Here is a 222,006-nt window from a genome sequence, read left to right as displayed (position 1 = left end):
ACGGCTATGGACTGACCACCGCCCATATCCTCTATCGCATTCCTGATTTTGAATCCGTGCTGCAGACCTATGTCTGGCAGGATTACGACCTCGCCCCGGACTTTCCGGAAATGCACAAGTTCCTGGATTTCTGGCAGTCCACGCTCGACGGGCCGCTGCATTCTGTCCGCTACACCCACCAGCGGCTGATCGGACCGAACGAATGGCGTCGCGTCATGGGCGAGTTCAAATTGCACTAGGTCGAACCCGACATTCCCAAGCCAGCCGGGCGCAGTTGCCATAGCGTTTTTTCAACACATACGGTGTCGCCCGGGTAATCACTCGTGCTCGGCAGGGCATGGCCAAGTTGCCGGCGTCGAGAGGCCGGATGGCAGCTTGGTCGAGGCATCGCCGCAGGCCAGCTCGATCTGCGCCTGTTCGAGCCCGGCGGCAGCCGAGAGGTCAAGGCCTTCGATGCGGGTCAAGAACATGAAGGCGCGCTCGAACGTTGCCGGGCCCTCGAAGACAGCGCTGGAGAGATCGGCGCGGGAGAGATTGGCGAAAGAGAATTTCACCCCCGTCAGCACCGCCTTGTCGAAATCGGCGCGGCCGAGTTCGGCCTTCTCGAAGCTCGCGCCGGAGAGCCGGGCGCCGCCAAAATTGGCCCGCTGCAGCTCGGCGCCGGCAAAGGAAGCGCCTTCGGCGGCAATGTTGGCGAAGCTGGCGCGATAGGCCTCCACTTTGGCGAAGTTGGCCCCTTCGGCATGTGACCCCTCAAGCGAGGCACGCACCAAGCTCGCCTTTTCCAGATTGGCGGATTTGAAATTCGAACCGCTGAGATCGGTGAGCGAGAAATCGGTGCTGAAGAGGTTGGCGCCTTGGAGATCACTGCCCTGCAGCATCAGGTTTTTCTTCGTGCATTCCTGCCAGTCGAGCTTCGGCGAGGCCGTGCTGCTGCAGTCGGCAGCGCGTGTGGAGATCGGAGCGGAGGCGAGAAGAATGAGGGCAAGGAGGCCGAGCGGCGATCGATGCATTGCCATTGAACTGTTGATCTCCATGACGCTTATCACGCCGCCTCTCGCGAAGCAGGCAGCCTCTCTTTTCTACACAGCTCAGAATACAATAAAAAGATAGTGACCGCTCCGGCAATGATTTGCCGGGTCACTCCGTCCGGCGAGCGCTCATCCTCCTTGCCCCGGCAGGCCGTCGGCCTTGCCCGAGCAGGCAGGTCAATCGGCCTCGCCGGGCAGACGGAGTTCCATGCAGGTCAGATCCAGCCAGCGGCCGAACTTGGTGCCGACCTCGGAAAATCTGCCGGCGATGCGGAAGCCGAGCTTTTCGTGCAGCCGGATCGAAGCAGCGTTGTCGGCCTCGATGCCGGCGATCATCACATGGATATTGGCGGCCGCCGCACGCGCGATCAATTCGCGCATCAGGGCCTCGCCGATGCCGGCGCCGCGATGATCCTTGTCGACATAGACGGAATGTTCGACCGTGTGGCGATAGCCCTCGAAGGCGCGCCAGTCGCCATAGGAGGCGTAGCCCGCCACCTTGCCCGACATCTCGGCGACAATGACCGGAAAGCCGCGGCCCTTGCGCGCACTCAGCCATTCCCGTCGGTTTTCGAGATCGACGAGCGTTTCGTTCCAGATCGCCGTCGTGTGCTCGACGGCATGATTGTAGATATCCCGGATGGCGGGAAGATCGGCTTCGGTGGCGTCGCGGAGAAGGATGGCGTCTGTCATGATGGCCCGGTTCGGATTGACTGCGCGGGTTGGCATACGCCGCGGTTCAAAAGATGTAAACTGCTGATACAGCAGAGAAAGGCTTGCGGGACGCCTCGGGCGGGCGGCAGCTCAGAACTCTGGCATCGGCAGGCTGAAACAGGTGAAAACGGCCGAATAATGCACGGCCGCGGCGATGACGACGAAACCGTGCCAGATGGCGTTCTGGAAACGCAGTTTCTCCCAGACATGGAAGATGACGCCGAGCGAATAGATGACGCCGCCGATGACGATCAGCAGCATCGAAGCGGAGGGAATGCGCGCGGCGACAGGCCCCGCCACGAGCACGCCGCTCCAGCCCATGGCGAGGTAAAGCAGGATGGCGAGACGGTCGTATCGCCCTGGAAAGGCGCATTTCAGGACGATGCCGACGGCAGCGAACAGCCATATCGCCACCAGCATGAAGGAGATCAGCGGATCGTCGGCGCCGCGTTCTAGGAATGGCGTATAGGTGGCGGCGATCAGGATGAAGATCGCCGAATGATCGAAGCGGCGCAGGAACCATTTGGTGCGCGAGACCGGCCAGACATTGTAAGAAAAGGAGATGGCAAGCGTCAGCACCAGTCCGACGCCATAGATCCAGGCGGCGGCGAGCGCCCCGTGGGAGCTCCAGACGGTGGCGTAGAAGATCAGAGCAGTGGCGCCGATCAGCGCCAGCACGAGACCGACGCCGTGGACGATGCCGTCGGCGATCAGCTCATATCTGTCGTAAGCCCAGCGAATACCGTTGAACTCGGCCATGCACGCCAACCCGTTTCGTACCCGATCGCGATGGTCGCACCGAACCGGCGGGGGCGCAACTGCGGCGCATCGTGCGGGCAGTAAATCTTCGTGACAGACCGCACAGGCCCCGCCCCCTCGACGGCGGCACAGATTCAGATCTTCTGCCGCTCGACCAGCACGGAGCACTTGGCGTGCCGCACGACGCGGTCGGCCGTGGCGCCGATAAAGTAGTTGGAAAAATCCGGGACGTGCGAGGCGAGGATGATGAGGTCGGCGCCGTGGCTTTCTGCGGCCGAGATGATGGCCTTGGCCGGCGGGCCGTTGCGGATGTCGATCGTTGCCGTGACCCCGGTTGCGGCGACCAGCGCTTCCAGCTTGTCGCGGCCGTCCTTCATGGCGTCCTCGAGCATATTGGCCGGCAATTCGATCGCGACATAGGTCGGTACATCCTCGACGACGTTGAGCGCGACGATCTGGCCGCCCGCGTCGAGCAGCGAGGCGGCCTTGCGGAGAATGTTTTCTCCCCTGTCGAGGCGGCCGAGCGCGATCGCCACGATAATCTTCCGGTACATGGCTTCCCTCCATGACTGAGATGCATAAGCTTGCTCTAATAAAGATATGGGCGGCGCAATGGCTCCGATCAAGCCAGTGCAGGTCATCGTCAACATCTGCTCAACGCTTCATCCTCAAAAACAAGCCTTCTGTGAACAATCGGGATAGGCCATATAGAGATCAAGTACGGCAGCCGAGGAGATCAGGCGAATGAACCGGCGACACTTCCTCGGATTTGCTAGGGCGGCATCGTTGCCGCCACCGCCGGTATGCCTTTAACTGCAGAGGCAGGAGACCCATTGATGACGACAGAAACATCTTATGCGCTGACGCGGCCTGCCTATATCGACCAGTCGCATCTCGTCGTTACCGACCTCGGCCTGGTTTCCGGCTTCTATCAATCGATGCTCGGCCTGAAGGTCATCGAGAAGACGACGAGCGGCGAAGTGCTGGGTGTCGGGGGGCATCCGCTGCTGACGCTGACGACGGCAAAGGACGCGGTAGTCGCGCCACGCAATGCCGCAGGCCTTTTCCACACCGCGTTCCTGATGCCCGACCGCGCCGAACTGGCGCGATGGCTACGCCATGCCGCCCACAACAACGTCGTGCTCGACGGCGCCTCGGACCATCTCGTCAGCGAGGCGATCTATCTTTCCGACCCCGAGAGCAACGGCATCGAAATCTATGCCGACCGGCCGCACAAGGGATGGAAATTCCTTGAGGACGGCATGGTCGAAATGGCGACGCAGCGCCTTGACCTGCAGGCGCTCTATAACAGCGCATCGGAGGATCGCTGGGACGGCATGGCTGAGGGAACAGCGATCGGCCATCTGCACCTGCAGGTGGGCGATATCCCGCAGGCCGACGCCTTCTATCGGGACGTGCTCGGCCTCGAGCTGATGGCCCGTTATCCCGGCGCGAGCTTCTTTGCCACCGGCGGCTATCACCACCATCTCGCAGCCAACATCTGGAACAGCCGGGGCGCCACTGCCCGCGCCGACAATATGACCGGGCTGTCGGATTACCGGATCCGTTTCAACGACAAGGCGACGCTCGACGCGGCGGTCTCCAGGTTCGACGCGCTGGAGATCAACAGCGAGAAGCGCGATGGCGGCGTTTTCCTCAAGGATCCCTGGGGCATTGGCCTGACGCTTTCGGCCTGAACCTGCACTATTGGACCTTCTCGGTTCCTGAGGGCGTCGTCACCTGCGTCGGTCCGCCGCCGTTTCCGCTCGGCGTTGGCGACCGGTCTGTCGCTTCGGGCGGCCGTGCAGGGCCGGAGGCCGGGTCGTTGTTGAACGCGCCGGGACCGGAGGGCTGCGTATTGATCGGATCCGGCTTGGTCGAAGCCGTCGCCGCCGGATCATTGTTGCTGGGATTGGGCCAGATCGCAACGCTCACGCCGGCAATGATGAGAACTGCCGCGCCCGCCACAAGAACGGTCCAAACCCACCAACGCCGCTGATCGGCGGCTTTCAGCCTCGCCTCGTCCGCATAGGGGGGATCGGTCGAATAGGTCTCGGTGGTTTTCATCTGATCGGGATCTGCAATCATGAGCACTCTCCTTCCGAGGTCGAACGCCAGTGACGGCGAGCTTGTTCCGGCGGCAGGATCAAATCGGCGCGCGAGCCGATGAAAGGGCGGGCGCTTCAGCGCCCTTGCCCGCAGGCGGACCCGATGTCTTTACGGCAGCGCCATGGGCCGGCGGAACCGGAACCGCATCAGCGCGTTTTTGTGGCGAAGCAATCTGGCTTCGGGGACCTCACCGCATGGGCATCGCCAACGGCATCCGCAAACACGCAAAGAAGATCGCCATCGGCGAACGCCAAACCAGCGCCTGGGCTAAGTCGTTGCAGGAGACGGCGGAGGAGCTGCCGTCCCCGCCGGTGCATCGACTCGAGAAGGACGGGCTCGACATCAGCATGGCCTGGGCGATCATCGGCATCTTCGCCATCCTCGGCCTTGCCGCGGTATACATGATGTCACTGATCCTCATTCCGATCACCCTGGCCGTCGTCGTCGGCATGATCCTCGGCCTTGCCGCGGAAAATCTCGGCAAGATGGGCGTGCCGAGGCTTGCCAACGCCTTCCTTCTGTCAAGCAGTGTCGCTTTGGTCATCGTCTTGCTGGTCAGTTCGCTTGCCGATCCGCTGGCGACGCTCGCCAACGAAGCCCCGGCTTTCGTCGAGCGGACGATCAGCCGCATCATGCCCTATCTGGAGCGCATCGAATGGCTGCACATCACGCCGGCGACATTCGAAAGCGGGCCGATGTCGATCGGCGCGCTGCTCGAAAACACCGGTAGCGTCCTGCATGTGGTGACAACAAGCCTGACGCCGGCGCTGGTACAGGGGCTGATCTTCTTCGCTGCGCTGCTGCTCTTCCTCGCCAGCCGGGTCAATCTGCGCAAGACGATCATCATGACCTTCCGCACCCGCACGCAGCGCCTGGCGGCAATCCGGGTCATCAATGCGGTCGAGCAGGTGCTCGGCTTCTATTTCGCCACAGCCTCGCTGATCTATGTCGGGCTTGGCGTCGTCATGACGATCATCGCCTATGCGAGCGGGTTGTCGTCACCCGCGCTCTGGGGCTTCTTCGCCTTCCTGTCGAGCTTCATTCCCTATCTCGGCATCACGCTGATGACGCTTTCCGTCGCCATTGCCGGCATCATCACCTATGACGGCTTCATCGTCGGTCTGGTGCCGGCGGCGGCCTTCTTCACGGTGCATCTCGTCATGGAGAACCTGATCTTTCCGGCGGTCATGGGGCGGCGGCTGGAAATCAATCCCTTTATCGTCTTTCTCGCCATCCTGTTCTGGACCTGGATGTGGGGCGCCGTCGGCGCAATGCTCGCGCTGCCGCTGTCGCTGATCGTCATGACCATCATCGAGGAACTGCTGATCGAGGAAAAACCGCAGCCGCAATTGCCGAAGTGATCAAGCGAGGAGACATCAGTGGCGTCCGATCTCGATCTCGACGAATCCGATCATGACCAGATGGTCAGTGGCCGTTCGTTCTGGGGGAAGAATGCCATACGTCCGCAATGGCGGCCGATGGCGCAGAGCTTTTCGACCGATGTCGCGGTGATCGGCGGCGGCATCACCGGCGCGCTGATCGCAGATCATCTGACGGCGCGCGGCTTTTCCGTTGTTATCATCGACCGGGAGGAGCCGGGCTTCGGCAGCACAGGCGCCAGCACCGCGATGTTGCAATGGGAAATCGACAGCACGCTCAGCGAACTCGAGACCTATTACGGCTTCGAACGAGCGGCCGGAATCTATCGCCGCAGCGCCGCTGCCGTCGCCGGCCTTTCCAAGCTGATCGCGACGAATGGAATCGCCTGCGGCTTCAGGGCGCGCAACACGCTCTATCTCGCCGCCAATCGGGAAGGTGCGCGCGACCTGCAGGAGGAGCGCCAGCTGCGCCGGCGGGCGGGTCTGCCCGGCGTCTATCTCGAACATCCCGATCTCTTCACCCAGTTCGAGCTCGATCGCGACGGCGCGATCTATTCGCCGGGTTCGGCGGAGGCCGATCCGCTGCTGCTCACCTGGGCGCTGATCGCGATGGCTGTGGGACGCGGAGCGCAGCTCGTCAGCGCTTCGGTGACCGCGCTGCACAGCGAGGGCGATCGCGTCACGGCAGAGACGGCTGGGGGGCACGCCATCGAAGCGCGACATGCGGTGCTGGCGACCGGCTACTCGATGCCGGGGCTTAACATGCCGAAGCTGCACCGCGTCAGTTCAAGCTGGGCGCTCGCCACCGTGCCTCAGGACCCGGCGCGGCTCTGGCGCGACAGGACGCTGATCTGGGAGAACAGCCATCCCTATCTCTACATGCGCACAACCGCGGACAACCGCATCGTCGCCGGCGGCGAGGATGACGGCACGACGGATCCCGCGGGGCGAAATCACAAGCTGCCGGCCAAGATCAGTGCGATCCGGGAGAAGATGAAGCGGTTATGGCCGAGAGCCGATACCCGCGTCGCCCATGCCTGGGGCGGAACCTTCGGAGAGACGGCCGACGGCCTGCCGCTGATCGGCCCGACGCCCGGGATGCCGCATGTCTTCGCCGCCCACGGCTATGGCGGCAACGGCATCACCTTCTCCTATCTCGCCGCCCAAATGATCGGGGCGATGATTGCGGGGATCTACCGCGACTGGTTCGAGGACTTTGCGTTCGACCGGGAAGGACCGGGCATGCGGCGGTTTGGAGAGGACAGGTTGCGGGCTGGGGATGCGTTGCGGTAGAGACTTCGCTTTGGCTATTGTGCCACACGGCGCACCTTCAGCCGCAGCCCTATTCCGTCGTCTTGTCGTCACCAGTATCCTCGACATCCCCAAGACGAACGAACGCCGTGCCCTTCATCTTGAGATCAACCAGCGCCTTTGCCACTCCCTCGCCCGCCGCATGGGTGGGCTGATTAATGTGGGAGATGACGACATCGCCGTCCTTGGCGGAGGCGATGCGTTTTTCGGTGATCGCTGCGCCAAGCAACGAGCCACCGTCGCCGTTCACCGAGTAGCCGGCGATGCGATAGCCCATGGTGCGGATCTCGCCGATGGCGGAAAGATCGTACTTGGCCGTGGAGCCGCGGAACCAGTGCGGTGCGGGAATGCCGGCTGCGACCATGGCGGCGGCACCGCCTTCGACCTCCTGCTTTACCGCCTGCGGCGAACCGGCCGAGGCGATGCCATAGACGAGCGTCGGCGTATCGACGGCCGGAATATGGTTCTCGCCGTGGTTTTCGAGCTCGAAGAGATCGGGATTCTGCAGGAAGACAGCAAGGGCTTGCGGGTTGCGCTTCAGCCAGCGGGCGGTGACGAAGATCGTTGCCGGAATGCGCTCGCGCACCAGAGTCGAAACGATGCGTTCGTCCGCCTGCCCCATGCAGGCGTCGAAGGTGAGCGCGATGCGGGCATGGCCCGCTATGTTGGAACGGGCGATATGCAGATGCGGCTCGACAAGTTTGATCGCCGACGCCTTCGAGAGCGGAGCAGCCGGCAGCGCCAACGACAACTCGTCCGCCGATGCGGCCGAGATTGCGGCCAGAAGGAACGCCGATGTGAGCAGGATGCGGTTCATGTCATCAACTTTACGATTCGAGCGCCGCGACTCTAGCCGCTAGCCTTGCCACACGCCATGTGGCCGGATGTCACCGCCGCCGGCGGGAAACCGCATCAATCGTAGAGATAATACTTGTCCCACTTCTCGCGCGGCACCTTCTCGCCGATCTGATAGTCGAGTTCGCGCACGTTGATATGCTGTGGGCCGGTGATGCAATTGTAGGAAAGATGGTACCAGTCGCCCTTGCTGCGGAAGACCGCGCCCGGCGCCTGCAGCGAATTGTCGCCGGCGATCGGGTCCTTGAAGGTATAGGCGATCACCTTATCGGGCTTGAAGCCGGTGCTGTCGTTGTTGATCCGGCTCATCGCTTCCGTGTCGCAGCTCTGTTCCAGGCGGGTGGAGGGATCGAGTTTTTCCAGCTGCTTCTTGATGGCCGGGTCAACGGCAAAAGCGGGGGCAGCCAAGCCGGCCAGGGATACAAACAGGAGCAGACGTTTCGGCATTGCGGAGGAAATCCCTTACTGTTGTACAGTCTTCATCCTGCCGCCGGCGGCTTGCCGGGGGCTGGGCACGTGCAAAATTCGCTCTGTGATAGCGGACCTCCTTAAATATTGTGGTGACATCAAGGCAAGCCGGGCGCTGCCGTCTCCTCGACTGTGGACGGTCACCTCGTCCCTTGGCGCTTGATCCGGCGGCGGTGCGCCTCTATCTCTTGCCAACCCGACATTCCCACCGGAGCCAATTCCTTTGTCCGTTTTCAAGAGCCTGCCGACACCGCCCGCCGCACCGAAAAAGCCTCTCTCCGACACGCGCCACGGCATTACCCGCACGGACGATTACGCCTGGCTGCGCGCCGACAACTGGCAGGCGATGTTCAAGGACCCGTCGATCCTTGACCCCGAGATCCGCCGGCATCTGGAAGCCGAAAACGCCTATATGAACGCGGCGATGGAGGACACCAAGCCCTTGCAGAAGGCGCTGTTTGCCGAGATGCGCGGCCGCATCAAGGAAGACGACAGCTCGGTGCCGATGAAGGACGGCGCCTATGCCTACGGCACGTTCTTTGTGACCGGCGGCGAACAGCCGCGCTATTTCCGCATTCCTCGCGACGGCGACGTTGCCGACGAGGCGATCCGCACCGTGCTGCTCGACGGCGACAAGGAGGCATCAGGCAAGGCCTATTTCCGCCTCGCCGGCCTCGACCATTCGAGCGACCACAGCCGCGGCATCTGGGGCTATGACGACAAGGGCTCGGAGTTCTTCACGCTGAAGGTGCGCGATCTCGCGACCGGGGAAGATCTCGAAGACCGGATCGAGAATACCGGCGGCGGGGGCGTCTGGGCGCCGGACGGCAAGAGCTTCTTTTATTCGGCGCTCGACGAGAACCACCGGCCCTCGAAGGTGTTCCACCACATTGTCGGCCGGCCTCAGTCTGAAGACCGCCTGGTTTATGAGGAAGCCGATGCCGGCTTCTTCATGGGCGTCGGCGGCTCGCTGCTCGACGACTTCATCTATATCGACATTCACGATCATGAGACGAGCGAATACCGGCTGCTGTCGACCAAGGATCTGACGGCCGAGCCGAAGCTGGTGGCGGCGCGCGAGGAAGGCATCGAATATTCGCTGACCGAGGGCGGCGACGTCTTCTACATCCTGACCAATGACGGCGGCGCCAAGGATTTCAAGATCATGGAAGCGCCGGTCGACAATCCGGTCAAGGAGAACTGGCGCGAAGTCGTCGCTCACAAGCCCGGCACGCTCATCATCAGCCACATGGCCTATGCCCGCCATCTCCTGTGGCTGGAGCGCAAGGACGGGCTGCCGCGGATCATAATCCGCGACCGGAAGACCGGCGAGGAACACGCGATCGCCTTTGCCGAGGAAGCCTATTCGCTGGGGCTTTCGGGCGCGGCGGAATACGACACGGATGTCATCCGCTTCTCCTATTCCTCGATGACGACACCGTCGCAGCTTTACGACTACAATATGGTGACGCGCGAGCGCACATTGTTGAAGACGCAGGAAGTGCCGTCCGGCCACAATCCCGATGACTATGTCACCCGCCGCGTCTTCGCCCCGGCCTGGGACGGCGAGACGGTGCCGGTCACGCTGCTCTATCGTAGGGATACGCCGCTCGACGGCAGCGCCCCCTGCCTGCTTTACGGCTACGGCGCCTACGGCATCACCATTCCGGCCGGTTTCAACACCAATTGCCTGTCGCTCGCCGATCGCGGCTTCGTCTATGCCATCGCTCACATCCGCGGCGGCAAGGACAAGGGCTTTGCCTGGTACGAAGACGGCAAGATGGACAAGAAGACCAACAGCTTCAAGGACTTCGTCGCCGCGGCGGATTACCTGAATCAACAGAAGTTCACCTCTTACGCGAAGATCATCGCCGAGGGCGGCTCGGCGGGCGGCATGCTGATGGGCGCCGTCGCCAACATGGCGCCGGAAAAGTTCGCCGGCATCATCGCCGCCGTTCCCTTCGTCGACGTGCTCAACACCATGCTCGACGACACCCTGCCGCTGACGCCGCCGGAATGGCCGGAATGGGGCAATCCGATCGAAAGCCGCGAAGAATACGAGCAGATCGCCGCCTATTCGCCCTATGACAATGTCGGCGCAAAACCCTACCCGCCGATTCTGGCGCTCGGCGGCCTGACCGACCCGCGCGTCACCTATTGGGAGCCGGCCAAATGGGTAGCGAAACTGCGCGACAAGACAACGGGCGAAGCGCCGATCCTGCTGAAGACCAATATGGACGCCGGCCATGGCGGGGCGTCGGGGCGGTTCCAGCGGCTGGAGGAGATTGCGTTCGAGTATGCGTTTGCGATCAAGGTGGCGGGAAAGATGTGAGGGAGTGGATTTGGTGGGGCTGAATCTCCCCACCTGTGGGGGAGATGCCCGGCAGGGCAGAGGGGGTGCCACACGGCACAAGGTCAAGGGAAACAGAAATGCCCGTCTATATCGCCCTCCTCCGCGCCGTTAATGTCGGCGGCACCGGCTCGCTGCCGATGGCTGAACTCAAGGCGATCTGCGAAGGTCTCGGCTTTACCGACGTGAAAACCTACATCCAGAGCGGCAATGTGCTGTTCCGCTCGGATGAAGCCGAGAAAACCCTTGAGGAAAAGCTCGACGAGGCGCTCGGACAGAAGATGGGCAAGCGCCCGGGCGTGATGGTGCGCAGCCGGAAAGAGCTCGACGCGATTGCCGCCAACGCGCCCTTCCCGGACGCCAAGCCGAACTTCCTGCTCGTCTATTTCCTGCCCGAAAAGCCGCCCGCCGATGCGTTTGATGAAATGGCGGCGCCCGATGGCGAGGAGGCGAAGCTCACCGGCCGGGAGATCTATGTGCATTATCCGAATGGATCCGGCCGCTCGAAGCTGAAGCTGCCGGCGCTGAAGCCCGGGACCTCGCGCAATCTCAACACCGTGCGCAAGCTCGCGGACATGGCGGCCGACATGGAGAACAAGGACTGAGTGCGACGCGCAGAATTTGATTCAAGCGACGCGCGTCAAGCCTTTGTTTCTCCAGGCACCTTCGTGCGTCTGGCCTTATAGCCGCTGATCTCCTCGCCTGCTGTCGGCGAGAAACGCAGGTTCCAGACGGTCGCTGTGATCGAGATGATGGTGACGACGACGAAGGCGGCGGAGAAATCGCCGAGATCAGGCGTTTCGGTGCCTGACAAGGCCATGGAACCGTGCAGCGCCAAGGCCCCGATGCAGATTCCGAGCGACAACATCAGCTGCTGGAAAGTGGTGTAGAAGCTGGTGGCCGAGCTCATCCGCTCCTTTTCGATCTCGTCATAGGCGATGGTGTTGTAGGCGGTGAACTGGAACGACAGGAAGAAGGCGCTGAGCACCAGGACGACGAAGATCAGCGGCATCGGCCAATCCGGCCGAAAGGCGGCGCAGAGGGCATAACCAGCCGTGCCGAGGATGCCGTTGAGAACGAGGCTTCTGCGGAAGCCGAGCCGGCTGAAGACGAACCGCGCCATCGGCTTCATGGCGAGCGCGCCGAGCGCGGTGGCAATGACGATCTGGCCGGCTGCGGCGGCGGAAAGGCCGAAGCCGATCTGGAACAGCAGCGGCAGCAGGAAAGGTTGGGCACCCTGGGTGATGCGCGTCAGCGAACCGGCGATAACGGAGGTGCCGAAACTCGGCACCTTCATCAGTGAAAAATCCATGATCGGCGACGGATGCCGGCGGGCATACCTCAAATAGCCGATGCCGAAGAGCAGGCCGACAGCGATCAGGAAGATCGAGAAGGCGCCCTCGCCGTCATGGCTCGACATTTCGAAGCCGAAGAGCAGCGAGCCGAGCGAAATGCCCGAGAGGATGAAGCCGACCGTATCGAAGGGGCCGGTCGCCTTGCCTTTCACCTCGTCGATGTAGATCGAGACGAAGATCATGCCGATGATGCCGATCGGCACGTTGATGTAGAAGATCCAGCGCCAGTCGAGATAGGTGACGATGAAGCCGCCGAGCGGCGGACCGACGATCGGACCGATCAGCGCCGGCACCAGCAGCCAGGACATGGCGCTGACCATATCCTTGCGGGCGACGCTGCGCATCAGCACCAGCCGGCCGACCGGCATCATCATCGCGCCGCCCATGCCCTGCAGCAGCCGGGCCAGCACCAGGAAGGGCAGCGTCGGTGCGAGCGCGCAGAGGATGGAGCCGATGACGAAGACCGCGATGGCGGCGCGGAAGACGGTGCGCGAACCGAAACTGTCGGCGATCCGGCCACTGGCCGGAATGAAGATCGCCAGGCTGAGGAGATAGGAGGTCAGTGAGATCGACATGGCCGGGGCGCTGACGGCGAAATCGCGCGCCATGGTGGGCAGCGCGGTCGCCAGCACGGTCGCGTCGATATTTTCCATCAGCATCGCACTCGCGACGATCATCGCGATCACCCGAAAATTGGGCGCGGCGCGCCGAACCATCGGCGCCTGGTAAATCTGATCCGACATCGTGCGGAATCACTCGCGGTGGCGCGGCGGAGCAGAGGAAGCAGCAAGGCCGCGGGGATGACATGGCGCAAGGCCAAGGGGAGACCATCTGCTATACGCCCGAGATCATGGCGGGGCTATGTCCTTTATGGCAAAGCAGCTTTGACGAGAGGTAAAAGCGGATCACGATTCCTTGCATCTGCGCGATCTGCGTGACGGCCGATGGATCCGGCGCGCAAGACCGGCTTGCGCGCGGGGCACCCCGACCCTACCTATGAACAATGACCTCGACCCCGCAGAAAATCCGGTCCGGTGCGGCCTTTCCGTTCGACAACAGCTATGTCGGCTTGCCCGAGCGCTTCTTTGCGCCGCAAACGCCGACGCCGGTGGCCGAGCCATGGCTGATCAAGCTCAACGAGCCGCTGGCCGCCGAGCTCGGGCTCGACGTCGAGGCACTGCGCCGCGACGGCGCGGCGATCTTTTCCGGCAATCTCGTTCCCGAAGGGGCCGAGCCGCTGGCGATGGCCTATGCCGGGCACCAATTCGGCGGCTTCTCGCCGCAGCTCGGCGACGGGCGGGCGATCCTGCTCGGCGAAGTGGTCGACCGCGACGGCAAGCGCTTCGACATCCAGCTGAAGGGCGCGGGGCCGACACCTTTTTCGCGTCGCGGCGACGGCCGGGCCGCAATCGGGCCGGTGCTCAGAGAATACATCATCAGCGAGGCGATGTTCGCGCTCGGCATTCCCGCCACGCGGGCGCTGGCGGCGGTGACGACGGGCGAACCGGTCTACCGCGAAGAAGTGCTGCCGGGTGCGGTCTTCACCCGGGTCGCGGCAAGCCATATCAGGGTCGGCACCTTCCAGTATTTCGCGGCACGGGGCGACACGGACGGTGTTCGGGCGCTCGCCGATTACGTGATCGAGCGGCACTATCCCGCGCTGAAGGAGACCGAGGCACCCTATCTCCGCCTGTTCGAGGCAGTTTCGGAGCGCCAGGCTGCGCTGATTGCCCGTTGGCTGCATGTTGGCTTCATCCATGGCGTGATGAACACCGACAATATGACGATCTCCGGCGAGACGATCGATTTCGGTCCCTGCGCCTTCATGGATGCCTATAATCCGGCAACCGTCTTCTCGTCGATCGACCAGCACGGCCGTTATGCCTATGCCAATCAGCCGGCCATCGGCCAGTGGAACCTTGCGCGGCTCGGCGAAACGCTATTGCCGCTGATCGATACCGAACCGGACAAGGCGGTCGACAAGGCCAATGCGGTGATCCGCGCCTATGGCGAGCGGTTCCAGGCGCATTGGCTGGCCGGCATGCGGGCAAAGATCGGCCTTGCCGGGCAAGAGGATGGCGATCTCGAGCTGGTTCAAGCGCTGCTCTCACTGATGCAGGCACAGGGCGCCGATTTCACCCTGGCCTTCCGGCGACTCTCCGATCTTGCCGGCAACGACGATGCAGAGCCTGCCTTTGCCGGGAGCTTCCAGGAGCCGGAGGCCTGTCGCCCTTGGCTCATGCAGTGGCGCGAGAGACTGTCGCGCGATCCGCAGACGCCGGTCGAACGCGCCGGCGCCATGCGCCGCGTCAACCCAGCTTTCATTCCCCGCAATCACCGGGTTGAACAGGCGATCGAGGCGGCGGTCGAGAACGGCGATTTCTCGCTGTTCGAGGCGCTGCTCACCGTGCTGTCGAAGCCCTACGAAGACCAGCCGGATTTCGCGGCCTATATGGAGCCGCCGAAGCCGGAGGAACGGGTGCTGCAGACTTTCTGCGGGACGTAAGCGGCTTCAATACAACCGTACCGTGACGCCCGGCTGCGGCAAATGCGGCCGTTGAAAGGCATCTCCCTCGCTCTATCTGCCTGACCGGCGGGCCTTTTCCCGCCGTTCCCACCCGGCTAACCCACGCGGGAGACAGCCTTATGGCGCTCGTCATCACCTCCATTCTCTTCATCATCATCGGGGTTGCGCTCGGCGGCGGCGGGCTCTGGCTCGTCATGCTCGGCGGCAGCGTCTTCTATCTGTTTGCCGGCCTGATGTTCCTCATCACCGCAGCGCTGCTGCTGATGCGCAAGGCGGTGGCGCTCTGGGTCTATGCGGTGCTCGTCGTCGCCGCACTCGCCTGGGCGATCTGGGAGGTGGGATTCGACTGGTGGCAGCTGGGCCCGCGCGGCGGGGTGATCATTCTTCTCGGGCTCTGGCTGCTGACCCCCTGGATCCGCCGGCCGCTCGGGTTTCGCAGCCCAACCGGCATCGTCTACGGCGCCAATCCCTGGCCGCTCGTCGTGCCTGTCATTCTCGCTATCCTCGTCGCCGTCTATTCGATGACGACGGATCCGCATGATCTGGCCGGCGATCTGCCGAAGGATGCGGTCGCCGCCAATCCGGCTTTCGGCGGCAGCGTGCCGGATGGCGAATGGCACCAATATGGCCGCACGCCCTTCGGCCAGCGCTACTCGCCGCTCGATCAGATCAATGTCGGGAACGTCTCGACGCTGACGGAAGCGTGGCGATACCAGACCGGCGACGTCAAGCGGCCGGAGGATATCAGCGAGACGACCTATCAGGTGACGCCGCTCAAGGTGAAGGACACGCTCTATCTCTGCACGCCGCATAACTGGGCGATCGCGCTCGACGCCAAGACCGGCAAGGAGAAATGGAAATACGACGCCAATTCCGGCATGAACCCCAACCGGCAGCACCAGACCTGCCGCGGCGTCACCTATTATGCCGATCCTGATGTCGCCGCCGGCCAGCCCTGCGCCGAACGCGTCTACCTGCCGACTTCGGACGCCCGGCTGATCGCCCTCGATGCGGCCGACGGCAAGGTCTGCACCGGCTTTGCCGATCAGGGCGTGCTGCATATGGAAACCGGCATGCGCTTCAATCCGGCCGGCTATTATTATTCCACCTCGCCGCCGGTGGCGGTGGCCGGCAAGATCATCGTCGGCGGGGCGGTGAACGACAATTATTCCACCGAGGAGCAATCCGGCGTCATCCGCGCCTTCGACATCAAGACCGGCGCCCTGATCTGGAATTGGGATTCCGGCAATCCCGACGTGACGACGCCGATCGCCGCAGGCCAGACCTACACGACCAACTCGCCGAACAGCTGGTCGGTTTTCAGCGTCGACGAGGCGCTCGGCATGGTCTACATCCCGCTCGGCAACCAGGTGCCTGATCAGCTCGGCATCAACCGCAGCGACAATGTCGAGAAATTCTCTTCCTCGATCGTCGCGCTCGATATCGCCAGCGGCCAACTGCGCTGGGTGCGCCAGACGGTGCATCACGACCTCTGGGACATGGACGTGCCGGCGCAGCCGGCGCTCATCGACCTGACCAAGCCTGACGGCAGCGTGGTTCCCGCCCTCGTCGGCCCCACCAAGCAGGGCGATCTCTATGTGCTCGACCGGCGCAGCGGCGAGCCGATCATCCCGGTCAAGGAAATTCCGGCGCCCGGCGGCGCGGTCACGGGCGATCATACGTCACCGACGCAGCCGATCTCCGACCTCACCTTCTCGCCCGAGCCGCTCAAGGAAAAGGACATGTGGGGCGTGTCGCTGTTCGACCAGCTCCTCTGCCGTATCGATTTCCACCGCTATCGCTATGAGGGCCGCTACACGCCGCCGTCGCTGAAAGGGACGATCGTCTATCCCGGCAATTTCGGCACTTTCAACTGGGGCTCGGTGGCGGTCGATCCCGAGCGGCAGATAATGTTCGGCATGCCGACCTATCTCGCCTTCACCTCGCGCCTGGTGCCGGCCGCCGACATTCCGCCGCGAGGCCAGGACGAGAAGGGCAGCGAACAGGGGCTGAACCGCAATGACGGCGCCCCTTACGGCGTCTTCATGGGCCCCTTCCTCGGGCCGATGCAGATCCCCTGCCAGGCGCCGCCATGGGGCTATGTCGCCGGCGTCGACCTGCGCACCGGCAAGATCGCCTATATGCACAAGAACGGCACCGTGCACGACATGACGCCGCTGCCGCTGCCCTTCAAGGTCGGCGTGCCGGGCATCGGCGGCCCGATGCTGACCAAGGGCGGCGTCGCCTTCCTCGGTGCTGCGGTCGACAACTACCTGCGCGCCTATGATGTGACCAACGGGCGGGAACTCTGGCGGGCACGCCTTCCGGCCGGCGGCCAGGCAACGCCGATGACCTATACGACCGACGACAACAAGCAATATGTCGTCATGGTCGCCGGCGGCCACGGCTCGGTCGGCACCAAGCCCGGCGACTATGTCATCGCCTATACGCTGCCGTGATGGCGAGGTCTCCTTCGCCGCATGCCTACTCCGGCAACCCCGCCATACGAAGGGCCTCTATATAGCGGTTGCGGTCATCCGGTCGCCGGAACGGTGGGAGAATGTCGGCGAGATTCGAAAGCCGAAGCGCCGGATCCAGCAGGCGCAGGCGCGCAATCGTTTCCCCTGCTTCCGCGCTCCGCCCGGCCATGGCTTGGCCGGCCGCCATCACGCGTATCGCGCTCGGGTAGTTCGGCTGGTGACGCAGGGATTTTGCCGCCCAGGCGGCGGCATCGTCGTAGTGACCGGCACAGAAGTGAGCCAGCCCGGTGTTGAATTGCCAGGCAAACAGGCGCGGATCCAAGGGGCTCAGGCGCATGGCGAGGGCGGCGTGTTCGATGGCAATGTCCGGCTCGCCCAGGCAAGCTCGCACCCAGCTGCTGACGCCGAGCGCAGCGCCCAGGTTCGGGTTGAGGAAGAGAGCGCGATCGATACAAGCCGCGCTGTCATCGAGGTCGCCACCGACATAACCGAGCACATATCCGCCGTAGGAGAGCGCGACTGCATCGTCCCAGCCGAGTTCAACGGCTCTTCTCGCCAGTCGGGTCGCTTCGGCAATCTCGCTGGCGGGATTGACCATCCAGCCATTGCTCTTGCGGGTCGCGTAGCAGCGCGCAGCCCGGGCATGGGCGATGGCAAAATCCGGATCGCGCTCGATCGCCTTCATGAACAGCCGCAAGGCCTCGTCGACGACCGATCTGTTGGTCACCGTCCGGTCGAAGGCCGCCAGCCCACGGAGATAATAGTCATAGGCGTCGAGGCTTTCGGTCGGCTTGCGTTTGGCGCGCTCGATCTCCGCCTCCTCCACCTTCGGGGTTATTGCGCCGACAATACTCGATGCGACCTGGTCCTGCAGATCGAACAGGTTCGCCAGCGTCCCGTCGAAACGGTCTGCCCAGAGATGCGCGCCGGTCGAGGTGTCGATGAGTTGTCCGGCGATACGAAGCCGGTCACCCGCGCGGCGCACGCTCCCCTCGACCACATAATCCACGTCCAGCTCGCGCCCGACCCGCTTTATGTCGACGGCCTGCCCCTTGTAAGTGAAGCTCGAATTGCGGGCGATGACATAGAGGTGGCGGAATTGCGCGAGAGCGATGGTGATATCCTCCACGATGCCGTCGGCAAAATATTCCTGTTCCGCATCGCCGCTCAAATTCTGAAACGGCAGCACCGCGAGGGATGGCCGATCATGATGTTTCGCCGGAGCGAAGAAGCTCTGCAGCGGCAACTCGATTGCGGGCGTGGCCCGCGGATCACCGGATCGCTGCCGCGGTTGCAGCGAGGCGGCCAGGGACGACGTCTCCGCTTCGGGTTCGACATCCAGATGCTTCTTCAGGAGAGCTCGGCAGGTCTCGAACTGGCGCAAGGCCATGTTCTCGTGGCCGCGGAGAGTGTGGATCCGCATCAGCGCCCTGTGGGCAGCCTCCGCCGTGCGGTCGGAGGCGAGAAGTCTCTCGGCAAGTCCTTCACAGGGCAACTCTTCCGCGGAACCTGGTTCCAAGAGGGCAAGGCTCAAACGTTCCACGAGCTGCAGCGCCTTGCGCTGATATGTGCTCCGGTAAGGTGCGAACCACTCACCCAACTCGTCCGGAATGGACTCGCCTTCAAGCAGGTCGCCGCGGTAGAGATCCGCCGCGGAGGCGAGATCTGCGCTCGAGCCCGTCCCCAGCTTCCGGTCGAAGAGTGAAATGTCGACTTCATCAGGAGCGACAATCAGCGCCACGGTCTCCTGATCCCCTTCGATGTAGGCGGTGGCGTCACTGCCTGCCGGGAACGACCGCCTGATATCGACCAGCGCCTGCCGCAAACTATTGCGGGCCTGCTCATCGCTTCGTCCCGGCCAGAAGACTTCGGAAAGCACCTCCCTGCGACAGCCGCGGCGGCCTGCCAGGGCCAGGGCCGCAAACAGCAGCGACGCCTTGCGCGTGGCGAAGCGGACTTGCCGGCCTTCTCCGGAGGTAACCTCGAGACCGCCTAGCAACCTGATGCGCACAGAAAGCCTCCAGCTTTGGACCGCCGCTGGCAGAATAGCATTTGGGAAGACGGATTTAACACCGATTTAGCGGCGGCGTATCGAAGTTTTCTTCTCCTTTCACGCTCAGCCGAACAGGCCGAAAACGCCCGCATGGCAGATTTCCACCCACACATCACAGATGGGAGATCGGAAAATGGCCCATACGGAAACACAGACCATCGTCAGCGCGCCGACAAGGCGGATGGCTGGTCTCATGAACGTCATAACGATTTTGTTGGCTGCCCTGAGGACATGGCAACGGGCGGTCGCGAGCCGGAGACAATTGGCAGAGCTGACACCCTATCAGCTGAGAGACATCGGTCACCCGGAGGCCAATCGGCCGGTGCTCGACATCAAAGCGGGTCTGATCACGAACTTGATGTCGATGCGGTAATCGATTGCTGCTGAAGCGATTTCCTGGGTCACACCATCTCGGTGATCATCTTGCCGACTTCGGCAAAGATCGGGTTGAGATCCTTCACCGGCGCGGTCGCCTCGGCGATATAGACGGCCGCGACGATCGGGCCGCGGTCGGGCGGCCAGATGACGGCGATGTCGCCGAGGGAGCCGTTTTGGCCGGTACCCGTCTTGTCGCCGACCTTCCAGTCCTGAGGCAGGCCGGCCCGCAGCCGCTCCTTGCCTGTTGTGCTTGCCACCAGCCAGGCGATCAGTCTCTCCGAGGAGGGTTCAGCAAGCACTGAGCCGAGCGTCAGATTGCCAAGTGTATCGAGCATCGCGTCGGGTGCCGTCGTGTCGCGCGGATCGTCCTTCCGGCCTTCGTTCAGTGTCGGTTCGGTGCGGTCGAGACGGGTCGTGCCGTCGCCGATCGAGCGCAACCAGTCGGTCAGCGCCGGCGGGCCGCCGAAGCTCTCGAGCAGCAGGTTGCCGGCGGTGTTGTCGCTGACCGTCACCGCCGCCTCGCAGAGTTCGGCGATCGTCATGCCGTCGGTATCGGCGTGTTTTTCGCTGAGCGGCGAATAGTCGACGAGTTTGTCCCTGCCATAGGTCACCCGCCGCTCGAGGCTCTCCTGCCCTTTGTCGACGCGGGCAAGGACGAAGCCTGCGGCCAGCGCCTTGAAGGTGCTGCACATCGGAAAGGCCTCGCTGGCGCGATAGCCGAAGGAAATGCTCGTCTGGGTGTCGAGCACCGAGACGCCGAGACGTCCACCGGTGCGTTTTTCCAGCGCGGCCAGGCGATGCTCGATATTGTCGTCGCCCTCCCCGGCAGTTTCCTGTGCATTGGCCGCAAGCGCCAGCGTGGACAGGCCCAAAGCAGGCAGGCAGAGTGCCGTGCCGATCAGCGTGCGGCGAGTAAGGCTGAGATCCATGAATTCCTCCGACGATTCGGAGAATAGAGCTAAGGACCGATTGCGGCGGCATCTCGTCCCCGCTGCAACTTGTTGTCAGCCGCTGCAACTTGTTGTCAGCAGCTGCAGCCTTGTTGGGTGGCGGCGATTTCGTGCTCCACCGCAGCCGATCAGGCGGCGCGCGTGACCTCGACCGTCACATGCGACAATTCTTCCAGCGCTGAAAGCCGGCCCTTGTAGAAGGCCGGGTCGCGCGGCTGCGAGGTGACGACGGCGACGATTGCCGCATGATGGCCGGGGCCGACCTGCCAGACATGCAGATCGGTGATCCGATCCTCCTCGGTCTCGATCGCCCGGCGGATTTCGCTGGGCAGCGTCTCGCCTTCGGGCACGACGTCGAGAAGGACGCCGCCGGATGATTTCAGCAGGCTCCAGGACCAGTTGGCGATCACCAGGCCGCCAACGATGCCCATGATGGGATCGAGCCAGAGCCAGCCATAGAGGCTGCCGAGGGTGAGTGCCGCGATGGCGAGCACTGACGTGAGAGCATCGGCCATCACATGCAGATAGGCGGCCCGGATATTGTTGTCGCCGGTCTCGCCGTGGTGGGCATGGTCGCCGTGGCTGCCATGGCCGTGGTGATGCGCGTGGTGCCCATTCGCGTGCGCATGATGAGCATGCGCGGCATGACCGCCGCTCGCCAGCAGCCAGGCGCTGGCGAGATTGACGGCAAGGCCGATGACGGCGACGGCGATCGCCTGGGCAAAGCCGATCGGCACCGGATTGGACAGGCGCAGCAGGCTCTCCCAGGCCATCAGCAAGGCGATCAGGGCAAGGACAATGGCGCTGGCGAAGCCGGCGAGATCGCCGAGCTTGCCGGTACCGAAGGTGAAGCGCGGATTGCGCGCCTGCCGGCGGGCAAAGAGATAGGCGAGCGCGGAAATCAAAAGAGCGCTGGCATGGGTGGACATATGCCAGCCATCAGCGACGAGGGCCATGGAGCCGTAGACGGTGCCGGCGGCGATTTCCGCCACCATCATCACCGTCGTCAGCGCAATCACCAGCCAGATGCGGCGCTCGTTGCGCAGATGATCGGCGCCGAGGAACACATGATCGTGTTCGAGGGTTTTCACTTCGACTTTCCCGATCCCGGCATTCATTCCCAGGGTCCTTCTCTCATCAGCGGATATAGGTTCTCAGCACTTCAGATATTTCTTCGACCGCCTCGGCCCGGGCTCTGTCGTCCTCGGCATTGAGCACGTGCTCGCGCAGGTGATCATCCAGAACCTCGCCAGTCAGCCCGGTCAGCGCGCCCCGAATGGAGGCGAGCAGTTGCAGGATTTCGCCGCAGGGGCGTTCAGCCTCGAGCGCCCGCTCGACTGCTTCGAGCTGCCCCTTCAGGCGGCTGACGCGGGCAACAAGCTTCTTCTTCTGCAGGCTGGTGTGAGACATCGCAGACCTTCGTGTAGCATAGGGGGGTATCCTATTGAGGTTCTCAGCCGGATTCAAGGGTCTGACATGTTTCAGCGTCATGCGCTCACGCCATTGACAAATGCCACGTTTGCGGCGATGGATGCTGCATGATCAAGAACGTGCACCAGAGCCGCTCGTATTTTTGGCTGTACCTGTAAAGGGCGGCCGGACAGATCATATTGTCAACAAGCCGCCGTCAGGCGGCTTTGTTGTATCGGCAGCGTCCTGACGGCAGATTATCAAAGGACGCGAAGACCATGACCGAAATTGAAGACAGCGAAATCTCACTGATGCGCCCATCGGTAGTGACGATCCGCGCCGCCAAGCCGCGCGATCTGCCCGAGCTCAACGAGATGATCGCCCTGCTTGCTGCCCATCACGGCGATGCGGCCGCCGCGACGCCGGAGCAATTGGAGCGCGACTTGTTCGGCCCGCTGCCGTGGATCACCGCGCTTGTCGCCGAAACCGGCGAAGGGCTGATCGGCTACGCGATTCTCGTGCCACTCTACAGGGCGCAGGAAGGCAAACGGGGCATGGACCTGCACCATCTCTTCGTGCGCGACGGCCATCGCGGCCACGGCACCGGCCAGCTGCTCGTCGACCGCGCCCGCGAGACGGCGCGCAATGCCGGCTGCGGCTACCTCTCCGTCAGCGCCGCGACCGGCAATGTGCTCGCCCACCGCTTCTACGAACAGATGGATTTCACGCCGAGGCCGGTGACCGGCATGCGTTACATGCAGTCGATCGCTTAACCGCGTTGCGGGTCTAAGTCTTTGTTGTTACGAGGAGATTTCATGCCTGACTTCAAACTCCATTGCTTTGCTCTCTCGGGGAACGCCTACAAGGTCGCCCTCTTCTTTGCCCTTGCCGGCATCGAGTGGGAGAGCATTTTCGTCGATTATCTCGGCGGTGAAACGCGAACCGAACAATGGCGAGAAACCATCAACGAACAGGGCGAGGCACCCGTGCTCGAACATGGGCAAACGAAGATCAGCCAATCGGGGGTCATCCTCGACTACTTGTCAGAGGTAACGGGGCAGTTTGGGGCGCAGACAGCCGAAGAACGGCGCGAGATCATGCGCTGGATCCTTTTCGACAACCATAAATTCACGAGCTATTACGCGACGTTGCGGTTCATCTACGGCCTTCAGAAGAGCGGCGAGACACCGGTCGTCGAGTTTTTGAGGCTGCGGGCCAAGGCTGCCTATGCAATTGTCGACGGCCACCTTGCCCACCGGGCCTTTATGGTCGGCAACCGGCTGACAATCGCAGACCTCTCCTTGGCAGGCTACGTCTTCATGCCGGAGGAAACCGGGATCGATCACAGCGCTTATCCGGCCATCGCAGCCTGGAAAGACCGGATCAGCAACATGCCCGGCTGGCGCCATCCCTATGATTTGATGCCAGGCCCCACCTCCCTGTAAAGAGGCGCCGGTTTTGCAAAGGTGCTAACGCCCCGGCACGGCCTTGAGATACGCGGCGATCGCCTCGCGGTCGGCAGCCGGCAGGCGGGCGATGTTCTGCTGCACGTCGACCATCGAACCGCCGACGGAATCGAAATCGGGCGTGAAGCCGGTTTCGAGGTAGTTGGCGATATCCGCCGCGCTCCAGCTGCTTGTGCTCTTCGAAGCCGGGGTGATATCGGGGATGCGGCCCTTGCCTTCCGGATTGGGCGCGCCGGCAAGCCACTGATCTGCCTGGAAACCGCCGAGCGCATTGCGCGGCGTGTGGCACTCGCCGCAATGGCCGGGGCCTTCGACGAGATATTGTCCGCGCTTGATCTTGTCATCGTTCTTGGCGAGCGCGACCCGCGGCTGATCATTGAAATAGAGGAATTTCCAGCCGCCGAGTGCAGGCCGGATGTTGTAGGGAAAGGGCAGTTCGTGCGGGGGCGCGACGTTGGCGCTCTTCGGCAGGGTCTTCAGGAAGGCGAAGAGATCGTTGACGTCCTTGTCGCTCATCCTGCTATAGGATCCATAGGGAAAGGACGGGTAGAGATGTTCGCCGCCGGGGCCGACGCCGCGCTTCATGGCGTTGCCGAACTGGGCGAGCGTCCAGCCGCCGATGCCGGCCTTTTCATCGGGCGAGATGTTCGGCACGTGGAAGGTGCCGAAAGGGCTCTTCAGCGCCAGACCGCCCGAAAGCGTCAGCCGGGCATCGCCTTCGGAACCGGGGGCCGAATGGCAGCTGACGCAGCCGCCCGCCCAGAACACCATCTGACCATTTGCCGGATCCGGCGCGCCGAGCCCGGCCCAATGGGTCTCCGGCAGCGGATCTGGCGCGGTGACGAGATAGAAAGCGCCGCCGCCGAGGACCGCGACGCCGATCAGACAAAGCAGTAACCGGATGAACCTGCGGACCATGCGCCGCCTCCCCTCTTGCCGACACCCGCGCCGGGCGATCCCACATAAGGCGATCCGCGCCGGCGGCAAGGCGGCACGGATCGCCCTTGCTGAAATTGCTGTGGACGGCCTATCAGTCCTTTTTGATACGATAGGCCTTGTGACAGCCGCCGCAATTGGCGCCGAGGGTGTTCAGCGTGGCACCGACGGCGGCGGGATCGGCCGGAAGCTGCGCCAGCGCGGTCTCGGCATCGGCGGAGAGCTTCGCGGCACGCGCCTTGAAGTCGTCCATGTTTTCCCAGACCTTCGGGCTGACCTCGGGATCGTTCATATCGCTGCCCGGCTTGAACTGATCGGGGAAAACTTTGGCGGTTGCGGCAATCGTCGTCAGCGCCGTCTTTACCGTCTCGGCATCATAGGGTTTCTCGCCCTTGGCAATGGCGGCCATGGCACCCGCCGAACCGCCGATCTTCTTCATGAGCACAATGCGCGAATCATGGGTGCCATCGGCGGCGGTCACCGAACCGAAGGCTATTCCTGCCATCGCTGCGGCGGCAGCTACTGCTTTCCAATTCATGTGTTCCTCTCCAATTTTCTGAAGGCCAAGGCGGCCGATGGCCAATCTGCACCGGGAGCATGACAAAATCCATGGCGCAAGACAGTCACGTTTTGCCGGATCGTCATAAAAACAATGTGATAAACAGCGAACATACCCGGGCGGTCCGAGACAGGCCGCCACCGGTACGCGTTATCCCAAACCGGGAAATCCTATACATCCGCCAGCCTCGTTGCCAGGAAGTCGATGAGGACTCGGGCAGCCATTGGCAGGTGCTTACGGGAAACATACAGGGCATGGATGCCCAGCGTGGCCGGCTGCCATGCCGGCAGGACGACAATCAACTTGCCGGCCTGAACCTCCTGATCGGCGGCAAAACGCGGCAGCATGGCGATGCCGAGACCGGACAGAGCGGCGCGGCGCAGGGCGACAGCGTCATTGGTCTGGAAGGTTCCTTCCACCGAAATAACGATCTGAGAATCGAAACTCCGCAGCGACCATTCCGTGCCTCCAAGATGGGTGTAAGTAAGGCACCTGTGGCGGTCGAGATCCTCCGGTCCTGTCGGAATTCCGTATTTCTCGAGATACTGCGGCGAGGCATAGAGCAGCGACGAGCACTGTCCGAGCCGCTTTGCGATCAAGGATGGATCCAGGCGGTTGGCGATCCTTATCGCCAGATCGATGCGGTCCTGCACGAGATCGATCGCTCGATCGGAAATTTGTAAGTCGACCTTGATGCGCGGATAGAGGTCGGCAAAATCGGAAAGAAGGGGAATGAGCTGCGCCTCGGCGAGGATGGCGGGCGCCGTCACCCTGAGAAGACCGTGCGGAGTCTCCGCATGGTTTGCGACCTCAGTCACCGCGTCGGCAACACGGGTGATGTCCCGACACATGTCGAGAACGCGTTCGCCCGCCGATGTCAGGCTGAGCTGTCGCGTCGTGCGGTGGAGCAGCCGCGTTCCGGACCAGTCTTCCATGGCCCCGATGTAGCGCGAGGCCATCGCTCGGGACATGCCCAGTTCTTCGGCCGCAGCCGAAGCGCTGCCGCGCTCGACAGTCTTCAAGAGCACTTTCGCGGCAATGATCCGATCCATCTATTCGCTCGATTTATGCAACATTCTGTCGACTATAGTGACGTTTATCTTTGATCCGCGCAACATTATATCTCTCTCAAACACAGGGAGATCGCAGTGACCACCGATATCGAACTTCAATATTTCTTCGACCCTTTCTGCGGCTGGTGCTACGCAAGCGCCCCGGCGCTGGCTGGTCTTGCCGACAGATTTCCAGATCGCCTCAGGATGCTCCCCTCCGGCCTTTTCGTCGGAGCAAGGCCAATCTCGTCGATATCAGATCATGCCTGGCGCAACGACCAGAGGATCGAGGTTCTCACCGGACAGCGCTTCTCCGAGGAGTACCACCAGAAGGTCCTGCTGGCGCCGAATGGCGTTTTCGACTCGGGACCCGCGACGCTTGCGCTCACCGCACTTGGCGAGCACGCCACGCACCTCGAGCCTCGTTTCCTGCATGCGATCCAGATCGCGCGTTATGTCGACGGACGCGACACTTCCAACGTTCAGGAAGTGGCGACGGTCGCCGTTCAGGTGGCTGCCGAGCATGGCGTCGAACTAAGCGCTGAGATCTTTGCCGGGAAGCTCCGGAACGACCCCGCTCTCAGCGAGCGCACGCTGGAGCGGATGGAAGAGACCCAGCGTCGGATGAATATCCTCGGCATTCGCGGCGTTCCGCAGCTCGTCGCCCGCATCAACGGCGATGCGCACGTGCTGAGCGGCGAGGCGCTCTATCAAGGTCCGGCTCATCTCGTCGCGGCACTCGACGAGCTCTGCGCCGTCGCCTGAAACATCAATCCCAACCAGGAGTACCATCATGAAAATCGCTCTCATCGGAGCCTCCGGTCAGGCCGGCTCCCGCATCCTGTCCGAATTGTCGGCTCGCGGCCATAGCGTCACCGCGATTGCCCGAGACCCCGCCAAGGTCGCCTCTCTGCCTGATGTCACCGCCGCCGCCGGCGACATCGAGGCGCCTGACGCTCTGGCAAAACTCTTGGAGGGGCATGACGCCGTCATCAGCTCGGTGCATTTCTCCGCCAGCGATCCGGGCAAGCTGCTTGGCGCAGTCAAGGCCTCCGGCGTTCGCCGCTACTATGTGGTCGGCGGGGCGGGCAGCCTCGAAGTCGCTCCGGGTGTTCTCCTCGTGAACACGCCCAAATTTCCGGAAATCTACAAATCCGAAGCGCAGGGCGGCGTCGATTACCTCAACAAGCTCAAGGGTGAAAAAGACCTGGACTGGACCTTCCTGTCGCCTTCGGCCGCATTCGGCCCCGGTGAGCGGACCGGCACCTTCCGCCTCGGCAAGGACGAACTGCTGACGAACGAACACGGCAGCAGCATTTCCTTCGAGGACTTCGCCATTGCGCTGGCTGACGAAATCGAAGCTCCGGCCCACGTCAGGCAGCGGTTCACCGTCGGCTACTAATCCGATCTCCCCAGACCGAATCCCTTGCCGCAGCGTGGTCGACACCGTTCGGCTGCCGGCTGCGGCAGGTCCTCTCTGCCTCGAAGGCGGAATTAGACTGATCCCAAAACCTCGGAAACCTATGATGATCACCAGACGCACCACCCTCAAGACGATCGCCGCAGCCGCGGCCATCATGATCCCGCTCGCCACATCCGGCGTGGCGCAGGAGAAGTCTCCATTGTCATGGACGGCGTTCAGGACGAGCGAAGCGGGCTTCCTGCGCGCCCCGGTCCTTGTGACCGGCAAGACGGAGGCCGTCCTCATCGACTCGAGCTTCAGCTATTCGGACGGCAAGGTCGTCGCCGATGCCATCAAGGCCAGCGGCAAAAACCTCACCACGATCTATATCACCACCAACGATCCCGACTACTATTTCGGTCTCGCACCCGTCCATCAGGCCTTCCCGGATGCCCGCATCCTCGCAGCGCGCGACACCGTCGACCTGATGCGAGAGAAGGCCGAAGGCAAGATCAAGGCTTGGTCGCCTGTTCTGGGCGACAACGGTCCGAAGGCGGTCTCCGAGCTCATTTTCCCGGAAGCAAGCGACATTGACACGCTGACGGTCGACGGCGAGAAGCTCGAGATCGTCACCGCGCCGGGTCTGAAGGATCGCGGTCGCTATATCTGGGTTCCATCGCTCAGCGCCGTGTTCGGCGGCGTGCCTGTCTTCGGTGGCATGTATCCCTGGGTCGCCGATCTCCCGACCGTCGACGAACGAAAAGCCTGGGTGGCGGCGCTTGACGCCATCCTCGCCCGCAAGCCCAAGATCGTCGTACCGGGTCACGGCACTCCCAGCTGGCCGATGGATGCTTCCGGCGTCAGCTACACGCGCGATTACCTGATCGCATTCGACGCCGCGGCCGCCAAGGCCCCAGACTCCAAGGCACTGATCACAGCGATGAAAAAACTCTATCCCGACGCTGCCATGCCGATTTCGCTGGAATTGGGGGCGAAAGTCGCCAAGGGCGAGATGACCTGGCAGTGACAACAGCGGGACTCGCGGATGATCCGAGCCGCGAGTTCCGGCCGTGGCCGCCGTGGAGGCGTCCGTGAGCGAAGTTTGCTTTCTAATATCAGTGACGGCGATCAGGCACAGCCGGCTCAGGCGCTTTTCCACCCCTGCCAGAGGCTGAGCGCGGAGACTGCGACCAGGAGCAGCCCGGCGCAGCGGCCGACAAAGGCCGTGGCATCGGGATTGGCGACGAGAAGATCGCGGCTGCGGCCGGCGGTCATCGCCAGCGTGCCGTAGATGGCGAACTGGGTGGCAACAGTCATGGCGCCCATGATCAGGCCCTGCTTCCAGACCGGGCCAAATTCCGGCCTCAGGAACTGAGGATAGACGGCGAACATGAAGATATAGGCCTTGGGATTGATCAGACAGGTGACGGCGCCCTGGCGGAAGGCGCGCCAGCCGGAGTGCGCTGTTGCCGGCCCGACCGCCTCGACGGTGATCGAACTGCGCATCAGCGAAATGCCGATCCAGATCATATAGGCGACGCCGGCAAAGAGCAGCACATTGAAGAGCTGCGGCAGCATGGTGACGAGCACACCGACTCCGGCCGCGCCATAGGCCGAATGCACGGCACCCCCCGCCATGATGCCGCCGGTTGCCGCCAGTCCCCGGCGGATACCGCCGGTCAGCGCATTGGCGAGCACGAAAAGCATGTCCAGGCCCGGCACGATGATGATGCCGAAGAGAAGGGTAAAGAAAAGCCAGAGGTTTTCGTGGTAATTCATGTCAGTTACCGCCTTGTCGTTCCGAGGGCCGTTTTCAAAGACCCCGATAGATTTCAATCCGATAGGCGGCTCTATACGCAAACCCAACTGACAGTGTATTGTCAGGAGCGTGAGGGATGGGAGAGGCAAAATGCGCAAGGCCTCGCGGCTTTTCGAGATCATTCAGATCCTGCGGCTCGCCAGAAAACCGATGACGGCGGCTGTGATGGCCGAGACGCTCGAGGTGACGGTGCGCTCGATCTATCGCGATATCGCCGCGCTCCAGGCGATGCGCGTGCCGATCGAGGGCGGGCGCGGCATCGGCTATATCATGCGGCCGGGATTCGACCTGCCGCCGCTGATGTTTTCGATCGAGGAGATGGAGGCGATCGTGCTGTCGCTGGCGCTGCTCGAACGCACGGCCGACGAGGAACTGAAGCAGGCCGCCCGCCGCGTCAACCGGAAGATATCAGGCGCCGTGCCGCCGCCGCTGCGACAGGCAATGGACACCAAGGCGCTTTATGCCTGGGGCTCGACCGCGCAGCCGGCCGGTTTCGACCTTGCAATCGTGCGCCGGGCGATCCGCGACGAACGCAAGCTGACGCTCGGCTATCGCGACGAACTCGGCCGCGCCAGCGAGCGGACGATCCAGCCGATCGCGCTGATCTACTATTCGCAGACCGCCAATATCGTCGCCTGGTGCGAGTTGCGCCAGGCGATCCGCAATTTCCGCAGCGACCGGGTGGAGCGCTGCGCGGCCGCCGAGGCATTCTTCAAGGGCGACGGCGACCGGCTGCGGGAGTTGTGGACGAGTGGGTGGGCGGAGAAGGCGGCGGTGAGGTAATATTGGGCGTTTGTGCAAACAGGTCTGGCAACGCTTGAGGCACGAGCAAGAAGTCAGCGCTATGCGGCCCGGGAAGGCGCATTCTTGCCTGGCGCATCCTCGACGCCGCCAAAGGACCGCCGACATCTGCCCCCTCCTCCGTCATCCTCGGGCTTGACCCGAGGATCCACGCCGACCCCTATTAGCAGCGGGCATGGATCCTCGGCTCAAGGCCGAGGATGACGGAGAATGAGGGTGCGTTCCGCCAAACTCACCGTTGGCGGGTTGGGCGCTTCTTCGCGGAGGCACTCCGCATATCTCGGTCAATTTCTGTTATAGAGCCGGTAAAGCCCGAGCATGAGATAAGGGGGAGTTGGCCGACCTTTATCGGCAGTCTCTCCCAGCCTAATAAACCAGCGTCCGACTCTCTTCCCGGCCGAAGCCGCGGACAGCGATGTGGTCTGTATGGACCTCGACGATAGCGAAGGCGTTTTCGTTCTCGGTGTCGACCACGCCCTTAAAATTGACGAAGTGGCATCCGCCAAGCCTGCCGTAATTGCCGACGTGGTCGTGGCCGTTGAGATAGGCGACGACATTGTCGTGCGAGGCGAGCAGCGTGACGATGCGCTCGCTGTCCCACATGCAGTGCTCACTCGGCGGATGCACGGGATAGTGATTCATGACGATCACCTTCTCGCCGGCCGCGGCCGCCCCTGCGATTTGATCGCCAAGCCAGGCGAACTGCGCGTCGCTCAGCGCAGCATTCCACCGATGCGCATTCCTGGCGCCCTTCGCCTCCAGCGCGGTCAGCATTTGCGCGGCAAGGGCGCGGTGCGGATGGCCTTCGGGTGGCGCAAAGGTGCTGACGTCGTTGCCGTCGAGCACGATGAAGCGCCAGCCGTGACGGGAAAAGCTGTAATAGGGCGACGGCATGCCGAGACGTGCGGCAACTTCGGACAGATGCCCCGCGGAGACGGAAAAATCGTGATTGCCGAGCAGAAAGAGCGCCTCGTGCCGGAGCCTCTCATAGACCGGCACGATATCGTCGAAGCTCTGGAAGCTGCGGTCGATGACATCGCCGAGCGTCATGACGAAGCTCAACTCCCAGCCGTTGAAGGCCTCGATCGCCTCGGCGACCTTGGCGAGGCTGTTGGCATAGTAGCGGTCCATGGCCGCATGCGGAGGAATGGCCGCATATTGCGGATCGGCAATGATACCGAAGCGGAAGACAGGATGAGCGGACATGGACATGGGGCGTGGTTAGGATCGGCCGGTGACAGGAATGTGACGGCGGGATGTGAAAACAAACACCCGGCGTTCGGGGAACGCCGGGTGCAAATCAAGGAAGCTGAGAGATCGCCGCCGATGGCGGCAGCCTCGCACCGCTTACTTCGTGGCTTCTTCGTAGCGCTCCAGGACGTAGTCCCAGTTGATCAGGCTGTCGATGAAGGCTTCGAGGTATTTCGGGCGGGCGTTGCGATAGTCGATGTAATAGGAGTGTTCCCAGACGTCGACGCCGAGGATCGGAGTGGCGCCGTGGACGAGCGGGTTCTCGCCGTTCGGGGTCTTGGAGATTTCGAGCTTGCCGTTCTTGACGGAAACCCAGGCCCAGCCGGAGCCGAACTGGGTGGCGCCGGCATTGGCGAAATCGGCCTTGAACTTGTCGTAGCCGCCGAGATCGGAGGCGAAAGCCGCTTCCAGCTTGCCAGGCAGCTTGTTGCCGCCGCCGCCCTTTTTCATCCACTTCCAGAAATGGATGTGGTTGTAGTGCTGCGCGGCGTTGTTGAAGAGGCCGGCATTGGTTCCGAAGGACTTCTTCACGACGTCTTCGAGCGACAGATCCGAAAGGCCGGCTTCGGCGGCGAGCTTGTTGCCGTTGTCCACATAGGCCTTGTGGTGCTTGTCGTGGTGAAACTCCAGCGTTTCCTTCGACATGAAGGGGGCAAGGGCTTCGTAATCATAGGGAAGTTCAGGCAATTCGAAAGCCATGTCAGATCTCCTCTTGGCAATAGATTGCGTCATCGGCAGGTGAGGCGGAACATAGGAGGGGAACGGGGGAGAGGCAACCGGCGAAATATCAAAAAACGATCCGCCGAAGGAAAATTTGCCTCAGTTGCCGCGCTGGAATCGCATGAGAAAATTCCGCGGGATAGCGGCGCCGAAAACCATTCCGCCGGCCACTGAGATCAACGGAGATTCGAGATGAACAGGAATATAATCCAGCTTCTATCCGCAGCGGCGTTTCTTTGCCCGGCCGCTGCGGCGCAGGCCTCTTCCGAAGAGGCCTGGAAACAGCTGGCGGCGGATGTGGACGCCAAATGCAGGCAGGCGGCGGTGGCGCTCGACAAGCCGGCTGCCGCCGTCGATCCCTTCGGCACCTCGCGTTATGGTCTGGCCCTTGTGACCGGAAAACCGAAGGGCGCCAAGGAGTTCGTCGCGCAGATCTGCGTTTACGACAAGCAGACAAAAACCGTTGAAATCGGCAGCGAGATGGACGCGAAGACGCTCGGACTCGCGCCGGCGAAATAGGCTGGCGGAACCCAAGCCCACCCTTAGGAGTTGAACTTCTGGTTTTTTTAGAGCGCCGCGCGCCTGTGAGAGGCGCTGAGGCGCTCTATGTTTGCGATAAATGCATGATGCTTTCCGAAAATCGTTTCCGGTTTTCGGGGCGGCGCAGGGGAGATATTGGCATGTCGGAGCTTCGCAACCGGGCGGAAGATCAGCAGAAAATCTATCAGCGCTGGGCACCCGTCTATGATCGGGTCTATCGCGGCATCCTGCGCGACGGCCATCGCAAACTTGCCGCGCTTGCCGCTGCGGCCGGCACGGATATTCTGGAAATCGGCGTCGGCACCGGCCTGACGCTCGGACATTATCCCGGCCGCTGCCGAGTGACCGGCATCGACATTTCGCAACATATGATCGCACGAGCGCGCGCGAAGGTGCAGCGCGAGAAGCTGGAGCATGTGCAGGCGCTCGAGGTGATGGATGCGCATGCGCTGAACTTTGCCGACCAGTCTTTCGACGCGGTCTGCCTGCCCTTCGTCATTACGCTGATTCCCGAGCCGGAGCGGGCGCTCGACGAATGCGCCCGGGTGCTGCGGCCGGGCGGCGAGATCATTCTCGCCAGCAAGCTCGGCGACGGCGCCGGCCTGCAGGGGGCGATCGAGGCGGCGGTGGCGCCGCTGGTGCGTCACATCGGCTGGTCCTCCGCCTTCCGCATCCACCGCATCCTCGCCTGGGCCGAACGTCGCGGCGATTTTTCCACGACCGATATTCTGCCGGTCTTTCCGAACGGGTTTTTCAAGATCGTCCGGCTGAAGCAGCGCGGACTTTCGGCCTGAGGTCAAAAGTTTCTCACGCATCGCGGATTCTGATGCTATCGTTCGTCTGAGGGGACTATATGACATCGGATATCTTCTTCTTCATCGCCGTCGGCTTCTGCGCGCAGATCGTCGACGGCGCGCTTGGCATGGCCTTCGGCGTACTGTCGACCACGAGCCTGCTGGCCTTCGGAGTGCCTGCGGCCAATGCCAGCGCCATGACGCATGTAACGGAAATGTTCACGACGGCGGCATCCGGCATTTCACATGCCTATCATCGCAATGTCGACTGGCGGCTGGTGGCGCGGCTGGCGCCTGCCGGCATGATCGGCGGGGCGATCGGCGCCTATCTGCTGGCCAATATCGACGGCAAGGTGATCGCGCCCTTCGTGTCGGCCTATCTGATCGCGATCGGCCTGTTGATCCTCTACAAGGCGTTCCGGCCGCCATCCAGGCGCGAAGTGCGCGACTGGGCGGTGGCGCCTGTCGGACTTTGCGGCGGAATGCTCGATGCGATCGGCGGCGGCGGATGGGGACCCGTCGTCACCAGCACGCTGATCGGGCGCGGCCATGATCTGAAGCGGGTGATCGGCTCGACCAACTTCACCGAATTTGCTGTAACGCTGACGATTTCGCTGACCTTCATCCTGACGCTCGGCTGGTCGGAACTCAATTCGGCGATCGGCCTGATCATCGGCGGCGTGATCGCCGCTCCTTTCGGCGCCATCCTCGTCAAGCGGCTGCCGGTGCGGCCGCTGATGGTAGCGGTCTCGATGGTCATCATCACGACGTCGGCGCTGCGAATTTTCTAACTACAGATCCCGTCCGAAATAAACCTCGACCGAGGCGATCTTGCCGCCGCGGAAGCGAAGGCTCTCCATGTTGCCGAAGCTTGCGCCATCCAGTTTTTGGGCGCGGTAGCGAACAGCGGCCTCGTTCCCGTCGATTGCCAGGAACTCGATGTCGATACGGGGGAACAACGGCTCCTTCGGCCAGCAGCGCTCGAAATACGCAGCCCGGTCGATATGGTCGTCACGCGGACTGGAGAAGGTGAAATCCTCGGTCAGCATGGCGCCGACAATATCCTTGCGGTCTTCGAGATAGGCGGCGTAGAGATCACGGACGGTCTGCTGCCTCGTGCGCATATCGTTCATGGCATATCCTCCGATTAACCGATTGCATCACGCAATCAGTACCTCTAGCACATTTACCTCAAATGATCCAGTTTCGGCGCAATTGCGCCCCGTGATCGAAGTCGAGGCAGGGAATGACCGATACGCAATTGGACGCGGTGAGCGTCAAGGCAGGCTCGATCCACTGGAAGCGCAACCTCACCGTCTCGCTGATCGGCTCCTTCACCACCATCGTGGCGATGACGCTGCTGCTGCCTTTCCTGCCGCTCTATGTCGAGGAGCTCGGCGTGGCCGACCATGCGGCGATCGTGCAATGGTCGGGCATCGCCTATGGCGCCACCTTCCTGGCCGCCGCGCTCGTCGCGCCGCTCTGGGGGCGGCTCGGCGACATTTACGGCCGCAAGCTGATGCTGGTGCGCGCCAGCCTCGGCATGACGCTGGCGATCTCGCTGATGGGCATGGCCGGCAATGTCTGGCAGCTGGTGGCGCTGCGCCTCTTCGTCGGGCTCGCCGGGGGCTACTCCTCCGGCTCGATGGTGCTGGTGGCGACGCAGACGCCGAAGGAGCGTTCGGCCTGGGCGCTCGGCGTGCTTTCTTGCGGCATCATGGCCGGCAATCTCGTCGGGCCGCTGATCGGCGGGGTGCTGCCGCCTGTTATCGGCATCCGCGGCACGTTTCTCGCTGCCGGAGCGATGATCTTCCTCGCCTTTCTCGCCACCGCCCTGCTGATCAAGGAGGAGAAGTCGCCGGCCCGCAAACAGGCGGCCAAGGCAAGCGGCGGCTGGAAATCCATTCCCGATAAAGGCCCTGTCGTTGCCATGCTGGCGACCGGCATGCTGTTGATGTTTGCCAATATGTCGATCGAACCGATCATCACCGTCTATGTCGCGCAGATCGTGCCTGATGCCACTGAAGTGACGAAGATCTCGGGTCTCGTCATGTCGGCCGCCGCGCTCGGCAGCATTCTTTCGGCCTCCCGGCTCGGCAGGCTCGCCGACAGGATCGGCCACTGGCCGGTCATATCGGGCGCGCTCGCCGTCGCCGGGCTGCTGCTGATTCCGCAGGCATTCGTCACCAGTTCCTGGCAGCTGATCGTCCTGCGCTTCCTGATGGGGGCCGCGCTCGGCGGGCTCCTGCCCTGCATCGCCGCCGTCATCCGCCACAGCGTTCCGGACAGTGCGGCCGGCAGCATTCTCGGCCTGTCCGTGTCCTCGCAATATGTCGGCCAGGTGGCCGGTCCCATCCTCGGCGGCTTTGTCGGCGGCCATGTCGGCATGCGGGCGGTTTTCCTCGGCACCGCGGTGCTGCTTCTCGCCGGCGGCGCCTATGCCTGGATAGTGCGGCCTAAAACAACTGAGACCGGAGCGGGATCAGCTTCGCGCGCTGCCGCAGATCAGTTCGACGCCTGAGCGGGCGATCGCCTCCAGCGTCTCGCGGCTGTCGCCGGCGCGTGCGCGCACGGCGAGCGAATGCATGACGGCGGAGGCGAGCCTTGCCAGCATCTGCGGATCGGCGCTCTCGGGAAGCTCGCCGCGTTCAACGGCAAGGCGCATGCGCTTTTCGATCTCGCCGTCGAAATCGCTGAGGCTGCGGCCGAGCACCTCGCGGACCCGTTCACGCTCGACCGCCTCGGCCGTCGCCGTGCCGATCAGCAGACAACCGCGGGCGGCCGTTGCACCGTGAAGATAGATCGCCAGCGCGCTTTCATAGACCCGGGCGAGATTGTTGCGCAGCGGCAGCGACGGGTCGAGCGCTTGGGCAAGCGCGTCCATGCCGTCTCGGCGATAAGCCTCCAAAGTATCGAGATAGAGATCCTCCTTGTCGCCGAAGGCGCCGTAGAGGCTCGGGCGGTTGAGGTTGGTCGCAGCACTCAGATTATCGAGCGAGGCGGCGGCAAAGCCCCGGTCCCAGAAGACGTCCCGCGCCTTGCCGAGCGCTGCCTTGGCGTCGAAAGCCCTCGGGCGGCCGCGCTTCTTCTCATCCTTCATATTTGTACCGTTTCGCATTAAATTCTTGACGAAGGCTATTTTATGCGAAACAGTACAGATGTTCAATGATATCGAACGGGCGGCCTCGACCGCCTGCATGAGAGAGGAAATTGCCATGAAACTCTATATGAACGCCGCGGCCTGCTCGCTTTCACCGCATATCGTCTGCCGGGAGCTGGGGCTCGATATCGAGCTTGTCGAGGTCAACAGGGAAACCCACCGGACGAGCGACGGCAAGGACTATCTCGCCATCAACGGCAACGGCTATGTGCCGGCTCTGATGCTCGACGATGGCAAGGTGCTGACCGAGGGACCGGCGATCGCACAGTTCCTCGCCGACAGCGTGCCGCAAGGTGCGGCGATGCTGCCCGAGGTCGGCAACCTCAGACGCAACGAGGTGCAATCCTATCTGAATTTCATATCCGCCGAGCTGCACAAGCCGATGGTGCTGCTGTTCGAGCCGGCTTATGCCAGCGTGCATGACCGGGTTCGCGCCCAGGTCTCGAAGCGGCTTTCCTGGCTGAGCGGCCGTCTTGCCGGACCTTATCTGACCGGCGAGGCCTTCACCGTGGCGGACGCCTATCTCTTCGTCTGCCTGAACTGGTCCCCCTGGACGCAGATCGATCTCAAGCAATGGCCGGCGCTGCACGGTTTCATGGCCCGTGTGGCGGCCCGCCCGAAGGTGCGCGAAGCACTGCGGGCCGAAGACCTCCAGGCCTTCGATGTCGATGGCGTCTTTTTCGCGCCGAATGCCTATCTCGCCTCGTCGGGTTGGACGGGTTCGCCGGTCCAGCCCTGAGCTTGCCCCTCAGAGCGCGTTGACGGCCACCGGCAAAGCGCGCTTGTGGGCGGTTGCCCGATAGGCGGCAAGGATCCGGCGGCGGGCGATCTCGCCGACCGGCTTGCCTTCGAGGAAATCATCGATCTCGTCGTAGCTGACACCATATGCCTCCTCGTCGGGGCGCAGCGGCCGCTGGTCTTCGAGATCGGCGGTCGGCACCTTGAAGATCAGCTCGTCGGGCGCGCCGAGCCGCTTTGCCAGCAGGCGCACCCGGCGTTTGTTGAGGCCGGCGAGCGGCAGGATGTCGGCGGCGCCATCACCGAATTTGGTGAAGAAACCCATGACCGCTTCGGCCGCATGATCAGTGCCGATGACGAGGCCGCCGAGCGCGCCGGCCAAAGCGAACTGGGCGATCATGCGCTGGCGGGCCTTGATATTGCCGAGAATGAAATCCTGTCGGCCGGCATCGGCGAAGGCAAGGCCGCCATCTTGAGCGGCGGCCAGCATCGCATCCGCCGCCGCCTTGATGTTGACCACCATCGAGCGGTCAGGGTCGATCGTTGCAAGCGCCTTCACCGCATCGGCCTCATCCGCCTGGACGCCATAGGGAAGGCGTACGGCGATGAATTCGGCCGCATAGCCGCCGTCACGCAGCTCGCGCACCGCTTTCTGAGCCAGCAAAGCCGCCGTCAGCGAATCGACGCCGCCGCTGATGCCGAGGACGTAGCCGCGCATGCCCGAGCCGACGAGATAATCCTTGAGGAAAGCGGTTCGCCGTTGGATCTCCCGCTCCGGATCGATCTCGGTGGCGACACCCAGTTCGCGGATGATCTCGGCTTGTTCGTCGAACAGCACAGTCATTAAGCTCCTCCTCCCGGCTTACGGAATTCCGGCGCCACTATGGCGAAAAGATGGGGGAAGACGAAGCCGTTTCGGGCAGACCTGCCATGCGTTTTATGCAAGTGGGCGGCGAGGCTCGAACAGGTCAAAGACGGACAGACTGGTTTCGCCGGCTGCCGCACACCTACCGTACAATCGTAAACAGCTCCACTGGCTCGGCAAACCCCTTCAGCCCCTGTGCCCCGACCGACATCACATCCCCTGCCCCGGTTTTCTCTCGGAATGGCTCAGACATCAGCAAGGCCGCGCCCAATTCACTGCAGGCGGTCTGGATGCGGCTGACCAAGTTGACGTCGCGGCCGATCAGGGTGAAGTCGAGGCGGCGGCCGGAGCCGATATTGCCGTAGCTGACCTCGCCGTAATGCAGGGCGATGCCGGCCTTCACGCCGATGCCGTCGTACTGGAAACGGTCGAGCTCATCGAGGATGGCGCGGGCCGATGCCAGGGCCGCGCCGCAGGCATGGGCCGCAGCGTAGCCGGGAAAGAAGGCAAGCACGGCGTCGCCCATGAATTTCAGCACTTCGCCGCCTTCCCGGGTAATGGCCGGGACAACCCGATCGAAATAGGCGTTGAGAAGCCCAAGCACGGTGCCGCCGGGGAGTTTATTCGACAGCTCGGTAAAGCCGCGCAGATCGCAGAGCAGCAGGGCGGCCTCCATCGATTCGATTTCGCCCTGGCGGATGCGGCCGGCCAAGATCCGGCTTGCGGTCAGCGGGCCAACATAGGTGTCGAGCAGGCTGAGCTCGACCTGGCGAAGAATGCGCAGCTCGCTGGTGTTGCGCAGCGCCGGCAGAATGCGCTCGATCACCTGGCGTTCGGAGGCTGTGAAGCCGGCCGGCCGCCTCGTGCCGAAGACGGCGGCGCCGACCGGCCCATCGATATTGCAGAGCGGCGCGATGACAAGCTGCATCAGACCGCGATCGGCGAAAACGTCGATATGCCGCCAGCGGCCGTGCACGCTTTCGCCGGGGCCAACCACCAGTGGTTCCCGGCTTTCCATGACCTTGCGCAGCGGCGTGTTTGATATCGCGACCCGTGCGCCATGTTCGCGGTCGTGGATCTCAACCGGCTCGCCCGGCGCCCAGGCAATGGTGCGGCCGACGAGCTCGGGATGCAGCGTCATCAGATGCAGGGTCAGCCGGTCGACCGGCAGGCCGAGCGCCTGAAGCCTGCGGCCGAGGCCGGAAACGAGGCCTGCTTCGTCGAGCGCGTGGCATTCATCGCCGGAGAGCCATTCGATGATGGCAAGCAGCGCGCCGGTGCCGACGGCATCGGTCTGCCGTTCGGCGGCTGGAGCATAGATTGCGGTTGTCATGGCTTCTTCTCCTTGACCAGGTGGCGCTAATGGGCGCCGCCGCCCGAGAGTTGACCGGGTTTCTTCAGTAGCAGGATCGCAAGCAATGCGACGACGAGCGCAACGCCGAGCAGGAAGAAAGCGTCGCTGAAGGCCATGATATTGGCCTGCTTGCGTATCTTGAGCGCGATGGCGACCATGGCCTTATGGCTGGCGAGCGCCTGGTCGCTGACGCCATGGCTCATGAAGTAGGCGGTCAGGCGAGCGATACGATCGCGGGTGGCTTCCTCGAAGACCGAGACCGAGTGGGTGAGGATATTCGAATGGTACTGCTCGCGCTTCGACAGGAAGGTCTGCAGCAAGGCGATGCCGACCGCGCCGCCGAGATTGCGCATCATATTGAACAGCGCCGACGCCGAACCGGCATTCTCCTGCTCGATGCCTGCGGTGGCGATCGCCGAGAGCGGCGTGAAGACCAGCGCCTGGCCGATGGCGCGGACGATGTTCGGCCAGAAGAGCTGGTCGCTGGCATAATCGCCGGTCATGTGCACGTTCATGAAATTCGAGGCGGCAAAGAGGGCGAAGCCGATGATAATCAGCAGCCGCACATCGAAACGCTTCATCAGGCGCGGCACCAGGGGGATCAGCAGCAGCTGCGGAATGCCGGTCCAGGCGAGAACCATGCCGATCTGCTCGGAATTATAGCCCTGGATGCGGGCGAGATAGATCGGCAGCACAAAGACCGAACCGTAAAGCGCGATGCCGAGCAGGAAATTGGCGACGATGCCGAAGCCGAAATTACGGCGCAGCAGCAGACGGAGGTTCAAGAGCGGATGAGCCGCTCTCAGCTCGATGACGATGAACAGGGTCAGCGAGACGACTGATATAACCGACAGGCGCAGGATGAAATCGGAGCCGAACCAGTCTTCCTTGTTGCCCTCTTCCAGCACGGTCTGCAAGGCGGCCAGGCCGATCGCCATGGTGACGATACCCGGCCAGTCACCCTTGGCGAGCAGTTTCAGGTTCATCGGCGTCCGATCGAGCGAGGCCCAGAGCAGGCCGACCATCAGCGCGCCGGGGACCAGATTGACGTAGAAGATATATTCCCAGCCCCAGCTCTCGGTGAGGTACCCGCCGATCGTCGGACCGATCGCTGGTGCGAAGGTGGCCGACAAGGCAAAGAGGGCAAGGCCGACCGGCTGCTTGGCCTTGGGCAGCAGCGTGATGATGATGGTGAAGGCCATCGGGATCAGCACGCCACCGGCAAAACCCTGAATGGCGCGCAGGATGATCATCTGCTGCAGATTGGCCGCGAAGGCGCAGGCCACCGAGAAGATCAGGAAGAGGATGGCGTTGGCCAACAGATAGTTGCGCAGCGAAAAGACTCGCGCCAGCCAGCCGCTGAGCGGAATGACGACGATTTCGGCGATTAGATAGGAGGTCGAGATCCAGCCGCCGTCATCGGTGCCGGCGCCGATGGCGCCCTGGATATCGGCAAGCGAGGCATTGACGATCTGGATGTTGAGGACCGCCATGAAGGCGCCGAGTGTCGAGCCGACCACGGCCGACCACATGCGAAGCGGGCTCGTGACGGCAGGCGTCGCGGGCGCTGCCGCGGCGGGGCGCGTAAGCGAATTGCCGATTGCGGCGATCTGAAGCGTGGCCATGCCCTATCTCCTTCCGCTGTTGCGGAAACTTTCTGACGATGGGTTCTGCGATATTTCGGGAGGAAATGAATCACCCAGCGTGGCTGGATAATTCCTCCTCGGCTTCTCCAGAGGCCTGGGAAGCCTCGCTCTGGGCAGCCTTGGTATCGACTTCGGGCTCGACCGACATGCCCGAGCGCAGCAGCCCGCCCAGAGCCTCGTCGTCGATGACGATCTTGACGGGGATACGCTGGACGATCTTGGTGAAGTTGCCGGTGGCATTGTCCGGCGGCAGCAGCGAGAATTCCAGACCGCTTGCCGGCGAAACGCTGTCGACATGACCCTTGACCGACATATCGGGAAAACTGTCGACCTTGATCTCGACCGACTGGCCGGGACGGACATAAGTCAGCTGCGTTTCCTTGAAATTGGCGACGACATAGACCGCATGCAGCGGCACGACCGCCATCAGCTGGGTGCCCGAGGTGACATATTGGCCGACGCGGATCGAGCGGGCGCCGACCGTGCCGTCGACGGCGGCGACGATATCCGTGTAGGACAGGTTGAGTTCGGCCTGGCGAGCGGCGGCCGCCGCCCGGTCGCGCTGGGCCACCGCCTGTTCCCGCTCAGTCCGGAGCACCGGCACCTTGTTCTCTGCCGCGACGAGCGCTGCCCGATCGCGTTCGACGGCGGCAGCCGCCTGGTCGCGAGCCGACTGGGTCTGTTCGGCGCGCGACTGGGTGCCGGCGCCGTTGGTGATCAGGCGGGCGGAGCGAGCGGCATCGGAGACGGCAAAGTCCAGCGAGGCCTGCGAAGCGGCGATCGTGGCCTTGGCCTGCGCGATGACCGACTGTTGCAACGCGATCTGGGCATCGATGTTGGTGATGGCGGCCTCGGCTGCCTTGACGTCGGCTCTCGCCTGCGAGAGCGCCGCCTGGAAGTCGCGGTCGTCGATGCGGGCGAGAACCTGGCCTGATTTGACCACGTCGTTGTCGTTGACGAGAACCTGCTTGATATAGCCGGCAACCTTCGGGGCGACGGTGGTGTAATCGGCCTTCACATAGGCGTCGTCGGTGGATTCGATGAAACGGCCGACCGTCCAGTAGCGATAGCCGAAATCGCTAGCAAATGCGGCGCCGGCAAACAGTGCCGCGGCGATGACCGCACGCTTGAGCATCCGGCGGCCGGTCTTTTCAGGCGCTTGCGCGACCGGGGTTCCGGTCATGGGTGTTGCGGGTGCCTCGGCGGCGGGGGCCCTGGCGGCCTCCTCGGCCAAGATGCGCTCGGCCTCTCCAGCACTTTCGAAAACCTGCTTGCGGGGTAGCTCGACCATCGTCCTTTTCCTTCGTCTGTCGCCCTGCTTAGGCGAGGCCTGTTCAATGCGAAGGAAAATGCGCCCTGCCATTCACTTTGATAATCTGCTTAAATCGGGAAGGATCATCAACTCTCAGCGGATAATCCGAGGGCAATATGGATCGGCTGACAAGCCTTGCAGTTTTTGGCCGCGTCGTGGAATGCGGCGGTTTTTCCGCTGCCGCGCGGCGGCTGAACATGTCCGTCACCATGGTCGGCAATCATGTGCAATCGCTGGAGGACAGGCTCGGCGTGCGGCTGCTTAACCGCACGACGCGCAAGGTCAGCCTCACGGAAACCGGCAAATATTATTATGAGCGGTCGTCGCAGATTCTCGCCGAACTCGATGAAGCGGACCGGACGGCGAGCGCGCTGAGCACGACGCCGCGCGGCACGCTGAAGGTCTATACCAGCGGCTCGATCGTGCGTTTCCTGCTGCCCGTTTTCACCGAATATATGGAGCTCTATCCGTCGATCTCGGTCGATTTCAGCGTCGGCGAGCGGATGGTCGACATGATTGAGGATGGCTATGACCTAGTCATCCGCACCCTGCCGCCGGATTCGTCGCTCATCGCGCGCAAGCTGACGCCGTGGCGCCATATGCTGGTCTGCTCACCTGCCTATGTCGACAGCCATCCGCTCCCGCTGAAGCCGGCCGAAATCGCCGATCACAATTGCCTGCAATACGCCTATTACCCTTATGGCGATGAGTGGCGCTTCGAGGATGGCGACGGCCGGCAGGAGAGCGTCAAGATCAGCGGCAATGTTGTCTCGAACAATGCCGAGATGCTGCGCTTCCTGACGTTGAACGGACGAGGCCTCTTCCTGGCGCCGAGCTTCGTGGTGTTCGACGACATTGCCGAAGGGCGACTGATAAAGATCATGCCGGATTATCGGCCGGTGGAATTCACCATCAACGCCGTCTACCCCAACCGCAGCCATCTGCCGACGAAGGTGCGGCTGTTTATCGATCTCTTGGCGGAGAGATTTGCGGAACATCGGAAGTGGATGATCTGAGGGGGTGGGATGGCACCCCCCTCTGCCCTGCCGGGCATCTCCCCCACAAGGAGGGAGATTGGCTGGGCGCGATGGCTTCCCCAAACAACTGGCCGTCACATGAATCGTGAACTTAGGGCGAGGTATCGCTTCTTGCCGATCTCCCCCCTTGTGGGGGAGATGCCCGGCAGGGCAGAGGGGGGTATCCCCGATCTCAATTCTGCCGGCGGAACCGCCCCGGCCCTGCGCTTGCGCTCCGGGCGTTCGCCACTGCAATCGATTCACTGGATCGATTGCTCCCGCTGCGCGGGATCGTGGCTCACTCCTCGCTCTCGGTTCTGCCGTGGGCCCAGTTCATGTAGAGCTCCAGCGCCTTGCGGGTGACCGGGCCTTCCTGGAGGTTGCGGTCGTCGAGGCGGGTGACGCCGACGACTTTGGAGTAGTTGCCGGTGGTGAAGATTTCGTCGGCGGTGAGGAAATCCTCGACGGAGAGGGTTGCTTCGACGACGTCGAAACCGGCCTTGCGAAGCAGGCCGATGACGCGGGCGCGGGTGATGCCGGCGAGGAAGGTGCGGTTGGCAGCCGGCGTCATCACCACGCCGTCGCGCACCAGGAAGACGTTCGACGAGGCGGTTTCGACGACGTTGCCGTTGAGGTCGCGCACCAGCGCATTGTCGAAACCGCGGCTGCGGGCCTCGGCGATCATGCGGCCGCTATTGGGATAGAGCGAGCCGGTCTTCGCCTCGGTCATTGCCGTTTCCGGCGACGGACGGCGATAGGGCGAGACGGTGAGGCTGGTGCCGGCATGACCGCCCATCGGCGCCTCGAACAGGCAGAGCGCGAAACGGGTCGATTCCGCATCGACGGAGACGATGCTACCGGCCGAACCATGTTCGCCCCAATACATCGGCTTGATGTAGATCGCCGTCGCGCCGTCGAATCTGCCAACGCCTTCCCAGGCAAGCGCGGCGATCTCCTCGGCCGATTTTACCGGCTTCAGCCCCATGGCGAGCGCCGAGCGGTTGACGCGCTGGCAATGCAGATCGAGATCCGGGGCGATGCCGTCGAACCAGCGGGCGCCGTCGAAGACCGTCGAGCCGAGCCACATGGCATGCGAGGTCGGCCCGATCAGCGGCGGATTGCCGGGAAGCCATTCCCCGTCGACGTGAGTCCAGGTGGTGGAACGCGGTGATGTATCGACGGCCATTGCTGCTCTCCCTTCATCCGGGAAAGCAAAAACCCCGGCGGCAAGCCGGGTCAAGGACAAATCCCGGCCGGAAATACGGAAGCAAGAAAATGCCGGGGGACAGCGTCCGGCCGCAATATTCGTGCGCGACACCTGCGGCGTGAGCGATGGGTGCATCAGCAAAAATGATCGAATCTTTGTTGGAACAGCGGGCTGGCGCATGCGATCATGAGGAGAAATCGCCGGACAGCGGCAAGGGAGAACGCCGATGAAAGCCATGTATTATGAAGCCTTCGAGCAGGCGCCCGAAATCCGCACCCTGCCCGATCCGACGCCGACAGAGGATGGCGTCGTCATCTCCGTCGGTGCCAGCGGCCTTTGCCGCAGCGACTGGCACGGCTGGATGGGGCACGATCCCGATATCCGGCTGCCGCATGTGCCGGGACACGAGCTTGCCGGGCGGGTCGTCGCCACCGGGCGCGGCGTGATGCGCTTCAAGGTCGGCGACCGGGTGACGGTGCCCTTCGTTTCCGGCTGCGGCCATTGCAGCGAATGCCACTCCGGCAACCAGCAGGTCTGCCCGAACCAGTTTCAGCCGGGCTTCACCCATTGGGGCTCCTTCGCCGAATATGTGGCGATCGATTATGCCGACACCAATCTGGTGCACCTGCCCGATACGATCGACGATGCGACGGCGGCAAGCCTCGGCTGCCGCTTCGCCACTTCGTTTCGCGCCGTCGCCGACCATGCGCGCACCGGACCCGGTGAATGGATCGCCGTGCATGGCTGCGGCGGGGTCGGCCTGTCGGCGATCATGATCGCCACTGCGCTGGGCGCCAATGCGATCGGCATCGACATATCGGAGGAGAAACTTGCCTTCGCCAGAGAGTGCGGCGCGGTGGCGACGGTCAATGCCGCAAGCGTTGCCGACGTCGCCGAGGCGGTGCGCGAGATCACCAAAGGCGGCGCGCATGTCTCGATCGACGCGCTCGGCCATCCCGCCACCTGCTTCAACTCGATCAAGAATCTGCGCCGGCGCGGCCGGCATGTGCAGGTGGGGCTGATGCTCGGCGAATATGCCACGCCGCAAATCCCGATGGCGCAGGTGATCAGCAACGAACTCGAAATCTACGGCAGCCACGGCATGCAGGCCTGGCGCTACGACGCCATGCTGTCGATGCTGGGCGCCGGCAAGATCGCGCCGCAGAAGCTGATCGGACGGCGGATCAGCCTGGAGGAAGCCGTGCCGGCGCTGATGGCGCTCGACAAGGCGGAGGGGACGGGGATCAGCGTGATCACGCGGTTTTCGTGAGCGAACGGGGCCCCTGCCTGCCGGTGGCGGCCGGAAGCGCCGCCTTGGTCTATGCGCCGCTTCTGTGTCGGCCGCATTACAGGAACCGGGTCATTTCCACGCAGCCGGCGAGGCGTTGCCGGGCCTTGCGGAAGCGGCGGGGCACACCGATATCAGCCGCGACGCCCTCATAAGGCGCATGTTGTCGCGTGATCCGGCGATCTGCCCCCACAACGGGGCGGTTGTCAAAGGCCGCGCAAAGGTCTAACGGCTGCGCCCGCTGGAAAAAGCCTGTAAGAAGAAGAAAGAGACATGATGTCCAACTCATTTGTGACAAAGCCTGCGGGCGAAGAGGCGAAGCGCTTTTTCGTCCTCGGCGACCGCATCGAACGACAGGTCCGTATCCGCGGAACCTGGCTCAATATTTTCGACGTCACCGTACCACCCGGCAGCCGGACGCCGAAACATGCGCATGCAAGCCCGGAAGTATTCCGCATTCTCGAGGGTCGTTTGACGATCTGGCGGCTGACCGACAGCGGCCCCGAAGAGATCGAGGCAGGTGCTGGCGACATCGTCACGATCGCGCCCTTTATGGTGCATGGCTACGCCAACCGGGGAACCGTTCCGGCGGTGTTTTCGGCGATCGTCGATCGCGACATGGCCGAATTCATCGAAGCGGAAGGCACGAGCGAGCCGCTGAAAGCCCCCTCGCCCGAGACCATCGCCCGGATGACGGCCGCCGCCAATGCTTATGGGATCACCATTCTGGCGGCCTGACGGTTCGAGCGCGTGATGCCGGTACGTTCGAGCGTCTTCGGCATCACGCAGACATGTGAATTGCCCCGAAATTTCCAGCCGGAAACCATGTTCGCCGCCGTTTTCGAAACTGTCACATCAAGACGCTATAGGGAATTCGCCCAGCGCCTCTTGCGCCGGACCCGTTTCACCGCCAAAATTGCGCCATGCCTGATAGCGACCCATCCAGTACAAGCCCCGTCCGATCAAACCGGAAAGCCGCGGCAGAAGATGCCGACGCTGACTGTAGACGGTGTGGCGATGTCCGCCTCGCACCCAGCCGGGCTCGCACAGAAAGCTTTGCCGATGGGTGATGCGCAGATATAGCGTCTCTGCGAAAGCCCTGCCGCCTTGCCTTATGCGGCATTAAAACCTCAACGAATAGGGTCCCTGTGTTTCTGGAAATTGGCATTGTGGCGTTTCTCACCATCCTGAATGGTGTGCTCGCCATGTCTGAGCTCGCCGTCGTGTCTTCTCGAACGGCACGCCTGAAGGTTCTCTCCGACAATGGGAGCAAGGGTGCAGCTCAAGCCATCAAACTTGCCGAAAACCCCGGTCGCTTTCTCTCCACGGTTCAGATCGGCATCACGCTGGTCGGTGTTCTCTCCGGCGCTTTCTCCGGGGCCACGCTCGGCGGCCGCCTGACAGCATGGCTGGAGGCGCAGGGGATGTCATCGACGGCTGCTGACGCCATCGGCGTCGGTTCCGTCGTCGTGGCTATCACCTATCTCTCCCTGATCGTCGGCGAACTTGTTCCAAAGCAGATCGCATTGCGGGAACCCGAAGCGGTTGCGGCGAGGGTCGCACCCGCCATGGCGATGCTTTCAAAGATTGCGCTGCCTCTCGTCTGGCTTCTCAACGCCTCGGGAAATCTGATGCTCAAGCTGCTCGGCCAGACAGGAAAAGCCGGCGATAACGTCTCTGACGAAGAGATCAAGACCGTTCTGGCCGAGGCGCAGTCGGCGGGCGTCATCGAGAGCGAAGAGTCCGCGATGATCTCTGGCGTCATGCGGCTGGCGGACCGCACCGCCCGGGCGCTGATGACGCCGCGGCGGGACGTCGAAATTATCGATATCGACGACAGCCTCGATGAAATCCGGGCGCAGTTGCACCGGACGAAACGGTCTCGATTGCCGGTTCGCAAAGGCAGTTCCGACGAGGTGATCGGCATCCTTCCGGTCAAGGATTTCTACGACTCGATATCCGAACACGGCAGCGCCGACATCAAGGCACTGACGCAGGATGTCCCCGTGGTTTCGGACCTGGCAACTGCTACCAGTGTGATTGAAGCGATCAGGAAATCGCCTGTTCACATGGTGCTGGTGTTTGACGAATACGGCCATTTCGAGGGGATTGTCTCGTCGGGCGACATTCTGGAAGCGATCATGGGCGCGCTGCAGGAGGGACCGGTCGACGAGCAGGCCATCGCTCGCCGAGACGATGGTTCCTATCTCGTCTCCGGCTGGGCGCCGATCGACGAATTCGCCGAGTTCCTGAATCTCAAGCTCGAGGACGATCTCGAATATCAGACCGTGGCCGGCCTGGTGTTGGAGGAGCTGAAACATCTGCCGGACCTGGGGGAGAGCTTCACGAGAGATGGATGGCGCTTCGAGGTCGTCGATCTCGACGGCAGGCGCGTGGACAAAATCCTTGTCTCTGAAGTGCGCGACTGAGCTCGACGGGGCGCAACATCGACACGATCCGCATCCGCCACATGGAAGACGTGGCTCGACATCAGGAGGTATCGCCATGGCATGGTCCGCCAGCCAATATGTGAAGTTCGAGGACGAGCGCACGCGGCCGGCGCGCGATCTTCTGGCGCAGGTGCCGCTGCAAAGCCTTCGCCGCGCCGTCGACCTCGGCTGCGGCCCAGGCAACTCGACCGAGCTCATCATCGCGCGTTATGGGGCTGGCGGCGTCTCCGGCCTCGACAGCGACATCAACATGCTGGAGGCGGCCCGCAAGCGGCTTCCCGGCACCGCCTTCGTCGAGGCGGATCTTGGCAGCTGGCAGCCGACGGAGCCCGCCGATCTGCTCTTTGCCAATGCCGTCTTCCAATGGCTGCCCGATCACCTCGACATTTTCGAGCGGCTGATGGACGGACTTTCCGAAGGCGGGGTCCTTGCCGTGCAGATGCCCGACAATCTCGGCGAACCCTCGCACCTGGCGATGGAAGAGACTGCCCATGCTGGCCCGTGGAAGGCCGCTTTCGAGGCAAAGAGCGTGCGTCGCCAGCCGCTGGCACCGCCGTCCACCTATTATTCCAGGCTGATTGCCAAGGCGGCGCGCATCGATATCTGGCACACCATCTACAATCATCCGATGGCGGACGCGGCTGATATCGTCGAATGGGTCAAGGGAACCGGGCTGATGCCCTATCTCGCCCATGCCGGCGAGCGACATCGCGAGGCTTTCCTGGCCGATTATCTCGAACGGATGGAAAAAGCCTATCCGAAGCTGTCGGACGGGCGGGTGCTGCTGCGGTTCCCACGGATTTTCATCGTGGCAGTGAAGGGATAACCCGTTGCGGCCGGCATCCTCCGGTTCGCCCCCCAAAGAAAGACCCTCCCCAACCCCTCCACAAGGGGGAGGGGTTAACGCGTGGCGACCGACTGTGGCACGCATCAATCCTTCTACGGATGAAACGGTGAAACGAACTGCGTCGGTGCAACGTCTAAGCCCCTCCCCCTTGTGGGGAGGGGTTTTGAGTCAGCCGGATGAGCTTTTGTAGCCCTGAACGCCCGCCCCCGATACTGTCAAATGCCTGTTACCCCTCGCCGCCTATGTTGCGGCCAAAGCGGCACGCATTATAGTCGGCCGGAGGAACCAGGAGATGACAATATGCACGCTGCCCCTACCCCGCCGGTCACTCTCGTCATCTTCGGCGCCACGGGCGACCTGACGCGCCGGCTCTTGGTGCCGGCGATCATCAACCTGACGCGCCAGCGCCTGGTCGGCGAGGATCTGCACATCCTCGGCATCGGCATTGAAGCAGGTGACGACGAGTTCCTGCGCGGCCGGTTCGATGCCTTCCTCGAGCATCTGAACGGCGAGGAGCAGACGGTCAAGGACGAGGCATGGGAAAGCCTGCGCGGACGCATTTCCTATATGGCCGGAGATTTCACCAAGGAGGATGTTTTCGTCGAGATCGGCAAGCGGCTGGGGCCGAGCGCCAATGCGGCCTTCTATCTGGCGGTGCCGCCGTCCTTCTTCGGGACCATCGTCGAGAAGCTTGCCGCTCATGGGCTGACCGACGAAAGCGAGGGCGTCTTCCGCCGCGTCGCCATCGAGAAGCCGTTCGGCACCGATCTCGCCTCGGCCCGCGCGCTCAACGCGCAAATCCTCGCGCACATCGACGAAAGCCAAGTCTACCGGCTCGACCATTTCCTCGGCAAGGAGACGGTGCAGAACCTGATGACGGCGCGTTTCGCCAACATGATCATCGAGTCCTTGTGGAACAGCCGCTATATCGACCACGTGCAGATCACCGCCGCCGAGATCGTCGATGTCGGCAGCCGCGGCAAATTCTACGATGCCACCGGTGCGCTGCGCGACATGGTGCCGAACCATCTCTTCCAGCTCTTGGCGATGATCGCGATGGAACCGCCAAACAGCTTCGATGCCGAAGCGATCCGCAACGAGAAGAGCAAGGTGCTGAAGGCGCTGCGCATCTATACGCCCGAGGAGGCAAAGACGCATGGTGTGCGCGGCGCCTACACGGCCGGCCCGCTCAACGGCGTCGATCTTCCCGCTTACCCCGACACCAAGGATGTTTCGCCCGACAGCCGCACCGAGACCTATGTGGCGCTGAAGCTCTATGCGGATACATGGCGCTGGGCCGGCGTGCCCTTCTATCTGAGAACCGGAAAGGCCCTGACGGCGCGCGACACCGAGATCGTCATCACCTTCCAGCCGGTGCCTTTCGCTCAGTTTCGCGAGACCGAGGTCAATCGCCGCCTGCCGCCGAACCGGCTGGTGATCCAGGTGCAGCCGGACGAGGGCATGAGCATGGAAATCTCGATCAAGTCACCGGGGCTTTCGGTCGATACGACGCCTGTTTCCCTCGACTTCCGCTATGCCGACAAATTCGACATCGGCAAAACCACCGGATACGAATCGCTGCTCTACGATCTCTTCATCGGCGACCAGACGCTGTTCCAGCGCGCCGATGGCATCGAGGCCGGCTGGGCGGCGGTGCAGCCCTTCCTCGACATCTGGGCTGGGGATACGAGCACACCCGAACCTTACGCGCCGGGCAGCATGGGACCGGCCTGCGCCGACGCGCTCATCGAGCGCGACGGGCGCAAATGGCACGAACTCGGCGTCGTCCTGCACCAGGATGGCCAGAACGGCAAAGAGAGGCTTGCCTGAATTACTGACCTTCGCGGCATGCCGGGCTGACAGAGGCGCCGCTATTGCCGCCCTGCGTGGCAAGCGCGCCGCGCGCCTTGCGCGGCGGGCAGCGCGCCCAGTCGACACGGCCGCTCGGAGCACTGTTGACGACGCTGCCGGTTTCTATCGAGTCGAGCGGGATGACCAGCCCGGTCTGCGGCTCGGCGCCCGGCGCGGTGCCGAGCGGCGGCGTGCCGTCGATGCGGCCGCTGGCATCCATGCCCATGTTCGACTGGGCCAGAACCGGGGCGGAAAGGCTGAGGAGAGCGATCGACGTTGCTGCAATGAACCTGCGCATGATGCTGTTCCTTCTGATGTCGGCAATGCGGCAGAAACAGCCATTCTACGCCCCTTGTTCCCTATCGGGCAGGCCCGGACGTTCAAAGTTTGGCGAGCAGATTAAAAACGTCCCCGGGACTCAATCAAGCCAGCGCGACAGCACCCTCTCGAGGCCAGTCGGATAAAGATCGAGCCCGGCATCACGCAGCATGTCGCGGCCGAACCAGCGTGCCGTTGCCGCCGTCTCGTCGAGCTCGGAATAGCGGATCTCATCGCGATCGTAGAGGGTTTTGTCGGCCAGCTCGATATCGGCGGCGAAGATGAATTCGTGGCCGATTGCGCCGTGGTGTTCGAAGATGTTTTCGAGAAGATGCCAGGGGCCGACGATGCGGATTTCCGTCTCGATCTCCTCACGGATTTCGCGGTGCAGGGCCTGTTCGCGTGTCTCGCCGAATTCGATCGAGCCGCCGAGCGGCCGGACACCTTTGATGCGGCCGCTGTCATCTTCCACTTCTGCAGCGAGCAACCGGTTCTCTCGCCAGGCAAGCCCGATCACTTTCACCCTGATCTGCTGCGGCGGGCGCCAGACGGTCATGCGGCTCTCCTTCTGGGCGCGGACAAATAGAAGAGCCTCGCAGCGAATACCGCGAGGCTCCTGTTTTCGGCCGTCGTTCAGACGAACTGGCTGAGGCCGGGGACGGAGGCGACGACTTCGTCGACGACCTCTTCGCCGGCATATTGTTTGGCAATCGCGATGGTTTCCTTGGCGAGCGAGGTGATCTCGCCCATGCCGAGGCCCTCGCCCATCAGCTGCTGGCCGAGACCCATGATGCCGCCGCCGCCGAGCGAGCTCATCAGCCCACCGAGCAAACCGCCGCCGCCGGCACCTGCACCATTGAACTGGGCGACGAGATCGGCGCCGCCCGGGATCGCCTCGATCATCCGGGCGACCGGGCCGTCGGCGGCCTCGCGCTGCAGGAAGCCGAGCATCATGCCGAGCGCCTTCTCCGCCTGCTCCGGGGAAATACCCACGCGATCGGCAATCTCCGTCACAATTTCATTCATTGTCAGCCTCCTGATATTTTGACGTTAACGTCAACGTTATTCGAGATTCGAGTGCAACTCAAGCCAGCGGTTTCGCTTGCCATGCAAACAGTTGTCCGCATCTGCCTGCCTGCTTATAACAGGGAAACGATGGTTCGATGAAGGCGGCGCAAGCCGGACCTTCTCAACAAACGGCGGCAGAGCCGAAGGGAGCATGGGGATGATCGAGGACGGCAAGATTTTCATCGGCGCGAGCCGCAATCCCGACGACAGCATCAACAAGCCGGAATATCTCGACCTGAAATTCGGCAACCGCCACGGCCTCGTCACCGGCGCCACCGGCACCGGCAAGACGGTGACGCTGCAGGTGCTGGCGGAAGGCTTTTCCCGGGCCGGCGTTCCGGTCTTTGCCGCCGATATCAAAGGCGATCTTTCCGGCATCGCCGCCAAAGGCGAGGCCAAGGATTTTCTCACCAAGCGCGCCGAGCAGATCGGTTTCAGCGATTATGAATTCGACCAGTTTCCGGTGATTTTCTGGGATCTGTTCGGGCAGAAGGGCCACCGGGTGCGCACCACCGTCGCCGAGATGGGGCCGCTGTTGCTCGCCCGGCTGATGGACGCTTCCGAGCCGCAGGAAGGCGTCATCAACATCGCCTTCAAAATCGCCGATCAGGCCGGCCTGCCGCTGCTCGATCTCAAGGATTTCACCTCGCTTTTGAACTATATGGGCGAGAATGCCACCGAGCTTTCCAGCCAGTACGGTCTGATCTCCAAGGCCTCGGTCGGCTCGATCCAGCGGGCGCTACTCGTTCTCGAACAGCAGGGTGCGGAACATTTCTTCGGCGAGCCGGCGCTGAAGATCTCCGACATCATGCGCACCAGCAATAATGGCTACGGCCAGATTTCGGTGCTTGCCGCCGACAAGCTGATGATGAATCCGCGCCTTTACGCCACCTTCCTGCTCTGGTTGCTGTCGGAGCTGTTCGAGGAACTGCCTGAGGTGGGCGATCCGGAAAAGCCGAAGCTAGTCTTCTTCTTCGACGAAGCGCATCTGCTGTTCAACGACGCGCCGAAGGTTCTGGTCGAACGCGTCGAGCAGGTGGTGCGGCTGATCCGCTCCAAGGGCGTCGGCGTCTATTTCGTCACGCAGAACCCGCTCGACGTGCCGGAAACGGTGCTCGCCCAGCTCGGCAACCGCGCCCAGCATGCGCTGCGCGCCTATTCGCCGCGCGAACAGAAGGCGGTGAAGACGGCGGCCGATACCTTCCGCCCCAACCCGGCCTTCGACTGCGCCACCGTCATCACCAATCTCGGCACCGGCGAGGCGCTGGTCTCGACGCTGGAGGCCAAGGGCGCGCCGTCGATCGTCGAGCGCACGCTGATCCGCCCGCCGTCGGGCCGCGTCGGCCCGCTGACCGACGGCGAACGCCAGCAGGTGATGGACAGAAGCCCGGTTCTCGGCATCTATGACGAAGACGTCGACCGCGAATCCGCCTTCGAGATGCTGGCGGCGCGCGCCAAAAAAGCGGCGGAAGCCGAGGCCGCCAAGCGGGCGCAGGAGGAAGCGGCCGAACAGCAGGGCACGACCTCCGGCTGGAACCTGCCGGGCTTTGGCGGCGATGACGACAACCGCCAGGGCCGCGGCCAATCGCGCGGCCGGTCCGGCTATCAGCGCGAAACGGTAGTGGAAGCGGCGATGAAGAGCGTGGCGCGCACGGTGGCGACCCAGGTCGGCCGGGCGCTGGTGCGCGGGATCCTGGGGAGCTTGAAGCGATAGCTTCGCTCTCTTCCCCCTCGCTGAGAAGAGAGCGAGACAAAGGTGCAATGTTGCTGCGCGCGCCGCCATGACACAAAATACCGTGTCGAAAATCGAAAGCGCTGACGATGTCCTGCTATCGTCAATCGTGCGGTACATGCATTCTCTGGGCGGCGGCGTCGAGCTTGTCTTGAAAACACCCGAAGGAAAAGCCAGGCGCGTTGATTTTGATCCTGAGATTTACGTCAAGCAGACCGTGTAGCCGCAGAGCACCCGAATAACCACAGCGAGGTAGGATCGGACTGCCGGCGGGCCGAGGATCTTGAACCTGACATCTTCATTCCCTAAATTCGCAGCCATCGATCATTTCAACAGGATGTGTGCCGCAATGGATTTCAACCCGATCGCAACGCCAGTTCGCCTTGCCAACGGGGATATCCAGATCCATGCCTGCATCCATCACCCTCTCCCGGATTTCGTGGTCCGCGCCTGATGGGCGGCCGCTTTTTTCTAATCTTGACCTGAGCTTCGGGCCGGAGCGCACCGGTCTCGTCGGCCGCAACGGCGTCGGCAAGACGACGCTGCTGAAGCTTGTCTCCGGTGAGATCCGGCCGCATGCCGGGACGATCTCGGTCAGCGGCAGCCTCGGCATTCTGCGCCAGAGCGTGCAGGTCGCGCCGGAGGAGACCATCGCCGATCTCTTCGGTGTCACCGCTGCGCTTGCCGTTCTCCACCGTGCCGAAGCCGGCAGGGCAACCGCCGACGAGCTTGCTGCGGCCGACTGGATGCTGCCGGCGCGCATCGCCGCAGCACTCGGCCGCACCGGGCTCGACGCAGAGCCGCACACACCGCTTGCCGCGCTCTCCGGCGGGCAGCGCACGCGGGCCGGGCTGGCCGCGCTTGTATTCACCGAGCCGGATTTCCTGCTGCTCGACGAACCCACCAACAATCTCGATCGCGACGGCCGCGCGGCGGTAATCGCGCTGATGTCAGGCTGGCGGGCCGGCGCGATCATCGTCAGCCATGACCGGGAACTGCTCGAAAGCGTCGATCAGATCGTCGAACTGACGTCGCTCGGCGCCACCCGCCATGGCGGCAACTGGAGCCATTATCGCGAGCGCAAGGCGCTGGAGCTTGGCGCAGCGGAACATGACCTTGCCGATGCCGAAAAGCGCATGGCCGAGGTGGCGCGCAAGACGCAGGCGACGGTGGAGCGTCAGGCGCGCCGGGACAGCGCCGGGCGGAAGACGGCGGCCAAGGGCGGCATCCCGCGCATCCTGCTCGGCGGTATGAAGGAGCGGAGCGAAACGACCGGCGGCGACAACGCCCGCCTTGCCGAACGCCGGCGCGCGGCGGCACAGGAAGACGCAAAGGCGGCGCGCGAGAAGATCGAGATCCTGCAGCCGCTATCGGTGAGCCTGCCGCCGACGGGACTGCCGACCAGCAAGATCGTGCTGAAGATCGACGGCGTGACGGCAGGTTACCGGCCTGATGAACCCGTCATCTGCGATCTCTCTTTCGACGTGACGGGACCGGAACGCATCGCCATTACCGGGGCGAACGGCTCGGGCAAGACGACGATGCTCGCACTCATTACCGGCGAGCTGAAAGCCTGGGCCGGCACGGTCGCGGTGATGACCGGTTTTGCGATGCTCGACCAGAAGGTCGGCCTTCTCGATCCGTCAGCCTCGATCCGCGACAATTTCCGCCGGATCAATCCGCAAGCGGATGAAAACACCTGCCGGGCCGCGCTGGCCCGCTTCATGTTCAGGGCGGATGCGGCGCTACAGACGGTTTCGACGCTCAGCGGCGGCCAATTGCTGCGCGCCGGCCTTGCCTGCACACTCGGCGCCGCACCACCGCCGCTGCTGATCCTCGACGAGCCCACCAACCATCTCGACATCGACTCAATATCGGCGGTCGAGGCGGGTCTCGGCGCCTATGACGGGGCGCTGATCGTCGTCAGCCACGACGAGACGTTTCTCGAAAACATCGGCATAACGCGGCGGCTGGAATTGCCGGGCGGCTATGTGGGTGGGTGATTTTAGGGGGAGCTGCCTTTCCCCATTCCCGCCCGCCTTTCAGGAGCGCGGCATCCTCCAACGTCCCTCATGCTGAGGTGCGAAGCCCGAGAGGCGTAGCCTCGAAGCACGCCGCAACATTGCTTCCTGCATCCCTCCGACGTCGCCTCCCTTGCCTCATTTTGCCGGCAATGGTATTTCCCTCCTGCAACTCTTTCGAGAAAGGAGGATCACGTCATGCAGTATTATTTCCGGCATCATCGCCAGCGTGGTCCCGTCGACGCCCTGCAAATGCGTTTGCAGGGCTGACCAGAGACGCTTTCACATCTCTTCCTGGTCTGCCCTTCGTGGCCGATGCGCCGCCGTCAGATGACAGCGCGCATTCCTTTTATTCCCGGGCCTCAAAGACGCAATCCGTGATGGCTTGATGCCGCCGATTGCGCTTGCCCCCGGTCAGGACCAGAGAACGAACATGACCCTCATCGCTATCCGCAATCTCGGCGTGACGCTGGGCAATCCGCTGTTTTCCAACCTCAATCTCGTCGTCAATTCAGGCGACCGCATTGGTCTCGTCGCCGCCAACGGCCGCGGGAAATCCACCCTGCTTGCCTGTATCACCGGCGCGCTGGAGCCGAGCGAGGGCGAGATCACTAAGGCCCGCGGGCTCACGATCGGCCATGTCGCGCAGAATGTGCCGGCCGCACTTTCCGACACGCCATTCTATGATGCGGTGCTGCAGGCGCTGCCGGCCGATCAGGCCGAAAGCGAGAGCTGGCGCGTCGATGTCGTGCTGGAATCGCTCGAAGTCCCGGAGGTGATGCGCGGCCGGCCTCTGAAGCAGTTGAGCGGCGGCTGGCAGCGGCTGGCGATGATCGCCCGCAGCTGGGTCACCGAGCCAGACGTGCTGCTGCTCGACGAGCCGACCAACCATCTCGACCTCAAAAAGATCGCGCAGCTGGAAAGCTGGCTGAATGCGCTGCCGCGTGACGTGCCGGTCATCCTCTCCAGCCACGACCGCGCCTTCCTCGATGCGACGACGAACAGGACGCTGTTCCTGCGGCCGGAGCAATCGCCGGTCTTTGCGCTCCCCTATAGCAGCGCACGCGCCGCTCTTGACGAGATCGACGCCGCCGAAGCGCGGCGCTACGAGCGCGACATGAAGACGGCGGAACAATTGCGCAAGCAGGCGGCCAAGCTCAAGAACATCGGGATCAATTCCGGCAGCGACCTGCTCGTCGTCAAGACGAAGCAGCTGAAGCAGCGGGCGGAGAAGCTGGAGGATGCGGTAAAACCGGCACATCTGGAACGCTCGGCCGGCGCCATCCGGCTTGCCAACCGCGGCACGCATGCCAAGGTGCTGCTGACGCTGGAGGACGCCGCGGTGACGACGCCGGATGGAACGCTGCTCTTCAGGACCGGCCGGCAATTTATCTGCCAGGATGACTGCATCGTACTCCTTGGCCACAACGGCGCCGGCAAGTCGCGGCTGGTGACGATGCTGAAGCAGGCGATCGAAAGGCCGGAGGCGGCGCCGGGCGGGATCAAGGCGACGCCGTCGCTGGTTCTCGGCTATGGCGACCAGGCGCTTGCCGATCTTGCCGACAGGGACACGCCGATCGGCACGATCATCCGCCGCTTCGATGTCGGCGACCAGCGGGCGCGGGCGCTGCTCGCCGGAGCCGGCATAACGATCGACATGCAGTCAAAACCGATCGGCCAGCTGTCCGGCGGCCAAAAGGCGCGGCTCGGCATGCTGGTGCTGAGGCTGACGGAGCCGAACTTCTATCTGCTGGACGAGCCGACCAACCATCTCGATATCGAGGGGCAGGAAGCGCTGGAGAACGAGCTGATGGCGCACGAGGCGAGCTGCCTGCTGGTCTCGCACGACCGCAGCTTCGTGCGGGCGGTGGGAAACCGCTTCTGGCTGATCGAGAAGAAGCGGCTGGTGGAGGTGGAGAGCCCGGAGGGGTTTTTTGCTTCTGTGGCGGGGTGATGGATGGCGGCGGCGTGCCGTGCAGCCCCCTCATCCGGCTGCCGCCACCTTTGCCTGGGTAGAGCCAGGGGTCTCGGCCCGTCCTTCGGACCCCCATGGGGAGAAGAGACTCGTTGCTATGCCGCGGGCTGTCTCGTAGGCGCAGCATCTTGCCCGTAGGGCGGATGAGGGGGCCGGCGGCACGACCCCAAAAGCAGCCCAATCACTACCGCTTCGGCGCCACCAGGCAGAAGAAGGCGCCCTGGGGGTCGGTGGCCTGGATGATCCAGCTGCCGCCGGGGACCTCCATCGGGCCGTTGACGACCTTGCCGCCGCCTGAGGTGACGCGTTCGATCGCGGCATCGAGTGCCGGCACGATGAAATAGTAGCACCAGAAGGTCATCGGCAGGTTGTCCGGCTTCGTCATCATGCCGCCGGTCTGCCGGCCGTCATGGGCGAAGATGTAGTAGACGCCCATCGGCCCCATGTCCATTTCGCTGTCCTTCGTCCAGCCGAACCGCCTGGAATAAAAGTCCAGCGCCTCTTTGCCGTTGCCGGCGTAGAGCTCGCGCCAGCCGATATTGCCGGGCGCGTCGGGGGCCAGTTCCGGCCGGGTCTGCTCCATCGGCGCCGGCGTCATGATGCAAATGACGGCGCCATGCGGATCGGCGACCACGGCGAAGCGGCCGATCGTCGGGATGTCCTGCGGCGGACGGCGCACCGCCCCGCCATTGGCGGCGAAATCCTTTGCCGTCTGGTCGACATCGTCGACGCCGACATAGCCCGTCCAGTTCGGCGGTATGCCCTGGCCTGCGAGCTCGGGCGGAAACTCCATCAGGCCGGCAACGCCAATACCGTTCGCCTCGAAGACGGTATAGGTCGGCATGCCTTCCACCTTCATTTCGGAGGTGGTCCAGCCGACGACGGAGCTGTAGAATTTTGCGGCGGCTGCGGTGTCGGGGGTCATCAGCTCACACCAGATGAACTTTCCATGCATCTTGGACATCATGCTCTCCCTCTTCTGACGCCGCCCTTTCGCTAGGGGCGCCGTGGTTGTCAGATTTTGCGGATGTAATGTGCTTCCATGAACTGCTTCCACGAGCCGTCCTCCTGCCTGGCGCTGGAGGTGAAAGTGCGGTGATTGTCGTCGACGAAGGTGATGCACTCGCGGTAGTCGGCGAAGCCATCGCCGCTGAAGTCGGGTCCAGTCGTATAGAGGTCGAGCACATTGCCGGAGGCGTCGACCTCGCCCTCATAGACCCACATATAGTCCATCATGCTGCCGATCCAGCTGCCGACATATTTGTTCTTTTCGGCGTTGTAGCCGAGCGTCAGGATCGTGGTGGCCGGCTTGCCATCGGGCATATGGCCGGTCCCTTCGGCGACAAACCAGATGCCGTGGAGCGAGCGGACGGTCTCCGCCCAGTCGTTGCCGTCGGACATCTCGGGTGCGCTGACGCTCCAGTCGCCGACCAGTCTTTCCAAAAAGGAATGCTCTTTCAGCACTTCGGCGGCCTTCATCATTCTCTTCTCCCTTCGAATGACGATATCCAGGAGGTTTGATTGCTCAGTGACAGCAGGACGATGTCTTCGGAGCATCCTCATATTCGTCATGGCGGCGCACGAAATTCATGGTGCTTTCCTCGTTGCGGCCCTTCGGCGCGCGGTCGAGGATCATCAGGGTTCCGATCAGTTCTTCCGGCCCGCGGGCATAGCTCGAATAGGTATGGAAGACCTCGCCCTTATCGTTGCGGTAGAAGGCACTGAGGCCCGGCAGTTCGTCATGGGCCTCAGCCGGCTCGATAGAAGTGAAATTGTAGAAGACTTTGTCTTTGGCAAGGTCCTCCGGACTGAAAGAGACGTGATAATCGAAATTGAAATCGCTGCCGAAGGACGAGACCCAGGGGAATTTCCAGCCCATGCGCTTTTTGTAGGCGGCGATCTTCTCGAGCGGGGCACGCGAAACAGCGACCCAGGTGACGTCGTGATGGTTGAGATGCGGCAGGGCGCCATCGACGTGATCCGACAGGAAGGAGCAGCCGGGGCAGCCGGCCTGCCAGTCGGGACCGAGCATGAAATGATAGATCAAAAGCTGGCTGCGGCCATCGAAGAGATCGGCGAGCGACTTCTTTCCCTCGGGCGTTTCGAAGACATAATCCTTGTCGACCTTCACCCAGGGCAGCGCCATGCGCTCGGCATTGATGCCGTCGCGCAGCTTCGTCGCCTCCTTTTCCTTCAAGAGCAGGGCACGCCGGGCCTCCAGCCATTCCTCGCGGGACACAACCTCATTCTGCATGGAATGCGCCCTCCTCCGGCGCCTGCCGGTGAAGCCGGCTCATCTCCTTCTCCTTGACTAATTACATTGATATCAATATAAATTGCGCATGTCAAATTCGATCGAGATTCCGTTTTCGACGACGCTGCTGGTGCGCGACACCTGCCTCTGCCTGCATGTGCAGCGGGCAGCCCGCGCGCTTGCCCGGCTGTTCGACGATGCGCTGCGGCCGGCCGGCCTCACCAACGGGCAGTTTTCCCTGATGATGTCGCTGAACCGGCCGGAACCGCCGCCGATGGGGCCGGTCGCCGCCCTGCTCGCCATGGACCAGACGACGCTGACGGCGGCGCTGAAGCCCTTACAGCGGAAGGGCTGGGTGACGGTGGTGGAGAACCCGAGGGACCGGCGTGGCCGCCTGCTCAGCCTTACGGCGGAAGGCAAGGCGGTGCTGGCAAAGGCACTGCCGATCTGGGAAAGCACGCATGCGGCCCTCGACGACGGATTGCCGGGCGGCGGCGTTACGCGGCTGCGGCAGGATCTGCAGGCGCTGTCGGGGGTGGATGCGCCGAAACCGGCTGAGGGGTCGCGCCGGCGGCGTTATAGCGGGCGGGTAAGGGGCGCTTAGGGCGACCTGCCCCTCATCCGCCTGCCGGCACCTTCTCCCCGTTCTGACGGGGAGAAGGGGATATGCCACACCCTCTCCGTCCCACGCGGCCTTTCGCAGGGCACGTCCCCTCGCCCCGTCAGAACGGGGAGAGGGTTAGGGTGAGGGGCAATTCCAAGGCGCTGAATCGCCGGGATCAGGCGACCGTGACCGGAACTTCGGTCGAGGTGCGCATGGCGTGGCTGTAGGGGCAGACGATGTGGGCCGCGGCGGCGAGCTTTTCGGCGGTTTCACGGTCGAGGCCGGGAATATTGACCGTCAGGGCCACTTCGATGCCGAAGCCGGTGCCGTCTTCGCGCGGGCCGATGCCGACCTTGGCCGAGACGGTGGTCTCTTCCGGAATCTTGACCTTCTGCTGGCCTGCAACAAATTTCAAGGCACCGAGGAAGCAGGCGGAATAGCCGGCAGCGAAGAGCTGTTCGGGATTGGTGCCGGTCGCGCCGTCGCCGCCGAGTTCCTTGGGAACGGTCAGCGTCACGTCCAGAACGCCGTTTTCGGAAACGGCGCGGCCGGCGCGGCCGCCGGTGGCGGAGGCTTTGGTCGTATAAAGAATAGGCATGACGATCTCCTTTGGTTGGCCCTTCGATCGGGCTGGGGTTTTACTATCGCACAATTAAATTGCACACAAGTGAATTTTGCGAATTGCATTTCACGGATGGAAAGAAGACAATCGCAGCCTCGGGGATGACGGATATGAAAGCGCTAACGGCAAAGACGATGGAGATACCTGAGGAGGAGAAGCGGCTGGAAAAGCAGCTGTGCTTTGCGGTCTATGCGACAGCGCATGCTTTTACCCGCGCCTATAAACCGATCCTCGACAGGGTCGGCCTCACCTATCCGCAATATCTCGTGATGCTGGTGCTGTGGGAGCGCAGTGCGCTGCCGGTGAAGACGATCGGCGAGCAGCTGGACCTCGATTCCGGCACGCTGTCGCCGCTGTTGAAACGGCTGGAACAGAGCGGGCTGATCAAGCGCATCCGCGATCTGCGCGACGAGCGACAGGTGATCGTGTCGCTGACGCCGAAAGGTGAGGCGATGAAGGGAGAGGTCGATAAGATCATGACGGCGATCGGGAAAGCCGCCGGCTGCACGATCGAGGAAATGGCCGAGATGCGCGACATGCTGCATCGGCTGCGGGCCAATCTCAGCCGGGTCGGCGACGGCTGAAAGTCCCTGCCCCGAGCCCGTGGCGGCTATGGCGGGATCAGGAGCGCCGCTTGGCGACCTTCTCAGTTGAGCGCCGCTTTTTTGCAGGCGGAGGCGAGGCTTCCGCTTCTTCGGCGGCCTGCTGCAGACGCAGCGCCCTCAGCTTCTCCGTCTTCTTGTCACGGGCCGATGCTTCGGCTGCGATAATGGCGCGCGCCGTGTGATCGGTGGCCTCCGCCTTGTCGCGGGACGACAGCTTGGCGGGGTTGAAGAATTCTCCCTTGGTGGCGGTCATGTGCCCCCTTTCTCAGATGATGGCGGCGTTTGATCCTTGCATTGCGGCTGCCAACATCATTTTACGGCCAGGACGCGATTCGACAAAGCCGAGATGTGGCGACCGGCCCGTGACACCACGGCCGGCATGCCACGGCCGGATCAGCGAGCGCGGACAGCCTTTTTCGGCGCCGGCAGCAGGCCCTCGCGCTGCAGCTTCTTGCGGGCAAGCTTGCGCTGGCGGCGAACGGCCTCCCCTTTTTCGCGGGCACGCTTCTCCGACGGCTTCTCATAGGCGCTGCGCGCTTTCATTTCCCGGAAAAGTCCTTCGCGCTGCATCTTTTTCTTAAGCACGCGCAACGCCTGATCGACATTATTATCCCTGACGAGTACCTGCAAACGAATATCCTTCCTGTTGGCGGCGAGGCCGCTGTCATGTGATGAAAATGGCGGGCTACTTGCCCATGCGGATTCCCGAAAATTTCAGCCATGGCTCGGCGTCATCGGCTTTGGCAGCCGCCTCGAGTGACGCCCGCCGTGGCGATTCCCCGATGTCGATATCGTCCTCGGTGATGCGGCGCTCGAAATTCTCGCCGGTGAACTGAACGCGATATTGCACGTGCCCATGATCGTTGGGCAGGATGCTGGCGATCCGGCACCGCTTGTCTGCCTTTGCCGTGCGGGTCAGGCCGGACTTCAGCACGATCATGTCGCCGACTTTATAGCTTGATCTGCTCATTCAGCGTCCCTCAACTCTTCGGCTGCTCAATTTCAAAACAAAAAGGCCGGGCTTGAACCCGACCTCTTTCAGTCATTCAGCCACAAAGCTGCCTTTGATGGTCAGCGCGCTGCCAGTACATCCGTGGTCAGCTCGCCGCAATCTCTGGTCAGCCCAGGCGAACGACAATCATGCGGCCTGAAGGTTATCGGCCGAATTCTTGCCGGACCGCTTGTCGCGGACCAGATCGTAGCGGACCTTCTGACCTTCGGTGAGTTCGCGCATGCCGGCGCGTTCGACTGCCGAAATATGGACGAAAACGTCCGTGGAACCATCATCGGGCTGGATGAAGCCAAAACCCTTGGTGCCATTGAACCACTTGACGACGCCTGAATTCATAACGATCTCCTTTTCAACCGTTTGAGTGCGCCCGGGACCGATTCCGCGGGCAATATCGATGTTGAGACGAGATCTGACGAAGCGCACGGAGCGCATGGACAAAGGGTCACAAGCAATATTCGATACGCCCCATGTAGGGGGTTTACCGAATTAAGCAATGGATTTTCGAAAATAAATTCCTTTACAGGCGGCGAAAGGGAAAGCATTTGCCGAGAAAAATTGCCGGAGGCGGCCGGCTGGCGACCGCCCCGGCAGCATCACTGCCAGACGACGATCGGCGCCTTTGTCGGAACGCGGTCGTAGAGATCGATGATGTCCTGGTTCATCAACCTGACGCAGCCCGAGGAAACGGCCTTGCCGATCGAGCGCCAGTCGGGATTGCCGTGCAGGCGGTAGAGCGTATCCTCTCCATTCGAGAAGATATAGAGGGCGCGGGCGCCGAGCGGATTTTTCAGGCCCGGCTCCATGCCGCCGTTATCGATCGAATATTTGACCAGTTCCGGCTGGCGGGCGACCATCTCGTTCGGCGGCTTCCAGCGCGGCCATTTCTGACGCCACTGGATGACGCCCGATCCTTGCCAGGCGAAGCCCTCGCGACCGATGCCGACGCCGTAGCGCATCGCCATGCCATCGGCCTGGACGAGATAGAGGAAGCGCGACGGCGTATCGACGACGATGGTGCCGGGCGGTTGGCCGGTGGGGTCGAGGACACGCTGGCGATAGTAGCGCGGATCAATCTGTTCATAGGGAACGGCGGGAATGAGGAAGCCGCCGTCCTCGATCGGGCCGTACATGACGGCAAGCTCGGGCCCGCTCGGCACGCTCGAGGCTGCCGGCGACTGGAACAGGCGGCCCGGCGAACGGTAGATAATCGACGTGTCGCCCGAGGTGACCGTGTTGACCGTGGAGGCGCAGCCGGTGAGCGCCGAGGCTGCGGTCAGTGCCGAAAAGGAAAGAAAGCTGCGGCGGGAAAGATGTCTATCGAAGCTCATGACGCGGGACTGATTTCCTTTGATGCGTGACGCCGGGGTGGCGACATGAGGAAATCTATCGGCTTGCGCCAAATAAACCATAGCTTCACGCAGACGTGTTCCTGATGGAGCCGACGATATGAAGAGCGCTGTTGCAGCGCTACATCACAACGATCTCAGCCTTGGGGGGAAGCCGGTCGTAGAGATCGACGACATCCTGGTTCAGCATGCGCACGCAGCCCGACGACGTCGCCTTGCCGATCGACTGCCAGTCGGGCGTGCCGTGGATGCGATAGAGCGTATCCTGGCCGTCCCTGAAGATATACATGGCGCGCGCACCGAGCGGGTTCTGAAGTCCGGGATTCATGCCGCCGTTTTCCGCCGAAAAGGCGCGAACTTCCGGCTGACGCGAGACCATTTCGACCGGCGGTGTCCAGCGCGGCCACTTCTGCTTCCACTGGATGACGCCGCGGCCCGACCAGGCGTAACCGTCGCGGCCGAGGCCGACGCCGTAGCGCATCGCCTTGCCGTTCGCCTCGACGAAATAGAGGAAACGCGCCTTGGTATCGACGACGACGGTGCCGGGGCGTTCGGTCGTCTGGTAGTCGACCTCCTGACGCAAGAATTGTGGCTGAACGCGGCTGACAGGAATCGCCGGCAGGGTAAAATCCTCGTCGCGCAGCTCGCCATACATCGCCATATGCAGCGGGTTCGTGACCGGCAGGCCGTAGGTCTGGTGGAACTGGGTCTTGTAGAGTTCGCGCGTCTGCGGCACCGGCTGATCGGGGATCGGCCGCACCCGGCGCGGATCGACGCCCGGCGGCTGGTAGAAGACCGGCGAGGTTTCCTGGACGAAGCGGGCGGGCGAATCGGCAGCGACATCGGGGATCAGGATGTTGCAGCCACTGAGCGGCGCGACAGCAATCATAAGCCCGGCAATCGGGAAAACCCGGCGCAGAAAATTCATGGGACCACCCTATCAACGATCGGCAAGACAGCGATATCTTCCGCCAGGATGGCACCCGCGGCTGGCGCGAGGCTGGCGTTGGAGCGGAAAAGATCAAGACGAGTAAATGATCAACCCGCTACCAGGATCGGGGACGGCGCGCTCATGCGAAATCAACCGTCCATCATGCTCCGCCAGCCTCGCCGGCATCGGCAGAGCTTACGCCGCCACCCCGTGGAAGAAGCGGATGCTCTGTTCGATCTCGGCCGGCAGCGCCGAAGTGTGGTTGCCGGCGACGGTGTCGGTTTCAATATGGATGCCCGCGGCGCGGGCGCGGCGGGCGAGCAGATCGGCGCGGTCGTTGAAATGCGACTCTTCCGTGCCGTGAACCACCCGGATGGGGCATTTGAAGCTGTGGGCGTAACAGAGCGCCGAACGCACCTCGAATTCATGCGCATTGCTGTCGTCGAAACGGATGTCCTGGGGATAGCGGCTGAAGAAGCGGAAGGCGTTGGGATTGCCCGATATCGGCGCGGCGGCACGGAATTTTTGGGTGCTCATCGCCGCCAGCATGGTCAGAGTGCCGCCGATGCTGTGGCCGGCGATGAACAGGCGGCCGGGATCGACGCCCGGCAGATGCGCCAGGCGCTCGGTGGCGGCAAGCACATCGTCGACCTCATCGTAGAAGCCGGAGAAATTGCCCCTCTGGCCGTTCTCGCCGCGCAGCGACGGCATCATCACGACATAACCCGCATCCATATAGGGCTTCATCAGCTGCCAGTGGCCGACACCCATGGCATTGCCGCCGTGCAGGAAGAGCACGGCCGGCCTGGCGGTGCGCTCGCGCTTGTATCTGGAGACCCAGGCCGCCAATTCCAGTTCGCCGCCATAGCCGGAGCGGTAGAAGATCTTCTCGGCGTCGGCAGGCGCGGTCAGCGGTTCGTATTTGTCCGGCGCCGGCCCCTTCTGCAGGAGTTTCGTGCGGAACCGGCGGCGGACCGCGGCATAGTCGTGCTTGGCAAGGCGCGGCTCGTCCGGGACATCGAAGGCGGCCGCCATGCGCGGCAGGACGAGTGCGCCGGCGAGCCCCGCCAGGACGGCGCGGCGTTGGCGGAGAAAAGAATTTTGTTCATGCGAGCTCATGACGCAGCACCTAAATCATTTCCCCGGCACGCCAGATTTGCATCGGAAAATCGGCGCCGCCAATACACATGATGTTGAAAATATTGCCCTGCGTCATTGTTGCACAGGAGCGCAAAGCTCAACCCGGTTTTGCATCGATCATGGCGACCAGCGTGCGCAGGCGGTCGGCCTCGTAAGGTGGCTTGTCGGGGCGAAGGCGGGCGATGCGGGGGAAGCGCATGGCGACCCCCGATTTGTGCCGCGTCGAGCGGTTGATGCCCTCGAAGGCCACCTCGACGACGAAGCCGAAATCCCTGTCGGCGCGCACGGCGCGCACCGGGCCGAAACGCTCGGTGGTGTTGTTGCGCACGAACTTGTCGAGCAGCTCGAGTTCGGCATCGGTGAAGCCGAAATAGGCCTTTCCCACCGGCACCAGCTGTTCGCCGTCCTCGTCATCGGCCCAGACGCCGAAGGTGAAATCGGAATAATAGCTGGAGCGCTTGCCGTGGCCGCGCTGGGCATACATCAGCACTGCATCGACATTATAGGGATTGCGCTTCCACTTGAACCAGGGGCCTTTCATCCGGCCGGCCTGGTAAATGCTGTCGCGCCGCTTGATCATCACGCCCTCGATGACCGGATCGGGCGGGGCGGCACGCAGAGCGTCGAGCTCCTCCCATGAGGAGAAAGGCACGAGCGGCGAGAGGTCGAACCGGTCATGGGGGGCGCGGTCGATGATCTCGGAAAGACGCCCGCGGCGCTCGACATAGGTGCGGCCGCGAATATCCTCCTCGCCGTCAAAAAGCATGTCATAGGCGCGGATGAAGGCGGGGTAGTCGTCGAGCATCTTCGCCGTCACCGTCTTGCGGTTCAGCCGCTGCTGCAGGTCGGAGAAGGTGCGGGTCGGGCTGTTGGAGCGGGCAGTGCCGCCGACCAGCAACTCACCGTCGACGACGCCGGAAAAATTGATCGCCTCGAGAATGTCGGGAAAGGCGCCCGATATGTCGTCGCCGGAGCGCGAATAGATCTTGCGCCTGTCGCCGGAGCGCGACAGCTGGACGCGGATGCCGTCCCATTTCCATTCGGCGGCGTAGTCGGCCGGGTCGAGACCTGCCAGATCCCCCTCCTCCACCGCATTGGCGAGCATGACGGAATGGAAGATCGCCGGTGTCGTCAGCGCCGGTTTGTCGCCGTCGCCCGCCAGCCACTGGAACAGCGCCTCGTAAGGCGGCTGCAGGCCGTGCCAGAGGGTCTCGATCTCGGTGACATCCTTGCCGCCGAGATCGGCGAGCGCCTGCTTGGCAAGACGGGCGGAAACGCCGATGCGCAGCGCGCCGGTCGCAAGCTTGATAAAGGCGAAACGGCCTGAGGAATCCAGCTGGTCGAGCAGATCGCGGACATAGCCGCGCACTTCGGTACGGCCGAGCCCGTTCATGCGGGTGACGACCTCCCCCAGGCGCGGCTGAGCCAGGGCCGAGCGGTCGATATCCCGCTCATTGTCCCAGACAAGCGAAATGGTTTCGGCGAGATCGCCGACATAATCGTAGGAATAATGGAACAGCACCTCGTCTATACGCTCCAGCGCCAGGTCGCGTAGCATGGCGGGCTTGACATTGCGCACGTCAAGCGTGCCGGCGATGGCGGCAAGGCCGTAACCGCGGTCCGGGTCGGGCGTGTCGCGGAAATAATCGGTCAGCAGCTTGAGTTTGCCGTTGCGGCTGGGGGTCAGGACCAGGCGGTCGAGGAGCTCGGCGAAGGCTTTCATGTGGGCCTCCGCATTCCGGGGGAAAACCCCTCCCCAACTTGGCGAGAAGAAGACCCCTCCCCAACTTGGCGAGAAGAAGACCCCTCCCCAACCCCTCCCCACAAGGGGGAGGGACTAACCCGTGGCCGCGGCTTGCCCCAAAGTGTCGTCGCTGCATGCGGGGCCGTCAGACGTAAAATGCGACGAGCGCGGCGCGGTAGCCCCTCCCCCTTGTGGGGAGGGGTTGGGCAGGGGTTTGGGTGCATTCTCCAGCTCATCTCAATCCGCCTCATCCTCATAGCCCACCAGATGCAACGGTTTCGCCTTGATGCCCTGCAGCTGGCACCAGCGCACCAGCGCCTCTTCGCGGCCATGGGTCACCCAGACCTCGGCCGGGCGCAGTTCGCGGATCGTTTCGGTCAGTTCCGGCCAGTCGCAATGGTCGGAGATGACGAGTGGCAGTTCGACGCCGAGCTGTTTGGCGCGCTGGCGCACCATCATCCAGCCGGAGGCGAAGGCCGGCAGCGGCTCGTTGAAGCGCCGGGCCCAGCGGTCGGCAAAGGCCGAGGACGGGCCGATGACGACGGCGCCCCGGAAGGTGGATTTGTCGCGGCTTTCGATCGTCGCGGGCAGCAACTCGCCGAGATCGATGCCTTGGCCGACATAATAGTCGCAGAGCTTTTCCATGGCGCCGTGGATATAGATCGGCTCGGCATAACCGGCATCGCGCAGCAGTCGGATGACGCGCTGAGCCTTGCCGAGCGCATAGGCGCCAACCAGATGAGTGCGTTCGGGAAATTGCCGGAGCGAGGCCAGCAGCTTGCCGGTCTCGTCGATCGGATCTGGATGATGGAAGACCGGCAGGCCGAAGGTCGCCTCGGTGATGAAGACATCACAGGCGACCGGCACATAGGGTGCGCAGGTCGGGTCGGGGCGGCGCTTGTAATCGCCGGAGACAACGATGCGGGTGCCGTTCTTCTCGATGGCGATCTGGGCCGAGCCGAGCACATGGCCGGCGGGGTGAAAACTCACCTTGACGCCATTGATGAGCAGCTCCTCGCCGAAATCGGCAACCTGCTCGCTGGCGCAGAAGCCCTCGCCGTAACGCAGGCGCATGATGTCGAGCGTCTGGCGGGTGGCAAGCACGTTCACATGACCCGGTCTTGCGTGATCGGAATGTCCATGGGTGACGAGCGCCCGTTCGACAGGCCGCACCGGATCGACATAAAAGCCGCCTTCCGGGCAATAGAGCCCCTCCGGGGCGGGATAAAGCAGCGCATCAGCTCTCATAGACCGAGAGATAGCGGGAAATGGGCGCGAGGCCAGAGGAAGCGATCGTCATCACCTGATCCCCTCGAGAAAGGATAAGATCGCGGCGTTGAACTGCGCGGGCCGCTGCAGCGGCGCGAAATGGCCGACGCCGGGCAGGTAGATCATCTGAGCGTCCGGGATGCTGCCGGCAAGATATTCGGCATGTTCGGCTTTGATGAATTCGTCGTGTTGACCGAGCACGATCGCGACCGGAACGCCGATGCGGCCGAGGTCCTCCGCCCCATAATTCGGCTCGGTGCGCATCATCAGGCCGACCGCCTCGACGAACGAATTGAAATCGTCCGGGGTGGTGGACAATGCCGCATAATCCTTGGCGTGGCGAGCGAAACATCGGTCGATGATCGGGGTCGGAACGAATTCCAGCGTGCCGCTCGGATCCATGTTGCAGGCGAAGAAGAAGACGCCCTCGACACGCGACGGCGCCGTCATGGCGAGGATCAGCGCGATGCAGGCGCCGTCGCTCCAGCCGACGAACGCCGCCGTTTCCAGCCGCAGTTCGTCCATCACCGCCAGCACGTCGGCAGCCATCAGCTCATAGGTGTAGGGACGGTCATCGCGAGTGCTTCGGCCATGGCCGCGGCTGTCGATCAGTACGACGCGGCGGCCGCGGCCGAGCAGCGCCGGGACCTGGTAGCCCCAGTTGCCGCTATGGCCGAGGCCGCCATGCAGCAGAATGACGGCAGGGCCGCCCGTCCCGTAGCTCGCATACCAGATGCGGGCGCCGGCCCGCCCGACATGGCCTTCGACAGAAGCCGGCGGCAACGGCGCGGCCCCCTGCGCTTCGAAATGGATGAGTTCGTCGTCCTGTCGTTCCATCGCTATGCCAATCCTTTCCGGCGAATAACCCCGCGCATAGAAAAGCCGGAAAACAGTCCAAGAACAACCAGAATCGCTTTCTAGCTGTTGCCTCCTTCGATGCAATCAGGAGGAGCAGAGAGATGGGCAGGAAGCTTTTCTATTGCGCGGCGGCGATCGCGCTCGCAGCCGCCGGCATCTATCTCAACAATACCAGCCTCATTGCCGAACATCGGCCGGGAAAGCCGGTGCTGCTCGCCCATCGCGGCATCGCCCAGCGCTTCGACGGGACCGATCTGAAGAACGACACGTGCACGGCAAGCCGCATACTGCCGCCGAAACATGACTATCTGGAAAACACTATTGCCTCGATGCGGGCGGGCTTTGCCGCCGGCGCCGATATCGTCGAGATCGACGTGCATCCGACGACGGATGGCGAATTCGCCGTCTTTCACGACTGGACGCTCGACTGCCGCACCGACGGACACGGCGTGACGCGGGAGCATTCGATGGCTGAGATGAGGAGGCTCGACATCGGCTACGGCTATACCGCCGATGGCGGCAAGACCTTTCCCTTTCGCGGCCGGGGCGTCGGCATGATGCCGACGCTGGCGCAAGTGCTTTCGACCTTTCCGGATCGGCGCTTCCTCATCAACATCAAGAGCCGCGATCCGTCCGAGGGGGAAAAGCTCGCCGCCGTGCTGAACGGGCTTCCGGCCGCACGGCGGGCCGGCGTCATCGTCTATGGCGGCGACGAGCCGATCGACGTGCTCGGCCGGCTGACACCCGATATCAAAATCGCCTCGCGCAAGAGCCTGAAAGGCTGCCTGTTCAGCTATATCGGCTATGGCTGGACCGGCCTCCTGCCTGAGGCCTGCAAACACCGAATGATGCTGGTGCCGATCAATATCGCGCCCTGGCTCTGGGGCTGGCCGGACCGTTTTCTCAACCGGATGCAGGATGCCGGCACTGAGGTTTTCGTGCTCGGCCCCTATCGCGGCGGCGATTTTTCCACCGGCATCGACGATGCCGCGCAACTGGCGCGGCTGCCGCAGGATTATGCGGCAGGGCTATGGACCAATGAGATCGAGACGATCGGCAAGCTCATGAAATGAGGCGGAGTCTTCGCGCGCCTCAGAACTCCACCCAATCGCCGCCGGCGACTGCCGCATTGCCGTGGAAGGCCGCGCTCACCTTCGCGGCCATTGCCCGCGGTGCCGATGGGACGGGTCTGGAAGCAGCGGTTGCCGCGGCGGGGCGTGATTGGCGCAAGGCCGCGCTTCCGATGTTGAACTGCCCCAGCAGCTGGAAGAGCGCATCGGCCTCCTTGGCAAGGCTGTGGGCGGCAGCCGTCGATTCCTCCACCATGGCCGCATTCTGCTGCGTGCCTTGGTCCATGGTGTTAACCGCGGTGTTGATTTCCTTCAATCCCGTCGCCTGCTCCTTGGAGCTTTCGACGATCGCAAGGACATTGCCGTTGACCTGCTGAACCTGGGCGACGATTTCTTCCAGAGCCTTGCCGGTTTCGCCGACCAGCGTCACTCCGCTCTTCACGTGCTCGTTGGAGGCGCTGATGAGTTCCTTGATCTCCTTCGCCGCTTTGGCCGATCTCTGAGCAAGCTCGCGAACTTCCTGCGCGACCACTGCAAAACCCTTGCCGGCGTCGCCGGCGCGTGCCGCCTCGACGCCTGCATTCAGCGCCAACAGATTGGTCTGAAACGCGATTTCGTCGATCACGCCGATGATATTGCCGATCTCGGCCGACGATGTCTGGATCTTTCCCATGGCTTCGACGGCGCTGCGGACCACCGCCCCGGAACGCTCGGCATTCTCGCGCGTCCTTCTCACCAGTTGGCCGGCCTCCTGAGCGCGGTTGCTGGAATCGGAGACCGTTGTGGTGATCTCTTCCAGGGCGGCGGCGGTTTCCTCGACGGAGGCTGCCTGCTGTTCCGTGCGCTTCGACAAATCATCCGAGGCGGAGCGAACTTGCTGAGCTCCGGCCGCGATGCCGGTTGCGTTTTCGGCCACGGCCTGCATTGCTGCGCGCAGCTTGCCGACAGCGGCGTTGAAATCGGTTCGGAGTTTTTCCAGGGTCGGAATGAACGGGGTTGCGACTTCCCGGGTCAAATCGCCGCCAGAGAGGCCCATCAACGATGCCGCCAACTGATCGACATTATTGACGCGGGCAGTAACGTCGGTCGCGAACTTGACGACTTTGAACACCTTGCCGTTCATATCGAAGATCGGGTTGTAGGAGGCCTGGATATAGACCTTTCTGCCGCCCTTGCCGATGCGCAGAAACTCATCAGCCACGAATTCGCCACCTGACAGGCGCGTCCAGAACCGCCTGTAATCGTCACTGTTAACGTAAGCGCTGTCGCAAAACATCGAATGGTGGCGCCCCTGGATCTCGGCAAGCTGATAACCGAGCGCCGACAGGAAATTCTCGTTCGCCGTCAGAATCTCGCCCTTCGGTGTGAATTCGATAACCGCCTGGGCGCGCGACAGTGCGCTTATCTTGCCGGCATCCTCGGCGCTCTGCAGCTTCTGCTTGGTGATATCGGTCGCGAACTTCACCACCTTGTACGGTTTCCCGCCGCTGAAGACAGGATTGTAGGAGGCTTCGATCCAGATTTCCTTGCCGCCCTTGCCGATGCGTTTGTACTGGCGCTGATCGAACTCGCCTCGATTGAGTTTCGCCCAGAACTCGCGATAATCGCCAGACGAGGCTTCTGCCGGCTCGACGAACATCCGGTGATGCTGGCCGACAATCTCAGACAATTCGTAACCAAGGGCAGCACAGAAATTGGCATTGGCCGTGAGAATCCTGCCGGTAAGGTCGAATTCGATAATAGCCTGCGACCTGCTCATCGCGGCCATTACGGCCTTGGCATCCGAACCGAAGCCGAATCCTATCTTCTTCATGCTGTTCCCCCTAGCTCAAATCGAGCGCATGACTGCCGCCACCCACCGCGGGCTTGCGCTGGACGGGCACCCCGAAAATAAAATCCGATAAATTCTTTAAGCTTCCTTTAACCGGGTCATTGCGGCATTTGCTTCCTCCCATTTGGGCCGAGCAAACAAATAACCTAATAGAATCAGTCACTTGAATGAGCCTCCCACGTCGGGAAAATATCTTCCGGCGCAGACTTCCAGCCGTCAGCATAGCTTTTTTTCCCGCAGCCTACCCGGGAGGCGCCACAATAGGTTTACTCTTTATTAAGCATCAATTGCTGGTTATGCTCGCGTGCCCGGCAGCCGGAGGGCTTTACTGTCTTTCCTCTGCAGGCAGATTTCACTGTCCTTCGAGCGTGTAGAATCAACTTCCGATACGAGCGGACAAGCTGGACACATCAGCCGCCAAGCGCCGGATGCTGCCGGGGATCGGAGAAGGACATGAAGCTCGAGGCCGAGTGCAATCGAATTGAGAAAATCGCCGCAGGCTTTAATACGCATTACGAAGTCTTCAAATATATGAAGGGCCTCACTCAGGATCTGGGGATGAGCGCTTTCCTGATCATGATGCTGCCCGCGGTCGAGCTCGTTGAAATCGGCGCAACAAAGATCATCACCAACTGGCCGGCGGAGATGGTCGATTATTATGACAGCCATAACCTGATGGTCGATAGTCCGGTCATTCGCCGGATGTTGAGATCGACAAGCCCCTTCAACTATGATGTCGAGGCGATCAATATCGATCGCGGAGAAGGCAAGAAGCTCACCGTCATCGATCTGTTCAAGCGGTACGGCATGGAAAAGGGGGCCTATTTTCCCGTCCATGATGCCGCGGGCGGACGCGGTGCGATGTCGATTTCGGGGGCTCGGAATTTCAGCATGCCGGAAATGGCGAAAATCCTGTTCATCGCCACGCACATCTATGATCGGCTCTCCCAGCTGACATTAAACGAGAAACACAAGCCGGTTGCCTTCACGGAGAGCGAGCTGGATTGCCTGAGGCTGACGGCCGGCGGCAGGAAGAGCAGCGAAATTGCGAAGCTGCTCGATCTGTCGGAAAACGCGGTCAACAATCAGATCGGCAGCGTGATCAGGAAGCTGGGATGCACGACGAGAACGCAGGCAGTGGTCAGCGCTCTGCGTCTCAATATCATTCGGGTCTAGACGCGGAGCCTCAATAGGTTATCTGGGTGGGAGTGAGCCAATTGATGCCTGCATCACAACAATGGACGCCGTGCATATCCTTGAGCTCTAACCGCGTTTTCCGCAAGAATTTCCTCGCATGAAAGAGGCCGATATCCAGGTCGCTACCGGCGGCGACCGTCATTGTGACCACAGACCGCCGTCGAGCCGACGCTGCTGTCGCAAGGGGCGATTTATCGCTTCAGTAACATGATCGCGGTCACGGAATGATGATGCGCGACGGCAGTTCTTGGTCTAGTATGGCGGGGCGAATTCTAGCGAGGGGGAAGCCGTCGTGGACATTGCCTCCTGGTTGCGAGGCCTTGGCCTTGAGCAATACGAACAGGCATTCCGCGAGAATGCGATCGATGCAGACGTTCTGTCCGACCTGACCGACTCAGACCTCCGCCAGCTCGGTATTCTGCTCGGGCATCGCAAGCGGCTCCTCAAGGCAATCGCGGAATTGGAGCGGACTGCAAACCGCTTCGATTCGACCGCTGCCGAGCCCGTCGCCGAGCGCCGGCAGCTCACCGTCATGTTCGTCGATCTCGTCGGCTCCACAGCGCTTTCGTCGCGTCTCGATGTCGAGGATCTGCGTGAGATCATCGGGGCTTTCCATCGCTGTGTCGCCGATACGATCGCCGGCTTCTCCGGCTTTGTGGCCAAGTACATGGGCGACGGCGTGTTGATCTATTTCGGTTACCCGCAGGCGCGCGAGAACGACGCGGAGCAGGCGGTGCGAGCCGGCCTTGCTCTCGTGGACACTATCGGGCGGCTGCAGCAGTCCGAGCCCTTGCGGGTTCGCGTCGGCATTGCCACCGGCCAAGTGGTCGTCGGCGATCTGATCACCTCGGACGAAGGGCAGGAGCGCGGCGTCGTTGGCGAGACGCCGAACCTTGCGGCACGTTTGCAAGCTCTTGCCGAGCCAGATGCCGTTCTGATCGCACCGCAAACGAGGCAGTTGCTCGGTGAACTTTTCCAATACCGCGATCTTGGGGCAGTCGCTGTGAAAGGGTTTCCGGAGCCCATCCGCCCATATCAGGTCGTGAGCGAGAGCGCCGTCGATAGCCGGTTCGAGGCGCTGCACGGGACGACACCTCCGTCCCTGATAGGTCGTGAGGAGGAGCTCGAGGTGCTGCTGCGACAGTGGCATTGCGCGAAAAATGGTGAAGGCCGCGTCGTACTGCTCTCGGGCGAGCCTGGGATAGGCAAGTCGCGGCTCGCCGTTGCCTTGCAAGGGCGTATCCAGAATGAACCGCATACCCGCCTTCGCTATTTCTGCTCGCCACATCGCCAGGACAGCGCGCTCCATCCGACCATTGCGCAGCTCGAACGGGCCGCCGGCTTCGAGCGGGAAGACACGCCGGAGAGGAAACTCGACAAACTGGTGGCGCTGCTTGCTCCAATCTCGCAAGAGGATGGAACGTTGCTCGCCGAGCTGTTGTCGCTGCCGACCGAAGGCCGCTTCCCACCTCTTCAGCTCACGCCCCAAAGAAAGAAAGAAAAAACGTTCGAAGTGTTGATTGCTCAGCTCGAGGCGCTGTCGCGACATGGCCCGGTTCTGATGCTCTTCGAGGATGTGCACTGGCTCGACCCCAGTTCGCGCGAGCTGCTCGACCTCGTCATCGAGACGGTGCCTCGCCTGCGGGTCCTGCTTCTCGTCACGTTCCGTCCCGAGTTTGAACCGACCTGGACCGATCAGGCCCACGTAACGATGCTCCTGCTTAACCGGCTCGGCCCACGTGACGGCGCAGCACTCGTTGAGCAAGTGGTCGGCAGCCGAGAACTGCTTAGCGAAATCGCTGCGGAGATCGTCGAGCGTACCGATGGAGTGCCGCTCTTCATCGAAGAGCTGACGAAGGCAGTGCTGGAGAGCGGCGATGCCCATACTGTACTTTCGCATGCGGCCACGACTGCGTTGAACGTTCCGGCCACATTGCAGGCTTCATTGATGGCGCGGCTCGACCGTCTTGGCTCTGTCACCAAAGAGGTCGCCCAGGTCGGCGCTGTTCTCGGGCGCGAATTCTCCTACGAATTGTTGGCAGCCATCGCACGGCGGGACGCAACTGAGCTGGATCGAGCGCTGGATCAGCTCGTCACCGCCGGTCTCGCATCCTGCCGCGGGACGCGGCCACTGGCCACGTACCTCTTCAAACATGCGCTCGTTCAGGACGTAGCCTATGGCACGCTTCTACGGGGTAAGCGCCAGGAATTGCACAGGCGTGTCGCAATCGCGTTAGAGGAACAATGGACCGAAATCATGGAAGTACAACCCGAACTTCTCGCGCATCATCTGCAAGAAGCCGGAGATTGGGCGGCTGCTCTTGAGCGCTGGCAACAGGCGGGAGAGGCCGCGGTGGCCCGAGCAGCCACTCGCGAAGCCGTGTCGCACTTTGCCAGTGCTATCGAGTGCAGCAAGAGATTGGGCGATGTATCCGGCGGCGCCGAGCGGGTGACACGTCTCCACCTTTCGATGGCGAATGCTCTGATGCAGGCCCAAGGGTATCGCTCTGAGCGCCTTGGGAAAACACTCGAAGACGCATATCTTGCCGTCGCAACTACTCATCTGGTAAAGTTGCAATGTGAGGTTGTCATTTCACTCGCTCCTTTTCATTTTGCCACCGGGCGCAATCGCGACTACCTGACGATCGCCGATGAGCGACAAACAAGAAGCGCCGATCTTCTGCCTCCGGCGTATCTGGGTGGCCTTTGGGCGTGGAAGGGGGTTGCTCATTTCAACCGGGGAGAACAACCCCTGGCAGCCGAGGCCCTGAGTAGGTCGTTAGATGTGACTGATCGCATTGATCCCGGTCAGCACATTTTGCTAGGCGGTGGCGATCAACGTGTTGTTGCCCAATTCTATCTTAGCAATTCGCTGATATTCATGGGTTTCGTTGATGCTGCGGTCGAATTGAAAAAGCAGATTGCAGGAGCTGTCGATCAACTCGATAAGCCGTTCGATCGCGCCTGGCACTTTCTCACCCATTGCGATTTGTGCGCCTTATTTGGTCAATATGAGGAACTCCTCGAGAACGCCGCCAAGATCGTCGAGATTTGCGAACGGCATGGCTACACGGCCCGTCGAAGCAGCGGCCTCAGGTGGCGTGGTGTTGCCCGCTGGCATCTGGGAGAACTGGAAGCCGGTATCGAAGACGTTCTGGAGAGTCTGCTTCTTTGGCGAGGTCAGGGGGTCGTATTTCACACCCCTTATCGAGCATGCATCCTTTGTGATCTTCTCCTGCCCACCGGGCGCATCGAGGATGCATCGCGATTGCTGGATGACGTCGACGGACTGGTTTCCGATACGGACGAAGCGTGCTGCCTTGCAGAATGTGCTCGCCTTCGCGGCCAGATTGCTGCGGAAAGGGGTGATCTCGCGAGCGCCGCGCGCCTGTTCGAAACAGCCATCGCCATTGCCTGCCGGCAGCATGCAAAACTCTTTGAGCTTCGCGCCATCACACAGCTAGCACCGGTTCTGGCACGACAAGGTCACGTCGAAGATGCCGCAGCGCGTCTGCGAGCGGCGGTTGATTTGTTTGACGCCAGGCATCAGATCGTGGACCTGATTGCGGCACAATCGGCGCTGGATATGCTGTGCAGTTAAGGCGGGTCTTTTTGCATCGGGGAGAGAGCTACCTTGCGCCCGCTGATGCTGACTATAGTGATTATCAACGGATATCTATCGACAACAACCAGCCGGTTTCCACAGGGGCAAAGCGATGTTGTGGAACTCGCACATGAGCGTAGGCGGCAATCGGAGGCCGGTCAGGGAGCGTGGTTCCACGGCAGCTGCGTCTGCAGCATTCGGGAAACCTCCTCCGGCGGGACGGGCTTCGAGAAACGGTAGCCCTGCGCCTCCTTGCATTGGGCCTGTCGCAAGAAATCCATCTGGGCATCGGTTTCGACGCCTTCGGCGAGAACCGACAGCTTCAGCTTCTGCGCCAGCGAAATGACGGCCGAGGCGATGGCGACGGCTGTTTCATCGCCCGGCAATGCCTCGACCAGCGAACGATCCATCTTCAGCCGGTCGAAGGGGAAAGTCTTCAGCGCCGCAAGGCTGGAATAGCCGGAGCCGAAATCGTCGATCGACAGGCGCACGCCGAGCGCCCTCAGTTGCTCCATCATGGCGAGCGCACGCTCGGCATCCTGCATCACCACGCTTTCGGTGACCTCGAGCTCCAGCCAGCGGGATTGCAGGCGGTTGCGCTCCAGCGCCTCGGCGACGTGGCTGGCAAAATCCGGATCGGCGAACTGCTTGGCCGAAACATTGACGGCGATTGTCAGCGGCGTCAGGCCCATATCCTGCCAGCTGCGGGCCTGGCGGCAGGCCTCGTTCAGGACCCAGAGGCCGAGCGGAACGATGAGGCCGGTCTCTTCGGCGAGCGGAATGAAATTGACGGGCGGCACCCTGCCCTTGGCCGGATGGTTCCAGCGGACCAAGGCCTCGACGCCGGTGATGCGACCGGTGGCGACATCGACCTGCGGCTGATATTCCAGGAACAGCTGATCGCCTGTTATCGCCTGGTGCAGCTCGTCCTGCTCGCCGCGCGGCATGCCGACCCCGCTGCTGTCGCCATCATGATGCTGCAGCGTGTTGCGGCCGAATTGCTTGGCGCGGTACATGGCGCGGTCGGCATTGGCAAGCAGCTCTTCCGAGGTGACGCCGTCGACGGGAAAGGCTGCGACGCCGATGCTCGAGGTGATGGTGATGTCACCACTCTCGTCGCGCATCGGCCGAGTGATCGCCTTCTGCAGATCGCGAAGGCGGCGGGTGATGCCGGCATCGTGGCTCGACTGGTGGACCAGCACGACCAGGAATTCATCGCCGCCGAGCCGCACCACCATATCCGAGGGACGGATGCTGTTGGCCATGCGGGTGGCGATCTCTTTCAGCACCTCGTCGCCGGCGGCATGGCCGCGGCCGTCGTTGATGTCCTTGAAATTGTCGAGATCGATATAGGCGACGGTGACCTTGCGGTTGTTGCGCCGGGCCTGGTCAAGGATGCCGGCCAGCCTTTCCTTCAGAAAGGCGCGGTTCGGCAGGCCGGTGAGATCATCATGATGAGCCATGAAATGGATGCGATCGTCGACGCGCTTTCGTTCGATGGCGATGCCGGCGATGTGGGTGGCGAGCGCCACCAGTCTCATTTCATGCTCCGTCGGATGACGCACCTCCCTGGAATAGAGGGCGAAGGTGCCGAGCACATTATTCTCAGAGGTAGCGATCGGCGTTGACCAGCAGGAGCGGAAGCCGAAGGGGGCGACCAGGCCCCGGAAATCCTCCCAGAGCGGGTCGCTCATCACGTCCTCGACGATGACAGGCTGGCCGCGCCAGGCGGCGGTGCCGCAGGAGCCGACCTTGGGGCCGATCGTGACGCCGTCGATCAGGCGGCTGTAGCCGCCGGGCAAGTTCGGCGCCGCGCCGTGATAGAGCCTGGTGCCCTCGCTGTCGAGCAGCAGCACCGATCCGTCGATGCCGGTCAGCTGCGCCTCGATCATCAGCACCAGCGCCTCGAGGATCATCGGCAGCGGCTCGTTGCGGGCGATCATCTCGAGCAGTTTCGCCTGGCCGCGATGGAGATCCTCCTGCAGCTTGCGCTCGGTGATATCGCGGGAAACGCCGATCAGGCCGACGACCTCGCCGCGATCGTTGCGTAGCGGTATCTTCGAGGTCAGCCGGCAGACCGGCCTGGGGCTGCCTGGAAGAACGACAGTTTCCTCCATGTCGATCCGGGCCTGACCACTCGCCATGATCTGCTGCTCAATATCGAAATGCCGGCGCGCCACCTCGAAATCGAAGAGGTCGAAATCGCGCTTGCCGGTAATCTCTTCGGCGCGCGTAAAGCCAAGGTGGCTGGCGGTGACGGCATTGGCGAAAACGAAGCGGCTGTCACGATCCTTGACATAGAGGAAGTCCGGAAGTTCGTGGATGATTGCTTTCAGGCGCAGGTTCTCAACGCTTTCCGAGAGGTGATGAGCGGTCGACGCCATCATCGCCTCAGTCGCAGCAACGAAACGCCGCGTTTCGGCCGTCAGGGAATCGACCGATTCCCGTTGCCTGGCACTCGCTTCGTGCATGACGCCATTCTCCTCCAGCGGCTGAAGGCCCATTCCGCAACACCCAATGTATTTTCACGTCAAAGTAGTCCGCATTCCCTTCGGGTTGCTTAAATGAAAGGGTGAACGACACACCAATATAAGCGGCGAGATCCTGCCATCGGCCCCTGTCCCAGCAAGAATTTTCGATTGATGTGCAGGGGCTGTGCCAAAAGAAGACAGGCGGGCTGGCACGTTTTCTGCTACGGGCGCGTCATGACAGGAGAGCCCGGACTGCCCTTTCGCCGCGACATGCTTCTCTTTCTCGCCGCCTCGGCGCTGGCGGGCGGGACGTCGCGTGCGCTTGCCTCGCCGCTGACGGCTGCCAGCCAGCCCGATCTGCGCGGTGCAATCGACGCGGTGGAATATCGCGCCGTTCCCGAAGGCGGCGACCGCAAGACCCGCAACCTGGAGCAGATGGTAAAACAGGCGGCGGCCGAGAACGTGCCGGTCTTCCTGCCGCCCGGCACCTATAAGGTCTCCAACCTCACCCTGCCCGACAATACGCGCATATCAGGGGTGCCCGGCGCCTCGCGGATCGTCTATACCGGCGACGGCCATCTGTTTGCGGCCGAAAACATCGGGCGCATCGAGCTTTCCAATCTCGTCATCGACGGCGGCAACCGCTGGCTCGGCGATTATGCCGGCGGGCTTCTGCAATTTACCGGTATCGACGAGGTGCTGATCGACAATTGCGAGATCGGCGGCAGCCGCAAGCACGGCCTGCAGCTGGAGCGCTGCGGCGGGCGGATCGAACGCAGCCGCATTTCGGGCGCGGCCCAATCCGGCCTCTACGCCGTCGATTCCACCAATCTTTCGATCGTTGCAAATACCGTCTCGGATTGCGGCAATGGCGGCATCCTCGTACATCGCTGGAAGAAGGCCGAGGACGGCACGGTCGTTTCCGGCAACCGGATTTTCAACATCCGCGCCAACGACGGCGGCACCGGCCAGAACGGCAACGGCATCAATGTCTTTCGCGCCGACGGGGTGATGGTGGTGAACAACCAGATTTCCGACTGCGCCTTTACCGCCATCCGCGCCAATTCGGCCTCGAACATCCAGATCAGCAGCAACCAGTGCCGGCGCTCAGGCGAGACGGCGATCTATGTCGAATTCGCCTTCGAAGGAGCGGTCGTTTCCGCCAATATGATCGACGGGGCGGCGAACGGCATCTCGATCGCCAATTTCGACGAGGGCGGGCGGCTCGCGAGCGTCACCGGCAATGTCGTGCGCAACCTGACGCTGAAAGGCCCCTACAAGCACGAGGTCGGCTTCGGCATCGGCATTGCGGCGGAAGCCGATACGCTGGTGTCCGGCAATGTGATCGAGGGCGCGCCACGCTGGGGCCTGCAGATCGGATGGGGGGCTTATCTCAGAAATGTCGTCGTCAGCGGCAATGTGGTGCGCAAGGCCCCTGTGGGATGCGCGGTCTCGGTCGCCGAGGGGGCCGGCACGGCCGTCATCACCGACAACATCTTCCAGGAGGTTGGTGAAGGGGCGGTCCTCGGCTTTGAGTGGGACAGACAAGTCTCCGGCGAAATGGCGGGCGGCAACGTGCCCTATGCGCAGCTGACCGTCGAGCGAAACCGCGTGTCCTGACACGCGGCTCCGTCTTTGCTCAGTGCGTCTGATAGGTGCCGGTGACGGTCGCTTCCGCCAATGCGTGTTTCTTTGCCTCCGCCCACATCGCGCTGATACCGGCGGCATCCGGCGTAGAAAGCTTCGGCACGTCGAGGGCCGCGAGGCGGAAGATGTAGTGATGCGGGCGATCGCCTGCGGGCGGCTGCGGGCCATCGTAACGGGCATTGCCGAAATCGTTCTTGTAGAAGCGCGGCGCCTGCTCCGGCGCCGTATCGACGCTTTCGGCAAGTGCGCACCACTCAGCCGGGATATTGGCAATGCCGCAATGGCGGAACGTGCCATGCGGAGCATCCGGATCCTCAACCATCAGAGCAAAGCTCCTGGTCTCCTCGGGCGCGCCGCTCCAGCTCAGGGGCGGAAAGAGATTCTCGCCGGCGCGTGCATATTTCTTCGGGATCGGCTGATCCTGGGCAAAAGCCTTGCTGATCAATGTCAAAGTCATGACATTCTCCTGTCTAAGGGGGCTCCTTTCTAAGGGGGCTCCTTGATGTTCGGGGCTCCTTCATCGTCAGGGACGACCACCCCCCTTTTTATGCTCGCTCTCCTGATTGCGGCCGCGCATCATGGCCCGGTCGTCATTGTGGGGGTCCGGGTCGGCCTTCAGATCATTGCCTTTGCGATAGGCTTCCTTCGCCTGCTCATTGCGTTGCAGATCTGCCTTGGCGTCGAAATCCTTGCCGGCATTTGCGGTTTTCTCGCGTTTCTCGATGACACGAAGCTGTTGTTCATGCGTCTTCTTGCCCGTCATGAGTTCCTCCTTTGCCTGGCCCGCGTTGCGCACGCGGCTCATCGCTTTTCGGCGCTTGGACGGCGCCAATCTCAGGGTCCAACCCGCCGGCCCTCTCATTGTTCCCAATTGTGCTCGATCCGGTCGGGAAGGCCCCGGCCGCATCAAAAGCTTTCATCGTCCCATCAGCGGCGAGGACTTTTCCGAGGGTGATCCGGCGTTTACGGTTTCTGCGACACAGCGAGGGGATATCGTCATGCTGACAATCTATGGGGTCTATCGATCGCGCGCTTCGCGCGTCTACTGGATGGCGGAGGAACTCGGGCTCGAATTCCGCTCGATCCCCGTGCTGCAGGCCAGGCGGCTTGCCGACCCGCTCGCCGAAGAGGCGCCGCTCAACACGCATTCGCCCGATTTTACAGCCCTCAACCCGATGGCGCAGATCCCCAGCATTCGCGACGGCGACCTCGTCATGCACGAGTCGCTGGCGATCAATCTCTACCTCGCGCGCAAGCATGGCGGGCCGCTTTCCGGCCAAACCGTCGAGGAAGACGGATTGCTGACGATGTGGACGATCTGGGCGGCCTCGCAGGTCGAGCCGCATTCGGTGCGGATCGTCCTGACCTACGATAACGAGCTTGAGAACAGCGACGATGGCAAGCAGACGATCGCCGCCGCCTGCTACGGGCTGCGCCGGCCATTTGCGGCGCTCGAAGGTCACCTTTCCGGCCGGCAGTGGATCGTCGGCGATCGCTTCACCGTCGCCGATCTCAACATCGCCGAGGTGCTGCGCTATGCCCAGAGCGAGACGGATCTTTTCGACGCGCATCCGAACATCAAGGCCTGGATCGAACGCTGCCAGTCCCGCCCGGCTTACAAAGCGATGCAGGCGGCCCGCAGCAAGGAGCCGGTCGAGGTTTAACACCTACTCGAAAAGCGCCAGCGTTCCGGCCATCTCCTCGCGGATCCAGGCCTTGAAATCCTTGACCTTCTTCGGTTCGCGCGCGCCTTCGGCGGTGATGAAATAGTGGCCGAAGCCGGTCTTTGCGCGAATGCCGAAGGGCGCCGCCAGCCGGCCTTCGGCCAGCGCAAAGTGCGCAAGCGTCTGCCAGGCGAGCATCACGCCCTGGCCGGCGATCGCCGCATCGAGGCACAGCGAGGCGTCGTTGAAGACATGGCGCGTCGACGGCGTCGCGCCCGAAAGTCCGGCCTCGCGCATCCAGACTTCCCAGCTGAACATGGCGCGGCCGTCGATAACCGCTGGTAATCGCAGGATATCCGCGGGTTCATGTAGTGTCGCCGCCATCTCAGGCGAACAGACGGGAAAGACCTCCTGTTCCAGCAGCAGTTCAGCCTTCACGTCGGGCCATTTGCCGGCTCCGACGCGGATGCCGATATCGACGTCGCCGAGCGCCGGATTGACGAGATTGTGCGTCGCATCCAGCCGCAGCTTGATGTCGGGGTAACGCTCGGCGAAGCGGTCAAGCCGGCAGACGAGCCAGCGGGCGGCGAAGACCGGCGCCACCGAGATGGTCAGGATCGTATCGTCCTTGCGGCTTGCGATCGAGACCGCCGCCGAAAGGCGGGCGAAGCCCTCGTCGAGGGCTGCGAGGACCGGCCGACCGGCTTCGGTGGCGATCATGCCCCGGGCGGTGCGCTCGAAGATCACCTGGCCGAGTTGGGCTTCGGCCTTGATCACCTGCTGGCTGACGGCGCCGACCGAGACGCCGAGCTCGTCGGCGGCCGCCTGCAATGAGCCGAGACGACCGACGGCCTCCAGCGCCCTGAGGCCGTTGAGATGGACGCTATTCAGGTTCTTCATATAGTTTTTCTATAATGTCGCCGTGGTAATCTCAATTGAAAAAGCACCGGCGCAGGCAGACATTGCAAGCATACAGGATCCCGCTCGACCGGCGATGGCACGATGAGCGGGAGAGCTTGTTCGGCGCCAGCCGCCGGTTGGTCACCTTTCCGCGCCGCTGGAGAATGCGAGGCTTGCCATGTCATGGCTGAAGTTTTTCTTGAAGTCTGCCGCGGGGACGCAGATCGATCCGGCCTGGAAGGATGACCCGCTGCGGCATCCCGAGGTCCAGCGCATGTCGCTACGCGAAATCGCCGATCTGCCGCTGGGAGCGGAGACCGGTTTTCATGCCGAGGCCAGGCCGCCGCTGGCGAAATGCGCGTGAGCACCGCTCCCGCGCTTTTGCTGGTTTGCGTTATACTAAACGGCAGACGCCTGCCAGCAAATCACCGGACCGTCGTCAGGATCGATGCGCTCGCCGGCGCGGAAAAAGCCGTTGCGTTCGAGGACACGCTGCGAGGCGATGTTTTCCACGGCCGTATCGGCTGAAACGAGAGTTACGCGCGGGTCCTGCCGCGCCCATTCCAGTAATTCTCCTATGGCACGCGTGACGGATCCACGTCCTTGGCGGCTGGGCGCGATCCCATAGCCGATGTTGATTTCGCCGTTCTGAGGTGCGCGAATGATGGAGCACAGCCCGACGATTTCGCTCTCCTCCACAATCATCCAGGCCGAGGGCATGAATTCGGCGGCGATCTCTGCTGCAATCCTGGCCAGCATCTCCAGGACCTCAGGGGGCGCGATGGCGCAATCGGAAATCAGGCGTGTGTTTACAGGCGCGAAACCTTTCAGCAACGCGTTGAAATCATGAGTCGTCAATTCGATGATCATGTTCTTCTCGACATTGAGCATGCGCCGGTTTTGGCGCGTCAAGCCGAGCCATGGAGCGAGACTAGCCCTCGATCAATTTCGAGCCGTGTCTCGCCGTTCGCCTCGGCCGCAGTGATGATTCTCAGAAGCAGCAAGCGCCGGTAGTCAAGAGAGGCTCATCCTGAGATGCCCCCGCGGGGGCCCGAAGGATGGGGTGGGGATGCTGGCGTTGGATGCATGCCGTTCATTATCTCGTCGGATTGGCCGGATCCTCGCTGACGCCGACGCGGTGGCGATAGACCATTTCCCAGCCTTTCCAGCCGTTGAACAAAAGAAGGGCGGTGGCGATCAACGACAGCACCAATCCGGTCGGCACGATGAAGTCGCCACCTTCGGCCAATCGGCGCCAGAGGTTCACGGCCTCGATCAGGACGAGGACGACATTGCCGATCATATGGAGCCAGGCGGCGCGCAGGTCGCGAATGCGGCTGTCGCCGAGAAAGTCGGTCAATCCGGCAACTGCCGCCAGCGCCGCCATGACAAGGCCGGCGCCGAGCATCCAATTGGTCGCTACTGCCCAGGCCGGATCGCCCGATCTGGCGTAGACGATGTCGACAACAAGCGTGCCGACGAAGGCGGCGACCGGGAACGGGATCAACATCGGATGGATCGGATGACCGGCAATGCTCAAGGTGCTTTTCGGGTTCATCCTATTGTCCTCCGACCTTTTTCAATGCGTCTTGCCTGTGGGCAGCGATATGATCGCTCTTGTCGCTTTTGATCTCGTACTGGGGCGATGCCTCCGTCGCCCGGCGCCGATGGCCCTTGTAATCGAAATCCCGGGTGTGGATCGCGATGATACGGCCGGAGACCTGCCCGGCCTCCGAATTCCAGGTGACGTGATCTCCCCGAGCAAATTTGGCCATGTCGCACAACTCGTCAGATGCAGCAGAGTATGCGTCAAACATCCAGACGGCCTGGTTTGTTCCCGTCACGGCCGACAAGCTGAAACCCGCAGCTGTGGAGAAGAGGCCTGCCGCTTGCCGCGCGAACGAAGATTGCGGAAGCCCAGATAGTGATCGGCATCCGAGGTGTTCCATCGACCGGCAAGAGCGATGATCGCGATGTCCGCAGCGATGATGAGCAAGGCATAGATTTTGCCCATGCCTTCAATGTAGCGCAGGCGGAAATCGGTCAAAGGTGGTGGCGACATCAGGCCGAAATGACGGCCGAAACGCAACTTGCCCTTGCACGAATCCCACTTCGCGCTAGCCTGCGTTCGCAAGCCCCATCGCCGCCCGAGTCGGCTCGCTTCACATCCGAGGGAATAGATATGCCGGCTTTGATCGAAGCACGGGGCGTCAGCAAGCGCTTCCGGCAGCACAAGAGATTTCCGGGTTTGCTCGGCGCCTTCAAGACGCTGGTGACGAGCGAATATACCGAGGTTCAGGCGGTTTCCGATATCGGCTTCGATATTACCGCCGGCGAAGCCGTCGGCTATCTCGGCCCGAACGGCGCCGGCAAATCGACGATGATCAAGATGATGACCGGCATTCTGCTGCCGAGCGCCGGCACGCTTTCGGTGCTCGGCCGCACGCCGCATCTCTCCCGCATGGACAATGCGCGCGAGATCGGCGTCGTCTTCGGCCAGCGCAGCCAGCTGTGGTGGGATCTGCCGCTGATCGACAGTTTCACCCTGCACCAGCGCATCTATGATATCCCGGCTTCTCGCTATGCGGACAACCTGCGTCACTTCAGCGAGCTGCTCGATCTTTCGCCCTTCCTCGACCGGGCGGTGCGCCAGCTCAGCCTCGGCCAGCGCATGCGCGCCGAGATCGTCATGTCGCTGCTGCACGATCCGAAGATCCTCTTTCTCGACGAACCGACGATCGGGCTCGACGTGGTCGCCAAGGATGCCGTGCGGCGCTTCCTCGCCGAGATCAACCGCGAACGCGGCGTCACCATCATCCTCACCACCCATGACCTGCAGGACATCGAGACGATCTGCCCGCGGCTGATCATGGTCGATCACGCCAGGCTGATCTTCGACGGCGAATTGCGCAGCCTGCGCGCCGCCCTCGGCTCGGCCCGGCGGCTGACGCTGGAATTTGCCAGCGACCCCGGCCCTTTGCGGCTCAGCACCGCGTCGCTCGTCAACGACGAGGGCTTGCGCAAGGAATATCTGATCGAGCGCGAGGACGTGTCGCTGGTCAAAATCCTTTCGGAGGTCGGCAGCGACCGCGACCTCAAGGACGTGGCGCTGCACGAGCCCGACATCGAAGAGGTCATCCGCACCTTCTACCAGGGTCGCAATGCCAGAGCCCGGGCCTCATGAGCGCCTATCTCGCCTTCACACGCAACGCCCGGGCGCCCACGCTGTGAGCGCATATCTTGCCTTTACACGCAGCGCCTTCCACGCGCAGCTCGCCTATCGCAACGAGGTCTGGGCCAATATTTTCGGCAAGCTGGTGCAGGTCGTCGCTCGCGTCGCCATCTGGCTCGCCGTCTATGGCGGCGCCGGCGCGACCGTGGTCGACGGCGTCTCGCTGCAGCAGATGGTGACCTATGCGCTGCTCGGCGGGGCTGTGATGGGCGCCACCCGTCCGGAAAGGGTCATCGGGGAGATCGGCCGGTCGCTCAAAACAGGCGATATCGCCGTCTGGCTGCTGAAGCCGCTTTCCTATCCGCTCTATCTCTTCGCCAACGAATGCGGCAGCTTTTCCTATCGCCTGGCGACGCAGGTGATCCCGACCGTCCCCTTTACCGCCCTGTTCTACGGCATGCTGGCGCCGGCAAGCCTGTTCCATGGCCTGATGTTCGCCGTCTTCTGGGCGCTGTCCTTCGTGCTGATCTTCCTGATGTCGGCGCTGTTCGGGCTGATCGCCTTCTGGCTGATGACGAGCTTCTCGCTCGACTGGATCCTCGGCGCCCTGCTGCATCTGTTCTCCGGCCTGCTGGTGCCCTTCTGGTTCTTCCCCGAGCCCTTAGCGACCATCGCCCGCCACCTGCCCTTCGCCTGGGTCGTCTATTATCCCAATGCCGTCTATCTCGGCAGGCTTTCGGTGGCCGACACCTGGCTACACCTCGGCCTCGGCCTCGGCTGGGCCGGACTGTTCCTTTTGGGCGTGCTCTGGCTGTGGCGCCTGGCGTCGCGCCGCATCACCGTGCAGGGAGGCTGATCGTGTTCATCCATCACCTCCGCGTCATTCCGCTCCTGGTGCGCATGCATGTGCGCTCACAAATGGAATATCGCGGCGCCTTCTGGCTCGACCGGCTTGCGCAGATCCTCTCCTATGGTAGCGTCTTTGCCACGATCGGCATCCTGCTTGCCCGCTTTCAGACGCTCGGCGGCTGGACCTGGCCGGAGCTGGCGCTGCTCTTCAGCTTCCAGCTGCTCGCCTATTCGCTGGGGGCAGCGATGAGCTTCGTGCAATTGCGCGACCTCGAGGAGCTGGTGCGGCTCGGCACCTACGATACGCTCCTGGTGAAGCCGTTCAGCCCCTGGGCCTATCTCGTCTTCTCCGGCCTCAATATCGGCTATGCCGGCCACATCATCCTGGCGGTGCCGCTGCTCTGCTGGGCCGTCCTGTCGGTCGACTTCGCCTGGTCTGCCGCGTCCGTGGCGTTCCTGCTTGCCGCAATCGTCAGCGCGACGCTGTTGACCGGCGCGATGATCACCATGATCGGTGCGACCGCACTGATGTGGGTGCGGTCGAACCACCTGTTTTCGATCTTCTTCGGCTTCTGGGAGCTGACGCGTTATCCGCTCAACATCTTTCCCGGCAGCATCCAGCTGACGCTGATCACCGCTGTTCCCCTGGCCCTGACCAGCTCGGTCCCGGTCGGCGCCCTGCTCGGCAAAACCATCCCTATCCTCGGCGATTGGGCCGCGCCCGTAACGCTCGCCGCCGGCCCGGTCTGGGTGCTCATTGCCATGGCCCACTGGCGCTACGCCACCCGCAAGTACCAGGGTGCGGGCGGCTGATGGGGCTGACCCCGCCTCAGCCCCGGTCGAAGGCCAGCGCCCGCTGAACGGCGGGGCGCTGCAGCATGCGGGCGTGGTGGTCGCTGACTTTTGCAAAACGGGCTGGGTCGACGCCGTCAGCGGGCAGCCAGTCGGTCATGACGAAGAGATAGGGATCGGCGAGCGAATAGGTCTCGCCCATCACCCACCGGCCTTTGAACATCGTCTTTTCGATCAGCGTGAAGCAATCGGCCATATTCTGCGGTACCTTGGCCTTCATCGCCTCGAGTGCCGCCGGCTCGTCGGCCCAGCGGGAGCCGCGCCGGCGATGGGCATGGTTCACATGTACGGTCGAGCAGAGATAGCTGTTAAAGGATTGCAGCCGCGCCATTTCGAAGGCATCGCCGAGCGGCGCGAGCTTTGCGGTCGGGGCGCTTTCAGCGATGAAGCCGAGGATCGCCGGCGTTTCCGTCAGCACGCCGCGATCCGTGACGAGCGCCGGCACCCGGCCCTTCGGATTGATCTTCAGATAGTCCGGCGAACGCTGCTCGCCATTGGCGAAGCTGAGCTTCTTCGTTTCGAAGGCAAGGCCGGATTCTTCCAGGGCAATGAGGCTTGCAAGCGCGCAGGTTCCGGACGCGTAATATAATGTCAGCATGGTTGTCGTCTCCCGTTCGGCACGAGATATAGCGCAGGGATGGCTGCGCCGGAACAGGGGAGATGGGTTTGCTTGCGTCGGAGTCGCCCCTCATCCGGCTGCCGCCACCTTCTCCCCGTTCTGACGGGGAGAAGGGAATATGCCGCGACCTCTCGGTCCCCTCAGGCCTCTCGCAGGGCACGTCCCCTCTCCCCGTCAAAACGGGGGTCCGCAGGACGGGTCGAGACCAGCGGCTCGACCCCGGCAAGGGCTAGGGTGAGGGGCAAATCACCGGCACAAGCTCGCCGCTCAGCCGCAACCCGGCACATCCTCCAGCCGGTGCCAGACCGGGATGCCGCGTTCCCTGGCGATGCGCACGTCGTTGTCGGCGCCCTTGGACTCGCCGGCCAAGCGCAGCACGCCGTCGCAGAGCTGCAGCAACCGGCCGGCGACCGGGTGGAAGATCTGCTCGTAGAGCGCATCGCCGACCGATCTGCCGCCGGCGGCGTGCCAGATCGGCAGGGCCACCCATTCGCCGATCATCGGCACATGGCCGGCTTCAAACAGCTTATGGGAGGGTTCCTCCAGCCGCTTCAGGTTGGCGGCCATTTTTTTCGGGTCGTCGCCCGTTCCGGACCGATAAGGCCCGGCAATCAAAATCAACATGATCCACTCCATCACTCTCCCGGCCTCATGCACGGGATTTCCCGAAAATGCACGATATTTCTTGAATGTCGAGTCATTTCGTGCAATATCATGCCATCTCGTGAATTTTCGTGCAGAAAGACAATGCTAACGACGCAACGCAAGACTCTGATCCTCGACATTCTGCGCCGTGACGGTCAGGTGATTGCCAAGCGCGTCGCCGAAGATTTTTCGCTTTCGGAAGACACGATTCGGCGCGACCTCAGGGAAATGGCAGCGGAAGGGCTGTTGAAACGCGTGCATGGCGGGGCGATGCCGCTTTCGCCCGATTTGCCCGATTTCACCGCGCGGCGTAGCGTCTCGTCCGAGGTCAAGGCGCGGCTCGGAGCCACGGCGGCGGCGATGATCAAGCCGGGGCAGATGATTTTCCTCGACGGCGGCACGACGACAGCGGAGATCGCCAGGCATTTGCCGCGTGACATGGGACTGACGGTCGCGACCCACAGTCCGACGATCGCCGCCGAGCTCGAGCACCATCCGGCCGAGGTGATCCTGACCGGCGGACGGCTCTACAAACATTCGATGGTGGCGACGGGCGCTGCGGCGATGGCGGCGATTTCGCAGCTGCGCCCCGATCTGTTCTTCCTCGGCGTCACCGCAGCCCATCCCGTGCATGGGCTTTCTACCGGTGATTTCGAGGAAGCGGCGATCAAACGCCATATCGCCCGCTGCTCGGCCGAAACGCATGTGCTGCTAACGGAGGAGAAGTTCGACCTCGTCTCGCCCTGCCCGGTGCTCGGCGTTGCCGAGGTGGCCGGGCTGATTGTGCCGGCCGAGATGCCGGCCGAGCGGCTGAAGCCCTATCGCGATCTCAATAGCACAATCACTGCAGCCTAATCATCGTGCGAAAACGCACACAGTTTTCGGCATCATGCCGAGAAGACGGACGTCGCTCTGATATCGCCGACATGGATGCCGTTCCAGTTGCGCATCGCCATTGCGGCAAAGGCCATCAGAGCGGCATGCACCGTCTCTTCCGTCTCGAAGAAGCGGGCGAGTGTGGCCGCCACCATGGCTTCGGCGGCGCGGGTGGCGCCATCCTCGCATTTCAGCGCGATGGCGATGCCCTTTTCCGGGATCGCGGCGCAGAAGACACCCTCGGCGCCAGTCTTGACGAAGATGCGGCCGGGAGCGATCTGCATCAGTTTGGTGCAGGCGCGGCCGGAGCCGGCGACATAGAAGGGCTCGGCCATGCAGGCTTCGATCAGGCGGCGGGATGCTTTGGCGCGCAGGGGCTCCAGGCCGATGCCGGTCGCCATTTTGGCAAAGCCGTGGGCCAGGCTGCGCAAAGGTACGGCATAGGTCGGGATTGAGCAGCCGTCGGTGCCGCAGCTCTCGGCGCCGAGCACGGCGCCAGTCAGACTTTCCATCACTGCTCGGATCTCAACCTGCAGCGGATGCTCGTAGCCGACATAACCCTTCGGGTCGATATCGCGGTGGCAGCAGGCGCAGATGAAACCGGCGTGCTTCCCCGAGCAATTGTTGTGCAGCGCCGTCGGTGCGTCGAGCGTGCGGGCCTGATGGATCAGGACTTTCTGGTTCATCGACCAGTGGGCGCCGCATTCCAGCGCTTCGACATCCCGGCCGGCGCGCGACAGCATCGAGGCGGCAAGCGCCACATGTTCTTCCTCGCCATTATGCGAGGCGCAGGCGAGCGCCAGTTCCTTGTCGCCGAAGCCATAGGCATCGGCCGCACCGCTCTCGACGAGCGGCAGCGCCTGCATCGCCTTGCAGGCCGAGCGCGGAAAGACGGCGGCTTCGATATCGCCGAGCGAAAAGACAAGGCTGCCATCGCCGTCGACGACCGCCACCGCGCCGCGATGACGGCTTTCGACGAGCAGGCCACGGGTGACTTCAACGGCGACGGGATTGGTCATGGGCTCTCATCCGATGCTGGTGGGATGCCGCAGGCATAACGCGTCAGGGCGCGAAAGCCAACGGGGTTAGGGCTGCCTGTTTGTGGCTGCGCGCGTTCCTGCTGACGGCGCCGCGACGCGGCGGCGGGATGTTCGGCGAAGACGTCACGTCGCATTCCGTCATCGTCGGCCTTGAGCCGGCGATCCATGTCCGTTGCTAACGGAGGCAAGGATGGATGCTCGGCTCAAGGCCGAGCATGACGGAGGGTGGGATGGCTTGTGGAGCAGAACCGCAATGCCGGGCGGAGGAGGATAATTGCGCATGCCAATTCGGCCTTGACCTCCGTCATCCCAGATCTTGAGCCTGGCTCCAACCGTATTGATGTCCGCGCCCGGTGTGAACCCAAGCCTTGAGATCGGACGCGTAGCGACGCTATCCTGCAACCGAGTCACATTTGAAGGTATCGTCTTGCAATCAAGTCTATCGATTTCAGCGTCCATATTGTGGGTATTTTTCACGCTCGCCTCTCTCGGTCTGGCGTGCTGGTTGGCGCGCCGGCCCATAAGGACAAGCGTTGGAATCATCCTCGGAGCGCTTCTGGGGTTGGCTTTGATGTCGATTGCGTCAATTCTGACCGGTTTCCTCGGAAACGTTCTTCCCATGGGGCAAATCGATTTCTGGCTCTCCAGTTTGACAGCGCAGATCTGACGCAGACAATCATCACCGGAATTGACTGAACAGATCGAAAACTATCGTTTTTCTGATGCATCGGACGCGGCTAAAGATGGTGCGTCAGGAATCGCCCCAATGCCATCCACTCTTTCCTTGATTCTGCGCGACAACAGGATCCGCATTCCCGCCGTGACGCTCGTCGCGCTTGCCTTTACCTACGCCTCGACCGTGCCCTACCAGTCGATCATCGGCATCAACGAGCTGGACTTAAGCAACGGCGCCTATTCGGCGCTGGTGTTCTTCTCGGCGATCGTCAACGTCACGACCAGCCTGACGCTCGGCATCTGGTCGGACAGGCTGAAGGAGCGCCGGCCGTTGGTGCTGGCGCTTTCGGTCGCCGGCATGCTCGGCTTCGGATCGATCGCGATCATCCACAGCCCGGCAATCTTCATCTTTTCGACGCTGCTGCTGGTGCCGATGAGCGGCTCGACCTATTCGCTGCTCTTCGCCAGCCTGCGCGCCAGGACCAACCAGATGGAGCGTGGCGAGGGCGCGGCGGTGACGGCAACGGTGCGGGCGCTGTTTTCCGGCTCCTGGGCGCTGGCGCCGGGGCTGATCGGCCTTTATCTCGTCAATTCGCCATCGATGACGCCGGCCTACGGGATCGCGGCACTCGCCAGCTGCACCTGCTTCTGCCTCTATTTCTTCTTCGCCCCCGGCAACGGCAGCACCGGCCCTGCTCCCGATCCGGTGGGTTTCCTCGCTTCGCTGAAACGGATCTTCATGCCGAACGTGCTGATCCGCGTCGTCATCATGTCGCTGCTTTTCGCGCTGCAGCGGCTGAACGGCATGCTTCTGCCGCTGATCATCACCCGTGCGGCGGGCGGAAACGTCGCCGACGTCGGTTTCATCGCCGGGCTGACGGCGCTTCTCGAAATGCCGTTCATGATGATGTGGGGCATGGCGCAGCGGCGCTTCCGCACCGCGCATGTGCTCGCCTTCGGCGCGCTGATCTATTGCGCCTATCTGCTGCTGCTCGGATTTGCGTCCGCGCCATGGCACATCTATGCGCTGCTGCTCGTCAACGCCTGCGGCGCGGCGGCAATTCTCAGCGTGCCGATCACCTATCTGCAGGATCTGATCGCCGACCGGCCGGGGCTCGGAACCTCGCTGCTCTCGCTCAACACCTTCATCGGCACCGGCATCGCCGCCGGGCTCTTCGCCTTCGGCACAGCGCTCACCGATTATTCCGGCACCGCCTTCGTCGGCGCCGGCGCGGGTTTGGGGGCGATTGGGGCGTTGCTCCATCTGGAAAGCAGCAGGCGGCAGGCGCGGCAGCCGGCCTGATTGCAGGCGGCGCAGGAAGATCAACGTTCACTCGCCATGCCTTAACGCCCTGATGCGGTAGGCGCAGCGGCGGGCGCCGGTGAGGATATGTTCGCTACGCTCGACGTCTGCGCCGAGGGCGGCGCGGAAGGTTTCGAGTTCGGAGCGGCAGAAGCCGGCGCAGGCGGTGGCAGCCGCGCAGATCGGGCAGTGATTTTCAACCAGTATGAAGGAGCCGTCCGCCTCCTGCCAGCTGTCGGCCATATAACCCTCGCGGGTGCGGATCGCGGCCAGACCCTCGACGCGCGCGGCAAGGTCGCCGGCGTTTTCGAGCTCGTGGCGATAGCGCTTCAGCGTCTCGGCCTCGCGGGCGGAGATGACGGTGTCAAGCGCTCCCGCCCCAAGCTGATCGACGAGGGTGCCGAGAAGATTGGCCGTCAGTTCGGCATGGCCATCGGGGAAGCGGCGATTGCCGGCCGCAGTCAGGTGCCAGAGCTGACGCGGCCTGCCCCTGCCGGCAGCGGCAACGGTGACCGGCTCCACCAGCCCCTCCTCTGCCATCTTCGCCAGCTGCTGGCGGGCGGCCTCGCCGGAAATGCCAAGTGCATCGCCGATTGCCGAGCCAAGCTGCGGGCCCTCGGTCTTGAGCAGGATCAGAATTCGGTTGGCCGGGGACTGACGCATATTTCTCCAAGTGAAGTCTTGTTTTAATCGCAGCGACATGCAATTTTCCAATTTATAACTTGGAAAATAATAATCGGCCAGCAAAAACATCGGGAGCATCTCATGTCCGATATCGACCAGACCATTGCCATTCCGAACGCCAGTTCCGTCTTCCGCCTGTTCCTGCCCGCACACCTGCCGGCGACCTTCATGCTTGCCGGCGGCGTGACGCTTTATGCTGTCGAGAGTTATATCACCGCCACCATCACCCCCTCGATCGTGCGCGATATCGGCGGCCTTGCCCTGATTTCCTGGATGACGAGCCTGTTCGTGGCGGCCGCCATTCTCGGTTCGATCTTCGTCGCCATGCGCCCGCGGGGAATCGGGCTCCGCGTGGTCTATGTTATCGCGGCGCTGGTCTTCGGTGTCGGCAGCATGGTCGCGGCAATCGGCCCTTCGATGCCGGTGGTGCTGATCGGCCGCGCCGTCCAGGGCCTCGGAACGGGCGCGCTGGCTGCGCTCGGCTATGCCTTCATCCGCTATGTCTATCCGGAACCATTGTGGCCGAAAGCCTCGACGCTCTATGCGGCGATCTGGGGTGTGGCGACCGTCATCGGGCCGACGCTCGGCGGCTTCTTTTCGTCAGGCAGCAATTGGCGCTACGCCTTCATCGTGCTCGTACCTCTCGGTCTTGCGATGGCGGCGCTGGCGCCGCGGCTTTTGCCCGAGGTCAGGGATGAGCGCGACCAGGCGGGAACACCGGTCCTGCAGATCGGGCTGCTGCTTACCGCCGTGCTGATGGTCAGTGCGGCCGGCGCGATCGACGTGACGGCCATCAAAGCCCTGCTGATCATCGCCTCGGTCATCGCGGTCTCGGCCATGCTCGGCATCGAGGGCCGAAGCCGCAACCGGCTGCTGCCGTCCGGCGCCGTCAGCCTTTCCCGGCCGATTTGCCGCGTCTACCTGGCAATGCTCGCCATGACCGTCGTGCTCGTCAGCGACGTCTTCATTCCCTATTTCCTGCAGGTGCTGCACGGGGTAACGCCGCTGATCTCCGGTTATCTCGTGGCGCTGGTCGCCGTCGGCTGGACCTTCGCCGCCTTCCTCGGCAGTTCGTTGAGTGGCCGACAGGCCTATCTGGCGATCGTCGCCGGCGCGTTGATCGAGGCGGCGGCGACCGCTTCGCTGGCGGTATTTCTCGCCAACGAAAATCCGCAGGGGGATTTGCCGCTCATCCTGCCGGCAGCGGCCGCCATGTTGATGATGGGCTTCGGTATCGGTCTCGGCTGGGCGCATCTCGTCGCCATGGTGCTGAAGCTTGTTGCCAGCAACGAACAGGACAAGGCCTCGGCGGCAATCCCGACGATGAGCTCGCTTGGCGGCGCCTTCGGTGCGGCTTTCGCCGGCGTCATCGCCAATGGCGCCGGCCTCGTCGATCCGGGCGGCATGTCGGGCGCGCTGTCGGCGGCGCATTGGCTTTATCTGCTGATGGCGCTGCCGGGCATTCTCGCCGTCGGCGTCTCGCTGACCCTCAGAACAGGATGATTTTAGGCCGAGTCGGCCTAAAACCTGAATCCTGTTCTAGATTAAAAAAGTTAGAGCATGATGTTGCCCGAAAACCGTTCACACTTTTCGGCATCATGCTCGGCTGACGCGCAGCATGACCTTACCGACATGGCTGCCCTCTTCCAGCAGCCGGTGCGCCTCGACGACATTCTCGAAGGCGAAGACCTTGTGGATCACGGGGGCGACCGTGCCGGCCTCCAGCAGCGGCCAGACTTCGGAAAGCAGGTCGTCGCGGATGGCGCGTTTTTCTTCGGCGGTGCGCGGGCGCATGGTGGAGCCAGTGACCGTCAGGCGCTTGACCATGATCGGCGAGAGATTGACCTTTTCGGCGACGGCCCCGCCGAGGAAGGCGATGATCGACAGGCAGCCGTCCTTGGCAAGCGAGGCGATGTTGCGCTCGAAATAGGCGGCGCCGATCATGTCGAGGATGACATCGACACCCTGGCCGGTTTCGGCCTTGATCACCGCGGCGAAATCCTCGCTCCTATAGTTGATCCCTCGTTTGGCGCCGAGCTTTTCGCAGGCCTCGCATTTTTCCGTCGAGCCGGCCGTGGCATAGACCTCGGCGCCGAAGGCGCGGGCGAGCTGGATGGCGGTGGTGCCGATACCGCTCGTGCCGCCATGGATCAGCACGCTCTCGCCTTCGGTCAGCCCGGCCATCTGGAAGAGATTTGCCCAGACGGTGAAGAAGGTCTCGGGAAGCGCCGCGGCCTTTACAGCGTCGTATCCCTTGGGAAAGGGCAGGATCTGACCGGCCGGCAGCAGGCAATATTCGGCATAGGCGCCGCCATTGGCGAGGCCGCAGACCTTGTCGCCGACGGCATAGCCGCTGACGCCAGGCCCGACGCCGACGATTTCACCGGATAGCTCCAGCCCGAGAATCGGGCTCGCATCCTTGGGCGGGGGATAGCTGCCCTGCCGCTGAGCGATATCGGGACGGTTGACGCCGATCGCCTCGGCGCGCACGAGGACCTCGCCTTCGCCGGCCACCGGCAGCGGACGCTTGCCGATCACCATCACATCAGGCCCGCCGAAGGACTTGAGATCGACGAAACGCATTTCCTGAGGCAATGACATGGCGCGACCCTCCTGATCCAGAAGGTTCGGAATAGATCAGCCCGGCCGGCTTGGGAAGGCTGGAAGCGGCAAGGGCGTCAATTCGCCTCGCCCAGGAAGTGGAAGGCGAGGCCCTCCTCGCTCTCCTTGGCGGCCGACTTGATGACGGCGATTTCGGCGCTGACGCGGTTGATATCGTCGATGACGAGGCCTTCCGGCAGTTCGAGAACGCCGATCGAGCAGCGCATCAGCGGGAACAGGGCCTCAGTGCCGGTGCGGTCGTGGCCGAGGATGCGGCCGGCGGCGCGGTGCTCGTCGGAATAAAGATCGAGCACGTCGTCGTGGAAATCGCTGATCAGCCGATCGAGGATCTCGGTCAGCTCCTCCTTCGTCCAGCCGACGACGCCGATGAAGAAATCATCGCCGCCGACATGGCCGAGGAAATGCCGCTCGGCGAAGAAATAGCGGCGCATCAGCGCGGCAAACAGCGAGATCGCGTGGTCGCCGAGATGGAAGCCGTAGGCATCGTTGAACGGCTTGAAGTTGTCGAAGTCGCAATAGCAGAAATGGCGGACCTCATCGCCGTCGCGGCCGGACTGGCGCATGAAATCACGGATGGCGCGATTGCCCGGCAGGCCGGTCAGAGGGTTCTGGTCCTGGGCGGTCTTCAGCTGTTTCTCGTTGATGACCTTGATCAGCGAAGCGGCGGAGACGACGCCGGCATAACGCATATTGTCGGTCAGGATCAGGCAGTTGCTGCCCTCCATATTTGCGAAGATCGCCATCAGTTGCTCGGCATCGCTGTCGAGGCCGACGATCGGCGCCATCTCGACGAAATGCGAAATGGAGCGCTCGTACATCTTGTTCTTCAAGAGATCGCGGCCAAAGGGCTGATAGATATATTCCTTGAGGTGATGCTCATGGATAATGCCGCGCGGCTCGTCATTGGCGTTGAGGACCGGAAAGAAGGCCTGACGCGGATTGCGGCGGAAGAGTTCGAAGACGCTGTCAATGCTGTCGTTTTCGTAGACCGTCGGCAGGAGCTCGATCTGCTTGCGGATGAGGATTTCGTCGAGCGACTGGCTCGCCCGCTTGCTCTTGCCGAGCTCCTGCAGATGCGGGAAGGATGGCGCCAGCTCCGACATATGCGCCGTCGGCCGCGAGACGAACCAGCCCTGAACGAGATCGACGCCATATTCGCGGCAGGCGATGAATTCGGCCTCGGTCTCGATGCCTTCGGCGATGACGCGGGTGCCGAGCACATGGGCAATGTTGACGATGCTCTTCAGCAGATGACGCTTGCGCGGGCTGCGGTCGATCTCGGCGACGAAATGCCGGTCGATCTTCAGATAGTCGACGGCATGATCGCAAAGCAGCTTCATCTCGCCGTGACCGACGCCGAAATCGTCGATCGCCAGCTTGAAGCCGGCCTTGCGCAGCGTGGAAACCAGGGCGGCAAACTCCGGCACGCTGGTATTGTCGAAACGTTCGGAGAACTCGAAACAGATGGAGGACGGCGGAATATTGGCCGTCCGCAGGTGTTGCAGCAGGCTCTCGACCAGGCGCTCACCATCGGGGATCAGCCGGACATCGAGATTGAGAAACAGCGTCGCGGTGGAGAAATTCGACAGCGTCGCGAACTTGGCAAGCGCGCGGCTGGCAACCATCTGTTCGAGCTGCAGCAGCTGACCGGTCCGATGCGCCTCGTCCAGTATGTCGGCCGGCGTTTCGTAACCGATGCGCTCCTGGCCGCGCATCAGGGACTCGTAACCGAAGACAGTACCGGTGCCGGCTTCGACGATCGGCTGGAAGGCGTTCTCGACGACGAGCTTGGCAAGGGTTACCATCTGATCGCTCGCATAACGGCGGAGCACGCCCGGCTCGACGGCGCCAGCCAAAGATATTGCAGTCTTCATTGTGGGCCGATCTCCACTGCGACTTGTTCTTCTTGCTCAGGAACTTGCCGCAGAAGGATCAATGAACCCTTTCGCCAATATGAAAGTTTTGTGAAAGACGCGAATCCCGGCACGCGTTCCGCGTGAATTCGAATTGCCCAATACAATCAGACGCTTGTTCAGGCGGAGCGACGGCGCTGCGCTTCATGATCGGCAAACATGTCGGCGACGCATCTGCCGCCGGAGGCGACGCTCTCGTCTTCGAGGAGATCTGCCTTGATTTCGCCGAGCTTGCGGGCGGTATCCCAGAGGCGAAGCGCCTCGCGGACGACCTCGCTGCTCGAGGCGTAACCACCCGTGTCGACGGCGGCACGGATGCCCGCTGCCTGTTGCGGAGAGAGGGAAACGGTGACCATCGGCATGAACTTCCTCCCTTTTTTTCTTCAGGCAGTACCCTGCCTTTGGGGGACGCATGACCATTTTCGGCATCTCGGCGATTGGGCCGGTGCGGTGGTGCATTCGTACGGAAACCGTCCGCATAACCCGGATCGGCCCTAATCCCTAAAGTCTAATCCCCCGTCATGTCCTTGTCAAAAAAGAAACGGCTTTCCACCGTTTCAGCTGCGGATGCCGAGGCCGAAGGCGATCATCGTCCAGCCCTGGACAATGAGATCGACGGCCAGGAACAGGCCGAGGACCCAGAGGCTGTTGACCGGCCAGCCGAGCGCGATGACGAAACCGGCAAGCGCGGTGATGACGCCGCTTGCGACGATCCAGCCCCAGCCTTTGGCCGGCTTCATGCGCCTTCCGACCCAGGTGCGGAAGACGCCGGCGATGACGAGGGCGAGCGATAGAAACAGCGTCAGCGCCGCCGATGTCAGGATCGGATTGACGAAGGCTGCGATGCCGGCAAACACATAGAGCAGGCCACTCAGGGTCCAGAAGAGCACATGATCCCAGCCACGGACCTGAAAGGCATGGACGAGATAGGTCACGCCGCCGAACAGCATGAGCATGCCGACGTAATAGACTGAAACGACAGTGGCGAGCATCAGGTTGCCGAGCGCGATCAGACCGCAGACCAAGAGTAGCACGCCGAGGCCGACGAACCAGATCCATTTCGACTGCAGCTGGGATGCCGGCGTTTCGTTGAAGACATCGGCCATAAACGCACCTCCCCGTAGCTTTGAATATGTTGCAGCAATGGCCCGGGGGAAGATGCGGCCGCGGGCGGCACGCAAGAAAGATTTTTATTGATTGATCAATCAATCAAAAATAATATGGGTAGAGATAATATGGCCAGAAGTAACATGGCGCCGTTTTCAGGGAGTTGCGGCCTTGCCGAAAGTCGGAATGGAGCCGGTGCGCCGCAAGGCGCTTGTCGATGCGGCGCTGCGGGTGATCGGCGATCACGGCTCGCTTGCCGTCACCATGTCCGACATCGCCCGGCAGGCCGGCGTCTCGCCTGCCCTCGCCCATCATTATTTCGGCAGTAAGGAACAATTGCTGATCGAGACGATCCGCTCGCTGCTGAGACAGTTGCGCAGCGATACGGTGGCAGCGCTCAAAGCAGCGAAGACGCCGCGCGAGCGGCTTTCGGCGGTGATCCGTGTCAGCTTCCACGCCGACCAGTTCGCACCGGAGACGATTGCCGCCTGGCTTGCCTTTTATGCCGAAGCGCAGCGCTCCGAGGAGACGCGGCGCTTTCTGGTGATCTATGCCAGCCGGCTGCGTTCGAACCTGCTTGCCGACCTCAAGGCGCTGCTGCCGGACGACGCCGCAGAACGCATCGCCGAGGGCGCTGCGGCGATGATCGACGGGCTCTATATCAGGCAGAGTCTGAAATCGGCGCCGATCGGCATCGAAGCCTCGATCGCGCTGACGGAGGATTATGTGAACGCGCTTCTAGCCGCCACCTCCCCTTCTCCCCAGCGGGGAGAAGATGTCCGAAGGACAGATGAGGGGGTGAGCGACGCAGGAGCGAACGGCCGAAAGGCCGAGATTGCCGCCCCCTCATCCGGCCCTGCGGGCCACCTTCTCCCCGAGGGGAGAAGGGACGACCACATCGAACACCCCAAGGACAAATGATATGAAAGCCCAGCCGAAAGCCTCGCACTTCATCGACGGCGAATATGTCGAGGATACCGACGGCACCGTCATCGAGAGCCTCTATCCCGCCACCGGCGAGGTCATCGCCCGGCTGCATGCGGCAACGCCCGCAATTGTCGAAAAGGCGATTGCTGCGGCCAAGCGCGCCCAGCCGGAATGGGCGGCAATGAGCCCGATGGCGCGCGGGCGCATCCTCAAGCGCGCCGCCGAGATCATGCGCCAACGCAACCGCGAGCTTTCCGAACTGGAGACGCTCGACACCGGCAAGCCGATCCAGGAAACGATCGTGGCCGACCCGACCTCGGGTGCGGATGCCTTCGAATTCTTCGGCGGCGTCGCACCCGCCGGCCTCAACGGCGCCCATATCCCGCTCGGCCAGGATTTTGCCTATACCAAGCGCGTACCACTCGGCGTCTGCGTCGGTATCGGCGCCTGGAACTATCCGCAGCAGATCGCCTGCTGGAAAGCTGCCCCGGCGCTTGTCTGCGGCAATGCCATGGTGTTCAAGCCTTCCGAGAACACACCGCTCGGCGCCCTGAAGATCGCCGAGATCCTGCATGATGCGGGGCTGCCGAAGGGGCTCTTCAACGTCATCCAGGGCGACCGCGACACCGGGCCGTTGCTCGTCAACCATGCCGATGTCGCGAAGGTGTCGCTGACCGGCTCGGTGCCGACGGGCCGCAGGGTCGCGGCCGCGGCGGCCGGCAACCTCAAGCACGTGACGATGGAGCTCGGCGGCAAGTCGCCGCTCATCGTCTTCGACGATGCCGATCTCGATTCGGCGGTCGGCGGGGCGATGCTCGGCAATTTCTATTCCACAGGCCAGGTCTGCTCGAACGGCACCCGCGTCTTCGTGCAGAAGGCTGTTAAGGCCGAGTTCCTCAAGCGGCTCAAGGCGCGCACCGAGGCGATGCTGATCGGCGATCCGCTGGATGAGGCGACGCAGATCGGGCCGATGGTTTCGTGGGCGCAGCGGGAAAAGGTGACCGCCTATATCGAGAAGGGCAAGGCCGAAGGCGCGACGCTCATTGCCGGCGGCGGCATTCCGAACAATGTCTCGGGCGAAGGCTATTACGTGCAGCCGACCGTGTTTGCCGACGTTACCGACGAGATGACGATCGCCCGCGAGGAGATCTTCGGGCCTGTCATGTCGGTGCTCGATTTCGACGATGAGGACGAGGTCATCAGACGCGCCAATGCCAGCGAATTCGGCCTCTCCGGCGGCGTCTTCACCGCCGACCTCACCCGCGCCCACCGCGTCGTCGACCGGCTGGAGGCCGGCACGCTCTGGATCAACACCTATAATCTCTGCCCGGTGGAAATCCCTTTCGGTGGCTCGAAACAATCCGGCTTCGGCCGGGAGAATTCGCTGGCGGCGCTCGAGCATTATTCCGAGCTGAAGACGGTTTACGTCGGCCTGGGGCCGGTGGCGGCGCCTTACTAAGTCAGCGCAAGCAGCCCCCTCATCCGCCCTCCGGGCACCTTCTCCCCATGGGAGAAGAGGAGTCGAGAGGCCGCGGCACGTCCCTTCTCCCCTCGGGGAGAAGGTGGCGGCAGCCGGATGAGGGGGCGACGCGGCGCGACGGCTGAAGCAAAAACGAGAGAAAAACCATGCAAGCAGATTTCGTCATCATCGGCTCCGGCTCCGCCGGGTCCGCCCTCGCCTATCGCCTCTCCGAGGACGGCAAGAATTCCGTCCTCGTCATCGAGGCGGGCGGCAGCGATTTCGGGCCGTTCATCCAGATGCCGGCAGCGCTTGCCTGGCCGATGAGCATGAAGCGCTACAATTGGGGTTATCTCTCAGAGCCGGAGCCGAACCTCAACAACCGGCGTATCACCGCGCCCCGCGGCAAGGTGATCGGCGGCTCTTCGTCGATCAACGGCATGGTCTATGTGCGCGGCCACGCCGAAGACTTCAACCGCTGGGAGGAGCTCGGCGCCAGCGGCTGGGCCTATGCCGACGTTCTTCCCTATTTCAAGCGGATGGAACATTCGCATGGCGGCGAAGAGGGCTGGCGCGGCACGGACGGGCCGCTGCATGTACAACGCGGCGGCTTCACTAATCCGCTGTTCCGCGCCTTCGTCGAGGCCGGCAAGCAGGCAGGCTTCGAGACGACCGAGGATTATAACGGCAGCAAGCAGGAAGGCTTCGGGCTGATGGAGCAGACCATCTTTGCCGGGCGCCGCTGGTCTGCCGCCAATGCCTATCTGAAACCGGCGCTGAAGCGCGACAATGTCGGGATCGTCTACGGTATGGCGCGCCGGATCGTCATCGAGAACGGACGGGCGACTGGCGTCGAGATCGAACGCGGCGGCAGGACAGAGGTGGTGAAGGCCAACCGCGAGGTGATCGTCGCGGCCTCCTCCTTCAATTCGCCGAAGCTCTTGATGCTGTCCGGCATCGGCCCGGGCGAGCATCTGAAGGAAATGGGCATCGCGGTGAAGGCCGACCGGCCGGGTGTCGGCGCCAATCTGCAGGACCATATGGAATTCTATTTCCAGCAGGTCAGCACCAAGCCGGTGTCGCTCTATTCCTGGCTGCCCTGGTTCTGGCAGGGGGTGGCGGGCGCGCAATGGCTCTTATCGAAGGGCGGGCTCGGCGCCTCAAACCAGTTCGAAGCCTGCGCCTTCCTGCGCTCCGCACCCGGGCTGAAGCAGCCCGACATCCAGTATCATTTCCTCCCCGTGGCGATCAGCTATGACGGCAAGGCGGCGGCCAAGAGCCACGGCTTCCAGGTGCATGTCGGCTACAACCTGTCGAAATCGCGCGGCAGCGTGACGCTGCGCTCGCCCGACCCGAAGGCCGATCCTGTGCTGCGCTTCAATTATATGAGCCATCCGGAAGACTGGGAGAAGTTTCGCCACTGCGTGCGGCTGACCCGCGAGATCTTCGGGCAGAAGGCGTTCGACGCCTATCGCGGCCCGGAGATCCAGCCGGGCGAAAGCGTGCAGAGCGACGAGCAAATCGACGCCTTCCTGCGCGAACATCTGGAAAGCGCCTATCACCCCTGCGGCACCTGCAAGATGGGGGCGAAGGACGATCCGATGGCAGTGGTCGACCCGCAGACCCGGGTGATCGGCGTCGATGGCCTGCGCGTCGCCGACAGCTCGATCTTTCCGCATGTCACCTACGGCAACCTGAATGGCCCGTCGATCATGACCGGCGAGAAGGCGGCGGATCATATTCTCGGCAAGCAGCCGCTGGCGCGCTCCAACCAGGAGCCGTGGATCAACCCGCGGGCGGCGGTGAGCGATCGGTAACAGCCTCGGCGTCAGAGAAATCCGATCCACCGCCCGGCCAATTGAAGGTGAGACGCCCAGCGCCCTTCTCCGAGCCTTGGAGCTCAGGCCAGCAGGCGGGTGACTTCGGCGCCTTGCCTCGGGCCGACGGCATCGGCGATCGTCGTCGAGAACAGCACCTTGCGGGTGGCGTCGGCGACCTTGGCGAAGACGTGGCGGATTTCGCAGGTCTGTTCACCATCGCAATCGTCGCATTTGCGGTAGGCGGTGATCGACAGGCACGGCAACGGCGCGATCGGGCCGTCGATGATGCGCAGGATTTCGCCGAAGGTGATGGTGTGGGCGGGCTTGAGCAGGAGATAACCACCCTGCTTGCCCCGGCGGCTGACGACGATGCCGTGATGTTTCAGGTCGAGCAGGATCTGTTCGAGGAACTTCTTCGGGATCTTCTGCTGCGCGGCAATATCGGAAATCATCACGGGTTCGTCGGCATCGGCATCAGCCAGAACCGTCAGCGCCCGCAGCGCATATTTCGCCTTTTGCGTAATCATCTCAGACCGTCGACACACACAGGCGGCGCGTATTCCCGCGCCGCTTCACGAGCACATTTGCCTCTATGGCACAACCAGCATGAACGGAATTTGAACGCACCAGCAGAAAGCCTTGAGGGACAAGCATTTTGGCCTCGTTTTTGACGCTCGGCCAAGCCCTTGCAATCTACGCCAAATCAGCGCCTCCCGCATCTTTTTCGGCATCACTTCAGATTTCGGATTGACAGGCTGCGTGTAACTCTACTAAATTTATAGACATTCAGGCAGCCGAGGCGGATTTTCTCTGCCGGGCGGCTGTTTTTTTGCATTGCGGCAGCTTCGGAGAGATATTTGCTCCTCCTGCCGCAGCTTTCGAAATCCCTTTTTCTGTGCGATGCATGCGCGAACTGCGATACTCCTGCTCAACAAAGGACAGGATTCTGATGACTGTTACCAATCCAATCGCGCAGGCCGAGGCGCTGAACGATAAGCTGGCGGGTCTCGACCTCGCCGGACGTCTGTCGCTGGTGGCGGGCCTTGGTGGCCGCGTGGTGTTCACCACCTCGCTCGGCATCGAAGATCAGGTAATCACCGCCGAGATCGGCACGCACCGCCTGCCGATCGATATCGCGACGCTTGAGACCGGCCGGCTGTTTGCCGAGACGCTGGCGCTGATCGACGAGACCGAAGCCCAATACGACATCCATATCCAGCGCTTCACTCCCGAAAAGGCCGATATCGACGCCTACGCAGCGAAATACGGCCTCAACGGCTTCTACGAAAGCGTCGAGGCACGGCATGCCTGTTGCGGCGTGCGCAAGCTGAAGCCGCTTGCGCGCGCTCTCGAGGGTGCAACGATCTGGATCACCGGCCTGCGCCGCGGCCAATCGGCCAACCGCGCCGAGACGCCCTTTGCCGAATATGATGCCGAACGCCACCTTTTGAAGGTCAATCCGCTCGCCGATTGGGACCTGGAGGCGATCAAGGCCTTCGTTTCGGAAAACGGCGTGCCGGTCAATCCGCTGCATGCGCGCGGCTATCCGTCGATCGGCTGCGAGCCGTGCACCCGGGCGATCAAGCCCGGCGAGCCGGAGCGCGCCGGGCGCTGGTGGTGGGAGCAGGACGAGAAGCGCGAATGCGGTCTGCACGTCGCCGAAGAGGCCTCCGCGGTGGTCGCCGCACAATAATCAACCCTCACGGCTTTCCCAATCAGGGCGCGGCGGCCGCTGCAGCCTTTGGGGAAGCCAACATCAAGGAATTGTTTGCGGGCAGCCGCAAAGATCGACAGTCTGGAGTAAGACATGCCCGATAGCCGTCCGGATACGGAACTCAGCAATCCCCAGAGCGCCAAGGCGCCGCTCGACCCGCATCTGAAGGCGCTGGAAAACGAATCCATCCATATTTTCCGCGAGGTCGCGGCCGAATTCGAGCGTCCCGTCATGCTCTATTCGATCGGAAAGGATTCCTCGGTGCTACTGCACCTGGCGCGCAAGGCCTTCTATCCCGGCCGCGTGCCCTTCCCGCTGCTGCATGTGAACACCGGCTGGAAATTCCGCGAGATGATCGCCTTCCGCGATGAGACCGCCAGGAAGTACGACCTCGACCTGATCGAGCACATCAATCCGCGCGGTGCGGCCGAAAACATCACGCCCTTCACCCATGGATCGGCGGCCTTCACCGATATCATGAAGACCGAGAGCCTGCGCCAGGCGCTCGATGCCGGCCAGTTCGATGCGGCCTTCGGCGGCGCGCGCCGCGACGAGGAGGCTAGCCGCGCCAAGGAGCGCATCTATTCCTTCCGCACGCCCGATCACCGCTGGGATCCGCGCAACCAGCGTCCGGAACTCTGGAACATCTATAATGGCATGATCCGCAAGGGCGAGAGCGTGCGCGCCTTCCCGCTGTCGAACTGGACCGAGGTCGATATCTGGCGCTACATCCAGGCCGAGGACATTCCGCTCGTGCCGCTCTACTACGCCAAGAAGCGCAAGTTCGTGGAGCGTGACGGCATGATGATCCTGGCCGAGGATCCGCGCCTGGAACTCTTGCCCGGCGAAGTGCGCCAGGAAGGCATGATCCGCTTCCGCACGCTCGGTGACTTCCCGCTGACCGGCGCCATCCGCTCACAGGCGACCACGCTGGAAGAGGTGATCGCCGAACTCGAAATTGCAACGGTGTCCGAACGCCAGGGCCGCGCCATCGACCGCGACCAGTCCGGCTCCATGGAAAAGAAGAAGCGTGAAGGATATTTCTGAGATGACCGCAGCCAACACCGCCGTCTCGGCCGCAACCGCCGTCAGCCTGCCCGCGGCCGAGCCGCAGAAGGCTCAGCGCGACTCGCGCCCGCTGCGCCTCATCACCTGCGGCAGCGTCGATGACGGCAAGTCGACGCTGATCGGCCGCCTGCTCTGGGACACCAAGGCGGTCAAGGAAGATCAGGCCGCCACGCTGCAGCGCGATTCCACCGGCAAGCAGAACGATCTCGGCCTGCCCGACTTCGCCCTGCTGCTCGACGGCCTGCAGGCCGAGCGGGAACAGGGCATCACCATCGATGTCGCCTATCGCTATTTCTCCACCGACAAGCGCTCCTTCATCGTCGCCGACACGCCCGGCCACGAGCAATATACTCGCAACATGGCGACGGGTGCTTCGACCGCCGATCTCGCCATCCTGCTCGTCGACGCGCGCTTCGGCATTCTGGAACAGACGCGCCGTCATGCGACCATCGCTTCGCTGCTCGGGATCAAGCAGTTCGTGCTTGCCGTCAACAAGATCGACCTGACCGGCTACGACCGCGCCGGCTTCGAGAAGATCAGCCATGAATTCCGGGAATTCGCGCTGTCGCTCGGCGTCAAGCAGATCACCGCTATTCCGATGTCGGCGCTGAAGGGTGAAAACGTCGTCTATTCCGGCCAGACCGCCATGCCTTGGTACAGCGGTCCGACGCTGGTGGAGACGCTGGAGCTTGCCACCGTGCGCTCGTCGCAGACGGTCGGCTTCCGCCTCTCGGTCCAGCGTGTGTCGCGTCCGGGCGAAAGCTTCCGCGGCTATCAGGGCACGGTCGCCGGCGGCTCGGTCAAACCAGGCGACAGCGTCATGATCCTGCCGTCGGGCATGGTCGCCAATGTCTCCAAGATCGTCACCTTCGATCTCGTGCGCAACGCCGCCGTCGCCGGCGACGCGATCACGCTGGTGCTCGACCGCCAGGTCGACGTGGCACGCGGCGACATGATCGTCTCGATCGACGCCCAGCCGCAGGTCGGCCTTGCCTTCGACGCGCAGATCGTCGCGCTGCAGCCCGAGGGCATCGAGCCCGGCAAGCGCTACTGGCTGAAGAGCGGCTCGCGCCGCCAGCGCGTCCAGGTTCAGCCGCTCAGCCAGCTCGAATTGAAGACCGGCACGTGGAACGCCGCCCAGCGGCTCTACATGAATGCGATCGGCAAGGTGCGGCTTTCCTTCGACGAGGCGGCGATCTTCGACCCCTACGAGCAGAACCGCCAGTCCGGCTCCTTCATCCTGATCGATCCGGAGACCAACAACACGGTCGCCGGCGGCATGGTGACCGGCAAGCGTAGCGAGCTCGGCGGGCTGCACACCGGCGACGCCCGCGTCATCCTCTCGCTGCCGGCCGATCTCGCCGAGCAGATCATGGCGAGCGAACTCTTCGCCAGCCGCAGCCATGAAGCCGAAGTGCGGCGGATGACGGCAGCCGAAGCGGCCGACCTCTGGTCGAGCGCTGCGAGCGATATCTGATAAGAGATAGGGGGCCAGCAAGACTGGCCCCTTATGCGAGGCCGAACCCGCTGGCTAAGAGCTGGCGGATTCCTCGCGAAAGGCGCTGTCGCAAACTTCAGTGATGAAATCGATATGATCCTCGGACGTTTTGCACGCCCGCTTTCGGCCGGAAGCGGCCAAAGCCCTCGGGCTTAAGCGCATTGCCTTGTCCGGCATTTTCCAAGCCACTTTAGGCGGGACCAGATTAATCGCAAGACCCGCTCTCAGAGTTGACTCCCAGAAATAGTCACACCTGTTCTGGAGGCGGTGGCTCACGAGGATGTGATGACGAATTGGCGAATATCGGCGGTGGCTAGCGTGTTGTCGTCCAGGGCAGAAAACGAAGGAGTTCTTGCGATGAAAATCCATCACTTGATTACCGCGGCGTTCTTGCTGGTTTCCACCTGCGGCGTTGCCCAGGCGGACGACCATCTTTTCCAGGCGGAACAGCATGGATTGAAGTCCGGCAGCACGGCGGCTTCCACGACGCACGCCTTTACCACCAACAATGCCGGTCACAGCGGTACATTGGCGCCCGGCCAGGGAAGTCCGTTCACCGGGCACGACACCCAGACGCCGGCCACCGACACGGATGCCGCCAACGAGCACGCCAACGTGAAGCCCCGCTGAGGAGGCCGACGGTCACTCAGGCGAATTGCTATTAGGCTTAGGTAGATCGATTTTGAAGGCGCAGCGATTGTCTTTCTTGCGCCTTCCTTGTGCATGACGGGCTGCCATCGGCTGCCCTGTCGCCGAAATTATGTTTGCGATCAGCCTCGTTTCGTGGCGGCCGTCTCCCGGCCGGATTCTGGCGGCGTGCTTGGAACTAATGACGGGCGAGACTGTTTCAGCTGTGACTTTGGCATGACGCTGACACGCCCTCCTGGCTGGGTAAGCCTCGATTGTGAGGAGACTTGCATCATGAAGAATTCGTCCACAATTCGTTCAGTCGCGGCTGCGGTTATCGCTGCAGCGGGAATCAGCTTTGCCGGCTCCGCGCATGCCGACAGCGGTACCATCAGCTTCTCAGTCTACAAGGCTGCCTTCTTTGTGGGTGGTTCTGGAGGCGAGGGTACGCTGACCTTCCATGGTCGCCGCTATCCCATCACTGTCGGCGGCATCTCGGGCGGCCTCGCCTTCGGGGCTTCTAAGACCAATTTTCATGGTACCGTTCGCCATATTCGCCGCGCTCGAGATGTGACGGGGGTCTACGGTGCGGCGGGCGGTGGCGGCGCCGTCGGCAAGGGGGCCCAGGTGATCGTCATGACCAATGACAAGGGCGCCCAACTCGAACTCTCAGGCAAGCAGGTAGGCCTGCAAGTCAATGCCGATCTCAGCGGTATTGCCATCACCGTAAAGTAAGGGCCGTCGCACCGTTCGCCGCCCCGAACGGGTCGCGATGCGCAGAGTTGCTAAAACTCTACAGAGAAATCGGGTGGGGTCGCTGCCGTTGACAGGCTTGCGGCCGGTCAGTGTGCGATAATTCACAGATTGGCCGCTAAAAAAACAGTGTTTGCAGAAAACGGACTTTTTCAATTCCGATTCGCTGTTTACCGCTTGCCCGCGGGCTCATATGAGCACATTCTTAAATTGGATCCTGGCGGTGCGGTAAGACGAGAGGTCAGGCCTGCAACGCTCAATCTCGACCTCGCAGTACTTCACGTGGCGCCTTTGCTTGACTGATCCCGAGCGAGGAGGTGTCCATGTCCACGCCCTATGTCGACCACCCGCTACAACCGGGCGACCCGGTCCCGAACGTTGTGTTCGATGCAATCTCGCGCGAGGGGAAGATCGCACTTGACGATTTTCGTGGCCGCAGCCCGTTGTTGATCGGTTTGTTTCGGGGCCTGCATTGTCCGTTCTGCCGGCGCCATGTCGCCGCCATGGCATATCTCAACCCGATGCTGCGTGAGAAAGGTGTCCAATCCCTGGCTGTTGTAAACACCCCGGTCGAACGCGCGCGGCTCTATTTCCGTTACCATCCGATACCCGATCTTCTTGCTGCTTCGGACCCGGTACGGGCTTCGCACCAAGCCTTCGGCTTACGCGAGGTCGGGATCGACACGGTGATGGCGATACGGATCGATCTTCCGGGCGAGTTGCCCGAGCCCATGAGCGTGGTGGCAATGGGCGAATTTCTTAACAAGAAAGAAGGATATCAAATGACGGAAGCCGATGAGCGGATGATGACCGCCGACCACGGGCAGCTTGTCGGTCAGTTCCTCATAGACCGGCAGGGAATCGTGCGCTGGAGCTTCACCGAGGTGCTGGAGGCTGGGCTCCAGACATTCAAGGCACCGAATTCCCAGGAATTGATGTCGGTAGCTTCCCAGGTCGCGCCTTGAGAGAAAAACTGGCTCGACGCCCACCGCCAGGTGGTGCTCAGTGAGTTGCGGAACTGCTGCGGCCTTTTGCGGTGGAACACTCCGCATCACGCGGATATATAGGTCATGCTGCGTTGGCTTTTTAGCGGTTACCGATGCCCAATTCTCCCGATTCCTCAGGTGAAAGCGTTAGCAGCTCGATCTCGGGTCGCAATCAGACAGCAGATCCGGCGGCGCAAGCGGCTGCCTCGGATTCACCAGACATTGCCCAAGTCAACGACCCGCAACCGCCCCACGGATCCTTCGGCCAAACCAGACGGGCCGCGAGCAATCTATTCCGGGCGCTACGTCACGATTTGCAGGCAAGTTCTGCCTTGGCGAAGAGCAGGACGGCCGCTTCGGTTTTGAGGCGGAAGCTATGGCGGTCGATGCGGCTGGCAGCCACATCAGCTCCAACCAGGTGGATGACCACTGCTCTAGCCAGAGCCGGAGGCGGAACTCGCGTTCGGCGTATCAATCCGGCACAAAGCAGCCAGCGCCGGTCGCGTCTGGCGGGCTGGTGGAAATTCGCTCTCGGGCTGACCCTTCTTGTCTGCCTCCTCGTCGGAAGCGTGCTGGTGTGGGCGCTGAAAGACGTGCCCTGGAGCGAAATCCGGGATGGAACGTTAAAGCCGGTCGTGGTGCTGGAAACTGCCGACGGCGCGCCTCTGGTCAGGCAGGGACCTTATCAAGGGCCATATGCGCGCTACGACCAGTTTCCGCCCCATCTGATCGACGCCGTGCTGTCGATCGAGGACCGCCGGTTCATGGATCATTTCGGCGTCGATCCCAGGGGCATCGGCAGGGCGTTTCTGCGGAACCTGGAGGCCGGCTCGGTGGTGGAGGGTGGCAGCACCATCACCCAGCAACTCATCAAGCTGCAATATCTCGACAGCGATCGAACGATAAAACGAAAGATACAGGAAGTTGTCATCGCCGTCTGGCTGGAATGGAAGCTCGGCAAGCGGGAAATCCTGACGCGCTATCTCAACAGCGTCTATCTTGGCGCGGGGGCTACCGGCATGCCTGCGGCCGCGCGCATCTATTTCAACAAGGATATCGGCGACCTTAACCTACCGGAGTCGGCGATGCTGGCGGGGTTGTTGCGGGCGCCCAGCCAATGGAACCCCATCGATAATTTCGAAGGCGCCCGGCAGCGCACCATGGTCGTTCTCGACGCGATGACGGCCAATGGCAAGATCACCGCGCCGGAGGCGGCGGAGGCCAAGGGGAGCTTTGCCAAGCTGCATCCAACGACGCCGACGCCGCGCTCGGGAAGCTGGTTTGCCGACTGGATTTCGCCGCAGGCGAGCGAAATCGCCGGCTCGTCGCCAGGTTCGACGACGGTGCGCACCACGCTGGTGCCGCAGTTGCAACAGATGGCCGAGCGCGTCGTGAAACGGTCCCTGGACGGCGAAGGAAAAACAGTGGGGGCATCGCAGGCCGCTTTGGTTGCGATGACGCCGGACGGCGCGGTCGTAGCGATGGTTGGCGGGCGCGACTACAAGGCGAGCCAGTTCAACCGCGCCGTCACTGCGATGCGCCAGCCGGGTTCCACCTTCAAGCTATTCGTCTACTACGCAGCATTGAAGGCTGGGCTCACCTTGTCCGACCAGGTGCTGGACGCGCCAATCGACATCGACGGCTGGTCGCCGGAAAATTCCGGCGGCAACTATAGTGGGTGGGTTACGCTCGCTGAGGCATTTGCGCGATCGCTCAATGCCGCGTCGGTGGCGCTTGCCCAAGAGGTCGGTCTGGACAATGTGATTGCCGCGGCGCGCGAACTTGGTATCGATGCGCCACTGGCCGACACGCCGTCTTTGGCGCTCGGTACCTCCGAGGTCAATCTGCTCAATCTCACCAGCGCCTATGCGTCCGTCCAAGTCGGCCGGGCCCCCGTCAAGCCCTGGGGTATCATCGATTTCCAGGCGGCAGGGCAGCCCAAGGCCTTTCGCGTTGGCGCGCAATCCAAGCCGAGTGTCGATCTTTCGCCTTACCAGTCCGATCTTCTCGGGCTGCTGCAGCTGGTGGTCGAGCGCGGCACCGGACGTGGAGCAGATCCCGGCACCTTTGCGGCCGGCAAGACCGGCACCAGCCAGAACAATCGTGATGCCTGGTTCGTCGGCTTCACGGACAACCTCGTCGTCGGCGTCTGGGTCGGCAATGATGATGACGCGCCGATGAAGGGAGTGACGGGCGGCGCCCTGCCGGCCCATATCTGGCGCGACTTCATCCGCGAGGCGACGACCGCACCAAGCCTGAACGGCGTGCGATCGACCGAAATAGTCGACGATGGCCAAGGCGCACCGCAGTCCTGCAACATCAGCGCCTGCTCGCGCAGTTACCGATCCTTCCGCCCGTCCGATTGTACCTATCAGCCCTATTCTGGCGGCCGACGGCTTTGCGAAAAGTGATCGGGTTCGGCAGATATCCAACCGCGGGGACTACCTGCCCAGTGCGTTTTTCAGCGCATCGACGACGACACGGACGGAGGGGACGTCTTTGATATCGGCATGGACCACAAGCCAGACCTCTCTCGTCAACGGCTGTTCGGTCTCGATGCGCTGGAGACCGCTCGACTCCAGGGCGGCGAAATCGGGAAGCATGACGACACCAGCACCAAGGCTTGCAGTTGCGGCCTGAAACTCCAGAACGGACGACCTCACGGTGATCGGCCGGCCGGCGGCCAGTTCGACCAGCCGCAATTGTTGCGGTGAGGCGTTCATGGTTTCGTCGTAACCGATGAAGGTCCAGTCCGACGGTGGAACCGTTTCGAGATAGGCCTTCGATGCGTAGAGATGAAAGCTTGTCTCACCGAGCTTGGCGATAGCGTAATCTCCGTCCTCCGGACGCGACATTCGCACGGCGACGTCCGCCTCCCGCCTGTTCAGCGAGGCGAGGCGCTTTTCTCCGACAAGCGTGATCTCAACGCCGGGATGGTCTCGCCTGACGGTCGCAATCGGTTTTGCGAGCAGCACGCTTGAGAGTGCGGGAGGCGCGCTGATCCGGACATGGCCGCGCAATTCCGTGGCGCTGCTGCGACCAAGCTGCTCGATTGCGGCTGTCTGGACGGCGACGAGAGCCGCGTGCCTGGCGACCTGCTCTCCGTCCGAAGTCAAGATGATGCGGCGTCCGCGGCGGTCGACGAGTCTGCGTCCGAGACTGGCTTCAAGCGACGAAACGCGCCGACTGACGGTCGCATGTTCGACGCCGAGTTGTTTTGCTGCGCTCAGCAACGTTCCCGATTGCGCGAGGGCCAGGAAATGCCGAAGGTCGTCCCAATCCAGCTTTGTGAAATCTCTCCCAATCATTGTGCATTAATAGGGAGTTTTCACCCATTTCGCCATCGCTTAATTTGTCCGAAATAAGGAGAGCACGAGCGATGACTGACCAGATCATATGGCTGAACGCCCCCGGCGACAGCACCCAGTTCCATATTGAGCAGTACCAGTGTGAGGGCCCCGGCGATGGCGAGATCCGAATCCGTCATGAGGCGATCGGAACGAACTTCCTCGACGTTTATCACCGACAAGGTATCTACCCGATGCCGTCCTACCCCGCGGTGATTGGCGCCGAGGCGGCTGGCATCGTCGAGGACGTCGGCCCCGGCGTCTCGATGTTCGAGAGAGGTGATCGCGTTGCCTATGCCGGGCCTCCGGTTGGCGCCTATCGCTCCGCACGCAACATCGCCGCCGAAAGGGCGATCAAGCTGCCCGACGCCGTTTCGGCAAGAACGGCCGCGAGTTCGCTGCTCAAAGGCATGACCGCCTACATGCTGTTGAAGAAGACCTATAATGTGCGTGCAGGAAATCAGGTTCTGATCCATGCGGCCGCGGGCGGGCTCGGCAGCATCCTGGTTCGCTGGGCCAAATCGCTTCAAGCCACGGTGATCGGGACGGTCGGCTCCTCCGAAAAAGCAGCCCTCGCCGCATCTTGTGGAGCCAATCATCTGATCGTTGGACGCGGCGCCGATATCGTCGCTGAAGTGAAGCGGTTGACGAACGGGCTCGGCGTCGACGTCGCCTATGATGGGATCGGCGGCGAGACGCTTCTCAAAAGCATACGCTCTGTCCGCCCATTCGGCATGGCTGTCACCATCGGTCAGGCGGCCGGCGCCATTCCACCCGTGGCTGTCGAGGAACTTCGCCCGGGCAAGGCGCTCTGCCATCCGAGCATCATTGCCTGGTGCGCCGACGTCGAACAATATCGCGAGGCTGCAGTCGCTGCGATCAGGGCGATGGAGACAGGCATCGTTTCGCAAATCGGTGCCGAATACCGTTTGTCCGAGGTTGCCAAGGCGCACGACGAGATGGAATCCGGGCGCGCGGCGGGCAGTGTCCTGCTGATACCTTGATTGCCTGCGCTCCGATCCGAGCGGCGGCTTTCGACGGGCTGATCCGGGTGGGCGATCCGGCGGCCCACTTATCCGAAAAATGGCATTATCTTATCCATTCCGTCCATCTACAGCGACAAAGCGTGTTTCGGTAGACTGCCGCCAGGTGGGCGATCGGCAATGGACCGGCCCGAGCCACCTCATAAGGACGCCGGCCCGTCCGGCCGGCGGCAAGTGACGGAAAAGGATGAAAGACATGTCTACAGACAACAAGCCACTGATCGCGGTCACCGGTGCAACGAGCAAACAGGGGCGCAGCGTCGTTGCGACGCTTCTTGAAAGCCAGCGTTTCCGCGTCCGCGCTCTCACTCGAAGAAGGGATTCGCCCGAAGCTTTGCGTCTCGAGAAACTCGGCGCGGAAATCGTCGCCGCACCCCTCGAACTCGGCCTTCAGAAGGAATTCGTTGCGGCATTCAAGGGCGCGGACGGCGCGTTTCTGATGACGCCGCCGATCGCCCCGCCGGAGACGACCGAAGCGCCTCTCGGCCGGCAGCTGGCGGATGCGGCCGTGGAGGCCGGCGTCGGGCACATTGTCTTCAGCACACTGGAGAATGTGGACAAGATCACCGGTGGGACGAAATATGCGCCGCATTTTACCGACAAAGCGCGCGTTGCAGATCATATTGGCGGCCTGCCGATCTCTCATTCCTTCGTCATGCTGGCATTCTTCTATACAAACCTTATCGAGTATTATGCGCCGCGCATGGAAGGCGACACCCTGCTCTTGCCGATTTATCTTCCGGAAGATTTCCGGGCGCCTTTCGTCGATCCGCTGACGGCGACCGGGCCTGTTGTCCTCGAGATTTTCTCGAACCCCGAGCGCTACAACGGCAAAACGCTGCCGATCGTCGGCGATATCATTTCTCCGCGGGAGATGGTCGAAACCTTCCGGCGCGTCACCGGCCGCAAGGCCGAGTATCGAAATGCTTTCACCAGAGATGGCCTGCTGCGCTATTTTCCGGAATTTGCCGCCAACGAATTTTTCGTTCGAGAGCTTCTCGGGATGGTCGAGTTCGCGGTCGAATATGGCTATTTCGGCAAGGAGCAGGATCTCGAATGGAGCCGGCGGCTCAATCCCCAGACGCTCAACTGGGAGCAGTTTCTGCGGACGACGGGATGGCGCGGCGACAAGAGGTCTTTCGGAGATTGAAGCTGTCTCGCACAAGTGCCGCAGGGCCTGCGTGGCAACGACATGCTTGAAAGCAAAGTCTTACGACGGCCGGATTCCCGGCAGCTTGGCAATCTCGGCGGCAAGAAAGTCGACGAGGAGCCGAACGCGGGCAATGGCTGCACGCTCCGGAACAATCAGCAAGCTCAGCGGAACGGGCGAAGGCCGATAGTCTCCAAGCACCACCTCCAGCCGGCCGTCGTCCAGCAGATCGTGAACCAGCCAGAGATGTGTTGGACCGATGCCGCGTCCGGCAGCAAGGGCTTCGCGCGCCGCAAGCCCGTGATCGACACGCAGCCGGCCGCCGACCGGGATGACCAGGCTGGCGCCATCAGGAGAGGAAAGAAGGAGCTGATTGCTGCCAACCACGTTGGACATCACGATGGTTTCATAGCGTGACAGATCGGCCGGGCGCTCCGGCCGCCCCCGGGCGGACAAATAGGCCGGAGCACCGACCAGCAGCCGCTGGCTCTCTCCGACCGCGTGGAGTTTCATCGAGCTGTCGGCGAGAGGTCCAAGGCGAAGCGCCACGTCAACGCCTTCGCGAACCAGGTCGATGCGCTCGTCCGTCAGGTTGAGGTCGATGCGGATGTCGGGATGCCTGTCCTGGAAGTCAAAGATCATTCGCGTGACATGCATGACGCCGAGCGCTGCCGTACAGGAAAGCCGGACAGCGCCCGCCGGCGCCTGACGGGCATCTCTGGCTTCCTCAGCAGCCTGTTCGACCAGGCGCAGGATCTGCAGGCAGTTGGCATAATAGCGACTGCCTTCCTCCGTCAGGGTGACGCGGCGGGTGGTGCGGCTGAGAAGCGGCACGCCGACAGCCTCCTCAAGCTCATTGAGGTGCCGCGTCACGGTGGACTGGCCGAAGCCGAGCTCCTTTGCGACCATCGACAGGTTGCCGCGCTCGGCCACCCGAACAAAGGTGCGCATCCTGTCAAAAGACAAACCCGCGTTATCCATTTTTCAGCACAGTGGTCGCCATCCGCTCCATATACGGAATAATCCTGACTGTGGCCAGGCCCGGAACGGGCCAGATCACCGCGTCGACCCCCGCGCCACGATTGAAAAGCCGCAATCGACCCTGTCGTCCCCGGGCGGCTCGTCGTGGATGGCGCGCAGCAGCATGTCGGCGACGCGGTGGCCGATATCCTGGCGCGGTAGGTGCACCGTCGTCAGCGACGGCTCGATGAAGGGCGAAAATTCCAGGTCGTTGAAGCCGCAGATGCCGACATCCTCCGGCACGCGGATGCCGCGCGCCTTGCATTCGATCAGCACGCCGAAGGCCAGTTCATCGCTCTGGGCAAAAACGGCATCGACATCGGGCACGCGCTCGAGCAGGCGGGAGAACAACTCCCTGCCGAGGCCGATACGGCTCGGCGCATCGCCGCCGATGATGAGATCCTCTTGGAAAAGGCCGGCTTCCCGCATTACTGCCTCATACCCCTCGATGCGCCGGCGCGAGCGGACATCCGCGCCGCGGCCGATGAAGGCGATCCGACTATAGCCCCTCGACAACAGAAAGCGGGTCGGCTCGGCGCCGGCCGCATAATGATCGAGGCCGACGACCAGCCTTTGCGGTTCCTGGCTGAGATCGGTGACATGGGCGATGGGACAGGCGGCGTTCTCGATCAGCGGCAGAAGATTGCAATAGGATTCGGCGCCGGCGATGATGACGCCGGCCGGCTTCTGGGTCAGGATGGATTTCAGCAGGCCGGCCTCGCCCTCGGCATGGTGCAGCGTGCTGGAATATTGCACAGTGAACTCGGTGCCGCGGAAGCGATCCTCGATGCCGATCATCAGGCCGGCAAAACCGTACTGATGCAGGGCGGGCGTGATGACGCCGATAATGCCGTTGTGGCGGCCGGCCAGCGCCCGGGCGGCAAGATTGGGAATATAGCCCATCTCCTCGACCGTGCGCAGAATCTCCTCGCGCAGATCCTCCGAGACGATTTCCGGATTGCGCAACGCACGCGAAATGGTGATCGGGCTGACGCCCACCTTCTTCGCCACATCGCTCAGCTTCACCTGCATCCCGCGTTTGGCTTTCCGCCCCCGCTCAACCGAGTTCTTCATCGCCCCTCATATACCGTGGGCGAGACGCGCCTGCGGCTGATTCCCCGGTCATTACTTCCTGACGAAGAAATATTTTAGAGTCTACTAACTTTTATGGCCGCAACGGGTTCCAGATCCGACTTGCCGAAGAGAGCGGGATCGCCTTTATCAGGCGAAACGACCGGCAGTTTGGCAGAGAGCGCGGCGGCTGGCGCCGACACCGGGCGACGAAGGTTAAACTTCAGTAATGCCTTACAAATCGGCAATATAAACATGATCAATATTTAATTTGTAAAGCCATTCGGCGCGATCATATTAATCCCGAGCGCGAATTCTTCTTGCCCTCCCCGATCGTCGCTTCCCGACGATCCGCGCCGGCGAGCGAAGGAATTGGCGCACCTCATCCGACGCCAGGTCCCAGACATGGAACTACGACGCCATCACAAGCCAACGCTCTCGCAAGGGATCACCACCATGTCACATATTCTCAGCAAACATCGCACAGCAGCGCTTGTCGGGGCCGCCATCATCGCCGGCGCGGCTTGCCTGCCCTACGCCATCAATTCGTCGAGCGCCTTTGCCGCGCCATCGGACACGGGCGGTATTCTCGCCCCGAGCGGCTCCTTCGCCTCCGTCGTCGACGCTGACAAGCCTGCCGTCGTCACCATCACCACGACGATGAAGACAACGGATGTCAGCGCCGATCAGCAATCGCCGATGGACGAGCAGTTCCGCCAGTTCTTCGAGGATCAGGGCATTCCGCTGCCGCGCCCGGCGCCGCAACAGCGCGGCTCCCAGCATGCGATGGCGCTCGGCTCCGGCTTCATCGTCAGTCCCGACGGCGTGATCGTCACCAACAACCATGTCATCGACAATGCCGTCGGCATCAAGGTGACGCTCGACGACGGCACGGAACTTCCGGCCAAGCTGATCGGCACCGATCCGAAATCCGATGTCGCCGTCTTGAAGATCCAGGCGGGCAAGCCGCTGCAGACCATCGCCTGGGGCGATTCCGACAAGCTGAAGCTAGGCGACCAGATCCTGGCGATCGGCAATCCCTTCGGCATCGGCACCACGGTGACGGCGGGCATCGTTTCGGCGCGCGGCCGCGACCTGCACAGCGGGCCATATGACGATTTCATCCAGATCGATGCGCCGATCAACCACGGCAATTCGGGCGGCCCGCTGGTCGATCGTGAGGGCAAGGTCGTCGGCATCAACACCGCCATCTATTCGCCGAACGGCGGCAGCGTCGGTGTCGGCTTCGCCATTCCCTCCGACGAGGCCAAGGAGATCGTCGCCAAGCTCGAGAAGGACGGTTCGATCAATCACGGCTACCTCGGCGTGCAGATCCAGCCGGTCACGAAAGACGTCGCCGATGCCGTCGGCCTCGACAAGACGGGCGGCGCGCTGGTGGCCGCCGTCTCCGCCGATACGCCGGCCGCCCATGCCGGCCTGAAACCCGGCGACATCGTCACGTCGGTCGGCGGCGAGACCGTCAAGACGCCGAAGGACCTGTCGCGTCTCGTCGCCGATCTCTCGCCGGGCACGCAGAAATCGCTCGGCGTCTGGCGCGACGGCAAGGCGATCGATCTCAACGTCACCGTCGGCGCCAATGCGGACGGCCAGAAGCAGGCCGCAGCGACAAGCCCGGAAGCGCCGGGTCGGGCCTCCGGCCAGCCGAGCCTCGGCATCGGCCTTGCCGAGCTGACGCCGGATGTGCGCCAGCAGCTCAACCTGCCGCGCTCGGTCAGCGGCGCGGTGGTCGCCAGCGTCAATCCGGACAAATCGGCCGCTGCCGCCGGCATTCAGTCGGGCGACGTCATCGTCTCGGTCAACGACCGGCCGGTGCACAATGCCCGCGACGTCAAGGCCGCAATCGCCGAAGCCGGCAAGGCCGGCCGCAAATCCGTGCTGCTGCTCGTCGAACGCGACGGGAATAAAACCTTCGTCGCCGTGCCTTTTGCCGCGACTTGAAGCAATCCAGCAAAAGCTTGCGAAAGCGGGCTCACTTTGCTGACAAAATCTCTTCCGTCATGCTCGGCCTTGTGCCGAGCATCTGACCACCGCAATTGTTCCGCCGTAAAAGCGCTAATTATCAAATGCCCGATTGGACGTGCGCAGATCCTCGGCACAAGGCCACAGCTGTCCGGTTTAAATATGTGGACTGGATGAATGGTATTGATTCTTTTTACTTTCAGACGCTTCCGGCGAATTGAGACACGATCAGGAGTTCAAGGCCAGGCGACATCCCGACACCGGAGATCGGCGAAACCAGCCCCTTGCATGTTCAATTTGCGCTGATTGTTGGATGATCGGTGCGCACTCCGGCGGATGGCCATCCGCCGGAGTGCGGACGGCCGGGACCGCAGGCCCCTTGGCTTGAACCGGGGATGAGATTGGTCCGGCCGTCCTCGCGTTTGTCCTGAACAGATGATGGGGAGCAAGTCCCGCATGCAAGGCAAGGTTTCGTTCCAAGAAGACGCGATGCCGGTAATTTATGCCGGTGTGGACGTGAGTAAAGAGTGGTTGGATGTTCATCTGCATCCGCTGGGCGAAAGCCGGCCAAGGGAGAACTTTAAAAGTGCTTGACGCAACCACGCTGAATTGAGAAGACGCAACATTCTCCAAGACTGACTATTTTACGAAAACTCGAGCCTTACTCCATAGCTCGCAGCACGACGACAGATGACAACCCCTCTTTGCGAGTACCGCTTGCCGCCCAGGTATCTGGCATCGCAGAGAGCACGAAAATTGATAGAGCATGCTGCACAGTCTGACATTCCATAAAACAATGGATGTCTCTTTTCGTAACGAAAGCCATCGTATGCCCGACATGAAAATTATTTGGAAAAGAGTTGAATTACAGCTGTTTTCTATTTACGCGACCGCCCATTTTCCCATTTTCTTCCTATCAGACGCGAAGTATTGGGATGATTGGAGCCTTTCTGGCGCCAGTAAAGATATGCTTATTTCTGTGTTTTCTCAGGCTGGACTTCCGATTATCGGATATTATCACTATGCTGTACAGCTGGTCGGCTGGTGGTTTTATGCTTTCTCTACCTTTTTGCTAGGCTATCTTATCGTTAATGTGTTTTATCTTGTTCTAAAAGCTTTGAATTTCTCGAAATTTGACGCAATGTCTCTATCGTTTCTTGTGGCGGTCCTACCTCTCTATCATGCTAGAATTGCAGCAATCAATAATCCCGGGCTTATTTTTATATTAATCTTCGCCTTTGCTGTTTATATTTTTATTATATCCAGGAATGAGAATAATAAGTATAAGGAATACCTCTCGTATGCACTGTTTGCGCTCTCATTCCCGTTAAATTCCCTAGTTCCGTCGTTTTTGCTGGTGTTATTTTTAGCTGCTTACCTCCTTTACAAAAAGGAAAATGCTTTGAAAGCTGAATTCAATCAGCGAAATTATTTGAACATAATAAAATATATTCTGAGAAATACATATATTATTATATTGCTTCCTTTCGTTTATGCTGCAATTCAGCATTTTATGTTGAAAACAAGCGGTATGTTTGCTGATGATTACAACATAATCGACATAAAAATCTCGACGTTAATCTCGGAGATTAGGGTAATATTTTTCTACTTATTTCCGAGTGATGGAATTTATATTGACAAGAAGATTCTCTTACTAGTTTTCGCAGCTGTCCTGATGGCGGTTTATTCCATCACCTCCCATCAAGTGTGCAGCAGCCCCCAGGTCGAACACAGTGGAAGAGGACTGATTGGCATGGGTGTCGTGTTACTGGGGCTTGGCGCGTCGGCCTATGTGATGGTCGGGAAGGAGCCCTCCTATGAACCTTGGACCGCGACCCGTTTTCAGGTACTGCTTCCGTTCGGTGCGGCCTTCTCGACGCTCGGTCTATTCAAGACTATATGTGCCGTTTTTCCGGCGACGAATCCCGATAAACGTCATCGGATGAAAGTGGCCTCTTTTGCCGGCTTAATCGCGGTGTTCATTGTGAATTGGTGGTTCGTCTATGGCACCTTTTACCTGGACCACCTTTGGCAGGAAGCTTTTGCTGACACGATCAGGAACACCCCTGCCCTGCAAGGCCGCAATTCCGTGATCCTCGACCGATCAGGCCTGCAAGCCTTCGACACCACGGCCGGATTGGGCGAATATGCCGGGCTGCATGAATCCGCGACCGGGAAGCGTGATGCATTGATCCTGAATTATGATTCGATGATCGCCTATGGCGGCTGGTCGGGATTTGTGAGTAAGTTCGGAAGGTTCTTAGGAGCCTGGACGAAAGTCGAAGACGCGGCGTTTGATGTTCCAGGATGCCTCTATATCATTCACCGAGGACGCGCCGGGCAAAACAAATGGTCCTATGCGGCCAATGCTTTTATTGTCAAAATAACGTATCCTGAACGCTACGTGGCAAGAGATCTCTTGAGATTTGACGGTCCCTTTTGCCAATCGACCCGGTGAAAGTCGAAGGCGATGCGGCGGCAAGTGGTCTGACAGATCCGGACCATCTGTGCGCGCCCTTCCAATCCAGCGGCAGAAGTTATTGGCTATCGAATCTGCCCCAGAACGTCCGCGCTGATATCTGCCAGCCTGTACGCGTTTGCACCAATCGAGTTTGTCGAGATACCACTGTACGGTTTTTCGAACGCCGCTCTCGAAAGTCACCGTCGGGCGCCAGCCCAATTCGCGCTTTTGCTGGCATCGACGGCGTGGCGGCGGTCGAGCCTGGATGATGCTGCACGGCTACCCCAGCAAAAACTCCAGCAGCCAAGCTTGTCCTCTTGGTTGCTGAGCAAATATCCGTTCCAACTCGGTACGGTTGCATATATCGGCCGCTCTAACGCACAGCGATCTGAGCCATCGCCCTCGCCGAGTTTTCAAGGTTTCCAGCATAGGTCAGCTTGTCGACGTTGATGATCGAGTGGTCGGTATTCTGGATGATGTGACGGATAACAGCCGACCCGACAAAGCCGGCCCCGCCCATCACCAGAATTTCCATTCCCATCGATGCTTTTGATGGGTCACCCGATGGCAGCTTCCAAAACCCTGACAACGTGTTCCTGCTGCTCAGCAGTCAACTCAACCCATAAGGGCAGACGCACCAGCCTTTCCGACTGGACGTTGGTCACCTGCAAGTCGCCCCGCGTGCGGCCATACCGTTTTCCGGCGGGCGAGGAGTGCAGGGGCACATAATGGAAGACCGAATAGATATCGCTCTTCTTCAGCTCACTAAGTACTTTCTGACGATCGATCTCCGGCGCCAGCAAAACGTAGTACATGTGGGCATTGTGCTGGCATTCGTCTGGGACGATGGGCCGGCGAAGCAATCCTTTAGCCTCGAGCGGTTCAAGAAGCGTGTGATAATGTTGCCAGATGGCCAAGCGATGATTGGTGATGCGCTCGGCTTCTTCAAGCTGGGCAAATAGGAAGGCCGAGATCAGCTCGCCCGGTAAGAACGAAGAGCCCACCTCCTGCCAGGTGTATTTATCGACCTCTCCCCGGAAAAAACGACCACGGTCCGTGCCTTTCTCGCGGATGATTTCGGCGCGCACCGCCAGAGCAGGGTCGTTTACCAGCAGGGCCCCGCCTTCCCCTGAAATTACATTCTTGGTTTCGTGAAAGCTGTAGGCCCCGAGGTCACCAATGCTGCCCAGTGCCCGGCCTTTATAGGCTGCCATCACGCCCTGCGCCGCATCTTCCACGACCCTGAGGCCATGGCATTTGGCAATGCTCATGATAGCGTCCATCTCGCAGGCGACACCCGCATAATGAACCGGGGCGATAGCGCGAGTGCGCGAGGTGATAGCCGACTCGATCAGGCGTTCGTCCAGGTTCAAAGTATCTTCCCGGATGTCGACGAACACCGGCACACCGCCGCGCAGCACGAACGCATTGGCGGTAGAGACAAAAGTATATGAGGGCATGATGATCTCGTCACCAGGCTCGATGTCGAGAAGCAGAGCCGCCATCTCCAGCGCGGCGGTGCATGAGTGCGTCAGCAGCGGTTTTGCACATCCACTTTTATTTTCCAGCCACTCGTGGCAGCGTTTCGTGAAAGGCCCGTCACCAGCAAGCATGTTGCCGAACTTCGCTTCCGCGATGTAATATAGCTCTTTGCCGGTCATGAACGGCCGATTGAACGGGATTTTCTCGCTCACTGCTTATCCTCTTGAAGCCTGTGCCACTCGTCGGCGACGCCGCGCAGATAGTCGCTGTACTCGCATGCCGGCATGCGCCCAATCAAGGTTTCAAATTGAGCAATGCTGAGGAACCCTCGAACCAGCTCCGCCTCTTCCGGACAACCGATTTTTAAGCCTTGCCGTCGCTCTATTGTTTCGATGTAGGACCCCTGACGCAATCAGAACGGTCAGAGGGTAAATAGATCATAGGTTTGTCGAAAACAGCCCTGGAGCTGCTTACTGGAGACTTGCGTCAGAGGATACAGGCGCGACCCCGCGCTGCCAGTAAGAACAATCGCTTTCATTCATGTCTCCCCACACGATAGCCTCGCCGCGATCGGTGTCCGTTAGATGAATGCCCTTCCACTCGACAAAATGGAAAGGGACAACATCAGCCTCACATCTTTCTGGCGACGAGCAGTCGCGAACCACCCAAAGGGAAATCCAAACCAGTTCCGATGAGAGCGCTTTCCGCACGCAATATCCATCTGAAAGCGTTATTGAGCAGGCTTGGAAGTTGCATCTCGGTTCGAACGTCGATCTCGTCAAGCGATTTATTTCGGCTTAGTAAACGCGAAGCAAGCATCGCCGGCAGCAGGAACGAGACGAAGGAGGTGTTGCGAAGGATGGTGAAGCCCGCGGCAGTAACTTTCCTGTTCAATTCGCTGGCCGTGTACCGACGGCAATGGTGAGCGTAATCGTCAAGGGGACTCCACAGCCATGGATGCTGCGGAACAGTCACCAGCAGCGTACCTTTAGGCTTCAGCGCGGCGTGCATTTGCTGCAGGACGGTTTCATCTTCCTCAATGTGCTCAAGAACGTCAAATGCGCCGATGGCATCAAATTCCTCCGCGAATGGAATTGACCGGGCATCCATTTGCATGAGCCGTGCATTAGGCAATCTCTGAGAAGCAAATCGCAGACCCTCGATAAATATCTCGCTTCCGAAAATCTCAGCTTCAGGATATTTCTCGGTAACGCCGGAAAGAACAAAACCCGTCCCACAGCCAATTTCCAGAAAAGAGCGGAATTTGGGATGGTACTTGCGTAAAGCCCACAGGATAAGATCGTTTCGGGACCTGAACCAGAAATTTGTGGCCTCTAATTCCGACAAAACTTTGAAATAAGAAGCTTCAAATCCACCCCCTTGGTTAGCAAACTGTGGAGCGTAAGCTGCAATTCCGCCTATTTCTTCAGGCTCCCAACGGCAAGCGGGGCAATGAGGCCTGCCAGCTTCACTGTCGAATTTAGTTCCACAACCTAAACAACGGGAGCTCACGGATTTTGTTTTCTCTTGCTAGTGGAAGGGAAGGCATAAATGCTGCACGCCACATATACGAATGCGGCCACGGCAACTATACCAAATGCTTGCACATAAAAATGAGCGTAATGGAGCCTATCAACAAACACGTAGAGGATGCTGTAGTTCAGCGCGTAACCAACACCATAGATGATTCCATATCGGACTAGGGCGCTCTGCTGCTCCGCAGCCTGAATGAAAACCCAGCGCCGATTGGCAGCAAAGCTCATAACAACTCCGAAAAAATAAAGTATAGTCATTGCCAACTTTGGCGGAATCCCAGCAAAGGTGACCATGAGGTACAGGATATATCCGAAGCTGTTCGTCAATAAGCCGATAAATCCAAAACGGGTCACCTGCAATATACTATTTTTAGATAGAATCAGATCTCTCCACCTTATTGTCGTCCAGAACGGCCAAGCCAAAACCCGTTTTCCCGAAACCATCGCCGTTGTATAGCATATATGTATTGTCCCCGTGCCGAAACACGTAAGGGTACTCGATCATAGCGCTATCCCAGCTGTTTTCGGAAACGTCTATACCCGCTTGGTCCAATTTCAAGATCCACGCGATCCCGTCTCGGCTTTCAGAATACCCGATCCGATAGGCTTCGCCTTGACCGCTGCGGTAAGAGAACCACATCCGGTAACCACACACAGCATCAATGAGAACCGTGGGCCTGGAGAAGGCCTGCGCCTTGCCTATTTCATAGGGAATTGCCGTGCCTTCCTTGTGCCATATATGGCCATCCCTTGAAGTTGCGGACTTGATAACATGGAGCATTTCGCCGTTGCCAGCGTCCCAGGTTACGGTAGATCCGTACCACATCCTGAAGGTTTCACTATCTGTCCTTTCAACCCATGGATAGGAAAGACTGACGGAATCCTCCTCATCCGAGGCCATAAACGCTACGTCGGCGTCCAGTTCAAGCGTTAGATCGGGTCGAACCTTTATGCGGCCTATATCGCCTCGCCAGTGCCTTCCCGCAGGCCTCTGCCATCCCATGAATAGCATATAGCGCTGCGGACCCGCAAAATAACAGTTGCCGATACTGATACCCGCTTCAAAGAAACTGCCGCCAGCACCGTGAACCAGAAAGGGCTGCTTGTGTTCGTGCACGACTTTTCGCGTCAAGAGATCGATATCAACGGCGCCCACAGAGGAACGATTCTCGCTGTCACGCCCGCTAAAAAACACCCTGTATGTGTCACGTTCGAGGTGAAGTGCGAGCGGGTTCGCAGCGTGACTCCTCAGCTTGGGGTGAACGCCGGACGGCTTGAAGAGCAGGCCGGTTTTGATCCATGTGCCGGTCATATCTTGCGCAGTTTTGAGCTGGGAACACGCGAGCGTTCAGTGGTGCTGGATACGTAGACTCCATCAGCCTCGGCATCCGACAGTATGAGTGCTGCGGCACCGATAACGCATCTTGCCCCGATACTAACGTGATCGCGAAGCGTAGCATTGACCCCTATGAAACACTGCTCGCCAATCCTGACCCCACCGGATACCACAACATGCGAGGAAATAAACGTGTGACTTCCAATATCCGAATGATGACCGATATGGTTACCGCTCCACAACGTGACATTGTCACCAATATGCGAAAATGGTTGGATCGTATTGTCTTCAAGAATAAAACAATTGCGTCCGACGGAATGCTCGTTGAGGACTGTTGCGCTAGAACTGATATAGCTTGCCAGGTCGTAACCGAGAGCCAGCCCGGCCTCGAACTTCTGCTTGCGGATTTGATTTAGCTTGGAGTAGCTGAGTGCGACGAAAAGGGCATGGTCGGCCGGAGGATAGCGATCAGCGACGTTTTCGAAGGCAACGACCGGAAGGCCACAAAACTCTCGATCAGTTAAATAAGCTTCGTCCACAGTGAACGCGACCACATCATAATCGCTGTCATTTTCGAAATAGTAATGGGCGAGTTGGGCAATGTCACCTGTCCCAAAAATGACGAGCTTCCGCATCATGGCAACTTCCTCACGATCATCGTAAATTCGTATAGCTCATAGTCATGTAACAAAGCTACCTGCCGTGAATAGCGCCGTTTGCAAAGATCGAATAAGTCCAGTGGGTTGGCGTAAAAAAGATCACCCCGCATCCGGTCTCCGTCAGAATAGGATGTTAGACAATTGAAAGAAAAACCCTCCCGACTGGATATGTCCATCATGTCCAGTGTTTCCACCAGATACGCAAGCCACTCCTCGTCCGTCCGACCAAGCCGCACATTGAAAATTCCCGACGCTACAGAATAATCGACGATCTCACCTGGCGAGTTACCCAGCCTAAAAGTCACGTCCGGCGACGCGGCGATACGCGAACGGGCGGCTTCAATCATCGGCAGAGCAATGTCGACACCTATGTACCGAGTGGCGTGTCCCAACTGCGAGAGGTGGTCAAGCAACGCTCCATATCCGCATCCTATATCGGCGATGGAGTATGGTTGCGAAGAATTGACCACTTTGAGAAGTTGATTGAAGCGCATGATTTGGCCGGCTTGGCTGTTCCAGTCAACACCTGCTGCGGTTTGGCCATGTTCAGCGATCCGTCCCGAATAATAGTTAGCCACATCCTTCAGAATGTCGTCACTCGATTCAACCATGAATGTCCCACCACGTGTAAGGGCGCTGATGTTTAGCGGCGCTAATTGTTCTCAAAATCCTGTAAACACCCTACCAGCCCGCCATTCAAAGAAATATGAGCTCTTCCTCCGATCTTCATTATCGCTTTCAGCGCTCCCATTTGTGAGGGACCAGCAACATCTCGTATCCCAATTTGGTGATTTCCGTGAGCCGGTTACCGCGTCCGAATACTCACGCGACGGGTATCTGCGATTGACTCGGACGATCGTCAACATGAACTCCAGGTAGGTCACGCCACGTGGTAGCCATTCCAGCGATACTTCAACACCCGCGACAGGATATACCGCCCGGCTGACGACGTTGGAAGCGCCCCTCCAACTTTTGTAAAGCGCGCGAGTATTTTTCGGAATACATCGGCTAGGTCTCTGAGGAATTCTTTTTAGAATAGATATCTTGAATGATTGAGCGGGGTCTATCCTTCACCTCCTCCAGGATCTGCTTGACATAAAGGCCCATGAGCCCCGTAAAAACAGCATTCAAGCTGAAGAAAAAGACCACGACGGCCATGAGTGACGCCCATCCGTCTTGGACTGGTCCGATCAGCGCGCGCACCACAACAAACCCGCCGTAGACGATACCTAAGAAAGCCATCATTAAGCTGAAGCACAGCATTAATATCAGTGGCTTAGCTGAAAACGTCGTGATAGCAAGGGCGGTCAGAGCAATCCGCCTTCCTAGCGAGTAGGTGGTATCCGAGGTGCTGGCTTTGATAAAAGGGAACGATGCCTGGGGATAGCCAACAAGGATGCTTAGGGGAACGAAGACTGGGTTTTTGTCGCGAAATTTAAGTAGAGCGGATACATAGCGACGGGTCATCAATCGCATCGTTGATACGTTCTGGGGTATGCCTACCTCGCTTAACGCAGAGAAAAGCCAATAAAAAAGGTGCCCTGATATCCGCTCGATCCGGCCGCCTTTCCGACGTTCCTGCAGCCCGTACAGACAATCAACAGCTTTTCCCCGCAAAACCTGCGCCATTTCCGAAAGCAACTCGGGAGGCTCCTCGAGATCGCTGTCAATCAGGAATATTAGGTCGCCTTGAGCATGCTCCAAACCCACGAGCATCGCTTTATGATGTCCGAAATTTCTGCTCAAGCATAATAGCGAGATCCGAGCGTCGCGCTCAACCCAATTTCGCACGATGTTCGCGGAAGCGTCCGGACTGCCATCATCGACAATCACGATTTCAATATCATCCGACACCGCCTCTCCCGCGGCCAAGGCACGTTGGATGAACTCATCGATTGTGTCCATTGACCTGTATAGAGTGGTAACAATGGATAACTTGCGCGTCACGGAACTCATTTGTCTTTCGGCAACCGAGACTTGAACCAGTCGCCAACTGAACGAAATTCATCTAGGCCATAGCCCAGTATTTTCTTTTGCTGCTCTGTAAAATCTGGAGCTTCACCTAGCACGGAAGGAATATGGAACTGCTGACGCAGCATCGGAATCGTGAAGACGTGATTAATGGCGCGACGATTTTTATCGGTCTTATTGGTGCTGCCGGCGTGATAAACCATGCAGTCCAAGACAATGAACGTCCCCCGCTTGACGGTGACGTGGGTCTCCAAACGTCGGACAACCTCGTCGGGTGGAAACGCTTCACGATGATGTGTTCCAGGGATCACGCGCGTAGAGCCATTTTCGATAGTGAAGTCGTCTAATGCAAAGAGTGCATTGATAGCGAGCGGCCGAGAGCTAGTGAAATGCTGATACGGAAGATCTCTGTGATACTGGGCCTGGTGGTATTTGCTTTGGTGGCCGCGATTTATCAGGCCGTTCACCTGGTTCAGGATGAAGTAACCGCCGAGGAGCCGAGACAATAACGCATGAAGTGGCCGATTGAAAACGACCTCCCAGAAATTGGGGCACACCATCGGAAGGAGACGAATCGTATCACGCTCATTAATCTTGCTAAGATCATAACCTCGGTCTGTTGCCGCGGTATCGTATTCCAACTCCGCTCTATTGAACAACTGCGAGAGTTCATCGAGCTGAGCCCCGGCCAATCCGGAATCTAGCGTAGTGTATCCCAGCAGCCTGACCTCCTCCGCGAGGATGTCGTAAATGTCGTTTGCTTCGGTTGCCGCAATAACGCCGTAGCGAGAAATTTCCGTCATAGGATGGCGTCCTGCCTTGCAATTTCAAGAGAATGAAAGATCGGAACATCCTCCGATCCAAAACGATCTCGGATAAGCGACCAGCTTCGCTCATGCACAGCCGCGATCAGGGGCATTCTTGGAAAGCTCAAGAAGTCTTTGACCGATACAACAAGCTTACCATAGAAATCCGCCTCTACCGGTTGATCCCTAACAAAAAACTCTGCGTTTTCGATCACGGACGGGCTGTAGGCGTGAAGAAGATCCGAATACTCACCCGTGCCGAAGATGCCATACTTCCGGCCGTTAAGCACCCGGTTGGTCGCGTCTCGTATCCTGCTCCAGGTGTTCACATACTCTGCGCGCTCCTGAGAAAGAAAGGCGAAGCCGCGGGTCTGACTGTCAAGGTCAGCGTCTCCGACCTGCAGCAGGTAAATCCTAAATCCCTGCAGCCTGCCCGTTAAGGGGGAGTTCGCAACCATCCGCAGGTTTGCACCCGCTACAATCATTGCCAAGGAAGCGGACGTAAAGTTGGATATATGATCGTAAAAGAGCAACTCCGACCCTACGATTTCTCCATCCGGACAAATGACGACAATATTCCCCGTTTTATCAATGACGCGTCGGCATGCTTGCAGAAAACCGAGGGGATTACGTGTGTGCTCTATCACGTTAACGGACAGGCAAAGATTGTAGGCGGGGGGCGAGGCCTCGAACTGCTCAGCAAAACCCTCGTGGATGGAAATTCGACCTCCCACGTTTGAACGCGCATTCGCGGCCACCCGGGAACTGGGCTCCACTCCGGTTGAAATTTGAGCACCAAGTCTATTGGTCAGGTGACCGAGCAACGTACCGCTGCCGCATCCAAACTCTATGATTTTGGAAAAATTGGCTTCATTCCCCAGATGATGCGTCAAGAAAGCTTCTATCTGTCGGCTATATTCGGCGGAGCGCGCAGCGTCCGCCACCGCGTCTCGCAGGCCGATCGAGTAGTCGGCGCTATAAATCTCTTTTATTTGCTCTTCTGAAAAACTCTGGGTGTGAAAGCCATGGCCGCAGTTGTTACAAGAACAGCGCCTAAGAGGATTCGATACCACCTTGCCGTCGCTAACCATCGAGCGGGCTGCATGCGGAATAGGTAGATTTCTACAATCTGCTGATCCACATGCGGGACACCTAGAAATATATTCCGTCACGCGAAGTCCCCCGCAGTGCTTGCTAGCGGACCGCAATAACGCAATTTTGTCACCACGCGCAAGCCTTAAAAATGTGGAGGATTGGCGCCAGCATCCGGTACGCTTTCTTCCCACGCCAAAGGTTCAAGTGTTAGCCAACTCATGATGCCTCTTCCAAGGATCAAAACTGCCCACGCTATTTTCATTGCAACTCTAGGATTCAGAGATCGTCGATCAATCCACCCCTGGTACCTTATTGGCGGGAGTTGGCAAGAGTGTCGAAACACCTCCAGCGGTGCCCAATCATTTCCGCCACTTCTCAAAAGCGCTACTCACCAGCGGACCAGAAATTTGACGCCGTGAAGGTCTCATTTCAGGTATCTCATGTAATTTCGCGTGTCCCTTCCACAATTAAAGAGAAGATCCAGGATCGTCACTCCATGAACGAATTCACCCCAGAGCTGAGGGTATTTAGGATAGCCGGCATAGTCGAACCAGGTAAGCCTAATTCCTCGTTCTTCAAAGACTCCTTCATCTATATAGTCTTTTGCCGCGGGGCCAGATACGTACTCTGTGCCACCCGCTTGAGCACAAAGCGCAGCCAGACGCTCTGTCTTTCCTTCCACCAACGTGTAGTCCCATGAATGGGAAATTACAGTCTGGATTGAGAGATAATTGCAGATTGCTTCAATGAATCGGCGATTGAGCGGCGAAAGGTGACTTGGCGGTTCATTCAGGTAAAGAGGCTCCAGCCACACAGCGATTTCCTCAAAGTGTGCAGCACGACGATAGTTCTGGATCAGGCTCTTCCAATGGGCGTTCGCCCATTCGGTGCCTTCTGTCTCAGTTTCTCGGATTTTCTGGTGGTACTTTCCCTTTACCTGAACGGGGACTGTGAGCCATTGAATCCCCTGAGGCGTCTTGATCTGATTGCGATTGCGCCAATCACGTCGCGTATATTGCATATCGTCGTAGAGGATAAACTCATCCACGGCAGCGATCATATCGAAATAACCCTTCCACGGGATATAATTTGACTGGACGATAGCCACCTTCTTCACTTCATTTCCTTCTTCGAATGGCACGGCAGGCATTCAAAGCCGCACTCGCTGCCGTCGGTTTGTAAAGCTCTTGAGTACGGCTGACATCATAGCCGCGTGCGCCTGCGGCTGCACATCATTGTTTGTTGAGAGATCGTCACGCGCCTGATCGGGGCATCCTGGGAAATGTAGAATGAGAGGCTGAAAGAAGTCATCAGCGCCTTTCAGTGGGTTCTGTCTGGTCAAAGTATTGGTGACAGTTCAAGAAGATTGGCAGCGCCTGCTGATCGTCCATGGGCTGACCAGAGTGTCGATAATCAGATGGTATGGTTCGAGTCTTGATGAGCCCGCGATGATAGGAGGCCGATACGGCGGCGTGCTCCCGAAGGAGCTCTTGGTTGAACTGAACCAGTCACGTCACAGGGCAGCAGCTCGACGGTTCGCAGGAGCCGCCGACGAAGGTCGATAATCCTCTTGACCACGAGGGTTTTAACAAGAAGCCGGAGCAGAAAAAGTCCTTTTTGGTCATCGCAGAAAAAAACGGTTCAGGATTAGCCAACTCGCCTCCCCAGTCCTGATGAAAGATGTTGTATATGGACAGCCACCCCTCAAACGTCGACAGTTCCGCTAAAACGTCACTTCGCAAACCAGTCGTCTCTCGCTCGCCATATATTGGCCCCGCAGTAGCAAATCCACGCTGGGCAGCGGCTCCACGTACTGACGATAAATGAGGGTCTCACCGCTTGAATGTTCGTTTTCGCCAAGGTAGCTGACCTGCTGGCGAAACGCTTCAAATTGGCAGCCCTCCTTCCCGATTACGCCGCGCCTGAACGCCACAGTGTGCCCAAAATAGACCCGGTCCGATCTGTGAGAGGCTAGACGCTTCCCGTCCTCGGAGAATATTGGAAGAAGCTGTTCGAGGCCGTCCTTGGTCTTCTTGCTGAGGGTAAACCAGTTCTCAGCCATCCGAAGATCGGTGGAATTAAACACATTGATTGGACCGACCCCGTAGATACCAGCTGCGTCGGTCGGCGCCGCAACGGATCCTTGGATTTTCCGCAGGACCGTCAGATCGTTCTTTACCAGGTACGGCAGAGGAAGCGAGATAACAAAGCATGCCAGCAAAATCATTACATGACAGAAGACGGTGGAGATCGGATCACCCGGGACGATGTCCTTGTGGACCATCTGGCCCGTTGGCAACAGCGTATACTCTGGCTTTGGCGTAGGGATTTGACAGACGCCGAACATCCTCGTCCGACGCTCGGCAACGAACCTATACACTGCCGGTCCTCCCAAATATCGACCGACTACGAGCAACGGATGAAGCGGCAGCAAAAGGAACACGTGCCTCGATAAAAGCACATAGAACTCATAACCTTTGACGGCATTCCCGCTGCTGACGTCAACAGCATAAAGGTCCTTTCGTGCTTCATCCGGATCGATGCCGACTTCCATAAGCCAAGGAATGTTCTTGGACAACGGCTTAAGGTGGACTCGCCTGAAGAGATCGACGGCCTTTACGAACGTCACCGTTCTATCGCACAGATTGCAGCGGTCATCGTACGCCACCTGAAGCCTGTTTGCGCCACTGATGAACGTCTTGGTCCAAAACAAGGCGGCCACGAACAGGAACTCGAATTGGGCTAGCCACCCGAGCTGCAGGACGAATAGGCTCAGCCCGAAGAACAGCAAGCCCCACATGATTACATATTTGCGAAACACACCGCCGAGCAGCACAAACGGAAGCAGCAGAAGATACCACGGCAACATCGCCCAGAGTGATACGCGCGCCAGGAAAACCGGGATCGGGCCTTGCGAAAGCAGCCAGCTAAACTCAGTCGAATATCTGGACATGAAGTTATTGGTGAGCAGCAGTGGGCCAGCCGAGCCTGACATCCAGGCAGGCTCGCCCAAATGGATCGAAAGCGAGTACAGGCATACGCACCAATAACAAGCGAGTGTCATCAACTTTGCGAGCTGCAGCCCGGATTCACTTGGCAAACCGTTGTCATAGTAGAAGGCTGAGATGACCTTGCGCGCGAACGTGCTTCTTTTCATAAGCAGCCGGTCCAGCGAAAAATTCGCTCCGGCGTTTGTGAATATCAGAAGCACTGAAAGCATCGCTGCGATCCAGTTTCCCAACGTGGATGTGCGGAGCAGTATGTCTCCTATCTGCCACTGAAAAACGATCAGGTACACGAGAGCGTACTGCGTCAGCAGACCCGCTGCCACCAAGGCGCCGCAGAGCAATCCCGTCATGGCAGTCAACCAAATCGATGGCTGCCCCCAGTCCGAAGGCTCAAGATAGGAGATTATCCAGAAGGCGCGCTCGATCATGAGGAGCCCAAATACTATTCGGATCAGCGCGAATTTCGGTGCTTCCTCCTCGGGATTTGATACGAAGGCCCCGCGTCTAGAGAGCCAATCCGCAAGACCACTTAGGGCTACTGCGGCCTTCACTCTAACTACGGGGTGGATGCCGAGTACGAACAAACCGATCAGCAGCGGAAAAAAGCCGAAAAAGCGCTTCGCGAGCCAGTCCCAAGTTCCGGTAAAAGCGACCAGGGAAAGAGCAATAATGAATATCAGGCTGGTTACGAGGATCCCTTTGCTGCGACGCACGTTTGAAAGGGACTCCACGCCCGCTGATATATCCGTCGCATCAACCATGCCCAACCGTCGCCTTCGATGTCTTCGCTAAGTCTCATTAGAGGCGTACTGTTCAGCGCCCTGGAGATTAGCGCCTCCTGCTTCCATGACCTCTGTCCAGGCGAACGCTTACTTTAGAATCGAACGAAGCTCAAGGCACGACCGCGGAAGCCAATCGCCGCCAAGTGGCCAAATACGGCAAGTAAGCCGGACTGGTGGCGAAGTCGGCCGGGATCGGACCCTTACTCTCTAGATCTTTACTTAGATCCTCCTTCTTTGATCCATATCGATCGCCACTACGATGCCTTGGATTCAATTTGCGACAGCATGTGCAAGTCGTGCCCGACTTGCGCGGTCTCTCGATCACAGACTATCTTGGTGCAGGTGTGAAACTGGCGTTCAGTTTCCCCTCTTCAGATGGGACAATAACTTCTCGCTCTATTTGGCCGCTGCCTGTCCCAAACTGCAGACGTTCCGATGCCTCACCCAACATGACGGTGACAAACCTCTTTCCGAGGGGATGATGGAACCGACCCCTGAGGATCTGCCACAGAATTTCGACTACAGGCTCGAACGAGGTCGATCGGTAAACGGGGCGAAGGGTCGATGCCGCAAGCTCTCCATTCCCACCACAAGCCGTCGACGCGAACCGGACAGCAGTGGCACAAGGCCGAGGATGACGTCCCCTTGTGGCTGTCCGGCTCCGGGACGGAGCTGCGCCCGGACCTCGCAATATAAAGGCAGCATTTCCCGCGAAAATCCAAACAAACCGCCTGCATTGTATGCCGGGAAACAACACCAAACCATGACGTTGCCTTATTGCCTGACATTCCCGCCGACGGGCCGTCAACTGGCGCTGGACGAATTAACCCTACTGCCTTACCTTAATATCAGCATCAACTTGAATACATCCCGCCCTGTGACATCGTATTTTCATGATCGCTAATTTGTTCCGGCACGGCGCCCCGGAACGGTGACCCGCCTTTCCCGCGAGGGACCGGCTTCATGCATCAAGCAGCGCCGCAACATCAAACGGAGGGGTATGCCATGAATAACATTGTGGAATTTCGTGCCAAATGCCCGAATGACCAAGATCTGGCCGACTGCCGGGAAGCGCTTGAGCCGCAGGTGATGAAGATCGTCGCCGAAGCGGTCGGCAGGGGCTATCCGCCGGCCGAAGCCGCCATGGTGGTCGCCGATATCGCCGACGACTATATTCTGATGCTGTCGCGCGAGCTGCGGCATTGATGGCGGCGTGCGCAGATCCGCACGCCGACAGGCCGGAAACAAGGGAATCAGTGGACCGCGCAGCGCCTGCCGGGGTAGCAGGGGGTACAGGAGACGAGACCGGCCGCGCGGCCCGGCGATCCTAACGCCGGATCATGCCGGAAGTTCCGGCCCCGGCGTTATCGCCATTTCGGCTGGGGCGGCGGCGCATTGGCCCGGATCTCATGCAGCGGTGCGTGAGACCCGAGCAGCTTTTTCAGCTTCTTCTCCTCCGCCGGGCCAATCCCAAACTTGCGGCAATGCTCGGCAACGTCATGCTCCCGGGGCCCGGGAACGCGAACTTGGCGGTTGCTCATGCTCTTCATGTCCGTTTCCTCCTTGAAGAGGATAACAAACAGGCGGCGGTTTTGTTCGTTAGTAAAGTCTAATTTTAGCAATTGGCGAAATACGGCAATATATCAACCGAGCTGACGCCGTTTTGCTGCGTTTGACTTGCCGGCATTCTCCGTCAGTCGCCTGCTTGCCAGACAGCGCAAAGTTGGGCGCCCGCTCAACTGATCTTCAGCCAATGCCTGAGCGCCGCCACAGCCCCGTCGCTCGCATAGGCAATGACTCCGCCGGTCGTCAGGCCTGCGAAGGCAATCAGCCCGGAGATGCCATAGCCGATCGATTTCATCCGTTTCCACTCTTCGAGCGCCGGGCCGACCGTCTCCTGGTTCTTCTCGACGGTTTCCTTGAGCGTCAGGATCTCGGCGCGGATCTGCGTATCGGCTCCGCCTGTGATTGCCACCCTGGTATCGAGATGGGCGATCTGCCTTGCCTGTTCGTCGAGCCGTCTGTGAATCACCGTACGGCTCTCATGGGCACTGGCCTTTTCGTCGCCCATCTCCTGGCGCAGCAGCGCGACGTTTTCCTCGATGCCGGTCAGCCTTCCCTCGACGCGCCCGAGAGCGCGCAGGATATCGTCGTTGGATGTCATGGCGGGGCCACCTCAGGGATTGAATTTGAGCTTCTCGGACTGGGCAATGCCGTTCGATATCCGGTCGATCATGATCGGCTGCGGGTGGATGAAGGAGACCGGCGAAAGCTCCCCGACGGACGGCGCCGGACGCACCACAGAGCCGGCAGGCAGAATGACGGCGCTCACGCCTTGATAGGTGATAACGTTGCCGGCGATGCTGGCGACGACCTGCGTACTCAAGCGCGCCAGGCCGTCCGGACCGGAATAGATGTGCAGCGTCTGCTCGGGCCTGAAGATGCTCGCATCGGCGACGACGATCTGGTTATAGGTGGTAATGCCGTCCGTTCCGGCCTGTGCGGTCAATGTCGTGCTCGCGAGCTCCAACATGCCGGGCCAGACACCGCCTCTGGAGGGGGAGACCCATGCTGCGTAAGTATCAATTGCCGCGTCGCAGCAAGCCGATGTCTGCGCAAGGATATCATCGCGAAGCCGCCATTTGCCCGAAGCGTCCGTTCCGTCCGACGGCCAGCTGTTGTTGGCGCTATAGACCTGATATTCCGCCCGCAGGCCGAGATCGTTGCAGGTGATGGTCCCGGTCGCCGGCGAGGTGCCGCCGGCGAAATTGTAGGTGAAGGTGTTGGCGTCGACGACCGATATCACATAGCTTCCATTGTAAGCGGTCGGCGTCGCTCCCGAAATGCTGACGGTCTGGCCGGTCGCCAGTCCGTTGAGGCCGCTTGCGATGGTCGCCGTGGCAACCGTGCCGACCGAGGTCAGCGTGATGTTGCGGGTAACGGTCGTGCGCCCCAGCGGCGGGAAGGCGACGATTTTGACGCCGGCATATTCGGCGCGCAAGCGGGTGACCAGAGAGCGGTAGTTGGTGGTGAAGAACTGCGTATAGGTCGAGGCCGTGTCGTTCTGCCCCATCTGATTTGTAATGACCGTGAACGGCCATTTATTGCCGTTGAAGGCAATGATTTCGCGGATGATGTCGCGGCGCCTGGTCGCGATCGAAGAGCCGCTGCCGGTGTATTCGCGGACGGAACCGGCGCCGGGCATGCCGATCAGGCAATGGGGAATGCGGCCAGGGCCGCCGTCCCTGTCGAGCCAGCGGCGCAGCCAGCCGAGATTGCCGCGCGCATCGGCAGCGGAAGAATATTCCTGTCGCGCCTCGCCGATGCTGTCGACGAACGCCAGCGCGACCGGCCTTCCATCCCAGTCGCCCTTGGCGACCATGAAATCGGCCCCCCAATATTGCGGCTGCGCCTGTGTGCCATAGCCGGTATCGAGCGCGGCGGTGCTGTCAGCGAGCGGGCTATCCTTGAAGGCAAGAAGCGTGGCGAGATCGCCGGCGCCCCAGACGCGTTCGCCGCGATGCTTCTGGATGCGATAGACCGGCCAGATCTTCTCGCCGACGGCGGTGTGATAAAACAGCCAGATTTCGATTTCGCTTTCCGGCGCGACATCGGGAATGGTGAGCTCGTCGGTCCAGGCGCCGTTCGTCTGGTCGGCGACGGTCACCGTGTTCGCCCCGGCGAAGCTGCACTGGTAGAAGACGCCGGCGACGCGGATGAACATGGCGTCGGCGATCACGGAATTGCCCGGCGTGCCGATCGTGCCGGTGACGACGGTTTCCTGCGGCGAATTTCCGCCTTCGGTCGAGGCGAAGCCGGAGAGATGGAAGCGGAAGGTCCGCGTCTTGTATTGCGGCGTGTTGACGACGATCTTGGTGCAGACATAATTCGTGCCGGAGGCGGCGGTGACGATCGCGCCCGACGGCATGCGGTTGCGGGTGGCGAAGAACATGTAGCGGTCGGGGTCTCCGGCGCTCGCGCCGGCGCCATTCAGCATCGGATTGGCAAGGGCGAGCGAAATGGCATTCATCATCGGCGTGTTCCATATCGGCTGGTGAGGTCATCATAGAATTTGACGCTGCGCCCCTGGCGGGCGTTGGCGCGGTCGAGCGCCTGGCGCTCGCGGGCGAGGATCGCAATCAGCGGCTCGCCCTCGCGGACAGGCGCATGCGCTTCCTGCTTTCTGAGATCGTCGGGCAGCGGCGGCAGCACGATGCCGGCCGCCGCCTGCCCGCTCGCGACCGCCGCCTTGTTCAGGCGCTCAGTGGCGGAGCAGCCAGTCACGATCAGCAGCAGTGATAGCGCAAGCGCGGTTCGTTTGCGAAAGCTCGAATTCATAGGATCGGATCTCGTTTTCCAATGTGTCTCTGGCGGCCTGCTCGGCGGCCTTGGCGGCCTCCAGGCGCCTCCGGTGCTCCTCACCGGCGCCTGCCGCCGCATTCCGCTGGCGCTCCATCTCGGCCGCCCTGGCTTCGGCCGCGGTCTTTTCGGACATGAGGACGTAACCGGCGCGCGCCTGACGCGCCGCCGAGGGATAGCCGATCGACACGGCATAGAGGTGATAGAGTACGAGGCCTGCGGCCATGCCGGCGCCCATCTTCAGCGCGTCGAGAAGGCCGAACATCAGATGCCCTCCAGGCAGAAGGCGCGCTCCTTCTGCCGGCGGCGCGTCAGGCCGGGAAAGGTGATGCCGGCGGCGCGGTTCCATTTGAGGAGAGCCTCGCAGCCCTCGGCCGCCCTGCCCTGGTTGATCAGCTTGACCGCGCTCGAGCCGCAGGCCGCCCTGACGCCGACATGGTAGGCAAAGGAGGTCAGCGCCACGAAGCGGGCATCCGGAAGCGGGGCCGTGACACACTGCTCTATGCCATTGGCATACTGCTGCAGCTCGAGCGAAAGCAGCGCCTTGCATTCTCCCACCGTCTTATAGTCGCCCGGCTTCACACCATTGGTGCTGCCATAGCAGATCGTCCACGGCTGACCTTGAGTGGCCGGGTCAGGATAGGCATGCTGTCGGAGCCCTTCGAAGCTTCCGACCAATGCAACGGCCATCGCGGCCGCGGCGCTACCTTTCTGCAGGCGGTTTGCCATTCAGTTCTCCTGAGATTTTCTGCTGGACGAAGATGCGGGCGACGATCGCCGCAGCGGCGAAGAGCCCCGATGCCGTAGACATGGCGAGCTGGATGTAGAGGTTGCGCGACACCCAGGTCGCGGCCACGAAATTGATGACGGGCTCGAGGACGATGAAGAGCAGAGCGAGCGCCATGAGGCGGACGCTCCAGGCGTGCTTGATCACTGCGCGCCAGTTATGGACGAGCATGGGGTGGGCTCCGGTTGTTGAGGATTTAGCGGGACGCGCCGTTTCAAAAGGCGGTGCGAGTCGGAGTTTCAGTGATGCGTGAGCCCTGTCCGACGAAGACGGACACTAAATGCCGTTGGCTACGACTCTCAAAGGAATGGCTGTCGCCAGATCGGGCTCAAGAAGGAGCAAAACCTAAAAACTACGTGGCACGATCGCGTCGATGATAGCCGCGTACAATCTGGATCTGATTCAAGTGCGGTATTTGACAACTTTCGCCGGGGAACCCACCGCGATCGCGTAGTCGGGAATATCGGCCGTAACAACGGCATTTGCGCCGATCACGGCTCCCGTCCCTATCGTGACGTTCATCAATATCTTGGCACCCGCGCCAATCCAGACATCATCACCAATTTCTACAAAGCCGATTTCGGCCTTCTGAAGTCTGATTGGTACGTCTCGCCTGATACCGTGGCCGTGATCGATGATCTGGACATCAGAGCCGATCAGGACATCATTGCCGATTGATATTCGGTTCTTTGCCGTGATGATGTTTCGCCGGCCGATTACGGTGTTGTTGCCGATGAAGACTTTGGGCTCTGGCATTGTAAGTTGAAAGAACGACTGGTCCTGGATGGTGACGTTATCCCCGACCTCAAGGACGGCATGACCCACCAGGCGAAACTCAGCGCTGCGCTTCACCACGAGATTTTCGCCGGCCGCGGTGAAGTAGCGGAAGCGCTTATAAGCAGTGACGAGCCGCTGGATTACGCCGCCTCGATTACGATACGATGCCTTATCGACCTGTGCCATTTCTACTCCTGGCGTGATGGCAGCATGTCAAACACAGGTGTGGAGCTTATTCAAGAGCTCCTTCCGCAAGGGAAATGGAAGCCATCAGTCCAGATCCAGATGCTGCCGGTGGAACCGCCCACTGCCATCCGAATTTGCCGACTTGTATTTGTCCATATCTCCTGCGATCCCACTGCGAAACCGCTCGCTACCTGGATAGAGCCGACGTTGGCGCCGTCATTGCCGGCGCCGGCAATAAGCGCACCTTGTGCAGGGTCGGATAACAGAGCCGCATTGGTCGTTGCCGACGATGTGAACTCGAAACGCAGCTTCGCTTTGACTTTCACCCCATTTGGCGCTGTTAGCGCCAGAAGGGTCGAGGTCGTAGAGATAGCGGCACTGACAGCATCCTTGACCGGCGTCACGAAGGTATACTCGTCCCTCGGATACATAACGAAAGGCCGAATGTTCGAACTTCCATCCGTCAGCACCACGCCGAAGCATTTCACGATCGTGTAGCCGGTGAGCAGTGTCGTGGTGATGCCGCCGATGGTTGGCGAGGTCGAGAAAACCACGTCGAAAGACAGGTCGGCGTCCTTGCGCAAGGCATAGGCGAAGTATGTCGCATTTGCTGCGACGGCGCCGGCGTCAAGGCCGCCCGCGCCGGTTCCGGCCGCAAATGTTCCCGTCACCCTTTTGGTGAACGACGCTGCGCTGGAAACGAAACTCGACCCCGACCTGGCCGAGCCGGAGGTAAAGTCGATATGGGTGTTCGGGCTCGCGCCGTTGTTGGAAAGGATGAGGCCGACGACGAAATCGCCCACGGCCGAACTGTCGGCTTTACTCTCGATTCTGGCCGCGAGCTTGTTGGTGAAGAAGGCGGCACCGGAACATATGATGTTGACGCTATAGCCGTTCTTGAGGACAAGTGTCGCCGCCCCATCGATCGTCTCCGAGCCGGTGGGATCAATCGTCACGTCGCCACCATCGGCAATGACGCAATAATGCCAGTTTGCGCCAAGCGTTGCGGCAGCGCTCAAGGTGAGCGTCGCTGCCTGGGTGAAGCGATTGACCGCATTGTCGTCTGACGCAGCCGCCGTGTAATCGCCTGACTTCGCAGAATAAACCAAGGCCTTTTCGAAGCTGACGTCGACGCCGTTCTGCGTGAACCCTAGGAGACCACCGCCCTTCAGATACAGGCCTGTCTGAGGGTTGGTGGCGAAACCGATGCCGGGCGCCGAAACCGTGCCGCTTGCCGCTTTGAGTGGCGCGGTCATCGGCGCCGAGCCGTCGCGCGGCAGCGAGTTGGTGATTTCGTTGCCGAGGTCGGTGGTCAACGCGTTCCATGGCGCGGGATCGATGACCTGGCCGACGGAGGGTGTCGTGCCGGCGGGTTTCGAATAGACGCCGGTTGATGGGTTTCTGGGCATTCATCGTCTCCAAAGAAAAAGGCCCCGCGGATTGCGAGGCATTCTTGTTGAGCAAGCTTATCTGAACGACATCGGGCTATCTTCTCTTGAACAAGGGGCGGCGGCGATAGACATCCGCGCTGGCACCGATCACGCCTCTCCGATTCCTGGTCGCACCTGGGTCTGTTTTCCAGGCGCGATCGGCGCCGAGCCGTCGCGTGGCAGGGAGTCGTCAGCGCGTTCCAGGGCGCGGGGTCGATGACCTGGCGGACAGCAGGCGTCGTTTCGGCGCGTTTCGAATAGATGCCGGTTGATCCTGTTCTGTCCCTGATAATCTCCAAACAAAAAGAGCCCCGGGAATTGACTGTTAGGCGGCGCACTTGGTTTGATAGTGACGCCCGCAACATTGCTGCCGATGGCCATCCCAATGCAGATCGCCTGCGGGTGGCTGCCATTATGAACTCCACAGGCTCCCAAGCGCTCAGGAAAGATTTTTGATGAGGAAATTCATATCGATGACACTGGGGACGATGATGGCGATTGGCGGTGCATCAGTCGGCGGTTACATGTTCCTGTATGCCAGCCAACCGGTCAAAATGATTATTTGGGCCATGCCGATAAGCGTGATGGCATTGGGGGTTGCCATTTTGTGGGAAGATATGCGGGGATAGCCCCATCACCACCCACCCCCGCCATTTTGCTGCTGCGGCTGCTGAGAAAGCAATAAAGCTCTTACGAGTGCCTCCGCCTTCGGTTGGCGGACGACTTCCTTCGGCGCCGCATTCAGCGTGGCCTCGTAAAGCGGGGAACGCTGCCGAACCATTCGATCAGCGGCAGACAACGCCCGCCATGTCAGGATATTCGACAGTTCCTTACTGCCCTGGCCCAGGACCGTCGGGACCAAAGCACCCACAGCCGCGCCGCTGGCGGTGGCTCCGGCGCCGCCAGTCTTGCTCGCCACCGCTGCCGCGGCGCCGCCGGCCGCCGCGCCCAGCATCCTGGCCATACCGCTTCCGCCCTCCAGAAATTTTCCTATCCGACGCGTGACGTTCTGGGCCGCGCTTCCCTCGGCAATGGTTTTGAGCGCTGCCAATTCTTCGGGAGAAAAACCGAACATCTCCTGGTCCTGAAGAAGCGTCGAGGCCACACGTTGACGAATCGCATCGGCACCATTCTCGGCCGAATTATGCGGTACAGCGCGCAAATCTGGGGATCTATCAGTCCCGTTCAGGATATCGGAACGCTTTGCGGCTGCGGAATTGCCGCTTGCGGCCCTAAGGGCGTCGGCCGCGTCAGTGGCCTTTCCGGCAACGACCGTCGCCGGATCGGCAGCCTCAATGAACTCGTCCAATTCTCGAATAACTCGCGACGCTGCAGCTTGATCGTTCGGATCTTTGACGCTTTGGACTATTTTTTCGAACGTCTTGCGGGCTGCGTCCAATCCCTCGATGCTCGCGAAGCTGTCTTCCGGAGGAGTGGAGAGCTTGGCGAGAATTTTATGAGTCTTCCCGGCGATGTCTGCGTCGAAACCCTCTTTTTCGAGCTTCGTTTTGGCTGCCTCTGCCATAGTTTTTACGGCATCGGCTGAGTAATCAACACGACTGTTACGCATCATCTCGAAGTTGCGATTTGCTTCGGCATGGAGAGCGTCGCCGGATGGCGGCTCCAGCTTATCTGGCTTTCGCAAGTTCTTGCTCACGCCTGGGACGATTGCCTCTCCTGAGCGAAGCCCCGGCGTTGGCGGTGAGAAGATCGACGCAAATTCCAACGAGCGGCCAATGCCCTCCATGGTCGGCCTGCCATCCGGGCCAAACATCTGTACCTTGCCGCTGTAGACGTCACCCGGAAGCATGAAGGCGCGTTTTGCCATCCCCAGAATGCCGGCGTCGCTATCGAAATATCTGTTCCCGTCGCGGTCCCGGCTGATCGGCCAAAGTTGGCCGATATGACTCTTATCTACAGGTGGAGGGGCGCTATCTGTGGGCTGAGGGAGGCTCCGCAATAGCTTATCAACCAGAAGACTCTGGTCGTCCGGAGAGAGGCTCAAAAAGCTGTCGTCGACGGTCAAATTCTGGCCATTAACCTGGATTGTCGCCATTACTGTTCAATGCTCCACAAGGTGCCGTTCGGTGTTTTGCGCATGTTCGAAGGCGTGGTTCCGGCAAGGGCGACAGGGGTAGCCCGTTGTCTCGGAACGACCGAGGCAGCGACCGGCGGAGTTACCGCTTTCGCTTGTCCTGACGCTACGGGAGTGGCATCGGCCGGGTTGAGCTTGTCATTGCGATCGAATGCTTCGTCGGAGGAGATGATCGGTGCGGGAGCTTCAGCCGCACCCGCACGCTGCTCCTTATCCTCCTGCCTGAGCGCCAGCCCGCCCATCAGGGCCTGGACGAGACGCGCCGCCCCTTGCCACGGCGATTGCACCGGGCTCGTCTCCATGCCCTGCTGCAGCATGGCATAGGCCAGCCGCTTGCGCTCGTCGCTGATCTCATTTTGTGTCTTGCCGGTATCGCCGCCGATGAGGAAACCCCTCATGCCACTGCCCTTTCGTAGTTGACGCGGTCGAAGCCGTCGGCATGTTCGAACACCGCGTCCGGGTGAACCTTGCGCACATCGTCGGACATCAGGCCGATCTGCATCGGGCCGCGGTCCTTGTAGCGGAATGCGTAGACCGGCAGGCCGTTATCCAGCGTGCCGACGCGGCTGACGTCCTGCTTCAGCCGCCGGTCGGATTTCATTGCCCAGCCGCCGAGCAGCGAGCCGCCGAGGCCGAAGAGGCCGCCCATGGCGGCGTTCGACTGGGCGAGCTGCTGGTTGTAGAGGCCCATCTTCTGATTGAAGTTCTCGTTGATCAGGCCGGCCTGGTCGACGGTGGGCAGCTCAGTCGTCGGCGTGTTGACGTAGCTCGGCTGGTGCACCTGCGAGCCGGACATCAGTGCCGAAATCTCGTTCAGCGGTTGGTTGCGCTCGGTCAGGATCGAATTCTGCGCATTGGAATACATGTCGCCGAGATATTGGTCCGAGGCCGCCTGCTTGCGGGTGGAAAAATCGCGCATGGCGTTGTCGTAGGCCGCCGAGCCCATCGAGATGCCCTTATCGGCGAGGCTCTGTTCGAGGCTCGCCTGATCGCGGTGCCATTGATTGTCGAAGCCGGAGCGCCAGTGATCGTTGACATATTTGTCGACATTGCCGGCGCTGAGGTCGACATTGGTGCCGAGGATGCCGGAGACCTTGGCGGTCTGGTCGTTGGCGAGCCTGGCAAGGCCGAGCTGCGTCTGCTGCGTCTGGTCGTAGATCGCCTGGTTCTCGGGCGAATAGGTCTGATAGGCGGAATAGGTCGGCAGCTTATAGGTCTTGCCGTTCTGGTCGGTCATCGTCTGATAGCCGCTGACCTTATATTCCAGCGAGCCGTCGGGCGTATACTGGTTGGTGTGGCTGAGCCCCGCATTGGCGATGGCGGTGTCGACGTTGGTGGCGGTCTGCGCCGCCGCGGTCTGGGTCGGATCAGGCGCCTTGGGAGCCTTTGGCGTGGAGACCATAGGGAAAATCCTCCTTCATGATGGCGTAAAGCAGGGCGTCGCAATCGCCGAAATAGCCGCGCTGGCGGCCCTCCGGCTCAGCACCGACTCTGGCGAGCAGTCTCTGGGCGCTGATGTTGTCGGCGCGGGTGCGGCAGGTGACGCGGCGGCAGCCGAGCTGGTTGAAGACATAGTCGGAGACGGCGCGCATCAGCGTCAGCGACAGCCGGTCGGCGGCAAGCGAGATCTCGATATCGTGCTCGGTCCAAACGTTGAAGACGAAGCCGGCGAGAATCCGACCGCGGTCGACCTGGGCAAGCGTGGTGTAGGGCGGGTGAAAGGTGACGCCGATCCTGGCGCCCACCCAGGCGGCGATTTCGGCGCCGGGTTCTGAGACGATCAAATCGGCGCGCCCCTCTCGTAAAGCAGCGAGCCGCCGACGACAGCGGCTTCCGAGACCGAGCCCGACGAGCCCGAGATCAGCGCCCGGATGGTCGGCGCCAAAGCCGAACCCGCGCCGCCGGCGGAGGCGAATTTGCGCACCAGCGAAATGCCGGGGAATTTCGAAACACCCCAGACCGCTGTTCCCCATTTCGCCGCCGCATTGTTCTCGACGGAAGACAGAAGTGCGGTCGGCACCTTGGTCTGGTAGTCGACCGAGATGCCGCCATACATCAGCGTCGACACGCCGATCTCGGCCGTCACTCCGATCAGCTTGGAAAGCTTGGTCGAGAGACCGTCGCCGAAACGGCTCCAGGCGCCGACCATCAGCGCGTCGATCGCCGCGCCATTGTCGTTTGCCCCGACTTCCGCCTCGTACAGCGTGCCGTCGGCCGCGCCGAAGAACAGCCGGTCCTGCCAGGTCGCCCAGCAGGAGGCCGGCATGCCGGCGAAGCGGCACCAGGCGCCGGTCTCGGTGTTCATCACATATTGATAGGGGCCGAAGGAGGACGGCAGGTTGACGATCGCCATCTGCCGCGCCGGAAAGCTCGCAAGCTGCCACTCCTGCGAGGTGGTCCCGGTCGCCGCGACTGTCGCGCGCCATGTCGGGCCGATCCTGGCGGTAATGGCGCCGAGGCTGGTGGCGCCGCGATCGAGCTGCACCGCCTTGGTGATCGGCACGATACCGTCGGTCGTCATGATCGCCAGATCGGCGCCGATCGAGAGCAGGCAGCGGTCGCTGCCGAGCGGCCGGCCGAGCTTGAAGGTGCCGATCAGGCCCCAATTCGAAACACTCGAAGGATCGGATCCCTGGAAGACGATCACCTCGCCCTCCGAGGAGATCAGCACCAGGCATTGCTGCAGGCCTGTCGACACCGGGATGGTCCAGACGTTGATCGCCACCAGCGTGCCGCCATATTTCATGTTGCCGCCGACCGGCAGCACCGTCGCCGCGCCGCTGACGGCGTCGGTGGCGAGGTACCAGACATTGGTCGAGTCCCGCTCGATGAACCACAGGCGTGAGCGATAGGCGGTGACGGCGCTGAGCAGCGAGGCGTCCGGTATGCCTGTGATCATCGTCGAGGCGACATAGGGCGTGGCGGTCGCGCCCTTTTCCAGCTGGGCGTTGCTGACCGTTCCCGTCACGGTGACGACGAGCGTGCCGGCCGCCGGTGTGAAGGTGAGCGACACCCGGTTGCCGGCGCCCGTGCCGTTCAGCGTGCCGGCGAAGGCGCCGGAGAGCGTCACCGAGCCGGTGCCGAAAAAGCTCAGCGTATAGGCCGTGTTGCGCACGGCGACGTTCTGACTGGCGAGGGACGCGGTGCCGACCAGGAAATTGTTCGTCCAGGAGGTGCCGTTGAAGATCAGCGGCGTGTCGAGGCCGTTGACAAGGCGCAGGAATTCCTGGCCGGCCGGGTTGGTATATTGCTGCACCGACCAATGGGCGCTGGCGAGGCCCGAGACGACCGGCGCGCCGGCCGCACCGCCCACCGTCACGTCGAAGATCTTGTCGCCGGCGGCGGCAAACAGCCGGTTGCTCACGCCGGAATAGGGAATGACCGTCTGCACGTCGGCGCCGAGACCGGTGGAAAAGGCGAGGAAACCGTAGCGGGCGCGCACCCGGTTTGCCTCGGGAAAGAAATTGTCGAGCTGGAAGGCCGCATCTTCAGGCATATCGGCCATCTCGACATCGGTCCGCCAGCCGCCGATCGGCGCGATCCAGTCTTTGCCTGGTGAAACGCGGCGGGTGCGCCCGTTCGGGGGGACAGGTCTGCGGGTCATGGCGTCACCGTGATCGTGCCGGGCCAATAGGTCTCGGGCTGTCCCCGCGCCGGCAGCGAGAGGTCGACCGGGCTTGCGGCGCGATCGGCGCCGATGGCGGCTTCCTTGGTTCGCTCGAAGCTGGCAAGCTCCTCGCCATAATCGAGGCCCTTGGCCCGCTTCCAGCGCCAGATCAGCGAGAGTTCGAGAAGCTCTTCGGGAAAGAGTGCCGTGTCGGTGTCGTTGGCCCAGTTGGCGGCAGTCGCAGCGCCGCCGTTCACCGCCACCCAGAAGCCGGAGACATAGGCATATTCGATCGTCTCGCCCGCAACGTTCGGGTAGATGTCGAGCCTGCCCGCCGCCATGCGCCAGATCTGCGGCACCGGGTTGGCGGCGAGGATCGTCTGGCGCTGCCAGGTCTGCGGCTCCACCGGGCCGTTGAGCGACCAGAGGCGGGAGACGTTCCAGATCCGCGCATTGGCGGCGAAACGGTCCCAGTCACCGGGCGGCTCGGCCGGCTCGGGGGCAGCACCCGTCGCTGCGAATTGCCGCCTCACCATCAGCGCCGACCAGTCATGGGCCCGCATCAGGTCACGGCCGGCGCGGGTGGAGAGGATGCGCAGCTGCATGATCTGCGGATCCGCCGAGGACATGACGGCCGTCGGCGGATCGAGGTCGATCTCCGCGCAGACATTCTGAATGATGGTCAGGAGCGACATGCGGATCTCCGGTTCAGAGCGGTTGGCGTGGGGGCGGCGGGATAAGGTGTGCCGTGTGGCCCCCTCATCCGCCCTACGGGCACCGACCGGGGTTGAGCCACGGGTCTCAACCCGTCCTTCGGACCCCCGCTGGGGAGAAGAGGGAATCGAGACCTCGCGGCATAACCCCTTCGCCCCAGCGGGGAGAAGGTGCCGGCAGGCGGATGAGGGGGCGGCTTGCGTCAGCGCTTCTTCAGGCTACTTGCCGACCGCGGGACTTGCTGCCGCTTTCGCTTTCGAGCGCCTCGAAGCGAACGGCCATCTCCTTCATCTGCGCCTGCAGGCGGCTCACCTCGTCCTTCAGCCGCTCGTTTTCGGCGGCAAAGGCGGAGGCGGCACTGGAGTTTTCGGCGGTGGCCAGATAGGCGCGGGCGGCGGCGGTCAGCTCGTTGGCGCCCATGCCGATCTTCTGCTTGGCGGTGTCGGAAAGCGCTGCCAGCTGCTCGACGGTATAGATATTGACCGCCTCCAGCTCCTTGATCTGGCTGGGCTTCAGATAGGGCCATTGCGAAAGCGGCGTGCCGGTCAGCTGCTCGCGGGCGGCTGCACCCTCCTTGAAGCGCTTATAGGCGTCGGCAAAACGCTGTTTGTCGTTGTCCGTCACCTCGCGGTAGACTTCGGTGTGCTTGTCGCCTGCGATGAAGATGCGGACGAATTCCTTGTCGGCAAAGATCGGCCGGCCTTCCTTCTCGGTCAGGAAGGTCTGCTCGACCGGTTCGAGGCTGAAGGAGGCGTAGATTCCGGTGTTGTCGGGCATGTGCTGGTCTCGCTGTTGATGGCGGGGAGATGGGAAATGGGCGGGGGAAACATCTCCTCTCGTCATCCTCGGCCTTGTGCCGAGGATCTGCTACGCATCGACCGGCAGCAGATGCTCGGGACAAGCCCGAGCATGACGGAAGAGAGGTTTGCAAGCGCTGAAAGTAGCCATGGCGGGCGCCGAAGCGCCCGTCGATTGCTTTAGGTTCAGTTCACCTTCGACAGGAACGGCCGCATCAGCGTCGCCTCGAGCACGCCGGTCGCCGTGATGGTGACGCCGGTGCCGTTGGCCGTGGCATTGGCCGAGAGCGTGATGCTCTGGATGACGCCGTTCGGGCTGTAGCTGATGCCAGCAATCGTTGCGCCGCCCGGAATCCCGGTGCCGGCGACGGCCGCGCCGATGAACGGACCGGACCCGGCATTGAGGCCGGAAAGGTTCGTCAGCACGGGAGACCCGTTGATGGTGGTTGCCGCAAACGTCTGGTTGGCGGCGGCAAAGTTGACGTTAGCGATCGCCTTGGTGCCCACCGTCGCTGAGGCAGGCGCACTTGCCTGGCCGGCCGTGGTGGTGGTTTCGGCAACGACGAGGGCAGCCGTTGCACTCGCCACCTGGGCCGGCGCCTGGCCGTTGCGCTGCAGCCAGATGTAATAGGTGCCGGCGGCAAGGGTGATGGCGCCAACCGGACCGCCGGTCAGCGTCGGCGGCTGGGCCGCACCGGAGAAGACGCCGCAGCGCTGGCCGACGACGGCACCGGCCGTGGTCAGCAGCGAAGCGACATAATCCTTGGTCCACTGGAACCACTGACCCGGCTGAAGGGTCGTCTGCGCGGCCAGCACCAGCTGGCAGTAGACCCATTCGGATTCACGGTCGCCGCCGGCGACCGCGCCGAGGGCGAAGTTCGGCCCCGGAATCCCGGAGCCGGCAACGATCGAGCCTTCGACGACGAACGGGTTCGCGCCAAGACGATCGGTCTGGGAAGTTGCGATGGTCATGGAGTTGATCCTTTCGTTCGATCAGGCGAACAGCACGCCCTGCAGGAAGGCGTTGTTCATGGTGAGGTTGCCGGCAAAGCCCATCAGCTGCACGAAGGCATCCTGGTTGGTGTTCATGCGTTCATCGCCGATCGGCGCCATGTCGCGGTCGCGATGCGGGCGGTAGAACAGGTATTTTGTGTTCAAGAAGAACATCTGATTGACAGGCGCGCCGCCGCCGAAGCCGCCGTCGAAGATCACGTCGGCGCCCATGTATTGCAGCGACTGAAAGCCGGCCATGCCCTTGTCGGCCGAGGTGATGCGCTGGATCGCCTGCAGCGATTCCCAGTAGAGGCGGAAGAAGTTGTTGTCGGCGACGACGAGATCGGGCGCGTCGGAGCCGCGCACGCAGGACATATAGAGCCGGTTCATATAGCTCTGGATGTTGGCGTTGGTGGCCGCCGCGCCGCCATCGGCCGAGGCGGAGAATTTCTGGTTGCGCCAGAAACCCCAGGTGGCGCGCGAGATGCCGCCGACGGTGCCCGAGGTCGGCGAAGTCGAGATCAGCAGCTGCAGGCCGCCGATCTGCCGTCCGCCATCGGCCGTGCCGTCGGAATAGCAGTCGAGCGCGATGTTGTTCTTCAGCGTCGTCTCGGCGTTCTCGATGCGCTGCTCGAGCAGGTCGAGGATCGCATCCTCGCCGGAATTCTGCAGCTGTTCGAGGCCGGACATGGAGACGGCGACCGCGGCCTGCTTCAGATCGTATTCGGCGGCGGTGATGACGTCGGAGGGCTGCACGTTCAGGATGTCGTAGCCGCTATAACGCTTGAAGGTGCTGTTTTCCTGGTACTGCAGTTCCTGGACGATGGTGCGGCCGCCGGAAACCGGCTTCTTGCGGCCGCGGCTATTGAGACGGGTGAGAAGACCGTTGTTCTTCGTCACGTCGTCGGCGACCGTGCCGCTGCGGTTGCGCAGCGTCGTGGTGACGATTTCAGAGAGGTTGGGCGAAATGGGCATCGATCATTCCTTTGATCAGAATTGGCCTGTGATCAGACTTGGCCGCGCGAAAAACGCATGGCGTCGCGCAGCGAGTCGCGGATGGAGGTGGGCTGGCCTCTTGCCGCATCGCGGGTCGGGCCCGGGGCGGAAGAGCCAGAGATGGATCGCGAGGCGCGGCGGGCTTGATCTGCCGCTGCGACCCTCTGGGCATGCTGTTCTCGGACGAAGGCCGGCGCAGTCTGGCTGATCAACTGCTGGCGAATGTCCGGGCGCATCCAGCATGCGGCGTCGTAGGCGTCCTGAAGCGTCGATGCCCGCCCCGCATTGATGAGGGCAACCATGTCGTCGAGAACGTCTTCGGCATGCGCATTGGCCGGATCGGAAAGAAAGGCATCGACTTGAGTTTCGGTGTCTCTCTTCCTCAAAACATGTTCGACCGTGGCCTCGACATTGATGGGCCGAGGTTGCGGCGCTGCCTGCTCGTGTCGCTGAAGGGCCTCCCCTGCCCGGCCGTTGACCAGGGCGTGAAGATTAACCCCGGCCACCCTGGCGACATGAAGCACGGTGTTGACGGGATCGCGGATCAGCGCGTTTTCCCAGTCGATCGCCCGGCGCATGACATCGGCATGGGTCATGCCGGCCTGGCGGACGATCGGGGTGAATTCTTCGAGCCCCTTGTAATCCTGCAGGACGCGGAAGCCGCGATCGACCTCCTGCTCCCGCTTGGCAATCGCCGCCTGCACTTCGCTCGGCAGGCTTGAAAACTGCGCCTTGGCCTCCGCCGACCAGCCGGGCGGAACCCGGTTGGCCATGGCGGCCGGCTGTTCGTCGCCCTGCACCCGGCTCTGTGCCTGTGGCGTCTGCTGCCGGTCGACGCCGGCCTGCTCCTGCCCCTTGGCGAGGAAACGGCCGTTTTCGCCGTCGCGCGGCTGGGCCGCAAGATCGCCCGGTCCATTGCCGTCGACGGTGTCGATCGCCGCCTGCAGGCTGTCGCGGATGCTGACCGGCTTATCGCCGGACGAGTCAAAATCGTCGCCGCCGTTACCGGCCTCGTTGAAGTCTTCCATATCCATGGGGAAAGTTCCTATTTCGGGGATTGATGCCCGCTTCATCCTTTGTGCATGTCGTTATCCCGGAACCGCTGCACACTTCCGGGCGACATGCGTCAGGCGTTGTATTCGGCGTGGACCCGCCGCAGTTCGTTGCGGATCGCCTTCCGGTCCGCTTTGGGTTTTTCGATCGCCTGCGGCGTCTCATTGCCGATCTCGACCACGCCGGCTTCCCGATAGGCGGAACGAAGCTTGGCCTTCGAGGTGTAATGCCGGCCGTCATGCATCGACTGGATCTCGATGCTGTCGCTGACGAAATGCGGCGCCGGCAGATCCGACCGCGCCAGGGTCTGCGCCGGCAGGCAATTGTGCGGCCATCTGTCGAGTGCGTGCCAGCCGCCGCAAACGCGGCAATAGCGTTCTCTCATGCTGTTGCTCCCGGCAAACCTATTGGTAGAGGGATTGGGCGGCGCGCATCTGGTCGATCGCCTGCGCCGCCATTTCACCGCGCGCCTGTTCGGCTGCGGCGCGGTGCTCGATCTCGGCCTGCGCGACGCCGAGCTCGGCCTTGCGCTGTTCGGCGCTGGCCTTCACCTCGGCCGTCTTCAGCTTGAGCATCTCGCCGGGCGCAGGCTGCGGCTCCGGTTTTGGCGCACTGGCGGCCTGGGAAAGCTGGCCTCCGACCTGCTCCAGCATGCTCTCGAGCTGACGGCCGGCCCGGAAGCCGCGGGCGGCAAAGAGCAGCGTTTCGACCATAACAGGCACCAGCATCGGCGACTGCTGCGCCATCGCGCCGGCCTGCTGCATGAAGCCGCCGACCATCTGGACGAATTCCATGCGGCGTTGCTTTTCGGCGTCCTCGTCGGGCTCGATCGTCGAATCCGTCTCAATGTCGATCTGGAAACCGCGAATGCTGTCATTGCGGAGCAGCTGCACCACCTCGTCGATCGTCGGCTGCCCCATCATCTGTTGCAGCTGCGGCGGCAATTCGGGCGGCGCCATTTCGGGGGACGACTGGGCCGGCTGGCCCATCTGCTCGGCCCGCATCGCCGTCTGCTGCGCCGCCATCTGCATCTGCTGCATCTGCATCTCGACCTGCTGCTTCTGAGCCATCGTCGGCAACTTGATGCCACTGACCAGCATCAGCGTTTCCGGCTGGAACTGGTCGCAGATGATTTCGCCGGCAAGGCGGATGATGTCGCGGGCAAAGCGGGCGAGCTCAGCCTGGCGGTCGCGGATGCGGATCGAGCCCCACTGGCTCTTGATCCGCTGCGCCGTCGCCGTCTCCGACGCCTGGGTATCGCCGCGCACGATGTCCGATATGCCGGTGATCTGGTAGACATCTTCGATCAGCTGCTTGCGCGCCGCCATGCAGGCGACGATCACCTTCTGCACCTCGTCGATCGGCAGCGTCACCACCGCCTTCGAGCCGCCCTTGTCGGTGAAGGCGGCCCATTCCGGGATCGGCACCATCACCATGTCGTTTTCCGGCCGCATCGCCTTCTCGATCGCCGGCGAAATGGCGCCGTCGCCGGAGGGATAGAAGACCTTGAGGCGCAGCTGGTCGGTCAGCTTGTTGATGCGCCTGGTCAGCAGGTCGATCTCATCGCATTGCTGCTGATAATAGACATAGTCGGGAACCGGGATCAGCGAGCTCGTCGACATGGTGCCATAGGCTGGGCGCGGGCATGGCCAGAAATGCGTCAGCTCCAATGGCGGCTCGGAGACCTCCAATGCGACCGGCGAGCCGTCGGCGATCCAGACGGTATAGTTCTCGCTCTTGCACCAGATCTCCCAGACATGGGTCTTGCCCTCATTCTCGGCGCGCTCGGCCTGGCTTTCGCCCTTGCGGGCGCCGGCAGCATCGGCCGCGCCCGAGGCCATCGCCGCACGGCCGAAGCGTTTTTCCATTTCGTCGTCGGTCATCGGCACGCGCCGCGCCACCCAGGTGACGTCCTTCCAGCGGCGGGCCGGCGAGTGCAGGAAATCCGACCAGTGGACATAATCGATGCAGACGCGCTCGTCGGCAATCGCCTCCATGGACGGGCCGCCGATCTCGCCGGCAAGGCCATCCGCCGGCGGGTCCGACGGCGCCACGCCCATGTCGAGCGGCTCGAAATCGGCCTCGTAGCGCAGCCACACCGTGCCGCGGGCGCAGAGCAGGAAATCGTCGCGCACCGCCCGCATGATGGAATCGAGGTCGGCCTCGTCGCCGGTATAGGCGAGATTGCGCTCGACGATTTCCGAGGCGATGCGCGCCACCGGCTCGGCATCCTTGAAGCGGCGCTCGACGACCGGCTGCGGCACCCGGGCATAGACGGCCGGCTGCAGCACCGCCGTATTGGCCCAGAGCATCGGAAAGCGGCGCTTGGCCGCGCTGGTCTGGTCCGACTGCTGGTCGAGATAGATCTTCTCGATCTTGCCGCAGCGGTCGTGCCAGGATTTGAAATAGCGCTGGGCGCGTTCGAGCTCCTGCTGCCAATGGGCGCCGACCTTGGCCGGATCCCAGCGCTGTTCGCCCTCCAAAGCCATCGTCTCATCTTCCATCAAACACGCTCGCTATGTCTCGGGGTGGACTCGGCAAATTCATTGAATGTCATCGTCTGGAATGTCGGCAGCGGCTTACGCTCGGGCTTCAGCGGTTCGGGCGCCAGGCCAGTGAAGATGATCGCCAGAGCACCGAACGCGTCCGCCCCATGCGAAGCCCAGTTGTGCAGTGGCTCGTCGCGGAAGACGCCGAGATCCTCATCCCAGTCCTTGCGGTAATTGCGCAGGCATTTGATGCCTTGGGCGCAGCCGGCCTGGTCGAACTCGACTTTTGCCAGGATGCGCCGCGTGCCATTGATGCGGTCGTGGACATAGGCGCGCTCGACCTTGCGCACCGTGCCGAGACCACGCGCCTTGACCTCTTTCAGCATGATTTCGATGCGGGTCATGCCGCCGCGCGTCCATTCCCGCACCTTGATGTCGTGCGGCATGTTGTGGACGCCGTAGATATAGCCATGTTCGCCCGCCCGCCGCTCCAGCTCGTCGAGCATGCCGTCCATGCCGGTGCCGGTATGCTCGAAATAGCCGATCATCCTGACCCGGCCGGGCAGCACCTGGAACAGCCAGACGCTATTGGCGTCATCCATGCCGATGTCGGAGATGGTGTGGACGGGGTAGCCTTCGACATGCGGGAACACGCCGATGCGCTCCTCGGCGTCGGCGATCGCCATCTGGTCGGCATAATAGGCGCCCTCAACACTTGCCTCGAAGGCTTCGGCGGGCGTCGAGGGATATTCGCGCTTCATGTCACCGAGCTGGATTTCGGCCTTCTTGATGTACCAGGCCTTCTGCCCCGCCGTGAGCGTGATCCCCTGTTCGGCAAGCTCTCGGAAATATTTGACGAAGGCGTCCCCGATGATGACGCCCTCGGGCGCGATCGAATATTGCGGCTCCTTCCACCAGGGAAAGAAGTGGAACTTGAAATCGAGTTCGCTCAGAACAAGCGCCTGGCGCTGCTTGACCTGGGCATCCTCGCAGAGCGCGTAGAAATGCCCCTCCTGGCCTTCCGCCGTGCTTTCGACGAAGACCATCTGGCCGGCCTGCACCGTGTTCAAGGCGCCGGTCCTGACTTCTCGCGCCTTCTCGGGATATTTGGCGCAGAGCTTTCCATATTCGGAGATATGCAGATATTGCAGCGTGCCCGAGCGCAGCGAGGTGCCGACGCGGATGCTCGAATTGTTGGCGAGCAGCAATTCGGTCTGGTTGGTCCTGACGACAGGCACGGCGTTGCGGATGCCTTCGGGCAGATTGTCATAGGGATATTTGATCTTGTCCCGGAAGATCGTCTGCACGTCGCCGAGCGTATGGGCGATGGTGCCGGCCCTGATATCGCGGTTGAAGACGCAGGCATCGAGCATGAAGATCTGGATGAAGGTGGTCAGCCCCAGCTGGCGGGCCTTCAAGAGCACGTTGAGATAATGCATCTCCTCGAACAGGCTCGTCTGCATCACGTTCATCTCGAACCTGACGCGCCTGCCCGCCTTGTCGGTGATCCAGTAGAGATTGTTCAGCCGCCAGCGCCAGTCGGAAAACTGGTCAACCGCCGCTTGGAAGTCCGCGCGTCCTGCCATTGACCGCCTCCAGCAATTGCGAGACTTCGCCGGTCACGCTCTGTTCGGGCTCGACCTTGGCGCCATATTTCTTCGGCCTGAGCTTTTCGGCGACCCATTGGCGGGTGGCGATGCGCAGCTGCGAACGCCTGATCGCCTCGCCATTTTCCTGCCAGCCGGTGGTCTCGCCGGCCGCATTCTTCTTTTCGATCCAGTCGTCGCTGCTGTTGTCGGCGATCTCGACCATCTCGTCGACGAAGCTGTCGGCCATGATCTCGCGGGCCAGCGCATATCGCGCCCGGAACGACGCCTTCTCCTCGTCCGCCAGCCAGGACAGCACCGTCGATTTCGCCGGCATGTCCTCATCCCGACAGATCGAGCGCAGGCTCTCCCTGTCGGCGATGCGCGCGCAGATTTTTTCCGCCAGCGCCTGGCTGAACTTGGTCGGCCTGCCCATCGGTCGGGGTCTAACGCTCAGAACAAGGCAATAATGTTGGAGGCCGTTGTCCCGGTCAGCGCCACGATCGCCGCATGAACGGGAAGGATTGTCCCGGCCGGCACGCTCTTGAAGATGACAGGATCCACGTCCCGCCGCGGCGCAATCGCCACATCGCCGGCCGTGCCGATATAGAGCGCACGGGCCCCGACAATGGCGCTATCGTTCGGCGTCACCGCGGCGGCCCGCGAGGCCGGAGCAATCGAGGGGTCCATGCAGTTCTCCTTGTGAGGGGTCTTCGATCGGAACGCGGCAGCACGCCGCCTCGGCATTTTGCCGGGCCTGCCCGCCGACCTCCGCCCCGCCAGGCCTGACCCGAGGGGAATGGAGTTTGTATCAAGCCGGCGCAATCAAGCGGGTTTGGCAAACCGCTACCCCACCCTCCGTCATCCCAGGCCTTGAGCCTGGGATCCATGCCCGGTCCTGATGGAGGCCAACGTGGATCCTCGGGTCAAGCCCGAGGAAACGGAGCAAGAGGTGAGCTCCGTCGCAAAACCGCGGCGACGGCGCGATGACGCTGGGCCCCTCACGGGCCCTGGCGGGTGGCAATTTGATCGAAGGGCGAGACCGGCTTGACCGCCGACATCACCTCTTGATTCAATATTCGCAGCTTGGATTTACGGTAGTGATAAATGATCTGCCGGGGGGTGATCAAGGGCCAGATCGTCGGTCCCGCTCCCATGCGAAATCGAGCCCTGCGCGACCAGGTGGACGCCAGAATCCACGCGCTGCTCCGGCTGCGGCTTTGCTGAAACGCCACCCCACCCTCCGTCGTGCCAGGCCTTGAGCCTGGGATCCATGCTCGGTCCTGATGGACGCCAACGTGGATCCTCGGGTCAAGCCCGAGGATGACGGAGCAAGGGGTGAGCTCTGTGGCAAATCCACGGTGGTGGCTCAATGAGGCTGGACGCCTCGCAAGCCTTGACGAGAGGCGCATTCGACCGGAGGACGACAAATCTCGAAGCCTGGATTTACAGTAGTGTTAACTGACCTGCTTGGGGGTGATCAAGCGCTTTCAAGCGCGGAATTCGCCTCGATATTACTTCAAAACCAAATTCAGGAGTCCTGCCATTGAACGACGCGGCCCTCACCTGAGCCGATGATCACACCGAGCTGGCGTTCGAGGTCAGAGTTTTGCGGGATAGTGATCAAGCACGCATTCCGCCAGAATGTCACCGATCGCTTCCACGAGAAGCTCCCCCTCGGCGGGCATGTGCGTCATGAGAGTATGAGAAGGATCTTCCAGGTGGTGCGGTGGCTCCGCCTCTAATGGGTCTTCGATAAAATGCGACAAGCTCTGCCCATTCAACCTTTCGTCAAGGATCTGCATCACAGATCCGACGTTTAGTTTCGCGAGAAGCCCCTTAGCCTTGTATTGCAGTCGAGCGCGAGACCTGATCTCGTTCACTTTTTCATCATGGGTGCCGCCGAAACGCTCCATCCAATTGAACGAAGTCATATTATCATCGCGCGGTCGTGACCAGAAAGCGGTGCCCTGTATATCTGGAACACCGTCTCTGTTTTCTATACATCTGGGCTGAATATAACGGAGTACGTGAGCGTCCCCAGGAAGACGATCACCCTTCATTTATGAGCAGCCGCCAAAGCTGTTTCTGCTTTATAAGATCCTTCACTTCCGAAAGATTTACCTGCGCAAATTCTCTCAGCATCGCGCCCTCTTGAAGATGAAAAAGGACGTAGTTGACAACGTCGCTACCCTTGAAGTGCAACGCTATTTGTTCCCTATCCGCATTCTTCCACACTGCCCTGATCGCGCCGGTATCTACGATCGAGAGCGACGGCCTTACAGAAACCCTGTTGACCAACGAAAACCTTAAAAAGTCCGTCAACGAATCCACCAAGATCGCTATGCCATCATCGGCGGCATCGTCTCGAAGGTCTTGCAAGCGCTCGACCAAGCCTGGCCAAAGTTCCGCTGGTTTCGTAAGAACCTTACTAGGATGCGTACGGGATTGGGATTCCGACCTCGCAAGTGGGCAAGATCGCGATGGTATCCTCCAGCTCATCCCGATAGGGGTATAAACGGGCTTCTCGCTTCCAAACATTATTCCCGGACTATCAGAGCGATCAGCGGCGGCAGAAGAAACCCGAACTACGAACGCCCGAGAGGGAACGATGCTACCTCGAACCTGATAATGATCGGATATGTCGTCGAGAATAATCTGACCATCGTTCCACCCGTACGGCTGATCGATATCAGTCGTGTCAAGTCCGAGAGTATTGTACGCTGGTCCGCGGCCATACGTGTTTGGCCACATACATGTTTCGGTTGAGTTCACAACTTCGGGCTCAAGGGCTAGCTGAAACATCAAAATATCTCTTGCCGGCGGGCGGCTACCAGTGTTTTCGCAATAATTGCGAGACCGTCGCGAGCTTCCTTCGGTGACAATATAGGTCCTGGAACTACGGTGTTAAAGTCAAACTGCACAGCCGCAGCCCAGAATTCTCTCAGGAGCATTTGTGATGGGCCACCGGGCGTAAACTGGCCGAAAGCGGCATCCGCATAGACTTGTACTATCTCAGTAGACCACTTGACGAGTCTGTTTAACTCAAACCCACCGTCCGTTATCCTTGAGTTCATCTGCAGCAGAAAATCGCGAACCCCTTTTATATTGAGGCCCTTGGCCGGAAGAACTTTAATAAGCTCATTGTCGGCTTCATCCATGTCGTTCGAATGTTTGGCGAGCCGGACGTTGATAGCCGCACGGTTGATCAAAATCAATGAGTCGGCGATCTTGGATGCGGCTTCCCGGACACTCTCCACTGCGTCATCAATATCGTTTTGTAGCTCCGGAAAGCCACCGCTCGCGATTTCGAGACCGGAAGGATGAAAGACTACGTCAACCCGCCCTGGCTGCGCTTGGACAGATCTGGTACGCCCGTCCTTCGCGGTAGACGCGATACCCAATTTTCCGAATTGCGGGTGGCTTGCTTCGTTCGTCGTTTCGGCTTCTGCGCCGAACGCCATCTGGAATAACTCTGCGGGTGTGACTTTATGAGGCGCATTCATAAAGAGTGACGCCTGAATGTTCTCGGCGCCCCATGTGCTAAGTCTAGAAACAGCTTCCATATTTCTCCCCGAACCGCTCAAGTCCTAGCGGTTGAGCCGCGCCATTGCAATATTGGTAATGCAAATTGATTAACGCACTTTCCGCCAACTCCTGCGCTGCGATTATCGTTCGGCAATTATAGCATTTGTCCCACTCGTTTCCCGGTTCGAAAATGTGAGACAAATCCTGAGGGAAAGCACACAAAAATCAACGACAGTTTTAGTTTGGTGGAGCACCATGCCGGGGTCAAAACCTCGATTGCGCGATCCAAATCAAGAAGTCCTGCCATTGAACGAAGTCGTTGAGGCTGCATACTATGTATGGCAATTCCTGCCGGAGGCGCAGGCAATGAACAAATCCCGCAGTCTGGATTTCCGGCAGTCATAACTGATGTGCCAGGGGGTGATCAAGGACTGACGTGGATCGCTTTTGAAATCAAACCTGCCCGACCAACTGGCGGCAGAATGCCATCCGCTATCCAGCAAGTGTGGCGAAACGCTACTCCACCCTCCGTCCTCCTCGGCCTTGAGGATCCATCCCCGCTCCTGATGCGGCCGACGTGGATCCTCGGGTCAAGCCCGAGGAGGACGAGCAAGGGGTAGCTCCGTGGCAAATCCGCGGCTGCGCTCATTAACCGCGGCCGGCTCGCAGGCGTTGGCGAAAGGCGCAGTCGACCGCCGGGTGATGCCGGCTTAGCCGACCTCACCTCTGGATTCAAATCTCGCAGCTTGGATTTACGGCAGTCATAACCGACCTGCCGAGCGGTGATCAACGGCTTGGGAGCATGAAAGTTCGCTTCAATACCGCTTCGCTGAGAATGGTGGAACCAATTCTTGTATGTACATTTATTTGCAAACCGTCGCGAAATATTGTACATACAATCATGAAAATCACCTGGGACGAAGCCAAGAGGATCGCCAATCTTCAAAAGCATGGCTTCGACTTCGAAGACGTCTTTTTCTTTGATTGGAAGAATGCCGTCATCACCAGCAGTCGTGACGGCCGTTTCAAGGCGATCGGCTATTATGAAGACGGAACCGCCGTCGTAATTTATGCGCTGCTCGGCAGCGAAGCGGTTTCGATCATCAGCTTTCGCCCGGCCAGCAACAAGGAAAGGAAGGTGCTCCCATGACCGCCAAATATCCCGTCAAACAGCGGTTTGAGCCCGGCGACGGCTATTCGAAAGAGGATTGGGATGCCGTCGACAGCCCCGAGCTTACCGACGATGAGCTTGCGTCCACCAGACCGGCGGCAGAAGTCCTGCCTAAGGCGTTTTTCGACCATATCGAGGAGGTGCGCCGAGGCAGAGGCCGGCCGGCGCTCCAACAGACAAAGCAGGCCATCACCATCCGGCTCGATCCCGATGTGATCGAACATTACCGGTCAGGCGGCAAGGGATGGCAGAGCAGGATCAACGACGATCTTCGGAAGCTTTCGGGGCTTGGGAAATAATCGCACTACCTCTTCGAAATTGCGTCCGGATCAAATCTCGCAGCCTTGGCGGGAGGCTGTCGATCACACGGGTGGAGGAGCCTGTGAAAACCGCGAGACTTTTTCTGTGCCTTGTCGTCTTCGCTGTCACCGTGCCTGAGACCGCGGCCACGGCCGAGGAATTGGTTCACTTCGAAAGCGTGCCGGTAAAACTCAGCCCGTTTCGCATCCGCAAAGCCCGGGAATTGGGGGAAACTCTGCCTCAGCCGCAAGGCACGCCATTGCTCGGATATTTGTCCCGCCCCGAAGGCGACGGCCCCTTCCCGGCAATCGTCGTCATGCATGGATGCGATCACCTGCGTTCGAGCGTCAGGGAGCTTTGGCCGAAACGGCTGGTCAGATGGGGCTATGTCGTGCTCGTTGTCGACAGCTTCACCACCCGCAACCTTGCCGACCCGTGTCGAAGCCTTCTTCCTGTCCGCGCCTTCGATGCCTATGGCGCTTTGGATTTCCTGTCGAAATCAGGCTTTGTCGACCCGCAGCGCGTCGCCTTGATGGGCTTCGCCGCCGGCGGTACCGCGACTTTGGATGCGACGAAAATCGAAGGATACGAGCAGCTGATGGAGCGCAAGTTCAGGGCGGCAATTGCCTATTATCCCGCCTGTGACGCAGATCGGGGCGATCCGACTGTGCCGACCTTGATCATGACCGGCGAACGAGACAATTGGAGCCGGGCTGAACGGTGCCAGAAGCGGCTTGCCCGCCTCAGCGACAATGCCCCGCCCGTCGAGCTCAACGTCTACAAGGGCGTCTATCACAATTTCGATGCGCCGGAATTCATGGTGGGAAGGAGGGTGCTGGGTCATATCGAAAAATACGACCCCGACGCTGCGGCGAAGTCCATGCGCAGCGTTTACGCCTTTCTTCGAAAGTATCTGGCGAACTAAAGCTTCGGTGATCTCCCGGCAAACACTGACGGTGCGTTTGCACCAGGACTAAACGCTGCTCGGCCCCCCTGAGGGCGTCGCCTGGCTGGACGATGAAAACGCCTCTTCGGCGCTCGGCACTTTCCCCTCCGGCGTCAGATCGTCGACGGCCTTGGGAAGATCGCGGCTCAGCCGGCCGAGGATCTCCTGATGCGAGAGGCCGGTATTCCTGGCGATCTCGTCCAGGACATCCGGGCCGAGGGCTGTGGCAAGTTCGCCGTCATTGATGCCGGCATTCTGCCCGCGGCGCACCCAGGACTCCATCTTGTCGCCCTGGCCGTTCTGCTGAAAGGTTTTCAGGAGGTCGCCGATACCGCCGCTGACGATGCTGCCGGAGCTTAAGCCGCCGAGAAGGCCACCGAGACCGCCGGAGCCGGCCAGTCCGCCGAGAATGCCGCCGAGCCCGCCTGACGGCTGGCCTCCGGCGCCTGCCTGCTGCGGGTTCTGGAGGCCCCGCAGGAGCTCCCGGATCTTGTCCCTGTTCTGGTAACCGGCAACGGCAAGAACGGCGAGAAGCGCCTTCATTTGACCGCTCATCATGATGAAATCCTCCTGTGGTGCTCCGGGGGTTCACGCCGGCCGGAGTGCTGATTGGGCGCAATGTTCACACGTGGAAAGCTTCCCCGCCGGCGGGCAGAACGGCCCGTGCCGGTGGCACTGTTCGACTGTCTCAAGGCACGGTCAGATTTCCGGGCAACCGCGCCGGTTGGCGAAAACCATCCGATCCGGCCCGCGGCGCGTCATCCCCTCGACGACGATGCTGCGCGGCGACATGCGGACGATACGGGCCCGGCGCAGGCCTTCGCTGCGGGCGATGTCTAGCGCATCGTCGGGATCGCAGCGGCGCGGCCCCCGGCGGTCGTAGCGGTCGTAATCGCGATCGCGGTCGTAGACGCCGACGCCTCCGGGGCCGATGCGCAGCTCCATATCCTGCGCGGCCGCAATCGTTGGTGCGATCGTCAGGCCGCTCATGGAGGCCAGGCCGATCAACACGAACTGAAGAGACTTATGCATGGATTCCTCCCATGGCCTTGTTGCTTATCGCCATACCAACATCGCCATCGGGATTTTGTTCCGTGAGGCCGGAGGAGCCGGCGCAGGGGAGAAAGCTGGAGCCTGCCACCGCAACGCGGAGCGGCTCAACGTGCTCAGGCGTGATGCTCCAGCCAGGCGACAGCGAAGCTGCAGATCGAAGCCGCATCGACCAGCACCGATGGCGCGTCTCCAATCAGGCCCTGTGCGCCCTGCCCGCCGGCGAGAAAGGCACTGACGATCCGGGCGAAGCAATCGCTTTCGAGCCCGGGCACGACCGGGTCGCCGGTGTCGAATTCCTCGAGCATGCGCCACACCACGCCGGCCGGCGTGGCAAAGGGCACTTCATAGCGGCGCAGGCGCTTGTTCGGGATTTCAGCCAAGTGCTCGGCATGGTGGAGAAGGGTCATCGTGTCGAGCGGGGCTCCGGCCATGAGGACCTTGCCGCCGGCTGCCACGAGTTTGGCGAGCGGAGAGCCCTCGCCATAGCCGTAATCGAGCGGGTGGTCGGCGGTGAGCCAGTCGGCTCTGGCGCCGATCGCCGCGACCGAGGCGCCCGGATTGCCGCTGCGCCGCGCCCCTGCCGTCGTTCGAAGGAATTCCGGGAATATGCCATTGTCGCGGATCGCCCGGGAGGTCATGGGGTCGAAAGGCGCGATATGGTCGCGCCATTCGAAAGGAACACGGCGGTTCTCGTCGAGCAGTTCGTCATAGGCGCCGTTCCAGTCCGTATAGGCGACGATGGTGCCTGAAGGGCCGACGACGTCGCGCAGCGCATCGATGAACATGTCGGGACCGTTGAGCAACCGCCCCAGCCTGCTCATGGCGGCATGCACCATAACCATGTCGCCGAGGCGAAGTCCGAGCTTCTCCAGATCCTTGGCGAGCGAGAGACGGGTGTGAAAGTGCGGAGCGGTCATCGGCCAACGATCGTCAGGACGTGACCTGGAGTCAACGCTCCCCGTCCGGACTTTCAGGACACCATGCAGAACAACAAGGACATGAACCTGATGGTCATCGATGACGCTGATCGTCCCGGGTCTGGGCACCTGATGGGCTGATTTTTCAACATGGGCAGCAAACCCCGCAGGCCAAGTTCCACCGCTGATGGCATCGACGGACCTTCTCGAGGGCACGGGGAACTTTCGGCCGGCATCCGATGCGCGTGCCGCAGACCATTTCACTCACACGATGGCCCGGGTTCCATACGGCCACTTACATCTTGTCCTAGTGTCCTCGCGCCACTATGTCCGCGGAGCGTGTGTCACGCCGATTTCACGCGATTTCGACGGCGGCTCTGGTTAGATTCTGCTGAGATTTCGCCAGCAAGATTTTGGCTGAATCGGAACGCGTTTCGGACAGCACCGCCGGCCGGCGCAATGGTGAGGGCCGATCAAGCGTTGCCCCTCCAGGGTGGGCGGCGCTCGGCCTGTTTTGATCTTGATCATGCTGCATAAGGAGGCAGCTGAAGATGCTATTCCCGGTGCATTCAAAGACGATCGCCGAACTTGATTACGACAGCCAAACCTGCCTCTTGCGGGTGCTCTACAAAGACGGACGAGTAAGCTCTGTTCCCGATGTCGCTCCCACGCACGTGATGAAAATTGTCGCGCGGCTTCCCGTCGAAAAATCGTCATACCTCATGCAGACGGCCATCTGAGACGGGAAAGCGGATCAGTCAGACAGCGCCTCTTTCCGCGTGGAACCTTTCCTGGCCGACCGGGATGGATCCTCTACTGCCGATCGCTTCCGCCGAGGCCATCCTTGCGATCTATGAAAGCGTCGGCTTCATCCACCACGCGTTCCTTGATGGCATCATGAGTATCGGACGCCACGTCCACGGCCGTGTGATACACTTCCGACGCGACCTCTTTACCCTGCGCGACGAGATCCTGGGTCTCACGGCTGAGGTTATCTCTAGCGCTATCTGCGGCTTCGCCGACCAACTCATCCTCGGTGTCGGTATGGGGCAGCGCCGCGCCGATTGCTGCACCGACCGCGAAAGCCAGAGCACCGCCGACTAGCGGCTGGTCGCGGAAATGGGTGAGGATCGCCTCGTTGAGTTTGCTCGTTTGCTCCTGAAGACTGGTCGCCGCCGAAGAGGATCGGCTCGACAGCGAGCTCGCCGCGCCTGAGGCACGGGCGCTGAGGTCGCTCGCGGCGCTTTTCGCCTGCTCCCATTTCTCCGCCGCCCAGCCGGTTGCCGCGTCGAGCATTGCACCAGTCTCGTCGGTGATCTGGCTGATCTGTTTTCCGCTGGCGTCGGCGAAGCCACGATAGGTCTTGCCCGCCTCGTCCATGAAATGGCCGGCACGACCTCCTGTTTCGTCTGTCAATGCCTTCAACCTCTTGCCGGATTCGTCGGCAAAATGGCTGTAACGCGCTCCGTTTTCCATTGCCGGCGGACCAATCCTGCGGACTTGGCCGGTCGCCGGATAAAGCGGATATTCAGGATCCTCCCTCCAGGTCGCCGAGTCACCTGATGACGGACTGCCTTTTGCCATGAGCCAGGCGAGGCTCACGCCCATCAGCGCGACCGGCAGAGGGTTCGCCTTGAGCGCGTGGCCAAGATTGCTGACATACTCTGCGCCGCCGCTTCCCTTGGCGTATGCGATGACCTCATCGATGAGTTGGCCCGGCGACATTCGTTCTTGGATCGCGTCAATCCGGTCTCCTATCCGGCGGCGGTCCTGGTCGATCTCCCGCTGAAGCTCGGCCGATGTTTTCTCCATTGAGTTTTCCATCAGATTTTGTCCTTCACAACATCAACGTCGCGGCGAAGCGAGGTTGCGGTTCGATCCAGTGTCAAGTTGTTGCCGCGAAGTGCGGCGAGGCCCCGGGAGACCAATGCCCACGCGATGCCCGCGATGATGATGCCGACGATCAGCGAGGCGAGCGCACTGGCAGTGGTTTCGGTAAATCCCTGTGTCACGAGGAAGGCCGCGAGACCGCCGACAAGGGCACTCAGCAGCACGCCGACCGCCCCGATTGCCAGGACCAAGCCGAACAGGAGAATCTCCACGCCGCTGAGCGCCTGCGAAAGTTTTTCCGAAGCCTCCGTCTTGGCAAGATCGATTTCCTTGCGAAGCAGGCCGGTGACATCACCAACGAGGCCACTGACGAGCTCGGAGAGGGGTGTGTTCTCTGAAGATTTAGCCATTGTTTTCGCCTCCGGTCGTTGCGGTGCCGGGGCGGAGGCCAATCGACGGCTCACGCGGCGCGGCAGCTGTTTGCCTTTTCGCGGAGGCTGTCAGGAAGCGGCTTGCCGCCAGGCCGGCAAGTGCGGCTAACCCGAGAAAGGCGAGCGGTTGCTTGCGCCCGAAATCCTCGGCCATGGTGGCGATTTCGCCGATGTCCTTGCCTTCCATCCGCCGAGCGACAGTGCGCACGCTCCGCCCGATTTGCCTGGCGTATCGTCCGACCTCTGCCTGACCGGAGCTTTCCATTTCGGCGCCCGCTTTCTCAAGTGCCGTTGCAACGCCGCCGACCTGGCGTGCAGCGAAGCTGGTGCGTTCGGAAATGACTTCCTTGGCCTTCTCGACGGCAGTGTCGGCGCCTTCCTTGATTGTTTCCTTGGCGGCGGAAACATCTTCGCTCACCTTCGCTTCCAGATCGGAAATGGACGTGCGCGTCCCCGGCGAAGAACCGAAACCTGGGGATGAGGACGGTGTCTGCGCCGATGCGCTTCCTCCTGCCGGATCTGTGAAATCGTTTTGCATGTCTAACCTCCCATATCGTGGCGGCGACTGCCGCGGCCCCGAACCACAGGTTCCCCGCTTTGTTCCCCGAACGCGCTTGAAACGTTCCTCTTCGACCCATGAATGACAGGATGGGGCTCACAACTGCGACTGCAATGAAGCAGCGCCGTCCTCGGCTCCTTGTTGATCTTTGGCGGGCGTGACAATAGACGCTGCGACGTAACGCTCCTCCCTGTCGCCATCGTTGAAGTAGTAGACGGCGAGCAGGGATCCCTCACCGCGTTTTACTATTCTGGGATAACCGAGATCAGCCGTGCCGCCATCGCTCCGGATGACCTTCTCGGCGCCCCATGTCTGGCCGTCATCCAAACTCATGCGCATCCGGATACCAAATGGCGGATCACGGTAGCCGTAGACGACGAGTAGCATGCCTTCGATCCGTCCGAGCGCTGGCGGATTGCCATTGCTGCCCGTGTCGTCGACGATGCAGCCTTTCCGCGTCCAGGTCTTCCCTTCGTCGTGGGAGGTGAAGGCTTCTATCCAGCCCTTGCCACCTCCCCTCCCCATGCAGCGCGTCAAGGTCAGCATGGCGCCGCCGGAAAGTGCCGTCGAGGCCGGCATGATCGAATAGCCCTCAGGTTCGGGGCCGACAAAGCCTTGAAGGACGAAGCTGCGCCCGCCGTCTGCGGTGCGCGCGCAGAACACTCTGCCTTCCGCACCGTCCTCTTTGGAGGTGCTGAGCATGAAGAGCGCATGGTCTTTGCCAAGAGGAACGATATCGGTGCGCGCCGAGATCGGAAGATGCAAACCGGTGAAACGATACGGACCCTGCCATGTCAGGCATCGATCCCGGCTGACATAGAACCAGCTGACAGCATCACCCTGCACATCGGTTCTGGCGCACATCACGATCGTCTCGGGATCGAGAAAGTCTATGGGTTCATCCAGAACGCCGAGGTCATCACGGACCGACAGATGGGGACGAATCTTGAGATCGGCGTTCAGGTGCTCGTCGGCCGAAAGCGAGAGCCCACCCGGGACGTGGCCGCAGAACGGCTCGCCCATCCATGTCAGTCCGCCGTCCAGGCTGCGTGCCTGCCACGGTACGAATGGATAATCACGGTCCAGTTCGTGCAATTCCCCCTTCGCTCCGAGTTTGCCGCGCGCGAAGACGACGACGATTTCGTCACCCCAGGACCAGAGACCATAATTTGCCGGCCAGGCCGCGAACTCATCCTGTCTGCGGTAGATTTCAAGATGGAGCAATTGCATGTCCATGGAGGCTTCCAGGCGGTCAGAGCGTTTCGACCGGAAGTGCCCGCACGAGCAGTTCATCCTGGCCAAGCAGCTGTTCGAGTTCGCGCCGGTATTGGCGCCACCACACCCGATCGAGACTGCCCACCATGACTTCGATCACAATGACGGTATCTTCTTCAGTGCCCTCATCATTGGACCAGAGCCCTCTTGCGGGGGAATTGAGATATGCCGTCACCCCGCGATGGCGCTCCGTCATCTCGCGCTGAATTGCCGCGATAATGCCTTCGATGTCGATCGCCGCTCGCGGCGCTGCCGGAATAAACAATTGTATCAAATGCACGTGGAATTCTCCTCGTTTCGCAAACTTCGCAGGTCTGACGAGGTTCCGGCCCGGCTCGAAATCTGGTGCGATCACGCTGGCGAGCGCAGACGCAAGGTGCCGTCATAGGGCTGATCAAACAACGGGCATCGCCTTCCGGCCCAGACACCAATTAGTCTTGACTAATCAATTAGTCCGCGCTATTGATTTCTTCATGATCGAGACCGCCCCCATCACCACCATCATGCGCGCCCTTGCCGATCCCACCCGACGGACCGTGTTCGAGCAGATCGTCCTCTCCAAGGAGATCACCGTCGTCGAACTGACGCGGGCGAGCACCGTCACACAAGGCGCTGTCTCCCAGCACCTCAAGGCGCTGAAGCAGGCGGGCCTGGTGGCAGAGCGCCCCGAGGGGCGCAATGTCTATTACCGCGCCGAGCCCGAGGGGCTCGCGCCGCTTGTCGACTGGATGAGCCATTACGGCACCTTCTGGCGCGAGCGTTTTGCCGATCTCAGAACCTTGCTGAAGGAAATCGATCCATGACCGACACCGCATTGAAGCCCGACACGCAGGAAATCGTCGTCGAGGAAGTGTTTCCGCACGCGCCGGAGACGATCTGGAAAACGCTGACCACGGCCGAACTGATGGGCCGTTGGCTGATGATGCCGGCCGGTTTCGAGCCGATCGAGGGCAAGCGCTTCACCTATCAGACGACGCCGGCCGGCGACTGGGATGGCACCATTCACTGTGAGGTGCTCGAGGTAAAACCGAACGAGCGTCTCACCTATGCCTGGAAAGGCGGGCATGCGGGCAATACCGGCTACGGCTCGCCGCTCGATACCGTCGTCACTTTCATCCTTGCCAGAGCCGAAAACGGCACCCGGCTGCGCCTCGTCCATTCCGGCTTCGTGCTGCCGAAAAATGAAACGGCCTACCGGAAGATGGGCGAAGGCTGGAAGAAGGTCGTGAAGAATATCGGCGCCCTCGCCGGCGGCGAGGACTGAGCCGGCGCCAGCCACATCACCAATTGTTCAGGAGAAAGCAATGAGCAAGCCCTATACCGGCGGCTGCGCCTGCGGCGCCATTCATTACGAGATCGCCGCCGAGCCGATCGCGATGAACGACTGCCAGTGCCGCGACTGCCAGAGAACGAGCGGCACCGGCCACGGATCCTATCTGACCTTCCCGAGCCGGCAGGCGGTGAAGCTCGAAGGCGAGGCCAGCCACTGGCAGATGATCGCCGACAACGGCAACGTCAAAACCCGCGGCTTCTGCCCGGCCTGCGGCGCGCCGGTTTATCTGACTTTCTCCTACATGCCCGATTTCTTCACCATCCACGCCGCCAGTCTCGATGAGCCCGAGCGATATCAGCCGCAAATGGCAACCTACACCGTGCACGGCCTCGCCTGGGATCGGGTCGACCCGGATGTGCCGAACTTCGAAAAGATGCCGCCGATGTAAGGCTGGCGCAGCGCACGCAAAATGGTGCTCGCGGGTGCTCGGTCGCGAGCGGGGAAAGTTCCGCTCACGACCTTATTGATTGCCCACCAGGGGTCGAGTTTCTTCCGTCATTGCCGATCCAGCGCAAAATTGTCTTTGACATTTCGCCGTACAGAATATATCCATTTGGCTATATAGCTAATTGGTGATGCATGGACGACAGGCTTGATGCGATTTTCTCTGCGCTCTCCGACCCCACACGGAGAGCAATTCTCGCGCGGCTCGCCAACGGCAAGGCGACTGTCGCCGAGCTTGCCGATCCCTTCGAGCTGTCTCAGCCCGCCATCTCAAAGCATCTGAAGGTCCTGGAACAGGCCGGCTTGATCCGCTCTGGCCGGGAAGCGAATTCGCGTCCCCGCGTCCTCGAGCCGGCAGCCTTGAAGACAATTGCGGATTGGGTCGCCGATTACCGACGCTTCTGGGATGAAAGCTTCGATCGTCTCGATGACTATCTGTCCAAGATACAAGGAAACGAAAATGACTGATGCAGAGACCGCCAGCGACAACAGCCATGAGTTGGTTCTCGTGCGAAGGTTCGATGCCCCATGCGATCTCGTTTTCAAGGCATGGACCGACCCGAAAGCCTTGGCGCAATGGTGTGGTCCTCACGGTTTCAAGGCGGTGGGCGACAAACTGGAAGCCTGGCCCGGCGGCAGACACCGCGCCTGTCTGATTGCACCGGATGGAGAGGAGCATTGGGTCGGCGGAAAATATCTGGAGGTCGAGCCGCCGCACAGGCTTGTCTTCACCCATGCCTGGGAGACCGGAACCGGCGAAACCAGCCCCGAAACGATCGTCACCATCACCTTCACGGAAAGCGAAGGAGGCACGGAAATGACTTTTCGGCAGAGTGGATTTGCCAGCGCATCGTCCCTTGAGGGTCACGAATCCGGTTGGTCGCAAAGTTTCGAGCGATTGAACTTTTTTCTCGGAGTCGACTCCGAAGGGCAAAATCATGCGTAAGGCGGCGATGAAGCTCTACTATTGCGAGACGCTCAATCCGCGCAAGGCCTGCGCCGCCGCTCGTTTTCTTCAAGCCGACGTCGAGTTCGTCAGGGTTGACCTGGCCAGCGGAGAGCAGCGCACCGCGGAATTCCTGTCGCTGAACCCGAACGGCAAAGTCCCGGTGCTGCATGAGGATGCCGGAACCTTATGGGAAGCGAACGCCATCATGTGCAGGTTGTCCGACACGGTCGCATCGGATTTCTGGCCGCATGATCACCGGCAGATCGACGTGCTGCGCTGGTTGAGCTGGGATGCCAGCCATTTCACCCGGCACGGGGCAACGCTGTGGTTTGAAAGTTTGATCAAGCCGTTGTTCGGCGGGAAGCCCGACCTCGCCGTGATTGAAGACGCGAAGACGAGTTTTCGGCTCCATGGGCGGGTGCTCGACGATCATCTGGCCGCCAACAGCGTCGCCGTCGGCAAGACACTGACCGTTGCCGATTTCGCACTGGCAGCCGCACTTCCTTATGCAACCGCTGCCGACATACCACTCGCCGAATTCCGGCATATCCAGAAGTGGTACGCACGGCTTGAAGAACTGGATGCGTGGCAAAACCCTTTCCCAGCCTGAGAGGGATGAGTGAAGGAATTGTTGTGAGCGTGAGAGGCGTTACCGCCGAGTCTTGTTGAGGACGATCGTCGTCTCGACCTCTTCTCTGCAGCAACACTTTGTGCATATATTGCCGCTGCGCCGAGCACATCACGCCGCAACGATATCTTCAACGATGGCATGGTCGGTGACGCGATCCGTTTCGTGGAAGCGCTGGAAGGAAACGGCCCTGAATCCCGTCATGAACGGGAGTCTGAGGGCGAAGATCATCCCGGTGGATCGGCTTCGAATCCATAAGCTCTTCCAACGATAGCGCCACACGAATTTCATAACGCGTGTACCAGTCTGCCCGGCCCCGGCGTTGCGCTTCGACGTGATCGACAACCGCTTTCCATGCCCGGATGCTTTCTTCGTCTCTCCAATAAGAGTTGATGATGCCGAAGCTGTCCGCACGGCGGGCGCTTTCGAAGGGCCGGCGTGAGTCCTCGGGTCAAGCCCCGAGGACGACGGAGGGCGGGTGGATCTTCTGTCGATACACAGTATGCGCCCGCCCGATGAAGGCGCGTGCACCATTGCCGCCTCTGGCAAGTTCTAAGGTTCTTTGACGACCGAGATCTCGACCCAGGTATTCAAAATCTCTTTACGGTTGGCGTCCTGTGCGACGATCACCGCCAGCCAGTTATTTTGGCCTTCGATCAAATAGGCCGTGCCGCTTTGCCTGCGCTCTTTCGTTATCCGGCCCAGCGAAGCTGCGGAGAGCCCCGCCTCGAAGGCTTCAAGCTCCGCGTTGGAACAACTCAATCGGTTTTCTGCCAGACCTTGTAAGTAATCGAGCGAGCAGGTGGCAGAAAAGAATTTTTGGAAGTCCCGATACAACATCGAGAACCGCTGCCCATTTGGCATCGTGTAAACCTCGCTGCTCGTTCGAGGCTCTGAGATTGCATTGACGGGAGAAGAAATGGCTTCGACCTTCCAATCACCGCGACCGACGCCATCGTGCAGGGCAACCTGACTTCTGCCATTCAGCACGCACAGCTTCAAGGTGTCATCAAGAGGGCACGCAACCACTCCCCCGTGGCTCGATATAATTGCAATCGCCAAAGCTGAAATGAAACGCATGCAGTCAATCCCCAAATCACCCTGTCGGCAGCGTAGTTTGCATGGTGGAGAAAGCAAGACAGCGGCCCAGCCAACCACTGTTGCCGAAGCAGAGCCACGAAAGCCTCGACCTTATTGGCGCATAGCAAAAGCCGCGTCGTCCGCATCCATTTGCCAGCTGCAACTGAGCTCCAGCGCACTTGGGGCGTGTGAGGTTGACAGAGTGCTACCAACAAAGAGCTACTGGAAAATTCAAAAGATCGGAGCATAGTCCGCCCAGTGGAGTTCAGCGCGCGTGGGAAAATGCGGGACACTGGACTCCCGCCGCCACGCCTCGACGACTTAGCAGACAACATTGACAGGTTGATGCGGAGGTAGCGTGTGATGGCGCAGGGCGTTGTTTCTCTCAGCGGGACTCTGACTCAGAATCAGACATTGGCGGCAAATGTCACGGATGTTGATGGATTGCCGTCAGGGACGATCATTACCTATCAGTGGCAGCAGAGCAGCGATAACGGTGCCACGTGGAGCAACATAACAGGTGCGGCCACAGCCGCCCTGACCTTGCAGCAAGCTCAAGTCGGAAAGCGGGTGCGGGTAACCGCTGCTTACACCGATGCTTTGGGTAACCAGGAACTGGCTGCCAGCACCACCAATGCCGCCGTCGCCAACGTGAGCGATATCGGCGTGGTCACGATCAGCGGTACACCCGTGCAAGGCCAAGCCCTAACCGCCGCGGTCTCGGATCTGGATGGGCTCGCCAACGTGTCGATCACATATCGTTGGCAGCAACTGATCGGAAACACCTGGAGCAACATCGCGGGCGCCACCGGTTCAACGTGGACGCTTCAGGCAGCGCAGGTCGGCAGGCAAGTCCGCGTCCAGGCAACCTATACCGATCAGTCGGGAGGAACCGAAAACAATCGAACCAGCCTGGCGACATCCCCGATCGTCGCGAGTAATCCTGCCGGCAACGACATTGGCGTCATCTCCATCATCGGGGCCGCAACTCAAAATCGGACGATTGCGGCGGGCGTTACTGATGTCGACGGGCTCCCCTCCGGGACCATCGTCGCTTACCAATGGCAGCAAAGCAGCAACGGCGGCGGCACGTGGAGCAACATTGCCGGTGCCACTGCGAAAACACTCAGCCTGCAGCAAGCGCTGGTTGGGAAGCAGGTTCGAGCGACCGCCACCTACACCGATGCCCTTGGTAACAACGAGACGGTCGCCAGCAGTCCGACGGCGGCAGTCGCCAACGTGAACGACGTAGGCGTGGCGACGATCACCGGTGCGCCCGTTCAAGGCCAAGCCCTGACCGCTGCCGTTACCGACCTCGATGGACTCGCCAACGTGTCGATCACCTATCGCTGGCAGCAGCTGATCGGGACGACCTGGACCGACATCGCCGGAGCCACCGGTCCGAACTGGACACTCCAGGCGGCGCAGGTGGGCAGGCAAGTCCGTGTGAGGACCACTTACACCGATCAGCTGGGTGGTGTCGAAACCAACCGGGTGAGCACGTCGACCGCAGCGATTGCCAGTGCCAACAACCATCCGGGTGTGCTTGGCATCAGCGGGACGGCGACGCAAGGTCAGGTGTTGACGGCCGCTGTCACCGACGCCGACGGTGTGCCGGGATCGGTGACCTATCAGTGGCAGCAGAGCAGCAACGGCACCACGTGGAGCAATATCGGCGGAGCGACTGCCAATACGCTGACCCTGCAGCAGGCCCAGGTCGGCAATTTCGTGCGGGCAACAGCCAGTTACATCGACAACCTGGGCAACAGCGAGAATGTCACCAGCCCGGCGACGCCCTCGGCAGTCGCCAATGTCAATGATCCCGGCGTGATCTCGATCAATGGCATAGCGAGCCAGGGCCAGACCTTGACCGCCAGCCTCAGTGACATCGATGGCCTGCCGGCAACAGGCGTCAGCTATCTGTGGCAGAGCAGCGACAACGGCAGTACGTGGAGTGACGTCGCGGGCGGGCAAAGCCTGACACTGGGCAGCAGTCTCGTCGGCAAGCGCGTGCGGGTCAATGCCACTTATACCGACCTGCTTGGCACTGGCGAGAACATCGTGAGCGCGGCGACTGCGCCGATTACATCCGTAAGCTCCAGCCCCGTCAGCCTCTTCACCACCCAGACGCCAGCCCAACCCAACTTCACCGACGGACCCGGAGTGGACTGGGAAGTCGGGATGCGCTTCGTCAGCAGCAATACCGGTTCGATCCAGGCGGTCCGCTATTACAAGGCCCCCAGCGAGACCGGCACGCATGTCGGCCGCATCTGGTCGGCTACCGGGCAGCAGCTGGCAAGCGTCACCTTCACCAATGAGACAGCCTCAGGCTGGCAACAGCAGACTTTGGCAAGCCCGCTGGTCATCAGTGCGGGCACCACCTATGTCGTCTCGGTCAATGCCAACAGCTACTATTCGCTGACTTCGAACGGCTTCGCCAACCCGATCAGCAATGGCGGATTGACCGCCCCAGTCGGCGCCGGTGTCTACAACGAAACCATCGGCACGTTTCCAGCCCTCGTCTATCAGAACGAAAACTACTTCCGCGATGTCGTGTTTTCTGCTGGATCGAGCGTTGCGTTGCGGGACAACAACACCATCTTCGTCAGTGAATCAGCCGGCGCTGCAACAATCACCGTCGTTCGCACAGGCAGCACGAGCGGGCAGCTGACACTGGAGTACACGACCAACGAGATCGGCGGAGCCGGAGCGGCACAGGCTGGAGCGGACTATACGCCGCCGACCTTCAATGGCCGCGCGAATACCGGGCAGGTTGTTTTCGCGGATGGCGAGAGCAGCAAGACGTTTGCCATCCCGATCGTCAACGACCCCGATGCCGAAGGGACCGAGACATTTTCTGTCGGCATCCAGAATCCCGGGCCCGGTGGCTCCCTGGCAGCGCCGCGGACTGTTCTCGTCTCGATCGTCGACGACGATTCCGCACCCACCATCTCCGTCAGCAATCCGGTCATCACCTTGTCGGAGGCGGCCGCCGCTGCCACTATCACGGTTCAGCGCAGCGGAAACATCGATGCCACGGCTAGCGTTGCATATGCAACGAGCAATGGCAGCGCGATCGCGGGCTCCGATTATACGGCAACAACGGGCGTGCTCACCTTTGCCGCAGGGCAAGCGATCCAGACCATTTCTATTCCGCTGCTCAACAACACGACGGCCGAGAGCAACGAAAGCTTCACTGTAAACTTGAGCAACCCGACAGGTGCTGTCCTGGGGAGCCAGGCGACCGCGACCGTCAACATCCTGGACGACGACAGCAACCTCGGCAATCTGGTCCGACAGACCGTCGTGACCGGCTTGACCGAGCCAACGGCCTTGGATTGGACCCCCGATGGCCGCTATATGGTTGTCGCGCAACAGAACGGCATTGTGCGGTTGGTGGACAACGGCACGCTGCGATCGACGCCGCTTGTCGATTTGTCCAGCCAGGTCAACTATACGCCCGGAGATCGGGGGATGCTGGGGCTGGCAATTCATCCGAACTTCGCGGCAAATCCATACGTCTATCTGCTCTACACTTACGATCCGCCGGAAACCGCGAATGGAACTGGCCTGGCGGGACCGGATACCAAAGGGAACCGTCCTTCTCGCCTCGTTCGGCTTACGGTCAACCCCAACACGATGATCGCCGATCCGGCCAGCATGGTCGTGCTGGCCGGTACCAATAGCACCTGGGCATTCACCAGCCGACCGGATCTCGACAGTACCGGCGCTGTGAACATACCGCCGTCCGGCATCGTCAACGGCACCACCATTACCGCCCCTGCAAGCCTGATCGAGGTGGGAACGCAGGACAACGACCCAGATCGCGCCGGAATCCAGAACCAGAATATTCGGGACTATCTGGCGACGGACAGTGACTCCCATTCCAATGGAGCTCTCCATTTCGGGCCCGACGGCATGCTGTACTTCAGCAACGGAGACGGTACGTCATACAATTTCATGGACCCTCGTACGGTTCGCGCTCAAGACAATCACAATCTGTCCGGCAAGGTCCTGAGGATAGATCCCATGACCGGCGCGGGCGTTCCGGGGAACCCCTTCTATGACCCCGCAGATCCGAACAGCAATCAGTCCAAGGTATTCTATTCCGGCGTGCGCAACGCCTATCGCTTCACCTTCGATCCGGTGACCAACTTGCCCGTGCTCGGAGATGTCGGCTGGAACAGTTGGGAGGAAATCAATACCGGCCCCGCAGGATCCAATTTCGGTTGGCCGTATCTGGAAGGTCCTGGCCGAACGGGCGGCTACCAGGATCTCCCTCAGGCGATCAGCTTCTACAACAATGGGAACCGAAACAGTCCTTCCGATCAGGCTGCTGTTTTTCCTCTGCTATCGAGAAGCCACGGCGCGCCCGACAACGCCACTGCGATCACGGTCGGGGACTTCTACAACGACGCCACCCTGATGTTTGCGGATCTTGTCAACGGCAATGTCTACACCGCAACAATGAACGCAAGCCGGCAGATCACGAACGTACAGGTCTTCGACACGAACGTCCCCTATTTGGTAGACATCGAGAAGGGACCGGACGGCTGGCTTTACGCTGCTGATTTGGGCACCGGCACCATCCGTCGCTGGGCAGACCCCAACGTGCCGACCGGCGCGAACCTGTTGACACCGACTTGAGCCATAGCATTCAGGATGGGATTGATGGCACGGATCATTCGGTCGTCGGTAAGCGGTGTGCCGCTGGCACCGCTGAAGTCGTCTAGTTGAAGGATGCCGAGATAATGAGGGAGGTTGGTGATGCCGCTGAGAGCTAATCGGTCAAGCTCAGGGTTCAAGGATATTGGGATATTGAACTTCCTCCGCAAAATCCTAATAGCAGTACTTCTGCCCGTTCTTTCAGCAAATCTTTCATTCGGTGCGGAAAGGACATTTAAAGTTCCTGGCTTCACCCACCCGTTTAGAGTTACGACGGAGCGCAATCAGCCGGGCGGCTTTACTATGGTGAAAGACCCGCTGGATCAGTACAACGCGGCCAAGGTGTTCAAGTTTTCGATCAACCCAGGCCCGTGCGTGCGGGACGACTGCGAGCAACAGTCGGCTCGCGCGACGGTTCAGCAAGGACGCAAGGCCAAGCAACCCAAGGAGGCATGGTATGGTTGGGACATGTATTTCGTGCCCGACTTTCCGATTGGTTCGAAGCAGGTAAGAGGTCACGAGATATTCGTCGAATTCAAGGATCAGGACCAATGCCAACTCGTGGCCCTGACCACCAATCCCCATAGCAACGACCAATTCCTTTCATGGAGTATGGAAAAGCCAAGCGGGAAGCAGATGACCCAGTTCGGCGGTGACTGTATTGACCTTTTTGACATGCGCGTCGCCCCGATCAGGGAACTGGCGGGCGCTTGGCACCGTTTCGAACTCTTTGTTCGATGGACCAGCGAAGGCGACGGACGCTTCTTGATGTTTCTGGATGGGAAGCAGGTCGTGGACTATCAGGGCATTACCTGTTTTTCATGCGATAAGCTAAATTACTTTCTTTTCGGCAACTACCTGTGCTGCACGACTGGCACCAAATTGGTAGTGCCCGCGACGGTCTATTATCGCTACGTCAGTATGGCGAAATCGCGTGAGGCTCTCGTTTGGAAGTAGTTCAGCAGGATCGACGGCGATGGGACGGCTCCGCGAACAACGAAGCTTGCGGAGCTGAAATGCACGAAGGCCAATGCCGGTGAGCCTCACGTCCAGGCTTCCTGGTCGTGAGAACCTCCAATGTACTCTCCATCGAGAAACTCCCCGCTCATCCATGGAAAGCCGATCACAGATCAGGGCAGCCAACAACGTGGGAGCGGAACACCGGGTTACTGTAATGGTGTCTCCCACGAGGGTTAGGTTGAGCCCCCGAAACGGGAAGTCTTGGGAGGCAGTGCCAGGCATTGTGGATATTGGAACATGAGCCGCCGCCAAACATTATGTGCTTGCAACCTCGCTCATTTCCATTGAAGGAGATTCCACGTGAATAACTTGATCTGGCTCGTCGGCGCAGTCGTCATCGTGCTCGCTATCCTGAGCTTCTTCGGCTTCCGTTGAGAAAGAAGTGCGGCGGCTCAACTGCACCATCCATGAACGCAGGAGCACGCCGCTACGCCGGACGAAGAACCCGACCGGCGCAGCATTAGATGGGGAGCATTAGCAGCGACTTAAATGTCTGCTGTCATACTCACTGTGGATCGAGGTTGTCCCGTCGAACTCGCGAGCTGGACGCGTCCCCGTTTGATGGCGCCTCAAACGGAAACGGCGCCATGAGGCCGCGGGTGAACCTTGATACGATCTGGCTCAGTCGCTACGGCGTTGGAGATAGTTGAACTGACCTTCGGCCTTCTTAATTAGGCCAATCTCCGCTTGCTACGATTTCGATTTTCGCCAGCCCGCCGCCCAAGCTTCCTCTATGTGCCGTTTATCCGAGCACGTCGAACAATCACGAGATGAGGTGTTGAATGGCCCTTCCGACGAGCCGCAGCTCGTCGAACTGCGTCACAAATTCATAGGATATGACAAAGAAACCAGAGAAGAACAAACCTGGAAAGCGCTCCTCAACCGTTAGCACAGACGGCATCAATAGCTTCTGGAGGGGGCGCGCAACCACAAGGGCTGTGCACGCGCCCACAAAAGCGCCACCCAGGATGTCCGTCGCATAATGATAGCCAGCATAGATGCGCGGCAGGCAAATCACGAACGTCGACCAGAAGAAGCAGGCCGCACCAAGCGGTCGGGATGCGCGCCACATCGTTGTCGATACCGCGAAGGTCAGCGCGGCATGGTCACTGGGGAAGGAACTCCAATGCTCAAGCGCTTTCGGATCAACGCCCAAAGGCAGCACGAAGTCGGGATTGCCTGAATGCAGCGGCCTGATACGCTCTGGCAGAAACAGTTGTGTAAATCGCGATATGCCAATTCCGAAGAACATGTCGATGATGCATTCGACAACAACCGGCTTCCACTTATTTCGAGAAAACCATAGAAACCACAATAATATAAACAAGATCAGAAATTTTACAGTGTTCAAGTCAAGAAAATGAATAATTAACTTATTCGCTGTAATCGACTTCGATGAATACTGACCCATCAGCTTCATCACGAAGGTGTCGAGACTATTCATCATTGAGAAGCCAGCCAATTTCCTTGGTTTGAATGATCTATGATATTATACTTATGTCATCATCCCGTTAAGACCAATTGCGTCGGCCGGACCGTTGTCATACGCACCTGCGCGTGCAATTCTGTCGCGTAGACTGTTCAGGCAAGGTGCATATGGCGGCAACAACATTCGCATCTCCACCCTGGTGGAGAATTGCAGTTGCACTAATTGTAGTGCCTTTGGTGGCATCCTTCGCATATGCGGTTTACAGCCCAGCGTATCAGGGCTTGCCGAATATGATGCAGCGCGTTGTCGAAACGACTGCAGTCGTCGCGTTCTTCGGTGCGTATCCGCCAACTGTTGTATTGGGGATACCATTGATACTCCATTTCAGGGGACGAGTACGGGCATCTCTTGCAAATTGTGCGATGGGCGGGGCCTCCATTGCGACCTTCCCGTGGCTTTGCCTAAGTATATTTTTCGGCCCGGACGAGGCCTACACGAATAATCACATGACCTACCAGCACGGGATGATGACGTGGTGGGGATTGCTGGAAGCAATCGAATTGCTCACTGAAATAGCTGTATTCGGAATTGCCGCCGGTGGATTGTTCTGGCTAATCGCCGCGGCCGGCATCAAAAAACAGCCCCCTTCTATAAAAGTATTCGAATAGCGGCTCTCGATATCGCCTGGTCGCGAGCGATCCGGAATTGCGCGACAGCAGCGCGGCGCGGCGGAGCATGATCTGCAATTCAGCTCCCGAAATATCTGCGATCCGGCTGGCGGCGTCTTCAAGGAGAGTGACGGCGTAGGTCATGGAGTCCCAGCGAGTGCATACCATTCGTTTTCCTGACTGAATACGAGTTGAATGTGATCCCGGAAGAATTGGCCGATGTCGCCAGGCTCCAAAAACCGTTCGCGCTGCGTGATGTCATCGAGGCGGTCAGCAAACCGTAGGAAGAGACTTGCTCGAGCTGCCCGAAGCAACGGACAGCCCGAAGGCCAGACTCCACACGAAGTGAGGAGAACTCGGTTAACTCAACGAAATGAGCCCCATTCTGCGAACGAGCAGGAAGTGGCCCGAACGTTTCAGCGTGCGCCGCCCGCTTCCTCGTGTGCCCTCACGATGGCGTCCGCTTCCTTGCCGTATAGCTCCTCGAAGTGATCGAAGGTCTTGGAAAAGTAACCGATGCCCTGCGTCGCCGAGCGCAGCGCCCGCGCCAGATCGTCGAGTGCGCCTCCCGGAACAAGTGCCCGGAAGATGTCCCATCCCTTGGCGGTTTCATCCCGGTCGAAGCCGAGAACCTGACCCTTGAGTGCGGAGACGATCTGGACGAGGCTGCCGGAATAGATCGAGGGAATGTGAATTTCGCTGCGGAAGACCGGTTGCATTAAAACGGCCGCCCCTTCGGAAAGCGCCTGTCGCACTCCCATTTTCGACGCAGTCCTGAAGGCGTGTTCCGAACTGTCGACGGCATGGTGCTGACCGTCGAACAGCGTTACGCCGACATCGATGACCTGGAAGCCGAGCGGCCCTTTCTCCATCGCTTCGCGCGCGCCTGCTTCGACGGCAGGGATGTAGTTGCGCGGAACGACGCCACCCTTGACGGTTTCGCTGAAGGTGAAGCCCCGGCCGCGCTCGTTGGGGCGAATGCTCAGCTTCACATCCGCGAATTGCCCGGCACCGCCGGTCTGTTTGCGATGCCGGTAGTGAACCTCGGAGGGCTTGGCGATTGTCTCGCGGTAGATCGGGCTAGGCGTTCGATCGGTGACCTCGATGTGGAAGACGTCGGACAGGGTTCGGCAGAGATCGCGCAGATGTACAGGGCCCTGGGCGCGGACGAGCTGGGCGCCCGTGCCTTCCTCCTGCAAAACGACAAGACCGCGATCCGTCTCGGAAAGTTTTACCAGCGTTTCGGAGAGCTTGTTTTCATCGCGGTCGCTGCCCGGGACCAAGATCCTTTCAAGCATCGGCGTCGGTGGCTCGGTCCATTCGGGCGGGGCAACCGTCGCGGCTGACGTCAATAGCGACGGGACGGGCAAGTGGTCGGACTTGACCGTTGCGAAGACATCCCCCGGTGCCGGTGTAATCGCCGAGCTGGACCGTCCGTTTGCGGGATCCTGCACGGCGCCGAGGCTGGAGCCGCCGAGTGATGCGCCTTGCCGCAGTCCCTCGGCAAACGCACGCACCAGCACCGTCTTGCCGATATTCTGACGATGATAGGCATGGAAGCTGACGGCGGTCAGCTTGTTTTCCTCGACATCGCCCGCACGAGCCAGACGCTGTCGAAGAACCGTGACCGGCGGCGCCTCGTGGCGCAGCGCCTTCATCAGCCTCATCATGCCGTTGCCGTGGCTCGCGGCACCGATCAGGACCGGAATAATCCTGTTTTCGCTCAGAACCCGCGATGAAATGGCATAGAGGGCGTCGCTGGGCGGCTCGCGATCTTCGATCAGTTCCTCCAGAAGCCAGTCATCGAATTCGGACAGGTGTTCCAGGAGCTCGCTACGCGCTTCGTGCTCGCGCTCGGCAGCACTTTCGGGGATTGCGATCAGCGCCGAAGTCTGGCCTTCCCGGTAGCGCCACGCCCGTTCCGATATCAGATCGCAACTGCCGATGATCCTGTCCCCTTCGCGGATCGGGATCTGGCGAAGCAGAAGCGTGTGGTTGGCATAGTCCTGAAGCGCGGCGATCACGTCCCTCAGCCTCCCTCTCGGTTCGTCCATTCGGTTGACGAAGAGGATGCACGGCGTCCCCGAGGCTTCGATTATCCTGAGATACGGCGCGGCGAGCACAGCCTCCTCGGGTGCCGATGAAACGCACAGGATGCAGGCGTCGCTGGCAAGAAGCGCGTGCTGTGCATGCGCCAACGCCTCGTTGGGTCCTGGCGCATCCAGCGCACACCACGCCTCGTTTCCAAAGGTGAATTCTGTGAGGTTCAATCCATAAGGGGAACTGGATTTTCTCGGCGTTCCCTCCAACGAGCCGAGCTTTTCCACGACTGTTGATTTTCCAGTCTGCGAGGGTCCAAGAACGGTAAAGCAACGCATCGGCATTCCTCCAACTGCCATAGACACAACTTTCAGCCATCATAGGATGCCCTGAACTGCTGCAAGGCGCCAGAGGTGTTCAGTTTTCACGACGCTTTGACCTGGAGACATAGATGCCGATGTCGTTCGCCGCCCTGCTTGGCGGACTGATGACGCAGGTCGGCACGTCGCCGAACGTCGTCGTATCACAAGCTTCGGCAGGAGATGACAGGAACATCCTTCACCATGTTCGACTTCACGCCGATAGGCGCAATAAACCGCCGGTTTGAAAAGCCATGGACAAGAAGCGAATTAGGGAGGGCGTTTGCCCTCCCCAGATTTATCAGGCGACTTCGGTCGCAAAACGCTGAAACAGCGGTTTCAGGCGGGGGTGGCGTGCCGCCGGAGGCGGATGAATTTCAATGGCCCGACCGGCCCTTGCCTCGCGTCGCAGCCATTCGCTGATGGTTTCGGCGCTGGTGTGATCCATGTAATGGAGATCCTCGCCGACAATCTTGACCTTGCGGCCCTCGGGCAGCTGCTCGAGCGTGTTGAGCAGAATGGGCACGTCCTTGCAGGTCGCTGCGCCGCCGAGCTGGACATGGATCTCCTCGTCGATCTCCGCGTGCCCGATCGCAAGTTTTCGCCTGAGGTAGGGCACGATCTCGATGATCGACAGCGCCAGGCCCAGCGTGACGCCGACCAGCAGGTCCTGCAGGACGACCATGGCGACGGTCGCCGCCCAGATGCCGACCGGGACCAGCCCATGATGCTCGAACAGGTGTCTGACATGGCGCAGGCTGATCAACCGCCATCCGGTGACGAGCAGAACCGCGGCGAGGGCCGACAAGGGAACGAGGGTCAACAGGCTTGGCGCCAGCGCCACCAGACCCAATATCCAGATCCCGTGGAAGATGGCGGAGGCCCGCGTGCGCGCGCCGGCCTGAATGTTGGCCGAGGAACGGACGATGACGCCGGTGATCGGCAATCCGCCAAGCAGGCCGCAGAGCCCGTTGCCGACGCCCTGGGCAAACAGCTCCTTGTTGAATCGAGTGCGCACGCCGTCATGCATCCGGTCGACGGCGGCGGCCGAGAGAAGGGTTTCGGCACTGGCGATGACGGCAATCATCACCGCCATGAGAATGACGCCGGGCTCCAGCAAGCGGGCGAAATTTTCCGCGGTCGGCAGTGTGATGCTGTCGACGAGCGAGGTGGGGACCTCGACGCGGGCGATCGGCAATTGGAGCGCAGCGGCGAGAACCGTCGCCGCGGCGACACCGACCAGCGCTCCCGGAACCAGCGCCAGCGATTTCGGGCGGCACTTCTCCCAGCACACCATTGCAAGCAGGGAGATGAGGCCGACCTTCAGGGCGGTTGCCTGGCTCGTCAGGCCAGTTCCCCAAAGACGGGCGAGACTGTCTTCCATCGCCGCGACGTTCTCCATCCCGCCGGCAGCGGGCTTGGCATCCATCAGCACATGAATCTGCCCCAATATGATCAGGATTCCGATGCCGGCGAGCATGCCGTGAACGACGGCGGGCGAGATTGCCCGGAACCAGGAACCGACCCGCAGGAACCCGCCGGCGATCTGCAGGAAACCGACGGCGATCAGGACGGGGGCGAGCATGGCGACGCCGTATTCCTCGACGAAGCCGAAGACGATGACGGCAAGTCCGGCTGCCGGTCCGGAGACCTGCAGCGGCGAGCCCGACAGGAGGCCGACGACGATGCCGCCGATGATCCCTGAGATCAGGCCCATCGACGCCGGCACGCCGGAGGCGATGGCGATCCCGAGGCAAAGCGGAATGGCGACGAGAAAGACGACCAGCGACGAGGCGAGGTCGCGCGAAAAGGCGGAGCTGATTGCTGTCATGGCGCTACTCCGCGGCAAGCATTGCTGCGATTTGCGGCATGACATGCGGCCGATCGCGGCCGGTCACCGCCACAGGCAGCGGCTCTCCCTCCTGCGGCACCGTGAAGGTCGCTTTCGCCCCGTCATAGACCTGGACTTCGCCGGTCTCGATGTCGAAGAACCAGCCATGCAGGGTGATCTCGCTGGTGGCGAGTTTCGCGGCCACCGAAGGATGCGTCTTCAGGTGATCGAGCTGAACGACGACGTTTTCCATCGCCACGGCGCGCACGCGGTCACTTTCGGAAAGGTCATCCGGATAGGCCCGGCAGACGATCGAATGGGCGGCGTGGCTGTGGCGCAGCCAGGCTGCGACATTGGGCATCGGCTCGAGCAGCTCCGGATGGCACAGGCCCTTCATTGCGCCGCAATCCGAATGGCCGCAGACGACGATGTCGCTGACGCCGAGCGCCAGGATCGCATATTCGATGGCGGAGGAAACCCCGCCATTCAGCGTCGAGAACGGCGGTACGATATTGCCCGCATTGCGGCAGACGAAGAGATCGCCGGGACCGGCCTGCGTGATGGTTTCGGGCATCACCCGGCTGTCGGCGCAGGATATCATCAGAGCATGTGGTTGCTGGCCTTCCCTCGCCAGCTTGCGGTAAAGCGCCGACTGGTTGGGAAAAACCGCGCCGCGAAAACTGGAGATACCTTTCAGGAGATCACCCATTGTTCGGATCCTCTTTCTGGCCGGACGTCGGATTGGGGAGGAATGTCTCTCGTCCGGCGGGTTACAGAAGCGATTCGTTCGCAAGTGCGAAAAGAACAGCAAAGAGTGTGCGGTGCAACCAGCCGCTGCGAGATCGTGATCAACAACACGTGAGGAGGGTGCCGTGATCCGACGAGGGCTGGCGATTCTCTCGGCTGCAACGCAAGGTCAGCAATGCGTCCCCATGTCGCCACAGAGGCGATCTTTGCCTTCACCGGGAAGCCGACAATCGGGCGATCACCTCGAGTTCACAGTCGCGCCACAGCCAGCCATCCGGCAAGTTCTGTGAACGTCACGCCCGGCTTGCCCGAACGCTCAGCCACCGATCATGGCGCCTTCCGACGTACCGACTTACATCGTTGACGATCCAGCCGGCGTCTGTGAGTGCTGACCGCAGGGCAGGCTCGCGCCAATACGTCTCGACGTAGCGCCGAGGCGCTGCAGCACTGCCGTGTGTGGAAAGATCCTCGCCGTCGCCCTCCCTGACCGAGACGTGCAGTCGGCCACCGCTCCGTGTCGCCTCGGCAAGCCGTCCAAGCACCGTGCCGAAATACCCGCGCGCGACATGAATGAGGCACGCACAGGCCCATACCCCGTCATACGGCATGCCGGGACGCTGCGGGTCGGCCAGGTCATCGGTCAGCGGGTCCAACAGGTCGGCCTCGAAGCCACTTTCGCGCAGCAGTTCGACGAAACCCTTTGAAATGTCGGTTCGCCGGACGCTGATTCCCCGCTTCTCAAGCTCAAGTGCATCTCGCCCGCCACCGCTTCCGATCTCCAGCACCCTGCCCGAGCCGGAGAGCTCGGTCACGAACACATCGATCTCTGTCGCGACCCATTCGGGCATCACCGCGGCCTCGGCAGCGTACTCCGCCGCGACCATATCATAGGACCGCACAGTATCCCGGTCGGTGCTCATCCCAGCGCTCCTCCTTCAAGACGAGGGGCCCATCAGCCCCTTGCAGACACCAGCGACCGACTGCAAATGCTGCCGACGGCAATGGGCCGGGAGCGGTCATCTGTCGCTGCCACCTTGCCACAGATATCGCAAATGTCGCGTCTCGACCCGAAGCGGCCCCTAACCCAGAGCTAGTGGCCGAAATTTTTCGCGTCAGATTCTGGGGCATAGGGCGTCATTGCTGCTTCCTTGACGATTTACCTTCCATTACAATCCCTTCCGCACATAGAGGAGTTCCGCCATGAGCGAAGACGCCTTCAACATGTCGATCCGCAAGTTCCTGAAGGAAGTCGGCGTCACGTCGCAGCGCAAGATCGAGGAGACGGTGCGCAAGGGGCAGGTCGGCGGCAATACGTTGAAGGTCCGCATGACGCTAACGGCGGAAGGCACCGGCCTCAACCACGTGGTGGACGGCGAGATCGAACTTCCGTAGGCCGGGGCGAAGCGATCGTACGAACAGTCCGGCTGCCCCAAGTTCATTGTCCACGTCCGCGCGTAATCGAAGCATGGCCGCTCTGGGCCGACAGCAGACGAGTGGCTTCGGCTGGATTGCGTCAATTGCGGTCATGGCCGGCGGCGCTGTAGAGTTTGCGTCCATGAGCCAAGCTTCCCCGCGCCCCGCCGCAGGAGGGTTGCTCATTGTCGGCCATCGGCTCGGAGGACGCATGATGAAGCATCGCACCTATTCGGTCAGCGTCGCGAGCGTCTATCCCCACTATGTCGCCAAGGCGGAGAAGAAGGGACGCACGAAGGCGGAAGTCGACGAAATCATCTGCTGGCTGACGGGCTATAGCCGAGAGAGCCTGGACGATCAGTTGGCGAGAAACACCAACTTCGAGGATTTCTTTGCGCAGGCACCTCGGATGAACCCCTCCCGATCGCAGATCACAGGCGTGATCTGCGGCGTCCGCGTGGAAGAGATCCAGGAAACGACCATGCGGGAAGTCCGCTACCTGGACAAACTGATCGACGAACTCGCCAAGGGCAGGGCGATGGAGAAAATCCTGCGAAGATAGCCGGCGGTTTGCTCTCGCTCGCCCGGAGGCTTGGTGCACGGCTTTGGGCGCATCGCCCCGCTGCTAGGAAGCTCAACACGAATAGCGGACATCAAAGTCCTTGCCGCCACGGGCTGGTTTTGGCGCCCTACAGACAACGAGATACCTCGCAGGAACGTCAACTCCTGACCAGCCCATACAGGTAAGCGGCAAGTGCGCTGCAGAAATGGCGGAGATATCTGCGCCTGCGCGGGGGCTGTCGGCGGGGACTAAATTGGCGTAAGCTGTGAAGGGGGTACACCATGCGCAGCAGCATCACTGCAGCTATCGTCGCGCTCGTCGTTTCGCTTGGCAGTCTGGCGCGGGCGGAGATCCTGATCGGAGCAGCAGGCCCGGTCACAGGACCGCTCGCCTGGATCGGGGAGCAGATGCAGCGCGGCACAGAGATGGCAGTGGCCGACATCAATGCGACTGGCGGCGTGCTCGGGCAGCAGGTGCAACTCATCACGGTCGACGACTTTTGCGATCCCGAGCAGGCTGTGGCGGCCGCCCAGAAACTGGTGGCCGACGGTGTGGTGCTCGTCGTCGGGCATTACTGTTCCCAGGCCTCGATCCCGGCATCCAAGGTATACGAGGGCGCGGGAATTCTACAGATTTCACCGGGTTCGACCAATCCGCTGCTGACCGAACAAGGTCGTGCCAATGTTTTCCGGGTCATCGGTCGCGACGACGCGCAGGGGGTGGTCGCCGGCAACTATTTGGCCGATCGTTGGGGTGACAAGAAAATAGCGATCCTTCACGACAACACCACCTATGGGAAGGGGCTCGCCGACGAGACCAGAAAGCAGTTGAATAAGCGGGGTGTCACCGAAGCGATCTACGAGGCCTTCACCCCTGGGAAGAACGACTATACGGCCGAGATCTCGGCGTTACAGGGCGCTGGCATCGCCGTGTTGTATGTTGGTGGGTATTTGCCCGAGGTCGCGCTTATGGTTCGCGCGTCACGAGACCGCGCCTACGCACTTCAACTCGTCTCAGGCGATGGCATGGCGAGCGAGGACTTTGCACTGATCGCCGGATCTGCCGCCGAGGGTACGCTCTTCACGTTTAGCGCGGACCCACGGCGCGTCCCTCAGGCGGCTCAAGTCGTCGAGCGTTTCCGTGCCGAGAATTTCGAGCCACAGGCTACACACTGCTCAGTTACTCCGCCGTCCAGGTCTGGTCGCAGGCGGTGAAGAAGGCCGGTTCTCTCCGGCCGCAAGAGGTGATCGCCTCAATGCAAGGGAATCAATTCGAAACGGCAATGGGCCGGGTCGATTTCGACGACAAGGGCGACCTCACCGTTCAAAGCTGGATTTGGTATGTCTGGAAGGGTGGCGAATACGTGCCGCTGGAATAGTCAACCGCCGGCCGGGTGGATCGCTTTAGACCAATCTGTGCAGACTTTGCTGGCTGCGCAAGCCAGACCTTGCGGTTGCCGCCATGTTTGAACGCGTCGGCATACGCGGGCGCCTGTTGCTCGCCTTCTTCGGCATCAGCACCTTCGCAGTGCTCGCGACCGCCGCAGCTCTCTATGCCTTCCTTCAGGTCGGCGACGTGGTCGATCGCATCACCAAGGAACGGGTGCCGACGGCGCTCGCCTCTCTCCAATTGTCGCGCCAGGCCGAGAGGGTCGCCTCCACCGCGCCCTCCGTGCTGGCGGCGACCAGCACGGTTCAGCACAACCAGGTTTCGGCTGCGATCGGAGTCGAGATGGGGCGTCTCGAAGAGTTGCTCGCCGCACTCAAAGGCACCGCATTCAGCGCGACGGCGGTGACGGAAATCGAAGACGCGGTGATTGGTCTGCGACGAAACCTCGATGCTCTCGACGATCTTGTGGCCGTTCGCCTTACCATGGTTCAGCGCAAGGAGGAGTTGCTGCGCCGCTTGTCGGACACGACAAATGCAAGTCAGCGTCTCGTCGCGCCCGGTATCGTCGTCATGAACTCCAAGGTTCCCCAGTGGCGCGCAGCAATGGCTGATCCCGCCGCACCACCCGACGCGCGTGCTGCGGCGACGAGCGACCTGATCAAGGCAATCGCGGCCTACATCCCCCAGCAGAGGGCGCAACAGGAGATCTCGGCAGTCAACGACGCGCTGGTCAAAACTGCCAACGCGCCTACGCCGGGAGATCTGAAGCTGATCCTGTTTCCGCTGCGCCGGTCGCTCGCCGTACTCGAAACGGTCTCCACTGAGATCGACGAAAAGTTGCGGACCCGCTTCCAACAACGGTTGGACGAGTTGAAGTCGCTGACCGACGGTGAGAACGGGATTCCGAAGGTACGACAGGACGAGTTTGCCGTCCTTGCACAGGGCGAAAAGCTTCTGGCTGAAAACAGTCGGCTATCGCGCGACCTTACCGCGGCCGTCGATCGCCTGGTCGCAAAGGCAAACCATGAGATCGCCGCGTCCGCCCTCGAAGCCTCGGTCGTCCGGCGCTACGGCACCGGCATTGTCCTTGGCTCCGCCCTTCTAAGCCTCCTGAGTTCGGTTCTGGTTGTCTGGCTCTATGTCGACCGCAGCCTTCTCGCCCGTCTGGGAGAGGTAAGCCAAAGCATGCTGGCAATCGCGGGCGGCAATCTGCATGCGCAGATGCCCGCCGGAGGCCGCGACGAAATCGGCCGCATGGCCGGGGCGCTCAGGCTGTTCCGGGATACTGCGGTCGAGGTGGAGGAAAACAGCCTGCGCGAGGTTGCGGAAGCGCGCCAGCGGCTTGTGGATGCCATCGAGAGCATCTCCGAAGGATTCGCTCTGTACGATGGCGAGGACAGGCTCGTGCTGAGCAATAGCCGCTACCGCGAGCTGTTGTACGCCGGCCTGGAGGAAATGACACCCGGCACGACATTCGAGCAGATTGTTCGCCGGTCCGCTGAGGGCGGCTACATCAAGGATGCTGAGGGGCGAGTCGAGGAGTGGGTTGCCGAGCGGCTTTCGCGCCATCGCAACCCTGGTGAAACGTCGGTGCAGCGGCGTCGCGACGGGCGATGGATCATGATTAGCGAGCGGCGGATCACGGCTGGCGGCACGGTGGCCGTCTACTCGGACATTACCGAGCTGAAGCAACGGGAGGAAAACCTTGCCGAGAAATCCGCAGCTCTCGAGGCGCTTTCCAGCAAGCTGGCGAAATACCTGGCGCCGCAGGTCTATAACTCCATATTCAGCGGTCGGCAGGACGTCAGGATCGCCAGCCAGCGGAAGAAGCTGACGATATGCTTCTCGGACATCGCCGGCTTTACCGAAACCACGGATAAAATGGAATCCGAGGATCTCACACAGCTCCTCAATCACTACCTGACGGAAATGTCGAAGATTGCTTCAGATCACGGCGCGACGATCGACAAGTATGTCGGAGACGCCATCCTGATGTTTTTCGGTGACCCGGAAACCCGCGGCGTCAAGGATGACGCGCTCGCCTGCGTGCAGATGGCTCTCGCCATGCAAAAGCGAATGAGCGAGCTTGGGGAAATCTGGCGCGATATCGGAATTGAAACGCCGCTGCGCTGCCGCATTGGCATTCACACAGACTACTGCACTGTGGGCAACTTCGGCAGCGAGGACCGGATGGATTACACGATAATCGGCGGCGCCGTGAATCTCGCCTCGCGCCTTGAGCAGGAAGCGTCGCCGGGCACCGTGCTCATTTCTTATGAGACGTTTGCGCAAGTGAAGGACACGATCGAGTGTGAGGAACTGGGGCATGTCCACGTAAAGGGAATAGCCTATCCGGTCGCCACCTATCGCGTGGTCGATCTGAAGGAAAATCTGGTCCGCAGCTGTCATACTGTCCGGACCGAACTGCCGCACCTGAGATTGGAAGCTGAGCCCGAGCTTATGTCTACCGATGAGCGCGATCAGGCCGCCGCCGCACTTCGAGACACGCTCGATCGACTTTGTCACAAGCCTGGGTCGTAGGCTCACGTTCGGGCGGGTTATCGCCTCTACAGGCACCAACCTCGTAGACCGGCCTTCGGGCCAGCGTCGCAATTCGACCTTCCTGCAACGCTGGCTAGGCCCATGAAATGGCGCGGTCATTGGTCCGAATCCGGACGAAGGACTGCTGTTGGCGCAACTGCGACCCATGTTGTCACTGCACCATGTCCGCTTTGCAGCAACAGCGACCGCTGGCTCGATGACCATTATGCGGGCGCGAAGCCGAGGCACTCCGGTCGCTGTCGGCCCGAAGCGGTCATGGCTGGCGGCACTGTAGAGTTTCCTCTATGAGCCAGTCTGTTTCGCCGGCGCAGCCGGGAAATTCCTCATTACCGATCAGCGATCGGGCTCGGACTATCGGCTCGCGCGGCGTCAGGGGATCCAATGTCATGATTGCCCGGCTGCTTCCAGGATGAGCTTGGCGATCTCATCCGGATGCGAAATGAGCGACAGGTGGCTGGATTTGAGTTCGATGGCTTTAGCGCCCATGCGTCTGGCCATGAAACGCTGCAGGTCTGGATTTATCGTCCCATCCTGCGTCGAAACGGCATAGTAGCTTGGCTTGGAGCGCCAAGCAGCGTTTGAGGTTTTGCCGGTGAGCAATGCCTTTTGGAATGGTTGTTGAACGGCATAGAGAACCCTCGCCCTGGCCTCGGGAAGGTCGCCCCCGAAATCGCGCAGGAACGCTTCTTCCGTCAGCCGTCCTTCGTCGCCGTCGAAGACAATGCCCGCGGTTGCGGGTGGTGTCGGGTAGGTTTTTGCCAAAGCTGCATAGTCCTCGCCTGCATCCGGTGCTCGGGCAGCGACATAAACCAGTGAAGAGACGTTCGGATGTACGCCTGCTTCGGTGAGGATCATCCCCGAAAAGGAGTGGCCGACAAAGACGGTCGGACCGTCCTGCCGGTCGAGGATGCGCCGGGCGGCCGCCACGGCATCGGGCAGCGTGGTGAGCGGGTTCTGGACCGCCGTGCAGTTCAGGCCCTTCGCCTGCAGCCGGGCGATAACCTCGGTCCAGCATGATCCGTCGGCGAAAAGTCCATGCACGAGAACGACATTGCGCGCCTTTGGAGGCGTGGGTGTGGCGGCAAGGCCGGCATGTGTCGCAACAAGTGACGTGGCGGCACCGACGAGCAAAGTTTTCGAAAATGTGCGTCTGTTCATCATCATGATCGAATCTCCATCGTTTGCGAAGCGGTAGGATTATTTGAACTCGGTCCGGACCGGCATCTCAGATTGACATGCCGCCGGAGACCTCGATGCGTTGGGCATTGACCCAGCGGTTGTCCTCGGAGAGCAGCGAGGCAATCATCGGACCGATATCGTCGGGCAGGCCGGCGCGGCCCAGCGCCGTCATTTCGGCGACACGCTGGTTCAGATCCGGATTGTCGCGCACCATACCGCCGCTAAAGTCGGTCTGGATGGCACCGGGCGCGACGACATTGACGGCGATGCGACGCGGTCCTAGCTCTTTTGCCATGTACCGGGTCAGCACCTCGACCGCTCCCTTCATCGCACCGTAAGCAGCGCTGCCGGGAACGATGATGCGGGTCAGGCCGCTCGACAGGTTGACGATCCGACCGCCGTCATTGATCAGCGGCAAGAGTTTCTGCGTCAAGAAGAAAACGCCCTTGAAGTGCACATTGTAAAGCATGTCCAGTTCGTCTTCCGTCGTCGCCTCGATGCTGTTGTGGTGCGAGGTTCCGGCATTGTTGACGAGGTAGTCGAAGCGCTCGGCGCCGAGATCGGCAAGCGCCTGCTTTACGGCGTCGACGAAAGGGTCGAAACCGTGGGTGTCACCGGTGTCGAGCTTGAGGGCAATGGCTTTGGCGCCGGCTTCAGCAACCAGGGCCACGACCTTTTCGGCTTCCGCCCTGCTGGAATTGTAGGTGAAGATCGAGTCGACACCGCGTCTGGCGAGGGTGAGCACGGTGTTGCGGCCCAGCCCGCGGCTGCCGCCGGTGACGATTGCGATTTTGCGTTCAAAGTTCTGTGTCATCGCCGTTCTCCTTTGATTGATGACGCTGAACATAAGAGGGCGAAGCAGGGGCGAACATGCCGGAACCGGCTTCTTTCTTGCCTGATCCTGCCTCCGGCGTTAGTTTGGAATTCCAGGTTTGCGGGGACTCCGATTGAGCACTCTTTCGATATTGCATGATGCTGTCGTCGCCGCGTTTGCGGCTCATGGAAACAGGAGCCCCTATTTCACCGCGATCGACGGGCTGGCCTTGCTCCGATCCTTCACCGAGCGGCATCCGAACCACCTGATCCACCGGCCGGCGCTCTGCATCGTGGTGCAGGGCGCGAAATGGACGACGTTCGGCGAACGGAGGCTCCATTATCGCACCGGCCAGGCCATGGTCGTCAGCGTCGAGATGCCGGGTGCAAGCCAGGTGGTGCACGGCGCGCCGGATGCGCCCTATCTCAGCGCCGTCATCGAACTCGACCAGGCAATCCTACGCGAAGTCTATGAAAGCATGGAGGCACCGCCCACTCCGGCCTCCGACGAGCATGCCGCCTTCGTTATGGAGCTCAACGAGGCGATCCTCGGCTGCGCTGCGCGCGCCGTCAGTCTGCTTGGCGAGCCGCAGGCAATCCCGCTGCTCTATCCCGGCGTCAAGCGCGAACTCTGCTATCGCCTGCTGGCCGGGCCACATGGCGCTGTCTTCGCCCGCATGGTTGTCGGCGCGGAGCGAAACCGGCGTCTGGTCGAAGCGATCCACGCGTTGCGGGGCAATTTCGACAAGCAGGTGCGCGTCGACGATCTTGCCGCACTCGCCGGCCTCAGCCCGACAGCCTTCCATCGTCAGTTCAAGGCAATGACCGCGATGACACCGGTGCAGTTTCAGAAGCAGATTCGCCTGATGGAGGCGCGCCGGCTGATGCTGTCGCGCGAAATGTCGGCGGAAACGGTCGCCTTTGAGGTGGGCTATGCCAGCCCCTCACAGTTCAGCCGGGAATATGCCCGGCTGTTCGGGGCTCCGCCACGCCGGGACATCGGAAAGCTTCTGTCGGCCTGACTGTTTCAGCGCGCACGCGGCAGGAATTCGATCGGGTATCGACGTCGTGGGCTGTTGCGAGACCGACCGCGAGTTCATACGTTCTCTATCCAACCTCACAAGGAGCAGCAGATGCAGATCGACCTCGCAGGCAAGACCGCTCTTGTTACTGGATCTACCGAAGGGATCGGCTACGCGATCGCCCGCCAGCTCGCAAGGGCGGGCGCGGACGTGGTGATCAACGGACGGTCCGAAGGAAAGACCGCAAATGCCGCCGAACGCCTGAAAGTCGAAGGTGCCGGGGGCACCGTCACAGCCGTCGCAGCCGATGTGGCAACCGCTGAAGGGTGTGACGCTCTTGTCGCCAAGGTTCCTCACGTGGACATCCTCGTCAACAACGCGGGCATTTTTCAGCCGCTCGACTTCTTCGAGGCGAACGACGAGGTGTGGGATCGCCACTGGCAGGTAAACGTCATGTCGGCCGTCAGGCTTTCGCGTGCCTACCTTCCGGGCATGCAGAAGGTCGACTGGGGTCGCGTCATCTTCATCGCGTCGGAATCCGGCTTTAACATTCCGGTGGAGATGATTCACTACGGCGTCAGCAAGACCGCCGATATCGCGGTTGCGCGCGGACTCGCCAAGCGCATGGCCGGTACGGGCGTTACCGTGAACTCGGTCCTCCCCGGCCCAACACTGTCCGAGGGCGTCGAGACTATGCTTGCCGAAGAGCGCGCGAAGACGGGCAAGCCGATCGAGGAGGTCGCGGCCGACTTCGTCAAGAAGCATCGTGGCAGTTCGATCATCCAACGAGCTGCAAGCGTCGAGGAAATCGCCAACCTCGTAACCTATCTGACGTCGCCTTTGGCATCCGCAACGACCGGGGCTTCCATGCGCGTGGACGGAGGACTGATCGACACGCTCTGAGGCGATCCCTCGCCTGCTGGTGGTGATTGCCGGCCTGCGAAAGTCGAAGCACTGCCGGGGCAGCGTTGGCGTGTCGATTGCACGACCGCAAATCGCGTCCAGATGTACTAACGTCAAACGAACGGAAGTCCGCTCTGCGGCAAGGTCTGCCATTACGACTGATAAGAGGGCGCATCATCTCTGTCACAGCGCTCTTATTCGGAACGGCAATACGCGCCTAGTCAAGGTGCGAAGCAAACAGCACTGTCGATGATTGCGCCGCTTGCTTCGCTCCTGTCTCGTTGGACCGCTGGTGCAGCAATCCACCGCGTCAGTCTCGCGCGCCATGAACCGCAACTTCACTGACCATGGAGTGATCCCATAAAGAGTTCAACCGCCGCCGAGCGGTGGGTCACATGGCGTTACGCTTTCAGTCGTCGTGATCTTGAAGAATGCCTTGTATAGCGCTCCCTTCTTGTTGAAGGGTTTTTCAATCCCGGGAGGCGGCCAGTTCAATGGAATGTCGCCACCCATTGCCGGATCATATCTAATTGAGTTTGCATAGAGGTTTGGATCTGCAAAATTCTTGAGATTTTGAGCGGGCACCCAAAAAGTATTGTCCCCTAGTAAATCGTCAGCCAGGGCATTTGCTATCAACCCAGCAATCCCTAACGACAGGATATGAAACGGCTTTACGCCGCCAATTTCGAATTCGGTTACGTCTCCAACCTTGCCCGCGGTAACGGCAGCATCACTGCCAAGAGCACCTCCGACAATTGCCTGCTGCCCCTTCTTCGCAGCATCTTCGATCACTGCTGCGATCTGGTCGCGTATTTCATCAGCATCGCCAGACTCATGATCCCAGAGCGAGATGTGAACGCGGATACCAGTGCCGACAAGAGGCACGTTTCCCAAGGTAACGTTCTGGAACGCGGTCTCACCAGATTCTATTTCGACGATTGGTGTCCGGAACGTCTTCACAAGCTGATCCACGCCTGAAGCAGTTGGATTGACATTGATAAGCGAAATTACCGCAAACAGCTCGTCAGTTACGTCGTCTTGTGCAGCGAAGCAATGGATTCCGGAGAGTGTAATGGTGGAAGTGTAGTATCTAAGAGGCTCGCATTCACCGCTGAGTGTATGCAGCGTTAAGGTGCCAAGCTGGGTGTCCATCCAATATCCACGCTCAGGATCGTGCTGGACCTCACCCGACTCCCCGAGCTGGCCGAATTTGCCGCCCTGAATCCTATATCGATCGCGAATATAATGTTCAGCTACGCTGTATGACAAAGACTTTCGGCCATATTTGTGAGAGAGCGATGCTAAAGACTTTTCGCCTGAGCAAGCGGCTTCCAAAACTGTGCGTAGGCTCCTCATATGCGCCTCCAAGGTGTGCGGAACTTTAAGCGAGCCTATTCCGATCCGAGGATCGGCTCCCCCAATTGAACCTCAGACCAGTAGGCTTGTTCTTCCGTTTGATCGCGACCAACGCAGATGAACAGGCGGACTGGGCCGGGCTCATAATCAGTGAAGCCACTTTCGGAGCCAGAACCGCTAATGACTGACTGAACGAGATGAAGTGTGCCCACAGGAGCATCTTTGGGGAGCAGGGGCTCCCCCCCGTTTTGTTGTTCAAGTCTTAGGTTAAGCTTAGCGTCAGCTATTCTCGTCCCGCCTGGGTAGTCGCCGAGGAAATTGACTATGAGGCTGTCGTCTTCGCCGTGCACGAGCGCTCTTCGATATGGGCCGCCTTTATTACTTCGGCGAGGTGGGCAATCAATGAGGAAGTCCGACGCCGTCGTCTTTACAACATCGGCCTGAATTCTTAAGGCTCCAGCCTCAATTTTTACGGTATCCTGATCTGCCCCATGATCCAGCTTGATATCTGTCGCCACTTGCCCCTCCCATATTAGCGATGTTGCAGGATATGACGCTAATCTTCGTCTGGCAATGACGAATAACACGAAAAGATTGCAAAATGACAACATCACGCTCGTGAGCACAAACTTACCAGCCGGTGCGGACGACGACGCACACGCTTCTATGTCACTGAAGCCACAGTCACGCCCGGCTTTTCGAGTTGCGCTGTTTACGGATCCAGCTCCGTAGCAGGTTCGCATTGATACCATTCTCAAGCGCCAGCTTCGATATCGAAACACGGGCGTCAGGCAGGCTTCCACTAGTCTGGCTTTTGACGCCGCGTCAAACGCCCGTTTCCCACCGCGACAGCGTGCACTACCTGCAAGAGTCGCGCCTCGTTCATATCATCCATCGCATTGTGTCCACTATGTTGCTTGTGGACACAACCTGCCTAAGCACGATCCGAATTCATAGATGACCCAAAAATCGCGGTTACATTGCGCCAACGCCGATAACGCCGCCGGCGAGTTGGGCGGAAACGCACCTCCGGCCTCCGTCATTCCAGGCCTTGAGCCTGGAATCCATGGCCATGCCGATGATGCCGGCGTGTGTCCGCGGGGCGAGCCCGAGGACGACGGAGGGCGGGCGCACCGGTATCCGAGTATGCGCGCGCTGAAGAGGCGCGCGCTTTTCACTCCCATCTCAGCGGAAACCGCCGCCCGCCGCCCGTCACCAGACGTTCAAGAAAACCGACCGCTTTCCGCGGATACTCATTTCCGTGTGGTCCGCTTCGACGCTGGCGGTCACAAAGAGGGATGACGGCTCTGAGCACTACCTCTTACCATTTGTTGACTCACCCGCGCTTGAACAATAATTTGGGAAGTCGGTCGTTGGGCTTGTCCTCAAATGACGAACCATTCTCTTCAGCGTCGCCTTGCTGCCATCGTCGTTGCCGATGTGGTGGGATATTCACGCCTGATGGAGGCTGATGAAGTCGCAACGCTTGAGAACCTCAGGGAACTCCGTTCTCGCACTATCGAGCCGGCTGTGATGGGTCACAACGGTCGCATCTTCAAGGTCGTGGGCGACGGCTTCCTGATCGAATTCGGCAGCGCGGTGGACGCGGTCGCAGCAGCGTTGGAAATGCAACGGGCCACCACTGCTGTCGAGGCTTCCGGAGACCGGCGACTGCTTTTGCGTGTGGGCGTCAATCTGGGAGATGTCATTGACGACGGTTCAGACGTCCTCGGCGACGGCGTCAATGTCGCGGCGCGCCTCGAGACGCAGGCAGCACCGGGAGGTATCTGCATTTCAGCCAGCGTTCACGGCGAGATCGTCGGCAAGATCGCCGACCGGTTCTTCGATGCAGGCGAACGCTACCTGAAGAACCTGACCCGCCCAGTCCACGTGTGGCATTGGCCGGATGCGCTGCAGAGCATATTGCCGCTGCCGGAAAATCCCTCGATCGCTGTATTGCCGTTCACGAATATGAGTGGGAATGAAGCGGACGAGCCTTTCGTCGACGGCTTGACTGAAGACCTGATCACCGACCTTTCCCGCACGGCTGGCCTGTTCGTCATCGCGCGCAATTCCGTGTACGGCTACAAGGGCAAGCCGGTCGACGTACGGCTCGTCGCCCAGGAACTCGGCGTCCGCTATGTCCTGGAGGGGAGCGCCAGACGCGCGATGGGCCGTGTCCGCATCAATGCCCAATTGGTCGACGCGCCTGGCGGCCAGCACTTGTGGGCCGAACGGTTCGACAGGACGGTGGAAGATGTTTTCGAGTTGCAGGATGAGGTCAACGCCAAGATTGTCGAAGCCCTCGTCGGCCGGCTGACCGTCCCGACGCCGCGCAATCGGCCGAAGAACTTTGAGGCCTACGATCTGTGTGTGCGCGCTCGCCTCCTGACGGAAGAGTCGCCGCAAACCGAGCGTGAGGCCTATATGCTGCTCCAACGCGCGGTCAAGCTCGATCCATCCTATGCCGAGGCGCTCGGTCTGCTCGCCTATAACCGTTGGCTTGCCTGGACTCATTTCGGCGAGCCCGAAGATCCTAACCGTCGGATGGCGGTGACATCAGCGCAGAAGGCGGTCGACCTGGATCCCAACGATGCCGGCTGCCGTTACGTCCTGGGTACCATTCTGGCTTATGAGCGGCGATGGGAGGAGTCGGAGGCAGCCTTTGCCAAGGCCCTGGAGCTGGACCCCAACCACGCCGACACCTGGGCCGCCATGTCTGATATGTCCGTGCTGGACGGCAGGATTGCCGACGGACTGGCGCAGATCGAAAAAGCCCTGCGGCTCAATCCCTATCCAGCCTGCTGGTACCTTTGTCACCTTGGGCAGGCGCAATACGCCGCGGGCGACTATGAGGCGGCAACCGCTACACTGCGCAGGAAAGAAACCTATCGCACCAACTCACGCAAATTCCTGGCTGCTGCGCTTGCGCAGTTGGGCCACCATGACGAGGCGCGGCGAGAAGCCGAATTGTTCCTGATCGCCCACCCTCATTTTACGATCGGTCATTGGCTCAGCTCCCAGCCGCTGCGGGATGCATCTGTACGAGACCACTTTGTCGACGGCTTTCGAAAGGCGGGCCTGCCTGAGACGTGACAGCGGGCGGGGACAGTCCCGACGCGTTTGTCAAGGTGCGAAGCAAACAGCGCTAGCGACGATTGCGCCAAAGCCGATAATTGCAGGATTTGCGAGGCGCCGCGCCGCCGGCGAGTTGGGCGGAAACGCACCTCCGGCCTCCGTCATTCCAGGCCTTGAGCCTGGAATCCATGGCCACAGCCGATGATGCCGGCGTGGGTCCTCGGGGCAAGCCCGGCCATTGCCGCCTGCGCGGGACGCACTCACCCTGCTTAACCTGAAGAGAGCTCGTTCGCTTTCTCGGCATAGCAATCCGCCTGCTCCTGCTCGCCCATTGCTGCCAGCAGAAGGGCTAGATTCCGATACGTCTGGGGCTCACCGGGACGCAACCTTATCACCGCAAGGTAGTGTGACCTTGCTTCCATGAAATCGCCTTTCTCGTGAAGGAGCACCCCAAGATTATTATGAGCTTCAGCGTAATTCGGCGACGAGCTCAGTGCTGCGCGATAGTGTGATTCTGCTGCCTCGACGTCTCGGCCTTCAAGAAGCATCGCATAGTTATAGTGCACTTCGGCGTAGTCCGACCTCAGATGCAGCGCCTGTCGATAATGCGCTTCAGCCGCTCCCGCATCACCGGTTTTTTCGAGGAAGACCGCGAAATTGTTGTGGGCTTCGGCAAAGCCCGGTCGAAGCCGCAGGGCCTCCTGAAAGTGCTGGTGCGCTTCGAACCGGTCACCCCATTCGTCAAAAAGACCAGCCAGACGCAGAAGGGCGTCGACGTGACCCGGTCGGTACTTCAGAGCCAGCCGATAATGGGCTGCCGCCTCATCAGGGCGATCGGTCTCCTCGAGGAGTATCGCGAAATTATAGTGAGCTTCCGGGTATTGCGGCCAGAGACGAACGGCATTGAGGTAGCGGGCTTCCGCGGCGGTTCTGTCGCCGGCGGCCTTCAGGATCACACCGAGATTGTTGTGCGCTTCCGGATAGTCCGCGCGTAGCTCCAACGCCTTTTCGTAACAATGCTGTTCCTCTGCCAATTCCTTCTCATCCGCAGCGGTCATTCCCGCCCCTTTCAGGAACCAGTCCTCGGCTGTCATCCGCTCTTCGGAACGTGCCGCAAGCGCTGCGTGGTCGACTGACACGACCCGATAGAGATGTCGCCTCGGCAGGAAGTCGCCCTTGAGTTCGAAGACATCAACCTCCTGGAAGAGATAGACGGGCAAATCGATGAGATCCAGTATGGTCTGCGTGACGAAGAGGGTATCCGGCTCGGCACATGATTCCACCCGCTTCGCGATGTTCAAGGCACGACCGATCCAGGCGTCGTCATCGTGCATTCGGGAACATTCGCCGAAGTGGCAGCCCACCCGGATTGGCAGATCGTTCGCCTGGCCGGTCGTCAGGTGACGCCGCCGTTGCTTCCAATAGGCGATGAGTTTCAACGAGAAATGGACGGCCACATCAGCAGATTCGAATAGATAAAGATGCCCGTCGCCTGTAAAATTCTCGTGCCGTCGCCCGTATTGGCTGGCAAGCGTCTGAGACAGGTAACGATATTCTGCAATAGCGCTCGTAATCGTGTCGCGCGAAACCGTGTTCCAAACCGCTGAGTGTCGGACGAGGTCGGTGAATACGGCGGCAAAATAGATGTCCATTCGCAACGGCCGGAAGTTAAAGCGATCGCGCGACATGTCCAAACGCATGCTGTCATCGCTCAACACAAGGACAATCATCATGCCACAGTACATGGTCGAAAGACACCTGCCAGGAATCACTCCCGATCAGCTCAGTGCGGCGGCATCGCGCGCGAAAAATGTCACTGCCGAGATGACCAGGCAGGGTAAGCCGGTGCGCTATCTGCGCTCGACATTCATTCCCGCCGAGGAACGATCATTCTGCCTGTTCGACGCTTCGTCGGAGCAGGATGTGAAGGAGGCAAACGAACGTGCCGAAATCCCGCTGGTGAGAATTACCGAAGTCAGGCACATCTCGGCCGACGATGTGAAATAGCGCATCCGGCGCGACAAAGCGCAAATGTTGCGACACCGCGTCCGGCCAGCCCGGCCTTGAGCCTTTCCGGGCTGGCTGAATCGCTTGTTGGCTCCATCGTTCGAGCCCTACGGCCAAGCCGGTCGGTCGATCAGGCGGCCCGTTTCAGCCAACCCTACCGCTGATTTGCCCGGCAAATCCGCGAGACTTCAATCAAAGGCGATCGGCTCACACGTACCTTGACGTACGCCGTCGCCGATCGCCTCTGCCCTGGCGAAAACCCGCTCCGGCAGAATGCTTCAAGCGAACCCGGAAAGGCCCTAGCGGAAGCCGCCGCTCGCGACCAGTCGTTCGCCAGTCAGCCAGCGGGCGTCGTCGGAGGCGAGGAAGACGGCGATGTCGGCGATATCGTCCGGCTGGCCGATGCGGCCGAGCGGCGTCTGGGCGACCATGGTCTGCTGCAGATCCGAGCCGATGACGCCGGCCGTGTGGGTGCCTTCGGTCTCGACCATGCCCGGCAGAATGGCGTTGACGCGGATCTTGCGCGGACCGAGCTCCTTGGCAAGCACGCTGTTGATGCCCTCGACGGCGCCCTTGGTGCCGGTGTAGACGGCCGAGGCCGGCAGCCCGAGGCTGGTCACCACCGAGGAGATGTTGATGACGCTGCCGCCCTCGCCGAGATGCTTGGCCGCCGCCTGGGTGGTCAGGAGAACGCCGAGAACATTGACGTCGAACATGCGGCGATAGTGCTCCTCGGTCACCTCGCCGATCGGGGCGAATTCATAGACGCCTGAGTTGTTGACCAGCACGTCGAGCTTGCCGAATTCCTTGACCGCGGCATCGACCACGCCCTGCGCCTGTTCGGCCTTGGAAACGTCGCCCTGCACCGCGATGGCTTTGCCGCCGGCCGCGCCGATCGCCTGGACCACGGCGTCGGCTCCGGCCTTGCTCGAGGCGTAATTCACCACCACTTCAGCACCTTCGGCCGCCATCGCCTTGGCAATCGCGGCGCCGATGCCCTTGGAGGCTCCCGTGACCACTGCGACCTTCCCTGTGAGCTTAGCCATCTCTTGTTCCTTCTGATCCGGACGGCTCGCCGGAATTGGCGGCCTTGTTCCGTAGTTCAGAAATTCGGAACTGTTGATCTCGGTTTCAAGGGGCACTATATAAAATTCATGCGACCGCTCTTTCACCCTGCCCTGGAGGATATCAAGCCCGATGCGATCCTCTATGCGCTGTCGGATCCGGAGCGCGTCGCGATCTTCGCCAAGCTCGCCGGCACCGCCTGCGGCGGCACCTGTTCCGCGCTCGCCGATCTCGGCGACCGCGTCATTCCGAAATCGTCGCTGTCGAACCATTTCAAGGTGCTGCGCGAATCCGGGCTGATCCGCAGCGAGCGCCAGGGCGTCGAGATGCGCAACCAGACCCGCTGCGCCGAGCTCGACGAGCGCTTTCCAGGGCTGGTCAGGGCGATTCTGACGGCTTACGGACAGCTTCCCGAGCAAATGAAGACGGGTTGACGGACCTTGAATACCTTCGATGGGTGCTGCCGGTGCAAGCCTGGGTCCTCGGGTCAAGCCCGAGGACGACGGAGGGTGGGGAGGCGATTGCGGCAAACGCAGACCCTTGGCAAAACCGGGACATCGCGCTTTCTGATCTCACCGCCAGACTTCATCACTCACCGCTTGCCGACGCACCATCCGCTGCGAATTTGGCATAACGTACCTTCAAACTCCGTCATCCCGGCCTTGGGCCTTAGTCCCTGAGTCTGGGATCCATGCCCGCGGCTGATCGAGACTTGCCGACGCGTTATAATTATAACGACATGAAATGAGGACTTCGCAGCCTATGCAATATGGAAGTCATGTTGCCCTCCACTTGTGGGTCGCTGCCATTGCCGGCCAACGGCTACGCGCAGCCTTGTCACGCTCGAGGTCGAACCTCGTGGTGGAGCGCGATGCGCCCTCCCCCTTACCAATCCGTAAGTTGCCGCCAAGCCGTCGTCTCGGCTAGATCTTGCCGCACCAGGCATGCCGGGAGCGGCCGATGCGAATCCTGCTGATCGAAGACGATACCAAGACGTCCGATTATATCGCCAAGGGCTTCTCCGAGGCCGGGCATGTCTGTGACGTCATCGGCGACGGCCGCGACGGGTTGTTTCAGGCGCAGCGCGAGGCCTATGACGTCATCGTCGTCGATCGCATGCTGCCGGGCCTCGAGGGCCTGGCGATCGTGCGTTCACTTAGGGCTGCCAAGGTCGGCACGCCGGCGCTGTTCCTGACCTCGATCGGCGGCGTCGACGATCGGGTCGAGGGGCTGGAGGCCGGCGGCGACGATTATCTCACCAAACCCTTCGCCTTCTCCGAGCTTCTGGCGCGCGTCAATGCGCTCGGCCGGCGCCCGCCGGTGCAGGAGCAGCGCACGGTCTTGAAGGTCGCCGATCTGGAGCTCGATCTGATCCGGCGGGAGGCGCGGCGCGCCGGCCAGGTGATCGAGCTGCAGCCGCGCGAATTCACCCTGCTCGAGGTGCTGATGCGCGGCGAGGGCCGCGTCATCACCAAGACGATGCTGCTGGAGCGGGTCTGGGATTTCCACTTCGATCCGAAGACCAGCGTCGTCGAGACCCATATCAGCCGCCTCAGGGCCAAAGTCGACAAGCCGTTCCAGGCCCAGCTTCTGCACACGATCCGCAACACCGGATACAGCCTGCATGCGCCTCGAACAGGATGATTTCAGGCCCATCGGCCTGAAAATCTCAAATCCTGTTCGCAATTTAAAGAGTAAGAGCATGATTTCGTCCGAAAACCGCGCACACTTTTCGGCATCATGCTCTAGCCTGCGCAGGAGCACGCCGTTCCGCCTGGCCGTCACCTTCGGCGTCCTCTTCGTCGTCGCATTCATCTTCAGCGGCGCGATCATCTATCACATTCTCAGCCTCGGCCTCGGCCGCGATGTCGACCAGTCGCTCAACGAAATGAATTCGCTCATCGTCTCGACCTACGAGCCCGGCGACACCGCGGACCTGATCAACACGCTGAACAATTATGCGAGTTTCCAGTCGACCTCCGACGGGCTCTATTCGCTGACGGATGCCAGCGGGCGCAAGCTGGCCGGCAATTTCGCGGCACCGCGCATCCCGAACGGCGTCTATACCGTCACCTCGGGCGATGTCGGGCTGAAGGGGCATGAACGCTATCGCATGCAGGTATCGACGGTCGGCCCCTACAGCCTTGTCGTGGCCGAGAACTTCAACGATGCCGACGAGATGCTGCGGATCGTGCTGGTGAGCTTCGAATGGGCGGCCGCAATCGTCGTGTCGACGGCGATTGGCGGCGGTGTCTTTCTCGCCGTTCGTGCTCAGGCGCGGCTGGACCGGGTCACCAACACCATGAATGACGTCTCTCACGGCGCGCTCGACGCCCGCATTCCGATCACCGGCAACGGCGACGATCTCGATACGGTGGCGATCCAGATCAACGCGGCGCTGGAGCGGCTGCAAAGGCTGGTCGAGAGCATGCGGCAGGTGAGCGCCGATATCGCCCACGATCTGAAAACACCGCTCAACAGGCTGCGCCTGACGCTGGATGCGGCGGTGGCCGAGAACGATCGGCGGGCGGATGTTTCGGCTCTGCTCGACGAGGCACGAAACGAGAGCGACCGGATCAACGCCACCTTCGAGGCGCTGCTGCGCATTTCCCAGATCGAGGCCGGCGCCCGCAAGGAGCGTTTCCAGGCGACCGATCTCGACGCCGTTCTGAGCGTCATCTCTGAGGTCTATGGCGATGTCGCCGAAGATGCGCAGATGTCATTGACGATCGCCGGGCGCGCTCCCGCCGTCATCTGGGGCGACCGCGATCTCCTGACGCAGATGATCGCCAATCTGGTGGAGAACGCGATCAATCATTGCCCGGCCGCAACCGGCATCACCCTGTCGCTCCGCCGCCAGGGCGACCGCGCCATCCTCTCGGTCGTCGATACCGGCCCGGGCATTCCGGCCGCAGAGAGGGACAAGGTCTTCCGGCGCCTCTACCGGATCGACAAGAGCCGCACGACGCCAGGCAGCGGCCTCGGTCTCAGCCTCGTCAAGGCAATCGCCGAACTGCATTCGGCCGAGATTGCGCTGGCAGACAATCATCCCGGCCTTCGCGTTTCGATCGCCTTCCCATTGATGCCGGAGAAATCCTGAGCCGCCATGCCGCGAGCCGACCGAAGCGGGCGACAAAACGGCGGATTTCGGCAGCAGCGCGAAAAGGCAGCACGCTCCACGGCCGGCGGTGGCCGAGCCGGTAGGCCGAAAGCCCCGCCTGGATCTGCGAGCAGGGATCGGCCCTCTGGCTCACCGGCAGCGGATCGACGAAGCAGGCGCGCAGCCCGTCGTCGAACTCCAGGTCGAAGGCGAGATCATAGGGCAGACGCATGGGCAGCAGCGCCCCGGCAATCCAGCCCGCCGCCTTGCGGTTGATCAGATAGGCGCCCGATCCCTTCTCGCGGGTCAGCGCAATGGCGAGCGAGCGCGAGGCGGTCAGCGGCTCGACCCGGTGTTTTCGCCCGGAATTGACCGTCGACAGCCGCAGAATGTCCCAGTGCGCGCGGTGGCGAAGTGCCGCCTCGAGCAGCTCGGGCAGATCATCGTCGAAGTCGAGATCGTCCTCGAGGATGAGGGCGAATTCGCCATTGCTGGCGAGGAAGCGCCGGGCGCATTCGACATGGCTGAGATAGCAGCCGATCTCGAAAGGGTTCGGCCGGCGGCCGTGCCGGCGGAGATAGGATGCCTCGTCGAAGCCGGGATGCGGCAGGCTGATGGCCGCACCGTCGACCGCCGCCACGCGCTCATAGGCAAGGCCGAAGCCTGCCAGCAGCCGTTCCATCCGAAACCGGCGCAACGGCGCGCGGTCGAGATTGATGAGGTAGGTATTGACCCGCAGGCTGACCGGATGAAGGGCCGGCATAAGGGCGGCGGGTGTGGCGCGCACGTTCATGAGACTTGGCCTCGACTTGGCAATGACGGCGCCAAGCCTGCGCTTCAAACCTCACGGGGACCTCGCCCGGACTATACATTTTCGTAAGCTGCGGCGACCGGCAGACGAGGAATGCATCCTTACGGATCGGTATGCTTAAGACGAAGGCTAGGCTGTTTGCCGGCGGTGCCGGGTGCGCCGTTCAAATCTCTCCGAAGCCCGCCCGTCACATTCAAATACTCCGTCGACTCGGGAACAACGGACTTCGCCGATCGTAAGGTTTGTGGGCCGTGCGGAGGTGCTTATAACACAGCCATGCACTTCGATACTCTGTGCGGCCCACTCGCCAGGGCGCGTTCATATATGTGGACGCGCCCACGCGATTGCCCACGTCTGATCGGCATCGCGATTGGAGCGGCAGCCCCGTGGCACGTCCGGATAAACGGCGCTGTGCCGTGTGCCCCCTAATCCGACCCTACGGGCCACCCTCTCCCCGCTGGGGAGAAGAGGGAGCAAGGCACGCCTGCAGTACCCGGATGAACCCGCCTCTTAAAAGGGACTCCATCTGATAGAGTCGACAGAGAAACGGCATTCTCCCTCTTCTCCCCTCGGGGAGAAGGTGGCCCGAAGGGTCGGATGAGTGGGCGGCACGGCACACCATTCCATAGGGCGATCTGGCCAAGGCCAGGCGTGCATCGCGCCAGTTCGAAGCCCGCCCACGCTCGCCTCCATCACCCCGCCTTCGCCCTGCGCAGCGCGATCAACCCCCGCCGCAGCCACAGCAATTGCTGTGGCGGCATCTGGCGCAGATGTTCGTAATCCATCACCGCGACGTTATAGACGGTGCTGCGCACCTGCGGCCCGTCTTCGCAGCGCAGGAGAACGGCCTGCAGTTCCATCATGCGGTTGCTGGCCTTGCGGGCGCGGTCGGCGAGGCTTTCGGTGACCTCGCCTTCATGGCCCTTGACGGCAAAGAGCGACTGGGCCCTGGGGCTCGGAGCCGGGATGCCCGTCGTCTTGTGATAGCGGGCCATGACCTCGGCATAGTCGTCGCCGGCCTGGCGCTGCTCGTCGGTGATCAGCCCGTCGAGGAACATGCGGCCGAGGGTATAACCGGCATAGGGGCTTCTGACCGTCTCGTCGGCCACCGTCCTGCCGAAGCCGTGGATGCGCCGGCGCGCCGCCATCGCCACGCTGATATTCTCCTTCTCGGTTTCGAAGGGCTTGATCTTGCCGCAGGGGAAACGCTCGACATTGGCCTTGCGCGGCCGGCCGGCGCCCTTGTTGGCCCGCTGTATCTTCACCTTGGTGGCCTTGCCGCCCATGCTGATTATCCTTCCTATTGAATGATGCCGTTTCGAAGTGCGGCGGCGACCAGGGCGGTCTCCTTGAACACGCCGAGTTTCGCCTTGGCGTTTGATATGTGGGTGTTGACGGTGATCGGCGAGATGCCGAGGATGGTGCCGATCTCGGCGGCGGTCTTGCCTGCGGCCATCCAGCGGATGATCTCGCGCTCGCGCGGGGTCACGGCACTGGTTACGGCACTCATGGCGCCGGCCCGTCGATCGTCGGCACGCGCGGCATCGTCACCTCGGCGCCCGACAGCGTCACCCGCCGCACCCGGTCGGGATGGCAGATCGGCGCGGGCACCGCGCCGGCGACGGCCAGTGGCTTGCGCGGGTCCTGCCTGGGCGGAAACCGGTCGCGGTTGCGATGCGCCATGTTGATGACGGTGTTCTTCTTCGAGCCGAAGAGTTCGGCGATCTGACGTGCCGAAAACCCCTCCTGCCAGAGCTTCTGCGCCTTGACGATCTTGTCTTCCGTCCAGAACAGATCTCTCATCCCACTGCCTCCTGTGCGTCTCGTGCGGCCCTTGCGATGACCGGGTTGTCGGGAAACATCTCAGCCAGCGCCCGCTTGGCGCTGCGGCTGCCGTTTGCTGCCTGTCTCAGCAGCCGCATCTTGTAGGCGGCGACCTTCGGCTGCGGCTGTTCGGGCGGCGCTTCGACGCGCGGGCGGTTTTGCGCCGTCATCACCGCCTGCTGCTGGCGGGCGATTTCGGCGAAGCTCGCCGCGCTCGGGGCGAAGGCGCGGTTATGGTCCCTGACCTTGCCTGACAGGAACAGCTTGGCGGCGCGCCAGACCGCCTCTGCCGGAATGCCGTCGATGGCGACGAGATAGGCGCGGATCTGCATGTCGGGATCAATGCCGGCGGATGCCGGAAAACCCGAAAGCATCCCCGCTATGATCTTCACCGGAGAGGAAATCTCTTGCGGCATCGACCGTTGTCCTTCTGCCCACGCTTGCATCGATCGACCCGGCTTCCCTCGCCTTCTCATTGAAATACCAATCGGATTTGATCGCCCGCCAGCCGCGCAGGATCTGCATCTCGGCGGCCTCGACCGGGTTGCCGGTCTTGAGATACTCCTTGAGCTGGATCCTCGCCGCATAGGCCGTCAGCGGTTTCTTCAGTGTGCGGCTGCGATGCTCGATGATCGCCGCCGCCAGCTCCTGCCCCAGCACCGGGCTGAGGATCTCCATAATGTCCTTGCTCATCTCTTCCTGTTCCATGCGATGTCCTTTCCCGCTCGCGGTCGCTGCGCCCTCAAGCCAGCAGCCTCGGCCGCCCGCCGGCAAAATTGACCGGAGCGCCCGGCCTGGCGGCGCGGTCGGGAAACCGCCTGAACTCGCGGCCGGCATAATCCTGCTGGGCGGTGTCGCCCTTCTCGGCGCTGCGAAGCCGGTGAATCTCACTTTCCACCGAGGGCACCGACACCCCGAGGATGGCTGATATTTCGATATAATCCCGGCCGGAGCGGAAGAGCTCGAGGGCGTTCATGTGCGTGCCTTGATGCGCAGGAGCGATGCTCATCGCTTGATTCTCTTTCTCATTTTCGATCCGCAGCCGGCCCTTCCCGCCAAGCGGGCGCCGGCCGGATCGTTCATATTCAAACTTGTGGAAGAGGCTGGCGTCGCCGAGGGAGGACGACGACGCCAGCTGCCGAGAGCCTTCAGGGAGGAGTGAGGCTGACGGAATTGGTGATCGGCTGAGAACCGGGCAAGACCGGCGTCTGCCGCATCTCTTCCGGCTCGGTCTGCCGGCCGCAATTCTCGCAGTGGCGCTCGATCACCTCGGCGATCGAGAGCGCCCTGCCGCATTGCGGACAGCCGGTGTAGCGGGCATTGGCAGCGCCCGAAAGCCGGGGTCGATTGTTGATAATATGTGCTTGTGTCATGGCTATAGGGTACGTAAAATACCTCGCACGTCAAGCGATTTAGGGCATTACATGTACCTTTTTTTAGGGTATAATTTATATCATGTTGAAAGATCAGGAACAATTTGAGCGCGAAGAACGCGCAAAGCGTCTGGTCATGGCCAGGAAGAACGCGGGCTTTGCCGGGCCGAAAGCGATCGTCGATCGTTTCGGCTGGAACGCCAATGTCTACAAGGCGCACGAGTCGGGCCGGAACGGCTTCGGCATCGCCGACGCGAAGAAATATGCCAAGGCGTTCCGGGTCAATCTCAACTGGCTGCAGTTCGGAACCGGCGATGCACTCGATCCGGAGGAGCGGCCGGTCTCCGTCGCCGACGTGCCGAAGATCTCCTGGGTCAGCGCCGGGCAGCTGACCGAGCAGGCGCCGATCACCGATTTTTCGGAATTCCCGACCGTCGCCGCGCTCGACCTGCCCGACGGCGACTGGATCGCGCTCGAGGTCGAGGGCAATTCGATGAACAAGATCTCGCCGCCGGGCTCGATCATTTTCGTCAACCGCCGCGACAAGCGCCTGGCGCCGAACGCGCTTTATGTCGTCGCCGACGAGACCGGGGCTGCGACCTACAAGCGCTACCGCCCGAACGACAATCCACCCTTCCAGCCCGCCTCCTACGAGGACGTGCCGCCGCCGGAATTCCAGGGCGCCGTCACCATCGTCGGCCGCGTCCGCCGGTCGGTGATCGAGATGTGAGAGTCCAGACCTCTTCGAAAATCTCAACTAATTCCGCGATGTAACGTTTACCGCTCCAGCAAAATTCCAACCACTTCGCAAAACGATTCAAGATGATCCGCCCGCCCTCATGAGCCGGCGGAATCTGGCTCCATTTCGTGACGCTTGCCGTGCTGATCATCGCTTTCGGCGCCGCGCGGGCGATCCTGTTTTGAGGTGAACCTCTCGCATGGCCGAAACCGGCTCTGCCCGGCGCTCCAATCGCCACGGTCAAACTGCCTGCAGCGACCTCGCGGTCCGACGCGCCTGCAAACAACCGCTTCGAGCACAGGCGTCCAATCTGAAAGCCGCGACGCGCAGCAGAGCGGGTCATCGCCGCCGCCCGCGCGCCTGCGCTATCCTGATCTCTCTCACTCCTTCTCTCTTCCATCTCTTTCCAGTTCCTGAAGGCTGGTGAGGGAGGGTTCCGGCCAAAGCTTCCCCCTACCCCATGAGCAAAGCCCATGAAGCCGGGAGAGCATTGGCCATGTCCTGAAGGCCGGAGCCGGGATGGGACACGTGCCAGAGGGGCCATTCGCTTCGCCCTCGTCCTGATTTTCTGACAGCGCACTTAAGGACTTTCGCTTCCCGCGCCGCTGGGCTTCGTCAGCTCGGGAGTTGCACCCGGTCGCCCAATCACTTGGCCGAGGCATACGCCTACGATTCGTACCTCGTCAATCTTTCAGGTATTTTTTATACCTTTTTCGATTGACGGTCTAGGGTATGTTATATACCTGTATCGACAGGCCGACCAGCCGGCACGAGAGGGCAGAGCAATGCAGCATATCCGCAGGATCGAGACCGATCAGAGCCGGCGGGACACCCGCTGGAATGCGGTGCGCGGGCTCGATGACTGCGATGCCTATATGGCCAACGAGGCCCAGCGCATGGGCGCCCTCGGCTTTGCCTATCTCGGCCGCCCTGAACATTCGATCCGCGGCCCGTCATGGCTGCGCGGCGCCACCGCCAGTGTCGAGGCGCATTACCGCTACGCCCGCGAGATCATGGGCATCACCGATCGCGATCAGCTTTACGCCTGAGGGAGAAACCGACATGTCCGCCGATTGCGTCATCAAAGCCTTTTCCGGCTGCGCCTGCACGCCGGGTCAGTGCGCCGAGAAGCCCCGCATCCCGGCGCCGGTCACCTTCGTCTCGTGGCGGATCCAAGCGCTCACCTGCATCGCCCTCGGATTGCTGGCGGCGCTCGTCTCGGCCGCCTGGATGGAGCCACAACTCAAGCGTCGCGGTCTCGACCGCCAGGAGCGGGTGTCATGGAAGTGAGCGAATGCCTTTCGAAGCGCCGCCGGTCAGGAGCTGAACTTGATGTCGCTCGCCTTCGCCGCAGTAATGAAGGCCCGCCGCACCTGCTCGGGCTCGGCGAGATCGTTGAAGACATCAAGCACCAGCAACTCGGCAGCCTTGGCCGCCGGCGTCTGCGCGGGCCAATCGTTCAGCAAGGTATTGCCGGCCTGGACGACATTATAAACGGTCCTGGTCTTGCCATTGATGGTGATCTTCACCGGTTTGAAGCTTCGTCGCCTGCTCATGATGCAGCCCCTCACGCTGGACATCCGACTCAACGAGCGGCGTTCGGACTCGTTCCACCGACACCAAGTTCTTTCTCAACCAATCAGAAAGTGCAGTAAGCGATGTTCCGATTACACCTTGGCTCAGTTTTTTTCGGATGCTTCAGGTTTTCACAATTCGTATGAATTCACGCACCTCTTTTAGCATCCAGTTCCGAAAGGCGCGGACCTTTGGTTGGTCTTGATTGCCGACGCGGTACAGCAGATCGTAACCCCACTCGACCTCGAGGGCCACGTCGGGAAATAATGAAACCAGCCTATCAGCGGCAAGGTCTTCTGCAACAAGGACACTCCGCCCAAGAGCTACACCCGCTCCTCGAATGGCTGCCTCAATGGACATGCTTCCATGGCTGTATCCGGGCCCACGCATACCGGGGTACGGCAGCTCCATCATCGCGAACCATCGCTCCCAGGTCGTGATCATCCCGATCTCGTGAATGAGTTGGCATTTGACCAGGTCGCTCGGTGCATCAATCCCGCCCATCTTCTGGCGGTACTCCAAGGAGCATACCGGTGAGACCGTCTCGTTCATGACGCGCTCCGCCGCCGCGTGAGGGTAGCGACCGGCACCATAACGCATTGCTACGTCGACTTGACCGGCAGCGAAGTCGACGGCGCGACGGGCCATGACGACTGCGCCCGAAACTGGATCGGGACGCAGATCGCAAAGGTTTGGATGCCAGGAGGTATCTCAGGTTCCGGCCGGCTGGGAGGCCGCATACGGCGAAGGCTTTGCTCGTGCGGCATTTTGGGTCGTGAAAGACACGACAAGGACGCCCAGACCGAGGAATGCCGGAACTGATCCGGCGTAGTCGGACGCGTTCAGATGAGCCGATAGCGCCAGCAGCAGGTGAAAAAACATTCCGGAGTAGGCGAGATCGCTCAGTCCGACGCTGATGCGGGAAAGGATCGCCGCCACTCCCAGCAGTTTGACCGTAATCAGGAGCGGCACCAGATAGCCAGGAAAGCCAAGCTGACCCAACAGTTGTCGCACGGTGTCGCTTTGGGTGAGATAGAAGGTGGCGGACATAAGGTACAACGCCGAAAGAAGCGCGGTGCTGATCCAATAAATGTATTTGCGGGCCATGTTTACTCGGTTCTCCTCACGACTTCGTTGCCGCGAACACGTTGCGGAACGAGATCGGCGCACGGCCCGACAGCCGCTCGACATCATGTGTAAGCACATCGAAGTGTCCTTCGACAAAGGTCTTCTTGATGTCCATGATGGCATTGACAACCAAATCGGGCAGCCCGGCCTGGCCTAAGCCGCCATGCAGTTGCTCCTCGGTAATCGAGGCAAACACGATGGGCTTGCCAAGTGCCTCCGCAGCAATGGCGGCGACGTCATGCCCTGTTAGCGCATCGGGTCCCGTCAGATTGTAGATCGCGCCTGCGTGACCTTCGCCCAATACGGCTCCTGCTGTCGCTGCGGCCACGTCGTTGCGCGAGACATACGCGACGCGATCTTCGCCGAGTCCAGCGAGCATTCCTTGGCTCTGTGACATCATGACCTCGTCGATCATGGACTGTGCATAGTAGTTCATGCGCAGGATCGTCCAGTGTGGAGCTGACCTGATCAGATGCTGTTCGGCTGTCCAGTAGGACTCGCCGAGTGCAGGAACGGCAGCCTCGCGTGTGCCTGCCGCCGACAGCAGGACGATGTGCTGCACACCTGACTTCACGGCCACATCGATGGCGGACTTGAGCTGTACACCGCGCACGCCCGGACCTAGGTCTGCGCTGGGGATCAGCACCAGACGGTCGAGCCCGGCATAGGCGTCCAGAAGCGTCTCTGGCTGGTCATAGTCACCCTTGCGAGCCTCGACCCCGCTACCTGCCTTCTCGGGCGAGCGGGAAATGGCGACGATTTGGTGGCCGCCTCCGCGTGAGCTGAGTTCTTCGATGATGGCCGCACCCAGTTTCCCACTTGCGCCGTTGATGCCGATCTTCATGTCGTCGTCCTCTTCTGCTAACGAACAAAATGTACGTGACGATATGATCGATATCGGGTATCTGCACAAGAATGCACATGAAAGTGCGCCACGCACAGGGATGTGCGTGCCTTGATGGAGTAGCCAATGAACACCACCGCCGCCACGCAGGCCGTGGACTTGCCTGCGAGCGAAGATCACAACAACTGCCGTGCGCTCGGCCAGATTCTTGATCGCATTGGCGACAAGTGGACCATTATGGTTGTCGGAGTGCTGTCACGGGGACCGTTGCGCTTCAACCAGATGATGCGCGAGATCGGCGGCGTGTCTCACCGGATGCTGACCCTCACACTCCGTAGTCTGGAGCGCGATGGATTGGTGTCGCGCACGGCCTATGCCACCATCCCGCCGAAGGTGGAATATGCTCTCACCGACGCAGGGCGTTCGCTGATCGAGCCATTGCGGGTACTCAGCGATTGGGCAACCGACTATCGCCCTGTGATCGAGAAGGCTCGGGCGGACTTCGACACCCGCGAGGTATGAAGCCCGAGATGGAAATACCGTGCGGCGAGGCTGTCAGTGCAGAAGCGCTTACTCCCGACGGCCGCTTTGGGGCCGGGCTCGGGATACGGAATCCACCGTCGCCCCCCCAAGGAAGCGCACGGAATTCGGTGCAGACTTAGATCGACTTCAAATACTCGATGAGGTCGTCCTTTTCCTGAGTGCTCAGATCCAACTTCAAATGATCGTTGTAGTGCTCGACGACGTCCTCGAGCGTGGCAAACCGCCCGTCGTGGTAGAAGCCACCCTTGTGGACCTTCTCCATGTTCCACAGGGCCCGCAACGGCGCTGTCCTGTAGCGACCATCCGGGGATCGCACCGCCTGGAAATCGTCTATCCCGATCTCGTCCGCCGTATGAAGGTTCCAACCGGGCTCTGTGAAGAGCGGCGGCACATGGCAAGTGGAGCACTTGGCCTTGTCGTTGAAGAGGGCCTTTCCCTTCTCCGCCGCCGCACTGTCGAATGTGCCATTTGGCGGCTGCGGGGTGGGTAGGGATAGCTGATAGAAGTGCAGCGCCGGAAGTTTGGCGGTGATCCGGTCTTCCTTGTCCTGCTTGTGACCCTGCTTTGTCCTGGCTGCAACCGGATACTTCTCGGCGTCATCAAGCCGCGGATCGTAGAACACGCCTTTGCCGTGCATCTCGAGATTGCCGACATAGGCGTTCCAGTAGCTGACGTTCCCCCAGGCCCCGGTCCAGGTATGGTTATTTACGCCCGCCAATCCGAATGCGGGGGGATTGAGCGTCGCGGCCGTCTTGCCGTCCGGGCGGAAGGCCTTTCCGTCCAGGTTGAGCTCGGCATCGAACTTGCCAGGCCCCCAGGCCGCCACCGCCTTCTTCACGTCGGCTTCGGAGATTTGCAGCATCTCGGTGAATGCCGTGAGGTCAGGCGCCAACCCGACGATCGCACCGATGTCCAGGTCGCGATTGGGCCAGCCATCCAGCCTGCGGCCGATGCCGGGAGCGTAGGCGTCGTCGACTGTCGAATGGCATACCGCACACTGGATGCCGACCGACGTCAGCGTCTTGCCGTCGTCGCCGAAAAATCCGGTTACCCCAACAACGGCATTGGCCTTCAGCAGCAGAAGCGTGCTCGCCGGATCGTCAAGATCGACCTTGCCCTTGTTGAGCGCTGCGGCGACGTCCTTCGGGACGGCGTTGAGGTCGACCTTCAGACCGAGCTCCAGAGCCTTCTTGGGGCTCAGTCCCGGCCCCTTGCCCCCCAGCTTCTCACCCGCGATCGCCTCGTGAAGCTTGAGTTTGCCTCCCCAGAAGTCCTCACTGCCGAACGTGTCGAAGCGGAATGTCTCGCGACCCTCCTCCAGGAACCGTCTGGCTTGGGCGGCCGCCGCCGCATCAAACTCCTTGCCGCCGACAGAGGCTTTTTTGGCCGTCTGGGCGGCCGCCGGGATCATCGTTGAACAGAGGAGAAGAAGGAAAAAAGCTGCTGTACCATGAGAGCGTAGAGACATAGAAATCCCTCCACGCAGCCGAGGTTTTCGGCTTGCGCACCTGGTTTTACCGCAATGAAACAAATCCCATCCACAATATTACAACATGCTAAATTAGCAATGGAAATCCTTTGTTCTCGCCCGGTCTGAGGCTCCGAGCCGATTGCCTTCGCTGCGGCGTGCCTCTTACAAGGGGCTTCGCGAATAAGGCGGCCGCCGACGTCTACGAGATCGCGTGATCTCAAACCGATATCTGTCGGTTTTTCTGTCGATTTGAATCTGTCGGATAATCTTTTGGCGCTCGGGATCACCACTAGCCCCCTGTAAAAAAGGGGGTTTCCGCTGGTCGGAGTGGAGTGATTCGAACACTCGACCCCCACGTCCCGAACGTGGTGCGCTACCAGACTGCGCTACACTCCGTGACCAGCGGCGCTTCTATAGAACAGCCTATCTGGTTGCACAAGCACCAAATTTCAAAAAACCGAGGGATTTTTTGACGGGTTGATGACAGCGGCCGGAATGGGCCGCTGCAGCAAAAAGACACACCGCAAGCAAATCGAACGGAAGTGCAAAAGGGGCAATTTTCTTTTGCCGGGTTCCGCGCTAAAGGGCTCGGCGGGACAGGCGAAACCGCCGCGACGGCGGCTTCGCAGCCATTGCGCTAGAGATCAGGGACGACACGATGAAACTCCGCACCATTACCGCGGCCGGGCTTGCAATTGCGCTTGCCGGATGCACGACTATTCCTTCCGCTGGCAATCCGATCGAGGCCCGCTGGGTCGGCAAATCGGCGGGCATCTTCTTTGCCGCCTACGGGCCGCCGATCAGCGACCGCGAGGAAGGTGCGAGCACCATCTATACCTGGCGCGGCGGCTACAAGACCGTGCGCATTCCGGCGAAATATGCCGAAGGCGCCGATGGCAAGCGCGGCAAGCAGATCGCCGCCGCCCGCACCGCCTATCTGCGCTGCCAAGCCGAAATCACCACCAATTCCGATTACACGATCCGCGATATCCGCACCGTCGCCGACATTCCGGGCGTCAACGGCCCGTCCTATTGCGCCGAGTTCCTGGCGCCTGAACAGAAGTAACGGGCAACCGGAAGAGACGAAAACAGGCGGCCGATGTGCCGCCTGTTTTGTTTTGGGCTGCTGCGGATCGTTACAGGCTAGCGGCCTCGGACGCGGATCACGGAACGAATGATGATGTGAGGTTGTGCCGTGCGGCCCCCTCATCCGGCCCTGCGGGCCACCCACCGGGGTCGAGCCACGGGTCTCGACCCGTCCTTCGGACCCCCGCTGGGGAGAAGAGGGAGCAAATTGCTCCGGCACTGGCAAACGAACCCGCCTGCTTATAGGCACTTCATCCAATGGGATTGATGGGCAAGCGCCACTCTCCCTCTTCTCCCCAGCGGGGAGAAGGTGGCCCGAAGGGTCGGATGAGGGGGCGGCACGGCACGGCGTCAGCGACAGGAAACCATCGCCACTCGCCGTGCCGTCAATGGTCTCACCCCTCCGCCGGCCCGTACAGGCCGAGCTGGTCGAGAAGCGCCCGCTGCCGGTCGGCGTTTTCGACCAGGAGGGCGGTGTAGCGCTCGACGATCCGGCCGCGGTGATCCGGATCGGAAACGGCCGACAGCGCGCCGGTGATGGCGGCGATCTTTTCCGAGGTCCGGCGCAGCTCTTCCAGCAGCTCAGCCTTGCCGCCGGCCTCCGCGACGACCTGCTTCGTCACCTTGCCGATGCCGGCCGGCGTGCGGCTGCCGGCGGAGACGTAACCCTCCGGCAGGTCGCCCTTCAGATTGACGACCGACTTGAAGCGGATGACGTCGAAGATCTGGTCGACCGCCTGCTTGGCGCCGGTCACCCGCGAGGGGTGGTCGGTGTCGGCGGCGGCGTGCGGCAGGAGTTCCAGCTTGCCCTTGTGGCGCGCTTCGAGCGGCAGGTAGGGCAGCATCGGGCCGCTGAGCGTACCGGTCGCGGCATCGCTGAAGAGATCGGCGTCGATCGCCGCATGGGCGATCTTGCCGGAGGCAAGGGCTGCATCAAGCGCGGCGGCATCGACGACTTCGCCGCGGTCGTAATTGACCAGCACCGCGCCGTCCTTCATGGCTCCGAGCACCTGCGCATTCACGGTGCCGGCATTGGAATAAGTACCGGTCGCGGCATCCAGGCGGCCGAGGCCGATATGGACGGAGAGCACGTCGGCGCCGCTTGCCGCTTCGACCGGGTTTGCGGCATAGTCGAAGCCCTCGGCCTCGATCCAGCGCTTGTGATGCTCGCGGGCATAGATCGCCACCGTCATGCCGAAGGCCTTGGCGAGCTTGGCGACTTCGCGGCCGATATTGCCATAGCCGAGAACGGCGAGCTTGCGGCCCTCGAGCTTGGCCGTCGGGAAATCCTTGAGCTGGCGGCCGGTATCGAAATCGCCGCCGGCGACCATCCGGTGCAGCCGGTCGACCGGCAGGTCGGGCATGACCTTCAGGATCGCCTTCAGAGCCATCTGGGCGGTCGCGCGGCTGTTGATGCCGGGCGTGTTCATCAGCGGCGCATTGCCGCCCTCGCCATTGCCGCCGCCCCAGGAGGCCGAGCCCATATTGCCGGTGCCGGCGCCGATGCGCACGCCGCCGAGCGGGAAGACGGAGGACTTCGGGATGAAGGTCGCCGCCGCGATCAGCGCGTCGTACTGGCCCTTGTCGGTCTGCGGCAGGATCTCCGCCTCGGTGCTGAGATTCGGCTGGTAGAAGAAATGGATGCGGCCCTTTTCCAGGCCTGCACGATCACTGAGCGGGCCAAGATGGAAGCTGCCGCCCTTCTCCTCGATATAGGCCTTGACCTCGCTGTAATCGGGCTCGCCACCGGCGCCGAAGCGCAGGCCGACGAGATCGGCGATCAGCACCGTATAGGCGCGGTTCGGATCGTCCTTGCGCACGGCGCCATCGGCCTTGACGGGGGCCTCGAAGGTGACGCCGTGTTTGGCGAGCTCCTCTTCGAGCACGACGATCTTGGCTCTGAGATAGGCATATTGCAGGTTTTCCAGCAGGGCGACGACATCTTCGGGCTCGCGGATGCCGCCGACCCAGGCGCGGTAATCGCCGGGGGTGCCGGGGAAGGCATTGACGTAGCGGGCCGCATCGAGGCCGGGCTCGTATTCGCCGTTCG

Annotated in this window: 226 protein-coding genes, 1 tRNA gene and 6 pseudogenes (2 of these 233 running past the window's edge); 91 read left to right on the top strand and 142 right to left on the bottom strand. The window is 61.3% G+C overall.

Annotated features, from left to right (window positions below):
- Nucleotides 1-239 carry the 3' portion of an usg protein gene (locus AMK00_RS06365; protein WP_011424576.1) on the top strand. It extends 34 nt beyond the left edge of the window, so only the last 239 of its 273 coding nucleotides appear in the window; the start codon falls outside the window, past its left edge; it ends in the stop codon at nt 237-239.
- 78 nt (nt 240-317) lie between these two features.
- On the opposite strand, the gene AMK00_RS06360 is transcribed toward AMK00_RS06365, so the two are convergent.
- The 4 genes from AMK00_RS06360 to AMK00_RS06345 all read right to left on the bottom strand — a co-directional run bounded on the left by AMK00_RS06360 (nt 318) and on the right by AMK00_RS06345 (nt 3,058).
- Complete coding sequence (locus tag AMK00_RS06360; protein ID WP_064811660.1) at nt 318-1,019, bottom strand: pentapeptide repeat-containing protein; 702 nt, start codon at nt 1,017-1,019, stop codon at nt 318-320.
- Nucleotides 1,020-1,208: 189 nt separating this feature from the next.
- The gene (locus AMK00_RS06355; protein ID WP_082240279.1) at nt 1,209-1,760 is read right to left on the bottom strand and encodes a GNAT family N-acetyltransferase; all 552 of its coding nucleotides are present in this window, start codon (nt 1,758-1,760) and stop codon (nt 1,209-1,211) included.
- Between the two features lie 75 nt (nt 1,761-1,835).
- On the bottom strand, nt 1,836-2,504 hold the full coding sequence (gene trhA / locus AMK00_RS06350; protein ID WP_064801285.1) for a PAQR family membrane homeostasis protein TrhA: 669 nt from the start codon (nt 2,502-2,504) through the stop codon (nt 1,836-1,838).
- Between the two features lie 134 nt (nt 2,505-2,638).
- Nucleotides 2,639-3,058, bottom strand: a complete 420-nt coding sequence (locus AMK00_RS06345) for a universal stress protein (protein WP_064809918.1) — start codon at nt 3,056-3,058, stop codon at nt 2,639-2,641.
- A gap of 282 nt (nt 3,059-3,340) precedes the next feature.
- On the opposite strand from AMK00_RS06345, the gene AMK00_RS06340 reads away from it, so the two are divergent.
- Complete coding sequence (locus tag AMK00_RS06340; protein WP_064809917.1) at nt 3,341-4,201, top strand: VOC family protein; 861 nt, start codon at nt 3,341-3,343, stop codon at nt 4,199-4,201.
- 7 nt (nt 4,202-4,208) lie between these two features.
- Here AMK00_RS06340 and AMK00_RS06335 read toward each other — a convergent pair whose 3' ends face one another.
- A complete protein-coding gene (locus tag AMK00_RS06335; RefSeq protein WP_064809916.1) occupies nt 4,209-4,592 on the bottom strand; it encodes a hypothetical protein in 384 nt (127 codons plus the stop codon).
- 215 nt (nt 4,593-4,807) lie between these two features.
- Here AMK00_RS06335 and AMK00_RS06330 point away from each other — a divergent pair, with 215 nt between their 5' ends.
- Complete coding sequence (locus AMK00_RS06330; protein WP_064809915.1) at nt 4,808-5,974, top strand: AI-2E family transporter; 1,167 nt, start codon at nt 4,808-4,810, stop codon at nt 5,972-5,974.
- 18 nt (nt 5,975-5,992) lie between these two features.
- A complete protein-coding gene (locus tag AMK00_RS06325; protein ID WP_064809914.1) occupies nt 5,993-7,285 on the top strand; it encodes an NAD(P)/FAD-dependent oxidoreductase in 1,293 nt (430 codons plus the stop codon).
- Nucleotides 7,286-7,334: 49 nt separating this feature from the next.
- Here the strand turns inward: AMK00_RS06325 and AMK00_RS06320 are convergent, their stop codons facing one another.
- Complete coding sequence (locus tag AMK00_RS06320) at nt 7,335-8,120, bottom strand: polysaccharide deacetylase family protein (protein ID WP_064809913.1); 786 nt, start codon at nt 8,118-8,120, stop codon at nt 7,335-7,337.
- A gap of 95 nt (nt 8,121-8,215) precedes the next feature.
- Nucleotides 8,216-8,605: a DUF930 domain-containing protein gene (locus AMK00_RS06315; RefSeq protein ID WP_064801273.1), complete on the bottom strand. Its 390-nt coding sequence runs from the start codon at nt 8,603-8,605 to the stop codon at nt 8,216-8,218.
- Nucleotides 8,606-8,849: 244 nt separating this feature from the next.
- On the opposite strand from AMK00_RS06315, the gene AMK00_RS06310 reads away from it, so the two are divergent.
- Complete coding sequence (locus AMK00_RS06310; RefSeq protein WP_064809912.1) at nt 8,850-10,958, top strand: S9 family peptidase; 2,109 nt, start codon at nt 8,850-8,852, stop codon at nt 10,956-10,958.
- A gap of 98 nt (nt 10,959-11,056) precedes the next feature.
- The gene (locus tag AMK00_RS06305; RefSeq protein WP_064809911.1) at nt 11,057-11,581 is read left to right on the top strand and encodes a DUF1697 domain-containing protein; all 525 of its coding nucleotides are present in this window, start codon (nt 11,057-11,059) and stop codon (nt 11,579-11,581) included.
- Nucleotides 11,582-11,616: 35 nt separating this feature from the next.
- Here the strand turns inward: AMK00_RS06305 and AMK00_RS06300 are convergent, their stop codons facing one another.
- Nucleotides 11,617-13,074, bottom strand: a complete 1,458-nt coding sequence (locus AMK00_RS06300) for an MFS transporter (protein ID WP_064809910.1) — start codon at nt 13,072-13,074, stop codon at nt 11,617-11,619.
- Between the two features lie 260 nt (nt 13,075-13,334).
- Here AMK00_RS06300 and AMK00_RS06295 point away from each other — a divergent pair, with 260 nt between their 5' ends.
- Together AMK00_RS06295 and AMK00_RS06290 are read left to right on the top strand one after the other, a co-directional pair.
- Entirely contained in the window at nt 13,335-14,837 is a 1,503-nt protein-coding gene (locus AMK00_RS06295) for a protein adenylyltransferase SelO (protein ID WP_064809909.1), read from the top strand.
- Nucleotides 14,838-14,977: 140 nt separating this feature from the next.
- Complete coding sequence (locus AMK00_RS06290; protein WP_064809908.1) at nt 14,978-17,317, top strand: glucose/quinate/shikimate family membrane-bound PQQ-dependent dehydrogenase; 2,340 nt, start codon at nt 14,978-14,980, stop codon at nt 17,315-17,317.
- Nucleotides 17,318-17,342: 25 nt separating this feature from the next.
- Here AMK00_RS06290 and AMK00_RS06285 read toward each other — a convergent pair whose 3' ends face one another.
- Nucleotides 17,343-19,349, bottom strand: coding sequence for a BTAD domain-containing putative transcriptional regulator (locus AMK00_RS06285; protein WP_064809907.1), 2,007 nt, complete (start codon nt 19,347-19,349; stop codon nt 17,343-17,345).
- Nucleotides 19,350-19,524: 175 nt separating this feature from the next.
- Between AMK00_RS06285 and AMK00_RS06280 the strand changes: the two genes are divergently transcribed.
- Nucleotides 19,525-19,764: a DUF1127 domain-containing protein gene (locus tag AMK00_RS06280; protein WP_064809906.1), complete on the top strand. Its 240-nt coding sequence runs from the start codon at nt 19,525-19,527 to the stop codon at nt 19,762-19,764.
- 28 nt (nt 19,765-19,792) lie between these two features.
- On the opposite strand, the gene bla is transcribed toward AMK00_RS06280, so the two are convergent.
- The 3 genes from bla to dmeR form a co-directional block, all read right to left on the bottom strand.
- Entirely contained in the window at nt 19,793-20,698 is a 906-nt protein-coding gene (bla, locus tag AMK00_RS06275) for a class A beta-lactamase (protein ID WP_064809905.1), read from the bottom strand.
- 149 nt (nt 20,699-20,847) lie between these two features.
- Entirely contained in the window at nt 20,848-21,837 is a 990-nt protein-coding gene (gene dmeF, locus AMK00_RS06270) for a CDF family Co(II)/Ni(II) efflux transporter DmeF (RefSeq protein ID WP_064809904.1), read from the bottom strand.
- Between the two features lie 19 nt (nt 21,838-21,856).
- Nucleotides 21,857-22,129 carry a Ni(II)/Co(II)-sensing transcriptional repressor DmeR gene (gene dmeR, locus AMK00_RS06265; RefSeq protein WP_064801255.1) on the bottom strand — a complete coding sequence of 91 codons (273 nt, stop codon included), beginning with the start codon at nt 22,127-22,129 and terminating at the stop codon, nt 21,857-21,859.
- 278 nt (nt 22,130-22,407) lie between these two features.
- On the opposite strand from dmeR, the gene AMK00_RS06260 reads away from it, so the two are divergent.
- Both AMK00_RS06260 and AMK00_RS06255 read left to right on the top strand, forming a co-directional pair.
- Nucleotides 22,408-22,902 carry a GNAT family N-acetyltransferase gene (locus AMK00_RS06260; protein WP_064801253.1) on the top strand — a complete coding sequence of 165 codons (495 nt, stop codon included), beginning with the start codon at nt 22,408-22,410 and terminating at the stop codon, nt 22,900-22,902.
- Nucleotides 22,903-22,944: 42 nt separating this feature from the next.
- Nucleotides 22,945-23,574 carry a glutathione S-transferase family protein gene (locus tag AMK00_RS06255; RefSeq protein ID WP_064809903.1) on the top strand — a complete coding sequence of 210 codons (630 nt, stop codon included), beginning with the start codon at nt 22,945-22,947 and terminating at the stop codon, nt 23,572-23,574.
- Nucleotides 23,575-23,598: 24 nt separating this feature from the next.
- Here the strand turns inward: AMK00_RS06255 and AMK00_RS06250 are convergent, their stop codons facing one another.
- From AMK00_RS06250 to AMK00_RS06240, 3 genes are all read right to left on the bottom strand, one after another.
- Complete coding sequence (locus AMK00_RS06250; protein WP_064809902.1) at nt 23,599-24,513, bottom strand: cytochrome c; 915 nt, start codon at nt 24,511-24,513, stop codon at nt 23,599-23,601.
- A gap of 112 nt (nt 24,514-24,625) precedes the next feature.
- Nucleotides 24,626-25,069 carry a c-type cytochrome gene (locus tag AMK00_RS06245; RefSeq protein ID WP_064809901.1) on the bottom strand — a complete coding sequence of 148 codons (444 nt, stop codon included), beginning with the start codon at nt 25,067-25,069 and terminating at the stop codon, nt 24,626-24,628.
- 191 nt (nt 25,070-25,260) lie between these two features.
- Complete coding sequence (locus AMK00_RS06240; RefSeq protein ID WP_064809900.1) at nt 25,261-26,142, bottom strand: LysR family transcriptional regulator; 882 nt, start codon at nt 26,140-26,142, stop codon at nt 25,261-25,263.
- Nucleotides 26,143-26,238: 96 nt separating this feature from the next.
- On the opposite strand from AMK00_RS06240, the gene AMK00_RS06235 reads away from it, so the two are divergent.
- The 3 genes from AMK00_RS06235 to AMK00_RS06225 all read left to right on the top strand — a co-directional run bounded on the left by AMK00_RS06235 (nt 26,239) and on the right by AMK00_RS06225 (nt 28,571).
- Entirely contained in the window at nt 26,239-26,907 is a 669-nt protein-coding gene (locus AMK00_RS06235) for a DsbA family protein (RefSeq protein ID WP_064809899.1), read from the top strand.
- A 28-nt stretch (nt 26,908-26,935) separates the two neighbouring features.
- Entirely contained in the window at nt 26,936-27,544 is a 609-nt protein-coding gene (locus tag AMK00_RS06230) for an NAD(P)-dependent oxidoreductase (protein WP_064809898.1), read from the top strand.
- Nucleotides 27,545-27,668: 124 nt separating this feature from the next.
- A complete protein-coding gene (locus AMK00_RS06225) occupies nt 27,669-28,571 on the top strand; it encodes an MBL fold metallo-hydrolase (RefSeq protein WP_064809897.1) in 903 nt (300 codons plus the stop codon).
- Nucleotides 28,572-28,687: 116 nt separating this feature from the next.
- On the opposite strand, the gene AMK00_RS06220 is transcribed toward AMK00_RS06225, so the two are convergent.
- Nucleotides 28,688-29,323 carry a LysE family translocator gene (locus AMK00_RS06220; RefSeq protein ID WP_064809896.1) on the bottom strand — a complete coding sequence of 212 codons (636 nt, stop codon included), beginning with the start codon at nt 29,321-29,323 and terminating at the stop codon, nt 28,688-28,690.
- A 130-nt stretch (nt 29,324-29,453) separates the two neighbouring features.
- Between AMK00_RS06220 and AMK00_RS06215 the strand changes: the two genes are divergently transcribed.
- A complete protein-coding gene (locus AMK00_RS06215; RefSeq protein WP_064809895.1) occupies nt 29,454-30,146 on the top strand; it encodes a helix-turn-helix transcriptional regulator in 693 nt (230 codons plus the stop codon).
- A 384-nt stretch (nt 30,147-30,530) separates the two neighbouring features.
- Here the strand turns inward: AMK00_RS06215 and AMK00_RS06210 are convergent, their stop codons facing one another.
- Together AMK00_RS06210 and AMK00_RS06205 are read right to left on the bottom strand one after the other, a co-directional pair.
- Nucleotides 30,531-31,376 (bottom strand): metallophosphoesterase, encoded by an 846-nt coding sequence (locus AMK00_RS06210; protein ID WP_064809894.1) that lies wholly within the window; start codon nt 31,374-31,376, stop codon nt 30,531-30,533.
- Nucleotides 31,377-31,511: 135 nt separating this feature from the next.
- Nucleotides 31,512-32,114: a superoxide dismutase gene (locus AMK00_RS06205; RefSeq protein ID WP_004672907.1), complete on the bottom strand. Its 603-nt coding sequence runs from the start codon at nt 32,112-32,114 to the stop codon at nt 31,512-31,514.
- Between the two features lie 213 nt (nt 32,115-32,327).
- On the opposite strand from AMK00_RS06205, the gene AMK00_RS06200 reads away from it, so the two are divergent.
- From AMK00_RS06200 to AMK00_RS06190, 3 genes are all read left to right on the top strand, one after another.
- On the top strand, nt 32,328-32,654 hold the full coding sequence (locus AMK00_RS06200) for a hypothetical protein (protein WP_064809893.1): 327 nt from the start codon (nt 32,328-32,330) through the stop codon (nt 32,652-32,654).
- Nucleotides 32,655-32,815: 161 nt separating this feature from the next.
- Nucleotides 32,816-33,469 (top strand): class I SAM-dependent methyltransferase, encoded by a 654-nt coding sequence (locus AMK00_RS06195; protein ID WP_064801226.1) that lies wholly within the window; start codon nt 32,816-32,818, stop codon nt 33,467-33,469.
- A 59-nt stretch (nt 33,470-33,528) separates the two neighbouring features.
- Complete coding sequence (locus AMK00_RS06190; RefSeq protein ID WP_064809892.1) at nt 33,529-34,260, top strand: sulfite exporter TauE/SafE family protein; 732 nt, start codon at nt 33,529-33,531, stop codon at nt 34,258-34,260.
- On the opposite strand, the gene AMK00_RS06185 is transcribed toward AMK00_RS06190, so the two are convergent.
- The gene (locus AMK00_RS06185) at nt 34,261-34,602 is read right to left on the bottom strand and encodes a nuclear transport factor 2 family protein (RefSeq protein WP_064809891.1); all 342 of its coding nucleotides are present in this window, start codon (nt 34,600-34,602) and stop codon (nt 34,261-34,263) included.
- Nucleotides 34,603-34,715: 113 nt separating this feature from the next.
- Between AMK00_RS06185 and AMK00_RS06180 the strand changes: the two genes are divergently transcribed.
- Nucleotides 34,716-35,990: a multidrug efflux MFS transporter gene (locus AMK00_RS06180; protein WP_064809890.1), complete on the top strand. Its 1,275-nt coding sequence runs from the start codon at nt 34,716-34,718 to the stop codon at nt 35,988-35,990.
- Here the strand turns inward: AMK00_RS06180 and AMK00_RS06175 are convergent.
- Nucleotides 35,952-36,569, bottom strand: coding sequence for a TetR/AcrR family transcriptional regulator (locus AMK00_RS06175; protein WP_064801219.1), 618 nt, complete (start codon nt 36,567-36,569; stop codon nt 35,952-35,954). The two genes, AMK00_RS06180 and AMK00_RS06175, sit on opposite strands and share 39 nt — an antisense overlap.
- 115 nt (nt 36,570-36,684) lie before the next feature.
- Between AMK00_RS06175 and gstA the strand changes: the two genes are divergently transcribed.
- Nucleotides 36,685-37,368, top strand: a complete 684-nt coding sequence (gstA, locus tag AMK00_RS06170) for a glutathione transferase GstA (RefSeq protein ID WP_064811659.1) — start codon at nt 36,685-36,687, stop codon at nt 37,366-37,368.
- 9 nt (nt 37,369-37,377) lie between these two features.
- Here the strand turns inward: gstA and nadE are convergent, their stop codons facing one another.
- The 4 genes from nadE to AMK00_RS06150 form a co-directional block, all read right to left on the bottom strand.
- Complete coding sequence (nadE, locus tag AMK00_RS06165; protein WP_012483130.1) at nt 37,378-38,211, bottom strand: ammonia-dependent NAD(+) synthetase; 834 nt, start codon at nt 38,209-38,211, stop codon at nt 37,378-37,380.
- A 163-nt stretch (nt 38,212-38,374) separates the two neighbouring features.
- Complete coding sequence (locus AMK00_RS06160; RefSeq protein ID WP_064809889.1) at nt 38,375-39,565, bottom strand: adenylate/guanylate cyclase domain-containing protein; 1,191 nt, start codon at nt 39,563-39,565, stop codon at nt 38,375-38,377.
- Between the two features lie 26 nt (nt 39,566-39,591).
- The gene (locus tag AMK00_RS06155) at nt 39,592-41,211 is read right to left on the bottom strand and encodes an MDR family MFS transporter (RefSeq protein ID WP_064809888.1); all 1,620 of its coding nucleotides are present in this window, start codon (nt 41,209-41,211) and stop codon (nt 39,592-39,594) included.
- Between the two features lie 70 nt (nt 41,212-41,281).
- Nucleotides 41,282-42,523 carry an HlyD family secretion protein gene (locus tag AMK00_RS06150; protein WP_064801211.1) on the bottom strand — a complete coding sequence of 414 codons (1,242 nt, stop codon included), beginning with the start codon at nt 42,521-42,523 and terminating at the stop codon, nt 41,282-41,284.
- A 137-nt stretch (nt 42,524-42,660) separates the two neighbouring features.
- On the opposite strand from AMK00_RS06150, the gene AMK00_RS06145 reads away from it, so the two are divergent.
- Nucleotides 42,661-43,560, top strand: coding sequence for a LysR family transcriptional regulator (locus tag AMK00_RS06145; protein WP_064801209.1), 900 nt, complete (start codon nt 42,661-42,663; stop codon nt 43,558-43,560).
- A gap of 298 nt (nt 43,561-43,858) precedes the next feature.
- Here the strand turns inward: AMK00_RS06145 and AMK00_RS06140 are convergent, their stop codons facing one another.
- On the bottom strand, nt 43,859-44,746 hold the full coding sequence (locus tag AMK00_RS06140; RefSeq protein WP_064801207.1) for a branched-chain amino acid aminotransferase: 888 nt from the start codon (nt 44,744-44,746) through the stop codon (nt 43,859-43,861).
- Between the two features lie 247 nt (nt 44,747-44,993).
- Between AMK00_RS06140 and AMK00_RS06135 the strand changes: the two genes are divergently transcribed.
- The 6 genes from AMK00_RS06135 to zwf all read left to right on the top strand — a co-directional run bounded on the left by AMK00_RS06135 (nt 44,994) and on the right by zwf (nt 51,182).
- Entirely contained in the window at nt 44,994-46,037 is a 1,044-nt protein-coding gene (locus tag AMK00_RS06135) for a zinc-dependent alcohol dehydrogenase family protein (RefSeq protein ID WP_064801205.1), read from the top strand.
- A gap of 291 nt (nt 46,038-46,328) precedes the next feature.
- The gene (locus AMK00_RS06130) at nt 46,329-46,793 is read left to right on the top strand and encodes a cupin domain-containing protein (protein ID WP_064801202.1); all 465 of its coding nucleotides are present in this window, start codon (nt 46,329-46,331) and stop codon (nt 46,791-46,793) included.
- 15 nt (nt 46,794-46,808) lie between these two features.
- Nucleotides 46,809-47,138 carry a hypothetical protein gene (locus tag AMK00_RS06125; RefSeq protein ID WP_123876184.1) on the top strand — a complete coding sequence of 110 codons (330 nt, stop codon included), beginning with the start codon at nt 46,809-46,811 and terminating at the stop codon, nt 47,136-47,138.
- Between the two features lie 65 nt (nt 47,139-47,203).
- Nucleotides 47,204-48,484, top strand: coding sequence for a hemolysin family protein (locus tag AMK00_RS06120; RefSeq protein WP_064801198.1), 1,281 nt, complete (start codon nt 47,204-47,206; stop codon nt 48,482-48,484).
- A 76-nt stretch (nt 48,485-48,560) separates the two neighbouring features.
- Complete coding sequence (gene tam, locus AMK00_RS06115; RefSeq protein ID WP_064801196.1) at nt 48,561-49,331, top strand: trans-aconitate 2-methyltransferase; 771 nt, start codon at nt 48,561-48,563, stop codon at nt 49,329-49,331.
- Between the two features lie 321 nt (nt 49,332-49,652).
- Complete coding sequence (zwf, locus tag AMK00_RS06110) at nt 49,653-51,182, top strand: glucose-6-phosphate dehydrogenase (RefSeq protein WP_064801194.1); 1,530 nt, start codon at nt 49,653-49,655, stop codon at nt 51,180-51,182.
- A 1-nt stretch (nt 51,183) separates the two neighbouring features.
- Here zwf and AMK00_RS06105 read toward each other — a convergent pair whose 3' ends face one another.
- The 3 genes from AMK00_RS06105 to AMK00_RS06095 form a co-directional block, all read right to left on the bottom strand.
- On the bottom strand, nt 51,184-51,501 hold the full coding sequence (locus tag AMK00_RS06105; RefSeq protein WP_064801192.1) for a hypothetical protein: 318 nt from the start codon (nt 51,499-51,501) through the stop codon (nt 51,184-51,186).
- A gap of 120 nt (nt 51,502-51,621) precedes the next feature.
- Complete coding sequence (locus AMK00_RS06100) at nt 51,622-52,077, bottom strand: NUDIX domain-containing protein (protein ID WP_064801190.1); 456 nt, start codon at nt 52,075-52,077, stop codon at nt 51,622-51,624.
- Between the two features lie 77 nt (nt 52,078-52,154).
- Nucleotides 52,155-52,547: a DUF937 domain-containing protein gene (locus AMK00_RS06095; RefSeq protein WP_064801188.1), complete on the bottom strand. Its 393-nt coding sequence runs from the start codon at nt 52,545-52,547 to the stop codon at nt 52,155-52,157.
- A 199-nt stretch (nt 52,548-52,746) separates the two neighbouring features.
- Between AMK00_RS06095 and AMK00_RS06090 the strand changes: the two genes are divergently transcribed.
- Complete coding sequence (locus AMK00_RS06090) at nt 52,747-54,303, top strand: helicase HerA-like C-terminal domain-containing protein (protein ID WP_064801186.1); 1,557 nt, start codon at nt 52,747-52,749, stop codon at nt 54,301-54,303.
- Between the two features lie 316 nt (nt 54,304-54,619).
- Here the strand turns inward: AMK00_RS06090 and AMK00_RS33435 are convergent, their stop codons facing one another.
- Nucleotides 54,620-54,742, bottom strand: coding sequence for a hypothetical protein (locus AMK00_RS33435; protein WP_257784630.1), 123 nt, complete (start codon nt 54,740-54,742; stop codon nt 54,620-54,622).
- On the opposite strand from AMK00_RS33435, the gene AMK00_RS06080 reads away from it, so the two are divergent.
- A complete protein-coding gene (locus AMK00_RS06080) occupies nt 54,729-56,324 on the top strand; it encodes an ABC-F family ATP-binding cassette domain-containing protein (protein WP_064809887.1) in 1,596 nt (531 codons plus the stop codon). The genes AMK00_RS33435 and AMK00_RS06080 overlap by 14 nt on opposite strands.
- A 451-nt stretch (nt 56,325-56,775) precedes the next feature.
- Nucleotides 56,776-58,296, top strand: coding sequence for an ABC-F family ATP-binding cassette domain-containing protein (locus tag AMK00_RS06075; protein WP_064811658.1), 1,521 nt, complete (start codon nt 56,776-56,778; stop codon nt 58,294-58,296).
- A 205-nt stretch (nt 58,297-58,501) separates the two neighbouring features.
- On the opposite strand, the gene AMK00_RS06070 is transcribed toward AMK00_RS06075, so the two are convergent.
- The 3 genes from AMK00_RS06070 to AMK00_RS06060 are packed head-to-tail and all read right to left on the bottom strand — an operon-like array spanning nt 58,502 to nt 60,571.
- On the bottom strand, nt 58,502-59,281 hold the full coding sequence (locus tag AMK00_RS06070; protein ID WP_064801182.1) for a VOC family protein: 780 nt from the start codon (nt 59,279-59,281) through the stop codon (nt 58,502-58,504).
- 50 nt (nt 59,282-59,331) lie between these two features.
- Nucleotides 59,332-59,799 (bottom strand): DUF1579 domain-containing protein, encoded by a 468-nt coding sequence (locus AMK00_RS06065; protein WP_064801180.1) that lies wholly within the window; start codon nt 59,797-59,799, stop codon nt 59,332-59,334.
- 43 nt (nt 59,800-59,842) lie between these two features.
- Nucleotides 59,843-60,571, bottom strand: a complete 729-nt coding sequence (locus AMK00_RS06060) for a DUF899 domain-containing protein (protein WP_064809886.1) — start codon at nt 60,569-60,571, stop codon at nt 59,843-59,845.
- Between the two features lie 88 nt (nt 60,572-60,659).
- Here AMK00_RS06060 and AMK00_RS06055 point away from each other — a divergent pair, with 88 nt between their 5' ends.
- Entirely contained in the window at nt 60,660-61,175 is a 516-nt protein-coding gene (locus AMK00_RS06055; protein WP_064801176.1) for a MarR family winged helix-turn-helix transcriptional regulator, read from the top strand.
- 175 nt (nt 61,176-61,350) lie between these two features.
- Here AMK00_RS06055 and AMK00_RS06050 read toward each other — a convergent pair whose 3' ends face one another.
- Complete coding sequence (locus tag AMK00_RS06050) at nt 61,351-61,773, bottom strand: organic hydroperoxide resistance protein (protein ID WP_003569525.1); 423 nt, start codon at nt 61,771-61,773, stop codon at nt 61,351-61,353.
- Nucleotides 61,774-61,898: 125 nt separating this feature from the next.
- On the opposite strand from AMK00_RS06050, the gene AMK00_RS06045 reads away from it, so the two are divergent.
- Entirely contained in the window at nt 61,899-62,381 is a 483-nt protein-coding gene (locus AMK00_RS06045; RefSeq protein WP_064801174.1) for a MarR family winged helix-turn-helix transcriptional regulator, read from the top strand.
- A gap of 37 nt (nt 62,382-62,418) precedes the next feature.
- Here AMK00_RS06045 and AMK00_RS06040 read toward each other — a convergent pair whose 3' ends face one another.
- The 10 genes from AMK00_RS06040 to AMK00_RS05995 all read right to left on the bottom strand — a co-directional run bounded on the left by AMK00_RS06040 (nt 62,419) and on the right by AMK00_RS05995 (nt 70,681).
- Nucleotides 62,419-62,655: a hypothetical protein gene (locus tag AMK00_RS06040; protein WP_064809885.1), complete on the bottom strand. Its 237-nt coding sequence runs from the start codon at nt 62,653-62,655 to the stop codon at nt 62,419-62,421.
- 140 nt (nt 62,656-62,795) lie between these two features.
- A complete protein-coding gene (gene rpsU, locus AMK00_RS06035; RefSeq protein ID WP_011424510.1) occupies nt 62,796-63,032 on the bottom strand; it encodes a 30S ribosomal protein S21 in 237 nt (78 codons plus the stop codon).
- Nucleotides 63,033-63,087: 55 nt separating this feature from the next.
- Nucleotides 63,088-63,372, bottom strand: coding sequence for a hypothetical protein (locus AMK00_RS06030; RefSeq protein WP_064801172.1), 285 nt, complete (start codon nt 63,370-63,372; stop codon nt 63,088-63,090).
- A gap of 168 nt (nt 63,373-63,540) precedes the next feature.
- Nucleotides 63,541-63,750 (bottom strand): cold-shock protein, encoded by a 210-nt coding sequence (locus AMK00_RS06025; RefSeq protein ID WP_011424508.1) that lies wholly within the window; start codon nt 63,748-63,750, stop codon nt 63,541-63,543.
- A 257-nt stretch (nt 63,751-64,007) separates the two neighbouring features.
- The gene (locus AMK00_RS06020; protein ID WP_064801170.1) at nt 64,008-64,742 is read right to left on the bottom strand and encodes a L,D-transpeptidase family protein; all 735 of its coding nucleotides are present in this window, start codon (nt 64,740-64,742) and stop codon (nt 64,008-64,010) included.
- A 139-nt stretch (nt 64,743-64,881) separates the two neighbouring features.
- A complete protein-coding gene (locus tag AMK00_RS06015) occupies nt 64,882-65,688 on the bottom strand; it encodes a L,D-transpeptidase (protein ID WP_064801168.1) in 807 nt (268 codons plus the stop codon).
- 198 nt (nt 65,689-65,886) lie between these two features.
- A complete protein-coding gene (locus AMK00_RS06010; RefSeq protein ID WP_064801166.1) occupies nt 65,887-66,810 on the bottom strand; it encodes an alpha/beta hydrolase family protein in 924 nt (307 codons plus the stop codon).
- Nucleotides 66,811-66,928: 118 nt separating this feature from the next.
- Nucleotides 66,929-68,554: a cisplatin damage response ATP-dependent DNA ligase gene (locus tag AMK00_RS06005; RefSeq protein WP_064801164.1), complete on the bottom strand. Its 1,626-nt coding sequence runs from the start codon at nt 68,552-68,554 to the stop codon at nt 66,929-66,931.
- Between the two features lie 258 nt (nt 68,555-68,812).
- Nucleotides 68,813-69,823 (bottom strand): ligase-associated DNA damage response exonuclease, encoded by a 1,011-nt coding sequence (locus AMK00_RS06000; RefSeq protein ID WP_064801162.1) that lies wholly within the window; start codon nt 69,821-69,823, stop codon nt 68,813-68,815.
- A 51-nt stretch (nt 69,824-69,874) separates the two neighbouring features.
- A complete protein-coding gene (locus tag AMK00_RS05995) occupies nt 69,875-70,681 on the bottom strand; it encodes an alpha/beta fold hydrolase (RefSeq protein ID WP_064801160.1) in 807 nt (268 codons plus the stop codon).
- 122 nt (nt 70,682-70,803) lie between these two features.
- On the opposite strand from AMK00_RS05995, the gene AMK00_RS05990 reads away from it, so the two are divergent.
- A complete protein-coding gene (locus AMK00_RS05990; protein ID WP_064809884.1) occupies nt 70,804-71,775 on the top strand; it encodes a glycerophosphodiester phosphodiesterase family protein in 972 nt (323 codons plus the stop codon).
- A gap of 19 nt (nt 71,776-71,794) precedes the next feature.
- On the opposite strand, the gene AMK00_RS05985 is transcribed toward AMK00_RS05990, so the two are convergent.
- A complete protein-coding gene (locus tag AMK00_RS05985; protein ID WP_064801156.1) occupies nt 71,795-73,585 on the bottom strand; it encodes a methyl-accepting chemotaxis protein in 1,791 nt (596 codons plus the stop codon).
- Between the two features lie 471 nt (nt 73,586-74,056).
- Between AMK00_RS05985 and AMK00_RS05980 the strand changes: the two genes are divergently transcribed.
- Nucleotides 74,057-74,779, top strand: coding sequence for a LuxR family transcriptional regulator (locus tag AMK00_RS05980; RefSeq protein WP_064809883.1), 723 nt, complete (start codon nt 74,057-74,059; stop codon nt 74,777-74,779).
- 313 nt (nt 74,780-75,092) lie between these two features.
- Nucleotides 75,093-78,401, top strand: coding sequence for an adenylate/guanylate cyclase domain-containing protein (locus tag AMK00_RS05975; RefSeq protein WP_064809882.1), 3,309 nt, complete (start codon nt 75,093-75,095; stop codon nt 78,399-78,401).
- A gap of 161 nt (nt 78,402-78,562) precedes the next feature.
- Here the strand turns inward: AMK00_RS05975 and AMK00_RS05970 are convergent, their stop codons facing one another.
- Nucleotides 78,563-80,875 carry a sensor domain-containing protein gene (locus tag AMK00_RS05970; RefSeq protein ID WP_064811657.1) on the bottom strand — a complete coding sequence of 771 codons (2,313 nt, stop codon included), beginning with the start codon at nt 80,873-80,875 and terminating at the stop codon, nt 78,563-78,565.
- 252 nt (nt 80,876-81,127) lie between these two features.
- Here AMK00_RS05970 and AMK00_RS05965 point away from each other — a divergent pair, with 252 nt between their 5' ends.
- Nucleotides 81,128-82,495 carry a TIGR03808 family TAT-translocated repetitive protein gene (locus AMK00_RS05965; protein ID WP_123876231.1) on the top strand — a complete coding sequence of 456 codons (1,368 nt, stop codon included), beginning with the start codon at nt 81,128-81,130 and terminating at the stop codon, nt 82,493-82,495.
- Nucleotides 82,496-82,514: 19 nt separating this feature from the next.
- Here the strand turns inward: AMK00_RS05965 and AMK00_RS05960 are convergent, their stop codons facing one another.
- Nucleotides 82,515-82,979 (bottom strand): YbhB/YbcL family Raf kinase inhibitor-like protein, encoded by a 465-nt coding sequence (locus AMK00_RS05960; RefSeq protein WP_064809880.1) that lies wholly within the window; start codon nt 82,977-82,979, stop codon nt 82,515-82,517.
- 66 nt (nt 82,980-83,045) lie between these two features.
- Nucleotides 83,046-83,285 carry a hypothetical protein gene (locus tag AMK00_RS05955; RefSeq protein WP_064811656.1) on the bottom strand — a complete coding sequence of 80 codons (240 nt, stop codon included), beginning with the start codon at nt 83,283-83,285 and terminating at the stop codon, nt 83,046-83,048.
- A gap of 235 nt (nt 83,286-83,520) precedes the next feature.
- Between AMK00_RS05955 and AMK00_RS05950 the strand changes: the two genes are divergently transcribed.
- Entirely contained in the window at nt 83,521-84,186 is a 666-nt protein-coding gene (locus AMK00_RS05950) for a glutathione S-transferase family protein (protein ID WP_064809879.1), read from the top strand.
- A gap of 3 nt (nt 84,187-84,189) precedes the next feature.
- On the opposite strand, the gene AMK00_RS05945 is transcribed toward AMK00_RS05950, so the two are convergent.
- Entirely contained in the window at nt 84,190-85,086 is an 897-nt protein-coding gene (locus tag AMK00_RS05945; protein ID WP_064809878.1) for a LysR substrate-binding domain-containing protein, read from the bottom strand.
- 178 nt (nt 85,087-85,264) lie between these two features.
- On the opposite strand from AMK00_RS05945, the gene AMK00_RS05940 reads away from it, so the two are divergent.
- Nucleotides 85,265-85,450: a hypothetical protein gene (locus tag AMK00_RS05940; protein ID WP_064809877.1), complete on the top strand. Its 186-nt coding sequence runs from the start codon at nt 85,265-85,267 to the stop codon at nt 85,448-85,450.
- A gap of 35 nt (nt 85,451-85,485) precedes the next feature.
- Here the strand turns inward: AMK00_RS05940 and AMK00_RS05935 are convergent, their stop codons facing one another.
- The 4 genes from AMK00_RS05935 to AMK00_RS05920 form a co-directional block, all read right to left on the bottom strand.
- Nucleotides 85,486-85,977: a GNAT family N-acetyltransferase gene (locus AMK00_RS05935; protein ID WP_064809876.1), complete on the bottom strand. Its 492-nt coding sequence runs from the start codon at nt 85,975-85,977 to the stop codon at nt 85,486-85,488.
- Nucleotides 85,978-86,182: 205 nt separating this feature from the next.
- The gene (locus AMK00_RS05930; RefSeq protein ID WP_064801142.1) at nt 86,183-86,644 is read right to left on the bottom strand and encodes a DUF2231 domain-containing protein; all 462 of its coding nucleotides are present in this window, start codon (nt 86,642-86,644) and stop codon (nt 86,183-86,185) included.
- Nucleotide 86,645: 1 nt separating this feature from the next.
- On the bottom strand, nt 86,646-86,861 hold the full coding sequence (locus AMK00_RS05925; protein WP_064806016.1) for a DUF2945 domain-containing protein: 216 nt from the start codon (nt 86,859-86,861) through the stop codon (nt 86,646-86,648).
- A 65-nt stretch (nt 86,862-86,926) separates the two neighbouring features.
- Nucleotides 86,927-87,220, bottom strand: a complete 294-nt coding sequence (locus tag AMK00_RS05920) for a hypothetical protein (protein ID WP_123876183.1) — start codon at nt 87,218-87,220, stop codon at nt 86,927-86,929.
- A 48-nt stretch (nt 87,221-87,268) separates the two neighbouring features.
- Here AMK00_RS05920 and AMK00_RS05915 point away from each other — a divergent pair, with 48 nt between their 5' ends.
- The 3 genes from AMK00_RS05915 to AMK00_RS05905 are packed head-to-tail and all read left to right on the top strand — an operon-like array spanning nt 87,269 to nt 89,920.
- Nucleotides 87,269-88,270, top strand: a complete 1,002-nt coding sequence (locus AMK00_RS05915; protein ID WP_064809875.1) for an ABC transporter ATP-binding protein — start codon at nt 87,269-87,271, stop codon at nt 88,268-88,270.
- Between the two features lie 43 nt (nt 88,271-88,313).
- Nucleotides 88,314-89,114: an ABC transporter permease gene (locus AMK00_RS05910; protein ID WP_064809874.1), complete on the top strand. Its 801-nt coding sequence runs from the start codon at nt 88,314-88,316 to the stop codon at nt 89,112-89,114.
- Nucleotides 89,115-89,116: 2 nt separating this feature from the next.
- Nucleotides 89,117-89,920, top strand: a complete 804-nt coding sequence (locus AMK00_RS05905; protein ID WP_064809873.1) for an ABC transporter permease — start codon at nt 89,117-89,119, stop codon at nt 89,918-89,920.
- A 16-nt stretch (nt 89,921-89,936) separates the two neighbouring features.
- Here the strand turns inward: AMK00_RS05905 and AMK00_RS05900 are convergent, their stop codons facing one another.
- Both AMK00_RS05900 and AMK00_RS05895 read right to left on the bottom strand, forming a co-directional pair.
- Nucleotides 89,937-90,557 (bottom strand): glutathione S-transferase family protein, encoded by a 621-nt coding sequence (locus AMK00_RS05900; RefSeq protein WP_064809872.1) that lies wholly within the window; start codon nt 90,555-90,557, stop codon nt 89,937-89,939.
- Nucleotides 90,558-90,845: 288 nt separating this feature from the next.
- On the bottom strand, nt 90,846-91,202 hold the full coding sequence (locus tag AMK00_RS05895) for a hypothetical protein (protein WP_064811655.1): 357 nt from the start codon (nt 91,200-91,202) through the stop codon (nt 90,846-90,848).
- Between the two features lie 123 nt (nt 91,203-91,325).
- On the opposite strand from AMK00_RS05895, the gene AMK00_RS05890 reads away from it, so the two are divergent.
- Nucleotides 91,326-92,078, top strand: a complete 753-nt coding sequence (locus tag AMK00_RS05890; protein ID WP_064809871.1) for a DeoR/GlpR family DNA-binding transcription regulator — start codon at nt 91,326-91,328, stop codon at nt 92,076-92,078.
- Between the two features lie 32 nt (nt 92,079-92,110).
- Here AMK00_RS05890 and AMK00_RS05885 read toward each other — a convergent pair whose 3' ends face one another.
- Nucleotides 92,111-93,118, bottom strand: a complete 1,008-nt coding sequence (locus AMK00_RS05885; protein ID WP_064809870.1) for an asparaginase — start codon at nt 93,116-93,118, stop codon at nt 92,111-92,113.
- Nucleotides 93,119-93,905: 787 nt separating this feature from the next.
- Between AMK00_RS05885 and AMK00_RS05875 the strand changes: the two genes are divergently transcribed.
- The gene (locus AMK00_RS05875; protein ID WP_064809868.1) at nt 93,906-95,117 is read left to right on the top strand and encodes an MFS transporter; all 1,212 of its coding nucleotides are present in this window, start codon (nt 93,906-93,908) and stop codon (nt 95,115-95,117) included.
- Nucleotides 95,118-95,144: 27 nt separating this feature from the next.
- On the opposite strand, the gene AMK00_RS05870 is transcribed toward AMK00_RS05875, so the two are convergent.
- On the bottom strand, nt 95,145-95,780 hold the full coding sequence (locus tag AMK00_RS05870) for a helix-turn-helix transcriptional regulator (RefSeq protein WP_064809867.1): 636 nt from the start codon (nt 95,778-95,780) through the stop codon (nt 95,145-95,147).
- A gap of 102 nt (nt 95,781-95,882) precedes the next feature.
- On the opposite strand from AMK00_RS05870, the gene AMK00_RS05865 reads away from it, so the two are divergent.
- Complete coding sequence (locus AMK00_RS05865) at nt 95,883-97,304, top strand: MFS transporter (protein ID WP_064809866.1); 1,422 nt, start codon at nt 95,883-95,885, stop codon at nt 97,302-97,304.
- A gap of 93 nt (nt 97,305-97,397) precedes the next feature.
- Here AMK00_RS05865 and AMK00_RS05860 read toward each other — a convergent pair whose 3' ends face one another.
- The 4 genes from AMK00_RS05860 to AMK00_RS05845 all read right to left on the bottom strand — a co-directional run bounded on the left by AMK00_RS05860 (nt 97,398) and on the right by AMK00_RS05845 (nt 101,442).
- Nucleotides 97,398-98,402, bottom strand: a complete 1,005-nt coding sequence (locus AMK00_RS05860; protein WP_064809865.1) for an NAD(P)H-quinone oxidoreductase — start codon at nt 98,400-98,402, stop codon at nt 97,398-97,400.
- Nucleotides 98,403-98,479: 77 nt separating this feature from the next.
- Complete coding sequence (locus AMK00_RS05855) at nt 98,480-100,228, bottom strand: GGDEF domain-containing protein (protein ID WP_237350470.1); 1,749 nt, start codon at nt 100,226-100,228, stop codon at nt 98,480-98,482.
- Nucleotides 100,229-100,455: 227 nt separating this feature from the next.
- The gene (locus AMK00_RS05850) at nt 100,456-100,698 is read right to left on the bottom strand and encodes a ribbon-helix-helix domain-containing protein (protein ID WP_064809864.1); all 243 of its coding nucleotides are present in this window, start codon (nt 100,696-100,698) and stop codon (nt 100,456-100,458) included.
- 195 nt (nt 100,699-100,893) lie between these two features.
- Entirely contained in the window at nt 100,894-101,442 is a 549-nt protein-coding gene (locus AMK00_RS05845; protein WP_064801120.1) for an HdeD family acid-resistance protein, read from the bottom strand.
- A gap of 187 nt (nt 101,443-101,629) precedes the next feature.
- Here AMK00_RS05845 and betI point away from each other — a divergent pair.
- The 3 genes and pseudogenes from betI to betA form a co-directional block, all read left to right on the top strand.
- Nucleotides 101,630-102,214, top strand: a pseudogene (betI, locus tag AMK00_RS05840) (transcriptional regulator BetI); the annotation flags it as partial.
- Nucleotides 102,215-102,365: 151 nt separating this feature from the next.
- The gene (gene betB / locus AMK00_RS05835) at nt 102,366-103,829 is read left to right on the top strand and encodes a betaine-aldehyde dehydrogenase (protein ID WP_064809862.1); all 1,464 of its coding nucleotides are present in this window, start codon (nt 102,366-102,368) and stop codon (nt 103,827-103,829) included.
- 167 nt (nt 103,830-103,996) lie between these two features.
- On the top strand, nt 103,997-105,646 hold the full coding sequence (gene betA / locus AMK00_RS05830) for a choline dehydrogenase (protein ID WP_064809861.1): 1,650 nt from the start codon (nt 103,997-103,999) through the stop codon (nt 105,644-105,646).
- Between the two features lie 83 nt (nt 105,647-105,729).
- Here the strand turns inward: betA and AMK00_RS05825 are convergent, their stop codons facing one another.
- Nucleotides 105,730-106,176 (bottom strand): RrF2 family transcriptional regulator, encoded by a 447-nt coding sequence (locus AMK00_RS05825; RefSeq protein WP_064809860.1) that lies wholly within the window; start codon nt 106,174-106,176, stop codon nt 105,730-105,732.
- A gap of 422 nt (nt 106,177-106,598) precedes the next feature.
- Between AMK00_RS05825 and AMK00_RS05820 the strand changes: the two genes are divergently transcribed.
- The 7 genes from AMK00_RS05820 (at nt 106,599) to AMK00_RS05790 (ending at nt 114,706) form a co-directional block, all read left to right on the top strand.
- Nucleotides 106,599-107,342 carry a phosphoadenylyl-sulfate reductase gene (locus AMK00_RS05820; protein ID WP_064811654.1) on the top strand — a complete coding sequence of 248 codons (744 nt, stop codon included), beginning with the start codon at nt 106,599-106,601 and terminating at the stop codon, nt 107,340-107,342.
- A gap of 114 nt (nt 107,343-107,456) precedes the next feature.
- Complete coding sequence (gene cysD, locus AMK00_RS05815) at nt 107,457-108,410, top strand: sulfate adenylyltransferase subunit CysD (protein ID WP_011424472.1); 954 nt, start codon at nt 107,457-107,459, stop codon at nt 108,408-108,410.
- Between the two features lies 1 nt (nt 108,411).
- Complete coding sequence (gene cysN, locus AMK00_RS05810; protein ID WP_064809859.1) at nt 108,412-109,908, top strand: sulfate adenylyltransferase subunit CysN; 1,497 nt, start codon at nt 108,412-108,414, stop codon at nt 109,906-109,908.
- Nucleotides 109,909-110,286: 378 nt separating this feature from the next.
- On the top strand, nt 110,287-110,559 hold the full coding sequence (locus tag AMK00_RS05805; protein WP_064809858.1) for a hypothetical protein: 273 nt from the start codon (nt 110,287-110,289) through the stop codon (nt 110,557-110,559).
- A gap of 291 nt (nt 110,560-110,850) precedes the next feature.
- Nucleotides 110,851-111,291: a hypothetical protein gene (locus AMK00_RS05800; RefSeq protein WP_064801094.1), complete on the top strand. Its 441-nt coding sequence runs from the start codon at nt 110,851-110,853 to the stop codon at nt 111,289-111,291.
- A 341-nt stretch (nt 111,292-111,632) separates the two neighbouring features.
- On the top strand, nt 111,633-112,274 hold the full coding sequence (locus tag AMK00_RS05795) for a peroxiredoxin-like family protein (RefSeq protein ID WP_064801092.1): 642 nt from the start codon (nt 111,633-111,635) through the stop codon (nt 112,272-112,274).
- 134 nt (nt 112,275-112,408) lie between these two features.
- Nucleotides 112,409-114,706, top strand: coding sequence for a PBP1A family penicillin-binding protein (locus AMK00_RS05790; protein WP_064809857.1), 2,298 nt, complete (start codon nt 112,409-112,411; stop codon nt 114,704-114,706).
- Nucleotides 114,707-114,736: 30 nt separating this feature from the next.
- Here the strand turns inward: AMK00_RS05790 and AMK00_RS05785 are convergent, their stop codons facing one another.
- Nucleotides 114,737-115,603 (bottom strand): LysR family transcriptional regulator, encoded by an 867-nt coding sequence (locus AMK00_RS05785; RefSeq protein WP_064809856.1) that lies wholly within the window; start codon nt 115,601-115,603, stop codon nt 114,737-114,739.
- Nucleotides 115,604-115,674: 71 nt separating this feature from the next.
- Between AMK00_RS05785 and AMK00_RS05780 the strand changes: the two genes are divergently transcribed.
- Nucleotides 115,675-116,646 (top strand): quinone oxidoreductase family protein, encoded by a 972-nt coding sequence (locus AMK00_RS05780; protein WP_064809855.1) that lies wholly within the window; start codon nt 115,675-115,677, stop codon nt 116,644-116,646.
- A gap of 235 nt (nt 116,647-116,881) precedes the next feature.
- The gene (locus tag AMK00_RS05775; RefSeq protein WP_064811653.1) at nt 116,882-117,835 is read left to right on the top strand and encodes an NmrA/HSCARG family protein; all 954 of its coding nucleotides are present in this window, start codon (nt 116,882-116,884) and stop codon (nt 117,833-117,835) included.
- A gap of 60 nt (nt 117,836-117,895) precedes the next feature.
- Here the strand turns inward: AMK00_RS05775 and AMK00_RS05770 are convergent, their stop codons facing one another.
- Together AMK00_RS05770 and AMK00_RS05765 are read right to left on the bottom strand one after the other, a co-directional pair.
- Entirely contained in the window at nt 117,896-118,816 is a 921-nt protein-coding gene (locus AMK00_RS05770) for a LysR family transcriptional regulator (protein ID WP_064809854.1), read from the bottom strand.
- Between the two features lie 75 nt (nt 118,817-118,891).
- Nucleotides 118,892-119,929, bottom strand: a complete 1,038-nt coding sequence (locus tag AMK00_RS05765) for a LacI family DNA-binding transcriptional regulator (RefSeq protein WP_064809853.1) — start codon at nt 119,927-119,929, stop codon at nt 118,892-118,894.
- 453 nt (nt 119,930-120,382) lie between these two features.
- Here AMK00_RS05765 and AMK00_RS05760 point away from each other — a divergent pair, with 453 nt between their 5' ends.
- The 3 genes and pseudogenes from AMK00_RS05760 to AMK00_RS05755 all read left to right on the top strand — a co-directional run bounded on the left by AMK00_RS05760 (nt 120,383) and on the right by AMK00_RS05755 (nt 124,364).
- Nucleotides 120,383-121,885 carry a DegQ family serine endoprotease gene (locus tag AMK00_RS05760; protein ID WP_064809852.1) on the top strand — a complete coding sequence of 501 codons (1,503 nt, stop codon included), beginning with the start codon at nt 120,383-120,385 and terminating at the stop codon, nt 121,883-121,885.
- A 477-nt stretch (nt 121,886-122,362) separates the two neighbouring features.
- Nucleotides 122,363-122,491 (top strand): annotated as a pseudogene (locus tag AMK00_RS32435) (IS110 family transposase); the annotation flags it as partial.
- Between the two features lie 181 nt (nt 122,492-122,672).
- Nucleotides 122,673-124,364, top strand: a complete 1,692-nt coding sequence (locus AMK00_RS05755) for a hypothetical protein (RefSeq protein WP_237350446.1) — start codon at nt 122,673-122,675, stop codon at nt 124,362-124,364.
- 376 nt (nt 124,365-124,740) lie between these two features.
- Here the strand turns inward: AMK00_RS05755 and AMK00_RS30570 are convergent, their stop codons facing one another.
- The 12 genes from AMK00_RS30570 to AMK00_RS05695 all read right to left on the bottom strand — a co-directional run bounded on the left by AMK00_RS30570 (nt 124,741) and on the right by AMK00_RS05695 (nt 137,020).
- Nucleotides 124,741-124,908, bottom strand: a complete 168-nt coding sequence (locus AMK00_RS30570) for an NAD-dependent epimerase/dehydratase family protein (protein ID WP_335720563.1) — start codon at nt 124,906-124,908, stop codon at nt 124,741-124,743.
- Nucleotides 124,909-124,924: 16 nt separating this feature from the next.
- The gene (rffA, locus tag AMK00_RS05750) at nt 124,925-126,061 is read right to left on the bottom strand and encodes a dTDP-4-amino-4,6-dideoxygalactose transaminase (protein WP_082240276.1); all 1,137 of its coding nucleotides are present in this window, start codon (nt 126,059-126,061) and stop codon (nt 124,925-124,927) included.
- A 418-nt stretch (nt 126,062-126,479) separates the two neighbouring features.
- Nucleotides 126,480-127,361: a class I SAM-dependent methyltransferase gene (locus tag AMK00_RS05740; protein WP_082240275.1), complete on the bottom strand. Its 882-nt coding sequence runs from the start codon at nt 127,359-127,361 to the stop codon at nt 126,480-126,482.
- Nucleotides 127,358-127,738, bottom strand: a complete 381-nt coding sequence (locus AMK00_RS05735) for a GtrA family protein (RefSeq protein ID WP_237350469.1) — start codon at nt 127,736-127,738, stop codon at nt 127,358-127,360. Before AMK00_RS05735 ends, AMK00_RS05740 begins: the two co-directional genes overlap by 4 nt.
- Nucleotides 127,739-127,754: 16 nt before the next feature.
- Complete coding sequence (locus AMK00_RS05730) at nt 127,755-128,696, bottom strand: hypothetical protein (protein WP_064809850.1); 942 nt, start codon at nt 128,694-128,696, stop codon at nt 127,755-127,757.
- Nucleotides 128,693-129,358, bottom strand: a complete 666-nt coding sequence (locus AMK00_RS05725) for an acetyltransferase (protein WP_064809849.1) — start codon at nt 129,356-129,358, stop codon at nt 128,693-128,695. The genes AMK00_RS05730 and AMK00_RS05725 overlap by 4 nt, the downstream gene beginning before the upstream one ends.
- Nucleotides 129,355-129,990 carry a class I SAM-dependent methyltransferase gene (locus tag AMK00_RS05720; RefSeq protein WP_064809848.1) on the bottom strand — a complete coding sequence of 212 codons (636 nt, stop codon included), beginning with the start codon at nt 129,988-129,990 and terminating at the stop codon, nt 129,355-129,357. Before AMK00_RS05720 ends, AMK00_RS05725 begins: the two co-directional genes overlap by 4 nt.
- 397 nt (nt 129,991-130,387) lie before the next feature.
- Complete coding sequence (locus AMK00_RS05715) at nt 130,388-131,335, bottom strand: glycosyltransferase family 2 protein (protein ID WP_064809847.1); 948 nt, start codon at nt 131,333-131,335, stop codon at nt 130,388-130,390.
- A complete protein-coding gene (locus AMK00_RS05710; protein ID WP_064809846.1) occupies nt 131,332-132,153 on the bottom strand; it encodes a phytanoyl-CoA dioxygenase family protein in 822 nt (273 codons plus the stop codon). The genes AMK00_RS05715 and AMK00_RS05710 overlap by 4 nt, the downstream gene beginning before the upstream one ends.
- The gene (locus AMK00_RS05705; protein ID WP_064809845.1) at nt 132,150-133,247 is read right to left on the bottom strand and encodes a class I SAM-dependent methyltransferase; all 1,098 of its coding nucleotides are present in this window, start codon (nt 133,245-133,247) and stop codon (nt 132,150-132,152) included. The genes AMK00_RS05710 and AMK00_RS05705 overlap by 4 nt, the downstream gene beginning before the upstream one ends.
- Before the next feature lie 428 nt (nt 133,248-133,675).
- Nucleotides 133,676-134,392 carry a WbqC family protein gene (locus AMK00_RS05700; RefSeq protein ID WP_237350445.1) on the bottom strand — a complete coding sequence of 239 codons (717 nt, stop codon included), beginning with the start codon at nt 134,390-134,392 and terminating at the stop codon, nt 133,676-133,678.
- Nucleotides 134,393-134,974: 582 nt separating this feature from the next.
- On the bottom strand, nt 134,975-137,020 hold the full coding sequence (locus tag AMK00_RS05695; protein ID WP_082240274.1) for a thiol-disulfide oxidoreductase DCC family protein: 2,046 nt from the start codon (nt 137,018-137,020) through the stop codon (nt 134,975-134,977).
- Nucleotides 137,021-138,046: 1,026 nt separating this feature from the next.
- Between AMK00_RS05695 and AMK00_RS05690 the strand changes: the two genes are divergently transcribed.
- Nucleotides 138,047-138,247, top strand: coding sequence for a hypothetical protein (locus AMK00_RS05690; protein ID WP_064809843.1), 201 nt, complete (start codon nt 138,047-138,049; stop codon nt 138,245-138,247).
- A gap of 158 nt (nt 138,248-138,405) precedes the next feature.
- Here AMK00_RS05690 and AMK00_RS30565 read toward each other — a convergent pair whose 3' ends face one another.
- The 9 genes from AMK00_RS30565 to AMK00_RS05645 all read right to left on the bottom strand — a co-directional run bounded on the left by AMK00_RS30565 (nt 138,406) and on the right by AMK00_RS05645 (nt 144,559).
- The gene (locus tag AMK00_RS30565; RefSeq protein ID WP_082240273.1) at nt 138,406-138,591 is read right to left on the bottom strand and encodes a hypothetical protein; all 186 of its coding nucleotides are present in this window, start codon (nt 138,589-138,591) and stop codon (nt 138,406-138,408) included.
- 185 nt (nt 138,592-138,776) lie between these two features.
- Complete coding sequence (locus AMK00_RS05680) at nt 138,777-139,205, bottom strand: hypothetical protein (RefSeq protein WP_064809842.1); 429 nt, start codon at nt 139,203-139,205, stop codon at nt 138,777-138,779.
- A gap of 12 nt (nt 139,206-139,217) precedes the next feature.
- Nucleotides 139,218-141,074 (bottom strand): hypothetical protein, encoded by a 1,857-nt coding sequence (locus AMK00_RS05675; RefSeq protein ID WP_064809841.1) that lies wholly within the window; start codon nt 141,072-141,074, stop codon nt 139,218-139,220.
- Nucleotides 141,071-141,298, bottom strand: a complete 228-nt coding sequence (locus AMK00_RS05670; protein ID WP_064806005.1) for a hypothetical protein — start codon at nt 141,296-141,298, stop codon at nt 141,071-141,073. Before AMK00_RS05670 ends, AMK00_RS05675 begins: the two co-directional genes overlap by 4 nt.
- Nucleotides 141,299-141,302: 4 nt before the next feature.
- Complete coding sequence (locus AMK00_RS05665; protein ID WP_064809840.1) at nt 141,303-141,665, bottom strand: hypothetical protein; 363 nt, start codon at nt 141,663-141,665, stop codon at nt 141,303-141,305.
- Nucleotides 141,665-142,129, bottom strand: a complete 465-nt coding sequence (locus AMK00_RS05660; protein WP_064809839.1) for a lysozyme — start codon at nt 142,127-142,129, stop codon at nt 141,665-141,667. Before AMK00_RS05660 ends, AMK00_RS05665 begins: the two co-directional genes overlap by 1 nt.
- On the bottom strand, nt 142,104-142,358 hold the full coding sequence (locus tag AMK00_RS05655; protein WP_064801070.1) for a DUF7940 domain-containing protein: 255 nt from the start codon (nt 142,356-142,358) through the stop codon (nt 142,104-142,106). Before AMK00_RS05655 ends, AMK00_RS05660 begins: the two co-directional genes overlap by 26 nt.
- A 231-nt stretch (nt 142,359-142,589) precedes the next feature.
- A complete protein-coding gene (locus AMK00_RS05650) occupies nt 142,590-143,150 on the bottom strand; it encodes an acyltransferase (RefSeq protein WP_064809838.1) in 561 nt (186 codons plus the stop codon).
- A 50-nt stretch (nt 143,151-143,200) separates the two neighbouring features.
- Complete coding sequence (locus AMK00_RS05645) at nt 143,201-144,559, bottom strand: hypothetical protein (protein WP_064809837.1); 1,359 nt, start codon at nt 144,557-144,559, stop codon at nt 143,201-143,203.
- Nucleotides 144,560-145,035: 476 nt separating this feature from the next.
- Here AMK00_RS05645 and AMK00_RS32430 point away from each other — a divergent pair, with 476 nt between their 5' ends.
- Nucleotides 145,036-145,209, top strand: coding sequence for a hypothetical protein (locus AMK00_RS32430; protein ID WP_164517766.1), 174 nt, complete (start codon nt 145,036-145,038; stop codon nt 145,207-145,209).
- Nucleotides 145,210-145,214: 5 nt separating this feature from the next.
- On the opposite strand, the gene AMK00_RS05640 is transcribed toward AMK00_RS32430, so the two are convergent.
- The 19 genes from AMK00_RS05640 to AMK00_RS05550 form a co-directional block, all read right to left on the bottom strand.
- Nucleotides 145,215-146,636, bottom strand: a complete 1,422-nt coding sequence (locus AMK00_RS05640) for a hypothetical protein (protein WP_064809836.1) — start codon at nt 146,634-146,636, stop codon at nt 145,215-145,217.
- The gene (locus tag AMK00_RS32875; protein WP_237350444.1) at nt 146,636-147,073 is read right to left on the bottom strand and encodes a hypothetical protein; all 438 of its coding nucleotides are present in this window, start codon (nt 147,071-147,073) and stop codon (nt 146,636-146,638) included. The genes AMK00_RS05640 and AMK00_RS32875 overlap by 1 nt, the downstream gene beginning before the upstream one ends.
- A complete protein-coding gene (locus AMK00_RS05630) occupies nt 147,070-148,077 on the bottom strand; it encodes a tail fiber domain-containing protein (RefSeq protein WP_064809835.1) in 1,008 nt (335 codons plus the stop codon). The genes AMK00_RS32875 and AMK00_RS05630 overlap by 4 nt, the downstream gene beginning before the upstream one ends.
- Nucleotides 148,043-148,459 (bottom strand): GNAT family N-acetyltransferase, encoded by a 417-nt coding sequence (locus AMK00_RS05625; protein ID WP_064801061.1) that lies wholly within the window; start codon nt 148,457-148,459, stop codon nt 148,043-148,045. The genes AMK00_RS05630 and AMK00_RS05625 overlap by 35 nt, the downstream gene beginning before the upstream one ends.
- Complete coding sequence (locus tag AMK00_RS05620; protein WP_064809834.1) at nt 148,456-150,279, bottom strand: hypothetical protein; 1,824 nt, start codon at nt 150,277-150,279, stop codon at nt 148,456-148,458. Before AMK00_RS05620 ends, AMK00_RS05625 begins: the two co-directional genes overlap by 4 nt.
- Nucleotides 150,276-150,977: a hypothetical protein gene (locus AMK00_RS05615; protein ID WP_064809833.1), complete on the bottom strand. Its 702-nt coding sequence runs from the start codon at nt 150,975-150,977 to the stop codon at nt 150,276-150,278. Before AMK00_RS05615 ends, AMK00_RS05620 begins: the two co-directional genes overlap by 4 nt.
- 232 nt (nt 150,978-151,209) lie before the next feature.
- Complete coding sequence (locus AMK00_RS05610) at nt 151,210-151,773, bottom strand: hypothetical protein (protein WP_064801055.1); 564 nt, start codon at nt 151,771-151,773, stop codon at nt 151,210-151,212.
- 206 nt (nt 151,774-151,979) lie between these two features.
- Entirely contained in the window at nt 151,980-152,765 is a 786-nt protein-coding gene (locus tag AMK00_RS05605) for a hypothetical protein (protein WP_064809832.1), read from the bottom strand.
- 21 nt (nt 152,766-152,786) lie between these two features.
- Complete coding sequence (locus AMK00_RS05600; protein ID WP_064809831.1) at nt 152,787-153,761, bottom strand: phage major capsid protein; 975 nt, start codon at nt 153,759-153,761, stop codon at nt 152,787-152,789.
- Nucleotides 153,762-153,793: 32 nt separating this feature from the next.
- Nucleotides 153,794-154,816 (bottom strand): hypothetical protein, encoded by a 1,023-nt coding sequence (locus tag AMK00_RS05595; protein ID WP_064809830.1) that lies wholly within the window; start codon nt 154,814-154,816, stop codon nt 153,794-153,796.
- A 92-nt stretch (nt 154,817-154,908) separates the two neighbouring features.
- On the bottom strand, nt 154,909-155,220 hold the full coding sequence (locus tag AMK00_RS05590; protein ID WP_064801048.1) for a hypothetical protein: 312 nt from the start codon (nt 155,218-155,220) through the stop codon (nt 154,909-154,911).
- A gap of 19 nt (nt 155,221-155,239) precedes the next feature.
- Nucleotides 155,240-157,339, bottom strand: coding sequence for a hypothetical protein (locus AMK00_RS05585; protein WP_064809829.1), 2,100 nt, complete (start codon nt 157,337-157,339; stop codon nt 155,240-155,242).
- Nucleotides 157,339-158,910 carry a hypothetical protein gene (locus tag AMK00_RS05580; RefSeq protein ID WP_064809828.1) on the bottom strand — a complete coding sequence of 524 codons (1,572 nt, stop codon included), beginning with the start codon at nt 158,908-158,910 and terminating at the stop codon, nt 157,339-157,341. Before AMK00_RS05580 ends, AMK00_RS05585 begins: the two co-directional genes overlap by 1 nt.
- Nucleotides 158,876-159,346: a hypothetical protein gene (locus tag AMK00_RS05575; RefSeq protein WP_064809827.1), complete on the bottom strand. Its 471-nt coding sequence runs from the start codon at nt 159,344-159,346 to the stop codon at nt 158,876-158,878. Before AMK00_RS05575 ends, AMK00_RS05580 begins: the two co-directional genes overlap by 35 nt.
- Nucleotides 159,347-159,363: 17 nt before the next feature.
- A complete protein-coding gene (locus tag AMK00_RS05570) occupies nt 159,364-159,600 on the bottom strand; it encodes a spike base protein, RCAP_Rcc01079 family (protein ID WP_064801040.1) in 237 nt (78 codons plus the stop codon).
- 311 nt (nt 159,601-159,911) lie between these two features.
- Nucleotides 159,912-160,145, bottom strand: a complete 234-nt coding sequence (locus AMK00_RS05565; RefSeq protein ID WP_064809826.1) for a hypothetical protein — start codon at nt 160,143-160,145, stop codon at nt 159,912-159,914.
- Nucleotides 160,146-160,511: 366 nt separating this feature from the next.
- Entirely contained in the window at nt 160,512-160,844 is a 333-nt protein-coding gene (locus AMK00_RS05560; protein ID WP_064809825.1) for a hypothetical protein, read from the bottom strand.
- A gap of 118 nt (nt 160,845-160,962) precedes the next feature.
- Nucleotides 160,963-161,304: a hypothetical protein gene (locus AMK00_RS05555; protein ID WP_064809824.1), complete on the bottom strand. Its 342-nt coding sequence runs from the start codon at nt 161,302-161,304 to the stop codon at nt 160,963-160,965.
- 410 nt (nt 161,305-161,714) lie between these two features.
- Complete coding sequence (locus AMK00_RS05550; protein ID WP_064809823.1) at nt 161,715-162,476, bottom strand: hypothetical protein; 762 nt, start codon at nt 162,474-162,476, stop codon at nt 161,715-161,717.
- Nucleotides 162,477-163,339: 863 nt separating this feature from the next.
- Here AMK00_RS05550 and AMK00_RS05545 point away from each other — a divergent pair.
- The 3 genes from AMK00_RS05545 to AMK00_RS05535 all read left to right on the top strand — a co-directional run bounded on the left by AMK00_RS05545 (nt 163,340) and on the right by AMK00_RS05535 (nt 164,834).
- Nucleotides 163,340-163,588: a BrnT family toxin gene (locus AMK00_RS05545; protein ID WP_064809822.1), complete on the top strand. Its 249-nt coding sequence runs from the start codon at nt 163,340-163,342 to the stop codon at nt 163,586-163,588.
- Nucleotides 163,585-163,908, top strand: a complete 324-nt coding sequence (locus tag AMK00_RS05540; RefSeq protein ID WP_064809821.1) for a BrnA antitoxin family protein — start codon at nt 163,585-163,587, stop codon at nt 163,906-163,908. The genes AMK00_RS05545 and AMK00_RS05540 overlap by 4 nt, the downstream gene beginning before the upstream one ends.
- An 83-nt stretch (nt 163,909-163,991) precedes the next feature.
- Nucleotides 163,992-164,834, top strand: a complete 843-nt coding sequence (locus tag AMK00_RS05535) for a dienelactone hydrolase family protein (RefSeq protein WP_237350443.1) — start codon at nt 163,992-163,994, stop codon at nt 164,832-164,834.
- A 48-nt stretch (nt 164,835-164,882) separates the two neighbouring features.
- Here AMK00_RS05535 and AMK00_RS05530 read toward each other — a convergent pair whose 3' ends face one another.
- The 3 genes from AMK00_RS05530 to aac(3) form a co-directional block, all read right to left on the bottom strand.
- Nucleotides 164,883-165,413 carry a YidB family protein gene (locus tag AMK00_RS05530; RefSeq protein ID WP_064801036.1) on the bottom strand — a complete coding sequence of 177 codons (531 nt, stop codon included), beginning with the start codon at nt 165,411-165,413 and terminating at the stop codon, nt 164,883-164,885.
- 141 nt (nt 165,414-165,554) lie between these two features.
- Nucleotides 165,555-165,887 (bottom strand): hypothetical protein, encoded by a 333-nt coding sequence (locus AMK00_RS05525; protein ID WP_011424430.1) that lies wholly within the window; start codon nt 165,885-165,887, stop codon nt 165,555-165,557.
- Nucleotides 165,888-166,021: 134 nt separating this feature from the next.
- Nucleotides 166,022-166,825 carry an aminoglycoside 3-N-acetyltransferase gene (aac(3), locus tag AMK00_RS05520; RefSeq protein WP_064801034.1) on the bottom strand — a complete coding sequence of 268 codons (804 nt, stop codon included), beginning with the start codon at nt 166,823-166,825 and terminating at the stop codon, nt 166,022-166,024.
- Between the two features lie 551 nt (nt 166,826-167,376).
- Between aac(3) and AMK00_RS05515 the strand changes: the two genes are divergently transcribed.
- Nucleotides 167,377-167,565: a hypothetical protein gene (locus tag AMK00_RS05515; protein ID WP_064809819.1), complete on the top strand. Its 189-nt coding sequence runs from the start codon at nt 167,377-167,379 to the stop codon at nt 167,563-167,565.
- A gap of 73 nt (nt 167,566-167,638) precedes the next feature.
- Here AMK00_RS05515 and AMK00_RS05510 read toward each other — a convergent pair whose 3' ends face one another.
- From AMK00_RS05510 to AMK00_RS05490, 5 genes are all read right to left on the bottom strand, one after another.
- Nucleotides 167,639-168,649, bottom strand: coding sequence for a DUF3618 domain-containing protein (locus AMK00_RS05510; RefSeq protein ID WP_064809818.1), 1,011 nt, complete (start codon nt 168,647-168,649; stop codon nt 167,639-167,641).
- Nucleotides 168,649-169,065 carry a phage holin family protein gene (locus AMK00_RS05505; RefSeq protein WP_064809817.1) on the bottom strand — a complete coding sequence of 139 codons (417 nt, stop codon included), beginning with the start codon at nt 169,063-169,065 and terminating at the stop codon, nt 168,649-168,651. Before AMK00_RS05505 ends, AMK00_RS05510 begins: the two co-directional genes overlap by 1 nt.
- A complete protein-coding gene (locus tag AMK00_RS05500; protein WP_064809816.1) occupies nt 169,058-169,624 on the bottom strand; it encodes a hypothetical protein in 567 nt (188 codons plus the stop codon). The genes AMK00_RS05505 and AMK00_RS05500 overlap by 8 nt, the downstream gene beginning before the upstream one ends.
- A gap of 117 nt (nt 169,625-169,741) precedes the next feature.
- Nucleotides 169,742-170,881: a sialidase family protein gene (locus AMK00_RS05495; protein ID WP_064809815.1), complete on the bottom strand. Its 1,140-nt coding sequence runs from the start codon at nt 170,879-170,881 to the stop codon at nt 169,742-169,744.
- Nucleotides 170,882-170,897: 16 nt separating this feature from the next.
- Nucleotides 170,898-171,275 carry a hypothetical protein gene (locus AMK00_RS05490; RefSeq protein WP_237350442.1) on the bottom strand — a complete coding sequence of 126 codons (378 nt, stop codon included), beginning with the start codon at nt 171,273-171,275 and terminating at the stop codon, nt 170,898-170,900.
- A 118-nt stretch (nt 171,276-171,393) separates the two neighbouring features.
- On the opposite strand from AMK00_RS05490, the gene AMK00_RS05485 reads away from it, so the two are divergent.
- The 6 genes from AMK00_RS05485 to AMK00_RS05460 all read left to right on the top strand — a co-directional run bounded on the left by AMK00_RS05485 (nt 171,394) and on the right by AMK00_RS05460 (nt 174,256).
- Nucleotides 171,394-171,723: an ArsR/SmtB family transcription factor gene (locus tag AMK00_RS05485; RefSeq protein ID WP_064809813.1), complete on the top strand. Its 330-nt coding sequence runs from the start codon at nt 171,394-171,396 to the stop codon at nt 171,721-171,723.
- Nucleotides 171,720-172,184 carry an SRPBCC family protein gene (locus AMK00_RS05480; RefSeq protein ID WP_064809812.1) on the top strand — a complete coding sequence of 155 codons (465 nt, stop codon included), beginning with the start codon at nt 171,720-171,722 and terminating at the stop codon, nt 172,182-172,184. Before AMK00_RS05485 ends, AMK00_RS05480 begins: the two co-directional genes overlap by 4 nt.
- Nucleotides 172,185-172,224: 40 nt before the next feature.
- Complete coding sequence (locus AMK00_RS05475) at nt 172,225-172,641, top strand: GFA family protein (protein ID WP_064809811.1); 417 nt, start codon at nt 172,225-172,227, stop codon at nt 172,639-172,641.
- A 191-nt stretch (nt 172,642-172,832) separates the two neighbouring features.
- Entirely contained in the window at nt 172,833-173,165 is a 333-nt protein-coding gene (locus AMK00_RS05470) for an ArsR/SmtB family transcription factor (RefSeq protein WP_064809810.1), read from the top strand.
- Entirely contained in the window at nt 173,158-173,643 is a 486-nt protein-coding gene (locus AMK00_RS05465; RefSeq protein ID WP_064809809.1) for an SRPBCC family protein, read from the top strand. The genes AMK00_RS05470 and AMK00_RS05465 overlap by 8 nt, the downstream gene beginning before the upstream one ends.
- Nucleotides 173,636-174,256: a glutathione S-transferase family protein gene (locus tag AMK00_RS05460; RefSeq protein ID WP_189637626.1), complete on the top strand. Its 621-nt coding sequence runs from the start codon at nt 173,636-173,638 to the stop codon at nt 174,254-174,256. Before AMK00_RS05465 ends, AMK00_RS05460 begins: the two co-directional genes overlap by 8 nt.
- Nucleotides 174,257-174,501: 245 nt before the next feature.
- On the opposite strand, the pseudogene AMK00_RS32870 reads toward AMK00_RS05460, so the two are convergent.
- Together AMK00_RS32870 and AMK00_RS32865 are read right to left on the bottom strand one after the other, a co-directional pair.
- Nucleotides 174,502-174,704, bottom strand: a pseudogene (locus AMK00_RS32870) (antibiotic biosynthesis monooxygenase family protein); the annotation flags it as partial.
- 122 nt (nt 174,705-174,826) lie between these two features.
- Nucleotides 174,827-175,354 carry a hypothetical protein gene (locus tag AMK00_RS32865; protein ID WP_237350441.1) on the bottom strand — a complete coding sequence of 176 codons (528 nt, stop codon included), beginning with the start codon at nt 175,352-175,354 and terminating at the stop codon, nt 174,827-174,829.
- Nucleotides 175,355-175,717: 363 nt separating this feature from the next.
- Between AMK00_RS32865 and AMK00_RS05450 the strand changes: the two genes are divergently transcribed.
- A complete protein-coding gene (locus tag AMK00_RS05450; RefSeq protein WP_064809808.1) occupies nt 175,718-180,001 on the top strand; it encodes a Calx-beta domain-containing protein in 4,284 nt (1,427 codons plus the stop codon).
- Between the two features lie 171 nt (nt 180,002-180,172).
- Nucleotides 180,173-180,976: a heparin lyase I family protein gene (locus AMK00_RS05445; protein WP_189637624.1), complete on the top strand. Its 804-nt coding sequence runs from the start codon at nt 180,173-180,175 to the stop codon at nt 180,974-180,976.
- Nucleotides 180,977-181,802: 826 nt separating this feature from the next.
- Here AMK00_RS05445 and AMK00_RS05440 read toward each other — a convergent pair.
- On the bottom strand, nt 181,803-182,486 hold the full coding sequence (locus tag AMK00_RS05440; protein WP_064809806.1) for a phosphatase PAP2 family protein: 684 nt from the start codon (nt 182,484-182,486) through the stop codon (nt 181,803-181,805).
- A 149-nt stretch (nt 182,487-182,635) separates the two neighbouring features.
- Here AMK00_RS05440 and AMK00_RS30555 point away from each other — a divergent pair, with 149 nt between their 5' ends.
- Nucleotides 182,636-183,136 (top strand): hypothetical protein, encoded by a 501-nt coding sequence (locus tag AMK00_RS30555; RefSeq protein ID WP_082240272.1) that lies wholly within the window; start codon nt 182,636-182,638, stop codon nt 183,134-183,136.
- Between the two features lie 21 nt (nt 183,137-183,157).
- On the opposite strand, the pseudogene AMK00_RS32860 reads toward AMK00_RS30555, so the two are convergent.
- Together AMK00_RS32860 and AMK00_RS05430 are read right to left on the bottom strand one after the other, a co-directional pair.
- A pseudogene (locus AMK00_RS32860) lies at nt 183,158-183,280 on the bottom strand (CopG family transcriptional regulator); the annotation flags it as partial.
- 272 nt (nt 183,281-183,552) lie between these two features.
- A complete protein-coding gene (locus AMK00_RS05430) occupies nt 183,553-185,514 on the bottom strand; it encodes an elongation factor G (RefSeq protein WP_064809805.1) in 1,962 nt (653 codons plus the stop codon).
- Nucleotides 185,515-185,627: 113 nt separating this feature from the next.
- Here AMK00_RS05430 and AMK00_RS32420 point away from each other — a divergent pair.
- Nucleotides 185,628-185,766, top strand: a pseudogene (locus tag AMK00_RS32420) (SLC13 family permease); the annotation flags it as partial.
- A gap of 70 nt (nt 185,767-185,836) precedes the next feature.
- On the opposite strand, the gene AMK00_RS05425 reads toward AMK00_RS32420, so the two are convergent.
- The 3 genes from AMK00_RS05425 to AMK00_RS05415 form a co-directional block, all read right to left on the bottom strand.
- On the bottom strand, nt 185,837-187,366 hold the full coding sequence (locus AMK00_RS05425; RefSeq protein ID WP_064809804.1) for a SulP family inorganic anion transporter: 1,530 nt from the start codon (nt 187,364-187,366) through the stop codon (nt 185,837-185,839).
- 4 nt (nt 187,367-187,370) lie between these two features.
- A complete protein-coding gene (locus AMK00_RS05420; RefSeq protein WP_064809803.1) occupies nt 187,371-188,075 on the bottom strand; it encodes a carbonic anhydrase in 705 nt (234 codons plus the stop codon).
- Between the two features lie 331 nt (nt 188,076-188,406).
- Nucleotides 188,407-189,033 carry a class I SAM-dependent methyltransferase gene (locus AMK00_RS05415; protein WP_064809802.1) on the bottom strand — a complete coding sequence of 209 codons (627 nt, stop codon included), beginning with the start codon at nt 189,031-189,033 and terminating at the stop codon, nt 188,407-188,409.
- A 280-nt stretch (nt 189,034-189,313) separates the two neighbouring features.
- On the opposite strand from AMK00_RS05415, the gene AMK00_RS05410 reads away from it, so the two are divergent.
- The 4 genes and pseudogenes from AMK00_RS05410 (at nt 189,314) to AMK00_RS05395 (ending at nt 194,018) form a co-directional block, all read left to right on the top strand.
- Entirely contained in the window at nt 189,314-189,505 is a 192-nt protein-coding gene (locus AMK00_RS05410; RefSeq protein WP_020920657.1) for a DUF6494 family protein, read from the top strand.
- 232 nt (nt 189,506-189,737) lie between these two features.
- Nucleotides 189,738-190,088, top strand: a complete 351-nt coding sequence (locus AMK00_RS05405; protein ID WP_064809801.1) for a DUF2200 domain-containing protein — start codon at nt 189,738-189,740, stop codon at nt 190,086-190,088.
- Nucleotides 190,089-190,369: 281 nt separating this feature from the next.
- A pseudogene (locus tag AMK00_RS05400) lies at nt 190,370-191,466 on the top strand (branched-chain amino acid ABC transporter substrate-binding protein).
- A gap of 83 nt (nt 191,467-191,549) precedes the next feature.
- Nucleotides 191,550-194,018 (top strand): adenylate/guanylate cyclase domain-containing protein, encoded by a 2,469-nt coding sequence (locus AMK00_RS05395; protein WP_064809800.1) that lies wholly within the window; start codon nt 191,550-191,552, stop codon nt 194,016-194,018.
- Nucleotides 194,019-194,423: 405 nt separating this feature from the next.
- On the opposite strand, the gene AMK00_RS05390 is transcribed toward AMK00_RS05395, so the two are convergent.
- Entirely contained in the window at nt 194,424-195,203 is a 780-nt protein-coding gene (locus AMK00_RS05390) for an alpha/beta fold hydrolase (protein ID WP_064809799.1), read from the bottom strand.
- A gap of 61 nt (nt 195,204-195,264) precedes the next feature.
- On the bottom strand, nt 195,265-196,032 hold the full coding sequence (locus AMK00_RS05385; protein ID WP_064809798.1) for an SDR family NAD(P)-dependent oxidoreductase: 768 nt from the start codon (nt 196,030-196,032) through the stop codon (nt 195,265-195,267).
- A gap of 133 nt (nt 196,033-196,165) precedes the next feature.
- Between AMK00_RS05385 and AMK00_RS05380 the strand changes: the two genes are divergently transcribed.
- Both AMK00_RS05380 and AMK00_RS05375 read left to right on the top strand, forming a co-directional pair.
- Complete coding sequence (locus tag AMK00_RS05380; protein WP_082240271.1) at nt 196,166-197,053, top strand: AraC family transcriptional regulator; 888 nt, start codon at nt 196,166-196,168, stop codon at nt 197,051-197,053.
- A gap of 111 nt (nt 197,054-197,164) precedes the next feature.
- The gene (locus tag AMK00_RS05375) at nt 197,165-197,956 is read left to right on the top strand and encodes an SDR family NAD(P)-dependent oxidoreductase (protein WP_064809797.1); all 792 of its coding nucleotides are present in this window, start codon (nt 197,165-197,167) and stop codon (nt 197,954-197,956) included.
- Nucleotides 197,957-198,325: 369 nt separating this feature from the next.
- Here the strand turns inward: AMK00_RS05375 and AMK00_RS05370 are convergent, their stop codons facing one another.
- Both AMK00_RS05370 and AMK00_RS05365 read right to left on the bottom strand, forming a co-directional pair.
- Nucleotides 198,326-199,108: a hypothetical protein gene (locus AMK00_RS05370; protein ID WP_145924198.1), complete on the bottom strand. Its 783-nt coding sequence runs from the start codon at nt 199,106-199,108 to the stop codon at nt 198,326-198,328.
- Nucleotides 199,109-199,347: 239 nt separating this feature from the next.
- Nucleotides 199,348-199,830: a hypothetical protein gene (locus tag AMK00_RS05365; protein ID WP_064801003.1), complete on the bottom strand. Its 483-nt coding sequence runs from the start codon at nt 199,828-199,830 to the stop codon at nt 199,348-199,350.
- A gap of 871 nt (nt 199,831-200,701) precedes the next feature.
- On the opposite strand from AMK00_RS05365, the gene AMK00_RS05360 reads away from it, so the two are divergent.
- The gene (locus AMK00_RS05360) at nt 200,702-202,408 is read left to right on the top strand and encodes an adenylate/guanylate cyclase domain-containing protein (RefSeq protein ID WP_064801002.1); all 1,707 of its coding nucleotides are present in this window, start codon (nt 200,702-200,704) and stop codon (nt 202,406-202,408) included.
- A gap of 251 nt (nt 202,409-202,659) precedes the next feature.
- On the opposite strand, the gene AMK00_RS05355 is transcribed toward AMK00_RS05360, so the two are convergent.
- A complete protein-coding gene (locus tag AMK00_RS05355) occupies nt 202,660-204,123 on the bottom strand; it encodes a tetratricopeptide repeat protein (protein ID WP_237350440.1) in 1,464 nt (487 codons plus the stop codon).
- Between AMK00_RS05355 and AMK00_RS05350 the strand changes: the two genes are divergently transcribed.
- Nucleotides 204,122-204,397, top strand: a complete 276-nt coding sequence (locus AMK00_RS05350; protein WP_064805958.1) for a DUF4242 domain-containing protein — start codon at nt 204,122-204,124, stop codon at nt 204,395-204,397. The two genes, AMK00_RS05355 and AMK00_RS05350, sit on opposite strands and share 2 nt — an antisense overlap.
- A gap of 299 nt (nt 204,398-204,696) precedes the next feature.
- Here the strand turns inward: AMK00_RS05350 and AMK00_RS05345 are convergent, their stop codons facing one another.
- The gene (locus AMK00_RS05345) at nt 204,697-205,443 is read right to left on the bottom strand and encodes a glucose 1-dehydrogenase (protein WP_064805956.1); all 747 of its coding nucleotides are present in this window, start codon (nt 205,441-205,443) and stop codon (nt 204,697-204,699) included.
- Nucleotides 205,444-205,551: 108 nt separating this feature from the next.
- Between AMK00_RS05345 and AMK00_RS05340 the strand changes: the two genes are divergently transcribed.
- The 3 genes from AMK00_RS05340 to AMK00_RS05330 all read left to right on the top strand — a co-directional run bounded on the left by AMK00_RS05340 (nt 205,552) and on the right by AMK00_RS05330 (nt 208,562).
- Nucleotides 205,552-205,896: an ArsR/SmtB family transcription factor gene (locus AMK00_RS05340; protein ID WP_064801000.1), complete on the top strand. Its 345-nt coding sequence runs from the start codon at nt 205,552-205,554 to the stop codon at nt 205,894-205,896.
- Between the two features lie 526 nt (nt 205,897-206,422).
- Nucleotides 206,423-207,106 (top strand): winged helix-turn-helix domain-containing protein, encoded by a 684-nt coding sequence (locus AMK00_RS05335; protein ID WP_064800999.1) that lies wholly within the window; start codon nt 206,423-206,425, stop codon nt 207,104-207,106.
- A 58-nt stretch (nt 207,107-207,164) separates the two neighbouring features.
- Nucleotides 207,165-208,562, top strand: a complete 1,398-nt coding sequence (locus AMK00_RS05330) for a sensor histidine kinase (protein WP_064811645.1) — start codon at nt 207,165-207,167, stop codon at nt 208,560-208,562.
- Here AMK00_RS05330 and AMK00_RS05325 read toward each other — a convergent pair.
- The 8 genes from AMK00_RS05325 to AMK00_RS05290 form a co-directional block, all read right to left on the bottom strand.
- Nucleotides 208,459-209,355: a glycosyltransferase family 25 protein gene (locus AMK00_RS05325; protein WP_064805953.1), complete on the bottom strand. Its 897-nt coding sequence runs from the start codon at nt 209,353-209,355 to the stop codon at nt 208,459-208,461. The two genes, AMK00_RS05330 and AMK00_RS05325, sit on opposite strands and share 104 nt — an antisense overlap.
- A 710-nt stretch (nt 209,356-210,065) precedes the next feature.
- Entirely contained in the window at nt 210,066-210,659 is a 594-nt protein-coding gene (locus tag AMK00_RS05320) for a hypothetical protein (protein ID WP_064809795.1), read from the bottom strand.
- A 14-nt stretch (nt 210,660-210,673) separates the two neighbouring features.
- Entirely contained in the window at nt 210,674-210,883 is a 210-nt protein-coding gene (locus AMK00_RS05315) for a response regulator transcription factor (RefSeq protein WP_064800996.1), read from the bottom strand.
- Complete coding sequence (locus AMK00_RS05310) at nt 210,880-211,176, bottom strand: GcrA family cell cycle regulator (RefSeq protein WP_064800995.1); 297 nt, start codon at nt 211,174-211,176, stop codon at nt 210,880-210,882. Before AMK00_RS05310 ends, AMK00_RS05315 begins: the two co-directional genes overlap by 4 nt.
- Complete coding sequence (locus tag AMK00_RS05305) at nt 211,173-211,571, bottom strand: hypothetical protein (RefSeq protein ID WP_041678583.1); 399 nt, start codon at nt 211,569-211,571, stop codon at nt 211,173-211,175. Before AMK00_RS05305 ends, AMK00_RS05310 begins: the two co-directional genes overlap by 4 nt.
- The gene (locus AMK00_RS05300) at nt 211,537-211,905 is read right to left on the bottom strand and encodes a hypothetical protein (RefSeq protein WP_064809794.1); all 369 of its coding nucleotides are present in this window, start codon (nt 211,903-211,905) and stop codon (nt 211,537-211,539) included. Before AMK00_RS05300 ends, AMK00_RS05305 begins: the two co-directional genes overlap by 35 nt.
- Nucleotides 211,906-211,939: 34 nt before the next feature.
- On the bottom strand, nt 211,940-212,206 hold the full coding sequence (locus tag AMK00_RS05295; protein ID WP_064809793.1) for a hypothetical protein: 267 nt from the start codon (nt 212,204-212,206) through the stop codon (nt 211,940-211,942).
- A gap of 139 nt (nt 212,207-212,345) precedes the next feature.
- Nucleotides 212,346-212,570, bottom strand: coding sequence for a hypothetical protein (locus AMK00_RS05290; protein WP_064809792.1), 225 nt, complete (start codon nt 212,568-212,570; stop codon nt 212,346-212,348).
- 82 nt (nt 212,571-212,652) lie between these two features.
- Here AMK00_RS05290 and AMK00_RS05285 point away from each other — a divergent pair, with 82 nt between their 5' ends.
- Nucleotides 212,653-213,300 carry a S24 family peptidase gene (locus tag AMK00_RS05285; RefSeq protein WP_064800991.1) on the top strand — a complete coding sequence of 216 codons (648 nt, stop codon included), beginning with the start codon at nt 212,653-212,655 and terminating at the stop codon, nt 213,298-213,300.
- Here AMK00_RS05285 and AMK00_RS32415 read toward each other — a convergent pair.
- Entirely contained in the window at nt 213,257-213,709 is a 453-nt protein-coding gene (locus AMK00_RS32415) for a hypothetical protein (RefSeq protein ID WP_145924197.1), read from the bottom strand. The two genes, AMK00_RS05285 and AMK00_RS32415, sit on opposite strands and share 44 nt — an antisense overlap.
- Before the next feature lie 385 nt (nt 213,710-214,094).
- Here AMK00_RS32415 and AMK00_RS05280 point away from each other — a divergent pair, with 385 nt between their 5' ends.
- Entirely contained in the window at nt 214,095-214,358 is a 264-nt protein-coding gene (locus AMK00_RS05280) for a hypothetical protein (RefSeq protein ID WP_064809791.1), read from the top strand.
- A 13-nt stretch (nt 214,359-214,371) separates the two neighbouring features.
- Nucleotides 214,372-214,599: a hypothetical protein gene (locus AMK00_RS05275; RefSeq protein WP_064809790.1), complete on the top strand. Its 228-nt coding sequence runs from the start codon at nt 214,372-214,374 to the stop codon at nt 214,597-214,599.
- A 26-nt stretch (nt 214,600-214,625) separates the two neighbouring features.
- Here the strand turns inward: AMK00_RS05275 and AMK00_RS05270 are convergent, their stop codons facing one another.
- From AMK00_RS05270 to AMK00_RS05255, 4 genes are all read right to left on the bottom strand, one after another.
- Complete coding sequence (locus tag AMK00_RS05270) at nt 214,626-214,865, bottom strand: DUF982 domain-containing protein (protein ID WP_064800987.1); 240 nt, start codon at nt 214,863-214,865, stop codon at nt 214,626-214,628.
- Between the two features lie 142 nt (nt 214,866-215,007).
- Complete coding sequence (locus AMK00_RS05265; protein WP_237350468.1) at nt 215,008-215,484, bottom strand: LysR substrate-binding domain-containing protein; 477 nt, start codon at nt 215,482-215,484, stop codon at nt 215,008-215,010.
- Nucleotides 215,485-215,595: 111 nt separating this feature from the next.
- Nucleotides 215,596-215,991 (bottom strand): DoxX family protein, encoded by a 396-nt coding sequence (locus AMK00_RS05260; protein ID WP_064809789.1) that lies wholly within the window; start codon nt 215,989-215,991, stop codon nt 215,596-215,598.
- Nucleotides 215,992-216,007: 16 nt separating this feature from the next.
- Nucleotides 216,008-216,856, bottom strand: a complete 849-nt coding sequence (locus tag AMK00_RS05255; RefSeq protein ID WP_064809788.1) for an SDR family oxidoreductase — start codon at nt 216,854-216,856, stop codon at nt 216,008-216,010.
- Nucleotides 216,857-216,982: 126 nt separating this feature from the next.
- Between AMK00_RS05255 and AMK00_RS05250 the strand changes: the two genes are divergently transcribed.
- Entirely contained in the window at nt 216,983-217,378 is a 396-nt protein-coding gene (locus tag AMK00_RS05250; protein WP_064809787.1) for a winged helix-turn-helix transcriptional regulator, read from the top strand.
- Between the two features lie 136 nt (nt 217,379-217,514).
- Here the strand turns inward: AMK00_RS05250 and AMK00_RS05245 are convergent, their stop codons facing one another.
- Nucleotides 217,515-218,867 carry a hypothetical protein gene (locus AMK00_RS05245; RefSeq protein ID WP_064809786.1) on the bottom strand — a complete coding sequence of 451 codons (1,353 nt, stop codon included), beginning with the start codon at nt 218,865-218,867 and terminating at the stop codon, nt 217,515-217,517.
- A 322-nt stretch (nt 218,868-219,189) separates the two neighbouring features.
- A tRNA-Pro gene (locus AMK00_RS05240) sits at nt 219,190-219,266 on the bottom strand.
- Nucleotides 219,267-219,528: 262 nt separating this feature from the next.
- Between AMK00_RS05240 and AMK00_RS05235 the strand changes: the two genes are divergently transcribed.
- Nucleotides 219,529-219,936 (top strand): hypothetical protein, encoded by a 408-nt coding sequence (locus AMK00_RS05235; protein ID WP_010055906.1) that lies wholly within the window; start codon nt 219,529-219,531, stop codon nt 219,934-219,936.
- A gap of 415 nt (nt 219,937-220,351) precedes the next feature.
- Here AMK00_RS05235 and AMK00_RS05230 read toward each other — a convergent pair whose 3' ends face one another.
- A protein-coding gene (locus AMK00_RS05230; RefSeq protein WP_064809785.1) for an NAD(P)-dependent oxidoreductase crosses the window boundary here: on the bottom strand, nt 220,352-222,006 show its 3' portion. It continues 1,321 nt past the right edge of the window; only the last 1,655 of its 2,976 coding nucleotides appear in the window; the start codon falls outside the window, past its right edge; it ends in the stop codon at nt 220,352-220,354.

Origin of the sequence: Rhizobium sp. N621 (assembly GCF_001664325.1) — a bacterium.
Taxonomy (GTDB): Bacteria; Pseudomonadota; Alphaproteobacteria; order Rhizobiales; family Rhizobiaceae; genus Rhizobium; species Rhizobium esperanzae.
The sequence above is the reverse complement of the archived record's forward strand: the minus strand, read 5'-3'. Positions and strand labels throughout refer to the sequence as shown.

What these genes read in the sequence shown, in the direction of transcription:
- AMK00_RS05260 (WP_064809789.1), bottom strand. Translation starts at nt 215,991, where the DNA reads ATGGCCCGCAAATACATTTATTGGATCAGCACCGCGCTTCTTTCGGCG.
- AMK00_RS05270 (WP_064800987.1), bottom strand. Translation starts at nt 214,865, where the DNA reads ATGAGCAGGCGACGAAGCTTCAAACCGGTGAAGATCACCATCAATGGC.
- AMK00_RS06360 (WP_064811660.1), bottom strand. Translation starts at nt 1,019, where the DNA reads ATGGCAATGCATCGATCGCCGCTCGGCCTCCTTGCCCTCATTCTTCTC.
- AMK00_RS05470 (WP_064809810.1), top strand. Translation starts at nt 172,833, where the DNA reads ATGGACGACAGGCTTGATGCGATTTTCTCTGCGCTCTCCGACCCCACA.
- AMK00_RS06100 (WP_064801190.1), bottom strand. Translation starts at nt 52,077, where the DNA reads ATGACCGTCTGGCGCCCGCCGCAGCAGATCAGGGTGAAAGTGATCGGG.
- AMK00_RS32430 (WP_164517766.1), top strand. Translation starts at nt 145,036, where the DNA reads ATGAGGAAATTCATATCGATGACACTGGGGACGATGATGGCGATTGGC.
- AMK00_RS32415 (WP_145924197.1), bottom strand. Translation starts at nt 213,709, where the DNA reads ATGGAAGAGAGAAGGAGTGAGAGAGATCAGGATAGCGCAGGCGCGCGG.
- AMK00_RS06320 (WP_064809913.1), bottom strand. Translation starts at nt 8,120, where the DNA reads ATGAACCGCATCCTGCTCACATCGGCGTTCCTTCTGGCCGCAATCTCG.
- AMK00_RS06060 (WP_064809886.1), bottom strand. Translation starts at nt 60,571, where the DNA reads ATGCAGAATGAGGTTGTGTCCCGCGAGGAATGGCTGGAGGCCCGGCGT.
- AMK00_RS05415 (WP_064809802.1), bottom strand. Translation starts at nt 189,033, where the DNA reads ATGAGCACCGACCGGGATACTGTGCGGTCCTATGATATGGTCGCGGCG.
- AMK00_RS06130 (WP_064801202.1), top strand. Translation starts at nt 46,329, where the DNA reads ATGATGTCCAACTCATTTGTGACAAAGCCTGCGGGCGAAGAGGCGAAG.
- AMK00_RS05955 (WP_064811656.1), bottom strand. Translation starts at nt 83,285, where the DNA reads ATGACGGGCAAGAAGACGCATGAACAACAGCTTCGTGTCATCGAGAAA.
- AMK00_RS05250 (WP_064809787.1), top strand. Translation starts at nt 216,983, where the DNA reads ATGAACACCACCGCCGCCACGCAGGCCGTGGACTTGCCTGCGAGCGAA.
- AMK00_RS05330 (WP_064811645.1), top strand. Translation starts at nt 207,165, where the DNA reads ATGATTTCGTCCGAAAACCGCGCACACTTTTCGGCATCATGCTCTAGC.
- trhA (WP_064801285.1), bottom strand. Translation starts at nt 2,504, where the DNA reads ATGGCCGAGTTCAACGGTATTCGCTGGGCTTACGACAGATATGAGCTG.
- AMK00_RS05550 (WP_064809823.1), bottom strand. Translation starts at nt 162,476, where the DNA reads ATGGAAGCTGTTTCTAGACTTAGCACATGGGGCGCCGAGAACATTCAG.
- AMK00_RS06025 (WP_011424508.1), bottom strand. Translation starts at nt 63,750, where the DNA reads ATGAATTCAGGCGTCGTCAAGTGGTTCAATGGCACCAAGGGTTTTGGC.
- cysN (WP_064809859.1), top strand. Translation starts at nt 108,412, where the DNA reads ATGACCGCAGCCAACACCGCCGTCTCGGCCGCAACCGCCGTCAGCCTG.
- AMK00_RS05570 (WP_064801040.1), bottom strand. Translation starts at nt 159,600, where the DNA reads ATGGACCCCTCGATTGCTCCGGCCTCGCGGGCCGCCGCGGTGACGCCG.
- AMK00_RS05475 (WP_064809811.1), top strand. Translation starts at nt 172,225, where the DNA reads ATGAGCAAGCCCTATACCGGCGGCTGCGCCTGCGGCGCCATTCATTAC.
- AMK00_RS05340 (WP_064801000.1), top strand. Translation starts at nt 205,552, where the DNA reads ATGCGACCGCTCTTTCACCCTGCCCTGGAGGATATCAAGCCCGATGCG.
- AMK00_RS05360 (WP_064801002.1), top strand. Translation starts at nt 200,702, where the DNA reads ATGACGAACCATTCTCTTCAGCGTCGCCTTGCTGCCATCGTCGTTGCC.
- AMK00_RS05485 (WP_064809813.1), top strand. Translation starts at nt 171,394, where the DNA reads ATGATCGAGACCGCCCCCATCACCACCATCATGCGCGCCCTTGCCGAT.
- AMK00_RS05525 (WP_011424430.1), bottom strand. Translation starts at nt 165,887, where the DNA reads ATGCATAAGTCTCTTCAGTTCGTGTTGATCGGCCTGGCCTCCATGAGC.
- AMK00_RS05515 (WP_064809819.1), top strand. Translation starts at nt 167,377, where the DNA reads ATGCTATTCCCGGTGCATTCAAAGACGATCGCCGAACTTGATTACGAC.
- AMK00_RS05350 (WP_064805958.1), top strand. Translation starts at nt 204,122, where the DNA reads ATGCCACAGTACATGGTCGAAAGACACCTGCCAGGAATCACTCCCGAT.
- AMK00_RS06295 (WP_064809909.1), top strand. Translation starts at nt 13,335, where the DNA reads ATGACCTCGACCCCGCAGAAAATCCGGTCCGGTGCGGCCTTTCCGTTC.
- AMK00_RS06175 (WP_064801219.1), bottom strand. Translation starts at nt 36,569, where the DNA reads ATGAAGGATGAGAAGAAGCGCGGCCGCCCGAGGGCTTTCGACGCCAAG.
- AMK00_RS05405 (WP_064809801.1), top strand. Translation starts at nt 189,738, where the DNA reads ATGATGAAGCATCGCACCTATTCGGTCAGCGTCGCGAGCGTCTATCCC.
- AMK00_RS05375 (WP_064809797.1), top strand. Translation starts at nt 197,165, where the DNA reads ATGCAGATCGACCTCGCAGGCAAGACCGCTCTTGTTACTGGATCTACC.
- AMK00_RS05870 (WP_064809867.1), bottom strand. Translation starts at nt 95,780, where the DNA reads ATGCGTCAGTCCCCGGCCAACCGAATTCTGATCCTGCTCAAGACCGAG.
- AMK00_RS05545 (WP_064809822.1), top strand. Translation starts at nt 163,340, where the DNA reads ATGAAAATCACCTGGGACGAAGCCAAGAGGATCGCCAATCTTCAAAAG.
- AMK00_RS05385 (WP_064809798.1), bottom strand. Translation starts at nt 196,032, where the DNA reads ATGACACAGAACTTTGAACGCAAAATCGCAATCGTCACCGGCGGCAGC.
- AMK00_RS05760 (WP_064809852.1), top strand. Translation starts at nt 120,383, where the DNA reads ATGTCACATATTCTCAGCAAACATCGCACAGCAGCGCTTGTCGGGGCC.
- AMK00_RS05265 (WP_237350468.1), bottom strand. Translation starts at nt 215,484, where the DNA reads ATGCGTTATGGTGCCGGTCGCTACCCTCACGCGGCGGCGGAGCGCGTC.
- AMK00_RS06280 (WP_064809906.1), top strand. Translation starts at nt 19,525, where the DNA reads ATGGCCCATACGGAAACACAGACCATCGTCAGCGCGCCGACAAGGCGG.
- AMK00_RS05370 (WP_145924198.1), bottom strand. Translation starts at nt 199,108, where the DNA reads ATGGACACCCAGCTTGGCACCTTAACGCTGCATACACTCAGCGGTGAA.
- AMK00_RS05960 (WP_064809880.1), bottom strand. Translation starts at nt 82,979, where the DNA reads ATGACTTTGACATTGATCAGCAAGGCTTTTGCCCAGGATCAGCCGATC.
- AMK00_RS05345 (WP_064805956.1), bottom strand. Translation starts at nt 205,443, where the DNA reads ATGGCTAAGCTCACAGGGAAGGTCGCAGTGGTCACGGGAGCCTCCAAG.
- AMK00_RS33435 (WP_257784630.1), bottom strand. Translation starts at nt 54,742, where the DNA reads ATGGATGCAGGCATGGATCTGGATATCCCCGTTGGCAAGGCGAACTGG.
- AMK00_RS05915 (WP_064809875.1), top strand. Translation starts at nt 87,269, where the DNA reads ATGCCGGCTTTGATCGAAGCACGGGGCGTCAGCAAGCGCTTCCGGCAG.
- AMK00_RS05335 (WP_064800999.1), top strand. Translation starts at nt 206,423, where the DNA reads ATGCGAATCCTGCTGATCGAAGACGATACCAAGACGTCCGATTATATC.
- AMK00_RS06075 (WP_064811658.1), top strand. Translation starts at nt 56,776, where the DNA reads ATGACCCTCATCGCTATCCGCAATCTCGGCGTGACGCTGGGCAATCCG.
- AMK00_RS06020 (WP_064801170.1), bottom strand. Translation starts at nt 64,742, where the DNA reads ATGAGCTTCGATAGACATCTTTCCCGCCGCAGCTTTCTTTCCTTTTCG.
- AMK00_RS06105 (WP_064801192.1), bottom strand. Translation starts at nt 51,501, where the DNA reads ATGCGCAGGTTCATTGCAGCAACGTCGATCGCTCTCCTCAGCCTTTCC.
- AMK00_RS05325 (WP_064805953.1), bottom strand. Translation starts at nt 209,355, where the DNA reads ATGAACGTGCGCGCCACACCCGCCGCCCTTATGCCGGCCCTTCATCCG.
- AMK00_RS05895 (WP_064811655.1), bottom strand. Translation starts at nt 91,202, where the DNA reads ATGTTGATTTTGATTGCCGGGCCTTATCGGTCCGGAACGGGCGACGAC.
- AMK00_RS06055 (WP_064801176.1), top strand. Translation starts at nt 60,660, where the DNA reads ATGTCAAATTCGATCGAGATTCCGTTTTCGACGACGCTGCTGGTGCGC.
- AMK00_RS05285 (WP_064800991.1), top strand. Translation starts at nt 212,653, where the DNA reads ATGTTGAAAGATCAGGAACAATTTGAGCGCGAAGAACGCGCAAAGCGT.
- AMK00_RS05390 (WP_064809799.1), bottom strand. Translation starts at nt 195,203, where the DNA reads ATGATGATGAACAGACGCACATTTTCGAAAACTTTGCTCGTCGGTGCC.
- AMK00_RS05560 (WP_064809825.1), bottom strand. Translation starts at nt 160,844, where the DNA reads ATGACTTCGTTCAATTGGATGGAGCGTTTCGGCGGCACCCATGATGAA.
- AMK00_RS05940 (WP_064809877.1), top strand. Translation starts at nt 85,265, where the DNA reads ATGTCATGGCTGAAGTTTTTCTTGAAGTCTGCCGCGGGGACGCAGATC.
- AMK00_RS06255 (WP_064809903.1), top strand. Translation starts at nt 22,945, where the DNA reads ATGCCTGACTTCAAACTCCATTGCTTTGCTCTCTCGGGGAACGCCTAC.
- AMK00_RS06195 (WP_064801226.1), top strand. Translation starts at nt 32,816, where the DNA reads ATGTCGGAGCTTCGCAACCGGGCGGAAGATCAGCAGAAAATCTATCAG.
- dmeF (WP_064809904.1), bottom strand. Translation starts at nt 21,837, where the DNA reads ATGAATGCCGGGATCGGGAAAGTCGAAGTGAAAACCCTCGAACACGAT.
- AMK00_RS05950 (WP_064809879.1), top strand. Translation starts at nt 83,521, where the DNA reads ATGCTGACAATCTATGGGGTCTATCGATCGCGCGCTTCGCGCGTCTAC.
- AMK00_RS06190 (WP_064809892.1), top strand. Translation starts at nt 33,529, where the DNA reads ATGACATCGGATATCTTCTTCTTCATCGCCGTCGGCTTCTGCGCGCAG.
- AMK00_RS05860 (WP_064809865.1), bottom strand. Translation starts at nt 98,402, where the DNA reads ATGTCATTGCCTCAGGAAATGCGTTTCGTCGATCTCAAGTCCTTCGGC.
- AMK00_RS05795 (WP_064801092.1), top strand. Translation starts at nt 111,633, where the DNA reads ATGTCCACGCCCTATGTCGACCACCCGCTACAACCGGGCGACCCGGTC.
- AMK00_RS06300 (WP_064809910.1), bottom strand. Translation starts at nt 13,074, where the DNA reads ATGTCGGATCAGATTTACCAGGCGCCGATGGTTCGGCGCGCCGCGCCC.
- AMK00_RS06015 (WP_064801168.1), bottom strand. Translation starts at nt 65,688, where the DNA reads ATGAATTTTCTGCGCCGGGTTTTCCCGATTGCCGGGCTTATGATTGCT.
- AMK00_RS05675 (WP_064809841.1), bottom strand. Translation starts at nt 141,074, where the DNA reads ATGATGAATGCCATTTCGCTCGCCCTTGCCAATCCGATGCTGAATGGC.
- AMK00_RS05720 (WP_064809848.1), bottom strand. Translation starts at nt 129,990, where the DNA reads ATGGTTGAATCGAGTGACGACATTCTGAAGGATGTGGCTAACTATTAT.
- AMK00_RS05855 (WP_237350470.1), bottom strand. Translation starts at nt 100,228, where the DNA reads ATGGTAACCCTTGCCAAGCTCGTCGTCGAGAACGCCTTCCAGCCGATC.
- AMK00_RS06220 (WP_064809896.1), bottom strand. Translation starts at nt 29,323, where the DNA reads ATGAATTACCACGAAAACCTCTGGCTTTTCTTTACCCTTCTCTTCGGC.
- AMK00_RS05410 (WP_020920657.1), top strand. Translation starts at nt 189,314, where the DNA reads ATGAGCGAAGACGCCTTCAACATGTCGATCCGCAAGTTCCTGAAGGAA.
- AMK00_RS05495 (WP_064809815.1), bottom strand. Translation starts at nt 170,881, where the DNA reads ATGGACATGCAATTGCTCCATCTTGAAATCTACCGCAGACAGGATGAG.
- AMK00_RS06095 (WP_064801188.1), bottom strand. Translation starts at nt 52,547, where the DNA reads ATGAATGAAATTGTGACGGAGATTGCCGATCGCGTGGGTATTTCCCCG.
- AMK00_RS05465 (WP_064809809.1), top strand. Translation starts at nt 173,158, where the DNA reads ATGACTGATGCAGAGACCGCCAGCGACAACAGCCATGAGTTGGTTCTC.
- AMK00_RS30555 (WP_082240272.1), top strand. Translation starts at nt 182,636, where the DNA reads ATGGCGGCAACAACATTCGCATCTCCACCCTGGTGGAGAATTGCAGTT.
- AMK00_RS05990 (WP_064809884.1), top strand. Translation starts at nt 70,804, where the DNA reads ATGGGCAGGAAGCTTTTCTATTGCGCGGCGGCGATCGCGCTCGCAGCC.
- AMK00_RS05825 (WP_064809860.1), bottom strand. Translation starts at nt 106,176, where the DNA reads ATGATTACGCAAAAGGCGAAATATGCGCTGCGGGCGCTGACGGTTCTG.
- AMK00_RS06150 (WP_064801211.1), bottom strand. Translation starts at nt 42,523, where the DNA reads ATGGTCGAGCTACCCCGCAAGCAGGTTTTCGAAAGTGCTGGAGAGGCC.
- AMK00_RS05615 (WP_064809833.1), bottom strand. Translation starts at nt 150,977, where the DNA reads ATGTCGCTCCTGACCATCATTCAGAATGTCTGCGCGGAGATCGACCTC.
- AMK00_RS05640 (WP_064809836.1), bottom strand. Translation starts at nt 146,636, where the DNA reads ATGGCGACAATCCAGGTTAATGGCCAGAATTTGACCGTCGACGACAGC.
- AMK00_RS05665 (WP_064809840.1), bottom strand. Translation starts at nt 141,665, where the DNA reads ATGTTCGGCCTTCTCGACGCGCTGAAGATGGGCGCCGGCATGGCCGCA.
- AMK00_RS05280 (WP_064809791.1), top strand. Translation starts at nt 214,095, where the DNA reads ATGCAGCATATCCGCAGGATCGAGACCGATCAGAGCCGGCGGGACACC.
- AMK00_RS05620 (WP_064809834.1), bottom strand. Translation starts at nt 150,279, where the DNA reads ATGACCCGCAGACCTGTCCCCCCGAACGGGCGCACCCGCCGCGTTTCA.
- AMK00_RS06080 (WP_064809887.1), top strand. Translation starts at nt 54,729, where the DNA reads ATGCCTGCATCCATCACCCTCTCCCGGATTTCGTGGTCCGCGCCTGAT.
- AMK00_RS06210 (WP_064809894.1), bottom strand. Translation starts at nt 31,376, where the DNA reads ATGTCCATGTCCGCTCATCCTGTCTTCCGCTTCGGTATCATTGCCGAT.
- AMK00_RS05890 (WP_064809871.1), top strand. Translation starts at nt 91,326, where the DNA reads ATGCTAACGACGCAACGCAAGACTCTGATCCTCGACATTCTGCGCCGT.
- AMK00_RS06340 (WP_064809917.1), top strand. Translation starts at nt 3,341, where the DNA reads ATGACGACAGAAACATCTTATGCGCTGACGCGGCCTGCCTATATCGAC.
- AMK00_RS05420 (WP_064809803.1), bottom strand. Translation starts at nt 188,075, where the DNA reads ATGGGTGATCTCCTGAAAGGTATCTCCAGTTTTCGCGGCGCGGTTTTT.
- AMK00_RS05715 (WP_064809847.1), bottom strand. Translation starts at nt 131,335, where the DNA reads ATGAGTTCCGTGACGCGCAAGTTATCCATTGTTACCACTCTATACAGG.
- AMK00_RS30565 (WP_082240273.1), bottom strand. Translation starts at nt 138,591, where the DNA reads ATGAAGAGCATGAGCAACCGCCAAGTTCGCGTTCCCGGGCCCCGGGAG.
- AMK00_RS05900 (WP_064809872.1), bottom strand. Translation starts at nt 90,557, where the DNA reads ATGCTGACATTATATTACGCGTCCGGAACCTGCGCGCTTGCAAGCCTC.
- AMK00_RS06205 (WP_004672907.1), bottom strand. Translation starts at nt 32,114, where the DNA reads ATGGCTTTCGAATTGCCTGAACTTCCCTATGATTACGAAGCCCTTGCC.
- AMK00_RS05645 (WP_064809837.1), bottom strand. Translation starts at nt 144,559, where the DNA reads ATGCCCAGAAACCCATCAACCGGCGTCTATTCGAAACCCGCCGGCACG.
- gstA (WP_064811659.1), top strand. Translation starts at nt 36,685, where the DNA reads ATGAAACTCTATATGAACGCCGCGGCCTGCTCGCTTTCACCGCATATC.
- AMK00_RS05425 (WP_064809804.1), bottom strand. Translation starts at nt 187,366, where the DNA reads ATGACAGCAATCAGCTCCGCCTTTTCGCGCGACCTCGCCTCGTCGCTG.
- AMK00_RS06335 (WP_064809916.1), bottom strand. Translation starts at nt 4,592, where the DNA reads ATGATTGCAGATCCCGATCAGATGAAAACCACCGAGACCTATTCGACC.
- AMK00_RS05500 (WP_064809816.1), bottom strand. Translation starts at nt 169,624, where the DNA reads ATGCAAAACGATTTCACAGATCCGGCAGGAGGAAGCGCATCGGCGCAG.
- AMK00_RS06355 (WP_082240279.1), bottom strand. Translation starts at nt 1,760, where the DNA reads ATGCCAACCCGCGCAGTCAATCCGAACCGGGCCATCATGACAGACGCC.
- AMK00_RS05690 (WP_064809843.1), top strand. Translation starts at nt 138,047, where the DNA reads ATGAATAACATTGTGGAATTTCGTGCCAAATGCCCGAATGACCAAGAT.
- zwf (WP_064801194.1), top strand. Translation starts at nt 49,653, where the DNA reads ATGCACGCTGCCCCTACCCCGCCGGTCACTCTCGTCATCTTCGGCGCC.
- AMK00_RS05575 (WP_064809827.1), bottom strand. Translation starts at nt 159,346, where the DNA reads ATGGGCAGGCCGACCAAGTTCAGCCAGGCGCTGGCGGAAAAAATCTGC.
- AMK00_RS05885 (WP_064809870.1), bottom strand. Translation starts at nt 93,118, where the DNA reads ATGACCAATCCCGTCGCCGTTGAAGTCACCCGTGGCCTGCTCGTCGAA.
- betB (WP_064809862.1), top strand. Translation starts at nt 102,366, where the DNA reads ATGAAAGCCCAGCCGAAAGCCTCGCACTTCATCGACGGCGAATATGTC.
- AMK00_RS05235 (WP_010055906.1), top strand. Translation starts at nt 219,529, where the DNA reads ATGAAACTCCGCACCATTACCGCGGCCGGGCTTGCAATTGCGCTTGCC.
- AMK00_RS05865 (WP_064809866.1), top strand. Translation starts at nt 95,883, where the DNA reads ATGTCCGATATCGACCAGACCATTGCCATTCCGAACGCCAGTTCCGTC.
- AMK00_RS05630 (WP_064809835.1), bottom strand. Translation starts at nt 148,077, where the DNA reads ATGGTCTCCACGCCAAAGGCTCCCAAGGCGCCTGATCCGACCCAGACC.
- AMK00_RS05800 (WP_064801094.1), top strand. Translation starts at nt 110,851, where the DNA reads ATGAAGAATTCGTCCACAATTCGTTCAGTCGCGGCTGCGGTTATCGCT.
- AMK00_RS05450 (WP_064809808.1), top strand. Translation starts at nt 175,718, where the DNA reads ATGGCGCAGGGCGTTGTTTCTCTCAGCGGGACTCTGACTCAGAATCAG.
- AMK00_RS05790 (WP_064809857.1), top strand. Translation starts at nt 112,409, where the DNA reads ATGCCCAATTCTCCCGATTCCTCAGGTGAAAGCGTTAGCAGCTCGATC.
- AMK00_RS05480 (WP_064809812.1), top strand. Translation starts at nt 171,720, where the DNA reads ATGACCGACACCGCATTGAAGCCCGACACGCAGGAAATCGTCGTCGAG.
- nadE (WP_012483130.1), bottom strand. Translation starts at nt 38,211, where the DNA reads ATGACTGTGCTGTTCGACGAACAAGCCGAGATCATCCGCGAACTGGGT.
- AMK00_RS05765 (WP_064809853.1), bottom strand. Translation starts at nt 119,929, where the DNA reads ATGAAGAACTCGGTTGAGCGGGGGCGGAAAGCCAAACGCGGGATGCAG.
- AMK00_RS06000 (WP_064801162.1), bottom strand. Translation starts at nt 69,823, where the DNA reads ATGAGAGCTGATGCGCTGCTTTATCCCGCCCCGGAGGGGCTCTATTGC.
- AMK00_RS06330 (WP_064809915.1), top strand. Translation starts at nt 4,808, where the DNA reads ATGGGCATCGCCAACGGCATCCGCAAACACGCAAAGAAGATCGCCATC.
- AMK00_RS06185 (WP_064809891.1), bottom strand. Translation starts at nt 34,602, where the DNA reads ATGAACGATATGCGCACGAGGCAGCAGACCGTCCGTGATCTCTACGCC.
- AMK00_RS06090 (WP_064801186.1), top strand. Translation starts at nt 52,747, where the DNA reads ATGATCGAGGACGGCAAGATTTTCATCGGCGCGAGCCGCAATCCCGAC.
- AMK00_RS05290 (WP_064809792.1), bottom strand. Translation starts at nt 212,570, where the DNA reads ATGACACAAGCACATATTATCAACAATCGACCCCGGCTTTCGGGCGCT.
- AMK00_RS05460 (WP_189637626.1), top strand. Translation starts at nt 173,636, where the DNA reads ATGCGTAAGGCGGCGATGAAGCTCTACTATTGCGAGACGCTCAATCCG.
- AMK00_RS05650 (WP_064809838.1), bottom strand. Translation starts at nt 143,150, where the DNA reads ATGGCACAGGTCGATAAGGCATCGTATCGTAATCGAGGCGGCGTAATC.
- AMK00_RS05775 (WP_064811653.1), top strand. Translation starts at nt 116,882, where the DNA reads ATGTCTACAGACAACAAGCCACTGATCGCGGTCACCGGTGCAACGAGC.
- AMK00_RS06045 (WP_064801174.1), top strand. Translation starts at nt 61,899, where the DNA reads ATGACGGATATGAAAGCGCTAACGGCAAAGACGATGGAGATACCTGAG.
- AMK00_RS32875 (WP_237350444.1), bottom strand. Translation starts at nt 147,073, where the DNA reads ATGAGGGGTTTCCTCATCGGCGGCGATACCGGCAAGACACAAAATGAG.
- AMK00_RS05600 (WP_064809831.1), bottom strand. Translation starts at nt 153,761, where the DNA reads ATGCCCATTTCGCCCAACCTCTCTGAAATCGTCACCACGACGCTGCGC.
- AMK00_RS05985 (WP_064801156.1), bottom strand. Translation starts at nt 73,585, where the DNA reads ATGAAGAAGATAGGATTCGGCTTCGGTTCGGATGCCAAGGCCGTAATG.
- AMK00_RS06240 (WP_064809900.1), bottom strand. Translation starts at nt 26,142, where the DNA reads ATGGATCGGATCATTGCCGCGAAAGTGCTCTTGAAGACTGTCGAGCGC.
- AMK00_RS06030 (WP_064801172.1), bottom strand. Translation starts at nt 63,372, where the DNA reads ATGAGCAGATCAAGCTATAAAGTCGGCGACATGATCGTGCTGAAGTCC.
- AMK00_RS05755 (WP_237350446.1), top strand. Translation starts at nt 122,673, where the DNA reads ATGCTGCACAGTCTGACATTCCATAAAACAATGGATGTCTCTTTTCGT.
- AMK00_RS05655 (WP_064801070.1), bottom strand. Translation starts at nt 142,358, where the DNA reads ATGCTCGTCCATAACTGGCGCGCAGTGATCAAGCACGCCTGGAGCGTC.
- AMK00_RS06245 (WP_064809901.1), bottom strand. Translation starts at nt 25,069, where the DNA reads ATGAATTGGAAAGCAGTAGCTGCCGCCGCAGCGATGGCAGGAATAGCC.
- AMK00_RS05710 (WP_064809846.1), bottom strand. Translation starts at nt 132,153, where the DNA reads ATGACGGAAATTTCTCGCTACGGCGTTATTGCGGCAACCGAAGCAAAC.
- AMK00_RS06200 (WP_064809893.1), top strand. Translation starts at nt 32,328, where the DNA reads ATGAACAGGAATATAATCCAGCTTCTATCCGCAGCGGCGTTTCTTTGC.
- AMK00_RS05255 (WP_064809788.1), bottom strand. Translation starts at nt 216,856, where the DNA reads ATGAAGATCGGCATCAACGGCGCAAGTGGGAAACTGGGTGCGGCCATC.
- AMK00_RS05295 (WP_064809793.1), bottom strand. Translation starts at nt 212,206, where the DNA reads ATGAGCATCGCTCCTGCGCATCAAGGCACGCACATGAACGCCCTCGAG.
- AMK00_RS06315 (WP_064801273.1), bottom strand. Translation starts at nt 8,605, where the DNA reads ATGCCGAAACGTCTGCTCCTGTTTGTATCCCTGGCCGGCTTGGCTGCC.
- AMK00_RS05310 (WP_064800995.1), bottom strand. Translation starts at nt 211,176, where the DNA reads ATGAGAGATCTGTTCTGGACGGAAGACAAGATCGTCAAGGCGCAGAAG.
- AMK00_RS05585 (WP_064809829.1), bottom strand. Translation starts at nt 157,339, where the DNA reads ATGGAAGATGAGACGATGGCTTTGGAGGGCGAACAGCGCTGGGATCCG.
- AMK00_RS06180 (WP_064809890.1), top strand. Translation starts at nt 34,716, where the DNA reads ATGACCGATACGCAATTGGACGCGGTGAGCGTCAAGGCAGGCTCGATC.
- AMK00_RS06225 (WP_064809897.1), top strand. Translation starts at nt 27,669, where the DNA reads ATGATCACCAGACGCACCACCCTCAAGACGATCGCCGCAGCCGCGGCC.
- AMK00_RS05605 (WP_064809832.1), bottom strand. Translation starts at nt 152,765, where the DNA reads ATGACCATCGCAACTTCCCAGACCGATCGTCTTGGCGCGAACCCGTTC.
- AMK00_RS06010 (WP_064801166.1), bottom strand. Translation starts at nt 66,810, where the DNA reads ATGAGCTCGCATGAACAAAATTCTTTTCTCCGCCAACGCCGCGCCGTC.
- AMK00_RS06260 (WP_064801253.1), top strand. Translation starts at nt 22,408, where the DNA reads ATGACCGAAATTGAAGACAGCGAAATCTCACTGATGCGCCCATCGGTA.
- AMK00_RS05785 (WP_064809856.1), bottom strand. Translation starts at nt 115,603, where the DNA reads ATGATTGGGAGAGATTTCACAAAGCTGGATTGGGACGACCTTCGGCAT.
- AMK00_RS05680 (WP_064809842.1), bottom strand. Translation starts at nt 139,205, where the DNA reads ATGACATCCAACGACGATATCCTGCGCGCTCTCGGGCGCGTCGAGGGA.
- AMK00_RS05610 (WP_064801055.1), bottom strand. Translation starts at nt 151,773, where the DNA reads ATGCCCGACAACACCGGAATCTACGCCTCCTTCAGCCTCGAACCGGTC.
- AMK00_RS06290 (WP_064809908.1), top strand. Translation starts at nt 14,978, where the DNA reads ATGGCGCTCGTCATCACCTCCATTCTCTTCATCATCATCGGGGTTGCG.
- AMK00_RS05850 (WP_064809864.1), bottom strand. Translation starts at nt 100,698, where the DNA reads ATGCCGATGGTCACCGTTTCCCTCTCTCCGCAACAGGCAGCGGGCATC.
- AMK00_RS06230 (WP_064809898.1), top strand. Translation starts at nt 26,936, where the DNA reads ATGAAAATCGCTCTCATCGGAGCCTCCGGTCAGGCCGGCTCCCGCATC.
- AMK00_RS06065 (WP_064801180.1), bottom strand. Translation starts at nt 59,799, where the DNA reads ATGATGAAGGCCGCCGAAGTGCTGAAAGAGCATTCCTTTTTGGAAAGA.
- AMK00_RS05430 (WP_064809805.1), bottom strand. Translation starts at nt 185,514, where the DNA reads ATGCGTTGCTTTACCGTTCTTGGACCCTCGCAGACTGGAAAATCAACA.
- AMK00_RS06050 (WP_003569525.1), bottom strand. Translation starts at nt 61,773, where the DNA reads ATGCCTATTCTTTATACGACCAAAGCCTCCGCCACCGGCGGCCGCGCC.
- tam (WP_064801196.1), top strand. Translation starts at nt 48,561, where the DNA reads ATGGCATGGTCCGCCAGCCAATATGTGAAGTTCGAGGACGAGCGCACG.
- AMK00_RS05780 (WP_064809855.1), top strand. Translation starts at nt 115,675, where the DNA reads ATGACTGACCAGATCATATGGCTGAACGCCCCCGGCGACAGCACCCAG.
- AMK00_RS05770 (WP_064809854.1), bottom strand. Translation starts at nt 118,816, where the DNA reads ATGGATAACGCGGGTTTGTCTTTTGACAGGATGCGCACCTTTGTTCGG.
- AMK00_RS05695 (WP_082240274.1), bottom strand. Translation starts at nt 137,020, where the DNA reads ATGGTTGATGCGACGGATATATCAGCGGGCGTGGAGTCCCTTTCAAAC.
- AMK00_RS06135 (WP_064801205.1), top strand. Translation starts at nt 44,994, where the DNA reads ATGAAAGCCATGTATTATGAAGCCTTCGAGCAGGCGCCCGAAATCCGC.
- AMK00_RS06145 (WP_064801209.1), top strand. Translation starts at nt 42,661, where the DNA reads ATGGATCGGCTGACAAGCCTTGCAGTTTTTGGCCGCGTCGTGGAATGC.
- bla (WP_064809905.1), bottom strand. Translation starts at nt 20,698, where the DNA reads ATGGATCTCAGCCTTACTCGCCGCACGCTGATCGGCACGGCACTCTGC.
- AMK00_RS06125 (WP_123876184.1), top strand. Translation starts at nt 46,809, where the DNA reads ATGCCGGTACGTTCGAGCGTCTTCGGCATCACGCAGACATGTGAATTG.
- AMK00_RS06305 (WP_064809911.1), top strand. Translation starts at nt 11,057, where the DNA reads ATGCCCGTCTATATCGCCCTCCTCCGCGCCGTTAATGTCGGCGGCACC.
- AMK00_RS05925 (WP_064806016.1), bottom strand. Translation starts at nt 86,861, where the DNA reads ATGGCCAAATTTGCTCGGGGAGATCACGTCACCTGGAATTCGGAGGCC.
- AMK00_RS05300 (WP_064809794.1), bottom strand. Translation starts at nt 211,905, where the DNA reads ATGGAACAGGAAGAGATGAGCAAGGACATTATGGAGATCCTCAGCCCG.
- AMK00_RS05355 (WP_237350440.1), bottom strand. Translation starts at nt 204,123, where the DNA reads ATGATGATTGTCCTTGTGTTGAGCGATGACAGCATGCGTTTGGACATG.
- AMK00_RS05595 (WP_064809830.1), bottom strand. Translation starts at nt 154,816, where the DNA reads ATGGATATGGAAGACTTCAACGAGGCCGGTAACGGCGGCGACGATTTT.
- AMK00_RS06160 (WP_064809889.1), bottom strand. Translation starts at nt 39,565, where the DNA reads ATGACAACCGCAATCTATGCTCCAGCCGCCGAACGGCAGACCGATGCC.
- AMK00_RS05440 (WP_064809806.1), bottom strand. Translation starts at nt 182,486, where the DNA reads ATGATGAATAGTCTCGACACCTTCGTGATGAAGCTGATGGGTCAGTAT.
- AMK00_RS06040 (WP_064809885.1), bottom strand. Translation starts at nt 62,655, where the DNA reads ATGACCGCCACCAAGGGAGAATTCTTCAACCCCGCCAAGCTGTCGTCC.
- AMK00_RS05530 (WP_064801036.1), bottom strand. Translation starts at nt 165,413, where the DNA reads ATGATGAGCGGTCAAATGAAGGCGCTTCTCGCCGTTCTTGCCGTTGCC.
- AMK00_RS05505 (WP_064809817.1), bottom strand. Translation starts at nt 169,065, where the DNA reads ATGGCTAAATCTTCAGAGAACACACCCCTCTCCGAGCTCGTCAGTGGC.
- AMK00_RS05805 (WP_064809858.1), top strand. Translation starts at nt 110,287, where the DNA reads ATGAAAATCCATCACTTGATTACCGCGGCGTTCTTGCTGGTTTCCACC.
- AMK00_RS05845 (WP_064801120.1), bottom strand. Translation starts at nt 101,442, where the DNA reads ATGGCCGATGTCTTCAACGAAACGCCGGCATCCCAGCTGCAGTCGAAA.
- betA (WP_064809861.1), top strand. Translation starts at nt 103,997, where the DNA reads ATGCAAGCAGATTTCGTCATCATCGGCTCCGGCTCCGCCGGGTCCGCC.
- AMK00_RS05395 (WP_064809800.1), top strand. Translation starts at nt 191,550, where the DNA reads ATGTTTGAACGCGTCGGCATACGCGGGCGCCTGTTGCTCGCCTTCTTC.
- AMK00_RS05995 (WP_064801160.1), bottom strand. Translation starts at nt 70,681, where the DNA reads ATGGAACGACAGGACGACGAACTCATCCATTTCGAAGCGCAGGGGGCC.
- AMK00_RS06070 (WP_064801182.1), bottom strand. Translation starts at nt 59,281, where the DNA reads ATGTCCAAGATGCATGGAAAGTTCATCTGGTGTGAGCTGATGACCCCC.
- AMK00_RS06215 (WP_064809895.1), top strand. Translation starts at nt 29,454, where the DNA reads ATGCGCAAGGCCTCGCGGCTTTTCGAGATCATTCAGATCCTGCGGCTC.
- AMK00_RS05980 (WP_064809883.1), top strand. Translation starts at nt 74,057, where the DNA reads ATGAAGCTCGAGGCCGAGTGCAATCGAATTGAGAAAATCGCCGCAGGC.
- AMK00_RS05510 (WP_064809818.1), bottom strand. Translation starts at nt 168,649, where the DNA reads ATGGAAAACTCAATGGAGAAAACATCGGCCGAGCTTCAGCGGGAGATC.
- AMK00_RS05820 (WP_064811654.1), top strand. Translation starts at nt 106,599, where the DNA reads ATGACTGTTACCAATCCAATCGCGCAGGCCGAGGCGCTGAACGATAAG.
- AMK00_RS30570 (WP_335720563.1), bottom strand. Translation starts at nt 124,908, where the DNA reads ATGGGAATGGAAATTCTGGTGATGGGCGGGGCCGGCTTTGTCGGGTCG.
- AMK00_RS05275 (WP_064809790.1), top strand. Translation starts at nt 214,372, where the DNA reads ATGTCCGCCGATTGCGTCATCAAAGCCTTTTCCGGCTGCGCCTGCACG.
- AMK00_RS05875 (WP_064809868.1), top strand. Translation starts at nt 93,906, where the DNA reads ATGCCATCCACTCTTTCCTTGATTCTGCGCGACAACAGGATCCGCATT.
- AMK00_RS05705 (WP_064809845.1), bottom strand. Translation starts at nt 133,247, where the DNA reads ATGGTTAGCGACGGCAAGGTGGTATCGAATCCTCTTAGGCGCTGTTCT.
- cysD (WP_011424472.1), top strand. Translation starts at nt 107,457, where the DNA reads ATGCCCGATAGCCGTCCGGATACGGAACTCAGCAATCCCCAGAGCGCC.
- AMK00_RS05930 (WP_064801142.1), bottom strand. Translation starts at nt 86,644, where the DNA reads ATGAACCCGAAAAGCACCTTGAGCATTGCCGGTCATCCGATCCATCCG.
- AMK00_RS05580 (WP_064809828.1), bottom strand. Translation starts at nt 158,910, where the DNA reads ATGGCAGGACGCGCGGACTTCCAAGCGGCGGTTGACCAGTTTTCCGAC.
- AMK00_RS05320 (WP_064809795.1), bottom strand. Translation starts at nt 210,659, where the DNA reads ATGGGCGGCAAGGCCACCAAGGTGAAGATACAGCGGGCCAACAAGGGC.
- AMK00_RS05660 (WP_064809839.1), bottom strand. Translation starts at nt 142,129, where the DNA reads ATGGCAAACCGCCTGCAGAAAGGTAGCGCCGCGGCCGCGATGGCCGTT.
- AMK00_RS06250 (WP_064809902.1), bottom strand. Translation starts at nt 24,513, where the DNA reads ATGGTCCGCAGGTTCATCCGGTTACTGCTTTGTCTGATCGGCGTCGCG.
- dmeR (WP_064801255.1), bottom strand. Translation starts at nt 22,129, where the DNA reads ATGTCTCACACCAGCCTGCAGAAGAAGAAGCTTGTTGCCCGCGTCAGC.
- AMK00_RS05305 (WP_041678583.1), bottom strand. Translation starts at nt 211,571, where the DNA reads ATGCTTTCGGGTTTTCCGGCATCCGCCGGCATTGATCCCGACATGCAG.
- AMK00_RS05725 (WP_064809849.1), bottom strand. Translation starts at nt 129,358, where the DNA reads ATGATGCGGAAGCTCGTCATTTTTGGGACAGGTGACATTGCCCAACTC.
- AMK00_RS05540 (WP_064809821.1), top strand. Translation starts at nt 163,585, where the DNA reads ATGACCGCCAAATATCCCGTCAAACAGCGGTTTGAGCCCGGCGACGGC.
- AMK00_RS05935 (WP_064809876.1), bottom strand. Translation starts at nt 85,977, where the DNA reads ATGCTCAATGTCGAGAAGAACATGATCATCGAATTGACGACTCATGAT.
- AMK00_RS06005 (WP_064801164.1), bottom strand. Translation starts at nt 68,554, where the DNA reads ATGAAAGCCTTCGCCGAGCTCCTCGACCGCCTGGTCCTGACCCCCAGC.
- AMK00_RS05970 (WP_064811657.1), bottom strand. Translation starts at nt 80,875, where the DNA reads ATGCACGAAGCGAGTGCCAGGCAACGGGAATCGGTCGATTCCCTGACG.
- AMK00_RS05945 (WP_064809878.1), bottom strand. Translation starts at nt 85,086, where the DNA reads ATGAAGAACCTGAATAGCGTCCATCTCAACGGCCTCAGGGCGCTGGAG.
- AMK00_RS05590 (WP_064801048.1), bottom strand. Translation starts at nt 155,220, where the DNA reads ATGAGAGAACGCTATTGCCGCGTTTGCGGCGGCTGGCACGCACTCGAC.
- AMK00_RS32865 (WP_237350441.1), bottom strand. Translation starts at nt 175,354, where the DNA reads ATGCGTTTCATTTCAGCTTTGGCGATTGCAATTATATCGAGCCACGGG.
- AMK00_RS05730 (WP_064809850.1), bottom strand. Translation starts at nt 128,696, where the DNA reads ATGACCGGCACATGGATCAAAACCGGCCTGCTCTTCAAGCCGTCCGGC.
- AMK00_RS06345 (WP_064809918.1), bottom strand. Translation starts at nt 3,058, where the DNA reads ATGTACCGGAAGATTATCGTGGCGATCGCGCTCGGCCGCCTCGACAGG.
- AMK00_RS05245 (WP_064809786.1), bottom strand. Translation starts at nt 218,867, where the DNA reads ATGTCTCTACGCTCTCATGGTACAGCAGCTTTTTTCCTTCTTCTCCTC.
- AMK00_RS05315 (WP_064800996.1), bottom strand. Translation starts at nt 210,883, where the DNA reads ATGAGTGCCGTAACCAGTGCCGTGACCCCGCGCGAGCGCGAGATCATC.
- AMK00_RS06140 (WP_064801207.1), bottom strand. Translation starts at nt 44,746, where the DNA reads ATGGCCGTCGATACATCACCGCGTTCCACCACCTGGACTCACGTCGAC.
- AMK00_RS06155 (WP_064809888.1), bottom strand. Translation starts at nt 41,211, where the DNA reads ATGGCCACGCTTCAGATCGCCGCAATCGGCAATTCGCTTACGCGCCCC.